Here is a 197,343-nt window from a genome sequence, read left to right on the forward strand (position 1 = left end):
TGATATTGCTGAGGAGAGGGTGTTTTGAGCATGGCAGTCAGTCCATTTTTTGCACTGACCTTATTAGATCAAAGTCCTGGCCTCACGGCCAGGACTTTGTCATCAATCTGACCCGCCTAGAAGGCGGGTGGGTTATGACAATCTAAAAATCAACTACGCTCGGCGATGGTTATGGAGCCGCAAGCCCCCGCACCATCTCAGCCTTTAACAGCTCCGCCAGCAATCCATGCGTTTTGGTGGTCGGGTGCATATTGTCCCAGAATACAAACGCCGCATTACTGTTCTTACAGGCCGTTTTCGCACTGGCCCCTGCCGCATAGCTGAGCCCGCTTTGGGAAATATCCAGGCAGGTGTCGGTCTTATTCACAAAGCCGTATTTATCGCTATTTTCCAAGACCTGTTTAAACGCGTCATCCAGCTTCAGCGTATAGAACGTCGTTTGAGGATAGGTCGCATTGAGCTTAGCGATCAGCTTCTCGACCTGATCATTGAACAGCACGCTGTTCTCTTTCAGCTTGGCCTTATCAGCCGCCGTCCACTTGGCAACGTTCGGGATAACTGAAAAATCTGGCAGCCGGAAAACCGCAACCTGCTTCGCCCCCAGTTGGGCCAGGCGATCCAGTTGCGTGCTGTATTGCTCGATAACCTCGTTGGCGTTTTTCCCCCCGGTGATAAAGTCATTTCCGCCAAACAGCACGGTAAACAGCGTTTTGCCAATATCGTAACCTTGGGTTCGAGCGGCGTAATCCTTGAACGAATCGACCTGCTTGCTGAATCCGTTGAAGAAGGGTTTCTCCCCGCTTTCCGCATTGCCCGTCGCCCACACGTAGCTTGGCAGCTTCAATGCGTTAGCCAGGTATTCATGCCAAAGCTTGCCATTAGAGAAATGGCCCAGTAACCAGGTGGTACTGTTCGGCACGGTACCGTATGAGCCGTTATAGACGTTGATGGTGTCACTCAGGCTGTCACCAAAAACCACCATACGATCAAGCTCCCGAGCACCCACCTTGATAACCGGCTGTTTAACCCCTTGGTTCCAGATCACATAGTAGTAGGACAGGGTGTAATCAGAGGCGTAAGGGATAACAATAGGGGAGTTGACCCCTGCTGCCGCCAAGGTGCTATGACACAAGTTCATCACCTCCCCATGCGCTGCTTCGGTATAGAACATGTTCGCCAGTGGCATTGAGTTATACCAATAGCCCTTCAGCTTCGCGTAGTCGCCCCCCACTTTCGCCCATAGCCAGGACGAGGAGGGATTACTGTCATCCTGGCCGCCCACTTTATAGACGCACTTTACATAGGTGGTGGTATCACCGCCGAATACCCCCCTGGCTTGTTTGCTCGGGGCCTCGTACTGAGGTGGGGTAGACGTTGCCACAATACTGTCACTGGCAGCAAATGCGCCGCTTGATGTCATCATTGTGGCGAGCAGTGAATAAATCGCTATCTTTTTCATTGTGTTCCTCATCATTTCGTTAAGTTTTTGGGTTGTGGATACAAGGTTGTCGCAAGACGCTAGGGTCAAAAAAACCCGGGCTTATACCGGGCTGATGACTTCGCTTTCAACGCTTAACCACCACTTAATCCTCCTTTGCAGGTAGGTGCCGCTATCCCACTCCCTCGGTGCTAGCTACAGCGCCCTCTGCCAGATAAATCTTACGTCAGCGCCCCCAGAGCCTTCACCGGGTTGCGGTAGTGTGGTCGGCAACAGAACCTGTCTTGTCTGTTAGCGTGCATAAAAAAAGCGCCACGAATGGCGCTTAGTAAGCTCAGTAACGGGTCTGGCAGACCCCTAACGAAAAACGGGAAGCCCTTGGCTTCCCGTGATGATGCGGTGTTTAATCGCTTATTCGATCTGCTTGATGTCTACCCGCAGCTCTTTTGGCACTTCAAACACGATGTTCTCTTCGCGGCCGCTGATCTCATGAACATCCTGACCACCCAATGTCTTCAAGCGGCTGATCACATCCTGAACCAGCACGTCTGGCGCCGAGGCCCCAGCGGTGACGCCAATGCTGCTGGCATCTTTCAACCAAGACTCCTGGATGTCCGCCGCCGAATCAATCAGGTAAGCGGGTTTACCGACGCGCTGCGCCAATTCGGCCAGGCGGTTTGAATTGGAGGAGTTTTTTGATCCGACCACCAGTACCACATCGGCATCCCCCGCCAGATTGCGTACGGCTTCCTGGCGGTTAGTGGTGGCATAGCAGATATCATCCTTACGCGGCCCGATGATATTCGGGAAGCGCTTGCGCAGCGCATCGATCACCTCGGAAGTATCATCCACCGACAGCGTGGTCTGCGTCATAAAGCACAGGTTACCTTCGTTCTTCACCTGCAGCTTCCAGACATCTTCCGGCGACTCTACCAAGTACATGCCTCCTTTCGGGTTGCTGTACTGGCCCATCGTGCCCTCCACTTCCGGGTGCCCGGCGTGACCAATCAGGATCGCTTCCGTGCCCTTACGGCTGGCACGAGCCACTTCCATATGCACTTTGGTCACCAGCGGACAGGTGGCGTCGAACAACATAGTCAGTTCGCGGGCTTTCGCTTCGGCACGCACCGCCTGAGACACCCCGTGTGCAGAGAAGATCAGGATCGAACCGTCCGGCACTTCAGAGATCTCTTCAATAAACACCGCGCCGCGTTCGCGCAGGCTGTCTACCACATAGCGGTTGTGCACCACTTCGTGACGCACATAGATAGGTGCGCCGTAAATCTCCAGCGCACGCTCCACAATACTGATCGCACGATCAACCCCAGCGCAAAAACCGCGTGGGTTAGCCAGCAATATTTGCATGCGTTTCCTCCTGCTGCGGCTGCGGGTCAATCTCCAGCACTTCAATATCGAAGGTGACCGGATGCCCCGCCAACGGATGGTTGAAATCCACGGTGATGGAATCTTCAGCCACTTCTCGCACAACGCCGGGCATTTCGCTGCCGTCGATGGCGCTAAACAGCATGATGGTCCCCACCTCCGGCACGCCAGTTTCGGCAAAGTCACGGCGCGAGAAAAACTGGATCAGATCCGGGTTCTCAACACCGAATGCCGCTTCCGGTTGCAGGGTAAAAGCGCACTTGTCACCGGCCCGCAGGCCCAGCAGTTGCTGCTCCAGAGGTGCCGACAGGCTGCCATCCCCCAGGCGGAACAGCGCCGGTTTGCCATTACCGCGAGTGGATTCTGCGGTCGAACCGTCCGCCAGTTTCAGCGTAAAATGCACCAGTACCGCGCTGTTACTGCTAACCTGAGCCGTCATATTACTTACCTTCACTCTTCACGCGTTTCTTCGCCGGCAGAAAACCTTCCAGCACAATCATCGCTGCCCCGACGCAGATAAAGCTGTCTGCCAGGTTAAAGGTCGGGTAGTGCCAGTTGCCGATGTAGAAGTCGATAAAGTCGACAACAAAACCGTGCCACAGACGATCAAACAGGTTGCCGAGCGCCCCACCAATAATAAAGGCATAGGCAATATTGCTCAGCTTCTGCTGCGCGCTGTTGCGATACATCATCACCAGCAGCACTACCACGATCGCGATAGCAATACCGGCGAAGAACCAGCGCTGCCAGCCGCCATGATCCGCCAGGAAACTGAACGCCGCGCCATAGTTGCGCGCATAGTACAGGTTAAATGACGGGAACAACGGCTGGGTCTGGCCCAGCACGAAGTTATTCAGGATCCACTGTTTGCTGGCAAGATCCAGCGCCAGCACTACCACTACCAGCCACAGCCAGCGCAAGCCGGTCGAACTTATCGGTCTACTCATCAGGCGCTCATTCATCAGGCGTAGTTGCGTTTTTCACCGTCACCGGCGACGTTAGTGACACAGCGGCCACAGAGTTCTGCATGTTCTGCAACCTGACCGATGTCGGTGGTGTAGTGCCAGCAACGCGGGCATTTCTCACCTTCAGCGGTGCTGAAGGCAATTTTCAGCCCTTTTATCAGTTCGCTTGGCTGTGCATCCGCTGGCGCATCGGCCAATGGTGCCACCGCGGCGGCAGAGGTCAGCAGCACAAAACGCAGTTCATCCTGCAGGCTGTTGAGGCGTGCCGCCAGTTCGTTATCCGCATACAGAGTGACTGCGGCTTCCAGCGAACCGCCAATGCGTTTGTCCGCACGCGCCTGCTCCAGCACCTTGTTGACTTCCCCACGCACTTTCAGCAGTTCTTCCCAGAAGGCGTCGTTCATGCTTTCACCTTCGGCCAGCCCGAACAGGCCGCTGTACCACTCTTCGGTGAAGACATACTGCGCACGCTTGCCCGGCAGGAAGCTCCAGATCTCATCAGCGGTGAAGGACATGATCGGTGCCATCCAGCGCACCAGCGCTTCGGCAATGTGGAACAGCGCAGTCTGGCAGCTACGGCGAGCGACGCTGTCGCTTTTCGCGGTGTACTGACGATCTTTGATGATGTCCAGATAGAAGGAACCCATCTCAACCGAGCAAAACTGCATCAAGCGCTGCACCACTTCATGGAAATCGTAGTTGGCATATGCCTGTTCGATATCCTGCTGCGCCGCCAATGCACGCCCCACCGCCCAGCGATCCAGCACCACCATCTCTTCCGCAGCCACGCTGTCGGTGCTGGGATCAAACCCGTTCAGGTTCGCCAGCAGGAAACGCGCGGTGTTACGGATACGGCGATAAGAATCAGCGGCACGCTTGAGGATCTCGTCGGAAACCGCGATCTCGCCGGTGTAATCGGTAGAAGCCACCCACAAACGCAGAATGTCGCCACCCAGCTTGTTCATCACGTCCTGCGGACTGACGGTGTTGCCGATGGATTTGGACATCTTGCGGCCCTGACCATCCACGGTGAAACCGTGGGTCAGCACTTCTTTATAAGGTGCCTTGCCTTTCATGGCGGTCGAGATCATCAGCGATGACATAAACCAGCCACGGTGCTGGTCGGAACCTTCCAGATACATGTCGGCCCCGTGGCCGTTGAACTCAGGGCGTACATCCACGACCGAAGAATGGGTTGAACCAGAGTCAAACCACACGTCCAGCGTATCTGGCACTTTCACGTAGTCGGCCGCTTCAGCGCCGAGAATATCGGCGGCGTCCAGATCCCACCAAGCCTGAATGCCATCCTGCTCAACGCGTTTCGCCACTTCTTCCATCAGCTCAACGCTGCGCGGGTGAAGTTGCTCGGTGTCTTTGTGCACGAACAGCGACATAGGCACACCCCAGGTACGCTGACGCGAGATGCACCAGTCCGGGCGGTTAGCTACCATCGTTTCAATGCGCGCCTGGCCCCAATCCGGGATCCACTTCACGCCTTTGATCTCGGCCAGCGACTGCTGACGCAAGCCTTTCTGATCCATGCTGATGAACCATTGCGGCGTGGCCCGGAAGATGATCGGCGTTTTGTGACGCCAGCAGCACGGGTAGCTATGCAGCAATTTCTCAACGTGCAGCAACCCGCCTTTTTCACGCAGCAGCTCAACGATCAGATCGTTGGCTTTGAACACGAATTTGCCATCCAGTGACGGGTAGGTGCCCGGCAGATAGCAGCCGTTCGGGCCAACCGGGTTAGCCACTTCCAGGCCATATTTCTGACCGATGACAAAGTCGTCCGGGCCGTGGCCTGGCGCCGTGTGCACCGCACCGGTACCGGCATCCAGCGTGACGTGCTCCCCCAGGATCGCCGGCACATCAAAGCCCATAAACGGATGGGTGAAACGCATCAGTTCCAGATCGGCACCGTTACAGTCGCCCAGCACTGCCCAATGGGTAATACCGACGCGCTTCATCACGCTTTCAACCAGATCCGCCGCCAGGATCAGGCATTGGCCTTCTACCTGCACCAGTTGGTAAGCAGATTCCGGGTTGAGCGAGATCGCGCGGTTAGCTGGCAATGTCCAAGGGGTCGTGGTCCAGATCACCAGGGAGATCGGGCCATTAACGCTGTGCACGCCAAATTTGGCCGCAACCGCCGCCGCATCCACCGCGTGGAACGTCACGTCGATCGACGGGGAAGTTTTGTCGTAATACTCTACTTCCGCTTCCGCCAAGGATGAACCACAGTCGGTACACCAGTGTACCGGCTTGGCGCCCTTCAGCAGGTGGCCGTTGCTGATGATCTTGCCCAGCGCGCGAATGATGTTGGCTTCGGTTTTGAAGTCCATGGTCAGGTACGGATGTTCCCAATCCCCCAGGACTCCCATACGGATAAAGTCTTTCTTCTGGCCTTCAATCTGTTCGGCCGCATACTCACGGCACTTCTGGCGGAATTCCGCCGGGGTCAGTTTCTCGCCCGGTTTGCCATACAGTTGCTCAACTTTCAGTTCGATCGGCAAGCCGTGGCAGTCCCAACCCGGAACGTAAGGTGAATCTAAGCCGGCCATCCCTTTAGATTTGACAATAATGTCTTTCAGGATCTTGTTTACCGAGTGACCAATATGAAGGCTGCCATTCGCATACGGAGGGCCATCATGCAAAATAAAGGATTTCTTGCCCTTTTTGGCAGCACGAATCATCCCGTACAGATCCTGTTCATACCAACGGGCAAGCATGTCAGGTTCGCGCTTGGCGAGATCGCCACGCATCGGGAACCCTGTTTCCGGCAAGTTCAGGGTATTCTTGTAGTCACTCATTAGATTCTCGGTTCCGTTTTCGGCTATATACCCGTCATACTTCAAGTTGCAGGTGCGTTGGCTCTGTTACTCGGCCCATCCATGGGCCTCTCCCCTTCGGGGCCGCTGTAAGCAGCGTTCAAATCTGCTCCAGGCAGATTTGTCGCTCACCCCAGTTACTTACTCATGTAAGCTCCCGGGGACTCACTGCGTTGCCGCCTTCCTGCAACTCGAATTATTTAGGGTATAGACATTAAATCGGTGTCTGTAGCCCGAAGAATTTCCGGGCCGTCACCACATCATTGGCGATTTGCTGCTTCAGCGCATCGAGCGAAGCAAAACGCTGTTCATTGCGCAATTTCGCGCTGAGCACCACGTTAATATGGCGCCCATAAAGATCCATTGTGACATCCAACAGATGGACTTCCAGCTGCTGACGCACGCCAGCAATGGTTGGCCGCGTGCCAATATTGGCGACACCTGGCAGCGGTTCAGGGCCAAGGCCGTAAACATCGACCGCATAGACACCCTTTACCGGTGCCACCAGGCGCTTTAACGGCAGGTTGGCGGTGGGGAAACCGATGGTGCGCCCCAGTTCATCGCCATGCACTACGCGGCCTGAAATGCTGTACGGGTGCCCAAGCAGCGTTTCGGCAAGCGCGAGATCGTCATCACGCAGCGCATTGCGGATCGCCGTGCTGCTGATACGCAGTTCCCCTTCACGAAAGGTTGGCGTACTCACCACCGCAAAACCGTATTCTTCCCCCGCTTTCTGCAGCAAGGTGAAATCACCTACGCGGCCAGCGCCAAAGCGGAAGTCATCCCCCACCATCAGGAATTGTACGCCCAGTTTTTCCACCAGCAGTTCGGCGACAAACGCCTGCGCGGTATTGGCGGCAAAACGGGGATCAAACTTGACGCACAGCAGGTAATCTACCCCGGCCTGCGCCAGATATTTCGCCTTGTCACGCAAACGCGTGAGGCGTGCAGGAGCCTTGTCGGCGGCAAACAGTTCCAGTGGCTGCGGCTCAAAGATCATGACCATCACCGGCAGCCCGAGGCGTTGCCCCTCATGCTTCAACTGTTCCAACAGCGCCTTGTGACCGCGGTGTACGCCGTCAAAGTTGCCGATGGTGAGCACGCAACCATGGTGGCGTGCCCGGATATTATGGATGCCGCGAATTAGCTGCATAGCTGGCTCAAAACAATGGAAATCGGCGGATTATACCTTGTACAGCGGTTAAGGTTAACCAGCGATTGTTTCCTGTGAGATAGATAGTCATACCATACCCGAGGAAAATCGCCTTAACCACCGTTTATCCTGCGCAATGCGTGGTATATTAGCCAACTGATATCAAGCCTGCCTTCCGGCAGCAGCTTGAAAGACGGGGGATAATCCATGACCGCCAGCCGCTTGCAGAGTGTGATGTAAATCACTGGGCGATTTTTCTCGCGAAACACTGTATTCCCATGGCCGAAGCTGGTAAAATCCTGCGCCATCACAACGTAGCAAGTGCCGCCCGTACAAACGGCGCTTATTTGCACAAATCCATTGACAAACGAAGGCTAAAAGGGCATATTCCTCGGCCTTTGAATTGTCCTCAATAGAATATATTTGGGAGTTGGACCTTGGCTAATATCAAATCAGCTAAGAAACGCGCCATACAGTCTGAGAAACGCCGCAAGCATAACGCTAGCCGTCGCTCAATGGTGCGTACCTTTATCAAGAAGGTAGACGCAGCTATCGCATCTGGCGACAAAGAAGCAGCACAAAACGCATTCCTCGTAATGCAACCACTTGTGGATCGTCAGGCAGCTAAAGGCCTGATCCATAAGAACAAAGCAGCACGCCATAAGTCAAACTTGACTGCGCGCATCAACGCAATGCAATAAGCCTTACGTTGTCTGCTTGTTAAAAAAACCTGCTTCGGCAGGTTTTTTTACGCCTATAAGTAGCTGCTAAAGAGCAAACAGCGCCGAGAAGTCTTTGTTGCACACGCGCTGCACCGCCGGATGCTGGATCATGCGTTCAGCGAAAATGATGTAATACTCTTCCTGCACGCTGTCGATCCGCCCAATCTCCACCACGTTATCATCGTTATAGGTATCCTGCGCATACAGCGTGGGGGCAACGAAGATCGCGTTGTGGTACAAACCAAAAGCCTTCATCAATGCCGCATCGTCAAACTCCCCGAGTATTTCTACTTTAATCCCCTGAGTGTTGAACCAGTTGAGCAGTTTGCGCCCTAGCATCGAACGCCGCCCTGGGATCAGCAAACGCCGCTGCTCCAGACAGGCCGGGAACGGCAGATCCGGCACCGGCTGGCGGCAGAAGAAGCTGATACCGCACTCCCCCAGCTTCAGAGAGAACAAGCCTTCCTGCTGGCTGGAGTCCACCGGGCAATCCGACAGGATCATATCCAACTTGTGTTGGCTCAGTTGCTCAAGCAGCATCTCATGCGTTGACTCAAAACAGCGCAGATGAATTTGTTCGTTATCCACCACCACCGCCGTTTCCAATACCTGGCTGACCAGGCGTTTGGACAAGGCATCAGCTACGCCAACGTCAAACAGCAGGTTAGACTCCTTGCGATAGTTGACGATATCCAGCATTTCCTGGCTGAGCATAAACATTTTATCGGCATAGCGGAAAACCAGTTGCCCCAGTTCAGAAGGCACTAGCCCGCGCCCCTGGCGTTTAAACAATTTACCGTTAAGCCGCTCTTCCAACGCTTTGATTTGGCCAGTAATCGTCTGTGGGGTAAGGAACAATGCCTCAGCAGCGCCCACCACCGATCCTGCTTTACAAACCTGCCAAAAGTAATACAGGTGATTAAAATTGATATGTGACATTCTCACGAGGTGTTCTCCTTGGGCTGCTCATTGGCACACGTTCTGCCACGATGAGCGACAGCTTCCCTTTGCTTTATTTTAAGACAACACAAAGTTATAAATAGCTGGGGCAGCGCCGTGCTCATACGGCGCTGCCCCTACATGACGCTATTGTAATTCCTCAAAATCATTGAGGGATAACCCTGAAGAGTTATTTTCCTGACGGTAACGCAAGACGTAACAGGCCATAACCCACTACGGCGGCACTCGTTGAGCCCAATAGTATTCCCAACTTGGAATAAGTACTGAGAGCCGCGTCCGCATCCGCAAACGCCAATGAGGCAATAAAGATCGACATGGTAAAACCAATACCGCATAGCACCGCAACGGCAAACACCTGTTTGAATCCAATGCCTTGAGGCAACTGCGCGATCCCCAGCTTCACGGCCAGCCAGCTAAAGGCAAAAATCCCCAGCGGCTTACCGATAAACAAGCCCGCGGCAATTCCCAGTGGCAACAATGAGGTCAATCCGCTCAAAGATACCCCCTGTAACGACACTCCAGCATTGGCAAATGCAAACAAGGGCAAGATCAAGAACGCCACCCAAGGATGCAATTCATGCTCCAAGGTTTCAGACGGTGAAGGCTCACTCTTGGCATTCAACGGTATCATGAAACCGACAATCACCCCCGCCAACGTAGCATGCACGCCAGACTTCAGGATGGCCACCCACAGTACCAAACCGACGATCATATACAGTGAGGTTTTACCCACCCCACGCCAGTTCATCAGCGCCAGAACGGCAATGGCTGCTGCAGCTACGCCCAAGGCCACCATCGACACCCCATGGGTATAGAACAGCGCAATAATGATGATCACTCCCAAGTCATCAATAATCGCCAATGCCAAGAGGAATACTTTCAAACTGGTCGGAACCCGGTTACCCAACAGCGCCATCACCCCCAGGGCAAAGGCGATATCGGTTGCCGCCGGGATCGCCCATCCCTGGCGCGTAACTTCATCAGCACCGTTAAACAGCAGATAGACCAACGCAGGTATCAGCATTCCCCCCAAAGCGGCGATCGCCGGGAAAACGGCTTTATCACGGCCAGCCAATGACCCTTGTATCAACTCACGCTTAACTTCCAGACCAACCACCAGGAAGAAGATCGCCATTAGTCCATCGTTAATCCACAGCAACAGTGGTTTCGCGATCTCCAGCGATGAGACCCTAACCATCACCGGCAAATTGAGGAATGCCTGATACAGGCCCTGCATTGGGGTATTGGCCATGATCAGCGCCACTACGGCGGCCACGATCAGGATAATGCCGCCCGCCGCCTCTTGGCGTAAAAACTGACGGATAATATTAGTCACAGTACGTCACTCCGGATCTTAACCAGGCATACGCCTTGATTTTTTAAACAATGCACTGAGTATAGACGTCGTTTCATTTCGAAAAAAACAGTTTATAAGCGTTATTCAATTCGTAAAAAACGATCTACTGAGGATATTAATCACGTTTTTAATATGGGTATTAACAGTGTAGCAGCAACAAAAAAACCCCGGCGTTTCAAACCGAGGTTTTTCGTGGTGCCGACAGAAACAGGAAATCAGCGCGTCAGATCGTCAAAAAACTTTTTCACGCCGTCGAAAAAGCTTTTCGAACGCGGGCTGTTCTTATCCCCGGAAGGGCCACCAAGGCTTTCTTCCAGCTCTTTCAACAGTTGTTTCTGCTTATCGTTCAAATTCACCGGCGTCTCTACCACCACACGGCACAGCAGGTCACCCTGGCTACCACCGCGAACCGATTTCACACCTTTACCACGCATGCGGAACAGTTTACCAGTCTGGGTTTCAGCCGGGACTTTCAGCTTCACTCGGCCATCGAGCGTAGGGACTTCAATCTCTCCCCCCAGCGCCGCCATAGCAAAGTTAATCGGCACTTCGCAATACAGGTTGTTGCCTTCTCGCTCAAAAATCGGGTGCGCCTTCACCTGCACCTGCACATACAGATCGCCCGCTGGAGCACCGTGCTCACCGGCTTCACCTTCACCTGCCAGGCGGATACGATCGCCCGTATCAACACCTGCCGGAATTTTCACCGACAGCGTTTTGGATTTTTCTACCCGGCCATGGCCATGGCATTTGTTGCACGGATCTTTGATGATCTGGCCGCGCCCATGGCAATGTGGACAGGCCTGTTGTACGGTGAAGAACCCTTGGCGCATCTGCACCTGGCCCTGACCATGACAGGTTGGACAGGTGACTGGCGAACTGCCAGGTTTGGCACCGCTGCCGTGGCAGACATCACACTCTTCCAGCGTCGGGATACGGATCTCTTTGGTCACACCGCGCACGGCTTCTTCCAGCGTCAGATCCATGTTGTAACGCAGATCTGAACCCCGGCTGGCACGCTGACGGCGTCCACCACCGAAAATGTCGCCAAATACGTCACCAAAGATATCGCTAAAATCGGCCCCACCGCCGCCGCCCATGCCACCTTGCTCAAAGGCGGCATGACCATACTGATCGTAAGCAGCACGCTTTTGATCGTCGGTCAGGATCTCGTAGGCTTCTTTAACCTCTTTGAATTTGATTTCGGCGTCTTTTTCCTGGTTGCGGTCAGGGTGAAACTTCATCGCCAGACGTTTGTACGCCTTTTTGATCTCACGCTCATCTGCCGTTTTGGCGACACCGAGCACCTCGTAATAATCTTTCTTCGCCATTATTTCACTTACCCTTAACATGCGTGCACGGGCGTAGAGTTGCCTCGACGCCCGTGCTGGTTTCCGGTTACGACCTCTGGCCGCACCGTGCCCGCTTAAGGGCGATTATTTTTTGTCTTTAACTTCTTCGAACTCGGCATCAACCACGTCGTCGTCTTTCTTCGCCGCGTTGTCGGCACCGGCATCAGCACCCTGAGCCTGCGCCTGAGCTTGTGCCATTTCCAGCAGCTTGCCGGAAACCTGCACCAGAGCCTGGGTTTTCGCTTCGATCTCGGCTTTATCTTCGCCTTTCACCGCAGCTTCCAGATCTTTCAGCGCCGCTTCGATAGCCGTTTTGTCTTCCGCAGGCAGTTTGTCGCCCGCTTCTTCCAGTTGCTTACGGGTACCGTGGATCAGGTGATCCGCCTGGTTACGGGTCTGCACCAGTTCTTCGAACTTACGGTCTGCTTCAGCGTTCACTTCTGCATCGCGCACCATTTTCTGGATTTCTTCTTCGTTCAGACCAGAAGAAGCCTTGATGGTGATCTTCTGCTCACGACCGGTGTTCTTGTCTTTAGCAGACACATGCAGAATACCGTCGGCATCGATATCGAAAGTCACTTCGATCTGAGCCATGCCGCGTGGCGCTGGCTGGATACCGTCCAGGTTGAACTGGCCCAGTGACTTGTTATCGTTAGCACGCTTACGCTCACCCTGCAGCACGTGGATGGTCACCGCCGCCTGATTATCTTCAGCGGTTGAGAACACCTGGCTATGCTTGGTTGGGATGGTGGTGTTTTTGGTGATCAGCGGCGTCATCACGCTGCCCATGGTTTCGATACCCAGCGACAGCGGGGTTACGTCCAGCAGCAGAACGTCTTTCACATCACCAGCCAACACGCCACCCTGAACCGCAGCACCTACCGCCACCGCTTCGTCCGGGTTAACGTCTTTACGCGGTTCTTTGCCGAAGAACTCAGCCACAGTCTTCTGAACCAGTGGCATACGGGTTTGGCCGCCCACCAGGATCACGTCCTGAATATCGGAAACCGACAGGCCTGCGTCTTTCAGAGCCACTTTCAGTGGTTCGATAGAACGCGCAACCAGATCTTCTACCAGTGACTCGAGCTTGGCGCGGGTCACTTTGATGTTCATATGTTTTGGACCGGAAGCATCTGCAGTAATGTACGGCAGGTTGACATCGGTCTGCTGAGCAGAAGACAGTTCGATCTTCGCTTTCTCAGCGGCTTCTTTCAGGCGCTGCATCGCCAACGGATCGTTGCGCAGATCCATACCCTGATCTTTCTTGAACTCTTCAACCAGGTAGTTGATCAAGCGGCTGTCGAAGTCTTCACCACCCAAGTGAGTATCACCGTTGGTTGCCAGTACTTCGAAGGTTTTTTCACCATCAACGTCATCGATTTCGATAATAGAGATATCGAAAGTACCACCACCCAGGTCGTATACCGCGATGGTACGGTTACCCACTTCTTTGTCCAGGCCATAAGCCAGAGCCGCAGCGGTGGGTTCGTTGATGATACGTTTAACTTCCAGGCCTGCGATGCGGCCGGCGTCTTTGGTAGCCTGACGCTGAGCATCGTTGAAGTAAGCGGGAACGGTAATAACCGCTTCGGTTACCGGCTCACCCAGATAATCTTCCGCCGTTTTCTTCATTTTCTTCAGCACTTCAGCAGAAATCTGCGGAGGTGCCATCTTCTGGCCTTTCACTTCCAGCCAGGCATCGCCGTTATCAGCCGCAATGATGCTGTAAGGCATGATCGCTTTGTCACGCTGTGCTTCTTCGTCCTGGAAGCGGCGGCCAATCAGGCGCTTGATCGCAAACAGGGTATTCTGTGGGTTAGTGACCGCCTGACGCTTAGCAGGCTGGCCAACCAGAATTTCACCATCCTGGGTATATGCGATGATTGAAGGTGTTGTGCGATCGCCTTCGGCGTTCTCCAGCACACGTGCCTTGCCGCCATCCATAATTGCTACACAAGAGTTGGTAGTACCCAGGTCGATACCAATAATTTTGCCCATCTAAACGTCTCCACTAATAAATTCATAATCGGTCAGGTTGCTAACCTATATGCGGGCGATTCTTTATTTTTCAACTGCCCGACATTCCCGTCTGATCCTTTTCACCTTGAAAACTGCAGGCAGATAGCCATTGGCAAGGTGAAGAGGATATCCGCGGTTGGCAACTGCGGTTGTCAATAAGATGGGGCCATCCGAACCAGCATCAAGGGCCAGAGCAAAAAAAAATTTCGTTTTTACCACCCGTCAGATCATTGTTTCCTTTGGTGGGGATCATTATGATGCCGCGCGCTCTGATGGAAGTGAGATTTTTACAGCCATTCAGACCAACTATGAATTTATCGATACCCCAAATATTTCAAGTGGCTTGAAAGACTGCGGGCCTATCCATTTCCGTTAATATTCTGTTATTGCAGAGGACATATGCACACCAACAAGCTGGCGAATCCAGGCCCTCTCGGTCTGATGGGTTTCGGGATGACCACCGTCTTGCTGAACCTGCACAATGCGGGCTTTTTTCCACTGACCTCCGTCATCATCAGTATGGGGATTTTCTTCGGTGGCATGGCACAGATTTTTGCTGGCATTCTTGAATTCAAAAAAGGTAATACCTTCGGCCTGACCGCCTTTACTTCTTACGGTTGTTTCTGGCTGAGCCTGGTGGGGGTCCTGCTGCTGCCACGCATGGGCCTGGCAGACCCTACCGATGCCATCGTTCTCGGTGTGTATCTGGCGCTGTGGGGCATCTTCACCCTGTTTATGTTCTTTGGCACTTTGCGCGCCAACCGTGCGCTGCAATTCGTGTTTGCCAGCCTGACCTTGCTGTTTGCCCTGCTGGCCGTTGGCAATATGACCGGCAACCACGCCATTCTGACCTTTGCCGGTTATGAAGGGATCATCTGTGGTGCCAGCGCCATTTATCTGGCGATGGCAGAAGTGCTCAATGAGCAATTAGGCCGCACCGTGCTGCCTATCGGCAGCGTAACGGCAGCACAAGCGGCACCGGTTGCCGTAACCGCCTGATCGGTAGCGCTCTGCTAGCAAAAAGCCCTGTCGTTGCAGCAACGACAGGGCTTTTTTTGGCTTCTCAGGAAGCGGAGCGCTACAGGTTGCTCTCACTGTTGAGATCGCGACGCAGGTAGATCCCCAACAGCAAGCCGATCATCGACAGCGCCAGCACATAGTAAGCCGGGGCTAACGGCGTTAACTTCATGATTAAGGTGACAAAGATCGGGGTTAACCCACCAAAGATGGCGTAAGCCACATTGTAAGAGAATGAGATCCCGCTAAACCGCACCTCTGCCGGGAAGGCCCGCACCAGCACGTAAGGCACCGCCCCCACGATCCCGACGCTGAAACCCACCAACGCATAGGTCGCAAACAGCATTTCCGGGTGGGTTCCTATCGTCTGGTAGAACAGCCAACTGCAGGCGGCCAGCAGCAGACTGCCAACGATAAAGGTTTTACTGGCACCAAAGCGATCGGCCGCCAGGCCTGAGGTAATACAGCCAATAGTCAGCATCACGATCGCAATGCTGTTGGCCTGCAGCGACAGCGCCGGGGCAATGCCGAACTGTTTCTGCAGATAGGTTGGTGTCATCAGGATCACTACCACAATCCCGGCCGACAGCAGCCAGGTCATCAGCATCGAGACCACCACTTCTTTTTTGTGATTCACTATCACCGATTTCAGCGGCAGCTCTTCCGCCAGCGCCTTACGTTCCTGCATCTCGATAAAGATCGGCGTTTCCTGCAGCCAGCGGCGCAGATACATGGCGAACAGACCAAAAATACCGCCGAGGAAGAACGGAATACGCCAGCCGCCGTTGAGGATCGCCTGTTGGCTGAGCGTGGTATTAATCACGGTTGCCACCACTGAGCCCAGCAGGATACCGGCGGTCAGCCCGGCAGTAAGCGTGCCGCAGGCAAAACCAATGCGCTTGCGCGGCACGTGTTCGGCCACAAACACCCAGGCCCCTGGCACTTCACCGCCAATCGCCGCACCTTGCAGCACGCGCATCAACAGCAGTAACAGCGGTGCCGCAATACCGATACTGGCATAGGTTGGCAACATCCCCATCGCCAACGTCGGTAATGCCATCAACAGAATACTCAGGGTGAACATCTTTTTACGGCCAACCAGATCGCCAAAGTGCGCCATGATGATGCCGCCCAGCGGACGAGCCAGATAACCCGCCGCAAAGATGCCAAAAGTTTGTACCTGGCGTAGCCATTCCGGCATATCTGCCGGGAAGAAAAGTTCGCCCATTACCGCAGCGAAGAAAACAAAAATGATGAAATCATAGAACTCTAACGCACCGCCCAGGGCCGCCAGGGTCAGAGTTTTGTAGTCTTGCCGGTTCAACCGGCGATTATTGTCGTGGCGCATAAGATACCGTCAGAGGAAACAAGAATAAAAAAAAGCACGCCGCTTTTTGTAAACGAATCCTTACTATAACGGCAAACTATTTTCACACCAAATCCGTTGAACGCGATTTAGCAGGCGGTTGACGCTTAGCTATTTGTCTCGCGGCGCGCGTTTTTAGGGCGAAATGCGGCAACTACGGCCTCATGAGTCTCCACGTACGGCCCCTCGAGCAGTTGGATGCAGTAAGGCACGCTGGCGAAAATCCCATGCACCAGCACTTTGCCCTGATCGTCTTTCACCCCTTCCAGCGTTTCCTGGATCGATTTTGGCTGCCCTGGCAGATTGATGATTAGGGCCTGCTTGCGGATCACGCCAACCTGGCGCGAAAGAATCGCCGTTGGCACGTAGTGCAAGCTGATTTGCCGCATCTGCTCCCCGAAACCGGGCATCACACGATCGGCGATCTCCAAGGTGGCATCGGGGGTCACATCACGGCGCGCCGGGCCAGTGCCGCCGGTGGTCAGCACCAGGTGGCAGCCCATTTCATCGACCAGTTCGCACAATGTATGCTCAATCAGCATCTGTTCATCGGGGATCAGCCGGGTTTCCAGTTCGAAAGGCGTTGCCAACGCACGGCTCAGCCAAGCTTCCAGGGCCGGGATCCCTTTATCCTGATAAACGCCGCCGGAAGCGCGATCGGAAATAGAAACCAAACCAATACGTAATGTGTCCATGCTTAACCTCTGTTGCTAAAGTACTGCGGGTGGGGTATCCCCCATCCTGCTACTCATCCCGAAAGTATAGGGTGTTGGCCCGTTGCCGGGGAAAACGGATATAAAAAAGGCGGCCTAAGCCACCTTTTCCATGCAGATTGCCAGTAATTACAGCAGATCGGCGATCATTTTTTCCAGCTTGCCCTGGTCTACCGCAAACTTGCGGATACCGTCGGTCAGTTTCTCAACCGCCATGGGATCCTGGTTGTGCTGCCAGTAGAACTCGGGCTCAGTCAGCGGTGCAGGACGGGCCTTCACCTCACCGGTATAGGACAGTTTACGCTCCAACGCCCCTTCGCTCTCAGCCAGTTCTTTCAACAGCGAAGGTGCGATGGTCAGGCGATCGCAACCAGCCAACTCGATGATTTCACCGATGTTGCGGAAACTTGCCCCCATCACAACCGTTTCATAGCCGTGCTGCTTGTAGTACTGATAAATTTCAGTCACGGAAACCACGCCTGGATCTTCATGCGGGGCAAACTCTTTCTTGTCGCCATTGGCTTTGTACCAATCAAGGATACGGCCAACAAACGGAGAAATCAGATAAACACCGGCTTCAGCGCAGGCACGTGCCTGGGCGAAGGAGAACAGCAGAGTCAGGTTACAGTTGATGCCTTCTTTTTCCAGGCGTTCCGCCGCACGGATGCCCTGCCAGGTAGACGCCAGCTTGATAAGGATACGCTCATTGCCGATACCCGCTTCATTATAAAGTTTGATCAGGCGTTTAGCTTTGGCAACGCTGGCTTCGGTATCATAAGACAGGCGCGCATCCACTTCGGTGGAGATACGGCCCGGAACCAGTTTCAGGATCTCCAGACCAATGTTGACCGCCAGTTTGTCTGCCGCATCGGCAACCTGCTGCTGACGATCGCTGCTCTGCTCGCGCGCCCAGGCGATAGCTTCATCAATCAGTTTACGGTATTCAGGAATTTGGGCTGCATTGAGGATCAGCGAAGGGTTGGTGGTGGCATCTTGCGGTTGATACAGCTTCATCGCAGCGATATCACCTGTATCCGCAACCACCGTAGTGAACTGGCGTAGGGAAGTTAATTTATCGGTCATGTTGGCATTATCTCATCGTTTGTGCATGAACTTTTGGCATCGTTCAACCATGCCTCGTCCTGATAATAACATGCGCAAGGCCCGGCGCAAGGCTGGAAAATCAGCGCTCAGCGGCGGATGTTTCATCCTTGCGCAGGCAACCGTTTACATCAAAAATCTTCGGAATTTACGATGAAATAGCGCGACATTACCGTACACTCGCAGCTATAAATTATGTTAAATTCGCGCCGAACGATATATTTATGTCTACAATCCAAGCAAATTCTCACCCCGTAATACCAAGGCGATTTCAGCTAACTGATTGTAAAGATTAGCAAGGCACCTTTTCACTTTGAGTAAAGGGAGCGCAATGCGCTGTAGAGCTTAACAAGGAGTGATCTGTGACAGATCTCATCAACTTTATCAGCAATATCCTGTGGAGATCGGTGCTCATCTATCTGCTGCTGGGCGTCGGCATCTATTTCACTTTGCGTACCCGCTTCATTCAGCTCCGCCACTTCAGCCACATGTTTTCCGTGTTGAAGAACAGCACCAAGAGTGACAGCGCCGGTATCTCCTCTTTTCAGGCACTCTGCACGTCGCTGGCCGCCCGTGTCGGCACCGGCAACCTGACAGGCGTCGCAATCGCCCTCACCGCCGGCGGCCCAGGAGCCATCTTCTGGATGTGGGTGGTGGCCTTTATCGGCATGGCGACCTCTTTCATTGAAAGTACCCTGGCCCAGTTATACAAAACCAAAGACGATAACGGCAACTACCGTGGCGGCCCTGCCTACTATATGGAAAAGGGGCTGGGGATGCGGTGGATGGGTGTGCTGTTCTCCATTTTCCTGATTATCGCCTTTGGTTTAGTATTCAATGCCGTGCAGGCCAACTCCATTGCGCAGGCCAGCGCCGTTGCCTTTAATTTCAATCCCATCTACGTGGGAATGGCACTGGTTATGCTGAGTGGCGTGGTGATCTTCGGCGGTATTCGTTCCATCGCCCGCGTGGCCGAAAAGGTGGTTCCGCTGATGGCGGCCGTTTATCTGCTGCTGGCGTTATGGATCATCGCTCAGAACATTGAGCACATGCCAGCGATCCTGGCGCTGATCGTTAAAAGCGCCTTCGGCCTGCAGGAAGCGGCGGCAGGCGCCGTCGGTTATGGCATTTCCCAGGCGATGACCCAGGGGGTGCAACGGGGGTTATTCTCCAACGAAGCCGGTATGGGCTCAGCCCCTAACGCGGCCGCTTCCGCTACCCCGTATCCGCCGCATCCGGCTTCACAGGGTTATGTGCAAATGCTCGGTGTCTTTATCGATACCATCGTGATTTGCAGCGCAACGGCCGCCATTATTCTGTCTTCCGGCGTGCTGGACCATCCTCAGGGCCATATCAGCGGTATTGATCTGACCCAGCGGGCACTGAGCAGCGCTGTCGGCGACTGGGGTTCTCCTTTTGTGGCGGTGGCCATTTTCTTCTTTGCCTTTACCTCTATCATCGCCAATTACGCCTATGCCGAAAGCAATCTGATTTTTCTCGAGCATAATCATCCGGCCGGATTGCTGATTTTCCGTTGCGTGTCGTTGGGCATGGTGATGTTCGGTTCGCTGGCTGAATTGCCGGTGGTGTGGCGCCTGGCCGATATCTCTATGGCGCTGATGGCCATCACCAATCTGACAGCAATTCTGTTGCTGTCTGGCGTGGCTTTCAAACTGACCCGGGATTACAACCAGCAGCGCTCGATCGGCAAGTTGCCGACCTTCGACGCCATCCATTACCCTGAGTTGCAGGCCCAGCTTGAGCCTGGCATCTGGGAACGCAAAAAGCCGTAATAACCATTCAGGGCGTGCGCCAGGTGCGCCCTATTACAGCCATTTATCCCTTCTGCCGCGCTTTTTGTTACAGTATCTGTTCTTTGATAAACAGGATGTGGCCATGCTCGTTATTATTTCACCTGCCAAGACCCTCGACTACGCAAGCCCACTGGCGACCGAACGTTTTACGCAACCCGAGCTGCTGGACAAATCGAAGGCGCTGATCACTCTCTGTCGTAAACTGACGCCCGCACAAATTGCCAGCCTGATGAGCATCAGCGATAAGCTTGCCGGCCTGAATGCCGCTCGTTTCAGTGAGTGGCAGCCGGCGTTCACCCCGGAGAATGCCCGCCAGGCTTTGCTGGCGTTTAAAGGCGATGTGTACACCGGGCTGCAGGCACAGGATTTCAGCGAAGACGATTTCGACTTTGCACAACAGCATCTGCGGATGCTTTCCGGCTTGTACGGCGTGCTGCGCCCGTTGGATCTAATGATGCCTTACCGCCTGGAAATGGGCATTAAGTTGGAAAACCCGAAAGGCAAGGACCTGTACAGCTTCTGGGGCGATCGGATCACCAAGAAACTGAACGAAGCGCTCAAGCAGCAAGGTGATGACGTGATCGTCAACCTGGCTTCTGACGAATATTTCAAATCGGTACAACCGGCCAAGCTGCAGGGTTCATTGATCAAGCCGGTATTCCTTGATGAGAAGAACGGCAAGTATAAGGTGATCAGTTTCTATGCCAAAAAAGCGCGTGGGCTGATGAGCCGCTTTATCATCAAAAACCGCTTGACCAAAAGCGAGCAACTGGTTGATTTCGATCTGGAAGGCTATGCCTTTGATGAAGCAGCATCGGCGGGTAACGAACTGGTGTTCAAACGCCCGGAACAATAAAGCCGCCTGTCAGCAAGCGGCTCATCGGTAGCTCAAGGGGCGCTGAGCGCCCCCTCCATCAGGCCGGTAAGTCCATCAGGAATTGACGCAGCTTGGCAAAATCAGCCGACATGTGATGCGACAGCAGCGGCAGATTGGCACGCGCTGCCAGTGCCTCTGGCAACGGCAATTCCTGATCCAGGATCGCTTCAACACTCTCTTTGAACTTGGCAGGATGTGCAGTGCCCAGGAACAGGCCGAATTCCCCTTCTTTCAGTTGATCGCGCAGCGCGCGGTAGGCGATCGCCGCGTGCGGTTCGGAAAGGTAGCCCAACGCCGCCAGCGCTTTCATGGTGTCTTTGGTGGTTTCATCGCTCACCGCTGCGTGGCCCAACTCTTTAAGCTGCCAGATTTTGCGGCGGAACAGCTCTTCCACCCGTGGCCAGTTGTTAGGCTGGCTGACGTCCATGGCATTGGACAGCGTCGCCACAGTTGCATGCGGCTGCCATTCACCGTTGCTCAGGAAACGCGGCACGGTATCGTTGGCATTGGTGGCGGCAATAAAGCGCTTCACCGGCAGCCCTAAAGACTTCGCCAACAGCCCGGCGGTCAGATCGCCAAAGTTGCCGCTCGGCACGGAAATCACCAGTTGGTTGCGGGCTTCCTGCGGCAGTTGTGCCACCGCTTCGAAGTAGTAACAGATCTGCGCCAACAGGCGGCTGATGTTGATCGAGTTAGCCGAGTTCAGATGTACAGCATCTTTCAGTTCCTGGTCGTCAAACGCCTGTTTGACCAACGCCTGGCAGGCATCGAAGTCGCCATCGATCGCCACGGTGTGAATATTCCCCCCCAGGGTACAGAACAGTTTTTCCTGCAGCGGGCTGATCTTGCCCTGTGGATACAGGATCACCACCCGCACGTTTTTCAGCCCGTAGAAGGCATGAGCCACGGCGGCACCGGTATCGCCAGAGGTGGCGGTCAGGATAGTGACCGGCTGATCGCCTGCCACTTCCGCCAGCATCTGTGCCATAAAACGGCCACCGAAGTCTTTAAACGCCAGCGTTGGGCCATGGAACAGCTCCAGACAAGCCACATCGCTCTCAACCGGTGCGACCGGTGCCGGGAAGGCAAAGGCGGCTTTGACACGCTGATACAGCGCTGCTTCAGCGATCTCATCGCCGATAAAGGCTGACAGGATTTTAGTGCTGCGAGTGACAAAATCCATCTCCAGCAGGTGGTCGATCTCGCCCAGTTCAAACTCGGGCAATTCCAGCGGGAAAAACAGCCCCTGCTGCTTACCCAACCCCTGTTTGATCGCCTGTGCGAAGCTGACCTGTTCATTATGGTCTTTAAGGTTGTACAGTTTCATGCGTTATCCCAATAGTCGTGCGCCGGTGGTATCCAAGCGGCAAATATGAACAAAACCTTCATCGTTTTGCAGATAGTGATTAGCCAGCCAATCGGCCATGCGTTGTGCAGTCGCGCCGTCGTCACAGATCGCAAACAGCGTCGGGCCGGAACCGGAAATGCCGCAGGCCAGCGCACCGAGTTCCTGCGAGGCTTTGCGCGCTTCGGCAAAGCCCGGCAGCAGGCGAGTGCGATAAGGTTCGGCAATCACATCCTGCATCAGCTTGGCGGCCAAGCGCGGCTGCTGCGTGTGGCACGCGTGAATAAAGCCCGCCAGATAGCGACCATGGCTGATGCAGTCCTGACGGCGATACTGCGCAGGCAGAATGGCACGCGCCTCTGCGGTGGAGACTTTGATACCGGGGTAAGCCATCACCCACAGCCACTCCTTGAAGCAGGGTACTTCCTGGCAGATATTGCCCTCTTCTTCCAGCATCAGTTGTAAGCCGCCGAGATAGCACGGGGCAACGTTGTCGTAATGCACGCTGCCGGAAATGCGCCCTTCCAACTCGCCCATCAGCGCCAGCAGTTGCATGTTATTCAACGGGCGCTGGCAAAACTCGTTCATCGCCATCAGGCCCGCCACTACCGAACAGGCGCTGGAACCCAGCCCTGAACCGATCGGCATATTCTTCTCCAGCCGCATCGCCACCGGAACCACGCGGCCGATTTCCTGGCAGAAACGCTCCCAGCACTGGTAGACGATGTTCTCTTGCGGGGCCGCTGGCAGCTTGCTGACAAAGCGCCCGGCATTTTCCAGGCTGAAGCGGGAAGCCGCTTCTACGCTGACGCAGTCGCCCAGCAATGAACCGTCGATAGGGGAAACCGCCGCCCCCAGCACGTCGAACCCGACGCTGACGTTGCCAATTGAGGCCGGTGCATACACCTTAACCATATTAAACTCCCAACTTCCATGACAGTGTGCGCAACAGATCGGCAAATACCCCCGCCGCCGTCACATCATTACCCGCGCCATAACCACGCAGCACCAGCGGCAATGGTTGATAATAACGGCTGTAGAAGGCCAGGGCGTTCTCACCGTTCTTCACTTTATACAACGGATCGTTGTCATCTACCGCATCAATACGCACCTGGCAACGGCCCTCCTCGATCGCCCCCACGTAGCGCAATACCTTGCCTTGCTCAGCGGCAGCGGCCACGCGACGGCCGAATTCGGCGTCCAGCTCAGGCAGACGAGCCAGGAAGCTCTCTACGTCCCCCGACGCGTCAAAGGACGCAGGCAGCACCGACTCAACCTCAATATCGCTCAGCTCAAGCGCATAACCCGCTTCACGTGCCAGAATCAGCAGCTTACGTGCCACATCCATACCGGAGAGATCGTCACGCGGATCGGGCTCGGTGTAACCATTCGCCTTGGCCTTCAGGGTGGCGGCCGACAGCGACATGCCTTCATCCAACTTGCCAAAGATAAACGACAGTGAACCAGACAGGATACCGGAGAATCGCGTCAGTTCATCACCGGCGTTAAGCAGATTCTGCAGGTTTTCGATCACCGGCAGGCCTGCACCCACGTTGGTATCGTACAGGAACTTGCGGCGTGAACCCGCAGCCGCGCTGCGCAAGCGCTGGTAATAGTTCATTGACGAGGTGTTAGCCTTCTTGTTTGGCGTCACCACGTGGAAACCATCGGCGAGGAAATCTGCATACTGATCGGCCACCGCCTGGCTGGAAGTACAGTCGACGATCACCGGGTTCAGCAGGTGGTACTCCTTCACCAAGCGGATCAGGCGGCCAAGGTTGAACGGCTCCTGCGCACTGCCCAGCTCATCGCGCCAGCTTTCCAGCGCAATACCGTGCACGTTGGTCAGCATGGCGCGCGAGTTGGCGATGCCACAAACACGCAGATCGATATGTTTTTGCTTCAGCCAGGGTTGCTGGCGATAAATCTGTTCGATCAACGCCCCGCCCACGCCGCCCACGCCAATCACAAACACTTCAATCACCTGATCGGTGTTAAACAGCATCTGGTGGCTGACGCGCACGCCGGTTGTCGCCGAATCATTATCAACCACAACAGAAATAGAACGCTCAGAAGAGCCCTGGGCGATGGCGACGATGTTGATGTTGGCGCGCGCCAGTGCCGAGAAGAAGCGCGCAGAGATACCGCGCAAGGTGCGCATACCGTCACCCACCACCGAGATGATCGCCAGGCGTTCCATCACGTCCAGCGGTTCCAGCACGCCGTCTTTCAGTTCCAGATAGAACTCTTCTTCCAAGGCACGGCGCGCACGCTGCAGCTCGCTCTGTGGCACACAGAAGCTGATGCTGTATTCAGAAGAGGATTGCGTAATCAGCACCACGGAGATCCGCGCCCGCGACATCACGGCAAACACTCGCGCCGCCATGCCCACCATCCCTTTCATGCCTGGGCCGGAAACGTTGATCATCGCCATATTGTTCAGGTTGGTGATGCCCTTCACCGGCATCTCGTCGTCCACGCTTTGACCACCGATCAGGGTGCCGGGAGCTTGTGGATTGGCGGTGTTTTTAATCAGGCAGGGAATTTGGAACTGGGCAATCGGAGTGATGGTACGCGGGTGAAGCACTTTGGCGCCGAAGTAAGAAAGCTCCATCGCTTCCTGATACGACATCGACTTCAGCAATCTGGCGTCAGGCACCGTACGCGGATCGCAGGTATAAACGCCGTCGACATCGGTCCAGATCTCACAACAGTCGGCGCGCAGGCAAGCGGCCAGCACGGCGGCAGAATAATCAGAGCCATTACGCCCCAGTACCACCAGTTCGCCCTTGTCGTTACCGGCGGTAAAACCGGCCATCAGCACGATGTGATCCGCTGGAATGGCGGCGGCGGCAATGCGCTTTGTGGATTCGGCGATATCGACGGTAGATTCCAGATAGTGGCCTTGTGCGAGCAGTTTTTCCACCGGGTTAATCACGGTGACCGGATACCCTCTGGCTTTGAATACCCCCTCCATCATAGCGATGGAAAGCTTTTCGCCACGGCAGATGATGGCAGCATTCACGCTATCCGGGCACTGCCCGAGCAGCGCCACGCCGTGCAGCACCTGTTTCAGCTGTGCGAATTCCTGATCGACCAGCGCTTTCAGGCGATCGTACTCAAAGCCCGGTAATGCCTTGGCCAAACCGCTCAGCAGCTCGGCAAAAATGCGCTCGGCATCGCTCATCGTGGGCTGAATATCCTGCCCGGCTACCGTTTTTTCTATCATCGCCACCAAGTGATTGGTGATCTTGGCGGGTGCGGACAATACCGTGGCTACCTGCCCTTGACGCGCGTTATTCTCCACGATATCGGCAACGCGCAGAAAGCGTTCCGCGTTTGCTACCGAGGTCCCACCAAATTTCAGTACTCGCATTTCTGTTTATCTCCTGAATTTATGACGAAAAAAAAGCCCGCACTGGTTAGGTGCGGGCTTTTTTCTTCTCTTTCCTGTGCGCGTCAGCCCGCCCCGTTACCTGTGGTATCGGTGGTGGTAATAATTGTGGTGTTCAGGCTGATGGTTCGCATTTGGTCTGTCTGTCTCATTAGAATCCTGTCCCCTCTATTGGTTAAAGCAATCACTTTCCCAAGTCAAATTATTTCTTCAACTTGCTCATTTAACACCCAACCCAGACTCTGCGCAATGAGACAGACTAAAACCAAAATTGCAGAATAAAAAATCAATAAAAAGCCTAATTCACAGTGAATTAAACTAGATTATCAAAAAATAACCTTAACATCACTTCATCAATTTTTTTTCGATGTCATGCAGCAGCGTATGCAACATCACGAGATCGCGCTGTTGCAAAACCCCCAGCCGCTGGTGGAGCCAATCGCGCAACTTTTGGTCATCGCTAACCTCCAGAGTGTTCAGCAGCCGATCGGTGCGCTGACGCAACGCCTTCAATTGTCCAGCATCGGCGGCAGGTTCCAGCGGTGGGCTGATCTGCATCAATTGCGCAAGCTGATAGCAATACACCATCACCGCCTGACCAAGATTAAGCGAAGGGTAGTCAGCAATCATCGGCACGCCGGTCAGCAAGTCCGCCAGTTCCAGCTCTTCATTGGTCAGGCCAGAATCTTCGCGGCCAAATACCAACGCCGCCTGCTGCACCCACTGTTGGCGCTCTATCAATTGCCCGGTCAGTTGCTGCGGCGTGCAGTAATAATGAAAACGAGCGCGGCTGCGGGCGGTGGTGGCCACGGTAAAATCCACATCGGCCAGCGCCTGTTGCAAGGAAGGGAACGTCTGTACCGCATCCAGAATGTCACCCGCGCCATGTGCCACCCAACGCGCAGCAGGCTGCAGATGAGCCTCGCTGTCGACAATGCGCAACGAGCTGAAACCCATGGTTTTCATCGCCCGCGCGGCTGCACCCACATTTTCCGGCCGCGCCGGAGCCACTAACACGATATGAAACTGCATCATTACTCCAGCAAAAAGTAAAAATAGTTCTTTGACTGTTGGGGGTAGCCTGATTATATTTACAAATGATTAACATAACCAAGCACCTCCAATAATAGGGATAAACAGCACTTTGGCCACATAAATCAAATGAAAGCTTAATATCTACAAGGCTACAATTAATTTATTTATTTATCATGTAATTAATAATTTCACTTCGTAAGTTAATCCGCGATTGTAACGCATCGCACCGGGCAATGCTGAATCGTTCACAGAATTTGTTAATCTATGGCTTAAGCTTGCATTTCTGTAAGTGTTTTTCACAAATCTGTTAACGTGCTAGAATTGAATTTGATATATGTCAACAAAGCGTAGTTTTGTTGGGTGATGAATTCGGTACGCGCTGTTATATTGCTGTTAACAGGGTTAGGATATGCGCCGTTTTGGCATCATTTGGGGATGCTGGTAATAGCGTCTCCTCCAAGCTAGCGATCTTGTTGACATTGATGGAAAGTGCATCAAGAACGAGTTTACGTACTTTAGTCGTTTGGTCATTAGAGGGAACGTGAGCGGTATCTCTGCCCTCAACGAAGAATACAAAGACTTCTGTACTTCCTATTTTCTATTTTGTTGGCAATTTTAGGTAGCAAATATGCAGACCCCGTACATTCTGATTGTCGAAGACGAGTTAGTCACTCGTAACACCCTGAAGAGCATTTTCGAGGCGGAAGGCTACATTGTTCATGAAGCCAATGACGGTGCAGAAATGCACAACATCCTGTCTGAAAATGATATCAACCTGGTTATCATGGATATCAACCTGCCGGGCAAAAACGGTTTACTGCTGGCACGCGAACTGCGTGAGCAAGCCAGCGTGGCGTTGATGTTCCTGACAGGCCGTGATAACGAAGTGGATAAAATCCTTGGCCTGGAAATTGGTGCCGATGATTACATCACTAAACCCTTCAATCCGCGCGAACTGACTATCCGTGCGCGCAACCTGCTGTCACGCACCATGAATCTGGGTAGCGTCGGCGAAGAGCGCAAGCTGGTTGAAAGCTACAAATTCAATGGTTGGGAACTGGACATCAACAGCCGTTCTCTGATCAGCCCGGCAGGCGAGCAATACAAACTGCCGCGCAGCGAATTCCGCGCCATGCTGCACTTCTGTGAGAACCCGGGCAAGATCCAGTCCCGCGGTGAATTGCTGAAGAAAATGACCGGGCGCGAGTTGAAACCGCACGATCGCACCGTCGACGTCACGATCCGCCGCATTCGTAAGCACTTCGAATCCACGCCGGATACGCCGGAAATCATTGCCACCATTCATGGTGAAGGTTACCGCTTCTGCGGCGATCTGGAAGAATAACTTCCGCAACGCTTTACCTAGGGGGCCAGCATCATGCTGACCCCCTTTTGTTTTATTTGGCTTCACCCCAAGGGATGATCGGCACCGCGCTCAAGGCATTCTTCGGTGAACCGTCAATCACTTTGTCTGAATAGGTCAGATAGACCAGCGCATTACGTTTGGCATCATAAAAACGCACTACCTGCAGCTTTTTGAACACCAGCGACGTCCGCTTCTGGAACACCACGGTGCCTTCTGACTTGCCATTTTTAATCTTGTCATTCAGCACGATAGGCCCAACCTGCTGGCAAGAAATCGCCGCATCCGAGGTATCTTCCGCCAGCCCGAGCCCGCCTTTCAGCCCGCCGGTTTTTGCCCGGCTGATATAACAGGTTACATTTTTAACATCCGGATCGTCGAACGCTTCAACCACAATTTTATGGTCTGGACCAAACAGTTTAAATACCGTATCCACTGAGCCAACCAGCTCCGCCTGCGCACCGCTGATCGTTGCACAAACGAGGCCAAACAAAAATATCCATCCTTTTTTCATTCACTTAACTCCAAGAAAACAGCCTAAAGGAAAACGGGGCGGTAATTAAGAATGCATATGTTTTAGATCACAGAACAGGGATTTCCTCGACCCGAGCTGCCATTTTTAGCACAGCGCGAGGGAAAAATCTTTGGGAGTCGCGGAAGAAAAAAATTGCTATTATGCGGACATCGTCATTTCTTCATGTTTGTTAATGTGTGCCTCCCCCGGTTGTTGCCCGGCGCATTGAGAGGGGGCATGGTGTGTCATGCAACTGATTGATGGATAAGTCAGTTAGCATCTGGTACCAGCGTGATTAATGAAATCGTTCGGGTTCCGACCCTACAGCTCTACGAGGAAGATCTATGGATCAAGCCGGTATCATTCGTGATCTGCTTAGCTGGCTGGAAAGCCATTTGGACCAACCTTTGTCATTGGACAACGTGGCAGCAAAAGCGGGCTACTCTAAATGGCATCTGCAACGGATGTTCAAAGATATCACCGGTAACGCCATTGGCGCTTACATTCGAGCCAGGAGATTATCCAAAGCCGCAGTCGCGTTACGCTTAACCAGCCGCCCGATTCTGGATATTGCCTTACAATACCGCTTCGACTCGCAGCAAACCTTCACCCGCGCGTTCAAAAAGCAGTTTACCCAAACACCCGCCTTGTATCGCCGTGCCGAAGACTGGAGCGCATCCGGCATCTGCCCACCGATACGCTTAGGGGCCTTTACACTGCCGCAGCCGGAGTTTGTCACCCTGCAAGAGCAGCACCTGATTGGCCTGACGCAGAGCTATTCCTGTACTTTGGAACAGATATCCAACTTCCGCAACGAGCTGCGTGCACAATTCTGGCGGCAATATTTGGGAGAGGCAAAAACCCTGCCCCCAGTGCTGTACGGCCTGCACCATTCACGGCCAAGCCAGGAGCGGGACGACGAGCAGGAGGTGCTCTACACCACCGCGCTGGAACCGCATCACGTGCCAGCCAACGTTCAGGAAGGCCAGCCGGTAGTACTGCCAGGCGGTGAGTACGCCATGTTCTGCTATCAAGGGCCGAGCTCAGGCCTGCAAGATTTTATCCTGATGCTGTATGGCACCTGCCTGCCGGCGCTCGAACTGACGCGCCGCAAAGGGCATGACATCGAGCGTTTTTATCCGCAAGGTGACCGCAGGCCACCTCAGGCACCCACCGAGATCAGGTGCGATTACCTGATCCCGATCCGGCGTTAACGCTGCAGTTCGTCTAACGCGGGCATGTCCAGATGCGAGACATCGCCCGCAGTTTCCACGATCCAGCCGGAAGCCAGCCACTGGCTTTGCTGATAGTCAACCCGCGACAGCGAACAGTTACGCAGGCGCAGGCGGCGCTCCGCATAGGCTGGCAGCCCCAGCACCGTGCTAATCAGGCAACCCAGGGCAATACCGTGGCTGACGATCAGCGGCTTGCTGCCCTGCGGCAACGTCAGGCAGTTTTCCAGCGCAGCGCGCACGCGTTCACCCAACTCCACCATGGATTCGCCTTGAGGGATACGGGCGTCGGCAGTACCATCAACCATCTGTTTGCGCCACTGCTCTTCCTGCAGTGTCAGGCTGTCGATAAAGCGTTCCTCCAGAACGCCCATGTGCAGTTCACGCAGCCGCGCGTCGTTAATCACGTCACAACCACACGCCTCTGCAATAATTTGTGCGGTGCGACGGGTGCGGCCCAGATCGCTGGTAATCACGTGCGTAATGCCTTCAAAACGCATGCGCTTGGCAACCTGTTGTGCCTGATATTCGCCTTTAGCGGTTAACGGGCTATCGGACTGGCCTTGAATACGACGGGCCGCGTTCCATTCCGTTTCGCCGTGGCGAACAAGGTATACCTGTAACATGTTTGTTTTCCGTTATACTGCGTGAAACTTGAGTTTATCTGCGCCCGGCGGCCACTGACACCAACGCCTGGCGTGTTGTGACAGAAGGATATTAAACCCGTTATGTACCATGTTATTGCTGCAACTACCAACCCGGCAAAGATCAAGGCTATTCAATTGGCCTTTGCCGATACCTTTGGCGAGGACCAGTGCCGTATTGAATCGGTAGACGTCGCCAGCGGCGTCTCGATGCAACCAATAGGCAATGTCGAAACGCGTACCGGTGCGCGGCAGCGGGTGATGGAAGCACGGCAGGTGCGGCCAGAGGCCGACTTTTGGGTTGGCGTCGAGGCCGGGATCGAAGAGAACATGACCTTCGCCTGGATGACGATAGAAAACCCGCAAACCCGGGGTGAATCGCGCTCTGCCAGCCTGATGCTGCCAGAAACTATTTTACAGGGAATTCGCGCTGGCCGCGAACTGGGGAGTGAAATGGCGGAGCTGACGGGCAATACCGAGGTGAAACGTCAAGGGGGCGCGATCGGCATTTTTACCGATGGCAGGCTGAGCCGCACCAGCGTTTACCACCAGGCTCTGCTGCTGGCCCTGGTGCCGTTTCACAACCCGATTTACCGCAGCTACGCTAACAATACGCCGCCTCAATAATCCGCTGGGGTGATGCTACTGCGCATCGCCCAGCAACTGCTGCTCCAGCCACTGCTTCAACGCCGGGGATGCGGCTTTCAGGCTGTTCGACCCACGGGTAATGGTGGCAATCCCTGCACCCAGTTCATTCTTCAGCTCACGCTGGCTCATTTCGCCACGCATCAATTCCTGAATAATCCGCACGCGCGTCCCGAGTGCGGTCCGTTCGTCCGGCGTCAACAGCAGTTGCATCAATTGTTGGTGCAGGTCTTGGGTAAACGAACTTTGCAGCAGTGCCACAAAGCGCAGCCAATCGTCGTTGCCGGCCTCTGAAATAGCGGGATCGTTAAGTGATAATTGCGTCATGGCAGCCACCATACTATTTAACTAGTACAGCAGCATACCATATCCCTACTGGCCCGCAAAATTCAGGCCAGTAGAGCTGTACCTTTAATCTCAATAGCGCCGCTGCCATTCCGCATCGGTCAGCACCTTCGCCGGGCGATGCATGAAGTGGCGATAAAACGCGTCATAAGCCAAAACGTTCTTCACGTAAGAACGGGTTTCCGAGAAAGGAATACTTTCTACAAACGCCACCGCGTCAACGCGGCCATCGCTATTCCCCAGCCAGGTATTCACCCGCGATGGGCCAGCGTTATAGGCAGCCGAAGACAGAATACGGTTACGGCCAAATTGCTGGTAGACCGATTCGAGATAGCTGGTGCCAATGTTGATGTTGGTTTTGGGATCAAACAATTGGCTTGGGCTGGAGTAGCCCGGGATGCTGTACATCTCCACCGTATGCTGGGCGGTACGCGGCATCACCTGCATCAGCCCAGTGGCGCCGACTGGCGACTGGGCTTTCGGGTTCCAGGCGCTTTCCTGGCGGGCAATGGCCATGGCATAACTCGGCGTAATGCCTTTATCCTCGGTGGCGCGATGGAACTCCTGCGACCAGGCCATCGGGAAGCGCTCCTCCAGATGATCCCACAGCTTGGCGACGATGGTTGCCTGCACGCTCAGATCGGCCCATTTCTGATCGAAAGCATAACGAGCCAAGGCTTCCTGCTCCGGCTGGCTGCGGCTGGCCACAAACGAACTCCATTCGCTGCGCGCCAGGTTGTCCATATTCCAGTACATCAGCTCACGCACGCGGGCAATTTCCGGGCCATTCACCAGCGCAGCGCTGGGCTTGGTGGCAGCGAGCACCTTTATCGGATAGGGTACATTCAGCTTTTGGGCCGCCACCATCGGATAAAAACCGCGTTCATTCATCAGGCTACGCAGTATCTGCTCCCCTTCGCTGCGTTTACCTTCATCGATCAATTCACTGGCGCGCCAGTAACGCCATTCGTCTTTATTGCGGGATTCTTCCGGCAAACGCGCCAACCAGGTTTTCAACCCTGCACGATCGCCAGCCCCCAGCGCCATACGCACCCGGCGTTCCAGCAACGCAGGGGACTGACTGCGCAAGATCACCCGATCGCGCCATTGAGTCTGCTCAAAAGTGGCATCGCTACCCATCAACCGCCAGGCCACCGCCTCTTCCAGTTCCAGCTTCTCGCTGTCGCTCATTTTCTGCAGACGGGCAAGGGTCGGGATCATCGCACGGGCACGTTCCGCATCCTGGCGCGCCAAACGGGCGAAAACGATGCTGGTAGCAGAACGGGTAAAATCGGTCGGGCCAACGCTGCGGGCAAACGACTCTACAGTGGCCGGGTCGTTTTGCAGGCGTACCAAGGCATCACCCATGGTCTGATAGCTGGCAGGCAACTGGCGATACAGGTAGTTCACCAGGCTGCTGTTACCCTCGGCCAACGCCAGTTTCATGCGCGCCAGCGTGTTCAGCGGCGTCTGCTTGCCAGCCGCCTGCCACACAGCAAACAGCTTGTCGCAGGAACCCGGCAGGGTTTTGCCGCTCAGCCAGACCTCGTCTGCCCCGCTCCAGGCGGCCTGCTGATCGCCGGTCGCCCATTTGGCGTAATAGTAATTACAACGCGCGGCAACGGGCTTAGGGGCCTGCGGGCTGAACGCCAGCAACGTGCGCCAGTCTTCACGGCGTGCCAGTTCATTGACAAAACGGGAGGAGAGCGATTGGGCTGGCGGCAGCGTTGGGTTCTTCTGGAGAAATTGGCTTATCTGCGCCACGCTGACGGTGCTGAGATCCTGCGTTAACTGGCGGTATTCCAGATACGGGTACAGCGGATAATCCTGCAGCGTCGGCAGCAGTTGCTGCATTACGTCCTGCTGATTGCTGTCCCAAGCCTGCTTGATTTGCAGGTAACGCTGACGCTGGGCATCCAAAGAATCTGCCAATGCTGCACCAGAAAATGCTGTGAGGCACAGGCCTACTGCCAGAAGCCGCCATTTGTCCATACTTACTCTTTCCTCACTGGGTTGTCTTGCCAAGAAGCCTATGCACCACGTTCAGCAGCACTTGATACTTATCATAGACAGCAGAAACGTATATCCATTCATTAGATTATAAGAAGTTTACTGTCACAGTGTATTTCATTGTACGGCAACCTGGTTTCGAATTGAGGTCTTGATAACTCACATGATTATCTACACTTTTTTCATCACACAATATCCGGGATGTTCTATAGTTTTCTTTGCTGGCACCTTGTTTTCCTCTACACAAAATGACAGCAAACAGACGTAAAAACAGAAACATTCACATGCATAATGAAACAATGGTTATTAATTTTATTTTATTATTCCAGATCAAAATCCTAAGCTAGCGATTACTTACTATCATGCGGCCAATGACTTACCCACAGGGTTATTGAAAATTACTCACATTCACGCCTGTATGACAGCAAAACCATGGACATCAACCCGGCAAAAGGGCCGCCGACACCAGTGGGAATACAGATTCAATTTACTTTTAGGAGAGGCGTTAAATGCCAACACATACCCCCCATGAGCCTCATGCTCCCATTACGCCGGAGAAAGCCTGGTATCAGTATGATATCAAAGAAACTCTGCAGCATTTAGACAGCCAGCCCGAAGGCTTGAGTGAACAAGAAGCCGCCGCACGCCTGGCAAAATTCGGCCCGAATGCGCTGCCTGAAAAGGCCGGGAAAAGCGCCATCATGCGCTTTATTGCCCATTTCAAAGATGTGCTAATCTATATCCTGCTGGCCGCGGCCTTTCTTAAGGCGGTGATGGGTCACTGGATCGATACCGTAGTGATCCTTGGCGTGGCCGTCATCAACGCGCTGATCGGCTTTATCCAGGAAAACAGCGCAGAGAAATCGCTGAAAGGCATTCGGAATATGCTTTCCAGCCAGGCGATCGTAGTACGTGACGGGATTAACCATACGGTGAATGCCGAAGACCTGGTGCCCGGCGATATCGTGTTGCTGCGCCCTGGCGATAAAATCCCTGCCGATCTGCGGATGTTGGAATCGCACAACCTGCAGGTTGAAGAGGCGATCCTGACCGGCGAATCGACCGTTGTCTCCAAGCAAACCGATGCCATTGCTGAAGAAGCGATGATTGGCGATCGCACCAACCTGCTGTTCTCTGGCACCACCATCAGCGCCGGGAATGCCAAAGGCGTGGTGATCGCCACCGGTGGTCATACCGAGCTCGGCCACATCAGCGAGATGATCTCTACCGTTGAAACCCAGCGCACACCGCTGCTGCAACAGATGGACCGTCTGGGCAAAGGGATCTTTATCCTGATCCTGGTGATGATGGTGCTGTTGGGCCTGTTTGCCTTGACGCTGCGCGATATGCCGATCGGTGAATTACTGTTGGCCTTGATCAGCCTGGCGGTGGCCTCGGTGCCTGAGGGGCTGCCCGCTATCATCTCGATCATCCTGTCGCTGGGCGTGCAGGCGATGGCGCGCAACCGCGCGATCATCCGCAAACTGCCAACGGTAGAAACCCTCGGTTCGATGACGGTGATCTGCTCGGATAAAACCGGCACCCTGACCATGAACGAAATGACGGCGAAAAACGTCATCATGGCCGATCATGCCTTCCGCGTAGAAGGTGAAAGTTATCAACCCACCGGCGGTATTTTCTTCGCCGATAGCAACAAACAGGCGCGGGTGCAGGACATCCCCACGCTGGCGCAGTTCATTACCGCCATCACCCTGTGTAACGACAGCCAGGTGAAGCAGGATGACAGCGGCCGCTGGATCATCACCGGCAGCCCGACGGAAGGTGCGCTGAAAGTGTTGGCAATGAAAGCCGAACTGGCGATCGGCGAAACCCGTCAGTTGGCGAAGATCCCGTTCGACTCCAGCTACAAATACATGGCAGTACGCAGCCAGGTAGCAGGCAAAAATCAGGTGTTTCTCACCGGCGCCCCTGACGTGCTGTTCTCGCTGTGCGAATTGGAATTGACCGAGTCCGGCATCAAACCGTTCCGCCGCGACTACTGGGAAAAAGAGATGTCGCGCTTTGCCGAACAAGGCTTGCGCATGGTGGCTGCCGCCAGCAAAACCACACCTGACGAAGAAGTCGAGCTGGATCATGACGATATCCGCCAGCAGATGGTGTTTATCGGCATCGCCGGGGTGATGGATCCACCACGCCCTGAAGCGATCGCCGCCATCGCCGAATGCCAGCAGGCCGGTATCCGCGTGAAGATGATCACCGGCGATCACCAGACAACCGCTATGGCCATCGGCGCCATGCTCGGTATCGGTAACAGCCAGGACTCCATCACCGGCAACCAGCTGGAACATATGGATGATAAAGCGCTGGCAGAAGCCGCCGTGCATTACGATATCTTTGCCCGCACCAGCCCGGAACATAAGCTGCGTCTGGTAAAAGCCTTGCAGAACAAGGGGGAAGTGGTCGGCATGACCGGCGATGGCGTTAACGATGCGCCAGCGCTGAAACAGGCCGATGTCGGTATCGCCATGGGGATCAAAGGCACCGAGGTCACTAAAGAAGCCGCAGATATGGTATTGACCGACGATAACTTTGCCACCATCGCCAGCGCGGTGAAAGAAGGCCGCCGGGTATATGACAACCTGAAGAAAACCATCCTGTTCGTGCTCCCCACCAACCTGGCGCAGGGCCTGTTGATCATCATCGCCATTCTGGCAGGGGCGATACTGCCGTTAACCCCGATCCAGATCCTGTGGATGAACATGGCTACGTCAACCACCCTGTCGTTCGGCCTGGCGTATGAGCCTGCGGAGAAAGGGTTGATGCACCGTAAGCCGCGCGTACCGGGCAGCCACGTGCTGGATCTGCACGCCATCTGGCGCATCGGCTTTGTTGGCATTCTGATCGCCATCAGCGCCTTCATTCTGGAAGCCTGGATGGCACCGCGCGGTTACAGCAGCGAATTTATTCGTACCGTGCTGCTGCAAACCCTGGTCACCGCGCAGTGGGTTTATATGTTCAACTGCCGCACGGCCGATCGCTTCCCGCTGAATCGTCAGGTGTTTATGAACAAAGGCCTGTGGCTGGTGAGCGGCGTGCTGCTGCTGTTACAGATGGCCATCATTTACCTGCCATTCATGAACTCGCTGTTCGGCACCGAACCGCTGCCGCTGTTCTACTGGGGCATCACGCTGCTGATTGCGGTCGCGCTGTTCCTGATTGTGGAAGCCGAGAAGTGGGTTATCGTGCGCATCAAGGCAAACCGCAAAAAAACGGCGTAAGCTGTGCGCCAATTTTTATCCAGCGCCCGGCTTCCCTGCCGGGCGTTTTTCTTTATCGGCGGCAAATTCCCCTTCCGCGCACATTAACGGGTATACTCAGCGATCGTCGTGGGAGGTCTGGGATCTGTTGCTGAAACGGGCTACACTCGTGCCGCCAGACATCCTATAAAAACTGATAGAGAGGCTCGGAGCAACGTGGCTCAATACGTCTATACCATGCATCGCGTCGGCAAAGTGGTTCCGCCGAAGCGTCATATTCTGAAAAACATCTCCCTGAGTTTCTTCCCTGGGGCCAAAATTGGCGTACTGGGCCTGAACGGCGCCGGTAAATCCACCCTGCTGCGCATTATGGCCGGCATCGATACCGATATCGAAGGGGAAGCTCGCCCACAACCGGGTATCAAGATTGGCTACCTGCCACAGGAACCGCAGCTCAACCTGGAACACACCGTACGCGAGTCGGTAGAAGAAGCGTTGGCAGAAGTGGTGGGTGCCCTGAAACGCCTTGACGAAGTGTACGCACTGTACGCTGAAGAAGGGGCTGATTTCGACAAGCTGGCCGCAGAGCAAGGCCGCCTGGAAGAGATCATTCAGGCGCACGATGGCCACAACCTCAACGCCCAGCTTGAGCGCGCCGCCGATGCGCTGCGCCTGCCGGAGTGGGACGCCAAAATCGCCAACCTTTCCGGTGGTGAGCGCCGCCGCGTTGCGCTGTGCCGCCTGCTGCTGGAAAAGCCGGACATGCTGCTGCTGGACGAACCGACCAACCACCTGGATGCAGAATCCGTGGCCTGGCTGGAGCGCTTCCTGCACGACTTCGAAGGCACCGTAGTGGCGATCACCCACGACCGTTACTTCCTGGATAACGTTGCGGGTTGGATCCTCGAGCTGGACCGTGGCGAGGGCATTCCGTGGGAAGGCAACTACTCTTCCTGGCTGGAGCAGAAAGACGCTCGCTTAGCGCAGGAAGCCTCTTCCGAAGCCGCTCGCCGTAAGTCGATCGAGAAAGAGCTGGAGTGGGTGCGTCAGGGCACCAAAGGGCGTCAATCCAAGGGTAAAGCCCGCCTGGCACGCTTTGAAGAGCTGAACAGCACCGAATACCAGAAACGTAACGAAACCAACGAGCTGTTTATCCCACCGGGTGCACGCCTGGGCGATAAAGTGGTGGAAGTCAGCAATCTGCGCAAATCTTATGGCGATCGCGTGTTGATCGACGATCTCTCCTTCTCGGTACCTAAAGGCGCGATCGTCGGCATTATCGGCCCGAACGGTGCCGGTAAATCGACGCTGTTCCGCATGATGTCCGGTCAGGAACAGCCTGATTCCGGCAGCATCACGCTGGGTGATACCGTCAAGCTGGCCTCGGTCGATCAGTTCCGCGACAGCATGGATAACGCTAAAACCGTGTGGGAAGAAGTCTCCGGCGGTCAGGACATCATGCGCATCGGCAACACCGAAATGCCAAGCCGCGCCTACGTCGGCCGCTTTAACTTTAAGGGCGTCGATCAAGGTAAACGCGTGGGTGAGCTGTCCGGTGGTGAACGCGGGCGTCTGCATCTGGCCAAGCTGCTGCAGGTTGGCGGCAACGTGCTGCTGCTCGATGAACCGACCAACGACCTGGATATCGAAACCCTGCGCGCGCTGGAAAACGCCCTGTTGGAATTCCCAGGCTGCGCGATGGTGATCTCGCACGACCGTTGGTTCCTTGACCGTATTGCCACCCATATTCTGGATTATCAGGATGAAGGCAAAATTGAATTCTTCGAAGGTAACTTTACCGAATACGAAGAGTACAAAAAGCGCACTTTGGGTGCCGAAGCGTTGGAACCACGCCGCATCAAGTACAAAAGAGTCACCAAGTAATCCGATTCAGCCCGCATTCTGCGGGCTTTTTCTTATCCCTTAGAGTAAATACCTATACCCAAAATAATTCGAGTTGCAGGAAGGCGGCGACGCAGTGACAAATCGGTCTTTGACCGATTTGAACAGCGCTTGCGCTGGCCCGCAGGGTGAGCCTCTTTGAGGCTCATAATCCCCAGGAGCTTACTCAAGATCGTTCCTGGGGTGAGCGAGGAAAGCCAACGCACATGCAACTTGAAGTATGAAGGGTATATTCAAAGGAGCAGCGCCATGTCAATCAAAGCCATTGCCGTCGATCCGCAAAACCCTACCCGCTTTATTGAGATCGCCCCAGAGCAACCCACGCCGGGCCAGTACGATCTGCTGGTGGAGGTGAAAGCCGTTTCCGTCAACCCGGTGGATACCAAGGTTCATGCCAACTTACAGAAGAATGGCCTGCAGCAGCCACGTATTCTTGGCTGGGATGCCAGCGGCGTGGTGCTGGCGGTCGGCAGCAGCGTGACGGGTTTCAAACCGGGTGACGAAGTGTGGTACGCCGGGGATATCACCCGCCCAGGCAGCAACAGCACCCAGCAACTGATCGACTCACGCATTACCGCGCATAAACCGCGCACGCTGAACTGGGCCGAGGCCGCCGCCATGCCGCTGACCGCGCTCACCGCCTGGGAAGCGCTGTTTGAACATCTGAAGATCCAGGATGCCGCAGCGGGTAAAACCCTGCTGATCATCGGCGGAGCCGGTGGCGTGGGTTCCCTGGCGATCCCGCTGGCAGCGCAACGCAGCAAGGTGAAAGTGATTGCCACCGCTTCACGCCCCGAATCTGCCGCCTGGTGCCGCGAGCGCGGTGCCGAACTGGTGGTGGATTACCGCGATCTGCAAGCCAATCTGGCCAAAGAAGGCATTAAGCACGTCGATTATATCCTGTGCCTGAATGATACCGACGGCCACTGGCCTGCCATCAGCGAGCTGATCGCCCCGCTGGGCGATATCTGCACCATCGTGGAAAACACCCAGCCGCTGGATCAGAACGCGCTGAAGCTGAAAAGCGCTGCGCTGCATTGGGAATTCATGTTCACCCGCAGCATGTTCACCACGCCGGATATTGCCGAGCAAGGGGAGATCCTCAAGCAAATGGCGCAGTTGCTGGATGCCGGGCAACTGAAGACCACGCTGAGCGAAACGCTGCATGGCCTGACGGTGGAAACGCTGGCCGCCGCACACGCCAAGCTGCTGGAAGGCCATATGCAGGGTAAGTTAGTGATTGTTTACTGATAACGTCAGGGCGCAGTCTGCTGCGCCCTCATCCTTCAGCGCGGTAGAGGGGAAACCCCTACCAACCGGCTGGCATCTGCCGCCAGCAATTGCTTGACCAGCTCAACGCAGCGCAGGAAACGCTCTTCATAATCGCTGGATTCAACGTGCACGTATTCGATGTTATTGGCACGCAGCATCTCTTCCAGCAAGTGCTGAAACGCTTTGCGATCGACCGGGTTACCCAGGCTGCGCAAACCATCAGCCACCCACGGTGTATTGTTCTCCAGCAGGATCACCAGGTCGAAACGATACTCATCGATCAACGCCTGCACAAACGGGTGCTCTCGACCTTCGTATTTCTTGCAGAACGCCTGAGTGGTGACAAAATCGGTGTCGATAAACGCCACTTTGTTGGCATATTTCACCGCAAAATCCACGTACTGTGCCTGCCCGAGCGCAATCTTGTCGTAGTCCGAGTACTGCAGCGCCATCTCGTCACCGCCCAAGTGGGAGAACACGTAATCACGGCCATATTCCCAGGCACTGGTGGTGTTGAAGATATTCGCCAGCTTGTTCACCAGCGTGGATTTGCCGCTGGATTCACCGCCCAAAATGGCCACGGTACGCACGAAGAACGGCTTCACTTCGGTCGGGATATAGTCCCAGTAACGGAACGGATCCTGGCGGATCTGGCGGCCGCTGATGTTCATAAAGGAGCGTTCGGGATCCACCAGAATGGTTTCGATATCCAGATGCTCACGGTAGCGCGGCGCATCCTGCTCTTCGCTGGAATAGATAAAGCTCGGCACGATGCCCTTCTGCTCCATGAAATTCTTCATACCGTTGCTCCAGACATCCCAACCGTGCGGGTAAGGTTCGATGCCTTTCTCGTCGAAGGAGTGGATATGGATGTTTTTCTGGTATTTGAAGGTTTGCAGCAGCCAGCGCAGGCGATCGCTGACCGTCGGTTGCTGTGACATCGAGCTGTTCTCGAACAGTTCGCGATCGCGCGGCTCGTCATGACACAGAATCACGTGCAGCTCGTCCACTTGGCTACAGGCACGTTGGATCAGGTAAATATGGCCGGTGTGCAGCGGGTAAAATTTACCAAACACCACGCCGACTTTTTTCTCGCGGCGCGGGAATTCCAGCCCGAGAAAACGGTGTACGGCTTCCAGCTTCTGCGCACTGGGGCTCTTGATTTTATCGTTCAACAGTTGGCTGAGATAGCCTTTGGTCATGCTGCTGGCATCGGCCACCTGTTGTAATGTACAACCCTTTTGCTTAATCGCCGCTTTCAGGTAATCGAACTGCCGCATAACCCCTCCAAGTTTATATATCCTTCATCTTTCAAGCCGCAGCGTTGTTGGCTGCGGCATAAAAGCTAACGGGTATAATAGACTAAACAAGGCAATATTACGGCTCACTTAAAGCTCATCCAGAATGCTCAAGGCATCCGCCAGCTTCTTCACGCCAAACACCTGCATATTGGCCGGCGGCTTCTTCGGCACGTTGGCATGCGGCACGATGGCGCGCTTGAAGCCGTGTTTTGCCGCCTCGGAGATACGCTCCTGGCCGCTTGGCACCGGGCGGATCTCCCCCGCCAGCCCGACTTCGCCAAACACCACCAGGTCGTCAGGCAGCGGGCGATCGCGGAAACTGGACACCAGCGCCAGCAGCAGCGCCAGATCGGCGCTGGTTTCGCTGACCTTCACCCCGCCCACCACGTTGACGAATACGTCCTGATCCGACATCTGCAAACCGCCGTGGCGGTGCAGCACTGCCAGCAGGATCGCCAAGCGGTTCTGCTCCAACCCCACCGCTACGCGGCGCGGGTTGGCCATCATCGAGTGATCCACCAGCGCCTGAATCTCTACCAGCAGCGGGCGCGTGCCTTCCCATACCACCATCACCGAACTGCCGGAGGTGACTTCATCGCCACGGCTGAGGAAGATGGCGGAAGGGTTGCTGACCTCACGCAGGCCCTGCTCGGTCATGGCAAATACGCCCAGCTCATTCACCGCACCGAAGCGGTTCTTGTGGCTGCGCAAGGTACGGAACCGGGAGTCGGCATCGCCGTCGAGCAGCACGGAACAGTCGATACAGTGCTCCAGCACTTTCGGCCCGGCCAGCGAACCGTCTTTAGTCACATGGCCGACCATCACAATCGCTACGCCGCGGGTTTTGGCAAAGCGCGTCAGGTAAGCGGCGGTTTCACGCACCTGCGCCACGCTGCCCGGCGAAGACTGGATATCCGCCATATGCATCACCTGGATCGAGTCGATCACCATCAGCCTCGGCTGCTCCTGCTCGGCGATCAGGCAGATCTGTTCGATGCTGGTTTCCGACAGCATATTCAGGCCACCGGTTGGCAGCCCCAAACGGTGAGCGCGCATCGCCACCTGCTGCAACGACTCTTCGCCGGTGACGTACAGGGTTTTCATCTGTTCGGAAAGCTTGCACAGCACTTGCAGCAGCAGGGTACTTTTCCCCGCGCCGGGGTTACCGCCGATCAGAATAGCGCTGCCTGGCACCACCCCACCGCCCAGTACGCGGTCAAATTCGAGGAAGCCGGTAGAGAAACGCGGCAACTCTTCCAGGCTGATGTCCGATAGCTTCTGCACCCGGCTGACGCCCGCATCACCCGCATAACCGCTGAAGCGTTCGGTGCGGGCAGAAGATGAAGACACCGCAGCCAGGCGCACTTCCGTAATGGTGTTCCAGGCATTGCAAGCGCTGCACTGCCCCTGCCAGCGCGGATAATCGGCACCACATTCATTACAGACAAACGCCCGTTTTGCTGCTTTAGCCACGGTTACCTCACCTCATGTTTCAAGCTGCCGGTGAGCACACAGAGCACCCCCAGCAGATCGGCATGGCGAATCGACACCTGCGCCTTTTCATACACCTTGGGCTTCGCATGATAGGCAATGCCCAGCCCGGCCACCTGCATCATTTTCAGATCGTTGGCGCCGTCGCCGATCGCCACGGTTTGCTGCAACGGAATACCCAGCTTTTCCGCCAGTTTCACCAGCGTGTCGGCTTTATGTTGCGCATCCACCACCGGCCCCAGCACTTCGCCCGTCAATTTACCGTTGCGGATTTCCAGTTCGTTGGCGGCGATCGCCACCAGTTTCAGCTTGTCGCGCAGATATTCAGCGTAATAGGTAAACCCGCCAGAAGCGATCGCCACATGCCAGTCCAGCGCCTGCAGTTTATGCACCAGGCTGGTCAGCCCTGGCATCAGGGGGAGTTCATCGCGCACCTGCTGCAGAATCTTGGCATCGGCCCCTTTCAGCGTGCCAACGCGCTGGCGCAGGCTGGCAGTGAAATCAAGCTCACCGCGCATCGCGCGTTCGGTGACTTCCGCCACCTGCTCGCCCACCCCGGCCAGCTTGGCGATCTCGTCAATGCACTCGATCTGGATCGCGGTAGAATCCATATCCATCACCAGCAGGCCCGGGGTACGCAAATGCGGGATCTTGCCGAGCGGCGCCACGTCGAGCCCGTTCTCGGCCGCCAGCAGTTTGGCGCGCGCCGTCAGCGTGCCCGCCAGGCGCACCACCTGATAATCCTCCACATTCCAGGCGGTGACGATCACCATCGCCGCGCCCAGCTTGCGCTGGAACTGGGTAATGCGCTCTTTATCCAGTTTTCTGCCATATAATAGCCAACCGGTATGGCCCGCCCGATAATCCAACGGCATAACTTCATCACCGCTCAGTGAAAGGGGAAGCCCCGGCCATTGAGAGATCTCCGCAGGGAGATCGCAATAGGTCAGACTATTCGACATCATTGACTCCTGAATAAACTGCAGCTTGAAAGACGACGGGTAAAGCTATCCTATCGCCCTTGGTTCTGGCAACATAAAGCGTCCAAAAGACCAAGGAAGCCGTATGGCTAAAGCTAAACTGAAATTCCGCCTGCATCGCACCGCTATTATCCTGATTTGTCTGGCTTTGCTGGTGATGTTAATGCAAGGCGCCTCCTATTTTAGCCTGAGCCACCAAATGGCGCGATCGGAACAGGTAGAAGAACTGGCACAAACGCTGACCAAACAGGTGGCTTTCAGCCTGGCTCCGCTCATGGATGATGACGGCGATATAGACAACCAGCGTGTTGACCACATCCTGCAACAGCTCACCGACCACAGCCGCATCCTCGATGCCAGCATCTATAAGCTGGATGGCACTGTGGTGGCCCATGCCGGTGAGCAGATCAGCGTGCGCGATCGTCTGGCGCTTGATGGCAAACGCGCGGGCAGCTATTTCAACCACCAGCTTGTTGAGTCGATTCAGGGTAAAGATGGCCCGATCGGCTTTATCCGCGTCACGCTCGATACCCACGTGCTGGGCACCGAAACCAAACAGGTGGATAACACCACCAACCTGCTGCGCCTGATGATCCTGCTGGCGCTGGCCATCGGCATTATTCTGGCGCGCACGCTGCTGCAAGGCCGCCGCAGCCGCTGGCAGCAGTCGCCATACCTGTTGACGGCTAATACGCCGCTGGCAGAAAGCGATGACGACAAGGCAGAGACAGAAGAGAAAAAAGACTGAGCTAAGCCAAGCGCTGAATGCGCTCATTCAGCGCTTGGAGCTGTTTATGCATTTTTACCGCAATGGCGCGGAACGGTTTGCCGATCTGCGGATGTAGCGCGGTGCGCTGCCAGAATTCCAGCGCCATCAGTTCTGCCCGCCGCCAAATGGCTCCGCTGACTTCGTTGCTCAGGCCGATCTCCAGCGCGTCCTGCCGCATGTTGCCGCTATTGGCGGGCGCAAACGCCATCGGCAGCATGTCATACAACGGGGCCAACGCTACAGGTTGCTGCTGCGGGCGCAGAAACGACAGATTCCCCTGGTGCATATCGCTGTTGGCGATCAGCCGGCCAAATGCCCAATACAGCGCGATTCTCTGATAAGTATGGCGTTCGATCACTCCCCGCTGTAATAGCCTTTCCGCCGCCTTGACCCAGTTAGCACTACCGCTGCCGCTGAATTCGGCATCCAGAGCCTCCAGCGAAACCATGGCGACGCGGCCATACTCACCAACGCGATCGAAGCGTTCAAGCTCCAAAAAACACTGCCGATCGTCACCAAACAGCACCTTCGCAGGAGCAGCAGGCAACCCGGCCTCCGTGACCACCTGCAACGCTAATGACTCGGCGATCAGCAAATCACTCCAGCGCTGGGCAATAATATTCTCCGGGGCGGCGCTGAACTTCACCAAAACATGGCCATAGCGCGCGCCAACCAGTTCGGCATAAACAGTAAACTTGGGTTGCTCACCACCGGCGGAAGAACCAACCAGCTCTCCCGCTAACGCACGGGCAGAAAGGGCCGCGTAATGCGCGGCTTTGTCCGCTAACGGCACCGGATGTTCAGGCTCACGCGTCAGCCAGCGTTGATAGCTGCCCGCCCCTGGTAACAGATCGCCACTCATATCTTCACCATAGTGAGCAAGCACCAGCAGGCGCTGTTCTTCATTCCATCGCAGGACATCTTCCGGCAGCCGGAGTTGCCGGGCAGCGGCTTTCCCCCAGGCGCGACCAAGAAAACCTCTTGGGCGCAGATCGTTCAGATACCAAGGCAAACCATCGTAAAGCTGCCATTCTCCGCTTTGCTCATGGTGCACTGCGCAACTGTCAGCTGGATACAGGGGATAGAGCGTGGCAAACCCATGTGCCTTACCCAATTCATCGATGCGGTACAGCGGGAAGTGTGACTCACCGCTGACATCACGCCTTAACGCATAGCGCGTCGCCCGGCCTTTACCAATGGCCAGCACCGCCCCCGCCAAAGCGCGGATCCGGCGCGATAGCGTTGGCTGGCTGATGCCCAGTGCACCGGTAAGCTCCTGGGCCGTGGCCGGGCCATGACGCAAGATTTGTTCGACACTGCTCATCGTTGAATAGCATAGTGAATAGATTGGTGAATAAAGTAATAGCGCTAATTAGCGGAAAGGTAAAGGATTAGTAAGATAGGCTTGCGGAGAGATGAATAGATTAGTGAAGGGGCGCAGCGTCCTGCGCCCACGAGGTATTTACGCTTTATCGCCCAGCAGCACAGATTCCAGCGCGATAACGATCATTTCGTTAAAGGTGGTCTGGCGCTCTGCGGCGGTGGTAGCTTCGTGACGCAGGATATGGTCGGAAACGGTGCAGATGGTCAGCGCTTTACAGCCGAACTCTTCGTACAGTTCTGCGGCCACGCCGTAAATCCCCGCCGCTTCCATTTCCACACCCAGAATGCCGTACTTCTTCATCACCTGGAACATATCTGGATCTGGCGTGTAGAACAGCTCGGCTGAGAAAATATTGCCCACGCGCGCCGGGATGCCCTGCGCCGCCGCAGCGTCTACGGCGTTACGCACCATATCGAAATCGGCAATCGCAGCATAGTCGTGATCTTTAAAACGCATGCGGTTCACTTTGGAATCGGTGCAAGCGCCCATGCCGATCACCACGTCACGCAGTTTGATATCGTCACGCACCGCACCGCAGGAGCCAACGCGAATGATTTTCTTCACGCCAAATTCCGCGATCAGCTCACGCGCATAGATGGAACAGGACGGAATGCCCATGCCGTGGCCCATCACCGAGATTTTACGGCCTTTGTAGGTGCCGGTGAAGCCCAGCATGCCGCGCACGTTGTTCACTTCCACCGCCCCTTCCAGGAAGGTTTCAGCGATGTATTTTGCCCGCAGCGGATCGCCCGGCATCAGCACCACGTCAGCGAAATCACCCATCTCAGCATTAATATGTGGCGTAGCCATAATCTCTTCCCTCAATTCTTATTAAAAAAGGCGCTGGCTTCACGCCAACGCAATCTACAGTCTTAAAATAGGGTTTTACCGTAATCCATCGGCGACAAGCCAAAATAGCTGGCGACGGTCTGGCCGATGTCGGCGAAGGTTTCACGGTGCCCCAGCGAACCCGGTTGCACTTTAGGGCCATACACCAGCACCGGGATGTGTTCACGGGTGTGGTCGGTGCCCGCCCAGGTCGGGTCACAGCCGTGGTCGGCGGTAAAGATGATGATGTCGTCACCCGTAACGCGCTCCAGCAGTTCCGGCAAGCGGCGGTCGAACTGTTCCAACGCGGCAGCATAACCGGCCACGTCGCGGCGGTGGCCGTAGGAGGAGTCGAAATCAACGAAGTTGGTGAACACGATGGTGTTATCACCGGCTTTTTCCATTTCGCTCAGCGTGGCATCGAACAGCGCATCAATACCATTGGCCTTCACTTTCTGGGTGATACCGACGTTGGCATAGATATCGGCAATTTTGCCGATGGACACCACTTCACCGCCCTTTTCATCAACCAGCTTCTTCAGCACGGTGGGTGCAGGCGGCTCCACCGCCAGATCGTGACGGTTACCGGTGCGTTGGAAGCTACCCGGCTTGTCGCCAAGGAACGGACGCGCAATCACGCGGCCAATGTTGTAACCGCCTTCGGTCAGCTCTTCGCGGGCAATTTCACACAGTTCGTACAGGCGATCCAGACCAAAGGTTTCTTCGTGGCAGGCGATCTGGAACACCGAATCCGCCGAGGTGTAAAAAATCGGCTTGCCGGTTTTCATGTGCTCTTCACCCAGTTGATCGAGGATCACCGTGCCAGAAGAGTGGCAGTTGCCGAGATAGCCCGGCAGGTTGGCGCGCGCCACCAGTTTGTCCAGCAGTTCCTGCGGGAAGCTGTTGTGCTCATCGTTGAAATAGCCCCAGTCGAACAGCACTGGGACACCGGCGATCTCCCAGTGGCCGGACGGCGTGTCTTTACCGGAAGAAAGCTCGCTGGCATAGCCATAAGCGCCAATGATCTCAGCGTTTGGGTCCAATCCTACCGGGAAGTTGCCGGTAGACTCTTGCGCCGCTTTGCCCAAGCCCAGGCGGCTCAGGTTCGGCAGCGTCAGCGGGCCGCTGCGGCCTACGTTGGCTTCACCACGCGCACAGGCTGCCGCGATATGGCCAAGGGTATCGGAGCCTTCATCGCCAAAACGTTTAGCGTCGGCGCTGGCGCCGATACCGAACGAGTCCAGTACCATAATATAGGTGCGTTTCATTCTGTTCTCCTGCTGTGGGCAGCAGCGAAAAAGCCGCTACCGCTCCTAATACTGTTAGGTTAAGGCTAACCCGTTTCCTCTCCCTTAGGGAGGGGAATATCACAGTGGTCATTGCCCTTCACCCCGGCCCTCTCCCAAAGGGAGAAGGGGCGTCATATTAAGCATCTGAGCGGTGTTATCTGCCGCTCCTGATGCTTTAATAATCGCGGTTATTGCGTGATGCGCTGATACACCACCGGCGTAGCTGCCGGGGCTTTATCGCCCATCACGATCGCACTGCGTACCGCGTCTGCCGCCTGTTGCCAGCTTTCTTCATCGTTGGCGTGGATCACCGCCAGCGGGCGCTGCGTGCCAACTTCATCGCCCAAGCGCGCCATTTCTGCCAGGCCGACGCTGTAGTCGATGCTGTCGGTCGCGCGTCGGCGGCCACCGCCCAACGCGACAACCGCCATCCCCAGCGCGCGAGTATCCATCGCGGTGATGATGCCCGGTTTATCAGCATAAACCGGTTTACTCAAGGTAGCCGTTGGAAGGTAGCGGTCGTAACGCTCCACAAAGTCCAGCGGCCCCTGTTGCGCAGCCACCATGCGGCCAAACACCTCTGCCGCTTTGCCATTGTCCAATACCGCTTGCAGCTTGGCGCGGGCATCGGCGTCGTTGGTTGCCAAGCCGCCGGAAAGCAGCATTTCCACGCACAGCGCCATGGTCACTTCCAGCAGGCGCGGGTTGCGGTACTCACCGGTCAGGAAGCGCACGGCTTCACGCACTTCCAGCGCGTTACCGGCGCTGGAAGCCAACACCTGATTCATATCGGTGAGCAGTGCGGTGGTTTTACACCCCGCCCCGTTGGCTACGCCGACGATCGCCTGCGCCAGATCTTGCGAAAGCTGGTGAGTCGGCATAAAAGCCCCCGACCCTACTTTGACATCCATCACCAACGCATCCAACCCTTCCGCCAGCTTCTTCGCCAGAATAGAGGCAGTGATCAGCGGGATGGAATCGACGGTGGCGGTAATATCGCGCGTGGCGTAAAAACGCTTATCCGCCGGGGCCAGCGAGCTGGTCTGGCCGATAATCGCCACGCCGACGTCTTTGATGATTTTACGAAACGCATTGTCATCGGGGAAAATAGTGAAGCCCGGAATGGCTTCCAGCTTATCCAGCGTGCCGCCGGTGTGGCCTAAACCCCGGCCGGAAATCATCGGCACGTAGCCACCGCAGGCCGCCACCATCGGGCCGAGCATCAGCGAGGTGACATCTCCCACGCCGCCGGTAGAGTGCTTATCGACAATCGGGCCGTTCAGCGCCAGGCTTTTCCAATCAAGCACCGTGCCAGAATCGCGCATCGCCATGGTGAGCGCCACGCGCTCCGCCATGTTCATATCGTGGAAGTAGATGGTCATCGCCAGCGCGGCGATCTGCCCTTCGGAAACCACATTGTCACGCACCCCATTGATGAAGAAGCGGATTTCTGCTTCGCTCAACGGCTGGCCGTCACGTTTTTTACGGATTATTTCTTGCGCCAGGAACAAGGCATCCCCCTGCTTGAGCTATTTAATTTCACAGCGCCAACGCGGCGCTAGAGCATCAGTAACCGTTGCTGGCGGTTTGGGTGCTATGCCCCAAGGTCGTCAGCAGGCTGGCCAACAGGCTCGAGGCACCAAAGCGGAAATGGCGCGCGTCGGCCCAGCCTTCCCCCAGGATACGTTCGGCCAATTGCAGATAGCGTTGTGCCTCTTCTGCCGTGCGCACGCCACCGGCAGGCTTAAAGCCCACGGTTTTGCTGACACCCAGATCGCGGATCACCGTCATCATCAGTTCGGCGCTTTCCAGCGTGGCATTAACCGGCACTTTCCCGGTGGAGGTTTTGATAAAATCCGCCCCGGCGTTGATGGCAATTGCGGAGGCTTTACGGATCAGATCCGCCTGCTTGAGCTCACCGGTTTCGATGATCACCTTCAGCAATACGTTGGCGGCGGCACAGGCCTGTTTGCACTGTTGCACCAGTTGAAAACCCACCTGCTCATTACCGGCGATCAAGGCACGGTAAGGGAACACCACGTCCACTTCGTCGGCCCCGTAGGCGATCGCCGCGCGGGTTTCCGCCAGCGCGATATCGATGTCATCATTGCCGTGCGGGAAGTTGGTGACGGTAGCAATGCGGATGTCCGGCGTCCCTTGCTCACGCAGCGTTTTGCGCGCAATCGGGATAAAACGCGGGTAGATGCAGATGGCAGCGGTATGGCCCGCCGGGCTGTTGGCCTGACGACACAGCGCGATCACCTTCTCGTCGGTGTCATCGTCATTCAACGTGGTGAGATCCATCAGGTTCAGCGCGCGCTGCGCTGCTGCGGTTAGTTCGGTCATAAAACTCTCCAACTAAGTGTTCTGGTGTTGGCGAGCGGACTTGGTTCCATGAAGATAGCCCGTGAGCAACGTCCTCACGGCGGCAACTGAGATCCTTCTCACCGCATATAGCCCTTCGATATTGGAACACGATCGCCTTGGCTGATACGTGTTCCGATTCACATAATATGAAATAGCACTGCAACAAACTGGGATTATATGTGATTTAAATCACAAAATAACGCGACTTTGTTCACAAACTCGTTAAACGGGCAGGTAATCAATGGCGGGCACTCTGCAGAATGCCCGTATCAGGAAATCATGCGGCAGCCTCCAGCAAAAAATGCTGGGGGCTGTTTGTAGTTTAGCTTACAGCGCCAAAAAGAACCCGGCGATGGTGGCGCTCATCAGGTTGGAGAGCGTACCGGCAACCACGGCTTTCAGACCAAAGCGGGCAATGTCATGTCGACGGTTCGGTGCCATGCTGCCCAAACCACCGAGCAGAATTGCCACGGAAGACAGGTTGGCAAAGCCGCACAGCGCAAAGGAGATAATCGCCTTGGTGTGCTGAGACAACACCTGCAAGCCTTCGGCGGCAACCACATCATCCGGGCGCAGGTAGGCACCAAAGTTCATATAGGCCACGAACTCGTTGACGATCACCTTCTGGCCGATAAACGAGCCGGCTACCATCGCTTCGCTCCACGGCACGCCAATCAGGAAGGCGATCGGGGAGAAGAGCCAGCCCAGGATCAGTTCCAACGACAACTGCGGGAAGTTAAACCAGCCGCCGATACCACCCAACATGCCGTTCAGCAAGGCGATCAGGGCGATAAATGCCAGCAGCATCGCGCCCACGTTCAGCGCCAGCTGCATCCCCGATGCCGCACCCGATGCCGCCGCATCAATCACGTTGGCCGGGCGATCTTCTGCGGCAATCAGCTTCATCGCGTCATCGGTGTCGTGCGATTTTTCAGTTTCCGGCACCATCAGCTTGGCGAACAGCAAACCACCTGGCGCGGCCATAAAGGAGGCGGCGATCAGGTACTCCAGCGGCACGCCCATCTGGGCATAACCTGCCAGCACCGAACCGGCCACCGATGCCAAACCACCACACATCACCGCAAACAGCTCAGACTGCGTCATGGTGGCAATATACGGCCGCACCACCAGAGGCGCTTCGGTCTGGCCCACGAAGATGTTAGCCGTCGCCGACAGCGATTCGGTGCGCGAGGTGCCCAGCAGTTTCTGCAGGCCGCCGCCGAGTACTTTAATCACCAGTTGCATGATGCCCAGATAGTAGAGCACCGCGATCAGCGAGGAGAAGAACACGATCACCGGCAGTACGCGCAGCGCGAACACAAAGCCGCCACCGCCAAACACCTCGAACATTTTGTCGGAAACCAGGCCGCCAAAGATGAAAGAGATGCCCTCATTGCCATAAGCGATGACGTTAGCCACCCCTTGAGACATGCCACCCAGAATGCGGCGGCCTAAAGGTACGTACAGCACCAGCGCACCGATACCGACTTGAATGATAAATGCCCCGAGCACGGTACGCAGTTTAATAGCGCGTCGGTTGCTGGAAAGCAGCACAGCAATGGCGATCAGTACCACCATACCGACCAGGCTCATGATGAGTTGCATGTGAGAATATCCCTGTTGCGAAAAAGTAATGCATCCCTGAGCGTTGAACCCGCAGGGTGCTTAGGAGTCAATAACGGGGCGCAATTATACTGAGCGAGACGAATTTCGCCTCATTTTATGTCACAAATGTATACAAATAGATGCAAGTCAAAACTTTGTTATATGATTCCAATCACATTTATCGCTCTAGCGCGAACAAAGACAGGGCATTTTTCTGCAGGTGGTGGGCAATTTCATCAGGTGGCTCAGGCCGTAACTGGCACAGGGCCTGAAAAACTTCGGCTGCCCGCTCAGGGCGGTTAGGCTGCCCCTGGTAGCCCGCCAGCGGCATATCCGGCGCGTCGGTCTCCAGCAACAGTGATACCAACGGCAACTGTGCCATCACGCTACGGGTTTTCTGCGCCCGTTCGTAGCTGATGGTGCCGCCTACGCCGATATAATAACCCAGCCGAATAAATGCCTGGGCCTGGGCCAGACTGCCCGCAAAGCCGTGCACCACGCCACGGCGCGGCACATCGGCCCGGCGCAACGCGGCAGCCAGTTGATCGTGGCTACGGCGGGAATGCAGGATCACCGGCAGATCGTGGCGCTTCGCCAATCCGAGCTGTTGCTTGAGCAGCGCCTGCTGGCGATCAAACTGGGGCTGCTCCATATACAGATCCAGCCCAATCTCCCCTACTGCCACCAGTTTGCCAGGGCGAGCGGTGAGACACTCCGACAACAGCTCAAGGTGTTCATCCTGATGCTGCGCAATATACAACGGATGCAGCCCCAGGGCGGCAAACAACGGTTCATGCTCGTGCGCCAGCTTTAATACCTGGGCGAAACGATCCGCCGTGACCGCTGGCACAATGATCCGCCGCACGCCGGCCTGTGCGGCCAACGCCAGGCTTTCGTTCTCATGACCGCTAAACGGCGGGAAGTCAAAATGGCAGTGGGTATCGGTAAACACGTAATTCACGGCGCGTCTCCATCGCCAGCGGCAGGAGCATGCGGCAGAACGATTTTTGCCGTTGCCCGCGCAGTTTCATGGCCGTGCGGATGCCCACCGTCTGTAGCGATCGGCGAAGGCATGCGCACGCTTTCCGGCTGCAACAAGCGGGGGGAAACGAGGGGCTCCACCTTGCTGCCCCCAGCTTGCTCCTGCTCCAGCAGCCAATGGCCGACCGTCGCCAGAAAATAGCGCCCACAGCGGCGGCCAAGGTGATAATCCTGGTTCAGCGCGGGCAGACGGCTGCCAAGCGCGTTACTCGCCAGCGGTTTGGGGGGGAATATTTCGAAGATGCGCAGCTTGCCCGGCGGCTGCTCAATAAACTGCTGGATGCGATGATAGCTCTGTTCATGCTGCTGCATGATGCGCACCATCTGCTGTAGGCTACTGTCACTCAACCAGTGTTCCATGCGCTTCAGCCACTGCGGCGTGTAATACATTTGTGAAGGCACGGTGCGGATCACCACAATGGTATCAGCCCCCCGGCGATAGGCTTCTTCAACCGGAATGGCTGCGCTGATACCGCCATCCAGATAGCTGACTCCGTCCAGTTCCACGCCCTGACGGTAAAAGCCAGGAATAGCGCTTGATGCCTTGATCGCAGGCAACCAGTTGTCACGCTCAGCCCGCAGGTAGGTGGGCTCGAAATCATCGCTACGGCAGGCGCACATTAGCAGTTCACGGCCATTGCTAAGATGCTGCTCGGCGACATCGAGCGCCAGCGGCAGTTGCTGTGCAGTGATATCCACCAGCCAGTCGAGATCGATGAGATGCCCACCGCGCACAAAGCGCAGGGGGTTGAAGAAATTAGCCGATGTGGTGTAACGGGTAATCACGCGTCGCGCATAGCCCATCTGGCCGCAAATAAAGGCCGAAAGGTTCTGCGCACCAGCGGAAGTGCCGATCATCAGCTCAAAAGGGTTAAAGCGGGCGCGCTGCAGTTCGTCCAGCACGCCGGCAGTAAAGATGCCGCGCTGCCCGCCACCCTCACACACCAGCGCCATTTTACCGGGCCGGTAGGGTTTATACGCCAGCGGTTCTATGTTGCCGAGCGTGATGGGTATTCTGTATCCCAACCCTGTCTCCTCAATGTGGCTGTTTTACTGAGGATAACTCTTCTTGCTCTCTTCCGTAATCTTCTTGCAATACGCCAGAGAGGCAGTCATTGCTCCCGGTTAACCAAGCGCAGTCACTGCCGGAAAACTCTGCCCATGCCTGCCAGACCTGGCCTTTCCACTGTTTCCAGCGGCCGAGAATGATATCGCTATTCATGACTGAACTCTCCAGATGACGAGAAAAGGAATTAAGCTTTGTTACACTTTGCACGAAAAGTTAAGGGCGCCGACGGCCGGCAAACAGGCTGACCAGAAACAGAATGATCCCCACTACGAACACCATTTTAGCCGCCCAGGCGGCGGTGCCGGCCAATGAGCTGAAGCCCAGTGCGGCTGCGATCAGTGCGATGATTAAAAAGATGATGCCCCAACGAAACATAAGCTTCCCCTTACCCAGGGGCGCAATTCATCGCGCCCCTGGGTGATTCAGTACGTTGAACTCGGTTTAGGGTTTAACAGCCAGGTCGTTCTTGACGCTTTTCACGCCATCAATGGCTTTGGCAATGCTTTCTGCCCGCTCGGATTGTGCCTGCGTTTTCACCGTGCCGGAAAGCTGCACCACACCGTCGGTGGTCTCTACTTTCACATGACGGGAAGGTACGATGTCATCCGCCAGCAGTTTGGCCTTCAGCTCACTGGTGGTTGCGGTATCACCGACATAGGCCTTCACGGACTGTGTGGCTTCATCTTTCACGTGCAGCTTGTCGCTGACCGACTTCACCCCTGCCACCTTACCGGCAGCCGCTACGGCCCGTTCCGCCTGCGCCTGGCTGCTGACAAAACCGCTGAGCGTTACCACGCCTTTCTCCGTAACCACCGAAATATCGGTGCTTTTGATGGCTTTATCTTCAACCAATGCGCTTTTTACTTTCGCCGTTGTCGCGCTGTCATCCATATAGCTGTCGACTTTTTTCATCGAGCTATCGATTTTGGCACCCGTGCTATCAGCCACGCTGGTGGCTTTGTTAAGCAGCGACTCTTGCGCCAACGCACTGCCACTTACCAGGACAGAACCCAAAACGATAGCCATCAGAGAATGCGTAAACTTGGTATTTTTCATCGATCTCTTCCTTCTTGTTGTGAATCCCCATCAACTGCGGATCCTGTGCCGCATTGTCGCGGCGAACTCGAGTGAATACTTTACGATTACTCTACTATCAAACGTTCACGATAAATCTCTAGCAATATCCATGCCAACACCACAAAACGCTGTTAAATCAACAACAAAAAAACCACCGCGCCGTGATTAAGCACGAAACCGTCACCTATCGACGACAGTGACGGGCTTAATCAACAACACCGGCGCTATCTTATTGATATTGCTAAGGTACAGCTGTCTCCAATCGGCAACAATGCAAAATAACCCTCTAAAAAGTGATTGAATAGCAGTTGTTTTTACTCATCAAACAGCGGATACCCTGATAAATATAGCCTATCAGGCGAAAGTTGCAGCAGGATGTCAATAGAGCCGTTAGCCAAACAACGCAGGTAAAATTGATAAATTAATATTATTAATTAGCAAGATAAGTGCAGAAGGCACGCCGCGGAGGGAAGAATGGGCACCGCGAGAATGCGGTGCCGCATCGGCAGATTAGTGTTCGCGGGTTTTGCGGAACACAACGTCTGGATAACGTTCCTGCGTCAGATTGAGGTTCACCATGGTCGGTGCGATGTAAGAGAGATTATCGCCCCCATCCAGCGCCAGGTTCAGTTCGTTCTTGCGTTTGAACTCTTCGAACTTCTTCACGTCGTTGCACTCTACCCAACGGGCAGTGGAAACGTTCACCGACTCATACAGCGCTTCCACGTTGTATTCGGATTTCAAACGCGCGACCACCACGTCGAACTGCAGCACACCGACAGCACCGACGATCAGATCGTTGTTGGCGATAGGGCGGAATACCTGCACAGCCCCTTCTTCCGACAGCTGCACCAGCCCTTTCAGCAGCTGTTTCTGCTTGAGCGGATCGCGCAGGCGGATGCGGCGGAACAGCTCAGGGGCAAAGTTCGGAATGCCGGTGAACTTCATGTCTTCACCCTGCGTGAAGCTGTCGCCAATCTGAATGGTGCCGTGGTTATGCAAACCGATAATATCGCCTGGGTAGGCTTCTTCCACATGAGAACGATCGCCTGCCATAAAGGTCAGCGCATCGGAGATCACCACGTCTTTGCCGGTACGCACCTGGCGCAGCTTCATGCCTTTCTCATATTTGCCGGACACTACGCGCATAAAGGCCACGCGATCGCGGTGTTTCGGATCCATATTCGCCTGGATCTTGAACACGAAACCGGTGAATTTATCTTCTGCTGCGACCACTTCACGGGTATTGGTTTTACGCGGCATCGGCGCAGGAGCCCAGGCCACTAACCCATCCAGCATATGATCCACGCCAAAGTTGCCCAAGGCGGTACCAAAGAACACCGGGGTCAGCTCACCGGCCAGGAAGGCTTCCAGCTCAAACTCATGGGAAGCCCCTTGCACCAGTTCCAACTCTTCGCGCAGTTGCGCAGCCAAGTCTTCACCCACGGCAGCGTCGAGATCCGGGTTGTTCAAGCCTTTGACGATGCGCACTTCCTGAATGGTATGGCCTTTACCGCTCTGATAAAGATAGGTTTCATCTTTATAGAGGTGATAAACCCCTTTGAACAGCTTGCCGCAGCCAATCGGCCAGGTGATCGGCGAGCAGGCGATTTTCAGTTCGCGCTCTACTTCATCCATCACTTCCATCGGATCGCGGATGTCACGGTCAAGTTTGTTCATAAAGGTCAGGATCGGCGTATCACGCAGGCGGGTGACCTCCATCAGCTTGCGGGTACGATCTTCAACGCCTTTTGCGGCGTCGATCACCATCAGGCAGCAGTCCACCGCGGTCAGAGTACGATAGGTATCTTCAGAGAAGTCTTCGTGCCCTGGGGTATCCAGCAGGTTGACCAGACATTCGCGGTACGGGAACTGCATCACCGAAGTGGTGATCGAGATACCACGCTGCTTCTCCATCTCCATCCAGTCGGATTTGGCGTGCTGGCTTGAGCCACGGCCTTTTACCGTACCGGCGGTCTGGATAGCCTGTCCGAACAGCAGCACCTTCTCGGTAATGGTGGTTTTACCGGCGTCGGGGTGCGAGATAATGGCGAAAGTTCTTCTTTTCGAGACTTCGCGAGCGAATTCACTAGGAGACATGTTTTTCAGATTCTACAGTTGGTCCGCCCTGCAATCATCGCAAACGCGTCAATAGCGGTGCCAGGCAAAGCGGTAATGAAAAGGTAACAGTGGGCCATTTTCGCTGATTTGCCAACCGGTGACAATCAATGGTTTTTTCGGCAAGCAGATAAAAGCAGCAAGAGCATTATCTATCCCCAGGCAAGCAGCGCTACCCCAGCGGCAGCGCCATCACGATCGCATCTTCGCGGCCGTTAGCGGCAGGATAATAGTTGCGGCGCACCGTCACTTCGTTAAACCCGAGATCTTCGTACAGCGCAATCGCCCCACGGTTGGAAGCACGCACTTCCAGCCACAGCGTGACCACGCCACGCGCTTCAAGCTGTGCGATCAGCGCAGTTAACAGCGTACGGCCAAAACCCCGGCGCTGCCAATCTGGGTGAATAGCGATGTTAAACAGCGTGGCTTCATCCAGCACGATCTGGGTAATGGCAAACCCCGCCATCTGCCCCGCGTTTTCCAGCTTCAGGTTGAGATAGCGCTCACCTTGATTGCTGGCAAACGTTGCCTCCGTCCAGGGAAAGGCATGGCTGGCTTGTTCAATCTTGAAGGCGGTGGCCAGATCGGCCGTTGTCAGGGAAGAAATGTTGTTCATGGTGACAAATCTGCTGCCAGAGTGCGCGTTTAGCACCCGCATCTTGAGAAAGCTCGGCCAGCGCCGGGCTGTATAGCTGCGCACCGGCCACCGCAAGCGGCTCCGCAATGCCCAACCGCCAACTGTTACATTCGGTATCTTCTGGCAGCATGGCGACCTGATCCGGCGTCAGAGCGTAGGTTTGCGCCGGTTGCAGCCCCAGGCTGCGCAGCACGTCACAAAACAAGGGATCTTGAGGATCGGGCAATACCTGTGCCACCACCAGCAAGCGTACCTCCGCAGGCAGACTGACCGCGATCTCGCCCTGCAACGCGCCAGGGCGGCGCAATGTCCACTGCGTAATCCCCAGTTGTTGTAACAGCCAATCGCGTTTTGATGCCATACCGGTTCCCGTGTGTTGCGCACTATGCCTGCCATGTGCCGCGCTATGCTAACAAACCCGCTCAGCCCACGCTATTGCATATATCCCCTAGGGTAGATAAACCCGTCGAACATCTCGCCACAAAGCTCTATAATCCCTCTCCTAATTTTGAGGAGCCAAAAACTGATGTCTGCATTAACCCCCGCCAGTGAAGTCATGCTGCGCCACAGTGATGAGTTTGTTGCACGCCGCGTCCTGTTCGCAGGCGATCTGCAGGACACCCTGCCGGCCCAATTCGAGGCCGCTGACGTGCGTGTCCACACCCAGCAATACCATCACTGGCAGTTACTGAACCGGATGATGGGCGAAAATGCACAATTCGGCCTGACGGTTGACCCGGCCTTCGCTGCCGCTTGCGACACGCTGGTTTATTACTGGCCAAAGAGCAAACAGGAAGCACAATTCCAACTGTGCAATCTGCTCTCTTTGCTGCCGGTCGGTGCAGAAATTTTTGTCGTCGGTGAAAACCGCAGCGGTGTGCGCAGCGCAGAACAAACTCTGGAAGGCCATGCCCAGCTTGCCAAGATCGACAGCGCCCGTCGTTGCGGTTTGTATCATGGCCGCATCGATGTTCAGACTGAGTTTGATCTGGCGGACTGGTGGGAAAGCTATCAGTTGCACGATCTGGAAGTGAAAACCCTGCCGGGCGTGTTCAGCCGTGATGGGCTGGACGTGGGCAGTTCGCTGCTGCTGTCGACGCTGGAAAAACACATGAAAGGCAAAGTGCTGGACGTGGGCTGCGGTGCCGGTGTCATGGCAGCGGTGCTGTCCAAGCTGTCGCCAAAAATGAAGCTGACGCTGAGCGATGTGAACGCCGCCGCAGTGGAATCCAGCCGTGCCACGCTGGCCGCTAACGGTATTGAAGGTGAAGTGATCGTCAGTAACGTCTATTCCGACATTACCGGCCGCTTTGACCTGATCATCTCCAACCCGCCCTTCCATGACGGCTTGGCCACCAGCCTGACCGCCGCAGAAACCCTGATCCGTGGTGCCGTAAAACATCTGCCGATCGGTGGGCAGTTGCGCATTGTGGCCAACGCCTTCCTGCCGTATCCAGATATTCTGGATGCCACCTTTGGCAGCCACGAAGTGCTGGCACAGAATGGCCGCTTTAAGGTGTATCAGGCCACCGTTGGCCGCCCACCGCGCGATCCGAAGAAGAAAAAGTAAGCCTTTACAGCCTTCCCTTTCTCTGAAAGGAGGGGGGGAAGGTGACAACCGGCAGGCAGCCTAAGCAGATAGTGGCGGGTTGTTCTTGAAATAGTTAACCAAAAAATCGATACAGACCTTCAACCTTGCAGACCCCGATGGCCGCGTAGGATATACAGCCCAGATATTGGCATTTTGATACCACTGCGGAAGCAAATGTACCAACTCACCGGAATCTATATGCTTCTTCACATCCCACATAGAGCGCAAAATAATGCCATGGCCCTTTAACGCCCAATTAAGCACCACGCCACCGCTGTTGGAAGAGAGCCGATTATCAACGTGTACCTGCGCAATATCACTACCATTGGTTAGCGACCATAGACCGAATGAAGCATTGCGTTCCTGAATAAAGAGACATTTATGTTTCTTCAGGTCATTGATATTGTCCGGCATGCCAAAACTTTCAATATAATCTGGCGAAGCACAGAGTACCCGACGATTTTCAAATAATAGTTTCGCTATGTAAAAATCTTTAATGTCATCACCGATACGAATTTCAATATCGACATCTTGCTCAACCAGATCAACTTCTTGATCGGATAATGTCAGCTTGATATGCAAATCGGGATAAGCGACCGATAGCTCAGAAATAGCATGAGAAATATGAGACAAACCAAAACCAAAGGAACAGCTGATATTGACTACGCCTACGATCGACTCACGCCAGGCGGCCAGTTCGGAAACAAACTGATCCATACTGCCGATAACATTCATGGCACCAGAAAGCGCTTTCTCACCCTCTGGCGTTAACCGCATGCTCCGGTTATTCCTGAAGAACAGGCGTGTATTAAGCCGTTTTTCCAGGATATTGATTCTCTTACTGATATAAGACGGGGATAACCCTAACTCTGAAGCCGCACGGGAAAAATTTTCATTCCTGGCTATGGTTAAGAAAACATGCAGATCGTCGACCAACGGCCACTGAATGCTTCTACTCTCTTGCACTTTCATCTTCTCACTCACGCGCAGGTTGAGTTGCACATCTTACGATTATCGTCTAAGAAAGGGTAGCATGGTGGCCAGCATCTTCTCAGGTATCTCTTCGTGCGGTGCATGGCCACAAGGCAAGGCCATTCCCTCGATATTATTGGCTTTATCCTCCCAGGTTTTGATCACATCATACAGTTGCCCTACTGTACCTTGCGCACCCCATAACAGCTGGAGCGGGCACAAGATCCTTTTTTCACTGTCTTGTGCGTCATCCTGCAGGTCGATGGTGGCGGCCGCACGATAATCCTCACAGATCGCCCGTAACATTTCAGGATCGCGATAGCATCTCAAATACTCGGCAAAAATATCAGGCTCGGTCGAGCCCGGTATCTTAATTTGCCCCTCAATATGCCGCTGAAGAAAAAATGCTGGATCTGCGGCGATGAGCTTCTCAGGCAACGGCGCTGGCTGTATCAGGAAGAACCACCAAAAATAGCGGGTGGCAAACTGCTTGTCGGTTAATGCATACATAGTGGCCGTTGGTGCAATGTCGATAAATACGCAGCGATTCACTCGCTCCGGATAGTCCAGCGCCAAGCGATGGCCCACTCGCCCGCCACGATCGTGGCCAACAAAAGCAAAATCCTTATAGCCCAAGACATCCATCAGCAGGATGATGTCTTCTGCCATGACCTTTTTAGAATAACTACGGTGCTCGGGATCGCTCGGGGGTTTATCACTGTCACCATAGCCACGTAAATCGGGGGTGATAACGGTAAACTCACGCGCCAGCGTTGGGGCTATTTTCCGCCAGGTCACATGATTTTGCGGGTGACCATGCAATAACACCAGCGGTGTGCCTTGCCCTCCAACCGCTACGCGTAATTTGACGCCATTCGCTAAGGTAACGTCTTTGAGTTTAAAACCCACGATGAAAGGTGAGTTCCCTACCGTCATGATATTATTAGTCATGCTGTCTCTCATATGAGTTATTAATCATAACAAATCAGGCGAAAACAGTGTATTCGGCCGGGGTATTCGCTCTCTATACCCAAAATAATTCGAGTTGCTTGTAGGCGGCAAGCACTGGAGACCCCAGGAGCATAGGCCACTATGTGACTGGGGCGACAGAGCGCAGCCAACACCCAAGCAACTTGAAGTATGACGGGTATACACTTTTGTGACAGCGCCTGGCGGTAACATCGCGCTAGAGATCGTTTTCCCTAGGCCATCGGGTCAACAGCGAGTCAGCATGCAAACCAAGGATGGGTGGCGAAATGGTTAACCTCGAAACTTCGGATTTCATTCTGGTATTGCAGCGTATAATCAATAGCATCCAAGCCCTCTAGCAACATTTTCTTTTTTAATTCATCAACACTGAACTTGAAGTTGCCATCGTTGCTGATGATGAGCTGTTGCTCCAAATTTACCGTAATGGTATTTCGCTGTGGGTTGGCGGCAATCATATCGAGCTGACGCAGGGAAGGCTCATCCAGTTCAATCGTCAGCACACCATTTCTTTGGCAATTGTCGTTAAAAATACCGGCAAAGCTACTGCCAATCAGCGCCCTAATCCCCAGCTGTTTCAACCCCCAGACCGCATGCTCCCGGCTGGAACCACAACCGAAATTAGGGCCAACCAACAGAAACGTGGCATTTTTCCAACCTGGCTGGTTGAGCACAAAGCGCTCGTCAGGTTGGCCATCAGCCTGAAAGCGCAAATCGTAAAACACGCCTTTATCAAGCCGCTGACGGTCAATCCCCTTGAGGAACTGCTTTGGCATGATAACGTCAGTGTCTATATTCGCCGTCATCATGGGAGCAATCACCCCGCTGACGCTGTTAAATGGTTGCATAATCACCCCTGCTGCCCGATAAATTGACGCACATCTGTTAGAAAGCCGGTGACGGCCGCTGCAGCGACCATGGCCGGGCTCATCAAATGTGTTCTGGCCCCGGCCCCTTGGCGGCCGGCAAAGTTGCGGTTGGTACTGGACGCACAACGGTCTCCCAAAGCCAGGATATCTTCGTTCATCGCCAGACACATTGAGCACCCCGACTGGCGCCATTCAAATCCGGCGTCAATAAAGATCCTGGCTAAACCTTCCTGTTCGGCTCTCTCTCTGACCTGTGTTGAACCGGGAACAATCATCCCCCGCACATGCTTGGCAATTTTTTTGCCTTTTAGCACCCTTGCCACGGCGCGCAGATCTTCAATGCGACCATTGGTGCAAGAACCGATAAAGGCATGAGTGATGGCAATCTGGGTAAAAGGAGTCCCTGGTTTCAGATCCATGTAGCGCAACGCCATTTCCATTTCACGCCTTTTCGACGGACTCGGCTCATCAACAGGGTTTGGGACATGGCCAGTAATACTTCCGGCCTGATCGGGGCTAATTCCCCAGGTAATCTTGGGCTCTATTGCACCACAGTCGAGCAGGATCTCTTGATCAAACACCGCGTCATCGTCGCTTCTCAATGTTTTCCATTGTGTGACCGCCTGTTGCCAAAGAGCCCCCTGCGGCATCCGCGGCGCACCGTTCAGATAGCGAAAGACCTTCTCGTCCGGGGCCATCAATGCCCCTCTGGCGCCGGCCTCAACCGCCATATTGCAGATGGTCATGCGGCCTTCGACACTGAGGTTGGTGATCGTTTCCCCCGAAAACTCAATGACGTAACCGGTCGCCCCGTCCGCGCCTATCTGTTCAATCAACGCCATAATGATGTCTTTGGCGACGGTAAAATCAGGTAACTCTCCTTGCAAGGTAACACGCATGGTTTTCAGCTTTTTATACACCAGCGTTTGGGTAGCCAGCATATGTTCGATCTCGGAGGTGCCGATACCAAACCCTAAGGCACCAAAAGCACCGTAGGTGGTGGTGTGGCTATCTCCCGCGGCGATCACCATACCTGGCATTACCAGGCCTTGCTCATGGGCAACGACGTGCTCAATTCCCTGGCGCTTATCCATGACATCGAACAGTTCGATACCGAAATCACGGCTGTTTTCTCTAAAATAATTAACCTGGAGTTCACCACCGGGATCGGTCATGTTCGGCGTTCTTTCGGGGCGGGTAGGATTAACATGATCAACGTTCAAAAGAATAGAGGAGGGTCGCCAAACCTTTCTTTTTGCCTCCCTAAGGCCACTGAAAGCCTGCGGGCTGGTATATTCATTCAGTATTGAACGATCAATATAAAGCAAAACACTGCCTTCATCATCCAACTGACGTATTATATGAGAGTCGACCAGTTTGTCATAAAGCGTTTTTTTCGACATTGCTATTCACCTTGAAATAAGTTAATCGCAGGTGCATTCCGTAAAACATCATTTTATCCAATCATAGCAATATCAGTTTTACGATGTAATAAATATCATGATGCCAATCTGTAGTTCATACTACCACACAGTGTGCACAATCTACTCAATTGAATAATATATACATGTCATACTTCACGTTGCAGGAAGGCGGCGACGCAGTGAGCCTCCATGCAACTTGAAGTATGAAGGGTATAAACATTGACTCCCTCAGTGTAAACATTAATACCGCAATACGATGCACACTTCATAAAGCAGTAAAACACACTGAAATAGAATGTTAAAAAAACATTTGTGACGGCAATCAATATTAGCCCAGCGCTATTTAAATAATGTTAGCCATGTTAAATCACATAACATCAACATTGTTCCCTTATTGATAATTGTACCCAGAATAATTCGAGTTGCTTGTTAGCGGCCAGTACGAGCGGACGCAGTCAACACCCAAGCCACTTGAAGTATGAAGGTTATAAACCTGAAAAACTTTGGAGTATTATATGGTGATTGGTGCAGGAAAAAGTCGTCTCTGGGATTATACTCCCTTGTTGTTCATCTTACCCCTAACCGGCCTTGCCGAATTAGCCTCGTTATATTCTATTCAGGCACTGTTACCCAAACTGAGTGAAGTTTATAATATCCCGCTGAATCAGGTCGGGTTGCTGTTGTCTGCCGAGGTGGGATTTTTGGCCTTAGCCATGCTATTTAGCGGTAGCCTGTCAGACAGGTTTGGCCGGAAAAAAGTCATTTTTTATTCCCTGCTGACCGGTGGGTTCCTAACACTGGCGTGTGCAACCACCCATTCATGGCATACGCTGATACTATATCGCGCCCTATTGGGGATTGCCGTGAGCGGCATTACCGCCGCCGTCACGGTTTATATTACCGAAGAGGTCTCCCCGACCATGGCTGGTATTATCACTGGCTATTTTATTTTTGGTAACTCATTGGGGAGCATGTCAGGGCGCGTATTCGCGACCTTGATGATGGATCGCGTTTCCATTGAAACTATTTTTCTGATTTTTGGTGGCGTACTGATCCTGATGGCATTGGTGGTTCTGGCCTTGCTGCCAGCCTCAAAACACTTTACCCCAGCACCTTCACTCAATCTCAGCCGCGTATTAAAAGGGGGGATGGCTCATTTCAGCAATATTAAAATCTCCCTGTGTTTTCTCATTGGCTTCATTATCTTCGGCTCCTTCACATCGGTATTCAATTTTCTGGCCTTTTACCTGCATGCAGCGCCCTACTATCTCCCTTATACTTTTATCGGATTGATCCCCATCAGCTTCTCACTCACTTTTTTTGCCGCCCCCTATGCCGCAAAAAGCACCCTGCGTTTTGGCGCTATGAATACGCTGAGTTGCTTGTTGTTAACCATGGTTGGCGGGGCGTTAATCACCATTATTGCCCCTACCTTGCCTATATTTATTCTTGGCATCGTCTGCCTTTCCGTTGCCTTTTTCTCGGCACATTCAACCCTCCTCGCCTGGGTCAGTTCACAGGCGCCACATGCCAAAGGGCAGGCAACGTCATTTTACCTGCTGTGCTACTACGCTGGCGGAGCCGTCATTGGTTATCTGAACGGCTATTTGTTTGCCAACATGGGTTGGCATGCCGTTGCCTCTGCGATCGTAAGTCTGCTGCTGGTCGGGGTCGCACTGAGCCGCTGGTTACACGCCTCAGAAACAAGAGTAATGCTGAACTCCTTGACCTAGCGCTAAGCCTGTTGTGTGTTGCTAATGCTCGCCAGGCATTAGCAACAACAAACGACAGCAATCTCTTTTTGCCCTTTCCACTGTTTAGCCGTTAATAAACTCCATCCCCACCTGCGTATAACGCGCGCCAGCCACGCCTGCCAGTGGGAATACCACCTCGATCGCCGCCAGTTCCTGCGCGCTCAGCGTTATCTCTGCCGCCGCAGCGTTCTCTTCCAGATAGCGCCTGCGCTTGGTGCCTGGGATCGGCACAATATGTTCCCCTTGTGCCATCACCCACGCCAGTGCCAACTGTGAAGGGGCAACTCCCTTGTGCCGCGCCAATTCACTGACTTTTTCCACCAGAGCGAGGTTGCGGGCGAAGTTTTCGCCCTGGAAACGCGGATTACCACGGCGGAAATCGTCCTCAGCCAGATCTTCCGGGCGCTGGATCGCCCCGGTCAGAAAACCGCGCCCCAGCGGGCTGTAAGCGACAAAACCGATGCCCAACCGTTCGCAGGCCGCAAGCTGCCCTTGCTCCGCATCCCGCGTCCACAGCGAATATTCGGTCTGTAGTGCGGTAATCGGATGCACTTTGTGCGCCCGCTCCAGTGTGGCAACCGAGGCTTCGCTTAAACCGATATAGCGGATTTTGCCCTCTGTAATCAGATCCGCCATGGTGCCCACCACCTCTTCGATCGGCACCTGCGGATCAACGCGGTGCTGATAATAAAGATCGATGGTTTCCACCCCCAAGCGTTGCAGGCTGCCTTCGACCGAGCGGCGGATATATGCCGGTTTGCTGTTCACACCACGGGCGTTGGGATCGGCCGGATCGCGCACAATGCCGAACTTAGTCGCCAGAAATACGCTATCGCGCTTGCCTTTGAGCGCTTTGCCAAGCAGTTGCTCATTGGTATGCGGGCCGTACATATCGGCGGTATCCAGCAGCGTGATGCCCAGTTCCAATGCCCGGTGCAGCGTGGCGATCGCCTCTTTTTCATCGCTGGCGGTGGAGTAAAAGTCGCTCATTCCCATGCAGCCTAAACCCAGAGCCGAAACGACGGGGCCGTTAGAACCTAATTGACGTTGTTGCATTGTGCTGTCCTCAGTGAGCGGTCTATGTCGCAACAAAGTCTGGTTGTTTACGCAGTAAAGATAAATAATGAAGATTGCACATCACTGTTCATAATTGACTAACAATGGCGGGCGGAAAGATGGATCAAATTCAGGCCATGCGTATCTTTACCCGGATCGTCGAGCTGGGCAGCTTCAGCCGCGCGGCTGAGCGCCTGCAGTTGCCGCGTGCCACAGTGAGTAATGCGTTAAAGTGGCTGGAGCAGCGGCTCGGCGTGCGCCTGCTGCTGCGCACCACCCGCCAGGTACATATCACTGCCGAAGGTACGCTGTACTATCAACACTGCCTGCAACTGCTGGATGCGCTGGAAGAGGCGGATACGTTATTCCACCAGCATAAGCAGCAACCGGCGGGTAAAGTGCGTATCGATATGCCGCATTCGCTGGCGCGGGAGATTGTCATCCCGGCGCTGGCGGATTTTTACCAGCGGTACCCGGAGATTGAGTTGGCGCTGGGTGCCAACGACACCCATGTGGATCTGCTGCGTGAAGGCGTGGACTGCGTGCTGCGCGCCTGGGAAACCGAAGACGATACCCTGGTTGCGCGGCTGATAGCCCAGATGCCGCAGCTGACCTGCGCGTCGCCTGCTTATCTGCACACCTTCGGCACGCCGCAGTCGATCGACGATCTGCAACACCATCAGGCCGTGGGTTATTTCTCGCTGGTCAATAACCGTAACTATCCATTGGAATTCTGCCGTAACGGCAAGCTCGAATTACGTGAATTACCCAGTAAGCTGAGCGTTAGCGGAGCCGATGCTTATACCAGCGCCTGCCGCGCCGGGATAGGATTGATTCAGGCCTCCCGCTACTCGGTGGCCTCTTGGTTAAAGACGGGTGAAATGGTGGAGGTCTTGGCAGATACACCGCCGCCGCCGATGCCGATCTACATCATGTATCCCCCAGGCCGTTTCCTCGCGCCACGCGTCAGGGTATTGATTGATTGGCTGATTACTCTGTTTGATGGTTATCATCAACGCTGATGAGGCGTTTTTTCCAGCAAACGCCCTCAAACCAGGAAATAACTATTGACGTACCCGCCAAAATCTCTAGAATTCGCCTCCGTGGTAACGTTACTCCGGTAATGTTTCTGGTATGCGAAGGTGGCGGAATTGGTAGACGCGCTAGCTTCAGGTGTTAGTGTCCTTACGGACGTGAGGGTTCAAGTCCCTCTCTTCGCACCAACAACCACATGATTTATATTACACAGCATCAATGCGAAGGTGGCGGAATTGGTAGACGCGCTAGCTTCAGGTGTTAGTGTTCTTACGGACGTGAGGGTTCAAGTCCCTCTCTTCGCACCACGCTGGTGATATAAATCAAAAGCAACAACATCGACTGTGCGAAGGTGGCGGAATTGGTAGACGCGCTAGCTTCAGGTGTTAGTGTCCTTACGGACGTGAGGGTTCAAGTCCCTCTCTTCGCACCAATTGATGAATACTCTCCCGTTTCTCCTCATATTCGATCCTTTGAAAGTCCAATACGCTCATGCGTGATTTTGTCGTTTCAACCAAAGCTGAAATGCAGGCTGATAGCGGCGACTCCACCAGCCAGTGCCATAAACGACGGCAGCAGCAGATAATGGCGCAGTTGGCTGTTAAACAGCATCACCAGCGTCGCCAGCATGGCAATGACGATCAGGGTTCGCAGTTGCATCATGTTGAGGTCAGTCAGCGCGATTAACGGCATCAGGGCGCAGGGTAACAATATGCCCCAGGCGCTGGCTAACCGCTTGCCTAAGCACCCACTGACGATCCACAACCCACATGCGGTGATCATCGCAGCAATCATGATAACCTCAGTCTTAAATGATAATGATAACCAATATCATATAACACTTTTTTTCCCTGCGCATCATTTTCACTCACCCGCTGGAACACAGATGACAGCCTGGCGAAAAAATGATAATTTGACTTAAGAAAATTCCTATCAATATTAGTGTATTAATAATACTTAACTAAAACCATTCATCGCAGGTGCTTAATTCACGCACCAGGAATTTTTCACAACCTTATTTTTCCGGCAGAACAATTGGGCAAAGAGTGATCCTGTATGAGCGCGCGTTCTTATCTGGAGCTGCAAAACAGCAAGCACCGTTTATCGTTATTGCTTTTCTTATCAATGAATGCCGCCTCCGCTCTCTTTAGCTTATTGGTGCCCTTTCAGGTGGCTCCGGCATTCACCTTGCCCTTGATCGGCATTCCTCTGTTCTGCCTGGCGGCAATGGGCTATGCGTTGCGCTCACCGCAGAAACACATCAGAAAGCTAAATCTGTTTGCTACGATCCTCGGGCTCCTGTGGGCAGCACATATTTACGCCAAACATCAATACGGCCCCAACGATAATCACAGCTTTTTGTTAATCAGCCTGTTCAGCATTTTCTTTATCAGCGCAATCTCCCTGACGGACAACGTGATGGCCTTCTGCCTGAACGCCGTGCCTTCAGCGCTGACCATTCTGTGGCTGGACGATATGCAGAATACTCTGCGCATCCTGTTCACCATGCTGCTGCCGATCGTGGCCTTTTCGCTTCACCACCTGATGCTGAAACGCAGCGAAATCTTCACCCAGGATCTGGTTACCCGTCTGTATCACGAGCGCGATAAATTCAGCGATCTGAGCATGTTGGATCCGTTAACCGGCCTGTATAACCGCCGTGGTCTGGAAAATAAGCTCAACCAGTTACTCGCCCCCACCACGGGCAACCATTTCGTGCTGCTGCTCGATGTCGATCATTTCAAAGCCTACAACGATCGCTACGGCCATACCATGGGCGATCAGGCGCTGCTTCAGGTGGCCACCGCCATTCGCGATACGGTGCGTTCACGGGATATTGTCGTGCGTTACGGCGGTGAGGAGTTTCTGGTGCTGCTGATCAACGTCAGTGAAGAGTACGCGGCCTCTCTGGCAGAAAACGTGCGTCAATGCGTGCAGGAACTGCGCATTCCCCATCACCGCGATCCGCAGGAGATCACTAAGGTAACGCTGAGCGCCGGTATTGCCATGTTGGACGAGCTGGACGTTGACGTCGCCATCTGTGCCGCCGACAGCGCGCTATATCGGGCAAAAAGCCATGGCCGTAACAATATTCAACAGGCCAGCAGCCCGCATGTCGCTTCGTCTTGATGGCCAGCACGGCGTTGCGGCCCGCCATAGCGGTAAAAATTTCTCTGCCGCCACGTTTTACACATGTCATTCAGGCAATCGCGCATTACACTAAGAAGCGACTTTTGCCGTTCCCTGCAGCATTTTAAAATGGAAAACGACCGTTGAAGACCTCACTCTCCGCTTTATTGCTGGCGCTGGGCCTGTGTGCCACGCCGCTGGTCAGCCAGGCCGCCGCAACTCAACTGACGTCACAGATTGTCGATCAATATGCCGAACATATCTTCTTCAACAGCGGTGCGACCGGCATGGCGCTGGTGGTCATCGATAATAATCAGGTGGTCAACCGCAGCTTTGGTGATACCAAACCGGGTAACGATCAGCGCCCACGGCCAGACTCCCTGATCCGCATTGCGTCTATCACCAAGCTGATGACCAGTGAAGTGATGGTCAAGATGGCAGCCGAAGGTAAGGTAAAGCTCACCGATCCGCTGCGAAAATACGCCCCGAAAGGGGCTTATGTGCCGTCTTACAATGCACGTCAGCCGATTACGCTGTTGAACTTGGCCACGCACACCAGTGCCCTGCCGCGTGAGCAACCCGGCAAAAAACCGCCAAAAACCCCGGTATTCACCTGGCCAACCAAAACCCAGCGCTGGCAATGGCTGGCGCACGCCAGCATCACCGTGCCGCCGGGTGTACGCGCCGCTTACTCGAATCTGGCCTACGATCTGCTGGCTGATGCGCTGTCACGCGCCGCGGGCAAGCCCTACAACGCTCTGCTGCGCGAAAAGATCACCGCTCCGCTCGGCATGGTGGATACCACGCTGACGCCCAGCGCCGAGCAGTGTTCACGCCTGATGGTGGCCGCCAGCGGGCCAAGCGCCTGCCGCGATACCACCGCAGCCGCAGGCAGCGGTGGGGTCTATTCCACCCCGCGCGATATGCAGCGCTGGATGCAGCAGTTCCTGTCCTCTAACGTCACCGGGGCGCGCAAACCAACGGCGATGAGCGAGCAGACCATGTATTTCCAGCGTAAGGATCTGGCTTCGCTGAAGGGGATGGATGTCCCTGGCCAAGCTGATGCACTGGGGCTAGGTTGGGTGTACATGGCCCCGAAAGATGGCCTGCCGGGTATCATTCAGAAAACCGGCGGCGGCGGTGGCTTTATTACCTATATGGCGATGGTGCCGCAGAAAAATATCGGCGTCTTCGTGGTGGTAACCCGCTCAGAATTGACCAAATTCACCAATATGAGCGATCCGGTTAACCGGCTGGTGGGGGATTTGGTGGCCAATAAAGGCTAATGGTGAGAGTACAGGGCGGGGTTATGCGCCCTGTACTTTATCGGGCGCGATAGGCTGAGGGCGAGCACCCTGCCAGCCGGTTGAAGAAGCGGGCAAAATAGGCCGGATCTTTGAAGCCCAGATTATAAGCGGTCTCATGCACCGTAAAGGCGCTGAACAGCAGCATACGTTTGGCCTCGCGCAGCATCCGGTCAAAAATCAGCCGTTTAGGTGGCCGATTGGCAAAGCGGCGGCACAAATCATTGAGGCGTGATTCCGTCACCCCCAGCGCCTGGGCATATTCCGGCACCGGCAGATGATCGCGGAAATGCTCATCCACCATCTGATTAAAGCGCTGGAACAGCTTCAGTTCGCTGCGCATCCCGCTGGCCGCCTTGTCTTCCAACGAGGTATTACGCAGCAGTAACGTAAATACCGCCTGCGCCAGTAATACCAGCGTCTGTTCACGGCCCATCATCTTCTGGCTGAACTCACGGCGGATCAGCGCCCAATAATGGCTGAGCGCCGCCAGCTCCTGCGGCGCATCGGCCAATGAGAGGCAGATACCCGGCATATCCAGCGTCAGGCTGCTGCCGGGGTATAACCGCTCCAGCACCGGCCAGATCAGCTCCTGGCGCACCGTCAGCACATGGCCATCGCTGTCCGGCTCGGTGAAAAAGGCATGCGGCACCGAAGGCGGCGTCAGGATAAACAGAGGCGCCTGCACCGAATAGTGCTGATCGTCGAGCTGCAGCTCGATCTTGCCGGTTTCCAGAAAGTGCACCTGAAAAAAGCTTTCATGCCAATGCACCTGCATATCACGGCCGAAAAACGCCGCCAGCCCCGCGAAGGTTTCGTAATGCACTTCATCGGCGGCGTAATGCGCGTCATACTCTTTGCAAATATCGATATTGACGATAAAGCCGGTATTTTTCTGCACGCTGTCCTCCGGTGATGAGAAAAACGGGGGGTTCAACGCCTGCTGCCCCCCTGATGGTTTAATTTAAGGCGTGGCACGCGGCCGCGAATCTTTCATCGGGATACGCCATACCAGCACGGCACCGATAATCAGCAACGCCGAAACAAAATACAGCCCGGAGTTGAAACTGCCGGTGACGTCCTTGAACCAGCCGATCAGCAGCGGGCTGACCGCCGAACCGATATTACCGGTGGCGTTGATCACCGCAATCCCTACCGCTCGCGCCTCAAAGCTGATCGACTGATCCGGCGTGGTCCAGAAGATCGCCATCGCCGTAAAGGAGCCGACGGATGCCATTACAATCCCCAGTAGCTGGATCATGCTGTGGTTGGTGGCCGAAGCCAGCAACCAGCCCGCAGCGGCAAACAGATAGGGCAAGGCGGTATGATATTTACGTTCCTGCAGGCGATCCGAACGCTTACTCCACCAAATCATACCGGCGATGGTACAGATCTGCGGGATCGCTGCCAGAATGCCGATCACAATATTGCTACTGCTCTGGTTAAAGCTTTGCAGGATCTGCGGCGTCCAGATGTTGATGGCGCTCAGGGTGTTGGTCAGGCAGAAATAGGCCAGCGTATACATCAGCACAATCGGCGTCAGCACTTCACGCCACAGGCTGCGCTGCTGCAAGGCGCGGTGGCTGTTCGGCCCTTCCGGCTGCACCAGTTGCAGTTTATCCGCCTCCATCATCGCCTTCAGGCTGCTTTTCTCTTCGTCGGTCAGCCATTTGGCTTTGGCTGGCGTGTCGTCGAGATAGAACCACACCACCACGCCCAGGATCACCGAAGGAATACCTTCCAGCAGGAACAGCCATTGCCAGCCTTTCAGGTTCATCATGCCGTCCATCGCCAGAATGTAGCCGGACACCAGCGAACCCAACGCCATGGTCACCGGCATGGCAATCATAAACAACGCGTTGGCACGGGCACGGTAGAACGCCGGGAACCAGTAGGTGAGATACACCAGGATCCCTGGCAGGAAGCCCGCCTCGGTAATACCGACGATCATCCGCAGGATATACAGGCTGGTTGGCCCGGTGGCGAACATGGTGCAGGTGGAAGCGATGCCCCACAGCACCATGATGGTGGCGATCCAGCGCCGTGCCCCCACCCTGCTCAACATGATGTTGCTGGGGATGCCGAAAATCACGTAGGTGACATAAAACAGCGTTGCCGCCAGGCCGAACATGGTGGAGCTAAGACCGAGGTCTTGTTTCATGGTCAAACCGGCAAACCCGATGTTGATGCGGTCAAGAAACGAGAAAACAAACAACACAAATAAGAAAATAATCAGGCGCCGAAATAACTTTTTAATCACCGACTGCTCGGTGGCGGTTAACGCTTTATGTTGCTGCGCCGGGTTGAACGGCTTCAGCGAATCGACGTTGCTCATAGTGACTCCGATTAGTAGACGCCCGGGGATTGCTCTGCCGGTTTGCCACGCTTGAATTGGCTTGCCAAGGATTCAGCCGCCCGCGCCAGCAGAGTGGTATCCACCCCAACGGCAACGAACAGCGCGCCGGACTCCAGATAATGCTGCGCCAGCTCCCTCTGTGCCGTCAGGATGCCGGGAGCCTTGCCGGCGGCGCTGATGCGTGCGATAGCATCATCAATAGTGCGCTGCACTTCCGGGTGCTGCGGATTACCCGCAAAGCCCATATCGGCACTGAGATCCGCCGGGCCGATAAACACCCCGTCCACGCCTTCCACCTGCAAAATGGCATCCAGATTGCTCACCGCTTCACGGGTTTCGATCTGCACCAACACGCACATTTGGCTGTCGGCCTGTTGCAGATAGTTGGGTATCCGGTTCCAGCGCGATGCCCGAGCCAGCGCACTGCCCACGCCACGGATGCCGTGTGGCGGATAGCGGGTGGCGCGCACCGCGGCCTGCGCCTGTTCAGCGTTCTGGATCATTGGGATCAGCAAGGTTTGTGCCCCCACGTCCAGCAGTTGTTTGATCAGCACCGCATCGTTCCAGGCCGGGCGCACCACCGGATGACTGGGATAAGGTGCCACCGCCTGCAGTTGGCTAAGCACCGTCTGCACGTTGTTTGGCGCGTGTTCACCGTCGATCAGCAGCCAGTCGAACCCGGCTCCGGCCAGCAGTTCAGCGCTGTAGCTGCTGCATAGCCCTAGCCACAGGCCGATCTGCGGGCGTTTTTCCTGCAGGGCCTGTTTAAATTGGTTAGTTAGCATTGTGTTCTCCATTAGGTATTTCCCCCTCACCCCAACCCTCTCCCTCAGGGAGAGGGAGCAATCGGTGCTCTTGATTAGCCTTTGCACCACCGCCCCAACGAACTCGATCCGTCCCCTCTCCCTCGGGGAGAGGGTCAGGGTGAGGGGAGCGATCAGACAAACCGGCAGCTGATGCAGCCCATTGGGCCGTAATCCGCATGGAAAGTGTCGCCACGGCGCGCGGGCACCGGCCGGGTGAAAGAGCCCCCGAGAATGATCTGCCCGGCCTGCAGTTCCACGTCGTGCGGAAACAGCTTATTCGCCAGCCACGCCACGCCGTTGGCCGGGTGATTCAGCACCGCCGCCGCCACGCCAGACTCTTCAATCACCCCGTTGCGATACAGCAACGCACTGATCCAGCGCAGATCCAGCGCGTCCGGCTTGATCGGCCGCCCGCCCATCACCACGCCGGCATTGGCGGCATTGTCAGAGATGGTGTCGAACACCTTGCGGGGCCGCTGGGTTTGTGGATCAACGTTGTGACTGCGCGCATCGATAATCTCCAGCGCCGGGATCACATAGTCGGTGGCGTTATACACATCAAACAGCGTGCAGTTCGGCCCGCGCAGCGGTTTCGCCAGCACGAACGCCAGTTCCACTTCCACGCGCGGCACAATGAAGCGATCGAAAGGAATGTCGCTGCCGTCGTTGAAGAACATGTCGTCCAGCAGCGCACCGTAGTCCGGTTCGGTGATCTGCGAACTCATCTGCATGGCGCGCGACGTCAGGCCGATCTTGTGGCCTTTCAACGTGCGCCCTTCGGCGATTTTCAGCTCAACCCATTGGCGCTGGATGGCATAGGCATCTTCGATGGTGATCTCCGGGTGATCCAGCGACAGCGCACGGATCTGCTCCCGATTCTTTTCCGCCTGATGCAGGCGCTGCACGGCTCGGCTCAGTACGTCTTTATCCAGCATGGATGGCCCTTCCTCTTCTTCAGTTTTTACTAAACAGCGCGTGGACGTTGTTCTGCTTGTAATTCAGCACCGGATCCAGCTCTTCCAAGGTGAAAGAGAGCGCCAGATAACGCTTGGCCATCAGCGCGGCGAAGTGATCCTTGATCAGGATGAACAGCATTTCTGCCACCTGTTGGCGGCTTTCCAGGCTGCGGCCATGGCCGATCTTCAGCGTCATATGCACAAAGGCATAGTTCTGCTTGCCGTCAGCCATCTGCCAGGTATCCAGCCAGATGGCGCGGCTGCGGATGCCCGCCAGCGGGAAAATGCCGGTTTCTGCCAGCGCGTGATGCACCTTGGCAAACAGCGCGGGCAAATCCGCCTCCCGGCGGATGTTGTCAGTACATTCAGCATAAAAATGGGGCATCAGGCACCTCAGGCTTCAGCAGGGAGTGGGAACACGGCATTCACCTGCCCGGTACCGGAGCTGGCAAACAGCGGGGTGACAAACTCCACCTCGCCTGCGTACTTATCCCAGCCCAACAGGCCGAGCAGCATCACAGTGTCGTGCATGTTGCCTTCGCCATAGCAGTAGTTGGCGTACTCCGGCAGCATTTCGCAGAACTCGCTGAAGCGCCCGGCTTTCCACAGCTGCACCACGCGTTCGTCCATCTGCTGATCGAACTGGCGGGTGTAGCTGTTCATGCCTTGTTCGGCGCGCTGATCGTCGATAAAGCGGTGTGACAGCGAGCCGCTGGCCAGCACCGCCACGGTGCCGTCGTATTTCTCGATCGCGGTTTTGATCGCTTCCCCCATGCGGCGGCTGTCGGCAAAGTCATGCACGGTGCAGAAGGCAGAAATGGACACCACCTTGAAGTGCCGATCGCTGTTCATGTAACGCATCGGCACCAGCGTGCCGTATTCCAGCTCCAGGCTTGGGATCTCGTGCGCCTTGGCGCGCACCCCGAGCTTGCAGGCTTCTTCGGCGATCAGGTGGCCCAGCTCCGGGTTACCGTCGTACTCATAATCCATATCGCGAATGAAGTGCGGCAGTTCGTTGCTGGTATAGACCCCTTTAAAGTGCGAGGTGCAGTTGATGTGGTAGGCGCTGTTCACCAGCCAGTGGGTGTCGAACACGATAATGGTGTCAACGCCCAGCTCACGGCAGCGCGCGCCGATCTCTTTATGGCCGGCGATCGCCGCCTGGCGGCAACCGTGGTGCTTGCCCGGCAGCTCAGACAGATACATGGAAGGAACGTGTGTGATCTTTGCGGCTAATGCTAACTTACCCATATCGATATCCTCACTTGAAAACTTATCGGGTTTTCATAGTCAAAGCCCACACGGAACCGTAGAAAGTAGGGGTATTGGGGCCGGTCAGGCTAATGCTGGTCAGTTAAGCGCAAAGCTGCATAATAATGCATCAATGGCTCAAGGCATCGCCCCCTCTCCCTGTGGGAGAGGGAACTGGTTAGCCTTAACTGATGAGAATTAGCCGGTCAGGCCCTCATTTATCGGTATCCGGTTCCGCCTGTGGGGGAAATGTCTGTTACACCCCCCAGCGTGGGATCGGGTGATCCCCCATGGAGATACAGACGTTTTTCATTTCGGCAAACACTTCGAAGCTGTACTCGCCCCCTTCGCGGCCGGTGCCGGAGGCTTTCACCCCGCCAAACGGCTGACGCAGATCGCGGACGTTCTGGGTGTTGACGAACACCATACCGGCCTCAATATTGCGGGCCAGACGCAGCACCTTGCTCACATCCTGCGTCCAGATGTACGACGCCAGGCCGTACTCCACGTCGTTGGCCATACGCAGGCCGTCTTCTTCTGATTTGAACGGCAGCAGGCAGGCCACCGGCCCGAAAATCTCCTCCTGCGCAACGCGCATACGGTTGTCGACATCGGCCAGCACCGTCGGGCGCAGGAAGTTGCCGTGGCTCAGGCCCGCCGGTTTGTCCGGGCCGCCCGCCAGCAGGGTTGCCCCCTCTTCGATGCCCAGGCGGATATAGCCAGACACTTTCTCCCAGTGCTGCGGGCTGATCAGCGCCCCCACCAGGGTGTTTGGATCCTGCGGATCGCCCACGCGCAGGCGGTTGGCACGCTCGGCAAAGCGTTTGACGAATTCCGGGTAGATGCTTTCCTGAATAAAGATGCGTGAACCGGCGGTGCAGCGTTCGCCGTTGATTGAGAAGATGGTGAATAGCGCGGCGTCCAACGCGCGCTCAATATCGGCATCTTCAAAAATCAGCACCGGCGATTTACCCCCCAGCTCCATCGAGAATTTCTTCAGCCCGGCGTTTTCAATAATGCGGCGACCGGTAGCCGTACCGCCGGTGAACGACACCGCGCGCACGTCTTTATGACGCACCAGCGCATCTCCTGCGCTAGCACCGTAGCCCTGCACCACGTTCAGCACCCCGGCCGGAATACCGGCTTCCAGCGCCAGTTCGCCCAGACGATCGGCGGTCAGCGGCGACAGCTCGGACATTTTCAGCACTGCGGTGTTGCCCAACGCCAGGCAAGGCGCGGTCTTCCAGGTAGCGGTCATGAACGGCACGTTCCATGGCGACACCAGCGCACACACCCCTACCGGCTGGATCAGCGTGTAGTTGAGCATCTTGTCGTCCACCGGGTAGGTGCGGCCGTTCATCTGCTGACAGATTTCGGCAAAGAACTCAAAGTTGTGTGAAGCACGCGGGATCAGCACGTTTTTGGTCTGGTGGATCGGCAAACCGGTGTCGGCGGTTTCCATCTCGGCAATCTGCGGCACGTTTTGGTCGATCAGTTCCCCCAGGCGGCGCATCAGGCGCGCGCGCTCTTTCATCGGCGTATTGGCCCACTTCGGGAAAGCCTCTTTGGCCGCCGCCACCGCCTGATCGATCTCCAACTGGCCGCCAGAGGCCACTTCCGCCAGCACTTCACCGTTAGCCGGGTTGGTGGTGGTGAAATACTCTTTACTGGCGACGTTTTTACCGTTGATCCAATGGTTGATGGTTTTCATCGCAGGCTCTCCTCGTACTCTTTTTCACTGATAATGTGGTTGACCAAGCGGCCAATGCCTTCGATCTCCACCACCACTTCGTCGCCGGGTTGCACATCGGCCAAGCCTTTTGGTGTGCCGGTGGCGATCATGTCGCCCGGCTGCAGCGTCATAAATTCGCTCAGGTAAGCGATCAGGAATGGGATGTCGAAGATCATATCGGCGGTGGTGCCGCGCTGGCGCAATTCGCCGTTGACGTAGGTGCTGAGCACCAGGTTGTGCGGATCGTTAACATCGTCACGATCAACAATGTAGGGGCCGATCGGCGTCAGGGTATCGCGGCTTTTCACCCGCAGATTGGGCCGATAGTAGTTTTCCAGATAATCGCGGATCGCGTAGTCGTTACACAGGGTGTAGCCGGCCACGTACTCCAGCGCCTGTTCGCGGCTGACGTTGCGCGCGGTTTTACCGATCACCGCCACCAGTTCGGCTTCGTAATGCATATAGTCGACGCCCGCCGGGCGCACCGATACCTGGCGGTGGCCGGTCAGGGTGTTGGGCCCTTTCAGGAATATCAGGGGTTCCTCTGGCGCTTTAAATTCCAGCTCACTGGCGTGGTCGGCATAGTTCAGGCCGAGGGCAAACACTGTACCTTCCGCAGGCGGTAGCCACTCGACGTCGTATTCATCTAGCTTGCTGCCGTCCGGCAGCGTCACCTGCAACTGCTCATCAACGGTGACGTTAACAATCTGGCCATGATGGCGGATACGAGCATGTTTCATGATTATTCTCCTACCTGCATCACGCGGTTAGTCAGGGCTGGTAAAGGTGAACCTACGGCACGCACCGTCACCCGATCGCCTGGTTTGATTTCCACCCGCTGGTGCGGCGTGCCAATCAGCACCGCATCGCCCGGCTGCAGGGTAATGAAATCACTGATGGCGGCGATCAGTTCCGGCACCGAGCGCACCAGATCGGCAGTTGACCAGCGATCCTGCTCGACCCCGTTGATTTCGGTAACGATCTCCAGGCGATCCACATTGTTCAACGGCACCACCTCACCGAGCGGGCAAAAACCGTCGCGGCATTTGGCTTTGATCGCCGGGCGGTAAAAGCTGGTTTCCGGCAGGCTGACGTCGTTCGCCAGCGCATAACCGGCAACATAATCAGCCACCTTCGCCACCGGCACCTTACGCGCGGTGGTACCGATCACCACCGCCAAGGTCGCCCCACTCTGCACGGTTTCACCGGCCGGAAACGGAATGCTGCCGCCGTTGATGAGATGAGTGTTGCGAGGTTTGATAAACCACACCGGCGTTTTCGGCGGGGTTTGATACGGTGCCGCGCGAAATGCCTGATCCCAGGCATCAAGCTGGCTGCGGTGATTCAGTGCAACGGAAAATACGGTGCCTTTCATAGAGACTCCTTCGGTGGCAAAACAGCACAATCATTATTCATTAATATATTAACGATTAGTTTTATACGCTGTTCAGCTTTTACGCAACGCGGTTAATTTAATTTGTGATCGCGATAACAAAATATTCACAAAGCAAAAACATTGCTGCTATTATTCAATTCGTTAACCTTTTTCAGCACCTTTCTTCACCGCCGCCGGTACTTTTGCTTTCTTCGGCGTAAGAAAATTAGCTACTATTAAGTTATTAACAAAACTATCTCCTTCAACAGCAGAACGTATTGAAAGTAAAGGCCATACACATGCATGAATCGCTGACCATCGCCCTGTTGCAGGCGCGTGAAACCGCCATGGGGTTCTTCCGCCCGATCCTGAAAAGCCATAACCTGACGGAGCAGCAGTGGCGTATCATTCGCGTATTGGCCAAGAGCCGTTCGATTGAATTTCACGAATTAGCCGCGGCAACCTGCATTCTGCGCCCTAGCCTGACCGGCATTCTGTCGCGCATGGAGCGGGATAAACTGATCTTCCGTCTCAAACCGGTTAACGATCAGCGCAAACTGTATGTCTCACTGACCCAGCAAGGCCAGGAGCTGTATGAGTTGGCGCGTCATCAGGTAGAACAGGGTTATCAGGAGATCGAAGCGGCGTTTTCACGCCAGAAGATGAAGCAATTGATGGGATTGCTGGATGAGTTGATCAAGCTCGGCGATCAACAGCCAGACAATCTGGCCGTTGATGCCAACGAGTAAGCCGACGTAGAACCGGTAACCTATTCTCTCAGGCCTGCGGGTAGCGAGTTATATTCAGGATCTGCGCATGAGCCCCCACGGCAAAGTTGCTCAAGGCGTTGAAATCGCTGCCCTGATAGCCGAGGATCTTGCCGTCGGTGCGCATCCCTTGCAGATCGATCATCACCACGCCGAGCGTCGGCACAATCTTCTCACGCCAGACGAACAGGTAGAGCTTTTCCGCCACCTTCACATAGTGGCAGCGATCGACGTCCGCCAGCCCCTGCTCCACACCATCCAGGCACTGCCAGGCGTAGAAATTGTCATTCAGATAGATATGCTCGTAACGCTCGGTTGGGCTGTAGGTGTACAGATTACGCATGCCGATCAGTTCGTCGGTCAACTGTGGCAACGGCACTGCGCTATGATCCAGACGGCCAAAGCGCAGTTGTACATTCACCGCCGTCAGCGGCAACCCCTGCTCGACCCGGCTAAAAGCATCCAACCGCGCCTGGGGTTCATCCGGCAATTGGCCGTATACCGCAGTAAAGTTGCCCTGCTGGCGATCGCACACCAGCGTAATACTGCCGTTAGCGCACTGCGGATCGAGAAAATCGATAAACAGGATCCCCGGGCGGATGCTGGTGGCGCGGTAATCGACACGCAGTGCCCCCCAGCACAAGGTGTGATCGTCATTGAAACGGCAGTTCACCGTTTCCCCTGCGGCAAAACAGAAAGCCAGCTCAAGCCCCGCCAAATCCTGTTGCTCCAGCGTATGGCTATGCGGGGCGAAACCTTCTGCCAGCGCGCCAACCTGAATAAATACCGCTTCTGAACTCATCTGCTGCTCCTTACAAAGAGGTGAAAGCCAGGGTCGGAACATCGACAATCGTCGAACCACCATCCGCCACCAGCGTGGCGCCGGTAATAATCGATGCCTGCGGCGAGCAGAGAAAACAGCACACCTGCGCGATCTCTTCGGCGCTGGCCGGGCGGCGCAGCGGCACATCACGGCAAACCCACTGATAAGCCTGTTCCAAGGTTAAATTGTGCGCCACCATCAGCGGCTGCATCTCTTCATCGGCCATCGGCGTGGTCACCCAACCGGGGCATACCGCGTTGGCACGCACACCCTGCGGGCCATAATCGCGGGCGATGGAGCGCATCAGGCCGATCAGCGCATGCTTGGCGGTCACGTAGCCGCACACCTCCGGCCCGGCGGCCAATGAGGCGATCGAGGCGACAAACAGCAGGTTGCCACCGCGGTTCACCAATTCCGGCAGGCAGGCGCGCGCGCTGGCAAAGGCGCTGTTAAGATTGCTGTCCAGCGCCTGCTGCCACTGGCCGTCACTCACTTCAGTGATGCGCCCCAGCCCCATGCCTCCGGCGCAGCCGATCAGGCAATCGATCCGTCCGGCCTGGGCTAAAATCGCCGGTAAGATCGCCTTCTGCCAGCTTTCACCACTGGCGGCATCGCCAACCACGGCCTGCGCACCTATCTCATCCGCCAGCGCGTTCAGCGGCTCACGGCGGCGGCCAACGATAAATACCCGGTCGCCCTGCTGCGCCAACAGCCGCGCGCAGGCGGCGCCAATGCCGGTGCCACCCCCGGTGATCACCACCACTCTACTCATCGCATTTCTCCATCAGTTGGCCGATCATCAGGAAACTGCTCAACAGCAAACGCCGCTGCTCGGCCTCCAGCCGCAGATAACGTCGGCTGGCGGGGAGGCGGCTCACCACTTCGGAAGCGGCAAAATGCTCAATATCCAACTGCCAGCCACCGTCTTGCACGCTGAGCGTGGCGCGGCGGAAGTCGAGTTTCTCCAAGGTGGCCTCGATTTGTGGGTATTGCCGCAGCATGGCCAGCAGCCGCTGGGCGCTGCCATGTTTGGCTTTGGTGCGATAAATCACGCCGCTGCGGCGCAGCCAGCCGCCGGTAATTACCTTCAGCACCAGCGGTTCAGCAAGCGTGGTCAGGCCCTGCAAGCGAAAACGGTGGGTGACAATATGCGCCAAAAACAGCGATTGCACCTGCTCGCAGACGTCGATCACCGGCCCCTGCGGCAGCGTGAGCCGCAGTTGGCTGGCCGCCAGCCGCTCACAGGCGTATGGCCGCAGGTTATTGCTCAGGCGATCCAGCGTTCTCCCCGGCTGATAGCCGGGAGGATCGCGCCGCCAGAAACGGTTAAGAGAGGGAAGTAAGCCGATCAAACTCCACCTCCTCGTTTTCCGCTTTGGCAAAAGCGCTCTCCAGCACCTCTTCAACCGGTACCGGTTTGAACGGATTGACCTTCTGCACAAATAACGTCCAGAACAACGCGTAGGCGGAAGTCAGGCCGATCATGATGCCAAACGGAATATAGACATCGCGCGGGTTCATCCCCGGCGGCGTGATGTAGAAGATCGCCAGCACAATGCCGATGCTGGAGACGATCTGCGGCAGCGGGAACCACGGCGACTTATAGGCGCGCGGCAGATCCGGGCGGCGGATGCGCAGGATCACCACCGAGCAGGTGACCAGCAAGTAGGCCACGCCCCAGGCGCACACCGCCGCCAGCACCATCGGCATAATACGATCCAGATTGCCCTGGATGGCAAAGGCATGCACGCAGGGGATCAGCACCGCGGCGGCAATCGCCACCACCGGCGTTTTAAAACGTGGGTGCAGGTAGGCAAACATGCGTGGCATCGCGCCGTCCAGCACCATGCCGTAGATAATGCGCGGCACCGCCGCCATCAGGGTGTTGATGGTGGCCGCCCCGGCCAGCAGCAGCCCGACGCCCAACCAATATTTGCCGAAATTCCCCATCACCTGGCCAGCAAACGCCGGGATAGCCATCGGCGTATCCAGCAGATGAACGCCATTGGCGGCATCCACCACCACGTTTTCCACCTGATGACTGAGCGCTGCGCCGTACAGCGCCATGCACAGCGCCACGCCACACAGCCCCAACGACATGGCACGCGGGATGACGCGGTGGGAACGTTTGATCTCCGGCGCCATCGGCGTCACCAGTTCGCAGCCGACAAACATAAACATCGCCATGCCCACCAGGCTGAATACCGCCACCGGATCGCCAACGTTTAGCGTGCTGCCAAACCAGCCCTCCAGCGGCACCGCGTGGGGTAGCAGTAAGCCGCTGATCGAGAAGATCATCAGCGTGGTCCACATGCAGAACGTCAGCACCACTTCTGCCTTGCCGAAGGCTTCGATACCCAGCGCGTTCAGCAAACCAAAGATGATCACCAGGCCAACGCCGACCATCCATGAGCTGTTGTGGCTTTCCATCAGGGTATTGAGATGCTCAAAATTCACCAGCGCCATGATGCCGGAAAGGATGGTTTCAGCGGTGCCAGCAAAGATATGCACGATCAGGTAGGCAGACAGGGTGCCGGTAATGGCAAAAAACCGCCCCATGCCGCAGGAGATATAGTCATACACCGAGCCGGTGGTTGGCAGGATCGCCGCTGCTTCAGAGAAGGTGGTGAGCTGCGCTTGCATCATGATAAAGGCGATCAGCATCGCCAACGCGAAGGTGTCGCCACCGATGCCAAAACCGCTGGTCACGGTCAGGATCACCGGGCTGGCCATTATCACCCCAACCGAACTGGCTAACGTGGTGGGGAACCCGACCTTGCCCCGTTCAAGCTGGGCATGGAGCCGTGATGACAGGTTCATGGTTACTTCCTCTTTATAGTTTTTGACCCGGTGTTGCTAGCTGGTGTTGTGGCTGCGCATGAGCAGCGATCTCACTATAGAAAGGAAAGGAAAAGGCTGACTATCGTCCTTAAGGACGATAGGGATTAACTTGTGGGTAATATCACGCTGTTACGCCAGGCCACGGCCCCCTGAGCACTGCGAGGGAAGCTACGCAGCGGCGCTAATACCTCTGAAAAGAAGGCGTAGTACCCGGCGCACAGGCGGTTGTAACGATCCTGGCCAATATGGGCCGGGCAGCCGCCCTGGCAGACGCTTTTTACGCTGCAACTCTGGCATTCGCGGCGCAGGCTTTTGGTTTTACCAAAATCCATCTGGGTGGCGGCGTCGACATACTCGGCGAACTGGCTTGCGTGATCAAAGCGGCCCAAATGATGATTGGCGTCGATCAAATGATCGCAGGCGTATACGCTGCCATCCGGTTCCATCACCAGGTTGCCGCCACAGCGCTCGGCATGGACACAATTGGGGCTGACGTGGGTAAAATATTGCGCATAGGCATGTTCGATATTCATGATAAAAACCTGGCCAATGTGGCGCTGGCTGCGCCAACGGCGGTAGATCGCCACCATAAAGCGCCCCCAGTTGGCGGAACTCAGGCCATAGCCCGCTGCCGGGGCATCCCCTTCCAGCATCAGTGGCTGAAATTGCAGGTAACGCACGCCCAGCGCGACAAGGTGGTCATACATCGCCTGTGCCCGATCCGCCACGCCATCGTGCACCACCACCAGAAGATTGAATTCAATCTGGTGCTGCTGCAATAGAGCGATACCGCGCAGCGCGGCATCGTAACTGCTATTGCCGCGTTTGTCGGGCCGGTGCGCATCCTGAATCTGGCGATCGCCGTCCAGGCTGACGCCAATGATAAACTGATGCTGCTTGAACAGGCGACACCAGGCCGCATTCAGCAGCGTGCCGTTGGTTTGCAGGCTGTTGCTGATCCGTACGCCCGGCGGCGCATACTTTTGCTGGAGCGCCAGCGCTTGCTTGTAAAAGCCGATCCCCGCCAGCAGCGGTTCACCGCCTTGCCAGACAAAGTTAATCTCGCGGCTGTAGCGCGGCTGGCTGGCGATATATTGCCGGATAAAGCGTTCCAGCAAAGCCTCATCCATCTTCTGCGCTTGATCGAGCTGCGGGTAATAACAGTAGTGACAGGCCAGATTACAACCCGCACCGATCGGTTTGATCAGCATATGAAACGGCACGCTGGCGCGCGGCACGGTATTCACCGGGATCTGCTGCGCGCGCAGCCGGGCAATATTCACTCTGCCGCCTGCGGTTCAACACCAATATAGCGGTGAGTTTGTGGATCAACCCCAAGGTAATCAACCTTCTTGCCTTTAGCCTCAATCACCATGCCTTTATCCGCATAGCGTTGGTATTCGGCACTCAGCCGTTTTACCCGCTCGGGCTGGCTGGCGGCCAGATCCTGGGTTTCCAGCGGATCGTCCTGCAAATTGAATAACCCCCAAGGTGCCATTTGCGCCTGCGGCCCACCGGCCACCAGCCGCCGCAGTTTCCAGATGCCATCCACATACGCTGCCTGATTGTGCAGTTCAATGCCGTAGGTGGAGCGCGGAGCTGTGGCAACATCACCGCTGAAATAGCGTTTAAAACTGACCCCCACCATCGGGATTACTGGCTTGGTTTTCAGGGCTTTGCTGGCATCAATACCGGTAAACTCATACAGCGTTGGCGCAATGTCATACACCGCCATCGGCGTTTTATCGATGCCGCCACGCTGTTTCAACTGCGGTGCCGAGATAATCAAATCGGTGTTGATGCCCCCTTGCCCACTGGTGGTCTTATGAAAATTGGCATAAGGCGCGTTACTGACGTTCGCCCAGTGCGGCCCATAAGAGATAAATGAGCCTTTCCGGCCAAGATTGGCGTAGCTGTTATCAAACTGCTGCCAGAACTCCGGCTTGGAGCCGTAGTAAAAGCCGCTGGCGGGGTTGGCACCGTTGTCGGTGGCAAACAGGATAATGGTATTTTTATCGCGCCCGGTCTGCTGGAGGGTTTTCATCACGCCACCGATCTGATCGTCCATATAGGCGATCATCGCCGCATACACCTGCATGGTTTTGGCAGCATATTTCTGCTGCTCTGGCGTCATCGCCTGCCACTCTTTCTCTAACGTCAGGTGCGGTAACGGCGTGCGATCAGAGATAATCCCCAACGCCTTCAACCGGTCGATACGCTGCTGATAAACTTGCTGAAAACCGGCGTCGTACTTGCCGTCGAATTTAGCGATCCAGTCATCCGGAGCTTGTAGCGGATCGTGCGGCGCGGTAAACGCCAAATACGCAAATACCGGTCGATCTTTTGGCGTTTCGCGGATCCATTGCCCCAGTTGAGTGGCATAGGCTTTACTGGAGTAAAAATCCTGCGGCAGGGAAACCCGCTTGCCGTTCAGGGTGTAGAAAGTATGGAAAGACTCCACCGTCCCCAGTGGTACCGCGTCGTCAAAATGGCTGGTGCCACCGCCCATAAAGGCAAACGCACGCTCAAAACCGCGATCGGTCGGCCCAGCGCCGTCGGTGTAACCCAGGTGCCATTTACCGGCCATCATGGTGGCATAACCTGCCTCTTTAAAACGTTCCGGCATGGTCGTCACCCTATCAGTCAGGCGCATTTCATAGCCGGGATGGGCTATTGTGCTTTCATACCACCACATCCCGCCCATGCCTGCCTGTTGATTGGTGTTGCCGGTCATCAGCATTGAACGCGCCGGCGCGGACATCGGCGAAGTATAATACTGGCTCATCCGCACGCCCTGTTCGGCCAGCGCTTGCAGGTTGGGCGTTGGGATCTCGCCGCCAAACGGGGTGATATCGGAGTACCCCATATCATCGGCAATGATGATCAACACGTTAGGCCGTTCACCATCTGCCGCCTGTACCCACCCTGATAACGCGCCACTGAGTGCTACCGCCACCGCCTTTTTCTTCATTACCCGTTCCTTGTGTTGTCGACCCCGCTCATGCCAGCGCTATTTTCATCTTATCTTTTCCAATAGCCGGTCGTTATTCTGATTTCTGCTGGCTTATTACCGTTCAAGTGCAGTGTAGAGAGCAACGGAAAAGCCGGGCTATCGTTCTTAAGAACGAGGCCCGCCCATACGCGGTGTTGTTTGTAGCACGCCGCTACGCCAAATATGCCAGAGATAGAAATCGCAGAAACCGTTGTAAATTCAGCGGGAAACTGCCACATCACTTTTATTAATGTATTAATGAAACCGGTATTAATCAAAGGTAAAAAGCCTACCAATCCGACACCGAGATATTGTTATTAATGTATTTTATTGCAATAACGCTCACGTTGTTAATATGTTCTCATTGTGTTAATTATTTGCTACAACTATGCTTTCAGCGTTCATATATTGCACAAGCGGCAGATCAAGAAAGGGAGGAAAATGAATCATGCAAACCACATCATCCCCCGTGCGTAACGACGCTTTTATCTCAAGCTGTCTGAATACCATTGCGCATCTGATCCCGGTTTCTGCGGCGGTATTCTATCTGGTGGATCCGGATCTGCAGCCCGATCATTACATCCTGCACGGCATTTCCGATCACACCCACCAGCAATATCTGAATCATTTTCAACAGTTGGATCCGCATAGACCCGCCAATTTCCACCAGCAGGAGATCACCATGGTGGGCATGAACCCGGCAGCCTTCGCCAATAACAGTCACTACTATCACGACTTTATGTTGCCGAACCGGATGCGCGATATGACCGAGATCTTTATCCGCCAGCGCAAGCGGATCATCGCCGGGGTTTCGCTGATCCGCGATACGCCGTTCACCGAGCCCGAACGCAGCCGGCTGCGGGCGATCATGCCCTTGATCGAACTGGCCACGCGCGATCTGCTGCCCGACGCAGAAACACCGCTGCTCACCGCCAAAGAGCAGGAGATCGTCAATATGGTGCGCGAAGGGGCGAGCAATAAACGCATTGCCTTGAAGCTGGGGATTTCGCTGTCGACGGTGAAAACGCATATGCGCAATATCTTTGCCAAAACGGCGGTGGCTAACCGCACTGAGCTGGTTTCCAGCGGCTTTATCGCTCACGGCTGATCGTTTTACCAAAAATACCACAACGCAAGATCTGCCAAATCAGGCCCGGCTTCCGCATGCTCAAAAAACGGCGTGGCGGATATTTATGGATGAAAATCAAGGATATTAACGATGTCCAATAATTCACTTTCAATATCTGTTCCCGCTACGGCGCTCCCCTGCCCGCCCGCGCTGTTAACGGCAATTATTGTTTTTGCGGCCATCGCACCGGGCATATTAATGACTGCACCGGCGGTTGCCGCGCAGTTGGCGCTGCAATGGCAACTCAGCCCCGGCCAGATCGGCCGCTTATTCTCCACCGAACTCGGAGCCATGAGCCTGGCAACGCTCCCTGCCTGGTGGTGGATCAGCCGCATCCACTGGCGCCAGATCGCTGCGCTGGCGGCCGCGGTGTTTATGCTTGGCAACCTGGCCTCGGCGATGGTCAGTGATTACAACCTGTTACTGATACTGCGCTTTATCGCCTCGCTGGCAGGCGGCACGCTGATGATCCTGTGCATCACCTGCGCTGCCAGAACGAGCAACCCCAGCCGGGTGTATGCCTTCTGGGTGCTGGGCCAACTGTTGTTAGGGGTGATTGGCCTGTTGGCATTGCCACCGCTGTTCGCCCATTGCGGCCTGAGGGTGGTGTACCTGATTCTGGCGGCGATCATGCTGTGCTGCCTACCGCTGATCCGCGCGTTTCCCAGCGGCTTTCACCCAACCAACGGCGCTGCCAGCCCGTTCCCAGCGGCCACGCTCAGCCGCAAGCTGTATGCCGTGTTAGCGGTTTTAACCTTCTATATCAGCCTGAGCGCCGTCTGGACCTTTATCGGTAATATCGCCGCTACCGCGGGCCTTTCGCTGGTGCACAGCGGGCAAGTGCTGGCGGCGGCTACTGTGTTTGGCATTATCGGTGCCGGATGCGCCTCGTTGATTGGCGCACGGCGCAGCCATAAACCGCTGTTGTGGATCGGCTATGGCCTGCTGATCGCCAGCATTGTGCTGCTGAGCCGCGATCCACTGGTCATTCGCTTCACGCTGGCTGCGGTGATGTTCAAATTCACCTGGACCTTTGTGCTGCCATTCATTCTGGCGCGCGTCGCTGCGCTCGATAACAACGGCAAGCTGATGAACAGCATCAACCTGGTGATCGGCGGCGGGATGGCGATTGGCCCAACGCTGGCAGGTTACCTGATCGAATCTTCCGGTGGGATCGGCTCTTTGCTAGGCGGGGCGCTCACCTGCGCGCTGCTGTCTTTGCTGCTGATCTCACTGGCTTCACCGCGCACGCCGCGCCGTTTAACAGGAGTTATAAGGTGAAAAGAAAAACCGGTTTCTTCTTTGATGAGCGCTGCTTCTGGCACAGCACCGGCCTGCACGCCACCACGCTGCCGGTGGGCGGCTGGGTGCAACCGCCATCGGGCGCAGGCCATGCGGAATCGCCGGAAACCAAGCGACGGATGAAAAACCTGATGGACGTTTCCGGCCTGTCGCGCCAGCTCTGCCTGCTGAGCGCAGAACCGGCGCAAGAAGAGGATCTGCGGCGTATCCACCCCGCACACTACCTGCAACGCTTCAAGCAGCTGAGCGACAACGGCGGCGGCATGCTGGGGGAAGAAGCGCCATTGGGTCCGGGCAGCTATGAGATCGCCAAGCTCTCCGCCGGTTTGGCCTGCGCCGCCGTCGAAGCGGTGCTGCAAGGCCAGTTGGACAATGCCTACTCTCTGTCGCGCCCGCCGGGCCACCACTGCCTGCCGGATCAATCGATGGGGTTCTGTTTTCTGGCTAACATTCCGATCGCCATCGAACGCGCTCAGGCCAAGCTGGGGCTGGGCAAGGTGGCGGTGATCGACTGGGACGTGCATCACGGCAATGGCACTCAGCATATCTACTGGCAACGGGATGACGTGTTGACCATTTCTTTGCATCAGGACGGCTGTTTCCCTGCGGGTTACGCCGGTGAGCAGGATCGTGGGGAAGGTGTCGGTTACGGCTATAACCTCAATATTCCGCTGCTGGCCGGTGCCGGTGACGACGGCTATCAATACGCCATGCAGCAGATAGCGATCCCGGCGTTGGAGCGCTTCAAGCCGGAATTAATCATTATCGCCTGCGGCTACGACGCCAACGCCCTCGATCCGCTGGCACGTATGCAACTGCACAGCGACAGCTTCCGCGCCATGACGGCGCTGGTGCAAAGCGCTGCCGATCGGTTATGCGAGGGTAAACTGGTGATGGTACATGAAGGCGGTTATGCCGAAGCCTACGTACCGTTCTGCGGGCTGGCGGTGATGGAGGAGTTGAGCGGAATACGCACCGAAGTGCAGGATCCGCTGCTGGGGTTTATTCAGCAACAGCAGCCTAGAGAAGCTTTCAACCAGTTCCAGCGCGCGGCTATTGATAGGCTGGCGCGGGAGTTTGATCTGTAATTCCTGTTTAGAGGCGTGGATATCCACGCCTCTGTCTCCAACATATTTAACGAATAAACCGGAAAGTCTTCGACTGGCACGGCGCAAGCTGGCCGAAATCCCCGCTCGCTGCATTCTGCTGCACTAGCGGTTGTTCATCCATGCCGGTTTCCAACCACGCCTGCGGCGGTTGTTCCAGCGTGAGCTGCCCGCCGATCGTCACCTGTTCTGAAGGGTTGTAGACGCGGATGATCAGGGCTTCGGCATCTTCGGCCTTCTTCAGCACGCTAAGCACCGGGCCAGATTCCGCCATCGACAGCAGGCTAAAACGCAGCGGGGTGCGGAATGCCGCCAGGTTCAGCTTCATCGCATCGAACGGGATCTTGTTGTAGCAACGCACCGGCGTGACGTAGGCCCGCGCCTGCTGCATCACGCCCGCCTGATGCGGTTCGCCCGCAAAGCTGAACAGGCTGAAGCGGCAGTGCAGTTTGCCACGCATCTGCGAATCCGGCGTCGGCAGTTTGATGCCGGAAGGGCGGCCTGGACGCAGCAGTAACTCTTCCTTGCCCAACACGCCGACCGAGCGGAACAGCGTCAGCGCAAAGGTATCGCGGCGTTCACCGACAATCTCAAACTCGCGCAGCCCTTCGGTGAACAGCGCCAAGCCATGGTGCCGATCGTGCAACGCGGCAAAGTTCATCAGTTGCCACACCGGGATCGGCGCTTCCTTCCAGCCTTCCTGTTGCCAATATGCCATCGCCGGATCGTCCACCGGGCGGGTAATGCTGCCAAACTGGTTATCCGCCAGCACGGTTTTGCTGGCAAACGGCGTTGGGATCAGCACGCGCACGCGGTGATCGTCGGCCTGGTTATCCAGTTGCATCTCAATGTCGATGCGGCGGCTGTCGTGCGCCAGCGTGATCTGGCACTGTACGTCCAGATAGCCGTCGGTTTGGCGTTCGGCGCGCTGTTGCAGATTGGCAGGCAGCGCCATACGCAGTGCCAGCGTGGCGGTGCTCTGCCAGGCTTCGTGGCGGATGGCGGTGGTCACAGCGCTCTGCGTGGAGTAGATCAACCATTCCTGGCGGGAAGGAGAATAGTCGTATTCGTCGCCATCGTCCGAGCCGTCTTCCAGTTGCAGCACCTGCTGGTAGCGGCAACCGGTCTGTTTATCTTCAATATCCAGCGTGCCGTTAGCATTCAGGCCGATGCGGTAATAGCGGTTTTCCAGCAGGTCCGCTGGCTGCACCGCAGGTTGGCGCTGAACCCCGGCCTGATTGGCGTGGATATGCAGAGTGCAGTAGCCCATTGCCGGTAAACTTTGGCGCAGCTGAATATCGTATTCCATAAACGGATCGTAGTTACCGTAATGGACGATTTGGCGATCCACCAAGCCTGGGTCGATCTCCCGTGCGGCACGAATAAAGTACTCCACTGGCTGGCCCTGGTCGTCCACCAGCGAGAACTGCTGGGCACGAATGCGGATAGTGGTGTTGATCACCTCTTCACGGGCGTAAGGCAGCAGGTTGAAGAAGGTCAGTTTGTCGGCCACCTGACCTTCCGCATCGCTGTGCTGCACCGGCATGTTGTCGACAATCTTGCGCATATAGAAGCGCACCAGATTTTCGGCCATATCATCCGCCAGGATAAAGCGCGTCATGATCTCCTGATGCACCTTGTCGCTACAGCAGCAGCCGATGCTGTCATGCGCGTGGTTTTTCAGGATCTCTTTCCACATTTTCTCCAGCAGGCCGTGGTGATATTCGAAGCCCAACGACCAGGCGATCGCCGCCAGCGGTTCGAGAATATTGACGATCTTGTTCTCGATCTCCGCGTGGGCGATCTTGATGTCCATGCGAGTAGAGGAGATGGTACGGTGCACGCGCATGTACTTGCCGTCGTTGAATTCACCTTTCAGCGTCGCCAAACGTTCACGGCTGGCTTCGATGCGCTCAAACACTTCTTCAAAACGGCTCATGACAAATTCGCGCTGCGGGTAGATCTCGCGCAGCTTGGCCATCACCGCGAAGATATTCTGCTGCAGCGGCATCTGATCGTGGCCGTTGGGCAGCAGGATGTCTTGGGTAACCGAGGCGTTTTCCAGCACCTTGAAGTAGCTGTCCAGCCGCTTGCGCAGCCCGGCTTCATCTTCCGGCAGATATTTACCGATGGCGTAGCCCAACGGCAGCACCTGCGCCGCCACTTCGCTGCCGTCGTTGCTCTGCCACAGGAATTCGGTTTTGTCGGTGCCGTGGCGCTCGGAGCAACCACGCCAGAACATGGCACGCGTGATGCCAAAGCCGTTGAAGATATGCGGTAGCTGCGAGGACATGCTGAAAGAGTCCGGCAGATAGCCAATCTTCATCGGCTCACCGAAGGCTAAACAATCGCGCATACCGTACATCAGGTTGCGGACGATGGATTCACCGGAGACCACCATGGTGTCGGTCTGGGTATACCACGGGCCGATAATCAGCTTGCCCGCCTGCACCAGCGCCTTCACCCGCTCGGTGTTTTCCGGCTTGATGGAGAAATAGTCTTCCAGCACCGCCGTTTGCCCATCCAGCACGTAGAACCGGTACTCTGGATCGGTTTCCAACCGGGTCAGGATCTCTTCCATATTGTTAATCAACAGGATACGTGACTCCTCGGTGGTAAAATACCACTCACGATCCCAGTGCATATGCGGCGTAATATGAACTCGTGATACTGCTTTCATCTTCAATTCCTAAATAGGGCAGCGCATTCAATAGACTGCCAATCAGTTAACGCTAAACCGTTCAAGGTGAGGCTGCTAGCTCATCACCCCGGCCCTCTCCCCAAGGAGAGGGGGAAATGCGAACCCGAAATTACTGCGGCTGAGCAATAGTGTATTTGCCCTGCTTCATCGCTTGACGCCGCCAGAGGATCAGCACCAGGGTGGAAATCACCGTGCCAATCAGCGCCGCACCCAGCCAGATAGCCGCCGCCAGCAGCCCGCCCAGCCCATTGTCATGCAGCAGGAACAGCGAGAAGATCCCCGCGCCCGGCGTCGACAGGCCGATGCCCATGCCACCCACCAGCGCGCCGGTGACTACCGATCCCACCAGGAAAGAGCCGATCACCCGCAGCGGATCTTCAATCGCCATCGGGATTGCCCCTTCGGTGATGCCCGCCAGGCCCAGCAGCCAGGTGGATTTACCGGTTTCGATTTCAAACTGCTGGAACAGGCGCGGTGCCAGCATCGTCGAGGCGGTAACGGTAAAAGCAGACACCATTTTGACCGCGCCGAAGATCGCGTAGGGGCCGAACACGCCGTTGGCCATCGCCCCCAGGCAGAAGGCATAAGCCGCCTTGTTCACCGGGCCGCCGAGATCGAACGAGCACATAAAGCCGAGGATCGCCCCCAGCACCAGCGCATTGGTGCCGGACAGGCCGTTGAGCCAGCTGGTCAGGCCATTATTCAACCAAGCCACCGGCTGGCCAATCACAAACAGCATCAGGCTGCCCGCCACCAGGGTGCCAATCACCGGGTACAGGTAAAACGTCAAGAAACCGTTGAAGTTCGGGCTGAGGCGCACATGGGTTTTTACCCAACGCATCAGATAGCCAGCGATCAAACCGCCGACCACGCCACCGAGAAAGCCGGAGCCGATCATATTTGCCGCCAGCCCGGCAGCAAAGCCGGGGCCCAGCGCCGGTTTATCAGCCAGCGAATAGGCAGTGTAAGCGGCCAGTACCGGCACCATCAGGGTGCCGAGCATGCCGCCACCCAGTTTGCGATACATCCACAGCCAGGAGTTCTCCTGGTCGAACAGATGTTGCAGGCCGAGGATCTGTGCCAACAGCACCGCCACCGCCAGCACCGTACCACCCGCAACGATCAGCGGCACGGCAAAAGAGATACCGCTCAGCAGCGCCTGCTTGAGTTCGGTTTTCACGCTAATTTTCTGCGCTGGCGCATCCTGCTGCTTAATACGTTCCGCACCGTTGCCGGATTTGCCCGCTTCCAGCGCCTGGTTAAGAATGCGTTCAGCATGTTTGATCGGTTCCGCCACCGGCGTTTCAATGCGCGGAATGCCGTTGAAGCGTTCCACCTCTTTGATCGCCACCTCCGCGGCAAACACGCAGGCGGTAGCCTGATTCAGTTGCTCGGCCGTCAGGCGGCCTTCGATACCGTTGGCACCCTGTTTTTCCACGTAGACGTTAATGCCGAGCTTGCGCCCCGCCTTTTCCAGATATTCCGCCGCCATATAAGTATGGGCAATCCCCGCTGGGCAGGCGGTCACACACACGATCGTTGGCTGGGCAGCATCCTGCTGCGGTTGTTCAGGCTCTGGCGCCTCTTGCGACAACAGGGCCAGCAGCTGTTCCGCCGTGGTGGCCTGCAATACCGCCGCACGAATATCGTCATCCACCAGCGCGGTGGTCAGCGTGGTAAGCAGTTGCATATGGGTGGAACCGGCCTGATCTTGCGGGATCGCCAGCAGGAAGATCAGGTTGACGCTTTCCGGGCCATCAATGCCTTCCCAGTCAATCGGGGTTTTCAGCGTAGCGACGGCAAATGCCGCCTCTTTGACCGTGTCGCTTTTACCGTGCGGCACCGCCAGCCCTTCCCCCAGAGCCGTAGGGCCCTGCGCTTCGCGGGCGAATACCGCCTGCAGGAAAGCCTCTTTGTCGTGCAATTTGCCTTGTGCGGCCAGTTGATCGGCCAGCAGATGAATGGCCTGATCGCGCCCTGCAAACTCCGTTTGCAGGTTTATCAGGCTGGGGTGGGTCAGGCTGCTCAGGTTCATCGCTATCCTCGGTTTAACTACTTTCGCTGCGGAGCCAACATGGCTCCATCACCAGACAGGCGGCGATCATAACAAGCAATACCATACTACTTTGTGATCAATTTCAAATCATCGCTATTTTTGTATTAAATTTGTATTAAATCATATTTATGACAACTAAGTGCTAATTCAATCAGAACAGGGGTTATTGTTTTGTTTCTCACGGTACCAAGGCTAGAATGCTGGCAGAAAGCCATACCACCACCGGGGATGCCAACATCTTGAGCAAGAAGCCTATTTATCGCCAGATTGCGGATACTCTGCGCCAACAGATTGCCAACGGCGAACTGAAGCCAGGGGATGCACTGCCGACAGAAGCCCTGTTGCGTGAACAGTACGGCGTCAGCCGGGTGACGGTGCGCCAGGCGCTGAAGTTGCTGACCGAAGAGCGGGTGATCGAAAGCCTTCAGGGCAGCGGCTGGTATGTGAAGGAAGAGCGGGTTAATTACGATATTTATCAGCTGACCAGTTTCTATGAAAAACTGGCGGACCGTAACGTGGAAACCCACAGCGATGTGCTGATCTTTCAGGTCACCCAAGCCAGCCCGGCGATCGCCGAAGCGCTGCGTCTGACCACCGACGATAAGGTGTATTACGTCAAGCGGGTACGTTACATCAAGCAGAAGCCGGTTACGCTGGAAGAAACCTGGATGCCGTTGGCGCTGTTCCCCGATCTCAGTTACGAGGTGATGCAAAAATCCAAGTATCACTATATCGAGCAGGTGAAAAAGCTGGTGATTGACCGTAGCGAGCAGGAGATTATTCCGGTGATGCCCTCCGAAGATGCGGTGAAGGCGCTGGGGATTGATGCCCAAAAGCCGGTTCTGGAGAAAGTCTCCACCGGTTTTCTGAGTGATGGCACGGTATTTGAGTTCAGCCGTAACGTCTTTAAAAGCGAAGACTACCGATTCACCCTAGTGGCAAAACGGGGGCGTTAAGTAGCAAAAAAAGCGCCCGCAGGCGCTTGAGGTTGATGACAAAGTCGCTTTTGAACCCGAGATACTCGGGCCTAGCGCACCGAGGGGCGCTCCGGCGGCTTACGCCGCTACGACCCCTTCGGCACGCTCTCCCTAATAACGGGCTTTGTCAGCAGTCTGAAGCGCCCGCAGGCGCTTTTAATCTATCAAAACTATCAACCAACGCGGACCGGGTACCCCAAACGCGCGTCAACGGCAGACTTAACTTCATTCTGGTCAACGCTCGGATCCATCAGCGTTTTGCCAACGGCTTGAGAGAAGATGATCGGCACCGGCTCTTTAGACTTCAGCTCTTCTTCGCTGGAAGACAGTGGATTATGCACTTCCAGATAACGTGAACCGTCCGGCTCAACGGTGGCTTTCACTGGCTCATTGATAAACTGCACGCGGGTGCCGACCGGCACGCTGTCGAACAGGTATTTGATGTCGTCAGCACGCAAACGCACGCAGCCATGGCTTACACGCAGGCCGATACCGAAATTGGCATTGGTGCCGTGAATGGCATACAGACGGCCGACGTACAGCGCGTACAGCCCCATTGGGTTATCCGGCCCCGCAGGGTATACCGCTGGCAGGATCTCGCCCTCAGCCGCATACTCTTCACGCATTTTGGCGGTTGGCGTCCAGGTTGGGCCGTCTTTCTTGCGCTGTACGCTGGTGATCCAGTCCAGCGGAGTGTCTTTACCCAACTGGCCGATACCAATCGGCAGCACTACCACGGTATTGGTGCCTTTCGGATAATAGTACAGACGCATTTCAGCACTGTTGATGATGATGCCTTCACGTGGTGCATCCGGCAGGATCAGCTGATGTGGAATGGTCAGCGTGCTGCCCGGTAACGGCAGGTACGGATCCACGCCCGGGTTGGCTTCCAACATGTTGCTCAGGCCCATCTGGTACTGAGCCGCAAAGCTCTCCAATGGCAGTTTGCTGTCTGCTGGCACGGTAATCTGGATATTTTCGCCAACCAGACGACTATTCTTGGCAGGCAAAGGGTATACAACGGCGAGGGCTGCATGACTGAACGCAGCCAGTGCCGTAAACAGGGTTAATAACGCGCGAATGCTCATTTTCATCTTCGTATTAGAGTGGTGGCCGCACTGGCTATGATTAATAAGTATTTATACCCAAGCGACTTCAAGTTGCAGGTAGGCGGCAACTGAGTGCAAATTGATCAAAGATCGATTTGAACAGCGCTTGCGCTGGCCCTTCGGGTGAGCCTCATTCCTGAGGCTCATAAGCCCCAGGAGCTTGGTAAACCAAGTGACCGGGGTGAACGAAGGCAGCCAACACCCCTGCGGCTTGAAGGGCGCCGGGTATAGCCGGCCAAATGTGACCGGATGCGCATTATATGTGCACTTCCCCCCAAGGTGAAACATTACTGGAGCAAATATCACACTTTTTTGTCGCCAGATGTGCCGCACGGTAAACTTTGTGAAGATATCGGCCCAGAAGCGCCAAGTCGGGGCCTGAAAATAATCACTGTGCCAGCCAGCGTCAGCTTTCCACGGCCGCGCAGGCGCTAGCGGAAACCCTTGATCTGAGTAAATATTAGCCAATTCGGCCTTTCATCCTCTGCAACATGAAAAAACGCTCCCTTTCTTTATTAAGAATGATTATCATTACCAAATAAAAAGATCGGCATGCAACGCCGTGACCGATCGGATGTTTATCTTTGATTCAATGCTGAGCCTGAATTTGGCCGCAGGGGCCTGCACCCTGTGGCGTTATGTATTTTGATGAAATGGAGCCTGTATGAATGCTGTAACGACACTTGGCCGCCGGTTGAGCGCGCGCGCGGTTTACCCTCTGTTGCTACTCACCACCCTGATGTTTACCAGCGCGCTGCGGGCGCAGACGGAGCCGGAGTTACTGCGCAAGCCGATCGGTAAAGGGGCCTACGAAATGGTGTACAGCCAGAGCGAGAATGCGCTGTATCTGGCAACCTCGCAGAGCAGCAAGCTGGACAAAGGCGGGATCGTGTATCGTCTTGATCCGCAAACGCTGGATATTACGCAAATTATTCATAGCGACCTGAAACCCTTTGGTGCCGCCATTAATCCCCAAACCGGCACGCTCTACTTTGGCAATACCGTCAGTAATTCAGTCACCGCTATCGACAGCAAAACCGGCGAGGTGAAAGGCCGCCTGGTGCTGGACGCCCGCAAGCGATCCGATACGGTAAAACCGCTGGCCCCGCGTGAGCTGGTGGCCGATGCCAGCAGCAATACCCTGTATATCACCGGCCTGGGGGAGTCCAGCGTGGTGTGGGTAGTGGATGGCAAAGATCTGACCCTGCGCACCACCATCACCGATACCGGCAAATTTGGTACCGGCCTGGCGCTGGATGCGGCGGCAAACCGCCTGTATGTGACCAATGCCGCAGGCGAGCTGGTGACCATCGATACCAAGACCGACAAGATTCTGTCGCGCAAAAAGCTGGATGAGGCGAAAGAGCATTTCTTCCTGAATATCAGCCTGGATCCGGCTACGCATCGTGCCTTTCTCACCGATTCCAAACAGCCACAAGTATTGGTGGTCGATACCCGCAACGGCAGTATTTTGCAAAAAATCGACCTGCCGGAATCGCTGGCCGTACTGTTTAATCCGGCGCGTAATGAAGTGTATGTCACTCATCGCAAAGAAGGCACGGTAAGCGTGATCGATGCGAAAAGCTACACACTGCTGAACACGTTCAAGACCCCGGTCCACCCGAACAGCCTGGCGTTGTCGCCGGATGGGCAGACCCTGTATGTGAGCGTGAAACAGGCATCCAGCCGTGATAAAGAAGCCACGGCACCAGACGATGTGATCCGCATTGCGTTGAAGTAATTGCTGTACGCTGACAACCTGACCTTTCTCACTATTTTACTAGCCCATATCAATGGTATGGGTTATTTCTTTATAAAATATTCATCGTATATCCTTTGAATAATTCACGCGGCGGACAAGCGATGATAAACCCTAATATTTGTCAGGCTGATAACCGAACATCACTTATATTAACCCTAAATGGTTACCATATTGATGAATTGACATTATTCAGCTTATCAATTTGATTTCCATGACTTTAATTTTACACAATCAATATACGCATAACGCAAAACAAAATATCATCTCCCCAAGATATAAGACAACTTTTATAGTGCGCCCCGTCAACGAATTTGGCAGTGAAAGTAACATTATTTACCTTCTACTCTTGCCTCATTAAAAAATAACACCCCCTCTGATCTGATAAAAAATAACATCAGCTCTACTTGGAATTTTAGGGTTACACCATGTATCAAAAAAAAATCGTGCTGCAATGCGCCTGCCATTTCACCTATCTTGGCTTAAGCTCGTTAATTAATAATACGTTTTCTTTTCATAACGTTAATGTTATTGGCAGTAGCCATTTTCCAGAAAAATTCGCCTCAGATGTCAGTGACTTTATTTCGGGGGATATTGCCATTATCGCGTTAAGCCATAGTGACTATAATCCTGCATCATTGATTAATCTGGTTTATGGGCGTTTAGCTAAAGTCCCACTGAGCAGCAGGATATTATTAATTGGCGATCCCACCTATCTGCCTAGGCTGCAATACTACCTCGGGAGCCTGAAAAACACCTGGGCATTTATGGATATCTCAATGCCTACCAGGCAGTTGCAGCAACAGTTGCACCATGCCGTTTCAATGCATGCTGATATGTATCAGCGTTCCAAACCCACTGGCAATACGCTCACACGGCGTGAGTTGAGCATGCTGTACCGGCTGTTGAACGGGCAATCCGTTATGCAGATCGCCAAGGAGTTCGGCATAAGCGAAAAAACCGTGAGCTGTCATAAACGTTCGGCACTCGTGAAACTCAAGATGCGTTCACTGCATCCTTTGCTGCTAGATAATAACCACAAGGAAACCCTATTTCACAAATTATCGCCATTAATGCCTGATTATCCCGCACGGAAAAGAAGGTTTATTTTACCCATTCTGTTGGAAGGTATTGATCAAAAAACCTCGCGCTTATCAAAACGCCGCAGGTTAGTACGAGAGTTTGTCTAATACGCTTTATCAGAAATGCCTCCTTTGCGGAACATATTAAGCAGCGTTTCATACAGCACGCTGTAACCGTAGCCGCGGGAAACGGCCTAGAGTGATGTCATTGCAAAAATCTGCGTCCACGGATGGATATCGGCCTCATTAATCGCCGTCGCTCGTCGTTTATCAGCGTGTTACGCCGCTGGCCGAAAATCAGACGTCTTTCCTTTCCCAAATTGTCAAACCGCGTCAATCCTCATGTACGATTCATTTTCACTTACTTTACCTGTGTTTATCTTGAGCTATAACGATCGCCATAAAGGCGGTGAAGAGAAAGCACAACGCAAAGACCATGCCGATCGCAGTAAATCGCGATACCTGATAATTCCCCCCCTGAGAGCCGCTATCAGGGGAGTTACAACTCAAACAGTAGCGATCGCAAAGTTGATACACAACGCCTGCAGGCGCTCACGCACAGAATCATCGGGCTCATTACGTAAACACACCGCCACAGCTTGTGACATTTCGGGCAACCAATCAGCTTGAGGCCATACCTCCAAGGCGTTAAGCACCATATGCCGGTTACGAATCACCTCGCTGCGTAACCCTACCGACAACAATGACCAACCCATTCCTGGGAATTTTTTCAGATCCTGCAGCACAAAATCCAATGCCTGATGCTGTCGATAAGCCAACCCAAGCCCCATTGCCGTTCCTGGTCCAGAGGCGATTGCGCCTAAATCCAACTGCTGTTCAGCTAACGCTATCACCCTAGCGATATGCTGTGGCCGATCGGTCTGCATTAACTGATACCAATTGTCATCCAAAGGATCCGCCAACTGCCGCGAGAAAATAGCTTCCCACGGATCCTGCTGACGCAAGCGGCTGGCGATAATCGCCAGGTTGAAAAGGTATTTATCATCTCCGCCTAAGTGACCTGCAATGATATCAGCCCATTCCGGCCATGCCATAACCGCCTTCGCTTGTTCAACCAACCTGTTGCACTCTTCCGCTTCCCATACCGCATTCTCTTTGCCGATCTGTTCTTGAGCAAAGCGCACAATATCGCTCGCCGCCAGATAATGCTGTATTTCCGACGGCTTAGCCGCCAGTACGCAACGCAGGTAACCTTCGCAAGCCAGTGCCCCATCGGCATAGTCGTTCATACACTGCGCCGGGCCGCCATTGATTAACGCCTGCAAAATCTCTGCAGCCCCCAATAATATCGACGCATCAGGGGATTGCTGCATCGCCTGGAGTAATTGCCCGTGAGTAGCACAATGCCAAGCGGTGTATTCATTCATCACCGCATTACGATAGCCTTCACGCAGCAACCAGTCGCGGCTTTGCTGACTCAGAGGTTCTGGCAAACGTTCAATCAGATGTATTCTTCCCCAGCCAAGGGTACGTTTGGCCAGAGCAAACCAGACAAGTTCGTATTCATCCGCTGGCAGTATGGCGCTCAATGCCACCATCGCGTAGAGCGTAAATTCATCATGTGCCCCCAAGGTGCTGAGTATCTGGCAACTTTTCTGCGTTGGGAAAAAGGCCAACAGCGCCATGGCTACCTTGACCACGTTGCGATCCGGGCTCTCCGTTGCCAGCCATTCCGTCAACGCCTGTAACTTGTTGGCGGGCAGTTGCTGGTCTTGCGCAACCGCAGCAAGCAATGCATCGATATAATTGAGCGGTGAATCCTCAGATAACAAACGGTAGAGCCGCTCGACATGCAGTGGTTGCGGCTTATGCAGCACATTTTTCAATGCGGCCATGATGGCCTCAACCGGTGATTCATCACCACCGGCCCCCATATGGTGACCAAAAACACCGTCAAGCGCCCCTGCCGACCAGCGGATTTTGCCATCAATAAGCGGGGGTTCATCCGGTAAAGTTTCTGCCTCTGCGGGCAACGGCTCAGCGCTATTTTGCCAAGCCGCCAACCAACGATAAATTGCCGTGCTATCAGCCGCCCAAGGGGCTGGGAAATGAGTTGAACTTCCTTTACCAAAAAGACGCGCTAACCCTATTTTCATTTTTTTATACTTAATATCAGCGGGGAAATGCCTCTCCGCGCAAATTACCCCATCACCGTACGATAAAGCAGCTGATCCAACGATCGATCGCTGCGCGCCGGGCTCGCAGGCAGCGCCGTCTGCCGCGCATCTGCCGCCAGTTCCTGGGTGATAAACGCGTGGATCGCTTCCCGGCGCGGGCCATATTCCGCCTCACCAGCACGCCGTTTCGCCGCCAATAGCTGGTGGATTTCTGCCAACAGCAGCGGATCTTGCACCGTCCCGGCCAGCAGCCGATCAAAGCGCATCGGCGGTGCCCCCTTGCCTGCCTCTATCCAGCGCACCGCCAGTAACGGACGCAGTACGTAGAAATATTTCTTCAGCCGCACCTGTTCCCCCTGTAGATAACCGCGGAAGTTTTTCCGCGCCATCGACAGATAGTGCCAACGCGCCCGCTGGGCGGAGAACCACTCGGGAACTATGCTGCGCAACGCCGCGACGCTCTCGGCGGTTTCCTGATAGATCACCGGGGAGTCCAGCCACTCGATCAGCGTTGGGTTAGCCCGTTTCAGCAAACCCAGCGCCTTGCGCCATTCCCAGCCGCACACGTCCAGTTCATGATCGATCGGCAGTTCGATCACATCCCGCTGCGGCTCGACCCGCAGATACCATTGCGGCGGGTGGACGTACAAAAAACGCACGTCGTAATCGCTATCTGGTGAGGCAAAGCCCCAGCCACGGCTGCCGGATTCGCAGGCATACAGCACCCGCACATCGTAACGCTGCTCCACGTCACGCAGCACCTGCGTGACTTTTTCCCGCATCGCGCTGCCTACGCCATTTAACTGCTGTTCCATCATTCTTATCCTTTCACACACACCACCTGCCGCAGAGTGTGCACAATCTCCACCAGCGAAGATTGCGCTGCCATCACGGCGTCGATGTCTTTATAAGCCATAGGGATCTCATCGATCACCTCGCTGTCTTTACGGCATTCCACATGCTGGGTTGCCTGAATCTGGTCAGCCACGGTGAAGCGTTTTTTCGCCGCCGTACGGCTCATGGTTCGCCCGGCACCGTGGCTGCAGGAGCAGAAGCTTTCTTCGTTCCCCAAACCACGCACGATGAAGCTTTTTGCCCCCATTGAGCCAGGAATAATCCCCATCTGCCCCTTTTGCGCCGATACCGCCCCTTTACGCGTCACCAACACCGGCTCACCGAAATGCGTCTCTCGCTGCACATAGTTATGGTGGCAGTTCACCGCCTCCTGCTGGGTGGTAAACGGCTTGGTCACGATGCGTGACAGCGCTGCCAGCACGTGTTCCATCATCACTTCCCGGTTATGACGGGCAAAATCCTGCGCCCAGCCAACCGCTTCCATGTAATCGTCAAAATGCAGGCTGCCCTCTTCGAAATAGGCCAGATTACGGTCCGGCAGATTGGCGATATGCTGCTGCATATCCTGCTGTGCCAGCGCGATAAACAACGAGCCGATGGCATTGCCCACGCCCCGCGAACCGCTGTGCAGCATCACCCACACCTGCTGCGTTTCATCCAGGCAGACTTCGATAAAGTGGTTCCCCGTCCCCAAGGTTCCCAAATGCTGGTAATTGTTGGTTTTCAGCAACTGCGGGTATTTATCGGTCAGGCGCTTAAAGCGCGGTGCCAACGTGGCCCAGTGTTGATCCACCGTTTGCGGCGGGTTAGCCCACGCCCCTTTGTCTCTTTTCGAGCGGGTTGAAGTCCGGCCGTGCGGCACGGCCTGCTCGATAGCGCTACGCAGCCCGGCCAGACTATCTGGTAGATCGGCAGCCACCAGCGAAGTGCGCACCGCAATCATGCCGCAGCCGATATCCACACCCACCGCCGCCGGGATAATCGCACCGCGGGTTGGAATAACGCTGCCAATGGTGGAGCCTTTACCCAGATGCACATCCGGCATGACCGCCAGGTGTTTGAAAATAAATGGCATTTTTGCCGTATTCAGCAATTGCTCGCGCGCTTCTGGCTCAACGGGCACGCCCTGTGTCCACATTTTGATCGGTGCACTGTTTACCGGTGCCATCAGTTCATAGTTATTTTTCATTATGTTGGTCATCCTTTTTTATTGACCCTATTGATATAGCGAAAGCTGTGCCAACTCGGATAAATATCGCTTAATAAAAATTAATTTATTGATAGTAAACAAATTAATAATTTTTCACGTTCCAGTGGAGCGAACGTCAATAAGAGGATATTTTATCTTTAAGGATAGCTATTTATCTTATGGGATAACATGAAGCGTAAAGTTGTGATCGGGGTTTTAGGTACCACGCTGGACAGGCGCGGAAAACGGGAAAACCGCTGGAGCAAATGGCGGCCGACGGTGGGGCTGTGCCAGCAGGCCGATCTGCCGATCGATCGCCTGGAACTGCTGCACCAGCCGCGTGATAAAGGTATGGCTCAACAGGTGGCTGAAGACATCGTGGCGGTGTCGCCCGCCACCCAGGTAGTGCTGCAACAGGTGGCGCTAAAGGATCCCTGGGATTTGGAAGAGGTGTACAGCGCCTTTCTGGATTTCGCCAGCCGCTATCCGTTTGATACCGAGAACGAAGATTATCTGGTGCACATCACCACCGGCACCCACGTGGTGCAGATCTGCTGGTTCCTGCTGACGGAAGCGCGCTACCTGCCCGCACAACTGCTGCAAACCGCCCCCGGCGAGAAAACCGATCGCCCGTCACCGCAGGGGATCTACTCGGTGATCGATCTGGATCTCAGCCGCTACGCGGCCCTCACCAGCCGTTTCCTGCACGAGCAACAGCGCTCGGTATCCTTCCTGAAATCCGGTATTGAGACGCGTAACGCTACCTTTAATGCCCTGATTGACCAGATCGAACGCGTGGCCCTGCGCTCCCATGCCCCGCTGCTGCTCACCGGCCCCACCGGCGCGGGTAAGTCCTTTTTGGCCGAACGTATCTATCAACTGCGCCACTCCCGCCACTTGGTAAAAGGCCGTTTCGTGGCGGTGAACTGCGCCACTTTGCGCGGCGATAACGCCATGTCCACGCTGTTCGGCCATGTGAAAGGCGCGTTTACCGGCGCACTGCAGGCGCGGGCGGGCCTGCTGCGCGAGGCCGACGGCGGCGTGCTGTTTCTGGATGAGATCGCCGAGCTGGGGTTAGACGAACAGGCGATGCTGCTGAAAGCCATTGAAGAGAAACGCTTCTTCCCCTTTGGCTCCGACAAAGAGGCCAGCAGCGATTTCCAACTGATTGCCGGTACGCATCGCAATATGCGTGACTGGATCGCCCAAGGCCGTTTTCGCGAGGATTTATACGCACGTATCAATATGTGGACCTTTCCGCTGCCTGGCCTGGCGGAGCGCCGCGAAGATATCGAGCCGAATATCGATTATGAATTACAGCGCTTTGCCCGCAGCAACCAGACACAGGTGCGCTTCGATAAACACGCCCGGCAGCATTACCTGGCCTTTGCCCACTCACCGCAGGCCGCTTGGCGCGGCAACTTCCGCGAGCTGGGTTCCTCCATCGCCCGCATGGCAACCTTGGCGGAGCAAGGGCGCATCACCCAACCGTTGGTTGATGAAGAGATTGCCCGGCTGAAATCACACTGGCAAGAAAGCCCAGCAACTCCACTGCCGGCAGAACTGGCCGAGATCGACCTGTTCGAACAAAGCCAGTTGGCAACGGTGCTGAAGGTGTGCCGTGCCTCTGCTTCGCTTTCCGAAGCCGGACGGCAACTGTTTGCCGTCTCACGCCAGCAGAAAAAGCAGCCCAACGATGCTGACCGGCTGCGGAAATACCTGGCGCGCTTCGGTTTAAGCTGGGATCAGGTGCGGTCACCGTAATACGGCCTGACACATCCATGGGGCATACTCTGCCCCAATTCACCCCAGCCTAACCGCTCACCTTTCGATTCCAACCGCTCATCAGCCTATTAAACCGCTGGCTGAAAATCAGATGTATTCCCCTCCCCAGGCCAGTGATGATGAGCTGTTCCTAAACCTGCCCCTACCAGGGGAAGACGTTACAACACCGATGTCCGATAACAGGCGGCTGTTTGCCTGCAACAACAAATAACCGGATTTATCACTCATTTTTTGCAGATTGGAATAAGGACACCTCATGAAACGCGAGGGAATTTTAAAACATATCCCATGGATCTTACTGGGAATACTGGGTGCTTCCTGCCTGGGCGTGGTGGCATTGCGCCGTGGCGAAAGCATCAGTGCGCTGTGGATCATCGTCGCCTCGGTAGCGGTCTACCTGGTGGCATATCGTTACTACAGCCTTTACATCGCCACCAAGGTGATGCAGTTGGACGCCACCCGCGCCACGCCGGCGGTGGTGAATAACGATGGCTTGAACTATGTGCCAACCAACAAGAACGTGCTGTTCGGCCACCACTTTGCGGCGATCGCCGGTGCTGGCCCGCTGGTTGGCCCGGTGCTGGCGGCACAGGTCGGCTACCTGCCCGGCACGCTGTGGCTGCTCGGCGGCGTGGTGCTGGCTGGGGCGGTACAGGACTTTATGGTGCTGTTTATCTCTTCACGCCGTAACGGTGCCTCTTTGGGCGAGATCATCAAAAAGGAAATGGGCCCGATCCCAGGCACCATCGCGCTGTTTGGCTGCTTCCTGATTATGATCATCATCCTGGCAGTGTTGGCGCTGATCGTGGTGAAAGCCCTGGCAGAAAGCCCGTGGGGCGTGTTTACCGTCTGCTCCACCGTGCCGATCGCCCTGTTTATGGGCATCTATATGCGCTTCCTGCGCCCTGGCCGCGTGGGTGAAGTCTCGATCATTGGCATCGTGCTGCTGGTGGCCTCGATCTGGTTCGGCGGGGTGATCGCCCATGACCCTTACTGGGGCCCGGCGCTGACCTTTAAAGACACCACCATCACCTACACCCTGATTGGCTATGCCTTTATCTCCGCCCTGCTGCCGGTGTGGCTGATCCTGGCGCCGCGTGATTACCTGGCCACTTTCCTGAAAATCGGCGTGATCGTCGGGCTGGCGATCGGCATCGTTATCCTCAACCCAGACCTGAAAATGCCGGCAGTGACGCAGTTTGTTGACGGCACTGGCCCTGTGTGGAAAGGCACCCTGTTCCCGTTCCTGTTTATCACCATTGCCTGCGGTGCCGTTTCTGGTTTCCACGCGCTGATCGCTTCCGGCACCACGCCTAAACTGCTGGCCAACGAAACCGATGCGCGTTTTATCGGTTACGGCGCCATGCTGATGGAATCCTTCGTGGCGATTATGGCGCTGGTGGCGGCTTCGATTATCGAGCCAGGCCTGTACTTTGCCATGAACACCCCACCGGCGGCGCTCGGCATCACCATGCCAGACCTGCACCGCCTGGGAACCGAAGATGCGCCGATGATCATGGCCTCTTTGCGTGACGTAACCGCCCACGCGGCGGCCACCGTCAGTTCCTGGGGCTTTGTGATCAGCCCAGAACAGATCCTGCAGACCGCAACGGACATCGGCGAACCTTCGGTGCTGAACCGTGCCGGTGGCGCACCGACCTTGGCGGTGGGTATCGCTCACGTGTTCCACCAGATCATCCCTGGCGCGAATATGGGCTTCTGGTACCACTTCGGCATTCTGTTTGAAGCCCTGTTTATCCTGACCGCGCTGGACGCGGGCACCCGTTCCGGCCGCTTTATGCTGCAGGATTTGTTGGGCAACTTTGTGCCGTTCCTGAAGAAAACCGATTCACTGGTAGCAGGCATGGTCGGCACCGCGGGCTGCGTTGGCCTGTGGGGTTACCTGCTGTATCAGGGCGTGGTCGATCCGCTCGGCGGCGTGAAGAGCCTGTGGCCGCTGTTTGGTATCTCCAACCAGATGCTGGCTGCGGTAGCGCTGGTTCTGGCGACCGTAGTGCTGATTAAGATGAAGCGCGCCAAGTACATCTGGGTGACCGTGGTTCCGGCTATCTGGCTGCTGATCTGCACCACCTACGCACTCGGCCTGAAACTGTTCAGCGACAATCCGCAGTTGGAAGGTTTCCTGTTCCTGGCCAAGGAGTACAAGCGCAAAATCGCCGAGGGCGGTGCCGAACTGACCGCACAACAGGTTGCCAACATGAACCATATCGTGGTGAACAACTACACCAACGCCGGTTTGAGCATCCTGTTCCTGCTGGTGGTCTACAGCATCATCTTCTTTGGCATCAAAACGGCCATGGCAGCGCACAAAAACCCGAAACGTACCGATCAGGAAACGCCATACGTGCCGGTTCCTGAGGGTGGCGTCAAAGTTTCGTCGCACCACTGATGGTGATTTGATGGATACCCTGCATAATGATGCAGGGTATTTTTCTTTGGAGAAAACGAATGTTCGGCAACCTCGGTCAGGCAGGGAAATATTTAGGGCAGGCCGCACGTATGCTCGTCGGCGTACCTGACTACGATACCTATGTGCAACATATGAAAGATAACCACCCGGATAAACCGGTGATGACCTATAAAGAATTTTTCCGTGAACGCCAGGAAGCCCGCTATGGTGGTGATGGCAAAGGTGGCATGCGCTGCTGTTAGTGAAATATAAGGACAAGAGATGAAACCTATCGCCGTCACCATTCTGACAGGTTTTTTGGGGGCAGGTAAAACCACCCTGCTGCGCCATATTCTGAATGCAAACCACGGCTACAAGATTGCCGTCATTGAAAATGAATTCGGCGACGTGCCGATCGATAACGCGCTGATCGGCGATCGCGCCAGCCGCATCACCACCCTCAGCAACGGCTGCATCTGTTGCAGCAAATCTAACGAACTGGCGGATGCGCTGCTGGATTTGCTGGATGCGCTTGACCAGGGCCAACTGGAATTTGACCGGCTGATCATCGAATGCACCGGCATGGCCGATCCAGGCCCGATCACCCAAACCTTTTTCTCGCACGACGTTATCTGCGAACGTTTTCTGCTGGACGGCATTATCACGCTGGTGGATGCGGTGCATGCCGATCAGCAACTAAGCCAGTTCACCCTTGCGCAGGCGCAGGTGGGCTATGCCGACCGTATCCTGCTGAGCAAAACCGATGTCGCGGCAGATAATGATGCCTTGATTCAGCGTTTGCAGTTAATGAACGCCCGTGCACCGATTTATCACGTCGTCCATGGCGATATCGATCTGGCTGTCTTGTTCGACATTGAAGGCTTCGTCCTTAACGATCGCCTGAACGTGAGCACTCCCGCCCCGCTGTTTCGGCGCATCCCGCAGCCACAGAATAATATCCAATCGATTGTGGTGTACCACGATCAACCGTTGGAACTGATGCAGATCTCTGCGGTGATGGAAGGCTTGCTGCTGAAGTTCGCCGATAACCTGCTGCGCTATAAAGGCATTTTGTCGATTAAAGATGAATCACGCCGCCTGTTGTTCCAAGGCGTACAACGCCTGTATAACGCCGATTGGGATCGCGAGTGGTTGCCAGATGAAGTGCGCCAAAGCACGCTGGTATTCATCGGCATAGACTTACCCGAAGCGGAGATTCGCGGGGCGTTTGCAGCGTTAGAAGGAGAATTGAACAATTAGAGTATCTTTCACCATCGGCTACCTTCAGATTAAATCACTCGCTGCTATACTTTTTGACATATTCCCCAATTCTTACCCGGGGTGTGGGCGCACGGACGCTGCATGATTTTCCGCTTAAATGATGCGAAGGTGCCTTATGCCACATTTACCCAAAATAAATCATCTTAGAGCCTTCGAGGCGATTATTTTGCACGGCAGTATTCGGGCCGCAGCAAAAGCCTTAAACCAGACGCAGCCTGGTATCACGCGTACTCTGCGAGAGCTGGAGACAACGCTCGACGCCACATTAATGGTCAGAGGAACCCGGGGGATAGTCCTGACTGATGCTGGCAGGGTCTTCGAAGCACGAATGAAATTGGTGCTGTATGAGTTAGAACGCGCCGTAGACGAAATAAAACAAATCAACCAGTCACAGCATGGAACCGTTTCATTTGGCTGCTCCCACCTCAAAACACTAAGGATTATTCCTAGTGTTATGCAGCGTATTAATAAAACTTATCCTAAAGCCCAGATCTCTCTTTACGAAGGACAACAGTCTGAACTCTTGCCATCGCTGCGCGTCGGTAGACTGGATTTTTTTATCGGCATTATCTCTGAAGAGATATCCGTGGGAGAGTTCGTTGAAGAACCCCTGATGACTTGCCCATTTGGCGTCGTCGCTAGGAAAGGCCACCCTTTGGCGAACTGCACTTCCCTCGCCGAATTACGCAATGCCAAGTGGTATCTACCCGTAGCAGACGCCGGGTATTACAGCCATCTTGAAGCGCTCCTCTTTCCCACAGGCAAAGGGCCGGAGAACGTGGTATTCAAAGGGGACTCCTTTGCGGTCGGCGAACGCCTGGTGCTGGAGGCGGACTATCTCGTCATTGCTCCGTTGGCAATGCTCGACATTGACTTTATGAGCAAGCTGTTTTGCTCCATTCCCGTGAAAGAAAAATTCCCGGATGGGCAATACAGCCTGCTCTATCGTCAGGATGCTTCTTTGACACCGCTAGCCAAGCATTTGATCAACGAGCTCCGTATAGAGTGCGGCAAACAGGTGATTCAGAAAAGGGACTGACCGGTTCTGACCAACGCCGTCAGAGACCTGGTTCCGTGATGTTGGCGGTGACAAGGCTCTGGCCCTGACTCTGGTTAGGCCTTAACCCGCTTAACCAGGTATATATACTCAAAATAATTCGAGTTGCTTGACAAAAACGCAATGCGTTTTTGAACAGCGCTTGAGCTGGCCCCAAAGGGGCGAGGCCCAATATGGGCCGAGTAACGCAGCCAACACCCAAGCAACTTGAAGTGTGACGGGTATAGTTGATGCACAATAATTTTTTATGTATTAAGCACCAAAATAGTGGCCGCTTAAGTCAGAGGATGATATAGGGTTACGGTATCATGCCTGTACTATAATCTTATGGAATATAACAGGTTATAGCATTAAGCCGTGCCGCAGCCCTAACTTCTGAATGATGCTCCTTTTAGTCTTTCCACTAAATAGAGTTAGCGCTCCGGCAGGAATACCACAACAGCCAGATTAAGAGCCGTCAAAAAATACCCCTTCCAGGTTATATTTCCAAAACATGCATTTTAAAGTAGTGTTTTTTAACTAATTTTAGTGATTTACTATCATTTCACCCAATTTTAATTGAGAAAATTTTTTTATCATTCTTTTTAACAAAGAAACCTGCCAGTGAATGCATTTTTGGCATCACACTAAACAAAATATCATCTTCCCACTACCCGAGATAAATCCTATAGTGCCCAAGTATTCCAGAGGGGGCTAAGCTCTCACAAATACAGTAAATTCTAGCATGACTTCAAAAATAGAATTATCACCATACCTGTAAGCTTTGTTTAAGCACCCGCCAAAAATACGGTGTATTACAGGTAAAACCCCTACCCTTACAACTCAATATCCTCATGGATTTAAAGGAACTTTTACATGGAAAGTATAAAAATATTACTGCAATGCCCCTGTGAATTTACTCGCATTGGGATGCTTAGCTTATTGAACGCCCATGATTCTGAGTCGAAAGATAACATGATCGTCAGCGTCAGCAACCTTGAGCAGGCTGAAGATGTGCTCGTCATGAATACTAAGCTGGATATTATTATTCTGACCTTAAATAGCCTGTATTACAATGCGGTGGAGCTATTAGATGTATTGAGCCGGCGAATTCCCATACATCATCCTGACAGCAAAATTATCATTCTTACAGATGATAAATGCATTGAGGCATTAAAACGTCATCTGAAAGGGATCGAGAACTTCGGCACCATTCTGGAAGCTAATGTTCCGATTGAGACAATACAAAGTGAACTGTCAAAAATAAATAGCCCTGATCAATCATTCAATAGTTCAGCCATCAAAGCGAACTGCGTGCTCTCTTCGCGCGAGTTAACCATATTAAAAAAGCTGCTACATGGTAAAAGCATTTCACAAGTCGCAAAAGAGCTCACGTTGAATTACAAGACCATCAGCCATTATAAACGCTCGGCGATGAGTAAGCTGGGAATACGGACGCTTCATCCCCTGTTTATCCCATTTTGAGATGAAATCTAACTATCTGAACATATGAAATAGCATATTCTGTTATGTTTTTATGCAACTTATTTTCTCCATTATGGATTAACGTACCTCAGAAAAACAAATCACAACTCGTTAATTCAACGTCATAGCAAATATTTTCTTATTAAATTTACTACGTTGCAAATGGAATATAACTTAAATGGATAGATTTCTCATGACACGCTTACCAAAAATCCACCAGATTAATATTTTTCTAAAGATAATCGAATACGGCAGTATTCGTGCAGCAGCCATTGAGCTCAAACAAACCCAACCCGGTGTCACCAGAGCCATAAAAGAGCTCGAGAAAACATTAGGCAGCCCGCTATTTATTCGCGGCAGCCGAGGCATTGTGCTCACAGAAATGGGGCGGATTTTCGAGAGCCGCGCACAGCTCATCATGAAAGAGCTGGAACGAGCCGTCAACGAGCTCGAAGTTATTAATGGAGCCTCTCAAGGTGCTGTAACCCTGGGCTGTTCATCTCTGTTGCCTTTCACGATCATGTCATCCTCTATACAGAGGTTTCAGCAGCGTTACCCTAATGTAAAAGTCAACATCAACGAAGGGCAGATGTCTGAGTTGCTTCCAGCCCTGCGCGAAGGTGAATTAGATTTCATTATCGATGCTATCGCCCCAGATACTACGCTCAGTGATATCACTATAGAGCCGTTCTTTAAGACCTCAGCTCATATCTTGATCAACAAGCAGCATCCATTGGCAAATGCCACCTCACTGGATGACCTGAAATCTGCTAATTGGTGTCTGCCATCATCAAAAATTGGCTATTACGACAAATTGAATTCGAAACTTTTCTTTGAAAATGACGACAGGCCAACCACGGTGGTGCGTTCCAATACCATGCTTATGGCATTACAGATGGTATTAAATGAGGACTATCTCACGGTTGGAGCAAAAGAAATGCTCAAAGTCCCTTATTTTAATAAAGATTTACACCCTATATCCATAAAAGAGTCATTACCAGACATTGACTACAGTTTTATTTACTCTCAGCGCTTCCCCCTGACGCAGATCGCGAGGAAATTCATCAACAAGTTAAGGTATGAATATGACGACTATCAATAGTAATAACTGATTGATTCAAATGAGTATTTTATGCTTTCAAAAAGATGAAGGGTATATTAAGAAACTTATTCAATCGCCCAGGCACACTCTGCAGGCCGTCGCTTAACTTCGAAAACCATTAAATTAATCATGTGGTTATATGAAGAACTTACTGTCTGGCATTGAAATCAAGCTGATTAAACCATCCCTGTTATCCCGGCTCCTGAGCCACCCGCATGGCGAAGATACCGGTTTAGTGCTAACTGGTGGGTTTAATGTCGCTTCAATACCAAGCGCTAAATTGGCACGCCATGACCATTTATCGGCCGCTACTGAGTAAAAAACCTGATGTCACCGCAACTGCCCCGCAATAGTCAGATGCTGAAAAGGTTCCTTATAGACAGGTGCCGTCCCTATCAGATGGTAATCCACTTTTAGCGTTCTAACGCCTCAACCACTACCGCAGCAGCACCATCAGGATCAGCATGAGCTGGCGGGAATGGTGTGATGGTAGCCGCAAATCCCGGTGGACCATTGGGGGGCAGCGGGGCTAGGGTAGGTATGTTAGCGAACATCAAAATACCGTTGGTGTTGTTCCCACTCTAACTAAAGTGGATAACCTGGAGACTGGCGCTTTCTTCTGCACGCTAATTGATGAACCACGATTTTATTTGGCAGCCCGTTTAATAAAACAGAGCACTATTTATCAGATAATTATAAATTATTAACTTTAATAAGCTTTTAATATCATTGAATTCCCCCTCTCTTTCTCAACCTGGCAGTCAGCCGCTCTCAGAACCTCTGCCCCTGCTCTCCCGAGTAAACGGATAATGACAATTTATCCATCTTGCCTTAATTTGTTTACATATTGACTACACTTCCATCACAGAGTTATCTGTGTTCTTAATCTCATCGCTGCTTGCCGCCTGCTAAAAATCTAATTTCCCGCTCATATAAATAAACATTAAAAAAGTTAATTAATTATATTATTTCTTAACTATTCATAACGTTATATAAAACCATATAGCGAATTAACGCTCAGTGGATATAAGATAAAATTAAATTTAACTCTACGCTTGTGCTGCCGATTTTATTGTTCTAGCTTTAATTGGAGCTCTATTTTTGCGAGGGGTATGAAATGACTGAAAAAACCACAAAGAAATATCATGCGGAGTTTTTGGACTCACGTTTTGGTTCTGAAGCAATTCGTAATAGGGTAGAAGACAAACGTTTTCCACTAGAGGAAATGCGTGAAGATATTGCTTTCCAGATCATTAATGATGAACTCCTGCTGGATGGCAATGCACGGCAAAACTTGGCTACGTTTTGCCAGACATGGGATGACGATAACGTTCATAAATTGATGGATATCTCCATCAATAAGAACTGGATCGACAAAGAAGAATATCCCCAATCTGCAGCGATAGATATGCGCTGTGTGAACATGATGGCCGATTTATGGAATGCCCCTAAGCAACAAAATGGTCAGGCTGTGGGTACCAATACCATCGGTTCTTCAGAAGCCTGCATGCTCGGTGGTATGGCAATGAAATGGCGTTGGCGCAAAAAAAGAGAAGCCGCAGGCAAGCCAACAGATAAGCCGAATTTTGTCTGTGGACCCGTGCAGGTTTGCTGGCATAAATTCGCCCGTTACTGGGACGTTGAAATCCGAGAGATTCAGATGGCACCGGGTCAGTTGTTTTTGGACCCTAAGCGTATGATTGAAGCCTGTGACGAGAACACGATTGGTGTCGTACCGACTTTTGGGGTGACTTATACCGGTAATTATGAATTCCCGCAGGAACTGAGTGACGCACTTGACCAGCTTTATAAAGATACCGGCCTAGATATTGATATCCACGTTGATGCGGCCAGCGGTGGCTTTCTGGCGCCGTTTGTTGCCCCTGAGATTGTTTGGGATTTCCGTTTACCGCGTGTTAAATCCATCAGTACATCAGGTCACAAGTTTGGTTTGGCTCCGTTAGGCTGCGGTTGGGTGATTTGGCGTGATGCGGCAGCCTTACCGGAAGAACTTGTTTTTAAAGTTGATTATCTCGGTGGGCAGGTCGGGACTTTTGCCATTAACTTCTCTCGCCCTGCAGGGCAGGTGATTTCTCAATACTATGAATTCTTGCGTCTGGGCCGGGAAGGATACACCAAAGTACATACGGCCTCTTATCAGGTGGCGCAATATCTGGCTAACGCGCTGGCGCCATTGGGGCCATATGAATTTTACTGCAAAGGCTTACCAACAGAAGGGATCCCTGCGATCTGTTTTCGCATCAGAGAAGGAGAAAATCCCGGTTATACGCTCTATGACCTGTCTGAGCGGTTGCGTCTCCGTGGCTGGCAGGTTCCCGCTTTTGCCCTCAGCGGGGGTATGTCAGATGTCACCGTGATGCGAATCATGTGTCGTCGTGGCTTTGAGATAGATTTTGCCGATTTGTTCTTAGAAGACGTTAAATCTGCATTGACGTACTTGAGTGAACATCCATCTCTTGGAGGGGAGGCAGGGCAGAATAGTTTTAATCATACCTAAACCCGATGACGATGCTTATTCTGATTCTTAACCTTATATACCCTAAATAATTCGAACGCACAGACAACCTGAAGTATGGCGGGTATGAACCAAGGCGGCATTATGCCGCCCAATCAGGTGGGTAAATTATGTCAAATAATGTCTCAGGTGCTGCAGTGGCTAAAGCTGCAACTCCGGTAAAAAAACTGGGTATTACTACACTGGCGATTATGAATATCGTAGCCGTCGTTAGCTTAAGGGGATTGCCCGCTGAGGCTGAGTATGGCTTGAGTTCAATCTTTTACTATTTATTTGCAGCAGTATTTTTTTTAATCCCGGTCTCACTGGTGGCCGCAGAATTAGCCACCGGCTGGCCTGAAAAAGGGGGGATATTTCGCTGGGTTGGTGAAGCATTTGGCCCACGCTTAGCGTTTCTCGCCATGTTTATGCTGTGGATAGAGGTAACCGTCTGGTTCCCAACAGCACTGACGTTTGCGGCCGTGTCACTAGCCTTTGTTGGGCCAGAACAACGATGGGATGAAGCACTATCCGCCAACAAATTCTTTGTGTTGGGCATCGTGCTATTCATTTATTGGCTAGCCACCTTTATTGCCTTTAAAGGGGTTGATACTTTCGCCAAGGTTGCAAAGTGGGGCGGAATTATCGGTACCATTATCCCAGCGGTGATTCTGATCGTGTTAGGCTTTGCTTATTTAATCGGCGGTGGAACATCGCAAATACAATTAGACTGGAGTCAGGTGGTTCCTGATTTTAACAACTTTGATAATGTGGTGCTGGCTGCTAGTATTTTCTTATTCTATGCGGGTATGGAGATGAATGCCATCCATGTTAAAGATGTGGACAACCCTAACAAGAACTATCCGATTGCCATTATGCTTTCCGCAGTGGGTACCGTGCTCATTTTCGTATTAGGTACTCTGGCTATCGCCTTTATTATTCCACAATCTGATATTAGTTTGACGCAAAGCCTGTTGGTGGCATATGACGCTATGTTCAAGTGGGCTCATCTGGAATGGTTGGGGCCAGTTGTTGCTTTTGCTCTGGCTATTGGCGTTTTGGCAGGTGTCGTAACCTGGGTTGCTGGCCCGTCTTCAGGGCTGTTAGTTGTGGCCAAAGCGGGCTATCTGCCGCGTTGGTGGCAACATACCAATAAGAATGGCATGGCAACCCATATTTTGCTGTTACAGGCGCTGCTGGTTTCCTTGTTGGCGATACTGTTTGTGGTATTACCTTCGGTACAGGCTGCATATCAAATAATGAGTCAACTGACCGTTATCTTGTATCTTATCATGTATATGCTGATGTTCAGCTCTGCTATTTATCTGCGTTATAGCCAACCGAATCGTCCACGGCCATATCATATTCCCGGCGGGGACATTGGGATGTGGTTTATTGGTGGTGCAGGGCTTATTGGTTCAATTCTGGCTTTCATATTCAGTTTTATTCCACCCAGCCAAATTTCGGTGGGTAGCCCAACTGAATATGTAGGGATCCTGATCGTTACCACGCTGTTTTTTGTGGCATTGCCATTCTTGATTTATTTCGCCCGTAAGCCTCACTGGCGTGATGAAAATAGCGATTTCGCGGCATTTACCTGGGAAGCAGAAGGCCGTCACCCAGGGATACCGAACTAGATTTTAACGAGTTCGTCTTAAAACAAGCAGTTAAAAGCAAGATTGTTCTATGCTAGAAAACAGTCTTCAAGTTTTTGTGGGGTAATTAATAATGGAGAGCGTTATGCCTCATATGCCGTTAATTCAGTTTCCATGCACTCACTCGGACGTTTGCCTCTGCCATAGCCCGGCATTTGTGCGTATCAATACGGTATTTTCCCAGAAAGCGGCTCAATCCGCCCCTATCACCAGGGCGACTGTGGCGGCGGCTGTCCCAGGCGCAAAAGCACAAAAAAGAGATGTCGCAGATCATGCTGCACGAGTGATGGCTTTTATCAATATTCGCGTCTTTGATGGTGTTTCTGACGGCCTGCGAGATGGGCTGCGGGTATTGGTGGAAGGCAACAGAATCAAATCGGTTGAACCCGCAGATGCGCCATTGCCTGCGCACGTAGAGCTGATTGACGGCGGCGGTGGCGTATTGATGCCGGGGCTGATTGACGCACACTGGCATGCCATTATGGCCCGCCCCTCAATGATGACAGCAATGACGGCGGATTTTAATTATATCCAAGCGCTGGCAATTGCTGAGGCCGATGCCACATTGATGCGGGGGTTCACCACCGTGCGTGATATGGGTGGGCCAGTCTTTGGCTTAAAACGCGCCATTGATGAGCGAGTAGCTACCGGCCCACGAATCTTTCCTTCTGGTGCTTTTATCACCCAAACCGGTGGGCATGGTGATTTTCGCCTGATTGGTGAGTTACCACATACACCATCAGATCCTCTGAGTTACGCTGAACGTGTTGGCATGACCGCGATTGCCGACGGTGTTGATCAAGTATTACTGCGTGCCAGAGAGCAACTAATGCGAGGAGCATCGCAACTCAAATATATGGCTGGCGGCGGCGTGGCCTCGATGTATGACTCCATCAGCGTAACGGAAGGTTCAGTGCCTGAAATACAGGCGGCAGTTACAGCGGCAGAAAACTGGGGAACTTACGTCACCGTCCATGCCTACACTGCCAGAGCCGTCACCATGGCGATCAACGGCGGGGTTAAGTGCATTGAACACGGCCAGTTGGTGGATGAACAAACCGCCCAGTTAATGGCAGAAAAAGGCATCTGGTGGAGCCTTCAGCCCTTCCTTGATGACGAGGATGCTGTTCCAATGGCCACCCCGGCGTCACGTGCCAAGCAGCTCGAAATGGTTGCGGGTACCGATACAGCCTATATGCTGGCGAAAAAATATAACATCAGGACGGCCTGGGGCACCGATACGCTGTTCGATGCTCGGCTGGCCACCCGTCAGGGGGCGCAATTAGCCAAGCTGACCCGCTGGTATACGCCACTTGAAGTGCTCAAGATGGCTACCAGTGTTAACGCTGAACTTTGCGCTCTCTCTGGCCCAAGGAATCCGTATCCCGGTAAGTTGGGAGTGGTAGAAAATGACGCGCTGGCCGATCTGATTCTGGTCGACGGTAATCCATTGGATGATATTCAACTTATTGCTCAGCCAGAGAGAGCATTCCGGTTAATTATGAAAGATGGGCAAATCTTCAAAAATACATTGGGAAGTGGCCAGTAGTTGCTGTTTATACCCCAAATAATTCGAGTTGCTGGCAGTGGCCCCAAATAGACGAGGCCCTGCATGGGCGGGGTCTCAAAGCCCTCCAGCAACGTCAAATGTGATGGGTATAAAGCAATCAACCTGGTTTTCTGGTGAGGGCATGTCAATTGAGGCTGTTCGATGAATAATATGACTTCCTTCAGGAAGCAGCTGGTTTTCCCCTTCACGCTTTTACGCACCGCAAAACGTCATCAATGGTGTGGGCCTTGGGTTTTGCCATCGGTTATCGTGTTGAGCGGTTGTACGGTGAAAGAGGCTCCCTCCTTTTCATTATTAGGCTCTTATTTTCCTGCTTGGATGGCTTGCGCCTTTATCGGGATAATCGCGGCGATAATGGCGCGCATTCTGTTTATTCGTGTTGGTATTGATGAGGCGTTGCCATGGCGGCTGTTTGTGTATGTCTGCCTGGCGCTCGCGGTGGCATTCATCTGTTCCCTATTGTTGTTTACGCGATGAATAATGCATATGAATAAACTATCTGAGAGTGGGCGCAAGCGGCGGTTGGCCTTCGCTGTCGCTGGCGTCATCATCGTAGCGGCATTGGTATCGGGTTGGCTTTCAGTACGGCAGACCACATTGAATCCGTTATCTGAAGATGCAGAGTTGGGGGCCAGCGTGGTGCATGTCGCCAGCTCGGTACCCGGCCGAATTCTCTCGCTTAATGTTGCAGAAAACAGCAAAGTGCAGCGCGGTGATTTGCTGTTTTCTATTGAGCCCGATCTCTATCGGCTGCAGGTCGAACAGGCGCAGGCCGAGTTGAAAATAGCGCAAGCCGCCCTTGATACTCAGCAACGGACGGTGGTTGCCGAACAATCCAACGCAGCGATCACTAACGAACAGATTCTGCGAGCCCAGGCTAATCTCAAATTGGCAACTCAGACGCTTGCACGTTTACAACCTCTTCTACCTAAAGGCTATGTTACCGCCCAACAGGTTGATGATGCGATGACGGCGAAACACGATGCCGAAGTCAGCCTGAAACAGGCATTAAAACAGTCCTCAGCGGCCGAAGCCTTGGTTAGCAGCACGGCAGCGGCTGAAGCGTTGGTGGCCGCGCGCCGCGCCGCGCTGGCCATTGCAGAACGTGAGTTGGCGAATACTCAGGTGCGTGCCCCTCATGATGGCCGTGTCGTAGGGCTGACGGTCTCTGTCGGCGAGTTTGTTGTGCCAGAGCAATCTATTTTTACCCTTATCAATACTGAACATTGGCATGCTTCGGCGTTTTTCCGCGAAACAGAATTGAAGAACATCCAGGTGGGGGATTGCGCTACCGTGTACGTCATGGCCGACAGGCAGCGCGCCATTCAGGGCCGCGTTGAGGGGATCGGTTGGGGGGTTAGCTCTGAGGATATGTTGCATATCCCGCGTAGCCTGCCTTATGTACCAAAGTCATTGAATTGGGTACGAGTGGTCCAGCGTTTTCCTGTGCGGATCAGTCTGGAGCAACCGCCGGAGGATCTGATGCGCATCGGGGCGACGGCTGTGGTGATAGTGCGAAATGACCATGGTTGCTGACGGGACGTTTGGCGGCTTAATCCGCCAGGCAAAAGCAGATTTGGCCTATTTCCCTGGGCGGGTGGCCATGGCCTGGCGGGTTGCTGCCCTTTGTGCGCTGATGGCAATGGTGGCGATGGTGTATGGCATCCCGGAATCCGCGATTAGTTGTTATCTCATTATTTTCGTCATGAAGCCGGATGGCGTAGAAAGTATGGTCATGGCTGCCGCCATCATCGTCTTGGTCTCGCTGGTTGTCGGGCTGGTATTTCTGCTTATTCATTTCACTTTGGAAGCGGTGCCATTACGGATGGCGACGCTGATTGTCAGCTCGTATCTGTTTCTTTACCTCGGCTCTGCCAGCAAGCTTGGCCCGGTTGGCAGTATTATTGCGCTGGTTATTGCGTTTGTGATGACGCTGCTCGGCGATATCCCAATGGGTGAAGTTGCCACGCGGGGGCTATTGTATGCCTGGTTAATGGCAGCTTCCCCGATGTTGCTAATTATCGGGTTTAACCTGTTCTTTGGGCGAGCCCCCCAGACACTATTGCGAGCCAGTTTATCCGAGCGATTATTCACGGTAGCCGAGGCATTGCAGCAACCTGATACCGCCACTCGGGCCCGTATTGGGGAATTGCTACAGGAAGGGCAGAGTGAACATCAGCAACGGGCACTTTTTGTGCGTATTTTTCATCTCCGGCCCGCAATCGAAGCCGCTTGGCTTGAAAATGCCGTAAAAAGCAGTTACCGGCTGCTGCTGGCGGCGTCGGTTTTGCCCCCTGCCTCACCAGAGAATGTGCGTCTTGAGCTTGCAGCTTACTGCCGCGATGCTGCGCGGGCGATTGCTGCGGGTGGCCTCGCTGTTAACCCCCGATTTACTGCGGAGAATAAGAGTGGTGAAATCGAGGAGATAAAAAATGCGCTGATAGCATTGGCGAATGCCGATGATGAACAAGACTCAGGTGCCCCGAAATCCTCTTTCTTTGCTACAGATGCCTTGAGCAACCCGATCCACCAGCAGTTTGCGCTGAAAACCACGGCAGCAGCCCTAATTTGCTATCTGATCTACACCGCATTGGATTGGCAGGATATTCATACCGCGATGATCACTTGCTATGTCGTGGCGTTAGGGACCACCGGTGAAACCGTTCATAAACTGGTATTACGGATCATCGGTTGCCTGTTTGGGGCGCTGTTGGGGGTGCTGGCAATAGCTTTCATTATCCCCCATCTGAATGATATCGGGCAATTGATGACGCTGGTGTTTGGCTGCATTTTGTTGGCTGCCTGGGTGTCATGTGGCAACGAGCGTATCGCCTATGCCGGTGTGCAGATAGGGCTGGCTTTCCTGCTGACGGTGTTACAAGGCTTTGGGCCGAGCACGGATATGGGCGCGGCTCTCGACAGGGTGCTCGGTATCTTGCTGGGTAATCTGGTGGTGTATGTGATCTTTACCCGGCTTTGGCCTGTGGCGATTGCAGACACTGTACGCATCCATATCAGTCATGCGTTGAAGGGATTGGTCAGTCTGGCAGCGTTGTCGCCCGATGCGCGGCCAGCGGCACTAAGAGAAGCAACTGCCGTTGAGGCAGACATTACCCTTGCGCAGGAAGAGTTAGCGCTAGTTCCCTTTGAACCCGCACAACTGCGCCTCCCACAGGAGGAATATGCACGTTTGCAGGCAATACTGGATGAGATGAGCAAATTATGCCCAGTGCTGTTCCTACCCACTGAAAAGTCTGCGTCTGATGTGGAGCAACTGCGTCGCCTCTCGGCTGACGGTAATGCCACCGCGTTATCTCATGAGCTGCGACAGAATGGTGCATCATTGCGGCCAGGTTTATCACCGATTGATATTACTATTCAAAAACATATAAAGCGGCTTAAGGAACTTTTGGGAATTTAATGATATGACGATGCACGCTGCCTTGGTGACCCGAATAGCCAAAATCAGTCTGACTTGCTTGATATTAAGTTGGAGCATGCTGCTCACCGGTTGTGCCACGGATCGTTTGGATCTTGCGCCTGCATCTTATACCGAACCCTGGACGCCGAATGTGAAGGCCGGGGCCCCCTTAGGAAGCGGTAACTTTTCTGTGCCACCCAATCCAGTGGTGGCAGAATTGGCTCCACCGCCCACCATCAAGAGCGATCACGCTTATTCGTTACCAGAGCTGATTGATATCGCCCAAAGCCAGAATCCTGATACCCGTATTGCCTGGCAACAGGCGCGACAAGCCGCTCTTGCGGTTGGAATGGGCGAGGCGATATTTTTGCCGATCATCTCAGCAAGCGTGATCGGTGGCTACCAAAGTACAACCACGCCATTACCTTACGCTGTCGGCAACGAAAAGGATCTGACCACCACCGGGAGCGCGGTTGTCCCAGCGCTGGCATTACAGTGGCTTATCTTTGATTTTGGGCAGCGTAGCGCATTGCTTGATGCCGCTAAACAGACCTCCTACGCTGCCAATGTGACCTTTAATGGCATGCACCAGAAGCTGATTTATGATGTCACTCGTACTTATTTCCAATATGGCGCAGCGCTGGTCCAGAGCCAAATAGCAGAGCAAACGCTGAAGAATAGCCTGAAGATTCAGGATGCGGCAGAACAACGCCGCAAGAACGGAATTGCGACGGTTGTAGAGGTTGCCCTGGCACAACAGCAGGTCGCACAGTCTGAGCTACGCCGCGTCGTGGCGAAGGGGACTGAACGCGATGCCTACCAGGCATTATTGGGCGCAATGGGGGTGAGCCCTTCATTGGCGATGAAAGTCGATTATGCTGAGGATCGTGCTCTACCGGACGCCGCCAGCCCGCCAACGGAAAAGATGATTCGGCTGGCGCTTTCCCAGCGGCCAGATGTATTAGCCAGCTATGCTGCCGCCGAAGCCGCCAAGGCGGGTATCACAGCGGCTGAAGCGGACTTTTTGCCGAAAGTCTATCTTGCCGGAGCAATTGCGGGTGGCGATGGGCGCTTCGATATTCAAGGCTTGCCAGGAATCAGCCAGCAAACCTCATCCTCCAGTATTCTGGTCGGTGTCAGCGTTCCTCTTTATGATGGGGGGATCCGTGCCGCCAGAGTTAAAGAGGCTGAATCTCGCGCAGTGGCTGCTGCTGAAGGTTTTAAGAAAACGCAAGAGTTGGCGGTGCGTGAAATTGTAGTTGCGGCAGATACCCTACGTTCTGCGCTTGAATCCAATCAGGCGGCGTTGAGTCTCGTGAAAACATCGTTTATTGCTTATGACGCCGCGCTGGAGTCTTATCGCAATGGTGTCGGCACCATAACGGTTGCCAACGAGGCGGCCAATGGGCTGTTGAATGCGCAGCAAATGAGTGCGGACGCGCATGCCGCTGCTCTGATCGCGGCGGCAAATCTGGCTTTCGTGATGGGTAAAATGACTCATGCCCACGAACTGTCGGGCTCAATTCAGCCCGTGAAAGAATGAACCTCTCCCCTAAAAATTCGCGTTGCTACGAACCCGGCCATCGGGTTCTGGTCGTGCCGCTACCGCCCGGCTTATGTCCTTTTAGCAAATGCCGAGTTACGACGGCTGAACTGCGTCTACCGATCTCGCCACTTCGGCACTGAAGTCGTATGTAGAAAACGTGGGCGTTATGCCTGCCAGCTTCCATTACACGCTCATTCCTTGCCCTCCTCCCCCTATTTCGATCTCCCCTTTGTGAAAACTGCAAAACGGATCACATTTGCCGCAATCTGCGTTTTTAATTGCATATGAAAACAAGTAAGGTGAAAAAACAATAAAACTGAAATTAAATAAGAGGAATTGAAAATGAATGAAACCACAAGGCGCATGGCCAGGCTTATCGATCTCAGTGCGGTGCAGGCTGCCAACACCGAAGCTGATGTCCGCCACTGCGCCGAGTTGGCCAGCCGCTACCGCATCATCTCTGTGCACGTGCTGCCCTGCTGGACACGCTTGCTCAGTACTCTGCTACCGGAACAAGGCCGTGCGGACGTAATGATCGGCGGCCCGGTTGGCTTCCCCAGTGGCGGCCACGCCACAGATACCAAAGTGCAAGAGGTTCGTCAGTTGATTGCTGATGGTGCTCGCGAAGTGGACATGGTGGTCAATATCGGCAAGGTGCTATCCGGCGATTACGACTATGTGCGCGAAGACCTGCGGCGGGTGGTGGAAGCGGCTGCCCCTATTCCCGCCAAAGTCATTCTGGAAACCCACTACCTCAATGAGCAGCAGATCCGCAAAGTCTGTGATATCGCAGTAGAAGTCGGCATGGCCTGGGTGAAAACCTCCACCGGTTGGGCACCTACCGGTGCCACGGAAGAGAAGGTAGCCATCATTGCCGATCAGTTACGCGGGCGCATCCAGATTAAAGGAGCAGGTGGCATTCGCGATCTGGATACGGTGCGGGCGCTTTATCGCCTGGGCGTGCGCCGCTTCGGTATGAGTGCCAACGCTACTGAAAAATTACTGGAGCAGTTGGAGCAAGACCCAGGCCTGTTCCCAGAACTGAACAATAACTGATACGCGATGCCCCTTAACGCACCAGCGTAACGCTTCTCGGGGTGGTTAACACCGCCCCAACCAGGAGTGATAATAATGAAAGACTTGCTTCTTACCCTTGATATCGGCACCGGCAGTACCCGCGCCGGGCTGGTCATGTGTACCGGGGAAATCCTTGGTTTCGCCCAGCGTGAATACGATCAGATCACGCCGCAGGCGGGATGGGCAGAACAGCCGCCATCGCTATGGTGGCAAAGTGCCTGTGCATGTGTTCAAGAGCTGTTGACCCACTTTGCCGAATATCGTCCACGCATTGCTGCCGTGGGCGTCTGCGGGCAAATGCATGGCACCGTACTGCTGGATGCCAATGGTGAACTGGTGATCGACAGCGCCCTGCTCTGGAACGATAAACGTTCGCAACCGCAGGTGGAACGCTTTAAGCAACAACAAGCCGCTGAACCCTGGCTGACACGGCTAAACAATCCCCCCACCGCCGCCTGGCCAGCCTTCAAGCTGTGCTGGCTAAGGGAAAATCATCCTACGCTGTGGGCACGCGTCGCTACCGTGTTGATGCCGAAAGACTATATCAACTTCCGCCTCTGCGGCGTACACGCCACCGACTACAGCGAAGCCTCCTGTTATTACCTGATGGATAGCAGCACGCAAACCTGGTCTGATGTAGCGCTCAGCCAGTTCCAGTTGCGTCGCGATCAGTTGCCCACTCTGCATCTTTCCAGCGATGTTATTGGCCAGATCGATCAGGCTGCCGCTGCCGCCACCGGTTTACCCGTGGGGATCCCGGTCGTAGCCGGTGCAGCAGATATGGCCGCCACGCTGCTGGGCTCTGGGGTTTATCAACCCGGTACCGCATCGGACAGCACCGGCACCTCCACGCTATTAACTGTGGTAGCCAAGCAACCACTGCTCGATCCCTGGATCAACAATCTGCATCTGGCCAATCCGGCCTGGGGCGGTTTTACCATTCTGGATGCCGGTGGCGATGCCATGCGCTGGGCGCGGATGGCGCTGAACGACAGCCGCCTCAGCCACCAGCAAATGCTCGATCTGGCAGCAACGGTCACACCGGGGGCAGAAGGTTTGTTATTCCTGCCTTATCTGACCGGTGAGCGCCTGGCGGAACACACTAACTCGCGGGCACAGTTCTTCGGATTACAGCGCAAACACCGGCAGGAGCATCTTTACCGTGCGGTGCTGGAAGGCGTCGCGTTGGCCGCATTGCGCAACCTACAACAGTTACGCCGTTGTACTCAGGAACCCGAAGCCATGATCGCTTCCGGTGGCGGTGCACGCAGTGCGTTATGGCTGCAAATTAAAGCCTCGGCCTACAACCTGCCGATCCTGCAAACCCGCAATCAGGAAAACGGTACCACCGGTTGCGCGATTATCGCGGGCGTCGGCGTCGGTTTGTTTAGCAGTTTTGCGCAGGGCGTTAGCCGTACCGTCAGCGTTGAACGGGAATTTATGCCAGACCCCCGGTTGCACGAGCACTACCTGCGCTGCTTTGAGCTGTTTGAACAGCTCTATCGTCAGGCCCACCCTCTCTACGAACAGCTTGATGTTATTAGCTCGTTCTCTTTCTCTGCGGATAAAGGAACTTCACAATGAGCGAATCTCTGATCAGTAAAACGACTTCGACGCAACAGTCCGCCGCGGAAAGCATCGACCGCAGCGCCTATCTGCCCGCCACCCCCTGGTTGCAACTGATGCTGGTCTGCTGCCTGTTTGCCCTTTGGGGTATGGCAGGCAACCTTAACGACATTCTCATCGCCCAGTTCAAGAAGGGGTTTGATCTTACCGATACCCAAACCGCGCTGGTGCAGTCGATCTTCTTCCTTGGCTACTTTCTGGTGGCGCTACCCGCTGCAGCAGTGATCAAACGTTACTCATATAAGGTGGCGATTATTATTGGCCTGTGCCTGTATGCGCTCGGCTGTTTCCTGTTTATCCCCGCCGCACAAATCATGACCTATGGTGCCTTCCTGGCTTGTCTGGGGGTGATCGCCGCCGGTCTGTCGTTCCTGGAAACCTCCGCTAATACCTACTCTAGCCTGTTAGGCCCGCTGGAAACCTCTACGCAGCGCATTAACTTCTCGCAGATTTTTAACTCACTTGGGGTGATCTTCGGGGTACTGATCGGCCAGCAGTTAGTGTTCGGCAAGAGCGATCCCACTCACGAGCAGTTGCTACAGATGCCGGCCGAAATGGCCGAGGCTGCGCGCACACAGATGGTATCGCAGGTGGTCACACCCTATCTGATCATCGGTTCGGTATTATTGGTGCTGGCACTGATCTTTATGGCGGTTAAATTCCCTGCCTGTAAAACCCAGCGTGCGCAAGGTGCAGGTGGCAAACCGCTTTCCCAGTCATTGCGCGTCCTACTGGCCTTACCGCGTTTCCGTCTTGGGGTACTCTCCCAGTTTCTGTACGTCGGGGCGCAGGTGGGTTTGTGGAGCTTTACCATTCGCTTTGTGCAGATGATTGAACAAGGCACCACGGAACACTCCGCCACCTATTGGCTGATCGCCACATTGGTTTGCTACTCCGCCGGTAAGGTAGTCACCACTGCGCTGATGAAGAAGTTCAACCCGGCGCTGCTGCTGGGGGTGTTCTGCTCCATCTGTGTGCTGTTGCTGATGTTAGCGGTCAATATTCACAGCCTGTTCGCCGTGGTCGCCATTATGGGCACCAACTTCTGCATGGCGCTATGCTGGCCCACCAACTTCGGCCTGACCATCAAAGGGCTGGGGGAAGAGACGCAGGTGGCCGGTTCGATCGTAGTAATGTCGATTATCGGTGGCGCGGTGGTGCCGTTGATCATGGGCATGATCTCCGACGCCAACGGCGGCAATATGCAAATCGCCTTCTCAGTCCCGCTGATCTGTTTCGCTTACGTGGCGTTCTACGGTTTCTACTGCGTGAAGAAGGGGATATAGCATGGCAAATCTGATCGCGGGTCTGGCACATGTTGGCCTGCGCAGTACGGATATCGAACGGACAACCCGCTTCTATCACTCACTGGGATTTACCACCACCCAGTCTCTAACGCTGGAGGATCCGCAGGGCAGCATAGCGTTACGTTTTCTGGCACTGGGGGAATTAACGCTCGAGCTGTACCAGTTGCCATGGCCGGGGCAACAGCGTGATACGGCGTCCTTTGGCATCGATCATCTGGCGTTACGGGTCAGCGATCTGGCAGCGGCACAGCAATGGATGGAGGAACTGGGCTATCCGCTAACGGAAGGCCCCGCACGGCAACCCAGTGGCCGCAATGGCGTGCGCTACTTTATGATTACTGGACCAGACGGTGAACGTGTGGAGTTTAATCAGCCGTTGTAACACCGATTTTGCCAGCAACGCATGTGCGGGGTATATTACCCGCACATCGTTCAGCAGGCCGGGAGTGAGTATGTACGCAGAGGAACGTCAGGAGAAGCTTCTCACCATCCTGAAAGAGAAGCGCAAGCTCTCCGTCGGGGAAATGAGCGAGCGTTTCAACGTTTCCGGTGCCACCATCCGCACCGATTTGCGCATTCTGGAAGACGCCGGCATGCTCACCCGCACCCACGGCGGTGCCATCCTGCGGACCCGCGCCAGTTTTGAAATCAATTCTGACCAGCGTGAAGAAGTGAATCTCACCGCTAAAGAACAGATTGGCCAACTGGCAGCCAGCCTGGTAGAAGACGGCGATATTATCGTGCTGGATACCGGCACCACCACCTTGCAGATTGCCCGCCATATCCGCCAGCGCCGTAATATTACGGTGATCACCAACGACTTCATGATCGCTAAAAGCCTGGAAGATGTGGATTCGATTCAAATCGTGTTGCTTGGCGGGATCGTCAAGAAAGGTTACCACTGTTCGGTAGCGATTAATGGCCGTTCGTTGATGGATACGCTGAATATCGATAAAGCCTTTATGGGGGTGAATGCCCTTTCGCTCAAACATGGTGCCTGCGTGGCGGACATTATGCTGGCGGAAACCAAGCGCAGCATGGTGGAGCATGCCAATCAGGTGATCGTGGTGTGCGATCATAGCAAACTGGGTAACACTTCTCTGGCGCAGTTCGCCACCCCAGCGCAGATCGATACCCTGATTCTCGATCGTCTGCCGGAGGATGCAGCCGATTACCATGAGGCCGGGATCGCGCTACTGAGTGTCCAGGGCAGCTAGCCGGGGTCGTTCGGGCGGTTCTGCTTGTTTTTGTTACGTGTCACATTATTCATCACAACCTGTTGTTACTTTTCACACCTGTTCTGCAACTCCCTCCGCCCGTTTTAAATCAGTAAAAACTTACCTAATCAATGGGCTATCCTCCAGAGAATTCGAGTTGCATGCAGGCAGCGAGACCGAGTGTCGCCAAGGGCCTAGTCCATGATGTTACCGATGCGAACGGATGCCGCTAGCCCCCATGCAACGTGAAGTATGGCGAGTAAATTTTAATAGTTTGAACTTGTATACACTATTCCAGATTGGTCAGACCTATACGGGAAAGGGCTTGACCTCGATCAAAATTAACATACCGACTGGCCGGTATGATTCGCCGAATGAACGCCTACGCCCATAGAAAAAAAGACCCGGAAAAACTGCAAGAGCAGTTGCTGGAAGCCGCTAGCATTATTGCCGCCAAAAATGGCATCGCTGCTCTTACCTTAAACGCCGTAGCCAATCAGGCTGGTGTCAGTAAAGGAGGATTGCTGCACCACTTCCCCGGCAGGCAGGAACTCATTCACGCGCTTTTTATCCGCCTGCTGGCGGTTATGGATCGCGGCATTATGGCACTGATGGCCGCCGACAATAACCGACGCGGGCGTTTTTCCCGCGCTTACCTGATGTATCTGGCCAGCATTAACGAGACAGATACCAGCCGCCAACTGGCTCTGCTTTCTTTGGCTATGCCGGATGAGAAGGTGCTGCGTAAATGCTGGCGCGACTGGGTTTTGCAACATCTGGCACATGCTGATGAGCTGGACCGCAGCTATGTAGGTAATCTGGTTCGTTATGGAGCGGACGGTTTGTGGCTGTCTGAACTGACGGAAGGGGTCACGATGACGCCGGAGGAACGGCAAGCATTGGTGGCAAAGTTGGCGGCAATGACCTACGAGGAGTACTAGGTCGTGGCCCGTTAACACGCTGGGGCGATAATGAAATATAAAATTAATGCCATTCTTGTTTATGATGCCACCGAGGGATCGCTCAAACTGGAGGACGGCGGTAAGTCTGACACCAAGCTCACTATTACGGCCAATGCCCTGCTGTTCTTCATGATCCAGAATCCCGGCGTGCTCAGCCGCGACACAGTGATGCAGCGCGTGTGGGATGACAATGGGCTGATGTCTTCCAACAGCAACCTGAATCAATACTTGAGCATGCTGCGCAAAGCCTTCCGCAACTACGGTATTGAGAATGTGATTGTCACCGTGGCGCGGGGCAGACTGGAGATCAACCCAGAACTGGTAATAGAGGTAATCGATGACTCCCTGCTGCATCCTGTGCTACATGCCAGTGAGCATGAATCATCCTCACAGCAAGCGCCATCGCCAAGTACGCCACCTGCTGGCGCCTACAACCACGAACGCTACTGGGGTTATGCTGGTGCGATGATTTCCCTGTTGGCCGTCGCCCTGCTTGGCTGGTCGTGGAGCAACAGCGGTAGCCTGAAGCCCATTACCCTCACCTCGATTGCTCAGGAACCTGTTGAGGTGTTTTCTACCGATATTATGATTAACCCCAGAATGAGGGAAAGCTATCTGAAAAATTTTAATGCCGTGAAAGAAAAAAAGAACATAAAGTATAACAAAGACGAAAGATTTCTTTTTTTTTATGGTGACAAGCTGCAATCCAATGGTTTAGGCCGCACATTTCTCGCTCACTGTGCCAAACATCAGGATAACTCATTCAGCTATTGTGATAATTATTTTTATTATTCATGGAAGTAAATTATGAAAACGCGGGCTTGGGGGCGAATTCTATTCGTCTTTTCTATCATATTACTATTGGGCTCAATACTCATCGCAGTCAGGCATAACATTTGGGAGCGTGATGATATTTTAAATTGCTCAACCAAAGCCATCATGCATTTCGAAGATACCGTTACTGAATCTGTTAACGTCAATATTCACTTCAACTTTAACGATAAGGGTAAAGGTTCAATTGTTGTAGAGGGATATTCAGACTCAAGCGCAGGATGGCTTTATTTGCAACGTTATGTCCAGTTTGACTATACCAGCAAGCGCGTTTCCCCCAGCACTCGTTATTATCAAATCAACCGCTGGGTAGCCAGCAAGTCTTCTATCGACCAATCTCCTGATGTTATTTTTGATTACTTTATGCGGGAAATGTCAGACAGCCACGATGGCCTGTTACTGGCCATGGAGAAAATCAATCCCGACACCGTGTTACTCAGTTCGATCAACTCACCGCTGTTTATCTGCGCTCTGAAACCTGGCAGCCAGTTGAATTAATCGTCCCTGTTCCGGCTGGCACATATCCCCCACGACACCTGCTTTGTGATGCGTATCGCAATTGACTGGCATGCGACGATTGTTGCCCACGGACATCTGCAATAGCCCGCAACAAACTCAACGCAAAACCTGCGCGACGCCACACTCTTCCCGCCATTCTGCTACCGAAATTATCCATTTAATAACCACAATTTTAACAATGTCATTAGCCATTCAGCGAAACCTGTAAGCCGCCGTTTTCAGCCAGTAAGCAGGGCTATTAGCTGGACAATTAACAGAACAAAAGAATAAATCAACGCTAAATGAAGCGTGAAAAATGGAGCAAAAAACTAAATATATAACAACATGTGAATTTATATTTTGAATAATCGCTCAAGGGGTATAGTGCCTTCAGCCGGTCGAAAACCTTGCTCCACGCTCATCGAACGGCGTCATTATTGCAAATGAACATAACTACCTCACTAATCGGTTTTCGGAGGATAACAAAATGGGTGATGCATTGGGCTTAATCGAAACCAAAGGGTTGGTGGCCTGTATTGAAGCGGCAGATGCCATGTGCAAAGCCGCCAACGTCGAACTCATTGGCTATGAAAACGTTGGCTCAGGCCTGGTCACCGCAATGGTGAAAGGTGACGTGGGTGCCGTAAAAGCCGCTGTCGATTCCGGCGTAGAGTCAGCACAACACGTAGGGGAAGTGGTGACATCGTTGGTCATCGCACGTCCACACAATGACATCAACAAGATTGTCATTAAACACAAAGCGTAACGACGCTTTTCAAGAGGAAGAAATCATGGGTGACGCATTAGGATTAATTGAAACCAAAGGGCTGGTGGCCTGTATTGAAGCCGCTGATGCCATGTGTAAAGCCGCCAACGTGGAACTGATCGGCTATGAAAACGTCGGTTCCGGTCTGGTTACGGCGATGGTGAAAGGCGACGTGGGGGCCGTGAAGGCGGCGGTGGACTCCGGTATCGAATCGGCACGGCGCGTGGGTGAAGTTGTAACCTCGCTAGTCATTGCCCGCCCACACAATGATATCCAGAAAATCATCGCGCATTACAAAATCACCGAATAACAAGGAATTCACTGATGAAAGATGCACTCGGTTTGATCGAGACCAAAGGGTTGGTTCCTGCCATAGAAGCGGCCGATGCCATGTGTAAGGCTGCCAATATCGAGCTTATCGGCTATGAAAACGTCGGTTCCGGCCTGGTAACCGTCATGGTGAAAGGTGACGTCGGCGCAGTTAATGCGGCAGTTGAGTCTGGTATTGATGCGGCCAACCGCATTGGCGAAGTGATTTCCTCGCGGGTTATTGCTCGCCCGCACAATGATATTGAAAAAATTGCCTCACAGCATAAAGCGTAGTAGCAAAACTGAAAGTTAGCCGTAAACCCTATTGCCGTAAGAAGAGAAATAAAACTCCTATTCAGGGGATAGAATAATGATTCCATTAGATCCGGATTTACAGTCCATTCAGCAAGCTCGCACGCTGATTAAAAATGCCAAACAGGCACAATTGCTGTTTGCCAAATATTCACAAGAGAAGATCGACGGCATTATTAAACATATTGCCAGCGAAGCCGCTCAACACGCCGAAGAATTAGCAAAGCTGGCCCATCAGGAAACCGGCTTCGGCAACTGGCAGGACAAAGTATTAAAAAACATCTTCGCCGCAGAAAAGGTTTTTGAATATATTAAAGATTTAAAAACCATTGGTATTATTCGCGACGATCAGGAATTGAAGGTAATGGACGTGGGCGTTCCATTGGGGGTAATTACTGCTCTGGTGCCATCGACGAATCCAACCTCAACCATTATCTATAAAACGCTGATTGCGCTGAAGGCAGGGAACGCCATCATTTTCTCCCCACACCCGAATGCCCAGCAGTGCAGCCAGCGTGCCATTGAGATCGTCAAGCAGGCCGCTCTGCAGGCTGGCGCTCCGGTTGGCATCGTTGACGGTTTGACCCAGTTGACGCTGGAAGCGACCAAGGCACTGATGCACAGCAAAGATGTCTCCCTGATCCTGGCAACCGGCGGTGAAGGCATGGTGCGGGCCGCTTACAGTTCAGGGACGCCAACCATCAGCGGCGGCCCCGGCAATGGCCCGGCGTTTATCGAACGCAGCGCCAACATCAAGCAGGCCGTCAGCAATATCATCACCAGTAAAACCTTTGATAACGGGGTGATCTGCGCCTCCGAGCAGTCGATCATCGTGGAGAAATGTATCTATCAGGAGGTACATCACGAGCTGCTGGCGCAGGGCGCTTACTTTATGAACGACGATGAGTCTGCCCGTCTGGCCAATATCCTGCTGCGCCCGAACGGCATGATTAACCCTGAAGTGGTTGGCAAAACCGCCATTTACCTCAGCGAACGTGCCGGGTTCAGCGTGCCCCCCACCACTCGGGTTCTGATCTCGTTACAAAACAGCGTCTCGCGCAAAAATCCTTATGCACGCGAAAAACTCTGCCCGGTGCTGGGCCTGTATATCGAAGAAGATTGGCTGAGCGCCTGCAATCGCGTGGTTGAGCTGCTGACCAACGAAGGGCTGGGGCATACGCTGGTTATTCATACCCAAAACCAGCAGGTGGTCCGCGAGTTTGCGTTACAGAAACCGGTACACCGCATCCTGATCAATACGCCCGCCGCATTGGGTGGCATCGGTGCTACCACCAACCTAATCCCTGCGTTAACGCTGGGCTGCGGTGCCATCGGTGGCGGTTCCACTTCCGACAACGTGGGGCCGATGAACCTGCTCAATATCCGTAAAGTCGGCTATGGGGTATGCAGTATCGATGATCTGCGCCGGCCGGTGCGCGAAAGCCTCGCACAGCCAAACCATAACACCAGTATCTTCGACGACCAGCGCTTCGCCTATGCACCGCAAACCAGGCCAATGGTCGCACACGCTCAGGATGATGATCGTTTTGGTGCCGTCAGCCAGACCGTGGTTAACCCTGCGGCTAATGACATCACCGAAGAAAACGTTGAGCAAATCATTAAGCAAGTGCTTGGACGCCTGTCCCGGTAACCCATCAATAAGGGATGAAAACCATGATCCTCGCAAAGGTAACTGGGCATGTTGTGGCCACACAGAAAAGTGACGAACTCCGGGGCAGCAATCTGCTGCTGGTCACGGCTCTGGGGGACGAACTGCAGCCGATCAAAGACCGCACTTATGTCGCGGTCGATAGCGTCGGCGCAGGTGAAAACGATCTGGTGTTGGTTGAAGAGTACTTCGCACTGAGTAAAGAGCGCTACAAGGCCATGTCGATCGTTGCCATTGTCGAGAAGGTCCATCGGGAGCGTTAAGAGGAAGTAGGCATGAATGAGTTTCAGATAAAACCCAAAATCCACTTCGGTGCGGATGCTCTGCTCGCACTGAAGGAATTGCCCGGGCGTTCAGCGTTCCTGGTAACGGATCGGGCAATGGTGAAATTTGGCATTGCCGAGCAGGTCTCCCGCCTGCTCGGGCAGCAGCAGATCCGCTGTCGGCAGTATGACGACGTGGCTTCCGACCCGGATATTGCCGCTATCGTCAGCGGCATGAAGCAGATGGATGAGGACTACCCGGACCTGGTGATTGCCCTCGGCGGCGGTTCGGTCATCGATGCCGCCAAGGCCGTGATGTACGCACTGTGGCACTGCCGCAAAGAGAGTGGCCGCACCAAGCCATGCTTTGTCGCCATCCCGACGACCAGCGGCACCGGCTCGGAAGTGACCAGTTTTTCGGTGATCAAATCCCGTAGCGAGAAACTGGTTTTGGTCGACGAGTTCATGCTGCCCGACATTGCCATTCTTGACCCACAACTGGTGAAATCGGTTCCCGCCAGCATCACCGCCGACACCGGTATGGACGTGCTGTGCCACGCCTTGGAGGCCTATGTCTCACGCCAGGCCAGTGACTTCAGCGATGCCATGGCAGAAAAGGTGGTGCAATTGGTATTCCATCATCTGCTGGCCTGTTACCAGCAAGGTGACGATCTGCACGCCCGGGAAAAAATGCATAACGCCTCATGTATGGCGGGGATGGCGTTTACCAATGCCTCGTTGGGCATTACGCACAGCCTGGCACACGCCCTCGGCGGCATGTTTGGCTTGCCCCATGGCCGGGCCAATGCGTTGCTGATGGCACAGGTCGTCGCCTTCAATGCCGATTTTGACGGTCACTGCGATACCCAGGCCGCCCGCAAGTATGCCGCATTGGCACGATTACTGGGATTGCCCTGCGCGTCAGTGCGCGAAGGCGTCAATAGCCTGTTGGTCGCGATTGAAACGCTGAAACAGGAAATGAAAATGCCCGCCAATCTGCAAGCCGCCGGCGTGGATGAGCATCGCTTTCAGGTGTGCCTTGGCGAACTGGCCAGTCAGGCACTGCGTGACAGTTGCACCCCCACCAATCCGCGCAACGTTACGACGGCAGAGTTGGAGCACCTGTTTCACCGCGCCTATTGCGCTTAATAAAGCCTGGCATCAGGCATTAACCGTCTACCTAAAGGATTTTACGTGGTTGCGTGAAAGCCGAAGGATATCAGGAGAGATTTGAACATGGCTCACTATTCACTAACGCCACGCGTAAAACTGCTGGCAGAAAGATTTTTATCCCAAAGCAGCACCATTAGCACCGAGCGTGCCACCATTCTGGCGACGTTGGGGAACGATGTGTCCGGTATGCCGCAGCAGGTGAAAAACGCCAAGCTGTTCAATGAGCTGGTCAAGCAGCTGCCCAGCTATATCGGCCCCGATGAGCTGATTATCGGCTGCCAGTCCTCCACCCCGCGTGCCGCCATATTCCACAGCGAGAACGAACTGCGCAGCCCTTCCGCCTTCACACCACTGGGCCAGACTTCACCCGATTATCTGGCGGTGATCACCAAGGGTCTGTTCGCTATTGAAGCCGAAATGGAAGATCGTGCCAGAAGCATTGGCAGCGCGGTCAGCCGTGCTGCGCTGGATGAAGTCAACCAATGCCGCGCCATGATTTACGCCTGTAACGCGGTCATGCATCTGGCACAGAAACTGGCCAGCAAAGCAGAAAATATGGCGGCGATGGAGAACCACCCTTACCGCAAGGCAGAACTGCAGGACGCGGCGGTCATCCTGAAAAAGATCCCCGCCTACGGGGCAAGCAATTTTAGAGAGGCGTGCCAATCATTCTATTTCTTCCAACTGGCGTTGCACCTGGAAAATGGTAGTTACGCAGTCTGCCCTGGGGGTTTTGACAAGCTGTTGTATCCCTTCTACCAGCAAGATGTCACCCGTGGCGTACTCACGCCGGAACAGGCTTACGAGCTCGTAGAATGCCTGTGGTTGAAGCTGTGTGAACTCTCGGAAGTCCGCGCCCCACGCGAACTGGACGGCTACCCGATGTTTGATGCCATGTTGCACGGCGTCAGCATCGACGATCCGGCTATCGTGACCAACGAGCTATCCACTATGTTGCTGGCGGCACGCAAAAACCTGGCAGCAATCAACAGCAACCTCCAGGTGAAACTGTTTACCGGGCTGGCTGCCAACCGCCAGCAATACCTTGCGCCATCAGCCTCTTTTATAACCGCTACGCCACAGGATGTTGCTACGGGTAAACTGATGGAAGGGCTCACGCCACGTCTGCAACGGCTACGTAACAATTACCTTGAGGCTCGCCCAAGCGTGTCTATCTACCGGGCCATCACCTTTACCGAAGTCGCCAAAAACAATCCAGGCTTGCCGACCATTCTGTTACGGGCCAAATCTTTCCGGGCTGCCTGCGAGAGCGCGCCAATCCTGATCCAGCAAGATGAGTTGATCGTCGGCCATCCGTGCGGTAAGCCGCGTGCAGGCGCCTTCTCCCCGGATATCGCCTGGCGTTGGGTTCAGGACGAATTGGATACCATGGGCACGCGTCCGCAGGATCCCTTCATCATTTCTGAAGCCGATAAGAAAGTGATCCGTGAAGAAATCGTCCCGTTCTGGCAAGGCCGCTCACTTGATGAGATCTGTGAGGCACAATATCGTGAAGCGGGTATCTGGGCATTTAGCGGCGAAACCTTCGTCAGCGATCTCTCCTATCACCAGATCAACGGCGGTGGTGATACCTGCCCTGGTTACGACGTCCTGCTGTTTACTAAAGGGATGAACGGTATCAAGGCCGATGCTCAGTTGCACCTCGATACGTTGAGCATGGAAAACCCAGAAGATATCGACAAAATTTACTTCTACAAAGCGGCAATAGAAACCTGTGAAGGGGTAATGGCCTACGCCAGAAGGATCGCAGAGAAAGCCCGTGAGCTCGCCGCCATAGAGCAGGATCAGGCACGCCGCGCCGAGCTGCTTACCATTGCTGAAACCAACGAAAACGTCCCGGCTAATCCGCCGAAAACCTTACAGGAAGCGCTGCAAAGTATCTGGACGGTGGAATCGTTGTTTGAAGTGGAAGAAAACCAGACTGGGCTTTCGCTGGGCCGCGTTGACCAATACTGCTACCCAATGTATCGGGCCGATATCGACTCTGGCCGTCTGACTCAGGAACAGGCATTGGAACTGCTGCAGGCCTTTATTATCAAGTGCGCCGAATTGATGTGGATGTCCAGCGAGCTTGGCGCCAAATACTTCGCCGGTTATCAGCCCTTTATCAACCTGACTATCGGTGGACAGAAACGCAGCGGCGGCGATGCCTGTAACGATCTGACCTACCTGATTATGGATGCGGTGCGCTTTGTCAAAGTCTATCAGCCTTCGCTGGCCTGCCGTATCCATAACCAATCACCACAGAAATACATGGAAAAAATCGTTGATGTGGTGAAAGCAGGTATGGGCTTCCCGGCCTGCCACTTTGATGACTCACACATCAAGATGATGCTGCGCAAGGGCTTTGATTTTGAAGATGCGCGCGACTACTGCCTGATGGGCTGTGTGGAACCGCAAAAATCTGGCCGCATCTATCAGTGGACCTCTACGGGTTACACCCAATGGCCTATCGCCATCGAGTTCGTCCTGAACCGGGGCCGTATGGTGCTGTTTGACAGCTATCAGGGGCTGGATACCGGCGAATTACACACGCTGAAAACCTATGAGGATTTCGACAACGCGGTGAAGGCGCAGGTGGCACATATCGTCAGATTATCCGCCATTGGCACGGTGATCAGCCAGCGTGTACACCGCGATGTGGCGCCAAAACCGCTGATGTCTCTGTTAGTGGAAGGCTGTATGGAACAGGGTAAAGATGTCTCCGCCGGGGGCGCGGTCATCAACCATGGCCCTGGGTTGATCTTCTCGGGTCTGGCGACCTATGTCGACTCCATGGCGGCGATCCGCAAGCTGGTGTATCAGGATGGTAAATATACCCTTGAGCAGATCCGCGATGCCCTGCTGGCCAACTTCGAGGGCTTTGAACAGCTGCGCCGCGACTGTCTGAACGCACCGAAGTACGGCAATGATGACGATCGCGTGGATCAATACGCCCTGGATATCACCGAGTGGACCGAACGCGAATGCCGTAAGTACAAGATGCTCTATTCCACCCTGAGCCACGGCACTCTGTCGATCTCCAATAACACGCCGATCGGCGAATTGACCGCCGCCACACCGAATGGTCGTCTGGCGTGGATGCCGCTTTCCGACGGTATCAGCCCGACCCAAGGCGCGGACAAACAGGGGCCAACCGCCATCATCAAGTCCGTCAGTAAAATGAACGTGGAAACCATGAACATCGGCATGGTGCACAACTTCAAGTTCCTCAAAGGGTTGCTTGATACTCCGGAAGGCAAAAACGGGCTGATCACCCTGCTGCGAACCGCCTCCATTCTGGGCAATGGCCAGATGCAGTTCAGCTATGTGGATAACGAAGTGCTGAAAAAAGCGCAGCTCGAACCGGAAAAATACCGAGACCTGATTGTTCGCGTCGCCGGCTATAGCGCTTATTTCGTGGAGTTATGCAAAGAGGTTCAGGATGAAATCATCAGCCGCACGGTAATTGAGAAGTTCTGATCCTGACTGGGGTAATACAGGGATGTTTACCGCAATAAGAAAGGCGTTATAAAGAGGAAAGAATAATATGGATAACATGCTGGAGAAAAAGGGACGGATATTCAATATCCAGAAATACTCGATCTATGATGGAGACGGTATTCGCACCCTGATTTTTTTCAAAGGTTGTAATATCCGCTGCGCCTGGTGTGCAAATCCCGAAGGGATAAGCAGCAATTTTCAGGTCATGTTTTCACGCGATAAGTGTGTCGACTGCGGCCAATGTGTCGATGTTTGCCCAGTAGGTATTCATTCGTTGATCAACGATGCTCAAGGCAACCCCCAGCACCTGGTCGACCGTAACATAGACTGCATCGGCTGCCGCAAGTGCGAGGAAACCTGCATTTCCGGGGCATTGGACATCATGGGAAAAGACGTTACCGTGCGGGAACTGATGGACATTATCCTGCAGGACGTTGATTTCTATTATGCCTCCGGCGGTGGTGTCACCCTTGGCGGTGGCGAACTGAGCATGCAAACGGATTTTGCTGCCGCCCTGCTGAGCGAATGCAAGAAAATGATGATTAATACTGCCATTGAAACTAACGGCACGACCCCCGTAGCCAACTATGAAAAACTGGCCAAATGTACCGATATGTTCCTGTTTGATATTAAACATATCGACAGTGCGCGACATAAAGAATTATTTGGCATCGGTAACGAGGGCGTAAAGAGGAACCTGGAACGCTTGGTCGAGCTTGGCGCTAATATTGTGGTGCGCATGCCGCTGGTACGTGGATATAACGACTCTTACGATGCCATTAACGGCGCGATTAATTATGTCATCCAGTTGGCCCAGCGCGGAAATATTAGCCGTATCGATATTTTGCCTTATCACCAGTTGGGAAAAAGTAAATACGACAAGCTCGATATGATCTATCCAGTAAAAAATGATCCTAGCTATAGCGATCAAGAACTGGATCAACTGGCGGCTTTTTTCCAGCGCTTTGATTTCGATATCAGACTGGTAAGGCACTAAGGAGATTGAGATGAATTTAAGCCTAGGCGTAATTGAAACCTTTGGCCTGACCGCCGCGATCCACGCGGCTGATGCAGCCTGTAAATCTGCCGCAGTGACGGTATTAGGATACAAGAAAATAGGCTCTGGTCTGGTTTCTGTGTTTTTTGCCGGGGAGATCAGTGCGGTGAAGACCGCCATCGACAGCGGCGTGGCCGTCATCAAGCAGCCTGCGTTTATCAAAGGCAAACTGGTGATTGCCCGGCCAGAAAAACAGGTGGTGACGCTCTTAACCGGTTTGAAAGGCAAAAACCTGACGCCACCTCCGGTAGAGCGAGCGAAAGCGGTTGCCCCTGCTCCCCCTGCGGCAGTTAAGGAACCGCCGGTGGCAGAGAGTAAACCACCACGTACCGGCAAGAAAGATCATCAATAGCCTCTGAATATTTGTGTGGAATAGCCATATGTATAAAGAATCATTACTGGAAAGGGTACGCCACAACCTGGCCGAAACCAGCAGAATACCCGACAGAGTTGCTATCCCGGTGGGGGTATCTAATCGCCATGTCCATCTTTCGCAACAGGATATCGAGGCATTATTTGGTTCGGGCTACCAGTTGACCCCATTGAAAGCGCTATGCCAACCCGGGCAATTTGCTGCTAAAGAGTGCGTGACGATCGTTGGCCCAAAAGGCTCGCTCTCGAAAGTGCGGGTGTTGGGGCCAGCGCGTGAGGGCTCTCAATTGGAAATCTCCAAAGCAGACTGTTTTGCTCTGGGATTAAAAGCGCCCGTACGCGAATCCGGCAATCTGATCGCCTCCGGTGATGCCATGCTGGTCGGCCCGGCGGGCTATGTCTATTTGCAATCACAAGTGATTTGCGCGCAACGTCATATTCATATGAACCTGCAGGATGCAGCCAGGCTGGGCGTAAAGAATGGGCAGACAGTGAGAGTACAGGCTAACGGGCTTCGCGGTTTGATCTTCGATCAGGTGATCGTCCGGGTTAAAGCAAGTTTTGCGCTTGAACTGCACATTGATACCGATGAAGCCAATGCGGCAGGGCTTTCTTCCGGTGACAACGTGGTTATCGTTCCCTGAGGCGGTCTTATGATGCAGCAAGAAATCATCGACAGGTTAGTGAATGAAGTGCTTCTGCGGATGCGCCCACGGGCGTTGGTGCTGCTGACCGCCGCCGATGGCTACAAAGAGATTATTCAAGCGCGCTTGCAGCAATGCCAGACGTTATCACCGGTTATTCTTTTTGCAGGCCATGCCCATGAATTTCACACTGAGGAGGAATGGTGCCAGATTGGGCCAATCGTTCGCTGGCAGGAAATCCAAAAAACTGGGGCACTGGATAATATTGATAAAGTATTAATTCCTTTTCTCGATTTCGCCACAGTGGCAGAGGTGGCTAATGGGTTGTTATTTTCTGAATGTGCTCAGCTTATTCATCTGGCGCACAGCAGCGGCAAACCAATAATGGCGCTTGATTATAACTTTAACCCGGCAAGTGAACTTAATCAGTTGAAAGGGCTACACCATGGGCAAGAAAACAACTCAGCGGGGCTGGCAGCCAGAGGGATCCAGATAAGTACGCTGGATCAGATGTTAGCGGTTACGACTAAAACATCTCCAACCCGCGTAGAAACGGCGTTGTCTTATATTACGCTCAGCGAACTTAAACGCCGTAACGGCCATTATCCAGCAGGCGCGAAATTGACCGATCTCGCGTTAGAATATAGTCGAGATAAAAATAAATCGGGGGAAAAACCTTTATCTCCCTAAGTAAAAATTTTAACGTAAATTAAGCACATGGAATACTACAGGAGCATACTCTATGTCATCTAAGGCAAAAGCATGGCTATGGATGTTATTAGTCATATTATCTGAAACCTCGGCCACATCCACATTAAAAATGTTTGATAACAGTGAAGGAACCACCAAGACGCTATTGTTAGGTTTAATCGTTGTATTATACTGCATCTGTTATTATTCATTATCTAATGCAGTCAAGTATATTCCCGTAGGTTTGGCCTATGCCACCTGGTCGGGCACCGGGATATTAATGGTATCTACTTTAGGAATGGTATTTTACGGTCAGCATCCTGATGTTCCGGCTATTATCGGCATGGTAATCATTGCCAGCGGCATCGTGATCATGAACCTTTTTTCAAAAATGGGATCTTCCGAGTAAGGGTGTGAATTATGTTTAATATTGGCTTTCTGTGGTTAGCATTGTCTATCGGTTCAGAAATTACCGGTACGTCGATGATCAAAAAAACCAACAACTTCAAAAAACTCGGGCCTTCACTGCTGGTGATCGGTGCTTACTGCCTGTGCTATTTCGCTCTGACCCGGGCAATGGGGTATGTGCCTGTGGGGGTTGCTTATTCGCTGTGGTGTGGTTTTGGCATTGTTGGCGTCACCTTTGTTTCCATGTTGCTCTACAAACAGAAACCGGACCTGCCCGCCATATTCTCCATGGCGCTGATTATCGGCGGTGGGGTCATTATGAACACCTTCTCGCAGATGTAGGTTCACACGCAACGACAGATTAGCAACCGTTCGGCGCATAGAACAAGCCCCATGGATGGGTTCACGACTCACCCTCCCACCGGCCTGAAGCGTAAAGTGATTCAATTTAAGCGTGGCACTTTAGGTGGGAGTTTCTTCTTTCTGAAAATGGAAGTAACGATGCTGGCTGTTTTACAAGCTATCCCTGTCATTGTGGCATTACCGACTACGGATTGATGCTCTTGAATGACCATCGGGCGTGACCTTCTTTAACAGAACAGCTTCCTTTGCGCATAACCCGTTGATAAAGTCGTCGATGGGCAGGCGAAGGGAAAACAGCATGGTCGAACGTATTGATTACCAGATTGAAAAATATAGCTTTGCGGAAGTTAATGAAACACAGCGTATTACTCAGCAATGGGCTGAAGTCAGCGCAGAATGCCGCCAGGTGCAAGCGGGGAGTGCCGAACGTCTGCGTATCGCCTTGCTGAATGTGGATTACGTCACTAGCTTTGAGATGCCTTTTCGTTTGCTGCTGGTGCGTGCCCCACAGCTGATTGCCGGGCTGCGTGATGAACTGCCACTCAGTCAGAAAAACGTAATGTTTAACGGCAAACGTTTTGGTTGTGTCTACAGCGTGAAATCTGATTTAAATCAGGTGCCAGAAGAGTTTCACTACCGTCTGTCAACCCGTATTCGCCGGGAAAGACATTCCGGCGATACCGCTGCGCCTTACCGGGAAATTGCCAAGGAAGTAAAAATGCCGCGCGAGCGGCTTAAGCGAGCGTTGGAAAACGGACTGGCGGTGACGGCATTGGATGGTCTGTTCTGGTTCGGTATGCAGCGAATCGCAGCAGATGTGGCGGTACTCAGAAAAAAGGGGATGCGTATTGCAACCTCAGAGGTGCAGGTTTGGGACAGCCTCACCGCAACCCTGCGCCAGGTACCAGTATACCGCAGCGTCTGATGACGATGAGGTGATGAGATCACCTCTATTCAGGTGACTAAATTCAGTATTCCACTTCAATCTGAATCGTCACTGGATAAAATTCAAGTGGCCCTACCAAATTTTTTAACCGGCATAATTGCTGGGCTGAGCCACTTCTCTGCACACAGGCAGGTCATAGGTTCCAGAGAAATGGAGATTATTAGGAATGTTCGTAGTAATGTTGTGGTAGGAACATGCGGCGACACCAGACGGAGGATATAAAGATAGCCAGCAAAAAGCCCGCGGTGACTGAAAGGCTACACTGCATGAGCAAATTTATTAAGCATGTCAAGCGCAGAGGGTGGATGCGTTTTACCAAAAAAGTATAGTGCAAGACTGTACTTTAGTCTATCTATCATTCAGTAATAAAACACTTTATTGTTTATGCATAAAAAATAAAGTGTTTTGAATGCAAAAAGAAACTGATCCTACTTATAGGATCAGATGCCAAATTGGCCAACACCAGGGAAATTTTCACCATTATTGCGAATAGCCAATAATCTGTTAATTTTTGTCTTACTCCACCATAACGAGTAAGAAAGTATTTTCGTTCCCATCATTTTTAATCAATCTATACCCGTCATACTCCAAGCTGCATGTGCGTTGGTTTTCCTCGCTCACCCCAGTCACTGACTTGAGTAAGCTCCTGGGGATTCTCTGCGTCGCCACCTTCCTGCAACTCAAATTATTTAGGTATATCTTCTTGTTATTTAAAACATAGATCAAAGATGATATTGACTGAACGGATAGATGTGATGTACCTGCAACGAAGCAAAAGCTTACTCTTCAATCAATTGATTTTATTGATCTTTTACTAATCAAAATATCTGCACACTCAATATTCACCCTCTCAGAATTTTGGGCTCATACATTCTGGGATTGGGAAGTTAAGTGTCATTGCCTCATTGCCATATCATATTATAGAGCCCCCTGAAAATGACTCATATTTGCCAGATAATCATTCTACAGCATGTCGCTTATGCTATACTCTTGCCAGTATAATGATTTTTTAAAGGGGATATCTGGGTGTCTAACGCATTTTTTAACAATTCAACGATCAATGCATCCATTAAAAATTATTTGGAGAAAAATCTAAAGGCATTTAATAATATTAAATATGCCTATGCGATAATGAACAAGAAAAATCCAACTGATTTTGCCATCATCTCCAATAGAACAGAATGGTTTGAGTTTTACACTAAAAACAATTACCAATTCATAGACCCCGTTCTTATTACCGCATCGTACCGTGTTACCCCCTTCCCCTGGGATGAGAATATCCTGATCAGCTCAGGATTAAAAATGCCAAAAATCTTTGATATGGCCAAAAACTATAACGTCATTAATGGATATACCTTTGTGCTGCATGACCATAATCATAACCTGGTTGTTCTGTCTATGATAATGGATAACTCTTGCGATGATGATATAGAGACGTTAATAGTAAACAAGAAAAATGATCTCCAGATGTTATTATTAACAACACATGAGAAATTAATAGCGCTATACCAAGAATTTAATAACACAAATCATTTTGAAAGAACAAACCCAAAAGAGTTATTCTCCAAACGTGAAAATGAGATACTTTACTGGGCAAGCATGGGAAAATCCTATCAAGAGATCACCCTTATCCTAGGGATAAAACTCACCACAGTAAAATACCATGTGGGTAACGCCATTAAGAAATTAGGTGTTACCAATGCCAAACATGCCATAAGACTCGGGGTCGAATTGAAGCTCATTAGACCGGTTTTCTCTAATGCTGAATGATAATGGCCAAACATTTAACTTTCCATTCAGAAAAGTGGACTTTTTGTTGATGCGTTTTATTAATATATGCTGATTTTTTTCATCCACAGGCATATGGATCAGGTAAATATTCTGACGTTTCTCTGAAAGCCCCTTTTCAACAACAGAGACTTGCCATCCCGAACGTTGGAAGATAATCAACATCGGATGACTGACAATTGCATAAATGCCCTGATAACATAGGCTTTTAGCATAATTAAGCATAGATAAAAAAAGGATTAAACTGATAGGATATTCTTGTAGATGAAGCGCCTTTATTCGTTCTTTATCAATAAATAGACGACTAGCCTCAATGTAGTTTCCTTTTGGTAAACTTAATTCTTTAAAGTAAGGTCTAAAGGTATCTATTATCATATTAGGAAACCTTGTTTCTATAAACCGCAAACTGCAAACTATATCATCCTTATAAACACCGAAAATATAAGTGGTATTCTTATTATCATAGACGTCAAATTCCATATTATTTTCACAACTCACTCTCCAGTTGAGACGGTCTTTAAACGTTTTTTTTCTAAGATAAAATAACTCGTTAGATCTTTGCTTTGACAATGAATCATAATTTAAATCAAAAAATTCTATCATTATAAAACTCTCATAATAAAATACAATTTATCGTGTTGTTATATAACCTGGCAAGTAATTATATCAAAACAAAAATAGCAAGTAAATTAAAAACCAATAACGCATACCCTATTAATCACCCATACTCACATGAGGAGTTTATAAAATCATTTATACATTAGGCAGAACCTCACCTTCATTATCAGCATGTTAAAGTCCCCATTCAATAAAATAGGAGTAACTAATATTTAACAGAGTTAGTTTATATAAAAACAACACACTCAACCGCTCCATTTATGTTGAATGGTTTACGGCAGGAAAATGTAAACGTTCTTATAGAATGACATCAATAGAACACAGCACGCAGCAAGGCTTCCCGGAAACAAGCATAAGCCTCTTCCCACCAACCACGAGAAAGATCATAGTTAGCAGTCAGTTCGTCGATCTTCTCTGCCATTTCAATAGGAACATGAGCAGCAATGACGCGTGTGGGTGATTGTGCCATGAGTATCTCCTTGTGATTAAAATAAAATCATATTCAATCAAACGTGGGGAGGCAACGCTAAGAACGGGAAATTATTACCAATTCAGCCCCCTGTTTTCCTATTGACCCGTACCTTGTAGATAAACTTGCCAATCCGCACTATGGAAAGGGAATATGCAGGTGGCATAGCTCGCGCCCAAGCAACTTATGGTTCTGGCAACCTGCCATTCTGCATTTTTCTGCATCGAAACCACCATGTGCAAGTATGCAAAGATATTGTTTGGCAGCCCTGATCTCTGCATCTGAAGGCGACTGCGCGATGTTGTCAGCCTTCAATGCGAATTCTGGATAAGGTGTTTGCTCTGGCGAACACTCTATGTACCAAGGTTGTTCACATTCAGTACAGCGATACATTGACTCTGAATATTCAAGCGGAGGCTCGAAATATTCACTCTCTGGCGTTTCAAAGTAGTGACGATGAAGCAAGGCCCCCAGAAAATGGAAGCCTCGATATTCGATTTCAGCCACACAAGTTGGAAGTTCTCTGCAATTACACATGAGCCTGTATTACGTTTAGCCACACAACGAGGGAAACTGTTGCACGAGTGAAAATATCTGTTAGCCGAACTAAAACCGGCTCCAGCCCAGATTGATACCTGAGGGTATTTATAGTTCCAGAATCTCTTGAACCCAATCACTCCAACACTCACTGTTAAGCGGAGATTCAACAGTGCCTGGACGAGATGCAAACCACCATGCCTTCACCTCTTCATATTCAGAGACCGTAAGTGTAAATGGACGCCAACGGTCCATCCTGCCATCTTGGTCACAGGGATCACTACCAGCGATGAGGAATTCGTTCAAGAAAGGTAAGGGGGGAAAATAGCCGCAATCATCAATGATACCAAAGATGCCGTAGAGCACCTTGGTGTTTTCATCTAAAACTCGTTTGGCATTATTAATGCTATCCATAGAAATTGATTCATCCAATGCTGGTATTGTCATTTAATTGAACTCTATCAAATACACGTTCAGCCCCCCTTACCTGAGCCATCATCGGGCGGGGAGCGCCTGTGGATAATGTTTGGCGATGATATCGTTCATCTTGTCCATCAACGCAAGTTTCTTAAATGTCAGGTGTGCTGAACCCTTCATGAAGTATTCTATCGAAAAATACTCATCTTGATACACCTTCGCCATCTGCGGATTGACACGGATATGCTCATACATCCGAGTAGTGATATCACCTCGATTATCAGACAGTGGTTTACCATCTAATAAATACAGCATGTGTTCCAGATCGGCCAGTTGATCACACCGATAACTATGGTTCAGCGAAAATTCCCATTGGTTATAACTCACCAGATTGGTCACGATGATCTTTTTGCCAAAGCGGCAGGGGCTGTTGGTTTTGTAGTGCCAGGCTAGCGATTTGAAGACGTTGATCACTCCCCCGCTCAAAGAACTCTCCTTTATCACGGTGCAACTGCTCGAATGTGCTGTAGATGCTTTCTTCGCTGATAGAGGGCAAATCTTTGCTTTCCAGATTTCTGTACCACTGGTCACGCGCCTGTGCATCCATCACACTCAGCATGCCGGGGTTTCATCAGATCTTGCCATATGTCGCGATCAAGATTGCGAGTGATCACCGGCATGGCCGTTTCTGCTTTCTCCATCAGCCAGCAACCGCTGCGGAAGTCTTGTCGCATGGCCCAGTCTCTTGCTATTCCTCCACCGATGCTGTTGGTGATGGCCGAGATATCTTCAAGCTGGTGGATAATGGCTTCAATCTGCGCCAGCGCGGCATTACGCACGGTGCCAATTCGTTCAATGCTGGTTGAGCAAATGATTTCGGTGTGGTCAGTCTATACGTCGAGTTCAATGACGATATTCAATGTAGTTAGCATCGCCGAGTTCCTCAGAAACAAAATGCCCGCGTCATCGCAGGCAGGGTTAAAGGCTGGCAAGTGTGAGTGCTTACCCTGTAGGTAGATCACATCTCTTGATTGAAATAACGGCATAAACAGCTTAAATCAGTTGTCATGTATTTCGTTTAATAAAACGGCGAATCAAAGCCTACCTGCTTGCTTTTCATTCTGTGCAACCAGATAATCCCCTACATAAATTAATACATTTCTTTACATTGACACATTCAGGGATCATAAATGCTGGGATGCAGGGCGCGCCCGTTGCGGTGCATGACATTAATAGCGACAGTGGCATTGGCGGCTGGAGTACTCCCGGTTACCGCCGCTTTCCTCAGCCCCGCCGATCGCGACACCATACAGCAGCAACAGCGTGATCTGCTGCAGCAAAACCAGCAACAGCGCCAGCAACTGCAACGCAGCATTTCCCCTACGCGCCCGCAGGCCCCGCCCGTTGCGGCTGAGGGGGGCCCCTGTTTCACCATCAATACCATCCGTCTTGAGGGGGCCACTCACCTGCCTGCCAGCGCACAACAAACGCTCACGCAGCCTTATCTCCAGCGCTGCCTGAATCTGGCGCAGATCCAGACCCTGGTGCAACAGGTCTCCGACTGGTATATCGCTCGCGGTTATATCACCAGCCGCGCATTCCTCACTGAGCAGGATCTGTCCAGCGGGGAGCTGAAGCTTCTCGTTCTTGAAGGCCAACTGGAGAAGATCCAGTTGGATAAGCATGATGACCGGATGCTGAAGATGGCGTTCCCCGGCCTGGTAGGCACTATCCTCAATTTGCGTGATATCGAACAGGGCATGGAGCAGATCAACCGCCTGCGCCAACAGCCGGTACAGATTGAAATCCTGCCCGGCAGCAAGCCGGGCTATTCGGTGGTGAACCTGACCGCCACGCCGGAATTCCCGGTGATGCTGGGGTTGGGGTTCGATAACAGCGGGCAGAAAAGCACCGGCACCGGGCAGATCAACGGTTCGCTGACCGGCAACAACCTGCTGGGGTTGGCGGATCAGTGGTTTGTCTCCGGCGCGCGCAGCAGCGATTTCGCCAACGATCACAACGCCCGCAGCGTGCAGGCCGGTGTCAGCCTGCCTTACGGCTACTGGCTGGCGGATTACAACTATTCCTACAGCGATTACCTCTCGACCATCGACAATCAGGGTTTCGATTGGCGCTCCAGCGGTGACAGCCAGACGCACCGTTTCAACCTGTCACGCGTCGTGTTCCGCAACAGTGAGATAAAAACCGGCCTGGCGCTGGGCCTGACGCACCGTATCAACCGCAACTACCTCAACGACGCCCGGCTGGAGAGCAGCAGCCGCAAGCTCACCAGCGTGTCGCTGGGCGTGGCGCACAGCCAGAAGCTGTGGGGCGGATTTGCCACCTTCAACCCGACCTACAGCCGTGGTGTGCCGTGGCTGGGGGCGGAAGACGACAGTGGTAAAAGCCACGATGCGCCGAGAGCGGAGTTCAACAAAACCTCGTTTTCCAGCAGCTATTACCTGCCACTGGCGCAGAACTGGACCTATCTCACCAGCGTCTACGGTCAGTGGTCACCAGATCGCTTGTACGGCAGCGAACGCCTGACCCTTGGCGGCGAAAGCTCGGTGCGGGGTTACAAGGAGCAATATCTGTCTGGGGATAACGGCGGTTACTGGCGTAATGAGGTCAACTGGTCGCCATTCAGCCTGCCGTACCTCGGCACAATCACCCTGTTGGGTGCGGTAGACGGCGGTTACCTGCGCCACGACTCTCAGGATACTTACGCCTCCGGCACGTTGTGGGGCGGCGCGGTGGGGCTCGGCAGCCGCAACCGCTATGTCGGCAGCCAGTTGACCGTCGGTTGGCCGCTGTCGCACCCGAGTTGGCTGGAGCCGGACCGGGTTTCTGTCTATTACCGCATCAATATTGTTCTTTAATATCCAGGGAAAGGTTTTAACACATGAGTCAGTCAACGGATCGTCCTCTTCATGCCACCCAACGTTGGCTGAGCTATGCCCTGTGTACCCTCCTGGTGTGGCAGCCGGTGTTACCCGCGTTTGCCAACGGCGTGAGCGTCGCCGAAGGCAATACGAAACTCGATCAGGCGGCCAACGGCGTGCCGGTGGTCAATATCGCCACACCCAATCAGGCCGGAATTTCCCACAATAAATACAACGACTTCAACGTCGGGAAAGAGGGGCTGCTCCTCAACAACGCCACCGATCGGCTCACTCAGAGCCAGTTGGGTGGCCTGATCCAGAACAACCCCAATCTGCAGGCCGGGAAAGAAGCCCAGGGCATCATCAACGAGGTGGTGACCCCGAACCGTTCGCAACTGCAGGGCTATATGGAGGTAGCGGGTAAGCAGGCCAATGTGATGGTGGCCAACCCCTATGGTATCACCTGCGACGGCTGCGGATTTATCAACACCCCGAATGCGACATTGACCACCGGTAAACCGGTGCTGGGTGCCGATGGCAGCTTGCAGACGCTGGAAGTGACTCAGGGGGCGATCAGCATTCAGGGTAAAGGGCTGGATGCCAGCCAGAGCGACAAGTTCGCGCTGATTGCCCGCGCCACCGACATCAACGCACAACTGCACGCCAAAGACGCGGCCATCACGCTGGGGGCCAACCGGGTGGATGCGCAAGGCAATGCCACGCCGATCGCCGGTCAGGGCGAGGTGCCAAAAGTGGCGATCGACACCGGCGCGTTGGGTGGCATGTATGCCAACCGCATTCATCTGGTGTCCAGTGAAACCGGTGTCGGCGTTAACCTCGGCAACCTCAACACCCGTGACGGGGATATCACCCTTGATGCCAATGGCAAGCTGACGCTGAATAACACGCTGGCGCAGGGCAACTTGACCGTCAAGGCAGCCGATATTGCGCTGAGTGGCAGCCATCAGGCCGCTCAAAACGTCACCTTGAACAGTCAGGGGCAGTTGGCACTGAGTCACACCTCGGTGAAAGCCGGTCAGCAGATCGCACTCAACGGCGGTGACCTGGCACTGGAGCAGGCCACGCTCAGCGCGGCGAAAGACCTTCAGGTGAATGCCACAGGCCAATTGACAGCGACTAACAGCACCCTGCTGGCAGGCACTGACGCACAAGGCAACCTGACCGCCACCCAGCGGCTCGTCGTAAACGCCGGTGAGCAGCAGTGGCTAAACAGCCAGCTCGGGGCGGGAACGGTGATTGCCGAAGCCCAACGCGGCTTGATTCTGGATGGCGGCTCGCAACTGACCGGGTTGAACGGCGTTGTGCTGCAAGGCGGCGCAGTGAGCCTGGCGGGGAAAGTCAGCTCCGGCGGGGATTTCACTCTGGCAGGCAACAGCCTGCAAAGTGCAGCCAGCAGCGTGCTCAGCGCACAACAGGATATTAATTTCACCTTCAGCGGCAACGTGGATTGGCAGGGACAACTGACCGCCGGGCGCGATCTGGCACTACAGGTCAATAGTCTGAATAACGCAGGCCAACTGGCCGCCAACCGCAACAGCCAGATAACGGCACAGACGCTGAATAACAGCGGGTTGTTGCAGGCGCAGGGGAGTCAGACGGTTAACGTTGGGCAACTTGATAACAGTGGCCAACTGCAATCGGCGGGTGCGTTAGCGCTGAATGCCGATGCGGTCAATAACCGTGGGCTGATGGGTTCACAGCAACCGTTGACACTGACGGTGCGGGACACCCTGAACGTCAGTGGGTCGCTGTATACCGAAGGGCCATTGAGCGTGCGTGCAGGTGAGTTTCTGCTGGCTGGCCGTGCGACCGGGGTTCAGGGTATCGCTGTGACAGGTAACCTGCAGACCACGGCGGACTCGGCATTGCTGAGTGCCGGGGATATCCGTCTGCAAGGTGACCAATTTATGCTGAGTGGATTATTGTCGAGCGATCGCTCGCTGACGATAACTGGCAAACAGCTCACCACGGGGGATAGCGCACAAAGCCAGGCTAAAGAGGGCCTGGTCTTGACAGCGACAGAAGGCGCACAGCTTGCCGGAGTGTTTACCACCCTGGGGGATTTGGCTTTCAGCGGCACCAAGGCAGAAAACCGTGCCGATATGATTGCCCTTACTATCGATTGGCGCAGCGACAGCCTCAACCAACAAGGCCGTATTCAAGCTGACAAGGGATTAACGCTGGCAGTTAAACAGCTTAATCAACAAGGCTCGTTGCAGGCGGGCCAACAGCTTACTTTGCGCGGCGACGCCCTGACTAACAGCGGATTTATCGGTGCGCCGCAGCTTGAACTGGCGTTTACCCGTAGCCTGGATAACAGCGGTTCGCTGGTGGCAAGCCAGCGGCTGACGCTGGATGTGCCTTCGCTGAACAACAGTGGCACCCTGGCAGCGAAGACACTGGTGTTAAATACCCAGAGCCTGGATAACCGTGGGCTGATACAGGCCGAAGCCGGGGCCGATATTGAGGCGCAAACGCTAACTAACCGCCTGGATGGGCGTTTGCTGGCAGGAGAAAACCTGGCCTTGCACACCGGGCAACTCAGCAACACGGGTAAATTGCAGGCTACCGACCTGAATGTGGAGACAGAAACCTGGAGCAACACCGGCAGCGCATTGGGTATCGATAGCCTGACAGCGAAGGTTACGCAGGAGCTCGACAACGGCGGGCAATTGCTGAGCCAGGGGCCGATTGCGCTGAATACGGCAGCGCTGACCAATAGCGGAAAAATCCTCAGTGAAGGCCAGCTCACGCTCACTGCGCAGCAGTTGATCAATCAGGGCGAAGCGCAAGGCAATGTCACACAGTTGAACGCCAGCCAACTGACCAACAGCGGCACGCTGATCGGTGTGGAACGGTTGGTATTGCAACTGCAACAGGATCTGCACAACGCGGCCAGCGGTCAGTTACTGAGCGGCGGTGAACTGAAGGTCAATGCAGCAGCTGTGAACAATGCCGGCATGTGGCAAGGCGAACAGGTCCTTCTGGCAGCGCGCCAACTGGACAATACCGGTACGCTGCAGGCGAACAAACGCCTTCAACTGGATCTGACCGGTTCCCTCCACAGTGGTGTGGGCAGCCAGATTGTCACCAACGGCGAAGCGGCGCTTAACGCGTTGGCCTTGGTCAACCAGGGCAACTGGCAAGCGGCCACGCTGTCGCTGACAGGCACCTCGTTGCTCAACAACGGCGTGATTGCCGGAGTCAATCAGCTTAACGCTGAGATGAGCGGTAACATTAGCCAGCAGACTGACGGGCAGATACTGAGCAATGGCATGGCCACCCTGAAAGCCAGTCAGGTGGATAACCAGGGACGTATCCAGGCCGGAACGCTGGGCGTAGAGGCGGCAGAGCTCACCAACACCGGACTCCTGTTGGGGCAGGCGGCGTTCAGTGCGCAACTGAGCGGTGTGTTCCGTAACCTGGCCGCGGGCGATGTGCGCAGCCAGAACGGGCTGCAGTTGACTGCGGCAGGGCTGGATAACGTGGGCTCTGTCCAGAGTGCCGGAGGCAGTACGTTAATGCTGACCGACCCGGTGCTCAATGCCGGCAAACTGGTGGTAGGGGGTGCCTTGGCGCTTAGCGCCCCCAGTCTGAATAACAGCGGTTGGTTGCAGGCGAGTAGCCTTACCTTTAACGGTAATCAACTGGATAATACAGGTACGCTGATTGCAGCGGGCAATAGCGGGCTGACGCTCACTGTGTTCAACAACCTGGGTATGTTGCAAGGCGAGAGCCTGCAACTGAATACCGGCAGCCTGAACAATGCCGGTACGTTGTTGGCCACCCGACAACTGGCAGTGCAGGCGCAACAGATCGATAACGGGCAAAACGCCAAGTTGTTCAGCGCGGGCGATCTGGCGCTGGTCAGCGGTGCGCTCAGTCAGTTTGGGCAACTGGTGGCGCTGGGCAATCTTGCGTTGACGCTGAATAACGCATTTGCACAACAAGGTACCTTGGCGGCAGGCAACACGTTACATCTTTCCAGCCAGGGTGACATCACGCTGACGGGCACCACGCAGGGCCAGAGCCTGGCGATTTACAGTGGTGGGCAATTCACCAACGCCAGTACGTTACGCGGTGGCAACGGTGACGTGCGGATTGAGGCAGCCGGTATCACACAAAACGCAGGCTCCAGCCTGCAATCAGGCGGCCTGGTCCAGTTATTCAGTGGCAGTGTCATCAATAACTACGGTTTTATCGGCACCGCCGGTGATCTGCTGCTGAGTGCAGTGAGCCAACTGTTCAACAGCGGCATGCTGTACAGTGGTGGCAACATGCACCTGCTGGCGGACCGTATTGCTAACCAGTACGGCGATATTCTGGCGGGCAACAGCCTGTGGATGCAGCGCGATACCACAGGCAATGCCAACAGCGAAATCGTCAATACGTCTGGCACCATCGAAACCGAAAACGGGGATATCACCCTTAACACCGCGCATTTGTTAAATCAGCGTGATGGACTGGTGGTTTCCGGCGGTGAAACCATCGATTTAACGCAACAGTACCCCTGGCTGACCAACACACAAGCCTTGGTGCCCCTTTCTGAGTTGGAACTCGGGATAGATTATGGTTATTACATTAACCGAACATGTTCTGGAGGGGGGAGTCCAGGTCATGGTGCTTCCCCAGACTGTTATGACTACGCGTATACGGAAATCCTTAAAACCAGCCCGGCAAAAGAGTTTGCTGTCTCTCTTTCTACGCTGAACGTCACCAGTACCGGTGGTGCGGGGCGCATTGCTTCTGGGCGAGATCTTTCCATCTATGCAGTATCGCTGGACAATCAGGCCAGTCAAATATTGGCAGGTAACACGATTTCCCTGACAGGCGGCACATTAAATAATCAGTCCTATGAAGCGGGCACGGTGACCCGTTACCAGACCTATACCCCACAGAAAAATCCGTTTGCTAGCTTTGAAAATGTCAGCCCAGAAAAGCCAAATCCCTCAACGGTTGACGGATACAAAGATAACCCCATTCTTTATTTGGCCAATGGTGATTTCCGCTTAGAACAGAGTGGTGGAGAAGCTTACCGAAGTGTCATTCAAGCCGGTGGCGTAGTGAACGCCCATTTCACCAGCGATATCAGCAACACGACCGTCATCCCTAACGCTGGCGGTATCAGCCATTCGCTGGCGAAGCCTACGCTCGATAGCCTGCAGCAGCCAGGTAACGTAGAAGGCGCACAGGCACAGGCATTATCCGGTGACTCAAGCATTACCGTGGGCACCCCAGCCTGGAAGGACAACCTGCAAAATGCGCTGAGCACGCTGGGCAACACGGGGCAGATTACCCGTTGCCGAACGGCAGCGATGGCCGCTTCGTGCCGAACCCGGATCCGAACAGCCCGTACCTGATCACCACCAACCCGAAACTGAACGGTCTGGGGCAGCTTGATAACAGCCTGTTTGATTCACTGTACAGTCTACTGGGTCAACAGCCGGGCAGCGCACCACAGGAAAGCGACAGCCGCTATACCAACGAAACGCAGTTCATCGGTTCGGCCTATTTCCTCGACCGCCTGAACCTGCACCCGGATTACGACTATCGCTTCCTCGGGGATGCAGCTTTTGATACCCGCTATATCAGCAACGCCGTGCTGCACCAGACAGGCCAACGTTATATCAACGGCGTCGGTTCTGATATGGCGCAGATGCAATATCTGATCGACAACGCCGCGCAGGCACAGGCTGGGTTGGGCCTGCAATTTGGCATCAGCCTGACGCCGCAGCAGGTCGCCGCCCTGGACAAGAGCATCGTCTGGTGGGAGCCAGTGACGGTCAACGGCCAGACGGTTCTGGCCCCGAAACTGTACCTGTCGAGTAAGGATACGGTGGTACTGAACGGCAGCGTGATCGGCGGTAACCAAGTGAACCTGAACGCGGGCAGCCTGACCAACAGCGGCAGCACCCTCCAGGGCGGTGAACGTCTGAGCGTGGTCAGCCAGGGGGCAATCAACAACCTGAACGGTGGGTTGCTGAATGCGACAGACTCCCTGCAACTGAGCGCTATCGGCGATATCAGCAATATCGGCTCTACCCTCAGCGGCAACCGCGTCACGCTGGAAAGCCTTGATGGCAGCATCATCAACCAGACGCTGACCCGCCAGTGGGAAGCGCAAGGCGCAACGGGCGGCTGGCTGTCACAAAGCCTGTCCCTGTCGCACACTGAAGTGGGTGATATCGGCACCATTCGGGCCGGGGACTCGCTGAGCCTGAGTGCCGGGAACAACATCGATATCCTTGGGGCGACAGTGACCTCCGGTGGGGCCATGGCCCTGTCGGCGGGTAACGATATCAATATCCTGGCGAACAGCACCTACGATGCCGACAAGCGTCAGGGCTGGAACAGCGTAAAAGAGAGCGAGACGCGCAGCAGCCAGGCCAGCGAAATCAGCGCCGGTGGGCCGCTGGTGGTGAATGCAGGCCGTGATGTGAATGTGCAGGCCAGCCAGGTGGGCAGCCAGAGCGATGCCACCGTGGTGGCCGGGCGTGATATCAACCTGCAAACACAGGAAGAGAGCACGCGGCAGAAAAACAACGGTGACGAGCAGCGCAGTAACGGTGCGACACGCAGTACGCTGACCAGCGGCGGTGATTTGACGTTAGGCGCTGGGCGAGATGTGAACGCGCAGGCGGCGGCGATAGTAGCAGATAACGACGTCAACCTGAGCGCCGGGCGCGACGTGAACCTCACTACCCAACAGACCAGCGAGTACAGCGAAAGCAAAGGCGGCAAACGGCAGCAGGTGGACGAAGCCATTCGCCAGCAGGGTACAGAGATTGCCAGCGGTGGCAACACCACCATTCGTGCCGAACGCGATGCGACCTTGAATGCGGCACAGGTGCAGGCCAGCGGTGACGTGGCGTTGAGTGCCGGGCGGGATATTATGCTCAACAGCGCCACCGAAAGCGATTATCACTTCTTCGAGGAAACCAAAACCAAGAGCGGCTTCCTGTCGAAGACCACCACCCATACGGTGCGGGAAGACTACGCGACGCAGGAAAAGGGCGCGATGCTCAGCGGCAACAACGTATCGCTGTCGGCGGGTAACGACCTGACGGTGAAAGGCTCTGCGGTGGTTGGTGACGGCAAGGTCAACATTCAGGCGGGCAATAACGTCGAGATAGTGGCGGCGACTGAAGAACAATCGAGCTACCGGTTGGATGAGAAGAAGAAGAGCGGTGTGTTCAGCGGCGGTGGGCTGGGCTTTACCATCGGCAGCACCTCGTCACGCCATCAGGTGAACGAAGACGGCACCACTCAAAGCCAGAGCGTAAGCACCATTGGTTCAACCGGTGGCGATGTAAACATTGTTGCAGGCGGTAAAGCCCATATCGGCGGTGCCGATGTGATTGCCAACCAGAACCTGTCGGTGACCGGTGACAGTGTACAGATTGACCCAGGGCACGATATCACCCGCCGGGATGAGACCTTTGAGCAGAAGAGCAGTGGCTTGACCATCGCCCTGTCTGGCCCAGTGGGCAGTGCCGTCAACAGTGCGGTCACCACCGCACAACAGGCAAAAAAAGAAACCGATGGGCGCCTGGCCGCCTTGCAAGGGACCAAAGCGGCGCTGTCAGGTGTTCAGGCCGTGCAAGCCGGACAACTGGTGCAGGCAGAGGGCGGCGATGCGGCGAGTATGGTGGGTGTCAGTGTTTCACTAGGTTCGCAGAAGTCATCCTCGCAGCAACATCAGGAACAGAAAACCGTCAGTGGGTCGACACTGACGGCGGGCAATAACCTGACGGTCACTGCCACTGGCCAAGGAAATTCGGCAAACAGCGGCGACCTCCTGATTGCCGGTAGCCAGCTCAAAGCCGGTGGTGATACCACGTTGGATGCGCAACGCGATTTGCTGTTGCTCGGTGCAGCCAATACGCAAAAAACCGAAGGAAGCAACAGCAGCAGCGGCGGCAATATTGGCGTCAGTCTGGGCGTGGGTGGTTCAGGCAGTGGCCTGAGTGTGTTTGCCAACGCCAACAAGAGCCAGGGCAATGAGCACGGCGACGGTACGTTCTGGAGCGAAACCCTGGTCGACAGTGGCGGTACGCTGTCGCTGCACAGTGGCCGCGACACGGCACTGGTGGGCGCTCAGGCCAGCGGTGACACGGTGAAGGTGGATGCGGGGCGTAATCTGACGCTGCAAAGCCAGCAGGACAGCGACAATTATGATGCGAAGCAGACCAGCATCAGCGGCGGTGTCAGCGTGGCGGTGGTGGGCGGCGGTGGTTCTGCCAACCTGAGCATGAGCCGTGACAAACTGCACAGCAACTATGACAGCGTGCAGGAACAGACGGGTATCTACGCGGGCAAAGGCGGCTTTGACGTCACGGTGGGTGAGCATACGCAGCTCGACGGTGCGGTGATAGCCAGCAAGGCAGACGCGGATAAAAACCGGTTGGATACCGGCACACTGGGCTTTAGCAATATCCATAACCAGGCAGACTTCAAGGCCGAGCATCAGGGCGGTAGCCTGAGCACTGGTGGCCCGGTGGGCTCTGACCTGCTGAGCAATCTGGGCAGCATGGCGCTGTCGGGGTTGGGTAACAGTGGGCATGCAGAAGGTACAACACAGGCCGCAGTCAGTGATGGCACCCTTATCATCCGTGACCAGGCTAATCAGAAGCAGAATGTGGCGGACCTGAGTCGAGACACCGACAATGCTAACGGAAGTATTGGGCCAATATTTGACAAAGAGAAAGAACAAAACCGGCTGAAGGCGGCGCAACTCATCGGGGAAATCGGTGCACAGGCGATGGATATCGTCCGGACACAAGGGGATATCAACGGGCTTGAGGAGGCACTAAAACGTCACCCTGAGTTGAAAGGCAATGCTGAAGAGCTACGTAAAACCGATGCCTACAAAGCGGAGATGCAGAAATACGGCACGGGCAGCGACTTGCAGAAAGCGGCACAAGCCGTCACAGCAGCGTTGCAGGGCCTGGCCGGTGGCAATATGGCCGCCGCCATTGCCGGTGGGTTAAGCCCGTATGCGGCAGAGCAAATCAAGAAGTACACCGGGGATAATGATACCGCCAATGTGCTGGCGCACGCTGTGTGGGGCGCGATAGCGGCAGAGATGAGCGGTAACTCGGCAGCAGCTGGTGCTGCGGGTGCAGCAGGTGGCGAACTGGCCGCGCGTTATCTGGCGGGTCAGTTGTATCCTGACGTGAAACCTGAAAACCTGAGTGAGGAGCAGAAGCAGAGGATCAGCGCACTGGCGACCTTGGCGGCAGGGCTGGCTGGAGGTGTGACGGGCGACAGCACGGCAAGTGCGGTAGCAGGAGGTCAGGCTGGGAAGAACGCGGTGGAGAATAACGCGCTGAGTGATATCGGCGAGAACAAAGTCGCTGGCGTGACGCAGGAGCAGAAATACCAAAAAGCCCAGGATGAACTCAAAGCACTCGTAGAAGACTACAAGCAGAAAAACTGTGCCGGGATGAGTGCAGAAGCGTGTTCAGCGAAGATGCAGGCCAACAGTGACGAACTGCTGAAAGGGGCTGCGGGCTTTGGGATAGACTTCGTTCCTGTGATTAGTGATATCAAGAGCTTTGCGGAAGCGCAGAGTGCTCTGGATTATCTGGTTGCGGCGATTGGCATTTTACCGGTTGCTGGTGATGCAGCGGGTAAGGCAATCAAGGCGGCAGAAGAGGCGCTGAAGAAGGGCGACCTTGCTGAAGCATCCAAGCTGATTAACAAGGCCAGTGATGAGATTCAAGCTGTTAAGCCGTTAGATGTTAGTTCATATAAAGAACTTAAAGATCGTGCGGTGGTTGGCGATGGATTAGAACATGATCACATACCTTCCTTTGCCGCTCTGAGAACAGCAAAGGAAAATGAGTTAGGTAGGAAACTGACCCCGGCAGAAGAAAAGGCTTTATATCAAAATGCCACGGCTGTAGAGGTTCCCAAGGATGTTCATCAGGCAGGGCCTACTTATGGTGGTAAAAACACAGCAGCCCAAGTTCAGCAAGATGCGCTAGATCTTTGTGGGGCAGTGTGTCGTGATACTGACGCTTTGAGAACCAATATGATAGAACGTGGTTATGATCCAGTTCTAGTTGATGATGCTGTAAAACAGATCATTGACAGGAATCGGCAAACAGGAGTCATTAAATAATGTTGGCATGGAATGATCTTATCGAAATGCTAGGATGTTCGAAGACGAGCAATGAGTTTATTTATCTTCCTCAAAAACTTAATGAATTACCTGTTTTCGATGAAGGCGTTTTAGGTGACCGAAACTATTACTCATTCTTTAACTCGGGTGTTTTACTTTTATTAGAAGACGACTTGGTAAATCAAATTAGCTTGTATATGCAAGCCGATGAAGGGTTCTCGGTATACACTGGGGAGCTACCTTTACCTGCTAATGGTTGTGAGTCAGAGATTATCCAGTTGTTAGGAGTTCCTTCAGCAACTGGCGGTGGAAAAATGGATATGCTCTTGGGATATCTCAATCGCTGGATCAAATACCAAACTGAAAGTCATATACTGCATCTTCAGTTTAATCAAAATGATCAACTGTGCAGAGTGACACTAATGCAGTAAAAAATCCCGGCCTTAGTGCCGGGATTTTACTTTATTTGTCAGCCAGTTATCCTTCAGCTGCTAGCCGGATGATCAACTGCCCAGGCTCGGTGATCACTTCGATCCTCTGTCCGGTGGTGAATCCGAGCGGCTCAAGCCATCTCCCCTTGATGGTCAGTTGCGGCAGCGGGTTCGGCCTGCCGCCGTTGGTGCGGTAACCGACCACGCTTTTACGGGCTTGGGGTGCGGCGGGTTGTGACGTAGAATCTGCTCTAGCCATGGTAACTACTCCTGTTAGTTGCGGTGGTTAGCAGGTTGCCGGTGTTCCACCACCGTCAACCTGTGTTAAAAACCCTGTCTGTTAGCTGCCTGTCTCCTGCTGCTGCGCCTGTGCAATCACCGCATCCAGCATCTCAGCCACCATCTTCTGCCGGGCCTTCGGCAGTTGGCTGATCACCTCAATCTGCTGTTCCAGCCGGGATGCCGGGCCGCGCTTACGCGGTGTGCGCTCTGTCTCTTCACCCAGCAAACCCTCCAGAGAAACCGAAAGCAGCTTCGCTACAGCAGGCAGTACGGATATCTGTATCCGTCGCCGACCGGCTTCCCAGGACTGTACGGCCTGTTGTGAAACGTTCAGTGCCTGCGCCATCTGTGCCTGAGTCATGCCAGAAGCCTTGCGGAGTTCTGTCATACGCTTGCCCAGCGCGGCCATAAATATCTGTTCTTCATTGGTAACAGGGGCGGCCATCGTCGTTTTTACCGTGGTTGTTCGTGACTTGATGACCATAATCTACTCCCTGTTTTACATCTCTCTGTTGTAAATACTACCTACTGTAGTATATGCTTGTCGAGTTATTTTTACTGAAACCCTATTGACAGGTTTTTACAGGAGCAGCGAAATGGGCAGGATCACCCCGGAAGATCTGGAGCAGTTAAAGCGTGATGTGTCGCTGTTGAAGGTGGCACAAAGCCAGCGGCGTGAACTGAAACGCCAGGGCAAGGACTATGTGACGCTGTGCCCGTTCCACCGGGAGAAAACCCCGTCCTGTGTGATCTCGCCTGAAAAGAACCTGTACCACTGCTTCGGCTGCGGCGCTGCGGGTTCGGTGCTGGACTGGTTGATGAAAACCGAATATCTGGACTTCCTGAGTGGGCTGCTGCGGCTGAAAGAGCTGGCGGGGTTGTCGTCGTTTACTGTCGCTGCGGTGAAGGCCGTAGCCCCTTCTCCTGCTTCGCCGCCTGTGGTGCGTCCCAAACTGGCCGATCTGGATGATGATGGCCAGGCGCTGCTTAACCAGGTGATCGACTTCTATCATCAGCAGTTGCTGGCGTCCCCGGAGGCGCAAGAATGGCTGGCCAGCCGCGGGCTGGATCACCCTGAACTGGTGAGCCACTTCCGGCTGGGGTTCGCGGGTAATCACGGTATCGGCGGCAGTGCCGGGGTGTTGCCCTCGAAAAACAGCAAAGACGGTCAGCGGCTGCGGGAACGGCTGGCGCAGGTAGGGATCTTGCGCGAGGCTACGCGTCAGGATCACTTCCGGGGCTGCGTGGTAATGCCGGTGATCGGCTGGGCGGAGTCGGCGAACGTTGCCAGCCGTGGCCGGGTGCTGCAACTGTATGGCCGTCGCACCCAACCGGATTACAAGATCATCAAGGGTAATCCCAAACACCTGTATCTACCGTCGCCGCTGGTCGGGGTGTGGAATGAACCGGCGCTGAAAGCCTCGTCAGAAGTGATCCTGTGTGAAGCGCTGATCGACGCCATGACCTTCTGGTGTGCCGGGTTCCGCAACGTGATCGCCGCCTATGGCTGCAACGGCTTTACGGCGGATCATCTGGCGGCGTTGCAGTATCACGGCGTGAAGCGGGTGTTGATCGCTTATGACCGTGATGAAGCCGGGGATCGGGGTGCGGAAGCTGTCGCCGGTGATCTGCTGGAGCTGGGGATCGAAGCGTGGCGGGTGCGGTTCCCGCAAGGGCTGGATGCGAATGCGTATGCGTTAAAAAGCGGTAACCCGGAGAAAGCGCTGGGGCTGGCGCTGGAACAAGCGGCCTGGATGGGCCACGGCACCGGGCCGGGGGCGGTGTTCGTGCAGGAAACACCGGGGCCGGACACCCCTTCTTCTTTAGCCGCCTTGCCGGGCGTGCAGTCTGCGCCGGTGTCGGCTGAAACCGTACCTATCCCCGGCGAAGTCACGGCAGCGGGTGAGCTGTTGATGCGCTGCGGTCCGCGCGTGTGGCGGGTGCGGGGCTGGCAAAAGAATACGGTACCGGACGTGATGAAGGTCAATGTGCAGGTGCGGGATGAGGCCAGCGGCGCGTTCCATGTTGATCAACTGGATATGTACCACGCCAAACAGCGGCAGGGCTTTATCAACGTGGCGGTGGTTGAGCTGGGCTGTGATGTGGCGGTTATCAAGCGCGAGGCCGGCCGGTTGCTGTTGTTGCTGGAGCAGAAACAGGACGAGGCCCGGCAGGCGGTGGAGCTGGCCGCGCCCGCTGCGGTGGCGGTGAGTGCTGAGGATGAAGCGGCGGCGCTGGCATTGCTGAAATCCCCTGACCTGGCGGAACGGGTGGTGAATGACTTGGCGTCGTGCGGCGTGGTTGGCGAATCCTCGAATCTGCTGACCGGGTATCTGGCGGCGGTGTCACGCAAGCTGGATAAACCCTTGGCGGTGTTGATACAGAGCAGTTCGGCGGCGGGGAAATCGTCGTTAATGGATGCGGTGCTGAACCTGATGCCGGAAGAAGAGCGTATCCAGTACTCGGCCATGACCGGGCAAAGCCTGTATTACCTGGGTGAAACCTCGCTGTCGCACAAGATACTGGCTATCGCGGAAGAGGAAGGGGTACGCCAGGCGGCGTATGCGCTGAAGCTGTTGCAGTCGGACGGGGAGTTGAAAATAGCGTCGACGGGCAAGAACGAGCAGAGCGGCGAACTGGTGACGCGGGAATACAAGGTGCAAGGCCCGGTGATGCTGATGCTGACCACCACGGCCATCGATGTGGATGAAGAACTGTTAAACCGTTGCCTGGTGCTGACGGTGAACGAATCGCGGGAGCAGACGCAGGCAATACATGCCTTGCAGCGGCATCACCAAACGCTGGAAGGGTTGCTGGCGGCGAATGAAAAAGGCTATCTGACGCGGTTGCACCAGAACGCGCAACGGTTGCTCAGGCCGTTGAAAGTGGTGAATCCGTATGCGGAACAGTTGACGTTCCTGAGCGATAAAACCCGCACCCGGCGCGACCATATGAAGTATCTGACGTTGATACAGAGCATCGCGCTGTTGCACCAGTACCAGCGGGAGGTGAAGCGGGTGCAGCACCGGGGGGAATGGCTGGAGTATATCGAGGTGGCGCGGTCTGATATCGCGCTGGCGAACCGGCTGGCGCATGAGGTGCTGGGGCGCACGCTGGACGAAATGCCGCCGCAGACGCGCAAGCTGTTGCTGCTGATACAAGAGATGGTCAAAGGAATGGCTGAGCAACAAGGTTGCCAGAGCGCGGAGGTGCGCTTTACCCGGCGGGATATCCGGGGTTACACCAACTGGAGTGATAACCAGCTTAAGGTGCATTGCCTGCGGTTGGCTGAGATGGAATACCTGTTGTTGCACGGTGGCAGTCGTGGCCATCTGTTGCAGTATCAACTGCTGTGGGATGGTGGTAACGGTGATGAAAGCCATCTGTGTGGCCTGCTTAATGTGGCTGAACATGAGGGCGGAGAGCGCAAGTTGGACTCGGAAGCCAGCAAGTTGGTGCCAAGTTGCCCCCAAGTTGGGGCCAAGTTGGAGAGTGATAAAGTGGCTTCGAGCCAGGCAGGGCAAGGCTTGGTGGCGGAAGCGGTTGGGGTTGCCTCAAACACCGTAATAAAGGGGAAAAATAATCGGGCTGCTGCCCCTGCTGTTGGAGGTGAGTAATGGCCTACCGCAGACCCCGCACCGATGCGCTGCTGACCGTGGATGAAGTCTACCGTAAACCGGTTGGCCCGGCGCATGACCCGAAAAGCCTGTATACGCTGCTGTTGCGGTTCGTGACGTGGCGGCGGGAGCGTAACTGGTCGGAAACCACCCTTAAAACCCAAACCCATCATCAATACCGCTTTATCCTGTGGGCCGCTGAACGCGGGCTGCACTATCCGCAGGAAATCACCCTGCCTATCCTGGAACGTTATCAGCGCTATCTGTTCACCTACCGCAAACCGGACGGCGAGCCGTTGAGCAGCCGGACGCAGCGGAGCCAGTTGGGGCCGTTGGTGGTGTGGTTCGCCTGGATGACGCGCAGCCATCTGCTGTTGGCAGACCCGGCGTCGGGTCTGGTGTTGCCGAGGCTGGAGAAGCGGCTGCCGCGCCATATCCTGAGTGTGGAAGAAGTGGAGCAGGTGTTGGCGTTGCCGGATATCAGCACGCTGAAAGGGCTGCGTGACCGGGCGCTGCTGGAGCTGTTGTGGTCAACGGGGATGCGGCGCATGGAAGTGGCCGGGCTTGACCAGCACGCGGTGGACGCCAGCCGAAAAACGGTGACCATCCGGCAGGGCAAGGGGAAGAAAGACCGGGTTATCCCCATCGGGGAACGGGCGCTAAAGTGGGTGTTGCATTATCAGCACCAGGTGCGGCCGCAGTTGCTGGTGAACCCGGAGGTTACCGCACTGTTCGTGGCGTTGGACGGTGTGGCCGGGCTGACGCCGAACGGTGTGACCATCGTGACCAAGGAATATATCGTGGCGTCGGGCCTCAGCCGTTGGGGCAGTTGTCACCTGTTCCGTCATGCGATGGCCACGCAGATGCTGGAAAACGGCGCGGATATCCGCTGGATACAGGCCATGTTGGGCCATGCGAGTATCGAATCGACGCAAATCTATACGCAGGTGAGTATCCGTGCGTTGCAGGCGGTTCATGCGTCGACCCATCCGGCGGAGCAGGCGGACAGCGAAACGCCGCCGGACAGCCTGCAAAGCTAGCTCGTTCTCTGTGAGTGCGTTGGCGAGTGCTCAGGCAGCAGGCGCGCCGTTCTCTTCTGTGTGTCCCTTCCTATGCTATGGAGTAGTGTATCGTTGCTCTAATATTCATTCAAAATGAGATGTCTGTCGAAAAACCAAACAAATAAAGCCTTATTAAATTAATGGTTATTGGTATTTAAACTTATGCCCCCAAATGAGAGTTAAGGGACTGCCGAGGTGGCAGTGTCTTAACACAAGGAAACGAAAGGATGTCAAAAGCACCGATAGGAACTACAGCTACTACTGGGCAGACATGCCCAGAAAGTGGAGTATGGACAGTTGTTGGCACGCCATCGACAACAGCACCGATAGCTAAAGGTAATAAAATGCCTCCATATGATGGCAAAGCTGTGACTTGGAAGTTAACTCAGTACGCATAAATAAGTCTAATCAACGCTATCCTTAATCACTAAGGGTAGCGTTGTCATAATCTAGCCCTTTCCAGTGACCCATGCTTAAATCCACCTGGTTACCAGCGTCAGCTACGGCCTGAACTGTTGGTAAACGTCGCCGGAGAGTCAGGAGCCGGACGCAGCAACGGTGCCGCCGGACAGCCTGCAAAGCTAGCTCGTTCTCTGTGGGTCGGTGGGCGAGTGCCCAGGCAGCAGGCGCGCCGTTCTCTTCCGTTCGTTCCCTAAGTCGCAGCGCGGCGCACCTCCTGCCCTGTTCGGCTCCGGTGTGTGCGGGGGTCAATGCCCGCCCGGCCAGCGCTGGGCGGCGGTGCTCTCTATTAATCAGGTTGCTGGCCGTTCGGCCATTAAACATAACGCGGGAGATTATGCGCACCCGTCCCGGCGGGCTACAAACTCCACCTAAACCTCAATCAGCGGGCCGTATACGCATAATCTGCGTTATGTCGTGCGCCCCCGCAGCGAGCAGGTTCGGCGTCGGTTGCCGGTTGGGCAATCTGCCTTGGCATCGTTAACGGCCAGTGCGTTGTGGCGCGCCGCTCGCAAGCTCCCGCCGCTGTTGGCGACAGTGTTCTTCTTCAACATCAAGGTCAACGTCAACAGGGTTGTCGGCCTGGCGGCCTCCGCTTAAGGGCTTAATGCCCGCCCGGCTGCGTCTGGCTGCGGCGGCTCGTGCCCCGCCAAGGGCCGCGTGTCACTCGTTCCCGCCTCGCCAGCTTCCGCGCCCGCCCTGGTTCTGTGTGGTCATGCAAAGCCAAAACCCGGCTTGTGCAGTTGTGCAACAGAGCGCCGTGCTGGCGCTTGCGGAGGCTCGCCGCCCCGCACCTGGCAGGCGGTTCGGCGACGCACAGCAAAAAGCCGCTGTGCGCCGCCTCCCGCCGCGATGAAAACCCGGAAAAGCGGTAATGGCAGCGGCTGACGCCGCTGCTATGATGTGTGTGCGGTTGCTCTTTAACAGTGCTGGGGAAAGTGTGATACCGGGCGTAAAAGTCGCGTCGGGGCAAAAAGTTGCGAGTGTGAAAAAGCACTGGCGAAATGGGGTTGTAACTGACTGACAGCACAGGGAAAAAGTGGTTGCGGCGGTCAACTTCACGACGGAGCACGTTGTTGTGGAGAATAACGCGCTGAGTGATATCGGCGAGAACAAAGTCGCTGGCGTGACGCAGGAGCAGAAATACCAAAAAGCCCAGGATGAACTCAAAGCACTCGTAGAAGACTACAAGCAGAAAAACTGTGCCGGGATGAGTGCAGAAGCGTGTTCAGCGAAGATGCAGGCCAACAGTGACGAACTGCTGAAAGGGGCTGCGGGCTTTGGGATAGACTTCGTTCCTGTGATTAGTGATATCAAGAGCTTTGCGGAAGCGCAGAGTGCTCTGGATTATCTGGTTGCGGCGATTGGCATTTTACCGGTTGCTGGTGATGCAGCGGGTAAGGCAATCAAGGCGGCAGAAGAGGCGCTGAAGAAGGGCGACCTTGCTGAAGCATCCAAGCTGATTAACAAGGCCAGTGATGAGATTCAAGCTGTTAAGCCGTTAGATGTTAGTTCATATAAAGAACTTAAAGATCGTGCGGTGGTTGGCGATGGATTAGAACATGATCACATACCTTCCTTTGCCGCTCTGAGAACAGCAAAGGAAAATGAGTTAGGTAGGAAACTGACCCCGGCAGAAGAAAAGGCTTTATATCAAAATGCCACGGCTGTAGAGGTTCCCAAGGATGTTCATCAGGCAGGGCCTACTTATGGTGGTAAAAACACAGCAGCCCAAGTTCAGCAAGATGCGCTAGATCTTTGTGGGGCAGTGTGTCGTGATACTGACGCTTTGAGAACCAATATGATAGAACGTGGTTATGATCCAGTTCTAGTTGATGATGCTGTAAAACAGATCATTGACAGGAATCGGCAAACAGGAGTCATTAAATAATGTTGGCATGGAATGATCTTATCGAAATGCTAGGATGTTCGAAGACGAGCAATGAGTTTATTTATCTTCCTCAAAAACTTAATGAATTACCTGTTTTCGATGAAGGCGTTTTAGGTGACCGAAACTATTACTCATTCTTTAACTCGGGTGTTTTACTTTTATTAGAAGACGACTTGGTAAATCAAATTAGCTTGTATATGCAAGCCGATGAAGGGTTCTCGGTATACACTGGGGAGCTACCTTTACCTGCTAATGGTTGTGAGTCAGAGATTATCCAGTTGTTAGGAGTTCCTTCAGCAACTGGCGGTGGAAAAATGGATATGCTCTTGGGATATCTCAATCGCTGGATCAAATACCAAACTGAAAGTCATATACTGCATCTTCAGTTTAATCAAAATGATCAACTGTGCAGAGTGACACTAATGCAGTAAAAAATCCCGGCCTTAGTGCCGGGATTTTACTTTATTTGTCAGCCAGTTATCCTTCAGCTGCTAGCCGGATGATCAACTGCCCAGGCTCGGTGATCACTTCGATCCTCTGTCCGGTGGTGAATCCGAGCGGCTCAAGCCATCTCCCCTTGATGGTCAGTTGCGGCAGCGGGTTCGGCCTGCCGCCGTTGGTGCGGTAACCGACCACGCTTTTACGGGCTTGGGGTGCGGCGGGTTGTGACGTAGAATCTGCTCTAGCCATGGTAACTACTCCTGTTAGTTGCGGTGGTTAGCAGGTTGCCGGTGTTCCACCACCGTCAACCTGTGTTAAAAACCCTGTCTGTTAGCTGCCTGTCTCCTGCTGCTGCGCCTGTGCAATCACCGCATCCAGCATCTCAGCCACCATCTTCTGCCGGGCCTTCGGCAGTTGGCTGATCACCTCAATCTGCTGTTCCAGCCGGGATGCCGGGCCGCGCTTACGCGGTGTGCGCTCTGTCTCTTCACCCAGCAAACCCTCCAGAGAAACCGAAAGCAGCTTCGCTACAGCAGGCAGTACGGATATCTGTATCCGTCGCCGACCGGCTTCCCAGGACTGTACGGCCTGTTGTGAAACGTTCAGTGCCTGCGCCATCTGTGCCTGAGTCATGCCAGAAGCCTTGCGGAGTTCTGTCATACGCTTGCCCAGCGCGGCCATAAATATCTGTTCTTCATTGGTAACAGGGGCGGCCATCGTCGTTTTTACCGTGGTTGTTCGTGACTTGATGACCATAATCTACTCCCTGTTTTACATCTCTCTGTTGTAAATACTACCTACTGTAGTATATGCTTGTCGAGTTATTTTTACTGAAACCCTATTGACAGGTTTTTACAGGAGCAGCGAAATGGGCAGGATCACCCCGGAAGATCTGGAGCAGTTAAAGCGTGATGTGTCGCTGTTGAAGGTGGCACAAAGCCAGCGGCGTGAACTGAAACGCCAGGGCAAGGACTATGTGACGCTGTGCCCGTTCCACCGGGAGAAAACCCCGTCCTGTGTGATCTCGCCTGAAAAGAACCTGTACCACTGCTTCGGCTGCGGCGCTGCGGGTTCGGTGCTGGACTGGTTGATGAAAACCGAATATCTGGACTTCCTGAGTGGGCTGCTGCGGCTGAAAGAGCTGGCGGGGTTGTCGTCGTTTACTGTCGCTGCGGTGAAGGCCGTAGCCCCTTCTCCTGCTTCGCCGCCTGTGGTGCGTCCCAAACTGGCCGATCTGGATGATGATGGCCAGGCGCTGCTTAACCAGGTGATCGACTTCTATCATCAGCAGTTGCTGGCGTCCCCGGAGGCGCAAGAATGGCTGGCCAGCCGCGGGCTGGATCACCCTGAACTGGTGAGCCACTTCCGGCTGGGGTTCGCGGGTAATCACGGTATCGGCGGCAGTGCCGGGGTGTTGCCCTCGAAAAACAGCAAAGACGGTCAGCGGCTGCGGGAACGGCTGGCGCAGGTAGGGATCTTGCGCGAGGCTACGCGTCAGGATCACTTCCGGGGCTGCGTGGTAATGCCGGTGATCGGCTGGGCGGAGTCGGCGAACGTTGCCAGCCGTGGCCGGGTGCTGCAACTGTATGGCCGTCGCACCCAACCGGATTACAAGATCATCAAGGGTAATCCCAAACACCTGTATCTACCGTCGCCGCTGGTCGGGGTGTGGAATGAACCGGCGCTGAAAGCCTCGTCAGAAGTGATCCTGTGTGAAGCGCTGATCGACGCCATGACCTTCTGGTGTGCCGGGTTCCGCAACGTGATCGCCGCCTATGGCTGCAACGGCTTTACGGCGGATCATCTGGCGGCGTTGCAGTATCACGGCGTGAAGCGGGTGTTGATCGCTTATGACCGTGATGAAGCCGGGGATCGGGGTGCGGAAGCTGTCGCCGGTGATCTGCTGGAGCTGGGGATCGAAGCGTGGCGGGTGCGGTTCCCGCAAGGGCTGGATGCGAATGCGTATGCGTTAAAAAGCGGTAACCCGGAGAAAGCGCTGGGGCTGGCGCTGGAACAAGCGGCCTGGATGGGCCACGGCACCGGGCCGGGGGCGGTGTTCGTGCAGGAAACACCGGGGCCGGACACCCCTTCTTCTTTAGCCGCCTTGCCGGGCGTGCAGTCTGCGCCGGTGTCGGCTGAAACCGTACCTATCCCCGGCGAAGTCACGGCAGCGGGTGAGCTGTTGATGCGCTGCGGTCCGCGCGTGTGGCGGGTGCGGGGCTGGCAAAAGAATACGGTACCGGACGTGATGAAGGTCAATGTGCAGGTGCGGGATGAGGCCAGCGGCGCGTTCCATGTTGATCAACTGGATATGTACCACGCCAAACAGCGGCAGGGCTTTATCAACGTGGCGGTGGTTGAGCTGGGCTGTGATGTGGCGGTTATCAAGCGCGAGGCCGGCCGGTTGCTGTTGTTGCTGGAGCAGAAACAGGACGAGGCCCGGCAGGCGGTGGAGCTGGCCGCGCCCGCTGCGGTGGCGGTGAGTGCTGAGGATGAAGCGGCGGCGCTGGCATTGCTGAAATCCCCTGACCTGGCGGAACGGGTGGTGAATGACTTGGCGTCGTGCGGCGTGGTTGGCGAATCCTCGAATCTGCTGACCGGGTATCTGGCGGCGGTGTCACGCAAGCTGGATAAACCCTTGGCGGTGTTGATACAGAGCAGTTCGGCGGCGGGGAAATCGTCGTTAATGGATGCGGTGCTGAACCTGATGCCGGAAGAAGAGCGTATCCAGTACTCGGCCATGACCGGGCAAAGCCTGTATTACCTGGGTGAAACCTCGCTGTCGCACAAGATACTGGCTATCGCGGAAGAGGAAGGGGTACGCCAGGCGGCGTATGCGCTGAAGCTGTTGCAGTCGGACGGGGAGTTGAAAATAGCGTCGACGGGCAAGAACGAGCAGAGCGGCGAACTGGTGACGCGGGAATACAAGGTGCAAGGCCCGGTGATGCTGATGCTGACCACCACGGCCATCGATGTGGATGAAGAACTGTTAAACCGTTGCCTGGTGCTGACGGTGAACGAATCGCGGGAGCAGACGCAGGCAATACATGCCTTGCAGCGGCATCACCAAACGCTGGAAGGGTTGCTGGCGGCGAATGAAAAAGGCTATCTGACGCGGTTGCACCAGAACGCGCAACGGTTGCTCAGGCCGTTGAAAGTGGTGAATCCGTATGCGGAACAGTTGACGTTCCTGAGCGATAAAACCCGCACCCGGCGCGACCATATGAAGTATCTGACGTTGATACAGAGCATCGCGCTGTTGCACCAGTACCAGCGGGAGGTGAAGCGGGTGCAGCACCGGGGGGAATGGCTGGAGTATATCGAGGTGGCGCGGTCTGATATCGCGCTGGCGAACCGGCTGGCGCATGAGGTGCTGGGGCGCACGCTGGACGAAATGCCGCCGCAGACGCGCAAGCTGTTGCTGCTGATACAAGAGATGGTCAAAGGAATGGCTGAGCAACAAGGTTGCCAGAGCGCGGAGGTGCGCTTTACCCGGCGGGATATCCGGGGTTACACCAACTGGAGTGATAACCAGCTTAAGGTGCATTGCCTGCGGTTGGCTGAGATGGAATACCTGTTGTTGCACGGTGGCAGTCGTGGCCATCTGTTGCAGTATCAACTGCTGTGGGATGGTGGTAACGGTGATGAAAGCCATCTGTGTGGCCTGCTTAATGTGGCTGAACATGAGGGCGGAGAGCGCAAGTTGGACTCGGAAGCCAGCAAGTTGGTGCCAAGTTGCCCCCAAGTTGGGGCCAAGTTGGAGAGTGATAAAGTGGCTTCGAGCCAGGCAGGGCAAGGCTTGGTGGCGGAAGCGGTTGGGGTTGCCTCAAACACCGTAATAAAGGGGAAAAATAATCGGGCTGCTGCCCCTGCTGTTGGAGGTGAGTAATGGCCTACCGCAGACCCCGCACCGATGCGCTGCTGACCGTGGATGAAGTCTACCGTAAACCGGTTGGCCCGGCGCATGACCCGAAAAGCCTGTATACGCTGCTGTTGCGGTTCGTGACGTGGCGGCGGGAGCGTAACTGGTCGGAAACCACCCTTAAAACCCAAACCCATCATCAATACCGCTTTATCCTGTGGGCCGCTGAACGCGGGCTGCACTATCCGCAGGAAATCACCCTGCCTATCCTGGAACGTTATCAGCGCTATCTGTTCACCTACCGCAAACCGGACGGCGAGCCGTTGAGCAGCCGGACGCAGCGGAGCCAGTTGGGGCCGTTGGTGGTGTGGTTCGCCTGGATGACGCGCAGCCATCTGCTGTTGGCAGACCCGGCGTCGGGTCTGGTGTTGCCGAGGCTGGAGAAGCGGCTGCCGCGCCATATCCTGAGTGTGGAAGAAGTGGAGCAGGTGTTGGCGTTGCCGGATATCAGCACGCTGAAAGGGCTGCGTGACCGGGCGCTGCTGGAGCTGTTGTGGTCAACGGGGATGCGGCGCATGGAAGTGGCCGGGCTTGACCAGCACGCGGTGGACGCCAGCCGAAAAACGGTGACCATCCGGCAGGGCAAGGGGAAGAAAGACCGGGTTATCCCCATCGGGGAACGGGCGCTAAAGTGGGTGTTGCATTATCAGCACCAGGTGCGGCCGCAGTTGCTGGTGAACCCGGAGGTTACCGCACTGTTCGTGGCGTTGGACGGTGTGGCCGGGCTGACGCCGAACGGTGTGACCATCGTGACCAAGGAATATATCGTGGCGTCGGGCCTCAGCCGTTGGGGCAGTTGTCACCTGTTCCGTCATGCGATGGCCACGCAGATGCTGGAAAACGGCGCGGATATCCGCTGGATACAGGCCATGTTGGGCCATGCGAGTATCGAATCGACGCAAATCTATACGCAGGTGAGTATCCGTGCGTTGCAGGCGGTTCATGCGTCGACCCATCCGGCGGAGCAGGCGGACAGCGAAACGCCGCCGGACAGCCTGCAAAGCTAGCTCGTTCTCTGTGAGTGCGTTGGCGAGTGCTCAGGCAGCAGGCGCGCCGTTCTCTTCTGTGTGTCCCTTCCTATGCTATGGAGTAGTGTATCGTTGCTCTAATATTCATTCAAAATGAGATGTCTGTCGAAAAACCAAACAAATAAAGCCTTATTAAATTAATGGTTATTGGTATTTAAACTTATGCCCCCAAATGAGAGTTAAGGGACTGCCGAGGTGGCAGTGTCTTAACACAAGGAAACGAAAGGATGTCAAAAGCACCGATAGGAACTACAGCTACTACTGGGCAGACATGCCCAGAAAGTGGAGTATGGACAGTTGTTGGCACGCCATCGACAACAGCACCGATAGCTAAAGGTAATAAAATGCCTCCATATGATGGCAAAGCTGTGACTTGGAAGTTAACTCAGTACGCATAAATAAGTCTAATCAACGCTATCCTTAATCACTAAGGGTAGCGTTGTCATAATCTAGCCCTTTCCAGTGACCCATGCTTAAATCCACCTGGTTACCAGCGTCAGCTACGGCCTGAACTGTTGGTAAACGTCGCCGGAGAGTCAGGAGCCGGACGCAGCAACGGTGCCGCCGGACAGCCTGCAAAGCTAGCTCGTTCTCTGTGGGTCGGTGGGCGAGTGCCCAGGCAGCAGGCGCGCCGTTCTCTTCCGTTCGTTCCCTAAGTCGCAGCGCGGCGCACCTCCTGCCCTGTTCGGCTCCGGTGTGTGCGGGGGTCAATGCCCGCCCGGCCAGCGCTGGGCGGCGGTGCTCTCTATTAATCAGGTTGCTGGCCGTTCGGCCATTAAACATAACGCGGGAGATTATGCGCACCCGTCCCGGCGGGCTACAAACTCCACCTAAACCTCAATCAGCGGGCCGTATACGCATAATCTGCGTTATGTCGTGCGCCCCCGCAGCGAGCAGGTTCGGCGTCGGTTGCCGGTTGGGCAATCTGCCTTGGCATCGTTAACGGCCAGTGCGTTGTGGCGCGCCGCTCGCAAGCTCCCGCCGCTGTTGGCGACAGTGTTCTTCTTCAACATCAAGGTCAACGTCAACAGGGTTGTCGGCCTGGCGGCCTCCGCTTAAGGGCTTAATGCCCGCCCGGCTGCGTCTGGCTGCGGCGGCTCGTGCCCCGCCAAGGGCCGCGTGTCACTCGTTCCCGCCTCGCCAGCTTCCGCGCCCGCCCTGGTTCTGTGTGGTCATGCAAAGCCAAAACCCGGCTTGTGCAGTTGTGCAACAGAGCGCCGTGCTGGCGCTTGCGGAGGCTCGCCGCCCCGCACCTGGCAGGCGGTTCGGCGACGCACAGCAAAAAGCCGCTGTGCGCCGCCTCCCGCCGCGATGAAAACCCGGAAAAGCGGTAATGGCAGCGGCTGACGCCGCTGCTATGATGTGTGTGCGGTTGCTCTTTAACAGTGCTGGGGAAAGTGTGATACCGGGCGTAAAAGTCGCGTCGGGGCAAAAAGTTGCGAGTGTGAAAAAGCACTGGCGAAATGGGGTTGTAACTGACTGACAGCACAGGGAAAAAGTGGTTGCGGCGGTCAACTTCACGACGGAGCACGTTGTTGTGGAGAATAACTATCTGAGCAGCACGGAGAAGAGCCGCCAGACGGAGTTGAACCACAAGCAGAATCTGACGCCTCAGGAGCAGCAAGAACGTGATGCCTTGAATCGTAAGGATCTGGAAAGTGATCTGGCTGCTTACGCGGCCTGCAGTGGCAAAGGTGGTGACTGTCAGGCAGAAAGAGAGAAAGCGAAGGCCGCGCAAGATACCTACTTCAACCAGACTTACCAGAACCCGAAAGAGGCTCAGGCAGGTTATCAGCAGATAATGAACTTGCTGAACTCTACAGACCCGAATGCGAAGGAAGTGTTCAACGTTCTGGAAGGGTATACGCAGGCGTTTATGTCGTTCGGTTACACAGAGGAAGAGGCCAGAGCGAGAGCAGGAGCCTACGTTGGTTCAATGTACATCGCGGGTGGTGTGAGTGCTGTAGTAGCATCAGGTGCACTGACGAAGCAGTTCGGGAAGGATGTTGCGCTCAACAATAAAGGTTCGGCTTCAGGGGCAGCAAGTTCACTTGTTAAGAATGCAGATGGGGTTTATGAAGTAAAAATAAACTCAACGCCTCTGGAAGGCCATGACCGACTTAATACACCGGATCTGGGGGGCAATGGTAAGCTAAAACCGGCTGAAGCCGCATCTGCAGCACAATTAGAGTCTACTCTCGGTACAATGGAGCGTTATACACCTTCGCCTGGAGCAAAATCAGGAACTTCACCTGATTTTGTGATTACGTCAGGCCCAAATAAAGGTAAAACTGTCGATGCCATGTATACGACTGATAAACTGTCACAGAAAGAAATAGACGGATTAAATAAGTTTTATGAGAAAAACATGAGTACTGGTAGTGGAAGAGATGTTATCCAAGATCATTTGCAAAAAGCTGACTTTGTGCCTGTTGACTTTAGAGTGCTAACGCCTGCTAACCAAAAAATCTTCATGGATTATATAAAAACACTGCCTAAAGTACAGCAAGACAAAATTATCATTATGAGGTGATGGTATGGGGGCGAGTTTATTTATCGGTTGGAATGATAATGGACAAAGAGAAAGTAATTTTCAAAGAACCGGAGGCTTTGTTAACGGGAGTTATTGGGATGCCTTTGGGGATCTGCTAGATGCTGTTTTTTTGCCCGAGCACCCTAAGCTGCATGAGGTGATAAAATCTGAGGAAGGTGAATATCTAAAGTTTTATTCATTTGTTGAGTTAGATAAAGAGGACTTTAACAAAGCAGTTAAATTAATCAGGGACTATCTAGTGAAACAACAAACCCCAACCGAATGGCAGAAGATGGCAGAATTGGTGTGGAAGGAAGTTGCAGAGCCTTATATTATCCAAGATGAACGTTATCAGCCTGATTAATGGGCAAATAAAACCCCAGTCTCAACTGGGGTTCCAACATTTAAGCCCCAAACCGTCCCTCTTCTCGCCGCTGCAACCGTATCACACCGGGTGCAGCGGTCACCTCCAGTTGTTCAGCGCTGGTAATGTCGGACTCGGTGAGCGGTAATGGCAGCGGCTGACGCCGCTGCTATGATGTGGGTGCAGTTGCTCTTTAACAGGTTGGGGAAAATGGCGTAACGGGCTGAAAAAATGCGTCTGGGTAAAAGTTGTCCGAGCCCAAATGAACAGGGAACAATTAAGGTGTGAGATAGGCTAATAGGGCAAAACCTATAAAAATATCGCGCATTAACGAAAGAGGAATTTCTGAATGAATTTAACAAATGATTATCAGAATTTACTCGATGCTATTTTTAATGGTGATAAAGATATAGCTATCTTTGTTGCGGATGGCGCTCATTACTACCTTTTTGATAGTAAAGATAATTACTGCATCGATGTTAGGCCAGAATATAAGGCGTATATAGCTAAAGGATGGATGAAAGAGTCTCTGTATGACGAGGCAGTCAGTTCATTCAGAAATGGAGTTCCTGTATTATCTAAGGATAACTTTAAAGATTACATAACCAGAAATGATGTTGCTATTTATACAGTTGACTGGATGAGATCATTCTTCACATTGGGCAGGTCTGACGAGCAGCTTGTCAGTTTTTATGATTATGTTGAGCGATTTTTATCTACATTAACAGACCCAGTATCAGTTGAGTGGGATAGCTGGAGAATGCGGCTACCTAAGTTTTATATCAATTTTGACAAAAAAATATATCGCCATACTGATTGGGATAGAAGTCACGAAGCGTCTGTACCTTCTGATTGGAACGCTCAAGCAAATAGTGATTTTGGCTTGTTAGTACCAGACAAAGAGCAATACTGGCTTATTAATGGCATGAATTTTTGGAAATTACAGATGTAGGTGAAATCCCGGCCTCAGTACCGGGATTGCTTTATGAGTCAACCAATATTCATGCGACTTGGACGATTTTACCTGACGGTTCAAAACGATTGTCAACAGTACAAACAGGAGCATTCAAGTGATGATGAATCCAAATCAACCAGATCTAAAAGAGCTATTTGATGGATTAAACAGTTATCTAGTGAATGGCTATGTTAGTGAGCTTTCACCTGAAGATCCTGCGAAAGATGCGTTTGATTATCTCAATGCACTTTACTTAAATAATCAGCATGAAGGGCTTGTTTTTTGTAGATTAATTTTGGAATCAGAAACGTTATATAATGATTTTCTAAGAGCGACTTGTTTGTCTTATCTGTTATTGTCTGAAAGTAGTAGGCAGTATGCATTTTCATTTTTACTTGAAAATAGTAAGACTTTATCAATTCCAGTACTCAAAGAGGCTATTTTTTATTTTTACTGTGCCAAAAATGAGACAGAGCCTCACCATTTACCAGATGGGCTTTTTAAAAAAATAATGGAAAGATATCAAATGGTTAAGAACGATCCTGATGCGATTTTTTATCACCTGTATGAAACGTATAACGATTTTGTTAAGGCTTACTCATTGGATGATTAATTAGTGACAAAACCCTTGCCAAATTGGTCGGGCTTTTACCTCATTACTCCTCAAGGGAAAAATAATGGAAGCAGGTGCTGGCATTTCTATCCTAAATCCCTATGAGTGGTTACCGCCTTATGGGGAGAATGCAGTCATTCTTGAGTCACGAGGGTTGGACCTTGTACTCAAAATTGAGTATGACGCTGAGGAAGGGTTGCAAGCTACATGCTATCGCGAATTACGATTTGATATGGTATGTGCTTTTTCTCGGACTACATTTCCAGGTGTACCTTTGTTCAATGTAAATTACAGCTCAAGTGTTCATGCTCCATCAATGGGAGCCTTGATTGAGTACCCAACTTCTGAAGCGACGCTTGCATGGAAACGTCATTTTGGCAATTCTAGGTCTATAAAACACTTCAAGATTGCCTTCTTATCAGAAAATGTATTGGTTGAGATTTTCGCTAGTAGCGTGACTTTAGGAGATGAAGTTATCATTGCCAGTCAATAAACAGCGTTGGTACTGTTTTAGTCAACCAAACACCATTATCGGCCTGATAGAATTTAATGCCTTGCTTGTACATCAGCAGAGCTTTTATTTTTAACACACACGGCTTACCGTGTCGTTGTCCAACAGCTATGGCTGTAGTTTCATCACTCGATAAATGTACATACTGGCGCGATCCAGCCACTAACCCTTGCTCTTTGATAGCTTCCAAAAAACGAGTTGCAATAGCTTCAGCCTTAATCACAGAGTATTTGTGCTTAACTAAATTTTCTGATGAACCGGATAATATCGTAAGCAATATTATCCAAATCTATCTTTAAAACAACGGGCACTAACTCTCCTACTCATTTTATTATTACAATTAGGGCACAAATGTTGTTTTTTTCCTTCGATTTCCCAAGTGTAGTATTTTCGCTTAAAGCTGGTATCACAGACATCACACCTTGTTGGCTTAAATATTACCGTAATAATTAGCAAAAATACAAAAAAACCAATCAACCATTCCATGAGTCTTCCTTATCACCATCCATCGATTTGATAAACATACTATAATCGAAGAATACTTCCCTTGAGGTTCAATCAAAGAAAATCTCGCAAAGTGTAGCGTACGAAAGCTCCTTTACTTTTCGAGGCCATTAACCAGCTTCTGCTGGCTCGTAATCCTTCTCAAACTCAGACGGGTAAATAAGCGCGCTTCAATGGGACGAGTAACTTAGTTTCAATATCAACCTGATCGTAATTCGCTACCAGGGCACGGACCAGATCGTCCAATGTCCACAATGTTAATGGAATAGTAGAAGATATTCTGGCTGAGTGGGATGTGCTAAGCCAAACCAATAAGTTTCACGCTATTTTTGCCACTAGCAGCATTGCCGAGGCTATTGATTATTACCGCCGTTTAAAAGCCGCCAAACCTGAACTTAAAGTATCGGCCCTATTTGACCCGAACATTGATAACGACGGCAGTGGTGACCGTGGCTCCACCTTTAAAGGCGATGGCCTGGACGAAATTATGGCCGACTATAACGCGCGTTATGGCCAGGATTTTGATTTTGCCCGCCACGCGGCCTTTAAAAAAGATTTAGCGGCACGCCTTGCCCATAAAAAACCCTACGAGCGCATTCATACCGAGCCTTCGAAGCAATTAGATTTACTGATTGTAGTGGATCAAATGCTCACTGGCTTTGACTCTAAATGGCTCAATACCTTGTATTTAGACAAGGTGATTAAATACCAAAACATTATTCAAGCGTTCTCGCGCACCAATCGCTTGTTTGGCCCCGACAAACCCCACGGCATTATCCGTTATTACCGCTACCCGCACACCATGGAGCAGCACATTAACGCTGCGGTAAAACTCTATTCCGGCGACAGGCCTATCGGCTTATTTGTTGATAGATTACCCAGCAATATTGCAGCCATGAATGAATTAGTGGCAGACATGACCAAGCTGTTTGTTAGCGCTGGGGTGGATAATTTTGAAAAACTGCCAGACGATATAGAAGCCTGTGCCCAATTCGCCAAATTATTTAACACCTTTAGCCAACACTTGGAAGCGGCTAAAGTGCAAGGTTTGAATTGGGAACAGTCAGTCTATTCCGCTACTGAAAATGATGTAGAACATGAAGTAACGCTGGCCATAGACCAACAAACTTACCTGAGCCTGGCCTTGCGCTATAAAGAGCTAGTAGGCAAAGGTGAAGGCGGTGGCGCAGGTGGTGATGATGTGCCATTTGATATCAATGGTTATTTAACTGAAATAGACACCGGCAAAATCGATGCCGACTATATGAACAGCCGCTTTGATAAATATTTAAAAGAGCTGAACAAACACCAAGACTCTGCGAGCATCGAAACCACATTAAATGAGCTGCACAAGTCGTTTGCATCGCTCACCCAAAGCGAGCAAAAGTACGCCAAGCTCTTCTTGCACGACTTGCAGCGCGGCGATGCGCAGTTAGTTGAAGGCCATACTTTTAGAGACTACATCAACACCTACAAAGATAACGCTGAAAATGCGCAATTAAACGCAGTTGTTAATGCTCTTGGTTTAGATAAAGAACTACTCATGGCATTAATGGCCGATAGTGTTAATGATAAAAATATCAACGACTTTGGTCGCTTCGACGCATTAAAAGAAACGGTAGATAAAGCGAAAGCCAAGGCCTATTTTGAAAAGCAAGACGGCGTAACCATACCTCTATTTAAGCTGAATATTCGCATTGATCAGTTTTTAAAGCAGTTTATTTTTGCACAAACGGATGATTTCTTAAGTGACAAAGATGTTGTTGGTGTAGTGATTTGATGGACGTCCCTCCCTCAGCGTAAGTTCTGCCAGACTTATGCTGAGTGTTCTTTTTTCAAAGGTGCTGCATCATGAACTCAATAAAAAACCAACAATACCAGCATCACTGCAGGCACTGTCGGTCCCCGTCAGAAAAATCACACTCAGCTAAGCACGACGCCCAAACTCCCCATGCACCACATTTCCCTCAAACTCTAGGCTATCCATCCATATGGGCAAGGCCGAGTTATAGCCTTGCTCATGCGGGATGGTGCTCATGGCGCAAAGTAAACCATAGCCAATCACCGCCCAAGCTTGGCAAAATCAAACGGACTCACCGCCTTCTCCCTATTCGCATCCAGAAAATCAGCCCACCATTGCAGCATCAGTTTGCGCTCATCAAGATGCTCGGCTTTGTGAATGTAAGCCGCTCGCACAGAGTTACGCTCCATATGGCTCATCTGCCGTTCCACTGCATCTCTCGACCATAACCCTGACTCAATCAACGAACTACACGCCATTGTCCTGAAACCGTGACCGCAGACTTCAACCTGTGTGTCATATCCCATCACTCGCAAAGATTTGTTCACCGTGTTTTCACTCATCGGTTTGCGAGGGTTATGATCGCCAATAAAGATCAGTTCATGATCCCCGCTGAACGTCTTTATCTGCTCGAGAATCGCCAGAGCTTGCCGGGAAAGCGGCACCAAGTGCGGAGTTCGCATTTTAGAGCCACGATGCGAGTGTTTTACCCCTTCGATTGGTTCACGCTCAGGAGGAATGGTCCACATGGCGGTTTCAAAATCGATCTCGGACCAACGGGCAAATCGCAGTTCACTGGAGCGGATAAAAATCAACAACGTCAACTCTACCGCCAGGCGCGTTAACGGCCTGCCGGTGTAGCTATCAATTCGTTGAAGCAGTTCTGGAGTTCGCTTTAACTCCAAGGCGGGACGATGCCGCCGGTTGCTAGATGCAACGGCACCTGCCATTTCCTGAGCGGGGTTGTAGTCAATCAAGCCACTCTGCACGGCGTAGCGCATTATTGCGGTCGAACGTTGTTGAAGGCGTGATGCCACTTCAAGACGCCCGGATTGTTCGACAACTTTGATTGGCGCTAGCAGGTCACGGGTTTTTAGTTCGGCAATATTGCGTTTGCCGATAGCGGGGAAGAGATTATCTTCCGGGCTTTTCAGCACGCGTTTGCTGTGATCTTCCGACCACTTCTTATTGGTGGCATGCCATTCGATAGCAACCTCTTCAAAAGTACGAGCTTCATTTTGCTCAACTTTATCGGTTTTCTTTTTATCGCTTGGATCGATGCCGTTCGCTATCTGCTTGCGAGCTTCATCACGGCGTGCTCTGGCATCCGCAAGGGAGACATCTGGATAGACACCTAAAGCCAGCATCTTTTGCTTCCCACCAAAGCGGTACTGCAAACGCCAGTACTTAGAGCCATTCGGGTGAACAAGAAGATGCATGCCATTGCCGTCGGTCAGCTTGTACTGCTTCTCTTCAGGCTTGGATGTCCTGACTTTAATATCTGTTAATGCCATGATTATCCCCTCCCCGTTGGTACACGCATTATCGAACCAGAAATACCATCATCTGTACCAACATCTATTGGTAGATGTGGGTTGATGTCGGTTGACACTGAGAGAGCTAATATAGCGGGAAAGGTAGGTAAGTACTGGATTTCAGACATAAAAAAAGACCTCAGTTGAGGTCTATTTACATACTGTTGGTGCCGAAGGCCGGACTCGAACCGGCACGTCTTTCAACGGTTGATTTTGAATCAACTGCGTCTACCGATTTCGCCACTTCGGCACTGGAAGCAGTATGCGGAAAACGTGGGCATTATACCTTCCCGCTTCTCGCACGCAACACTTATCATGCATTCAATGAGTTGAATGTTGAAAAAAACGTCACCCGGTGGCTTTCTCTGCACTCCCTGCTTATTTATCCCCCCATTTTGCTTGTACGTTCACCAACCGAAAGAATGCCGTGGGTAACAACAATGCCGTTGCCAAACGCTGAAGACCGGCAATCATCCTCACCGCGCAACCGGCGCGGCATGACTCCTTGCTGTTACACATCACATTATTCATCACAGCTTTATGTTACCCGAGGAAGTGCCGGACAACCATTTAACATATTGAATATAAACTTTTTTATTAAAATTCCCGCCCTAGGCTTCTGTGATACCCATCGTTTATTTGTTAAACAAAATGATTAAACATTAACTTCCATAACAAAAAATAACAGCCATTGCGCGGCAACATCGCTCCAGCCCGCCGCTGCCGAGGAGAGAGCATGATCCCATCGGAACGTCGCGATTTTATCTATCGCCATGTACATGAATATCAGTTGGTCACCATTGTGGCTTTAGCCGAGTTGATGAGCGTTTCACACATGACTGTTCGGCGCGATATCCATCAACTGGAAGAAGAAGGCAAAGTGATCAGCGTCAACGGTGGCGTGCGCCTTAGCGACGCACTTCGCCAGGAGCTGGCTTATAAAGAAAAGGCCCAGCTGCATCACCGGCAGAAACGGGCTATCGGCAAATATGCCGCCGCAATGGTGGAAGATGGCCAGGTCGTTTATCTGGATGCCGGCACCACCAGCTTCGAGATCGCCCGCCATTTGGCGGAACGCTTCAATCTGACCGTCGTCACCAATGACTTTTCCATTATCCAGCACCTGATGAATCGCCCGCAGCTCAACCTGTTTCATACCGGCGGGCGTGTTGATCAACGCAATTTTTCCTGTGCAGGCAGCAGCGCCGCGATGCTGCTGCGCACCCTGAATATCGATATCGCCTTTATCAGCACCAGTTCCTGGGATCTGGAACATGGTCTTTCCACACCTCATGAAGAAAAAGTCCTGGTGAAACAGGCTCTGCTGGACGTGGCTCGGCGCAAAGTGCTGGTCTCCGACAGCAGTAAATATGGCAAGTACGGCATGTTCCGCGTCTGCCCCCTAACGGCGCTCGACGACATCGTCTGCGATGCCGCGCTGCCGCCGGATGCACTGCAACAGCTTAAAGAACGCGGTTTGCGGCTGCACAACATCAACCTCTGATAACAACAACCTCCCCTATAGGGAAAGGACAACACCATGAAGGTCATCATTACCGGTGGAGCAGGTTTTCTGGGTCAGCGTTTAGCTACCGCATTACTGCGGGAGAATGTGCTGCCCTTCAGTGAATTGATTCTGGCAGATATCCAGCGGCCCAACGCGCCAGTGGACGATCCGCGCGTGCGCTGCCTGGCGCTGGATCTGACGCAGCCCGGTGCCGCCAGCCAGCTTATCGATAAGCACTGCAGTGTGCTGTTCCACCTGGCCGCCATCGTCAGCAGCCATGCAGAAAGCGATTTCGATCTCGGAATGCAGGTCAACTTCGACGCCACTCGCCAGCTATTAGAAGCCGCGCGGCATCATGCTCCGGCAATGAAGTTTATCTTCACCAGTTCGCTGGCGGTGTTTGGCGGCCAGCTCCCACCGGTGGTCAGCGATGATTGTGCCGTACAGCCGCAATCCTCCTACGGCACGCAAAAGGCCCTGTGTGAACTGCTGATCAACGACTACTCACGTAAAGGGTTTGTCGATGGGCGAGTATTGCGCCTGCCGACCATCAGCGTGCGCCCCGGCAAGCCGAATAAAGCCGCCTCGTCGTTTGCCAGCGGTATCATCCGTGAACCGCTGCATGGCGAATCGTCGATTTGCCCGGTTTCCCCCGATCTAGCCCTGTGGTTATCAAGCCCCGGTACCGTGATCGATAACTTTATTCATGCCGCTCGGCTTCCTGCCGCGCAGTTCGGAACCTCTCGCACCGTCAACCTGCCCGGCATCAGCGTGACCGTCCAGCAGATGTTGCACGCGCTGGGCACGGTGGCCGGTGAGCAGGCCCGTGCGCGGGTGATTTTTGTGCCGGATGCCGCTATCAATCGGATCGTCGCCAGTTGGCCGGGTAACTTCGACGTGCGCCGTGCGCTGGCGTTAGGGTTCTATGCTGATGAAGACTTCCAGCAGATCATCCGCGCTTTTATGCGCGATGACATGTTGCAGGCGGGGAGCTGATTATGGCGCTTTATACCCCCATCATCGGCCTGGCAGTCGCCGTGTTCGTGCTGGTTTTTCTGGTGCTGCGCACCCGGGTTCACGCACTGATTGCCATGCTGATAGCCGCCTCGATCGCCGGTGTTTCCGGCGGACTGACGGCAGTACAGACGGTCGATACCATCAGCAAAGGGTTCGGCAGCACGCTCGGCAGCATCGGGATTGTCATCGGCCTGGGCGTGATGATGGGCCGCGTGCTGGAAGTCTCTGGCGCAGCGGAACAGATCGCCTACAGCTTCATTAAATGGCTGGGTAAAAGGCGCGAAGAATGGGCTTTGGCGATTACCGGCTATATCGTCAGCATCCCGATTTTTGTCGATTCTGCCTTCGTCATTCTTTATCCGCTGGTCAAAGCGTTAGCCAAAAAAGGCCAACGCAATCTGCTGACGCTGGGGGTGGCGCTGGCGGGCGGGCTGATCCTCACCCACCATGCGGTGCCCCCGACTCCTGGCCCATTAGGGGTGGCAGCAATCTTCGGGGTTGATATTGGTGCCATGATGATGGCAGGCCTGGTCTTAGCCATTCCTTGCGTGATCGGCGTGGTTATCTATGCCCGTTGGCTTGGCAGCCGCTACCCGGATTTCGAACCGGAAAACCAGGATGAAGAGATAGAGGATCGGCACGCCGCCCACCGGCGTTATCTGGCTGAAAAGGAAGCGAAGGCACTGCCTAGCCTAACGTTATCACTGCTGCCGATCGTCGCCCCCATCGTGCTGATCTTTATCAACGCGGTGAATAACATGCTGGCAAAAGCCGAGGATATGGTCTGGCTGGGCGAGAGCCTCTGGGGGCAGGCGTTTGCCTTTCTTGGCTCGCCGATTATCGCTTTGGCGATCAGCGTGTTGCTGGCGGTCTACACCCTGATGCCCAAGGTCGATAAGCACGACACGCTGGAACGGCTAGAGGAAGGGTTGCAGACCGCAGGGATCATCCTGCTGGTCACCGGCGCGGGCGGCGCACTCGGGGCGGTGTTGCGCGAAAGCGGCACTGGAACCTTGTTGGCTCAGCATGTCGCCAACCTGCCGCTGACCCCGGTCCTGATCCCCTTTTTCATCGCGACGCTGGTGCGGTTGATACAGGGCTCAGGCACGGTGGCCATGATCACCGCCGCCTCGATCTCTGCCCCGATCGTCAGCCAGTTGCCCGGGGTGAATATGCTCGCTGCCGCGCAGGCGGCAACCATGGGCGCGCTGTTTTTCAGCTATTTTAACGACAGCATGTTCTGGGTGGTGAACCGTATGATGGGGATCAAAGACGTTAAGCTGCAGATGATGGTCTGGTCGGTGCCCACCACCATCGCCTGGGCGATCAGCCTGTGCGGTATCGTGATCCTGGATTGGTGGCTATAACGGCCTCTCGCCGGGCGTTATTGCTCACGTCCGGCATTCCCTGCTCTGAGTAAATATTTATATCAATTAGTCGTTGCAATCGCGCATATTGCAGGAGCAATATCTCATTCTGGAACGTTGTTTCATTATGAGGGAAGGTATAAAGGTGAATATTAAGTCATTATTTTTTATAATTATTTTTCTTTACACTCTAACAGGATGCGATAATTCCGAGAGTACTACCGCTTCATCAATCAATCCCGCTACCCCAACCGAACCCATTAGCCCCGTTAACCCTATTGATCCTGTGGTGCCGGTTGATCCGGTCACTCCCGTAGACCCTTCTGAACCCGTCGAGCCGGTTGAACCCGTGACACCGGCAGATCGCAGTGGCACCTGGCCCACCGCAGCGCTTAACGATCCCGAGTTGGTCGGCAAAGAGCCGATGATGCCCGCAGTTTGCCAAACGCTCCCAGCCGAGTTGACACAGAACGCTAAAGGGCTGTTGGATGACGCTATCGACGCCGATCCCGATAACTCGCAGCCCGATGCCGGCCGTATTCAGGCAGCCATCAACGCCTGTAGCAGCGGCGCCGTTAAGCTGATTGCCGGCAGCAATGGGGAAAATGCGTTCCTGAGCGGCCCACTGACGCTAAAAAGTGGCGTGACGCTGTGGGTGGATCAGGGTGTTACCCTGTTTGCCTCACGCAGCCCGGCAGATTATCAGATTGCCGATAAAAATAACTGCGGTGAAACCGCCAGCTCCGATAATGGCTGTAACGCACTGATTACCGCCACCGATGCGGTGAACAGTGGCGTGGTCGGCGAAGGGATTATCGATGGGCGCGGCGGTGCAGTCATCACCACGGGGAAATATGCCAATACCCTCACCTGGTGGGACGTTGGCGCATTAACCAAAACGGTTTCAGGTGCCAACCAGAACAACCCGCGCTTGATTCAGGTCACCAACAAGAACTCCGCCAAACCAACCAGTAAAAACTTCACTCTGTACAAGATCACGTTGCAAAATGCGCCCAAATTCCACTTTGTCCCTAGTGGGGTGAATGGGGTCACCGTTTGGGGTGTGAAGGTGTTAACCCCGTCACTGGCCTATACGGTGCCGGGTTATGACTGCCCGGAAGGCACCAAACCGGCGACGTCTGGCCCCCCCAACACTACCCGGGCCAGCACCTGCTTTACCCCAGATACCACCAAAAACACCGACGCGATCGATCCTGGTCAATCGCAGAATGTGTTGATTGCCTATAACCATATCAGCACCGGTGATGACGGTGTTGCCATCAAATCCCACAACAGCAGCGCCTGTGTCCCGCCGATTGCCGATAAGTACCTGGGGCAGTTACCGATTTATACCGTCAGCAACGTCAAGGTGCTGCATAACCGGCTCTACTTTACCCATGGGATGTCAATTGGCAGCGAAACCGACTGTGCGATCAAAGACGTGGAAATCCGCGATCTGACGATCGACGGCCATGACGCTGATTTTGCCGTGGGCGTGCGCATCAAAACGGATATGAGCGTCGGGGGAGAGGTGAAAAACGTCAGCTATGATGGCGTGTGCATCCGCCGCGCCCAGGAAGCGCTGACTATCGATACCTATTACAGCAGCAAAACGGGCCAGGCCTACCCGGATATTCACGATATCACCATCAAGAATTACCACTATGTGGATACAGCGAATTCCATTTATAACGGCAACAACGTTAAGGTGACCTTGCGTGGCTTCAGTTCAGATGGGCAGGAGCTGCCGCTGAGAAATATCGTGCTCGACAATACGGTGTTTGACAGCGCACCGCAGTTAGCCAATAAAGCCTCGGGGAAAATACCAGCATCGCCGTCTTATGCCCAGATCACCATGGGCCCTGGCCCGGTATCCTTTGCCAGCCTGCTGCTGGCCGCGGTGGAAAACGGTGCACCGGAGTTTGAGGTGCTGGATAACCGTGATGCACCAGCAGAAAGTGCAGAAGCGCCCTATGATTGCAGCCAGGCATTTGCGCTATTCCCTTCCGCCGCATCCGCCCTTTAAACGCTCAACGAGTGGGGAGCTTTCCCCCACTCTGTTCATTTATCTCTCTGTGATAGAAATAAAAAATGCCAGTCAGTGGCTTAACTGACTGGCATTGTTGGCTCTTCACCAAGCGATATGGATAGGGCTATCTGCGCTTCAGCAGCATATATATGCTAAGCAGCAGGAACAGCAGGCTCGGCAACAGCGCCCCCAATATCGGCGGCATACTGTAGACCAGGCTCAGCGGCCCGAAGATCTGATCCAGCACGTAGAACAGGAAACCAAAGCTGATACCGGTCACCACACGGAGCCCCATCGGCACGCTGCGCAACGGGCCGAAGATAAACGACAGCGCCATCAGCATCATCACCGCCACCGAAAGCGGCGAGAAGATTTTGCTCCACATATTCAACTGATAACGGTTGGCTTCCTGGCCGCTCTGCTTCAGGTATCTCACATAGTTGTGCAACCCGCTGATCGAGAGCGATTCCGGATCTAACGCCACCACCCCCAGCTTGTCCGGCGTCAGGTTGGTTTTCCAAACGCCGTTCAGCGTCTGGGTGCCCGTCACCTGCTTGGGGTTGGTCAGATCGGACGTATCCACCTGCGAAAGTTTCCACTCACCGTCTTCAAAGTTGGCGCTGGCGGCGTAACGAACTTTCTCCAGCCTGCGCTGATCGTTAAAGTGATAAATATTCACCCCAGACAGCTCAGTCTCGCCAGACACCCGCTCGATATAGATGAAATCATTGCCATCTTTCGCCCATAAGCCGCTTTTGGTGGACAGCAGCGAACCGCCATACATCTGCTGCGCACGATAGTTACGCGCCATCTGCTCACTCTGCGGTGCCACCCACTCGCCAATCGCCATGGTCAGCAACACCAGCGGGATAGCGGTTTTCATCACCGAACCGGCGATCTGTAAGCGGGTGAAGCCTGCGGCCTGCATCACCACCAGTTCGCTGCGCGTGGCCAGCGTCCCCAAGCCAAGCAAGGCCCCCAGCAGCGCCGCCATCGGGAAAAAGATCTCAATATCGGTCGGTACGCTGAGCAGGGTAAATACCCCGGCCCCCAGCGCCGTATAGTCGCCCTGGCCCACCTTACGCAACTGCTCAACAAACTTGATGATGCCGGAAAGCGATACCAGCATGAACAGCGTCATCATGATGGTATTGAAAATCGTTTTACCGATATAACGGTCTAATACACCAAACATCAGGCCGCTCCTTTCAGGCGTTCACGCAGTCTGCGCGCCGGGACGGTGTCCCACAGATTCAGCACCAGCGCCATCAACAGGTAGGCGGCGTTCACCAACCACATCCACAGCATTGGATCCAGTTTGCCTTTACCACCGTTGGAACGCAGCGATGTCTGCACCAGGAAGTAAATCAGATACAGCAGGATCGCCGGTAACATACTCAGCACGCGGCCCTGGCGAGGGTTCACCACGCTCAACGGCACCACCAGCAGCGCCATCAGTATCACAGAAACCACCAGCGTCAGGCGCCAATGGAACTCGGCGTTGGCATCCGGATCGTCAGATTCCCACAGCGTACGCATCGACAACTGCTCAGTCTGGGTGTTATCCAACGTGACCGGCCGGTGGCCGATCACCGCTTTGTAATCATTGAAATCCGTAATCCGGAAATCACGCAGCAGCGCGGTGCCCTCAAATCGGGTGCCTTTGTCCAACGTCACTACCTGTGAACCATCTCGGTTCTGGTTAATCACACCGTGCTCTGCCACCACCACCGAAGGCCGCTGGTTACCGCTCGGGCGCAGCTGCGCCAGGAACACATCATTGAAGGTGTTCCCTTTCACGTTACCGACAAACAGCACGGCGTTGCCGTCCTGCGAAGGCCGGAACTGCCCTTCTGCCAGCCCGGCAATGCTGGGGTTGGCTTTGGCTTCTGCAATCACTTCATCCTGCTGGCTCGAGGCCCAGGGCCCCAACCAGAACACGTTCACCGCCGCCAGAGCAGAAGTGAAAAGCGCTAACACCATGGCGGCAATAATCAGGGTCCGTTTACCCAGGCCGCAAGCATGCATCACGGTGATTTCGCTTTCGGTATACAGCCGCCCAAGCGTCATCAAAATGCCAAGAAACAGGCTTAAAGGCAGGATCAGTTGCACCATCTTCGGTACACCTAATGCAAGCAGGGATAATACTAAGTTTGTCGGGATATTGCCGTTGACCGCATCGCCTAACACCCTGACCAGATTCTGACAAAAAAAGATCAGGAGCAGGATAAACAGGATGGCAATTTGGCTCTTCAGCGTTTCCCGTACCAGATATCTAATGATGATCACGCTTATTACGCCTGTGAAAACTTGTCTTTTTGCAGGAAAATCGCTAGTTTCATCGCTAATCCGCCATTTTTTATCATCATGTGGCAACCTTCACAGCTAAAATAGTATTAGAACATCAAGCCGTTTGGGTGCCCTATAGGAACAGCCCTATAGTCGCCAAAACAGAACATTTACGCAGTTCAGGTTAACATAATCAGTTAACTCAATGACGGCAGCGCGTTACGAAGTGGGTCATTCTAGCCGTAGCTACCGCCGTTGTCTTTAAGATTCAGGAGAGTGCATGGAGTTCAGTGTAAAAAGCGGTAGCCCGGAAAAACAGCGTAGCGCCTGTATTGTCGTCGGCGTTTTCGAGCCGCGCCGCCTGTCACCTATCGCAGAACAACTCGACAAAATCAGTGATGGTTATATCAGCGCATTGCTGCGCCGTGGCGAACTGGAAGGCAAAGTCGGGCAGACATTACTGCTGCACCATGTGCCGAACATTCTCTCCGAACGCATCCTGCTCATCGGCTGTGGCAAAGAGCGCGAGCTCGATGAACGCCAGTATAAGCAGGTGATTCAGAAAACCATCAATACCCTTAACGATACCGGTTCCATGGAAGCCGTCTGCTTCCTCACCGAACTGCACGTCAAAGGCCGTAACACTTACTGGAAGGTGCGCCAGGCGATTGAAACCGCCAAAGAAACGCTCTACACCTTCGATCAGTTGAAAAGCAACAAAGTGGAGCCACGCCGCCCGCTGCGTAAAATGGTGTTCAACGTGCCAACGCGCCGCGAACTCACCAGCGGCGAACGTGCCATCCAGCACGGTCTGGCTGTCGCTTCCGGCATCAAAGCTGCCAAAGATCTCGGCAATATGCCACCAAATATCTGTAACGCCGGGTATCTGGCATCACAGGCACGTCAGTTGGCGGATGCCTTCAGCAGACACATCACCACCCGCGTTATCGGCGAACAGCAGATGAAAGAACTGGGGATGAACGCCTATCTGGCGGTCGGTGCCGGTTCGCAAAACGAATCTTTGATGTCCGTGATGGAATATAAAGGCAATCCCAACCCCGACGCTAAGCCGATCGTGCTGGTGGGCAAGGGGCTGACCTTTGACTCCGGTGGTATCTCGATCAAACCGGCCGACGGCATGGACGAGATGAAGTACGACATGTGCGGTGCCGCCACGGTGTATGGCGTGATGCGCGTGGTGGCGGAACTGAACCTGCCGCTGAACGTGATCGGCGTGCTGGCAGGCTGTGAAAACATGCCGGGCGGGCGCGCTTATCGCCCAGGTGACGTGCTGACCACCATGTCTGGCCAAACGGTTGAAGTGCTGAACACCGACGCCGAAGGCCGCCTGGTGCTGTGCGACACCCTCACCTATGTGGAGCGTTTCGAGCCAGAACTGGTGATTGATATCGCTACTCTGACCGGAGCCTGCGTGATCGCACTCGGCCATCACCTCACCGGCTTGATGTCGAACCACAATCCACTGGCTCACGAACTGATCGGCGCTTCCGAACAGGCTGGCGATCGCGCATGGCGCTTGCCGCTGGCGGACGAGTACTACGAGCAACTGGATTCCAACTTTGCCGATATGGCCAATATCGGTGGTCGTCCAGGTGGCGCCATTACCGCCGGCTGCTTCCTGTCGCGCTTTACCCGTAAATACAGTTGGGCACACCTGGATATTGCTGGCACCGCCTGGCGCTCCGGCAAGAATAAAGGGGCCACCGGCCGCCCGGTAGCGCTGCTGGCGCAGTTTCTACTCAATCGAGCAGGTCTGAACGGCGACGATTAAATCCGCGCGGTAAATCAGGTATAATTACCAAGAGCACAGCTTGCTGTGCCCTTGCATTTTTTACAGGCACCCGGCTTATACCCAATAGCTTTCAAGTTGCAGCAAGGCGGCAACCGAAGGAATCCCCAGGAGCTTACATCAGTAAGTGACTGGGGTGAGGGAGGGCAGCCAACACAGCTGCGGCTTGAAAGATGAAGGGTATATGAAACAGGCAACGTTCTACCTCCTTGAACACCCAGACCCCGCTGGCGCACTCAGCGCACACGAGGCGGTGGCCTGCGCCGTTGCCGCCGAACGCTGGCGTGCTGGCCAGCGGGTACTGATCGCCTGTGAAAGCCAGGAGCAGGCCCAGCGGCTGGACGAAGCGCTGTGGCAGCGCGAGCCGCACCACTTTGTGCCGCATAACCTCGCGGGCGAAGGGCCGAACTACGGCGCGCCGGTCGAGCTGTGCTGGCCCGGTAAACGCGGCAATGCCCCGCGCGATCTGCTGATCGCCCTGCTGCCGCAGTTTGCAGATTTTGCTACTGCTTTCCATGAAGTGGTAGACTTCGTTCCTTACGAAGACACCTTGAAACAGTTGGCGCGCGAACGTTACAAAGCCTATCGCAGCGTCGGCTTCCATTTGACCACGGCCACGCCGCCAACTTACTGAACAACGAAGCACAATGGAAAAGACAAACAGTCATCTCGATACCGCCTACGACCCAACACAGATCGAACAGAAGCTTTACGACCACTGGGAAAGCCAGGGTTATTTCAAGCCGAATGGCGATACCAGCCAGGAAAGTTTCTGCATCATGATCCCGCCGCCGAACGTTACCGGCAGCCTGCATATGGGCCACGCGTTCCAGCAGACCATCATGGACACCATGATCCGCTACCAGCGTATGCAGGGTAAAAACACCCTGTGGCAAGCGGGGACTGACCATGCCGGGATCGCCACCCAAATGGTGGTTGAGCGCAAGATCGCCGCAGAAGAAGGCAAAACCCGCCACGATTACGGCCGCGATGCCTTTATCGACAAGATCTGGCAGTGGAAGGCTGAATCCGGCGGCACCATCACCCGCCAGATGCGCCGCCTCGGCAACTCGGTGGATTGGGAGCGCGAACGCTTCACCATGGACGATGGCCTGTCCAACGCGGTGAAAGAGGTGTTTGTCCGTCTGTATAAAGAAGATCTGATCTACCGTGGTAAGCGCCTGGTGAACTGGGATCCGAAACTGCGCACCGCCATCTCCGATCTGGAAGTGGAAAACCGCGAATCCAAAGGTTCCATGTGGCACCTGCGTTACCCGCTGGCCGACGGCGCAACCACCGCCGAAGGCAAAGATTACCTGGTGGTTGCTACCACCCGCCCGGAGACCGTGCTGGGTGATACCGGCGTGGCGGTCAACCCGGAAGATCCGCGCTACAAGGATCTGATTGGCAAAGAGCTCATCCTGCCGCTGGTTAACCGCCGCATCCGTATCGTCGGTGACGAGCACGCTGATATGGAAAAAGGCACCGGCTGCGTGAAGATCACCCCGGCGCACGATTTCAACGACTATGAAGTGGGCAAGCGCCACGGCCTGCCGATGATCAACATTCTGACTTTCGACGGTGATATCCGCCAGGAAGCGGAAGTGTTCGATACCCTGGGTGAAGCCAGCACCGCCTACAGCAGCGAAATTCCGGCGCAGTTCCGCGGCCTGGAGCGTTTTGCCGCGCGTAAAGCCGTGGTAGCCGCCTTTGACGAGCTCGGCCTGCTGGACGAGATCAAACCGCACGATCTGACCGTACCTTACGGCGACCGTGGCGGCGTGGTGATCGAGCCAATGCTCACCGACCAATGGTACGTGCGCACCGCGCCGCTGGCGAAAGTGGCGGTAGAAGCGGTTGAGCAGGGCGAAATCCAGTTCGTGCCGAAGCAGTATGAAAACATGTACTTCAGCTGGATGCGCGACATCCAGGACTGGTGTATCTCGCGCCAACTGTGGTGGGGCCACCGTATTCCGGCCTGGTACGACGCTAACGGCAACGTGTACGTAGGCCGCAGCGAAGAAGAAGTGCGCCGCGAAAACAACCTGGGTGCAGACATTGCGCTGAACCAGGATGAAGACGTGCTGGATACCTGGTTCTCTTCCGGCCTGTGGACCTTCTCCACCCTGGGTTGGCCAGAGCAGACAGAAGCGCTGAAAACCTTCCACCCGACCAGCGTGATGGTCAGCGGCTTCGACATCATCTTCTTCTGGATTGCCCGCATGATCATGCTGACCATGCACTTCATCAAAGATGAAAATGGCAAGCCGCAGGTACCGTTCAAGACCGTGTACATGACCGGCCTGATCCGCGACGACGAAGGGCAGAAAATGTCCAAGTCGAAAGGTAACGTGATCGATCCGCTGGATATGGTGGACGGCATCTCACTGGCAGATCTGCTGGAAAAACGCACCGGCAACATGATGCAGCCGCAGTTGGCAGAGAAGATCCGTAAGCGCACCGAGAAGCAGTTCCCGAACGGCATTGAGCCGCACGGCACCGACGCCCTGCGCTTCACCCTGGCGGCGCTGGCTTCTACCGGCCGTGATATCAACTGGGACATGAAGCGCCTGGAAGGCTACCGCAACTTCTGTAACAAGCTGTGGAACGCCAGCCGCTTTGTGCTGATGAACACCGAAGAGCACGACTGTGGCTTCAACGGTGGCGAGATGCAGCTTTCACTGGCCGATCGCTGGATCCTGGCTGAATTCAACCGCACGGTGAAAGCCTACCGCGAAGCGCTGGATACCTATCGCTTCGATATCGCCGCAGGCATCCTGTATGAATTCACCTGGAACCAGTTCTGCGACTGGTACTTGGAGTTGACCAAACCGGTGGTCAGCAACGGCAGCGCAGCGGAACAGCGCGGCACGCGCCATACGCTGATCACCGTGCTGGAAGCACTGCTGCGCCTGGCGCACCCGATCATTCCGTTTATCACCGAAACCATCTGGCAGCGCGTTAAGCCACTGACCGGCGAAACGGCAGACACCATCATGCTGCAACCCTTCCCGGCTTACGACGCCGCGCGGGAAGATCAGCAGGCGCTGGACGATCTGGAGTGGATCAAGCAGGCGATCACCGCGGTGCGTAACATCCGTGCCGAGATGAACATCGCGCCTAGCAAAATGCTGGAAGTGCTGCTGCGTAACGCCAACGGCGATGCTCAGCGTCGCGTGCAGGAAAACCAGAGCTTTATCGAAAAGCTGGCGCGCTTGGCATCTCTCAGCCTGCTGCCTGCGGGTGAGAAAGGCCCGGTATCTGTCACCAAACTGGTGGAAGGTGCGGAACTGCTGATCCCGATGTCGGGCTTTATCGACAAAGACGCCGAGATCGCCCGCCTCACTAAAGAGATGGGCAAGCTGGACGCAGAAATCGCTGCTATCGAAGGCAAGCTGTCGAATGAAGGTTTTGTCGCCCGTGCGCCGGAAGCAGTTGTCGCCAAAGAGCGCGAGCGCCTGGCCGCCTGCCAGGAAGGCAAAGTGAAGCTGCAAGAACAGCAGGCGACCATCGCCGCGCTGTAACGTTGCCCGTATAGCCGAGCAAACCGATCAAAAACAGCGGGTGATTTCCCCGCTGTTTTTTTATCAGCATTGCCAAGAGTCGGCCTTAAATGGTATTAAAAAGCATAAGTGCGGCATATTTTGTAATAACAACAAAATGCCTGGGCCTTCCTGGTTTCTCTCAATGGCGAGTAAAAATATGACCACAGCAACCCCAGTGCGTCTTCTGGTGCGCCCAATAACGGCTGAAGATAATGCCGCTATTGCTCACGTCATTCGCGAAGTGTCTGCCGAGCACGGTTTAACGGCAGATAAGGGTTACACCGTTTCTGACCCTCATCTGGACACGTTATACCAGATCTACAGCCAGCCACGCAGCGCCTACTGGGTGGTTGAGCTAGACGGCCAGGTTGCTGGCGGCGGCGGGGTTGCGCCACTGCAGGGCGGAGAAGCGGACGTCTGCGAATTACAGAAAATGTATTTCCTGCCGGAGTTACGCGGCAAAGGCCTGGCCAAGCGCCTGGCGTTGCAGGCGCTGGAGTTTGCCCGCCAACATGGGTTCCAGCGTTGTTATTTAGAAACTACCGCCACCCTGCAACAGGCGATCGGCCTGTATGAGCACCTTGGTTTCGAGCATATCAATCATGCCATGGGCTGTACCGGCCACGGCGACTGTGAAGTCACCATGCTGAAAACGCTGTAACCTCCGCCGCCCCTCACCCTAACCCTCTCCCGCAGGGAGAGCAGCTGTGTTTAAAGTCAATGGGTGATGATTAATTTGTCACCCATTGCCTATTATCTCGCAGCATCGCGTTTAATATCGTTAACAGCTTTCTGATGCACGCGGT

The 197,343-nt window shown here is 54.1% G+C and carries 163 protein-coding genes, 4 tRNA genes, 6 pseudogenes and 1 other annotated feature; of the genes and pseudogenes, 90 read left to right on the forward strand and 83 right to left on the reverse strand.

Annotated elements, in window-relative coordinates:
- Window positions 1-169: 169 nt before the first annotated feature.
- The 6 genes from WG891_RS08795 to ribF form a co-directional block, all read right to left on the reverse strand.
- Window positions 170-1,459 carry an SGNH/GDSL hydrolase family protein gene (locus WG891_RS08795; protein ID WP_337262448.1) on the reverse strand — a complete coding sequence of 430 codons (1,290 nt, stop codon included), beginning with the start codon at window positions 1,457-1,459 and terminating at the stop codon, window positions 170-172.
- A gap of 390 nt (window positions 1,460-1,849) precedes the next feature.
- Window positions 1,850-2,803, reverse strand: a complete 954-nt coding sequence (gene ispH / locus WG891_RS08800; RefSeq protein WP_076942580.1) for a 4-hydroxy-3-methylbut-2-enyl diphosphate reductase — start codon at window positions 2,801-2,803, stop codon at window positions 1,850-1,852.
- Window positions 2,784-3,260, reverse strand: coding sequence for an FKBP-type peptidyl-prolyl cis-trans isomerase (fkpB, locus tag WG891_RS08805; protein WP_337262449.1), 477 nt, complete (start codon window positions 3,258-3,260; stop codon window positions 2,784-2,786). The genes ispH and fkpB overlap by 20 nt, the downstream gene beginning before the upstream one ends.
- Before the next feature lies 1 nt (window position 3,261).
- Entirely contained in the window at window positions 3,262-3,768 is a 507-nt protein-coding gene (gene lspA / locus WG891_RS08810; protein WP_076942686.1) for a signal peptidase II, read from the reverse strand.
- A gap of 14 nt (window positions 3,769-3,782) precedes the next feature.
- Entirely contained in the window at window positions 3,783-6,599 is a 2,817-nt protein-coding gene (gene ileS, locus WG891_RS08815; RefSeq protein ID WP_337262450.1) for an isoleucine--tRNA ligase, read from the reverse strand.
- Window positions 6,600-6,831: 232 nt separating this feature from the next.
- A complete protein-coding gene (gene ribF, locus WG891_RS08820) occupies window positions 6,832-7,770 on the reverse strand; it encodes a bifunctional riboflavin kinase/FAD synthetase (RefSeq protein WP_337262451.1) in 939 nt (312 codons plus the stop codon).
- A 437-nt stretch (window positions 7,771-8,207) separates the two neighbouring features.
- On the opposite strand from ribF, the gene rpsT reads away from it, so the two are divergent.
- The gene (gene rpsT, locus WG891_RS08825) at window positions 8,208-8,471 is read left to right on the forward strand and encodes a 30S ribosomal protein S20 (RefSeq protein ID WP_076942584.1); all 264 of its coding nucleotides are present in this window, start codon (window positions 8,208-8,210) and stop codon (window positions 8,469-8,471) included.
- A 66-nt stretch (window positions 8,472-8,537) separates the two neighbouring features.
- Here rpsT and nhaR read toward each other — a convergent pair whose 3' ends face one another.
- From nhaR to dnaK, 4 genes are all read right to left on the reverse strand, one after another.
- The gene (gene nhaR, locus WG891_RS08830; RefSeq protein WP_337262452.1) at window positions 8,538-9,437 is read right to left on the reverse strand and encodes a transcriptional activator NhaR; all 900 of its coding nucleotides are present in this window, start codon (window positions 9,435-9,437) and stop codon (window positions 8,538-8,540) included.
- 184 nt (window positions 9,438-9,621) lie between these two features.
- Window positions 9,622-10,788 carry a Na+/H+ antiporter NhaA gene (nhaA, locus tag WG891_RS08835; RefSeq protein WP_337262453.1) on the reverse strand — a complete coding sequence of 389 codons (1,167 nt, stop codon included), beginning with the start codon at window positions 10,786-10,788 and terminating at the stop codon, window positions 9,622-9,624.
- A 236-nt stretch (window positions 10,789-11,024) separates the two neighbouring features.
- Complete coding sequence (gene dnaJ, locus WG891_RS08840) at window positions 11,025-12,140, reverse strand: molecular chaperone DnaJ (RefSeq protein WP_337262454.1); 1,116 nt, start codon at window positions 12,138-12,140, stop codon at window positions 11,025-11,027.
- A 105-nt stretch (window positions 12,141-12,245) separates the two neighbouring features.
- Window positions 12,246-14,159: a molecular chaperone DnaK gene (gene dnaK, locus WG891_RS08845; RefSeq protein ID WP_337262455.1), complete on the reverse strand. Its 1,914-nt coding sequence runs from the start codon at window positions 14,157-14,159 to the stop codon at window positions 12,246-12,248.
- Between the two features lie 157 nt (window positions 14,160-14,316).
- Here dnaK and WG891_RS08850 point away from each other — a divergent pair, with 157 nt between their 5' ends.
- Both WG891_RS08850 and satP read left to right on the forward strand, forming a co-directional pair.
- Complete coding sequence (locus tag WG891_RS08850) at window positions 14,317-14,556, forward strand: hypothetical protein (RefSeq protein ID WP_337262456.1); 240 nt, start codon at window positions 14,317-14,319, stop codon at window positions 14,554-14,556.
- Between the two features lie 23 nt (window positions 14,557-14,579).
- On the forward strand, window positions 14,580-15,179 hold the full coding sequence (gene satP, locus WG891_RS08855) for an acetate uptake transporter (protein WP_337262457.1): 600 nt from the start codon (window positions 14,580-14,582) through the stop codon (window positions 15,177-15,179).
- Between the two features lie 79 nt (window positions 15,180-15,258).
- Here the strand turns inward: satP and WG891_RS08860 are convergent, their stop codons facing one another.
- The 3 genes from WG891_RS08860 to tal all read right to left on the reverse strand — a co-directional run bounded on the left by WG891_RS08860 (window position 15,259) and on the right by tal (window position 18,359).
- Window positions 15,259-16,545: an MFS transporter gene (locus WG891_RS08860; protein WP_337262458.1), complete on the reverse strand. Its 1,287-nt coding sequence runs from the start codon at window positions 16,543-16,545 to the stop codon at window positions 15,259-15,261.
- Between the two features lie 125 nt (window positions 16,546-16,670).
- Window positions 16,671-17,258, reverse strand: coding sequence for a molybdopterin adenylyltransferase (gene mog, locus WG891_RS08865; protein ID WP_337262459.1), 588 nt, complete (start codon window positions 17,256-17,258; stop codon window positions 16,671-16,673).
- Window positions 17,259-17,405: 147 nt separating this feature from the next.
- Complete coding sequence (gene tal, locus WG891_RS08870) at window positions 17,406-18,359, reverse strand: transaldolase (protein ID WP_337262460.1); 954 nt, start codon at window positions 18,357-18,359, stop codon at window positions 17,406-17,408.
- 380 nt (window positions 18,360-18,739) lie between these two features.
- Between tal and WG891_RS08875 the strand changes: the two genes are divergently transcribed.
- Both WG891_RS08875 and yaaA read left to right on the forward strand, forming a co-directional pair.
- Window positions 18,740-20,170 carry an alanine/glycine:cation symporter family protein gene (locus tag WG891_RS08875; RefSeq protein ID WP_337262461.1) on the forward strand — a complete coding sequence of 477 codons (1,431 nt, stop codon included), beginning with the start codon at window positions 18,740-18,742 and terminating at the stop codon, window positions 20,168-20,170.
- Between the two features lie 103 nt (window positions 20,171-20,273).
- Entirely contained in the window at window positions 20,274-21,047 is a 774-nt protein-coding gene (gene yaaA, locus WG891_RS08880; protein ID WP_337262462.1) for a peroxide stress protein YaaA, read from the forward strand.
- A 58-nt stretch (window positions 21,048-21,105) separates the two neighbouring features.
- Here the strand turns inward: yaaA and thrC are convergent, their stop codons facing one another.
- From thrC to WG891_RS08910, 6 genes and pseudogenes are all read right to left on the reverse strand, one after another.
- Window positions 21,106-22,395 carry a threonine synthase gene (thrC, locus tag WG891_RS08885; protein WP_337262463.1) on the reverse strand — a complete coding sequence of 430 codons (1,290 nt, stop codon included), beginning with the start codon at window positions 22,393-22,395 and terminating at the stop codon, window positions 21,106-21,108.
- A gap of 3 nt (window positions 22,396-22,398) precedes the next feature.
- Complete coding sequence (gene thrB, locus WG891_RS08890; protein WP_337262464.1) at window positions 22,399-23,328, reverse strand: homoserine kinase; 930 nt, start codon at window positions 23,326-23,328, stop codon at window positions 22,399-22,401.
- A 1-nt stretch (window position 23,329) separates the two neighbouring features.
- Window positions 23,330-25,789 carry a bifunctional aspartate kinase/homoserine dehydrogenase I gene (thrA, locus tag WG891_RS08895; protein WP_337262465.1) on the reverse strand — a complete coding sequence of 820 codons (2,460 nt, stop codon included), beginning with the start codon at window positions 25,787-25,789 and terminating at the stop codon, window positions 23,330-23,332.
- A 26-nt stretch (window positions 25,790-25,815) separates the two neighbouring features.
- Window positions 25,816-25,934: a sequence feature (Thr leader region), on the reverse strand.
- Window positions 25,873-25,959: a thr operon leader peptide gene (gene thrL / locus WG891_RS08900; RefSeq protein ID WP_076942597.1), complete on the reverse strand. Its 87-nt coding sequence runs from the start codon at window positions 25,957-25,959 to the stop codon at window positions 25,873-25,875. It overlaps the preceding feature by 62 nt.
- A 193-nt stretch (window positions 25,960-26,152) precedes the next feature.
- The gene (locus WG891_RS08905; RefSeq protein WP_337262466.1) at window positions 26,153-26,839 is read right to left on the reverse strand and encodes a tRNA/rRNA methyltransferase; all 687 of its coding nucleotides are present in this window, start codon (window positions 26,837-26,839) and stop codon (window positions 26,153-26,155) included.
- Between the two features lie 385 nt (window positions 26,840-27,224).
- Window positions 27,225-27,362 (reverse strand): annotated as a pseudogene (locus WG891_RS08910) (hypothetical protein); the annotation flags it as partial.
- Window positions 27,363-27,470: 108 nt separating this feature from the next.
- On the opposite strand from WG891_RS08910, the gene arcA reads away from it, so the two are divergent.
- The gene (gene arcA / locus WG891_RS08915) at window positions 27,471-28,187 is read left to right on the forward strand and encodes a two-component system response regulator ArcA (protein WP_337262467.1); all 717 of its coding nucleotides are present in this window, start codon (window positions 27,471-27,473) and stop codon (window positions 28,185-28,187) included.
- Between the two features lie 52 nt (window positions 28,188-28,239).
- Here the strand turns inward: arcA and creA are convergent, their stop codons facing one another.
- Entirely contained in the window at window positions 28,240-28,719 is a 480-nt protein-coding gene (creA, locus tag WG891_RS08920) for a protein CreA (RefSeq protein ID WP_337262468.1), read from the reverse strand.
- Between the two features lie 344 nt (window positions 28,720-29,063).
- On the opposite strand from creA, the gene robA reads away from it, so the two are divergent.
- A complete protein-coding gene (gene robA, locus WG891_RS08925; RefSeq protein ID WP_337262469.1) occupies window positions 29,064-29,933 on the forward strand; it encodes an MDR efflux pump AcrAB transcriptional activator RobA in 870 nt (289 codons plus the stop codon).
- Here the strand turns inward: robA and gpmB are convergent.
- On the reverse strand, window positions 29,930-30,577 hold the full coding sequence (gene gpmB / locus WG891_RS08930) for a 2,3-diphosphoglycerate-dependent phosphoglycerate mutase GpmB (protein WP_337262470.1): 648 nt from the start codon (window positions 30,575-30,577) through the stop codon (window positions 29,930-29,932). The genes robA and gpmB overlap by 4 nt on opposite strands.
- Window positions 30,578-30,679: 102 nt before the next feature.
- On the opposite strand from gpmB, the gene yjjX reads away from it, so the two are divergent.
- Window positions 30,680-31,222, forward strand: a complete 543-nt coding sequence (yjjX, locus tag WG891_RS08935) for an inosine/xanthosine triphosphatase (protein WP_337262471.1) — start codon at window positions 30,680-30,682, stop codon at window positions 31,220-31,222.
- Window positions 31,223-31,237: 15 nt separating this feature from the next.
- Here the strand turns inward: yjjX and trpR are convergent, their stop codons facing one another.
- Window positions 31,238-31,567 (reverse strand): trp operon repressor, encoded by a 330-nt coding sequence (gene trpR, locus WG891_RS08940; RefSeq protein WP_337262472.1) that lies wholly within the window; start codon window positions 31,565-31,567, stop codon window positions 31,238-31,240.
- A gap of 90 nt (window positions 31,568-31,657) precedes the next feature.
- Entirely contained in the window at window positions 31,658-33,577 is a 1,920-nt protein-coding gene (sltY, locus tag WG891_RS08945; RefSeq protein ID WP_337262473.1) for a murein transglycosylase, read from the reverse strand.
- Window positions 33,578-34,104: 527 nt separating this feature from the next.
- On the opposite strand from sltY, the gene WG891_RS08950 reads away from it, so the two are divergent.
- The 3 genes from WG891_RS08950 to WG891_RS08960 all read left to right on the forward strand — a co-directional run bounded on the left by WG891_RS08950 (window position 34,105) and on the right by WG891_RS08960 (window position 39,966).
- Window positions 34,105-36,834, forward strand: coding sequence for a cation-transporting P-type ATPase (locus tag WG891_RS08950; RefSeq protein WP_337262474.1), 2,730 nt, complete (start codon window positions 34,105-34,107; stop codon window positions 36,832-36,834).
- A 195-nt stretch (window positions 36,835-37,029) separates the two neighbouring features.
- On the forward strand, window positions 37,030-38,697 hold the full coding sequence (gene ettA / locus WG891_RS08955) for an energy-dependent translational throttle protein EttA (protein WP_076942607.1): 1,668 nt from the start codon (window positions 37,030-37,032) through the stop codon (window positions 38,695-38,697).
- A gap of 267 nt (window positions 38,698-38,964) precedes the next feature.
- Entirely contained in the window at window positions 38,965-39,966 is a 1,002-nt protein-coding gene (locus WG891_RS08960; protein WP_337262475.1) for a zinc-binding alcohol dehydrogenase family protein, read from the forward strand.
- Between the two features lie 35 nt (window positions 39,967-40,001).
- Here the strand turns inward: WG891_RS08960 and nadR are convergent, their stop codons facing one another.
- From nadR to serB, 3 genes are all read right to left on the reverse strand, one after another.
- The gene (nadR, locus tag WG891_RS08965; protein ID WP_337262476.1) at window positions 40,002-41,267 is read right to left on the reverse strand and encodes a multifunctional transcriptional regulator/nicotinamide-nucleotide adenylyltransferase/ribosylnicotinamide kinase NadR; all 1,266 of its coding nucleotides are present in this window, start codon (window positions 41,265-41,267) and stop codon (window positions 40,002-40,004) included.
- A 108-nt stretch (window positions 41,268-41,375) separates the two neighbouring features.
- Window positions 41,376-42,761 carry a DNA repair protein RadA gene (radA, locus tag WG891_RS08970; protein WP_076942610.1) on the reverse strand — a complete coding sequence of 462 codons (1,386 nt, stop codon included), beginning with the start codon at window positions 42,759-42,761 and terminating at the stop codon, window positions 41,376-41,378.
- 2 nt (window positions 42,762-42,763) lie between these two features.
- Window positions 42,764-43,741, reverse strand: coding sequence for a phosphoserine phosphatase (gene serB, locus WG891_RS08975; protein ID WP_337262477.1), 978 nt, complete (start codon window positions 43,739-43,741; stop codon window positions 42,764-42,766).
- A 103-nt stretch (window positions 43,742-43,844) separates the two neighbouring features.
- Between serB and WG891_RS08980 the strand changes: the two genes are divergently transcribed.
- Window positions 43,845-44,507: a YtjB family periplasmic protein gene (locus tag WG891_RS08980; protein WP_337262478.1), complete on the forward strand. Its 663-nt coding sequence runs from the start codon at window positions 43,845-43,847 to the stop codon at window positions 44,505-44,507.
- 1 nt (window position 44,508) lies between these two features.
- On the opposite strand, the gene yjjJ is transcribed toward WG891_RS08980, so the two are convergent.
- From yjjJ to WG891_RS09050, 14 genes are all read right to left on the reverse strand, one after another.
- On the reverse strand, window positions 44,509-45,852 hold the full coding sequence (yjjJ, locus tag WG891_RS08985; protein ID WP_337262479.1) for a type II toxin-antitoxin system HipA family toxin YjjJ: 1,344 nt from the start codon (window positions 45,850-45,852) through the stop codon (window positions 44,509-44,511).
- Window positions 45,853-45,990: 138 nt separating this feature from the next.
- A complete protein-coding gene (gene deoD / locus WG891_RS08990) occupies window positions 45,991-46,722 on the reverse strand; it encodes a purine-nucleoside phosphorylase (RefSeq protein WP_337262480.1) in 732 nt (243 codons plus the stop codon).
- Between the two features lie 62 nt (window positions 46,723-46,784).
- Window positions 46,785-48,008 carry a phosphopentomutase gene (deoB, locus tag WG891_RS08995; RefSeq protein WP_337262481.1) on the reverse strand — a complete coding sequence of 408 codons (1,224 nt, stop codon included), beginning with the start codon at window positions 48,006-48,008 and terminating at the stop codon, window positions 46,785-46,787.
- 209 nt (window positions 48,009-48,217) lie between these two features.
- Window positions 48,218-49,540, reverse strand: a complete 1,323-nt coding sequence (gene deoA / locus WG891_RS09000) for a thymidine phosphorylase (protein ID WP_337262482.1) — start codon at window positions 49,538-49,540, stop codon at window positions 48,218-48,220.
- A 55-nt stretch (window positions 49,541-49,595) separates the two neighbouring features.
- Window positions 49,596-50,375 (reverse strand): deoxyribose-phosphate aldolase, encoded by a 780-nt coding sequence (deoC, locus tag WG891_RS09005; RefSeq protein ID WP_337262483.1) that lies wholly within the window; start codon window positions 50,373-50,375, stop codon window positions 49,596-49,598.
- A 348-nt stretch (window positions 50,376-50,723) separates the two neighbouring features.
- Window positions 50,724-51,989 carry a NupC/NupG family nucleoside CNT transporter gene (locus tag WG891_RS09010; RefSeq protein ID WP_443006121.1) on the reverse strand — a complete coding sequence of 422 codons (1,266 nt, stop codon included), beginning with the start codon at window positions 51,987-51,989 and terminating at the stop codon, window positions 50,724-50,726.
- Window positions 51,990-52,179: 190 nt separating this feature from the next.
- Window positions 52,180-52,962 carry a TatD family hydrolase gene (locus tag WG891_RS09015; protein ID WP_337262485.1) on the reverse strand — a complete coding sequence of 261 codons (783 nt, stop codon included), beginning with the start codon at window positions 52,960-52,962 and terminating at the stop codon, window positions 52,180-52,182.
- Window positions 52,959-54,068, reverse strand: a complete 1,110-nt coding sequence (locus WG891_RS09020; protein WP_337262486.1) for a patatin-like phospholipase family protein — start codon at window positions 54,066-54,068, stop codon at window positions 52,959-52,961. Before WG891_RS09020 ends, WG891_RS09015 begins: the two co-directional genes overlap by 4 nt.
- 10 nt (window positions 54,069-54,078) lie before the next feature.
- Window positions 54,079-54,264 carry a CsbD family protein gene (locus tag WG891_RS09025; protein ID WP_337262487.1) on the reverse strand — a complete coding sequence of 62 codons (186 nt, stop codon included), beginning with the start codon at window positions 54,262-54,264 and terminating at the stop codon, window positions 54,079-54,081.
- Between the two features lie 60 nt (window positions 54,265-54,324).
- Window positions 54,325-54,486 (reverse strand): DUF1328 domain-containing protein, encoded by a 162-nt coding sequence (locus tag WG891_RS09030; protein ID WP_076942622.1) that lies wholly within the window; start codon window positions 54,484-54,486, stop codon window positions 54,325-54,327.
- 66 nt (window positions 54,487-54,552) lie between these two features.
- Window positions 54,553-55,167: a molecular chaperone OsmY gene (osmY, locus tag WG891_RS09035; RefSeq protein WP_337262488.1), complete on the reverse strand. Its 615-nt coding sequence runs from the start codon at window positions 55,165-55,167 to the stop codon at window positions 54,553-54,555.
- A gap of 531 nt (window positions 55,168-55,698) precedes the next feature.
- A complete protein-coding gene (gene prfC / locus WG891_RS09040) occupies window positions 55,699-57,288 on the reverse strand; it encodes a peptide chain release factor 3 (protein ID WP_337262489.1) in 1,590 nt (529 codons plus the stop codon).
- A gap of 190 nt (window positions 57,289-57,478) precedes the next feature.
- Window positions 57,479-57,922: a ribosomal protein S18-alanine N-acetyltransferase gene (gene rimI / locus WG891_RS09045; RefSeq protein ID WP_337262490.1), complete on the reverse strand. Its 444-nt coding sequence runs from the start codon at window positions 57,920-57,922 to the stop codon at window positions 57,479-57,481.
- Window positions 57,867-58,304: a DNA polymerase III subunit psi gene (locus WG891_RS09050; protein ID WP_337262491.1), complete on the reverse strand. Its 438-nt coding sequence runs from the start codon at window positions 58,302-58,304 to the stop codon at window positions 57,867-57,869. Before WG891_RS09050 ends, rimI begins: the two co-directional genes overlap by 56 nt.
- Before the next feature lie 165 nt (window positions 58,305-58,469).
- Here WG891_RS09050 and rsmC point away from each other — a divergent pair, with 165 nt between their 5' ends.
- Window positions 58,470-59,513 carry a 16S rRNA (guanine(1207)-N(2))-methyltransferase RsmC gene (rsmC, locus tag WG891_RS09055; protein ID WP_156293522.1) on the forward strand — a complete coding sequence of 348 codons (1,044 nt, stop codon included), beginning with the start codon at window positions 58,470-58,472 and terminating at the stop codon, window positions 59,511-59,513.
- Between the two features lie 60 nt (window positions 59,514-59,573).
- Here rsmC and WG891_RS09060 read toward each other — a convergent pair whose 3' ends face one another.
- The 4 genes from WG891_RS09060 to leuC form a co-directional block, all read right to left on the reverse strand.
- On the reverse strand, window positions 59,574-60,506 hold the full coding sequence (locus WG891_RS09060; RefSeq protein WP_337262492.1) for a LysR substrate-binding domain-containing protein: 933 nt from the start codon (window positions 60,504-60,506) through the stop codon (window positions 59,574-59,576).
- A gap of 39 nt (window positions 60,507-60,545) precedes the next feature.
- Window positions 60,546-61,457, reverse strand: coding sequence for an alpha/beta fold hydrolase (locus WG891_RS09065; protein ID WP_337262493.1), 912 nt, complete (start codon window positions 61,455-61,457; stop codon window positions 60,546-60,548).
- A 275-nt stretch (window positions 61,458-61,732) separates the two neighbouring features.
- Window positions 61,733-62,341 carry a 3-isopropylmalate dehydratase small subunit gene (leuD, locus tag WG891_RS09070; protein WP_337262494.1) on the reverse strand — a complete coding sequence of 203 codons (609 nt, stop codon included), beginning with the start codon at window positions 62,339-62,341 and terminating at the stop codon, window positions 61,733-61,735.
- Window positions 62,342-62,343: 2 nt separating this feature from the next.
- Window positions 62,344-63,765, reverse strand: a complete 1,422-nt coding sequence (gene leuC, locus WG891_RS09075) for a 3-isopropylmalate dehydratase large subunit (RefSeq protein WP_337262495.1) — start codon at window positions 63,763-63,765, stop codon at window positions 62,344-62,346.
- A 536-nt stretch (window positions 63,766-64,301) separates the two neighbouring features.
- On the opposite strand from leuC, the gene WG891_RS09080 reads away from it, so the two are divergent.
- Window positions 64,302-65,519 carry an MFS transporter gene (locus WG891_RS09080; RefSeq protein WP_337262496.1) on the forward strand — a complete coding sequence of 406 codons (1,218 nt, stop codon included), beginning with the start codon at window positions 64,302-64,304 and terminating at the stop codon, window positions 65,517-65,519.
- 84 nt (window positions 65,520-65,603) lie between these two features.
- Here WG891_RS09080 and WG891_RS09085 read toward each other — a convergent pair whose 3' ends face one another.
- A complete protein-coding gene (locus WG891_RS09085) occupies window positions 65,604-66,596 on the reverse strand; it encodes an aldo/keto reductase (RefSeq protein ID WP_337262497.1) in 993 nt (330 codons plus the stop codon).
- 119 nt (window positions 66,597-66,715) lie between these two features.
- Between WG891_RS09085 and WG891_RS09090 the strand changes: the two are divergent.
- The 4 genes and pseudogenes from WG891_RS09090 to WG891_RS09105 all read left to right on the forward strand — a co-directional run bounded on the left by WG891_RS09090 (window position 66,716) and on the right by WG891_RS09105 (window position 68,064).
- Window positions 66,716-67,667: pseudogene (locus WG891_RS09090) on the forward strand (LysR family transcriptional regulator).
- A 65-nt stretch (window positions 67,668-67,732) separates the two neighbouring features.
- A tRNA-Leu gene (locus WG891_RS09095) sits at window positions 67,733-67,819 on the forward strand.
- A 33-nt stretch (window positions 67,820-67,852) separates the two neighbouring features.
- Window positions 67,853-67,939: transfer RNA gene (locus WG891_RS09100), tRNA-Leu, on the forward strand.
- Window positions 67,940-67,977: 38 nt separating this feature from the next.
- Window positions 67,978-68,064 (forward strand) — tRNA-Leu (locus WG891_RS09105).
- A gap of 77 nt (window positions 68,065-68,141) precedes the next feature.
- Here WG891_RS09105 and WG891_RS09110 read toward each other — a convergent pair.
- Window positions 68,142-68,426 carry a DUF1435 domain-containing protein gene (locus WG891_RS09110; protein ID WP_337262499.1) on the reverse strand — a complete coding sequence of 95 codons (285 nt, stop codon included), beginning with the start codon at window positions 68,424-68,426 and terminating at the stop codon, window positions 68,142-68,144.
- 261 nt (window positions 68,427-68,687) lie between these two features.
- Between WG891_RS09110 and WG891_RS09115 the strand changes: the two genes are divergently transcribed.
- Both WG891_RS09115 and ampH read left to right on the forward strand, forming a co-directional pair.
- Window positions 68,688-69,761 (forward strand): GGDEF domain-containing protein, encoded by a 1,074-nt coding sequence (locus tag WG891_RS09115; protein ID WP_337262500.1) that lies wholly within the window; start codon window positions 68,688-68,690, stop codon window positions 69,759-69,761.
- 143 nt (window positions 69,762-69,904) lie between these two features.
- The gene (ampH, locus tag WG891_RS09120; RefSeq protein ID WP_337262501.1) at window positions 69,905-71,047 is read left to right on the forward strand and encodes a D-alanyl-D-alanine-carboxypeptidase/endopeptidase AmpH; all 1,143 of its coding nucleotides are present in this window, start codon (window positions 69,905-69,907) and stop codon (window positions 71,045-71,047) included.
- Between the two features lie 37 nt (window positions 71,048-71,084).
- On the opposite strand, the gene hpaA is transcribed toward ampH, so the two are convergent.
- The 9 genes from hpaA to WG891_RS09165 form a co-directional block, all read right to left on the reverse strand.
- Window positions 71,085-71,966 (reverse strand): 4-hydroxyphenylacetate catabolism regulatory protein HpaA, encoded by an 882-nt coding sequence (gene hpaA / locus WG891_RS09125; protein WP_337262502.1) that lies wholly within the window; start codon window positions 71,964-71,966, stop codon window positions 71,085-71,087.
- Window positions 71,967-72,029: 63 nt separating this feature from the next.
- A complete protein-coding gene (hpaX, locus tag WG891_RS09130; RefSeq protein WP_337262503.1) occupies window positions 72,030-73,400 on the reverse strand; it encodes a 4-hydroxyphenylacetate permease in 1,371 nt (456 codons plus the stop codon).
- An 11-nt stretch (window positions 73,401-73,411) separates the two neighbouring features.
- Complete coding sequence (gene hpaI / locus WG891_RS09135) at window positions 73,412-74,206, reverse strand: 4-hydroxy-2-oxoheptanedioate aldolase (RefSeq protein ID WP_337262504.1); 795 nt, start codon at window positions 74,204-74,206, stop codon at window positions 73,412-73,414.
- Between the two features lie 152 nt (window positions 74,207-74,358).
- Window positions 74,359-75,162 carry a 2-oxo-hept-4-ene-1,7-dioate hydratase gene (gene hpaH, locus WG891_RS09140; protein WP_337262505.1) on the reverse strand — a complete coding sequence of 268 codons (804 nt, stop codon included), beginning with the start codon at window positions 75,160-75,162 and terminating at the stop codon, window positions 74,359-74,361.
- Window positions 75,163-75,181: 19 nt separating this feature from the next.
- On the reverse strand, window positions 75,182-75,568 hold the full coding sequence (locus WG891_RS09145) for a 5-carboxymethyl-2-hydroxymuconate Delta-isomerase (RefSeq protein ID WP_076942638.1): 387 nt from the start codon (window positions 75,566-75,568) through the stop codon (window positions 75,182-75,184).
- A gap of 8 nt (window positions 75,569-75,576) precedes the next feature.
- Window positions 75,577-76,434: a 3,4-dihydroxyphenylacetate 2,3-dioxygenase gene (gene hpaD, locus WG891_RS09150; RefSeq protein WP_076942639.1), complete on the reverse strand. Its 858-nt coding sequence runs from the start codon at window positions 76,432-76,434 to the stop codon at window positions 75,577-75,579.
- A gap of 256 nt (window positions 76,435-76,690) precedes the next feature.
- A complete protein-coding gene (gene hpaE / locus WG891_RS09155; protein WP_337262506.1) occupies window positions 76,691-78,145 on the reverse strand; it encodes a 5-carboxymethyl-2-hydroxymuconate semialdehyde dehydrogenase in 1,455 nt (484 codons plus the stop codon).
- A complete protein-coding gene (locus WG891_RS09160; RefSeq protein WP_337262507.1) occupies window positions 78,142-78,906 on the reverse strand; it encodes a fumarylacetoacetate hydrolase family protein in 765 nt (254 codons plus the stop codon). Before WG891_RS09160 ends, hpaE begins: the two co-directional genes overlap by 4 nt.
- 2 nt (window positions 78,907-78,908) lie before the next feature.
- Window positions 78,909-79,541, reverse strand: coding sequence for a fumarylacetoacetate hydrolase family protein (locus tag WG891_RS09165; protein ID WP_337262508.1), 633 nt, complete (start codon window positions 79,539-79,541; stop codon window positions 78,909-78,911).
- A gap of 299 nt (window positions 79,542-79,840) precedes the next feature.
- Between WG891_RS09165 and hpaR the strand changes: the two genes are divergently transcribed.
- The gene (hpaR, locus tag WG891_RS09170) at window positions 79,841-80,290 is read left to right on the forward strand and encodes a homoprotocatechuate degradation operon regulator HpaR (RefSeq protein ID WP_337262509.1); all 450 of its coding nucleotides are present in this window, start codon (window positions 79,841-79,843) and stop codon (window positions 80,288-80,290) included.
- A gap of 28 nt (window positions 80,291-80,318) precedes the next feature.
- Here the strand turns inward: hpaR and WG891_RS09175 are convergent, their stop codons facing one another.
- The 6 genes from WG891_RS09175 to WG891_RS09200 all read right to left on the reverse strand — a co-directional run bounded on the left by WG891_RS09175 (window position 80,319) and on the right by WG891_RS09200 (window position 86,943).
- Entirely contained in the window at window positions 80,319-81,110 is a 792-nt protein-coding gene (locus tag WG891_RS09175; RefSeq protein WP_337262510.1) for a MoaF C-terminal domain-containing protein, read from the reverse strand.
- Between the two features lie 10 nt (window positions 81,111-81,120).
- The gene (locus WG891_RS09180; RefSeq protein WP_337262511.1) at window positions 81,121-81,903 is read right to left on the reverse strand and encodes an SDR family NAD(P)-dependent oxidoreductase; all 783 of its coding nucleotides are present in this window, start codon (window positions 81,901-81,903) and stop codon (window positions 81,121-81,123) included.
- Window positions 81,896-82,483, reverse strand: coding sequence for a DUF3156 family protein (locus WG891_RS09185; protein WP_337262512.1), 588 nt, complete (start codon window positions 82,481-82,483; stop codon window positions 81,896-81,898). The genes WG891_RS09180 and WG891_RS09185 overlap by 8 nt, the downstream gene beginning before the upstream one ends.
- The gene (locus WG891_RS09190) at window positions 82,458-83,951 is read right to left on the reverse strand and encodes an APC family permease (protein ID WP_076942647.1); all 1,494 of its coding nucleotides are present in this window, start codon (window positions 83,949-83,951) and stop codon (window positions 82,458-82,460) included. Before WG891_RS09190 ends, WG891_RS09185 begins: the two co-directional genes overlap by 26 nt.
- A 125-nt stretch (window positions 83,952-84,076) precedes the next feature.
- Entirely contained in the window at window positions 84,077-85,255 is a 1,179-nt protein-coding gene (locus WG891_RS09195; protein ID WP_337262513.1) for an anaerobic sulfatase maturase, read from the reverse strand.
- Window positions 85,252-86,943, reverse strand: a complete 1,692-nt coding sequence (locus tag WG891_RS09200) for an arylsulfatase (protein WP_337262514.1) — start codon at window positions 86,941-86,943, stop codon at window positions 85,252-85,254. Before WG891_RS09200 ends, WG891_RS09195 begins: the two co-directional genes overlap by 4 nt.
- A 469-nt stretch (window positions 86,944-87,412) precedes the next feature.
- On the opposite strand from WG891_RS09200, the gene WG891_RS09205 reads away from it, so the two are divergent.
- From WG891_RS09205 to WG891_RS09215, 3 genes are all read left to right on the forward strand, one after another.
- Window positions 87,413-88,072, forward strand: a complete 660-nt coding sequence (locus WG891_RS09205) for a helix-turn-helix transcriptional regulator (RefSeq protein ID WP_337262515.1) — start codon at window positions 87,413-87,415, stop codon at window positions 88,070-88,072.
- Between the two features lie 111 nt (window positions 88,073-88,183).
- Entirely contained in the window at window positions 88,184-89,374 is a 1,191-nt protein-coding gene (locus tag WG891_RS09210) for an MFS transporter (RefSeq protein WP_337262516.1), read from the forward strand.
- A complete protein-coding gene (locus tag WG891_RS09215; RefSeq protein ID WP_337262517.1) occupies window positions 89,371-90,483 on the forward strand; it encodes a class II histone deacetylase in 1,113 nt (370 codons plus the stop codon). Before WG891_RS09210 ends, WG891_RS09215 begins: the two co-directional genes overlap by 4 nt.
- A 46-nt stretch (window positions 90,484-90,529) precedes the next feature.
- Here the strand turns inward: WG891_RS09215 and mngB are convergent, their stop codons facing one another.
- Together mngB and mngA are read right to left on the reverse strand one after the other, a co-directional pair.
- Complete coding sequence (gene mngB / locus WG891_RS09220) at window positions 90,530-93,181, reverse strand: mannosylglycerate hydrolase (RefSeq protein ID WP_337262518.1); 2,652 nt, start codon at window positions 93,179-93,181, stop codon at window positions 90,530-90,532.
- A 130-nt stretch (window positions 93,182-93,311) separates the two neighbouring features.
- Window positions 93,312-95,237: a PTS 2-O-a-mannosyl-D-glycerate transporter subunit IIABC gene (mngA, locus tag WG891_RS09225; protein WP_337262519.1), complete on the reverse strand. Its 1,926-nt coding sequence runs from the start codon at window positions 95,235-95,237 to the stop codon at window positions 93,312-93,314.
- A 260-nt stretch (window positions 95,238-95,497) separates the two neighbouring features.
- Between mngA and WG891_RS09230 the strand changes: the two genes are divergently transcribed.
- Entirely contained in the window at window positions 95,498-96,214 is a 717-nt protein-coding gene (locus tag WG891_RS09230; protein ID WP_095996137.1) for a GntR family transcriptional regulator, read from the forward strand.
- A 194-nt stretch (window positions 96,215-96,408) separates the two neighbouring features.
- Here the strand turns inward: WG891_RS09230 and WG891_RS09235 are convergent, their stop codons facing one another.
- Complete coding sequence (locus WG891_RS09235) at window positions 96,409-97,329, reverse strand: L,D-transpeptidase family protein (protein ID WP_337262520.1); 921 nt, start codon at window positions 97,327-97,329, stop codon at window positions 96,409-96,411.
- A gap of 679 nt (window positions 97,330-98,008) precedes the next feature.
- Between WG891_RS09235 and yncE the strand changes: the two genes are divergently transcribed.
- Both yncE and WG891_RS09245 read left to right on the forward strand, forming a co-directional pair.
- Complete coding sequence (gene yncE, locus WG891_RS09240) at window positions 98,009-99,085, forward strand: 7-bladed beta-propeller protein YncE (RefSeq protein WP_443006115.1); 1,077 nt, start codon at window positions 98,009-98,011, stop codon at window positions 99,083-99,085.
- A 446-nt stretch (window positions 99,086-99,531) separates the two neighbouring features.
- Window positions 99,532-100,293 (forward strand): helix-turn-helix domain-containing protein, encoded by a 762-nt coding sequence (locus tag WG891_RS09245; protein WP_337262521.1) that lies wholly within the window; start codon window positions 99,532-99,534, stop codon window positions 100,291-100,293.
- A 398-nt stretch (window positions 100,294-100,691) separates the two neighbouring features.
- Here the strand turns inward: WG891_RS09245 and WG891_RS09250 are convergent, their stop codons facing one another.
- From WG891_RS09250 to WG891_RS09260, 3 genes are read right to left on the reverse strand one after another with little or no spacing between them, the layout of a single operon-like run.
- Window positions 100,692-102,302 (reverse strand): hypothetical protein, encoded by a 1,611-nt coding sequence (locus WG891_RS09250; RefSeq protein ID WP_337262522.1) that lies wholly within the window; start codon window positions 102,300-102,302, stop codon window positions 100,692-100,694.
- Window positions 102,303-102,346: 44 nt separating this feature from the next.
- A complete protein-coding gene (locus WG891_RS09255) occupies window positions 102,347-103,141 on the reverse strand; it encodes a nucleotidyltransferase domain-containing protein (RefSeq protein ID WP_337262523.1) in 795 nt (264 codons plus the stop codon).
- Between the two features lie 2 nt (window positions 103,142-103,143).
- A complete protein-coding gene (locus WG891_RS09260) occupies window positions 103,144-104,367 on the reverse strand; it encodes an RtcB family protein (protein ID WP_241680018.1) in 1,224 nt (407 codons plus the stop codon).
- Between the two features lie 189 nt (window positions 104,368-104,556).
- On the opposite strand from WG891_RS09260, the gene rtcR reads away from it, so the two are divergent.
- From rtcR to WG891_RS09445, 37 genes are all read left to right on the forward strand, one after another.
- Window positions 104,557-106,131 (forward strand): RNA repair transcriptional activator RtcR, encoded by a 1,575-nt coding sequence (gene rtcR / locus WG891_RS09265; RefSeq protein WP_337262524.1) that lies wholly within the window; start codon window positions 104,557-104,559, stop codon window positions 106,129-106,131.
- Window positions 106,132-106,408: 277 nt separating this feature from the next.
- On the forward strand, window positions 106,409-108,562 hold the full coding sequence (locus WG891_RS09270) for a carbon starvation CstA family protein (RefSeq protein ID WP_076942666.1): 2,154 nt from the start codon (window positions 106,409-106,411) through the stop codon (window positions 108,560-108,562).
- A 59-nt stretch (window positions 108,563-108,621) separates the two neighbouring features.
- Window positions 108,622-108,825: a YbdD/YjiX family protein gene (locus WG891_RS09275; RefSeq protein ID WP_076942667.1), complete on the forward strand. Its 204-nt coding sequence runs from the start codon at window positions 108,622-108,624 to the stop codon at window positions 108,823-108,825.
- Between the two features lie 19 nt (window positions 108,826-108,844).
- A complete protein-coding gene (gene yjiA, locus WG891_RS09280) occupies window positions 108,845-109,822 on the forward strand; it encodes a GTPase (protein WP_337262525.1) in 978 nt (325 codons plus the stop codon).
- 136 nt (window positions 109,823-109,958) lie between these two features.
- Window positions 109,959-110,882 carry a LysR substrate-binding domain-containing protein gene (locus WG891_RS09285; RefSeq protein WP_337262526.1) on the forward strand — a complete coding sequence of 308 codons (924 nt, stop codon included), beginning with the start codon at window positions 109,959-109,961 and terminating at the stop codon, window positions 110,880-110,882.
- 873 nt (window positions 110,883-111,755) lie between these two features.
- The gene (locus WG891_RS09290) at window positions 111,756-112,364 is read left to right on the forward strand and encodes a LuxR C-terminal-related transcriptional regulator (RefSeq protein ID WP_337262527.1); all 609 of its coding nucleotides are present in this window, start codon (window positions 111,756-111,758) and stop codon (window positions 112,362-112,364) included.
- Window positions 112,365-112,557: 193 nt separating this feature from the next.
- A complete protein-coding gene (locus WG891_RS09295; protein ID WP_337262528.1) occupies window positions 112,558-113,466 on the forward strand; it encodes a LysR substrate-binding domain-containing protein in 909 nt (302 codons plus the stop codon).
- A gap of 1,117 nt (window positions 113,467-114,583) precedes the next feature.
- The gene (locus tag WG891_RS09300) at window positions 114,584-115,984 is read left to right on the forward strand and encodes a glutamate decarboxylase (protein ID WP_337262529.1); all 1,401 of its coding nucleotides are present in this window, start codon (window positions 114,584-114,586) and stop codon (window positions 115,982-115,984) included.
- Between the two features lie 128 nt (window positions 115,985-116,112).
- Window positions 116,113-117,618, forward strand: coding sequence for a putative glutamine/gamma-aminobutyrate antiporter GadC (gadC, locus tag WG891_RS09305; protein WP_337262530.1), 1,506 nt, complete (start codon window positions 116,113-116,115; stop codon window positions 117,616-117,618).
- Between the two features lie 103 nt (window positions 117,619-117,721).
- Window positions 117,722-119,185, forward strand: coding sequence for a metal-dependent hydrolase family protein (locus WG891_RS09310; RefSeq protein WP_337262531.1), 1,464 nt, complete (start codon window positions 117,722-117,724; stop codon window positions 119,183-119,185).
- Window positions 119,186-119,347: 162 nt separating this feature from the next.
- Window positions 119,348-119,683, forward strand: a complete 336-nt coding sequence (locus tag WG891_RS09315; protein WP_337262532.1) for a YtcA family lipoprotein — start codon at window positions 119,348-119,350, stop codon at window positions 119,681-119,683.
- Window positions 119,684-119,692: 9 nt separating this feature from the next.
- On the forward strand, window positions 119,693-120,742 hold the full coding sequence (gene mdtN / locus WG891_RS09320) for a multidrug transporter subunit MdtN (protein ID WP_337262533.1): 1,050 nt from the start codon (window positions 119,693-119,695) through the stop codon (window positions 120,740-120,742).
- A complete protein-coding gene (locus tag WG891_RS09325; protein ID WP_337262534.1) occupies window positions 120,726-122,627 on the forward strand; it encodes an FUSC family protein in 1,902 nt (633 codons plus the stop codon). The genes mdtN and WG891_RS09325 overlap by 17 nt, the downstream gene beginning before the upstream one ends.
- A gap of 4 nt (window positions 122,628-122,631) precedes the next feature.
- A complete protein-coding gene (locus WG891_RS09330; protein ID WP_337262535.1) occupies window positions 122,632-124,170 on the forward strand; it encodes a TolC family protein in 1,539 nt (512 codons plus the stop codon).
- 345 nt (window positions 124,171-124,515) lie between these two features.
- Window positions 124,516-125,229 carry a deoxyribose-phosphate aldolase gene (deoC, locus tag WG891_RS09335; RefSeq protein WP_337262536.1) on the forward strand — a complete coding sequence of 238 codons (714 nt, stop codon included), beginning with the start codon at window positions 124,516-124,518 and terminating at the stop codon, window positions 125,227-125,229.
- Window positions 125,230-125,304: 75 nt separating this feature from the next.
- Complete coding sequence (locus WG891_RS09340) at window positions 125,305-126,834, forward strand: xylulokinase (RefSeq protein ID WP_337262537.1); 1,530 nt, start codon at window positions 125,305-125,307, stop codon at window positions 126,832-126,834.
- Complete coding sequence (gene fucP, locus WG891_RS09345; protein ID WP_337262538.1) at window positions 126,831-128,162, forward strand: L-fucose:H+ symporter permease; 1,332 nt, start codon at window positions 126,831-126,833, stop codon at window positions 128,160-128,162. Before WG891_RS09340 ends, fucP begins: the two co-directional genes overlap by 4 nt.
- Window position 128,163: 1 nt before the next feature.
- Window positions 128,164-128,565, forward strand: a complete 402-nt coding sequence (locus tag WG891_RS09350) for a VOC family protein (protein WP_337262539.1) — start codon at window positions 128,164-128,166, stop codon at window positions 128,563-128,565.
- Between the two features lie 70 nt (window positions 128,566-128,635).
- On the forward strand, window positions 128,636-129,400 hold the full coding sequence (locus tag WG891_RS09355) for a DeoR/GlpR family DNA-binding transcription regulator (protein WP_337262540.1): 765 nt from the start codon (window positions 128,636-128,638) through the stop codon (window positions 129,398-129,400).
- Window positions 129,401-129,762: 362 nt separating this feature from the next.
- Window positions 129,763-130,341 (forward strand): TetR/AcrR family transcriptional regulator, encoded by a 579-nt coding sequence (locus WG891_RS09360; protein ID WP_337262541.1) that lies wholly within the window; start codon window positions 129,763-129,765, stop codon window positions 130,339-130,341.
- 30 nt (window positions 130,342-130,371) lie between these two features.
- A complete protein-coding gene (locus WG891_RS09365) occupies window positions 130,372-131,166 on the forward strand; it encodes a winged helix-turn-helix domain-containing protein (RefSeq protein WP_337262542.1) in 795 nt (264 codons plus the stop codon).
- 3 nt (window positions 131,167-131,169) lie between these two features.
- Window positions 131,170-131,691 carry a FidL-like protein gene (locus WG891_RS09370; protein WP_337262543.1) on the forward strand — a complete coding sequence of 174 codons (522 nt, stop codon included), beginning with the start codon at window positions 131,170-131,172 and terminating at the stop codon, window positions 131,689-131,691.
- Window positions 131,692-132,178: 487 nt separating this feature from the next.
- Window positions 132,179-132,457: a BMC domain-containing protein gene (locus tag WG891_RS09375; RefSeq protein WP_337262544.1), complete on the forward strand. Its 279-nt coding sequence runs from the start codon at window positions 132,179-132,181 to the stop codon at window positions 132,455-132,457.
- A 25-nt stretch (window positions 132,458-132,482) separates the two neighbouring features.
- Window positions 132,483-132,767, forward strand: a complete 285-nt coding sequence (locus tag WG891_RS09380) for a BMC domain-containing protein (protein ID WP_337262545.1) — start codon at window positions 132,483-132,485, stop codon at window positions 132,765-132,767.
- 14 nt (window positions 132,768-132,781) lie between these two features.
- A complete protein-coding gene (locus WG891_RS09385) occupies window positions 132,782-133,060 on the forward strand; it encodes a BMC domain-containing protein (protein ID WP_337262546.1) in 279 nt (92 codons plus the stop codon).
- 76 nt (window positions 133,061-133,136) lie between these two features.
- The gene (locus WG891_RS09390; RefSeq protein ID WP_337262547.1) at window positions 133,137-134,729 is read left to right on the forward strand and encodes an acetaldehyde dehydrogenase (acetylating); all 1,593 of its coding nucleotides are present in this window, start codon (window positions 133,137-133,139) and stop codon (window positions 134,727-134,729) included.
- 23 nt (window positions 134,730-134,752) lie between these two features.
- Complete coding sequence (locus WG891_RS09395) at window positions 134,753-135,010, forward strand: EutN/CcmL family microcompartment protein (RefSeq protein WP_337262548.1); 258 nt, start codon at window positions 134,753-134,755, stop codon at window positions 135,008-135,010.
- 12 nt (window positions 135,011-135,022) lie between these two features.
- Window positions 135,023-136,159 (forward strand): 1-propanol dehydrogenase PduQ, encoded by a 1,137-nt coding sequence (locus tag WG891_RS09400; RefSeq protein WP_337262549.1) that lies wholly within the window; start codon window positions 135,023-135,025, stop codon window positions 136,157-136,159.
- 87 nt (window positions 136,160-136,246) lie between these two features.
- Entirely contained in the window at window positions 136,247-139,666 is a 3,420-nt protein-coding gene (gene cutC / locus WG891_RS09405; protein WP_337262550.1) for a choline trimethylamine-lyase, read from the forward strand.
- Window positions 139,667-139,733: 67 nt separating this feature from the next.
- Window positions 139,734-140,684, forward strand: a complete 951-nt coding sequence (cutD, locus tag WG891_RS09410; protein WP_337262551.1) for a choline TMA-lyase-activating enzyme — start codon at window positions 139,734-139,736, stop codon at window positions 140,682-140,684.
- Between the two features lie 10 nt (window positions 140,685-140,694).
- A complete protein-coding gene (locus WG891_RS09415; protein ID WP_337262552.1) occupies window positions 140,695-141,096 on the forward strand; it encodes a BMC domain-containing protein in 402 nt (133 codons plus the stop codon).
- A gap of 28 nt (window positions 141,097-141,124) precedes the next feature.
- On the forward strand, window positions 141,125-141,760 hold the full coding sequence (pduL, locus tag WG891_RS09420) for a phosphate propanoyltransferase (RefSeq protein WP_337262553.1): 636 nt from the start codon (window positions 141,125-141,127) through the stop codon (window positions 141,758-141,760).
- Between the two features lie 9 nt (window positions 141,761-141,769).
- Complete coding sequence (locus WG891_RS09425; protein ID WP_337262554.1) at window positions 141,770-142,450, forward strand: hypothetical protein; 681 nt, start codon at window positions 141,770-141,772, stop codon at window positions 142,448-142,450.
- A 52-nt stretch (window positions 142,451-142,502) separates the two neighbouring features.
- A complete protein-coding gene (locus tag WG891_RS09430) occupies window positions 142,503-142,859 on the forward strand; it encodes a DMT family transporter (protein ID WP_337262555.1) in 357 nt (118 codons plus the stop codon).
- Window positions 142,860-142,870: 11 nt separating this feature from the next.
- Window positions 142,871-143,200: a DMT family transporter gene (locus WG891_RS09435; RefSeq protein ID WP_337262556.1), complete on the forward strand. Its 330-nt coding sequence runs from the start codon at window positions 142,871-142,873 to the stop codon at window positions 143,198-143,200.
- A gap of 319 nt (window positions 143,201-143,519) precedes the next feature.
- Window positions 143,520-144,146, forward strand: a complete 627-nt coding sequence (locus tag WG891_RS09440) for a DNA-binding protein (protein WP_337262557.1) — start codon at window positions 143,520-143,522, stop codon at window positions 144,144-144,146.
- A gap of 1,047 nt (window positions 144,147-145,193) precedes the next feature.
- Window positions 145,194-145,937 carry a helix-turn-helix transcriptional regulator gene (locus tag WG891_RS09445; protein ID WP_337262558.1) on the forward strand — a complete coding sequence of 248 codons (744 nt, stop codon included), beginning with the start codon at window positions 145,194-145,196 and terminating at the stop codon, window positions 145,935-145,937.
- On the opposite strand, the gene WG891_RS09450 is transcribed toward WG891_RS09445, so the two are convergent.
- From WG891_RS09450 to WG891_RS09470, 5 genes and pseudogenes are all read right to left on the reverse strand, one after another.
- Window positions 145,854-146,558, reverse strand: a complete 705-nt coding sequence (locus WG891_RS09450; RefSeq protein WP_337262559.1) for an acyl-homoserine-lactone synthase — start codon at window positions 146,556-146,558, stop codon at window positions 145,854-145,856. The two genes, WG891_RS09445 and WG891_RS09450, sit on opposite strands and share 84 nt — an antisense overlap.
- A gap of 325 nt (window positions 146,559-146,883) precedes the next feature.
- Window positions 146,884-147,042 carry a hypothetical protein gene (locus tag WG891_RS09455; RefSeq protein WP_337262560.1) on the reverse strand — a complete coding sequence of 53 codons (159 nt, stop codon included), beginning with the start codon at window positions 147,040-147,042 and terminating at the stop codon, window positions 146,884-146,886.
- Between the two features lie 138 nt (window positions 147,043-147,180).
- Window positions 147,181-147,549 (reverse strand): hypothetical protein, encoded by a 369-nt coding sequence (locus WG891_RS09460; protein ID WP_337262561.1) that lies wholly within the window; start codon window positions 147,547-147,549, stop codon window positions 147,181-147,183.
- 138 nt (window positions 147,550-147,687) lie between these two features.
- Window positions 147,688-147,993, reverse strand: coding sequence for a hypothetical protein (locus tag WG891_RS09465; RefSeq protein ID WP_337262589.1), 306 nt, complete (start codon window positions 147,991-147,993; stop codon window positions 147,688-147,690).
- Window positions 147,994-148,074: 81 nt separating this feature from the next.
- A pseudogene (locus WG891_RS09470) lies at window positions 148,075-148,871 on the reverse strand (DUF4942 domain-containing protein).
- Window positions 148,872-149,219: 348 nt separating this feature from the next.
- On the opposite strand from WG891_RS09470, the gene WG891_RS09475 reads away from it, so the two are divergent.
- From WG891_RS09475 to WG891_RS09490, 4 genes are read left to right on the forward strand one after another with little or no spacing between them, the layout of a single operon-like run.
- The gene (locus tag WG891_RS09475) at window positions 149,220-150,875 is read left to right on the forward strand and encodes a ShlB/FhaC/HecB family hemolysin secretion/activation protein (protein ID WP_337262562.1); all 1,656 of its coding nucleotides are present in this window, start codon (window positions 149,220-149,222) and stop codon (window positions 150,873-150,875) included.
- A 23-nt stretch (window positions 150,876-150,898) separates the two neighbouring features.
- Window positions 150,899-156,259 (forward strand): two-partner secretion domain-containing protein, encoded by a 5,361-nt coding sequence (locus WG891_RS09480; protein ID WP_337262563.1) that lies wholly within the window; start codon window positions 150,899-150,901, stop codon window positions 156,257-156,259.
- Complete coding sequence (locus tag WG891_RS09485) at window positions 156,199-161,025, forward strand: hemagglutinin repeat-containing protein (RefSeq protein WP_337262564.1); 4,827 nt, start codon at window positions 156,199-156,201, stop codon at window positions 161,023-161,025. The genes WG891_RS09480 and WG891_RS09485 overlap by 61 nt, the downstream gene beginning before the upstream one ends.
- On the forward strand, window positions 161,025-161,456 hold the full coding sequence (locus tag WG891_RS09490; protein WP_337262565.1) for a hypothetical protein: 432 nt from the start codon (window positions 161,025-161,027) through the stop codon (window positions 161,454-161,456). Before WG891_RS09485 ends, WG891_RS09490 begins: the two co-directional genes overlap by 1 nt.
- Before the next feature lie 46 nt (window positions 161,457-161,502).
- Here WG891_RS09490 and WG891_RS09495 read toward each other — a convergent pair whose 3' ends face one another.
- Complete coding sequence (locus WG891_RS09495; RefSeq protein WP_337262566.1) at window positions 161,503-161,715, reverse strand: SymE family type I addiction module toxin; 213 nt, start codon at window positions 161,713-161,715, stop codon at window positions 161,503-161,505.
- Window positions 161,716-161,796: 81 nt separating this feature from the next.
- Window positions 161,797-162,222, reverse strand: coding sequence for a helix-turn-helix domain-containing protein (locus WG891_RS09500; RefSeq protein ID WP_337262567.1), 426 nt, complete (start codon window positions 162,220-162,222; stop codon window positions 161,797-161,799).
- A 112-nt stretch (window positions 162,223-162,334) separates the two neighbouring features.
- Here WG891_RS09500 and WG891_RS09505 point away from each other — a divergent pair, with 112 nt between their 5' ends.
- The 5 genes and pseudogenes from WG891_RS09505 (at window position 162,335) to WG891_RS09525 (ending at window position 169,197) form a co-directional block, all read left to right on the forward strand.
- Window positions 162,335-165,355 (forward strand): CHC2 zinc finger domain-containing protein, encoded by a 3,021-nt coding sequence (locus tag WG891_RS09505; RefSeq protein ID WP_337262568.1) that lies wholly within the window; start codon window positions 162,335-162,337, stop codon window positions 165,353-165,355.
- A complete protein-coding gene (gene xerC, locus WG891_RS09510) occupies window positions 165,355-166,395 on the forward strand; it encodes a site-specific tyrosine recombinase XerC (RefSeq protein ID WP_337262569.1) in 1,041 nt (346 codons plus the stop codon). The genes WG891_RS09505 and xerC (WG891_RS09510) overlap by 1 nt, the downstream gene beginning before the upstream one ends.
- An 897-nt stretch (window positions 166,396-167,292) precedes the next feature.
- Entirely contained in the window at window positions 167,293-167,475 is a 183-nt protein-coding gene (locus WG891_RS09515) for a hypothetical protein (protein WP_337262570.1), read from the forward strand.
- A 577-nt stretch (window positions 167,476-168,052) separates the two neighbouring features.
- A pseudogene (locus tag WG891_RS09520) lies at window positions 168,053-168,766 on the forward strand (hypothetical protein); the annotation flags it as partial.
- Entirely contained in the window at window positions 168,766-169,197 is a 432-nt protein-coding gene (locus tag WG891_RS09525) for a hypothetical protein (RefSeq protein WP_337262565.1), read from the forward strand. The pseudogene WG891_RS09520 and the gene WG891_RS09525, both read left to right, overlap by 1 nt.
- A gap of 46 nt (window positions 169,198-169,243) precedes the next feature.
- Here the strand turns inward: WG891_RS09525 and WG891_RS09530 are convergent, their stop codons facing one another.
- Window positions 169,244-169,456, reverse strand: coding sequence for a SymE family type I addiction module toxin (locus WG891_RS09530; protein ID WP_337262566.1), 213 nt, complete (start codon window positions 169,454-169,456; stop codon window positions 169,244-169,246).
- 81 nt (window positions 169,457-169,537) lie between these two features.
- Window positions 169,538-169,963: a helix-turn-helix domain-containing protein gene (locus WG891_RS09535; RefSeq protein ID WP_337262567.1), complete on the reverse strand. Its 426-nt coding sequence runs from the start codon at window positions 169,961-169,963 to the stop codon at window positions 169,538-169,540.
- Between the two features lie 112 nt (window positions 169,964-170,075).
- On the opposite strand from WG891_RS09535, the gene WG891_RS09540 reads away from it, so the two are divergent.
- From WG891_RS09540 to WG891_RS09575, 8 genes are all read left to right on the forward strand, one after another.
- A complete protein-coding gene (locus WG891_RS09540; RefSeq protein WP_337262568.1) occupies window positions 170,076-173,096 on the forward strand; it encodes a CHC2 zinc finger domain-containing protein in 3,021 nt (1,006 codons plus the stop codon).
- Window positions 173,096-174,136, forward strand: coding sequence for a site-specific tyrosine recombinase XerC (xerC, locus tag WG891_RS09545; RefSeq protein WP_337262569.1), 1,041 nt, complete (start codon window positions 173,096-173,098; stop codon window positions 174,134-174,136). Before WG891_RS09540 ends, xerC (WG891_RS09545) begins: the two co-directional genes overlap by 1 nt.
- 897 nt (window positions 174,137-175,033) lie before the next feature.
- Window positions 175,034-175,216 carry a hypothetical protein gene (locus tag WG891_RS09550; protein WP_337262570.1) on the forward strand — a complete coding sequence of 61 codons (183 nt, stop codon included), beginning with the start codon at window positions 175,034-175,036 and terminating at the stop codon, window positions 175,214-175,216.
- A 478-nt stretch (window positions 175,217-175,694) separates the two neighbouring features.
- Complete coding sequence (locus WG891_RS09555) at window positions 175,695-176,690, forward strand: DUF6862 domain-containing protein (RefSeq protein ID WP_337262572.1); 996 nt, start codon at window positions 175,695-175,697, stop codon at window positions 176,688-176,690.
- Between the two features lie 4 nt (window positions 176,691-176,694).
- Window positions 176,695-177,054, forward strand: coding sequence for a hypothetical protein (locus tag WG891_RS09560; protein WP_337262573.1), 360 nt, complete (start codon window positions 176,695-176,697; stop codon window positions 177,052-177,054).
- Between the two features lie 349 nt (window positions 177,055-177,403).
- Window positions 177,404-178,006 (forward strand): hypothetical protein, encoded by a 603-nt coding sequence (locus WG891_RS09565; RefSeq protein WP_337262574.1) that lies wholly within the window; start codon window positions 177,404-177,406, stop codon window positions 178,004-178,006.
- A 121-nt stretch (window positions 178,007-178,127) separates the two neighbouring features.
- Window positions 178,128-178,622 carry a hypothetical protein gene (locus WG891_RS09570; protein WP_337262590.1) on the forward strand — a complete coding sequence of 165 codons (495 nt, stop codon included), beginning with the start codon at window positions 178,128-178,130 and terminating at the stop codon, window positions 178,620-178,622.
- Window positions 178,623-178,686: 64 nt separating this feature from the next.
- Window positions 178,687-179,115 (forward strand): hypothetical protein, encoded by a 429-nt coding sequence (locus WG891_RS09575; RefSeq protein WP_337262575.1) that lies wholly within the window; start codon window positions 178,687-178,689, stop codon window positions 179,113-179,115.
- On the opposite strand, the pseudogene WG891_RS09580 reads toward WG891_RS09575, so the two are convergent.
- The 3 genes and pseudogenes from WG891_RS09580 to WG891_RS09590 all read right to left on the reverse strand — a co-directional run.
- Window positions 179,099-179,335: pseudogene (locus WG891_RS09580) on the reverse strand (RNA 2'-phosphotransferase); the annotation flags it as partial. The gene WG891_RS09575 and the pseudogene WG891_RS09580 sit on opposite strands and share 17 nt — an antisense overlap.
- Before the next feature lie 77 nt (window positions 179,336-179,412).
- Window positions 179,413-179,619: a hypothetical protein gene (locus tag WG891_RS09585; RefSeq protein WP_337262576.1), complete on the reverse strand. Its 207-nt coding sequence runs from the start codon at window positions 179,617-179,619 to the stop codon at window positions 179,413-179,415.
- Window positions 179,620-179,784: 165 nt separating this feature from the next.
- A pseudogene (locus WG891_RS09590) lies at window positions 179,785-179,910 on the reverse strand (restriction endonuclease); the annotation flags it as partial.
- Window positions 179,911-179,932: 22 nt separating this feature from the next.
- Between WG891_RS09590 and WG891_RS09595 the strand changes: the two are divergent.
- A complete protein-coding gene (locus WG891_RS09595; RefSeq protein WP_337262577.1) occupies window positions 179,933-181,417 on the forward strand; it encodes a type I restriction endonuclease subunit R, EcoR124 family in 1,485 nt (494 codons plus the stop codon).
- Window positions 181,418-181,698: 281 nt separating this feature from the next.
- Here WG891_RS09595 and WG891_RS09600 read toward each other — a convergent pair whose 3' ends face one another.
- Together WG891_RS09600 and WG891_RS09605 are read right to left on the reverse strand one after the other, a co-directional pair.
- On the reverse strand, window positions 181,699-182,952 hold the full coding sequence (locus WG891_RS09600; RefSeq protein WP_337262578.1) for a tyrosine-type recombinase/integrase: 1,254 nt from the start codon (window positions 182,950-182,952) through the stop codon (window positions 181,699-181,701).
- A gap of 186 nt (window positions 182,953-183,138) precedes the next feature.
- Window positions 183,139-183,223 (reverse strand) — tRNA-Leu (locus WG891_RS09605).
- 486 nt (window positions 183,224-183,709) lie between these two features.
- Between WG891_RS09605 and WG891_RS09610 the strand changes: the two genes are divergently transcribed.
- The 4 genes from WG891_RS09610 (at window position 183,710) to WG891_RS09625 (ending at window position 188,890) form a co-directional block, all read left to right on the forward strand.
- Window positions 183,710-184,477 (forward strand): DeoR/GlpR family DNA-binding transcription regulator, encoded by a 768-nt coding sequence (locus WG891_RS09610; RefSeq protein ID WP_337262579.1) that lies wholly within the window; start codon window positions 183,710-183,712, stop codon window positions 184,475-184,477.
- 36 nt (window positions 184,478-184,513) lie between these two features.
- A complete protein-coding gene (denD, locus tag WG891_RS09615; protein ID WP_337262580.1) occupies window positions 184,514-185,476 on the forward strand; it encodes a D-erythronate dehydrogenase in 963 nt (320 codons plus the stop codon).
- Window positions 185,476-186,864 (forward strand): GntP family permease, encoded by a 1,389-nt coding sequence (locus WG891_RS09620; RefSeq protein ID WP_337262591.1) that lies wholly within the window; start codon window positions 185,476-185,478, stop codon window positions 186,862-186,864. Before denD ends, WG891_RS09620 begins: the two co-directional genes overlap by 1 nt.
- A gap of 289 nt (window positions 186,865-187,153) precedes the next feature.
- Window positions 187,154-188,890: a glycoside hydrolase family 28 protein gene (locus tag WG891_RS09625; protein WP_337262581.1), complete on the forward strand. Its 1,737-nt coding sequence runs from the start codon at window positions 187,154-187,156 to the stop codon at window positions 188,888-188,890.
- Between the two features lie 127 nt (window positions 188,891-189,017).
- Here the strand turns inward: WG891_RS09625 and lptG are convergent, their stop codons facing one another.
- Together lptG and lptF are read right to left on the reverse strand one after the other, a co-directional pair.
- On the reverse strand, window positions 189,018-190,088 hold the full coding sequence (gene lptG, locus WG891_RS09630) for an LPS export ABC transporter permease LptG (protein WP_337262582.1): 1,071 nt from the start codon (window positions 190,086-190,088) through the stop codon (window positions 189,018-189,020).
- Window positions 190,088-191,182, reverse strand: coding sequence for an LPS export ABC transporter permease LptF (gene lptF, locus WG891_RS09635; protein WP_337262583.1), 1,095 nt, complete (start codon window positions 191,180-191,182; stop codon window positions 190,088-190,090). Before lptF ends, lptG begins: the two co-directional genes overlap by 1 nt.
- 280 nt (window positions 191,183-191,462) lie before the next feature.
- Here lptF and pepA point away from each other — a divergent pair, with 280 nt between their 5' ends.
- From pepA to WG891_RS09655, 4 genes are all read left to right on the forward strand, one after another.
- On the forward strand, window positions 191,463-192,974 hold the full coding sequence (gene pepA, locus WG891_RS09640; RefSeq protein WP_337262584.1) for a leucyl aminopeptidase: 1,512 nt from the start codon (window positions 191,463-191,465) through the stop codon (window positions 192,972-192,974).
- A 202-nt stretch (window positions 192,975-193,176) separates the two neighbouring features.
- Window positions 193,177-193,626, forward strand: coding sequence for a DNA polymerase III subunit chi (locus WG891_RS09645; protein WP_337262585.1), 450 nt, complete (start codon window positions 193,177-193,179; stop codon window positions 193,624-193,626).
- A gap of 13 nt (window positions 193,627-193,639) precedes the next feature.
- Window positions 193,640-196,516, forward strand: a complete 2,877-nt coding sequence (locus WG891_RS09650) for a valine--tRNA ligase (RefSeq protein ID WP_337262586.1) — start codon at window positions 193,640-193,642, stop codon at window positions 196,514-196,516.
- 178 nt (window positions 196,517-196,694) lie between these two features.
- Window positions 196,695-197,198 carry a GNAT family N-acetyltransferase gene (locus WG891_RS09655; RefSeq protein ID WP_337262587.1) on the forward strand — a complete coding sequence of 168 codons (504 nt, stop codon included), beginning with the start codon at window positions 196,695-196,697 and terminating at the stop codon, window positions 197,196-197,198.
- Window positions 197,199-197,343 lie beyond the last annotated feature (145 nt).

This window comes from Serratia sp. MMO-28 (assembly GCF_037199905.1).
GTDB lineage: Bacteria > Pseudomonadota > Gammaproteobacteria > Enterobacterales > Enterobacteriaceae > Chania > Chania oryzae.

Bases quoted from the DNA above. Each gene is read 5' to 3' on its own strand.
- WG891_RS08795 (WP_337262448.1), bottom strand. From the start codon at position 1,459: ATGAAAAAGATAGCGATTTATTCACTGCTCGCCACAATGATGACATCA.
- ispH (WP_076942580.1), bottom strand. From the start codon at position 2,803: ATGCAAATATTGCTGGCTAACCCACGCGGTTTTTGCGCTGGGGTTGAT.
- fkpB (WP_337262449.1), bottom strand. From the start codon at position 3,260: ATGACGGCTCAGGTTAGCAGTAACAGCGCGGTACTGGTGCATTTTACG.
- lspA (WP_076942686.1), bottom strand. From the start codon at position 3,768: ATGAGTAGACCGATAAGTTCGACCGGCTTGCGCTGGCTGTGGCTGGTA.
- ileS (WP_337262450.1), bottom strand. From the start codon at position 6,599: ATGAGTGACTACAAGAATACCCTGAACTTGCCGGAAACAGGGTTCCCG.
- ribF (WP_337262451.1), bottom strand. From the start codon at position 7,770: ATGCAGCTAATTCGCGGCATCCATAATATCCGGGCACGCCACCATGGT.
- dnaJ (WP_337262454.1), bottom strand. From the start codon at position 12,140: ATGGCGAAGAAAGATTATTACGAGGTGCTCGGTGTCGCCAAAACGGCA.
- dnaK (WP_337262455.1), bottom strand. From the start codon at position 14,159: ATGGGCAAAATTATTGGTATCGACCTGGGTACTACCAACTCTTGTGTA.
- satP (WP_337262457.1), top strand. From the start codon at position 14,580: ATGCACACCAACAAGCTGGCGAATCCAGGCCCTCTCGGTCTGATGGGT.
- WG891_RS08860 (WP_337262458.1), bottom strand. From the start codon at position 16,545: ATGCGCCACGACAATAATCGCCGGTTGAACCGGCAAGACTACAAAACT.
- mog (WP_337262459.1), bottom strand. From the start codon at position 17,258: ATGGACACATTACGTATTGGTTTGGTTTCTATTTCCGATCGCGCTTCC.
- tal (WP_337262460.1), bottom strand. From the start codon at position 18,359: ATGACCGATAAATTAACTTCCCTACGCCAGTTCACTACGGTGGTTGCG.
- yaaA (WP_337262462.1), top strand. From the start codon at position 20,274: ATGCTCGTTATTATTTCACCTGCCAAGACCCTCGACTACGCAAGCCCA.
- thrC (WP_337262463.1), bottom strand. From the start codon at position 22,395: ATGAAACTGTACAACCTTAAAGACCATAATGAACAGGTCAGCTTCGCA.
- thrB (WP_337262464.1), bottom strand. From the start codon at position 23,328: ATGGTTAAGGTGTATGCACCGGCCTCAATTGGCAACGTCAGCGTCGGG.
- thrA (WP_337262465.1), bottom strand. From the start codon at position 25,789: ATGCGAGTACTGAAATTTGGTGGGACCTCGGTAGCAAACGCGGAACGC.
- thrL (WP_076942597.1), bottom strand. From the start codon at position 25,959: ATGAGACAGACAGACCAAATGCGAACCATCAGCCTGAACACCACAATT.
- WG891_RS08905 (WP_337262466.1), bottom strand. From the start codon at position 26,839: ATGCAGTTTCATATCGTGTTAGTGGCTCCGGCGCGGCCGGAAAATGTG.
- arcA (WP_337262467.1), top strand. From the start codon at position 27,471: ATGCAGACCCCGTACATTCTGATTGTCGAAGACGAGTTAGTCACTCGT.
- creA (WP_337262468.1), bottom strand. From the start codon at position 28,719: ATGAAAAAAGGATGGATATTTTTGTTTGGCCTCGTTTGTGCAACGATC.
- robA (WP_337262469.1), top strand. From the start codon at position 29,064: ATGGATCAAGCCGGTATCATTCGTGATCTGCTTAGCTGGCTGGAAAGC.
- gpmB (WP_337262470.1), bottom strand. From the start codon at position 30,577: ATGTTACAGGTATACCTTGTTCGCCACGGCGAAACGGAATGGAACGCG.
- yjjX (WP_337262471.1), top strand. From the start codon at position 30,680: ATGTACCATGTTATTGCTGCAACTACCAACCCGGCAAAGATCAAGGCT.
- trpR (WP_337262472.1), bottom strand. From the start codon at position 31,567: ATGACGCAATTATCACTTAACGATCCCGCTATTTCAGAGGCCGGCAAC.
- sltY (WP_337262473.1), bottom strand. From the start codon at position 33,577: ATGGACAAATGGCGGCTTCTGGCAGTAGGCCTGTGCCTCACAGCATTT.
- WG891_RS08950 (WP_337262474.1), top strand. From the start codon at position 34,105: ATGCCAACACATACCCCCCATGAGCCTCATGCTCCCATTACGCCGGAG.
- WG891_RS08960 (WP_337262475.1), top strand. From the start codon at position 38,965: ATGTCAATCAAAGCCATTGCCGTCGATCCGCAAAACCCTACCCGCTTT.
- nadR (WP_337262476.1), bottom strand. From the start codon at position 41,267: ATGCGGCAGTTCGATTACCTGAAAGCGGCGATTAAGCAAAAGGGTTGT.
- serB (WP_337262477.1), bottom strand. From the start codon at position 43,741: ATGTCGAATAGTCTGACCTATTGCGATCTCCCTGCGGAGATCTCTCAA.
- WG891_RS08980 (WP_337262478.1), top strand. From the start codon at position 43,845: ATGGCTAAAGCTAAACTGAAATTCCGCCTGCATCGCACCGCTATTATC.
- yjjJ (WP_337262479.1), bottom strand. From the start codon at position 45,852: ATGAGCAGTGTCGAACAAATCTTGCGTCATGGCCCGGCCACGGCCCAG.
- deoD (WP_337262480.1), bottom strand. From the start codon at position 46,722: ATGGCTACGCCACATATTAATGCTGAGATGGGTGATTTCGCTGACGTG.
- deoB (WP_337262481.1), bottom strand. From the start codon at position 48,008: ATGAAACGCACCTATATTATGGTACTGGACTCGTTCGGTATCGGCGCC.
- deoC (WP_337262483.1), bottom strand. From the start codon at position 50,375: ATGACCGAACTAACCGCAGCAGCGCAGCGCGCGCTGAACCTGATGGAT.
- WG891_RS09010 (WP_443006121.1), bottom strand. From the start codon at position 51,989: ATGAGCCTGGTCGGTATGGTGGTACTGATCGCCATTGCTGTGCTGCTT.
- WG891_RS09025 (WP_337262487.1), bottom strand. From the start codon at position 54,264: ATGAATAGCGATATCATTCTCGGCCGCTGGAAACAGTGGAAAGGCCAG.
- WG891_RS09030 (WP_076942622.1), bottom strand. From the start codon at position 54,486: ATGTTTCGTTGGGGCATCATCTTTTTAATCATCGCACTGATCGCAGCC.
- osmY (WP_337262488.1), bottom strand. From the start codon at position 55,167: ATGAAAAATACCAAGTTTACGCATTCTCTGATGGCTATCGTTTTGGGT.
- prfC (WP_337262489.1), bottom strand. From the start codon at position 57,288: ATGTCTCCTAGTGAATTCGCTCGCGAAGTCTCGAAAAGAAGAACTTTC.
- rimI (WP_337262490.1), bottom strand. From the start codon at position 57,922: ATGAACAACATTTCTTCCCTGACAACGGCCGATCTGGCCACCGCCTTC.
- WG891_RS09050 (WP_337262491.1), bottom strand. From the start codon at position 58,304: ATGGCATCAAAACGCGATTGGCTGTTACAACAACTGGGGATTACGCAG.
- rsmC (WP_156293522.1), top strand. From the start codon at position 58,470: ATGTCTGCATTAACCCCCGCCAGTGAAGTCATGCTGCGCCACAGTGAT.
- WG891_RS09060 (WP_337262492.1), bottom strand. From the start codon at position 60,506: ATGAAAGTGCAAGAGAGTAGAAGCATTCAGTGGCCGTTGGTCGACGAT.
- WG891_RS09065 (WP_337262493.1), bottom strand. From the start codon at position 61,457: ATGACTAATAATATCATGACGGTAGGGAACTCACCTTTCATCGTGGGT.
- leuD (WP_337262494.1), bottom strand. From the start codon at position 62,341: ATGCAACCATTTAACAGCGTCAGCGGGGTGATTGCTCCCATGATGACG.
- leuC (WP_337262495.1), bottom strand. From the start codon at position 63,765: ATGTCGAAAAAAACGCTTTATGACAAACTGGTCGACTCTCATATAATA.
- WG891_RS09080 (WP_337262496.1), top strand. From the start codon at position 64,302: ATGGTGATTGGTGCAGGAAAAAGTCGTCTCTGGGATTATACTCCCTTG.
- WG891_RS09085 (WP_337262497.1), bottom strand. From the start codon at position 66,596: ATGCAACAACGTCAATTAGGTTCTAACGGCCCCGTCGTTTCGGCTCTG.
- WG891_RS09110 (WP_337262499.1), bottom strand. From the start codon at position 68,426: ATGATTGCTGCGATGATCACCGCATGTGGGTTGTGGATCGTCAGTGGG.
- WG891_RS09115 (WP_337262500.1), top strand. From the start codon at position 68,688: ATGAGCGCGCGTTCTTATCTGGAGCTGCAAAACAGCAAGCACCGTTTA.
- hpaX (WP_337262503.1), bottom strand. From the start codon at position 73,400: ATGAGCAACGTCGATTCGCTGAAGCCGTTCAACCCGGCGCAGCAACAT.
- hpaI (WP_337262504.1), bottom strand. From the start codon at position 74,206: ATGCTAACTAACCAATTTAAACAGGCCCTGCAGGAAAAACGCCCGCAG.
- hpaH (WP_337262505.1), bottom strand. From the start codon at position 75,162: ATGCTGGATAAAGACGTACTGAGCCGAGCCGTGCAGCGCCTGCATCAG.
- WG891_RS09145 (WP_076942638.1), bottom strand. From the start codon at position 75,568: ATGCCCCATTTTTATGCTGAATGTACTGACAACATCCGCCGGGAGGCG.
- hpaD (WP_076942639.1), bottom strand. From the start codon at position 76,434: ATGGGTAAGTTAGCATTAGCCGCAAAGATCACACACGTTCCTTCCATG.
- hpaE (WP_337262506.1), bottom strand. From the start codon at position 78,145: ATGAAAACCATCAACCATTGGATCAACGGTAAAAACGTCGCCAGTAAA.
- WG891_RS09160 (WP_337262507.1), bottom strand. From the start codon at position 78,906: ATGAAACATGCTCGTATCCGCCATCATGGCCAGATTGTTAACGTCACC.
- WG891_RS09165 (WP_337262508.1), bottom strand. From the start codon at position 79,541: ATGAAAGGCACCGTATTTTCCGTTGCACTGAATCACCGCAGCCAGCTT.
- hpaR (WP_337262509.1), top strand. From the start codon at position 79,841: ATGCATGAATCGCTGACCATCGCCCTGTTGCAGGCGCGTGAAACCGCC.
- WG891_RS09175 (WP_337262510.1), bottom strand. From the start codon at position 81,110: ATGAGTTCAGAAGCGGTATTTATTCAGGTTGGCGCGCTGGCAGAAGGT.
- WG891_RS09180 (WP_337262511.1), bottom strand. From the start codon at position 81,903: ATGAGTAGAGTGGTGGTGATCACCGGGGGTGGCACCGGCATTGGCGCC.
- WG891_RS09190 (WP_076942647.1), bottom strand. From the start codon at position 83,951: ATGAACCTGTCATCACGGCTCCATGCCCAGCTTGAACGGGGCAAGGTC.
- WG891_RS09200 (WP_337262514.1), bottom strand. From the start codon at position 86,943: ATGAAGAAAAAGGCGGTGGCGGTAGCACTCAGTGGCGCGTTATCAGGG.
- WG891_RS09205 (WP_337262515.1), top strand. From the start codon at position 87,413: ATGCAAACCACATCATCCCCCGTGCGTAACGACGCTTTTATCTCAAGC.
- WG891_RS09210 (WP_337262516.1), top strand. From the start codon at position 88,184: ATGTCCAATAATTCACTTTCAATATCTGTTCCCGCTACGGCGCTCCCC.
- mngB (WP_337262518.1), bottom strand. From the start codon at position 93,181: ATGAAAGCAGTATCACGAGTTCATATTACGCCGCATATGCACTGGGAT.
- mngA (WP_337262519.1), bottom strand. From the start codon at position 95,237: ATGAACCTGAGCAGCCTGACCCACCCCAGCCTGATAAACCTGCAAACG.
- WG891_RS09235 (WP_337262520.1), bottom strand. From the start codon at position 97,329: ATGAAAATGAGCATTCGCGCGTTATTAACCCTGTTTACGGCACTGGCT.
- yncE (WP_443006115.1), top strand. From the start codon at position 98,009: ATGAATGCTGTAACGACACTTGGCCGCCGGTTGAGCGCGCGCGCGGTT.
- WG891_RS09245 (WP_337262521.1), top strand. From the start codon at position 99,532: ATGTATCAAAAAAAAATCGTGCTGCAATGCGCCTGCCATTTCACCTAT.
- WG891_RS09250 (WP_337262522.1), bottom strand. From the start codon at position 102,302: ATGAAAATAGGGTTAGCGCGTCTTTTTGGTAAAGGAAGTTCAACTCAT.
- WG891_RS09255 (WP_337262523.1), bottom strand. From the start codon at position 103,141: ATGATGGAACAGCAGTTAAATGGCGTAGGCAGCGCGATGCGGGAAAAA.
- WG891_RS09260 (WP_241680018.1), bottom strand. From the start codon at position 104,367: ATGAAAAATAACTATGAACTGATGGCACCGGTAAACAGTGCACCGATC.
- rtcR (WP_337262524.1), top strand. From the start codon at position 104,557: ATGAAGCGTAAAGTTGTGATCGGGGTTTTAGGTACCACGCTGGACAGG.
- WG891_RS09270 (WP_076942666.1), top strand. From the start codon at position 106,409: ATGAAACGCGAGGGAATTTTAAAACATATCCCATGGATCTTACTGGGA.
- WG891_RS09275 (WP_076942667.1), top strand. From the start codon at position 108,622: ATGTTCGGCAACCTCGGTCAGGCAGGGAAATATTTAGGGCAGGCCGCA.
- yjiA (WP_337262525.1), top strand. From the start codon at position 108,845: ATGAAACCTATCGCCGTCACCATTCTGACAGGTTTTTTGGGGGCAGGT.
- WG891_RS09285 (WP_337262526.1), top strand. From the start codon at position 109,959: ATGCCACATTTACCCAAAATAAATCATCTTAGAGCCTTCGAGGCGATT.
- WG891_RS09290 (WP_337262527.1), top strand. From the start codon at position 111,756: ATGGAAAGTATAAAAATATTACTGCAATGCCCCTGTGAATTTACTCGC.
- WG891_RS09295 (WP_337262528.1), top strand. From the start codon at position 112,558: ATGACACGCTTACCAAAAATCCACCAGATTAATATTTTTCTAAAGATA.
- WG891_RS09300 (WP_337262529.1), top strand. From the start codon at position 114,584: ATGACTGAAAAAACCACAAAGAAATATCATGCGGAGTTTTTGGACTCA.
- gadC (WP_337262530.1), top strand. From the start codon at position 116,113: ATGTCAAATAATGTCTCAGGTGCTGCAGTGGCTAAAGCTGCAACTCCG.
- WG891_RS09310 (WP_337262531.1), top strand. From the start codon at position 117,722: ATGCCTCATATGCCGTTAATTCAGTTTCCATGCACTCACTCGGACGTT.
- WG891_RS09315 (WP_337262532.1), top strand. From the start codon at position 119,348: ATGAATAATATGACTTCCTTCAGGAAGCAGCTGGTTTTCCCCTTCACG.
- mdtN (WP_337262533.1), top strand. From the start codon at position 119,693: ATGAATAAACTATCTGAGAGTGGGCGCAAGCGGCGGTTGGCCTTCGCT.
- WG891_RS09325 (WP_337262534.1), top strand. From the start codon at position 120,726: ATGACCATGGTTGCTGACGGGACGTTTGGCGGCTTAATCCGCCAGGCA.
- WG891_RS09330 (WP_337262535.1), top strand. From the start codon at position 122,632: ATGACGATGCACGCTGCCTTGGTGACCCGAATAGCCAAAATCAGTCTG.
- deoC (WP_337262536.1), top strand. From the start codon at position 124,516: ATGAATGAAACCACAAGGCGCATGGCCAGGCTTATCGATCTCAGTGCG.
- WG891_RS09340 (WP_337262537.1), top strand. From the start codon at position 125,305: ATGAAAGACTTGCTTCTTACCCTTGATATCGGCACCGGCAGTACCCGC.
- fucP (WP_337262538.1), top strand. From the start codon at position 126,831: ATGAGCGAATCTCTGATCAGTAAAACGACTTCGACGCAACAGTCCGCC.
- WG891_RS09350 (WP_337262539.1), top strand. From the start codon at position 128,164: ATGGCAAATCTGATCGCGGGTCTGGCACATGTTGGCCTGCGCAGTACG.
- WG891_RS09355 (WP_337262540.1), top strand. From the start codon at position 128,636: ATGTACGCAGAGGAACGTCAGGAGAAGCTTCTCACCATCCTGAAAGAG.
- WG891_RS09360 (WP_337262541.1), top strand. From the start codon at position 129,763: ATGATTCGCCGAATGAACGCCTACGCCCATAGAAAAAAAGACCCGGAA.
- WG891_RS09365 (WP_337262542.1), top strand. From the start codon at position 130,372: ATGAAATATAAAATTAATGCCATTCTTGTTTATGATGCCACCGAGGGA.
- WG891_RS09370 (WP_337262543.1), top strand. From the start codon at position 131,170: ATGAAAACGCGGGCTTGGGGGCGAATTCTATTCGTCTTTTCTATCATA.
- WG891_RS09375 (WP_337262544.1), top strand. From the start codon at position 132,179: ATGGGTGATGCATTGGGCTTAATCGAAACCAAAGGGTTGGTGGCCTGT.
- WG891_RS09380 (WP_337262545.1), top strand. From the start codon at position 132,483: ATGGGTGACGCATTAGGATTAATTGAAACCAAAGGGCTGGTGGCCTGT.
- WG891_RS09385 (WP_337262546.1), top strand. From the start codon at position 132,782: ATGAAAGATGCACTCGGTTTGATCGAGACCAAAGGGTTGGTTCCTGCC.
- WG891_RS09390 (WP_337262547.1), top strand. From the start codon at position 133,137: ATGATTCCATTAGATCCGGATTTACAGTCCATTCAGCAAGCTCGCACG.
- WG891_RS09395 (WP_337262548.1), top strand. From the start codon at position 134,753: ATGATCCTCGCAAAGGTAACTGGGCATGTTGTGGCCACACAGAAAAGT.
- WG891_RS09400 (WP_337262549.1), top strand. From the start codon at position 135,023: ATGAATGAGTTTCAGATAAAACCCAAAATCCACTTCGGTGCGGATGCT.
- cutC (WP_337262550.1), top strand. From the start codon at position 136,247: ATGGCTCACTATTCACTAACGCCACGCGTAAAACTGCTGGCAGAAAGA.
- cutD (WP_337262551.1), top strand. From the start codon at position 139,734: ATGGATAACATGCTGGAGAAAAAGGGACGGATATTCAATATCCAGAAA.
- WG891_RS09415 (WP_337262552.1), top strand. From the start codon at position 140,695: ATGAATTTAAGCCTAGGCGTAATTGAAACCTTTGGCCTGACCGCCGCG.
- pduL (WP_337262553.1), top strand. From the start codon at position 141,125: ATGTATAAAGAATCATTACTGGAAAGGGTACGCCACAACCTGGCCGAA.
- WG891_RS09425 (WP_337262554.1), top strand. From the start codon at position 141,770: ATGATGCAGCAAGAAATCATCGACAGGTTAGTGAATGAAGTGCTTCTG.
- WG891_RS09430 (WP_337262555.1), top strand. From the start codon at position 142,503: ATGTCATCTAAGGCAAAAGCATGGCTATGGATGTTATTAGTCATATTA.
- WG891_RS09435 (WP_337262556.1), top strand. From the start codon at position 142,871: ATGTTTAATATTGGCTTTCTGTGGTTAGCATTGTCTATCGGTTCAGAA.
- WG891_RS09440 (WP_337262557.1), top strand. From the start codon at position 143,520: ATGGTCGAACGTATTGATTACCAGATTGAAAAATATAGCTTTGCGGAA.
- WG891_RS09450 (WP_337262559.1), bottom strand. From the start codon at position 146,558: ATGATAGAATTTTTTGATTTAAATTATGATTCATTGTCAAAGCAAAGA.
- WG891_RS09455 (WP_337262560.1), bottom strand. From the start codon at position 147,042: ATGGCACAATCACCCACACGCGTCATTGCTGCTCATGTTCCTATTGAA.
- WG891_RS09465 (WP_337262589.1), bottom strand. From the start codon at position 147,993: ATGGATAGCATTAATAATGCCAAACGAGTTTTAGATGAAAACACCAAG.
- WG891_RS09475 (WP_337262562.1), top strand. From the start codon at position 149,220: ATGACATTAATAGCGACAGTGGCATTGGCGGCTGGAGTACTCCCGGTT.
- WG891_RS09480 (WP_337262563.1), top strand. From the start codon at position 150,899: ATGAGTCAGTCAACGGATCGTCCTCTTCATGCCACCCAACGTTGGCTG.
- WG891_RS09490 (WP_337262565.1), top strand. From the start codon at position 161,025: ATGTTGGCATGGAATGATCTTATCGAAATGCTAGGATGTTCGAAGACG.
- WG891_RS09495 (WP_337262566.1), bottom strand. From the start codon at position 161,715: ATGGCTAGAGCAGATTCTACGTCACAACCCGCCGCACCCCAAGCCCGT.
- WG891_RS09500 (WP_337262567.1), bottom strand. From the start codon at position 162,222: ATGGTCATCAAGTCACGAACAACCACGGTAAAAACGACGATGGCCGCC.
- WG891_RS09505 (WP_337262568.1), top strand. From the start codon at position 162,335: ATGGGCAGGATCACCCCGGAAGATCTGGAGCAGTTAAAGCGTGATGTG.
- xerC (WP_337262569.1), top strand. From the start codon at position 165,355: ATGGCCTACCGCAGACCCCGCACCGATGCGCTGCTGACCGTGGATGAA.
- WG891_RS09525 (WP_337262565.1), top strand. From the start codon at position 168,766: ATGTTGGCATGGAATGATCTTATCGAAATGCTAGGATGTTCGAAGACG.
- WG891_RS09530 (WP_337262566.1), bottom strand. From the start codon at position 169,456: ATGGCTAGAGCAGATTCTACGTCACAACCCGCCGCACCCCAAGCCCGT.
- WG891_RS09535 (WP_337262567.1), bottom strand. From the start codon at position 169,963: ATGGTCATCAAGTCACGAACAACCACGGTAAAAACGACGATGGCCGCC.
- WG891_RS09540 (WP_337262568.1), top strand. From the start codon at position 170,076: ATGGGCAGGATCACCCCGGAAGATCTGGAGCAGTTAAAGCGTGATGTG.
- xerC (WP_337262569.1), top strand. From the start codon at position 173,096: ATGGCCTACCGCAGACCCCGCACCGATGCGCTGCTGACCGTGGATGAA.
- WG891_RS09560 (WP_337262573.1), top strand. From the start codon at position 176,695: ATGGGGGCGAGTTTATTTATCGGTTGGAATGATAATGGACAAAGAGAA.
- WG891_RS09565 (WP_337262574.1), top strand. From the start codon at position 177,404: ATGAATTTAACAAATGATTATCAGAATTTACTCGATGCTATTTTTAAT.
- WG891_RS09570 (WP_337262590.1), top strand. From the start codon at position 178,128: ATGATGAATCCAAATCAACCAGATCTAAAAGAGCTATTTGATGGATTA.
- WG891_RS09575 (WP_337262575.1), top strand. From the start codon at position 178,687: ATGGAAGCAGGTGCTGGCATTTCTATCCTAAATCCCTATGAGTGGTTA.
- WG891_RS09585 (WP_337262576.1), bottom strand. From the start codon at position 179,619: ATGGAATGGTTGATTGGTTTTTTTGTATTTTTGCTAATTATTACGGTA.
- WG891_RS09600 (WP_337262578.1), bottom strand. From the start codon at position 182,952: ATGGCATTAACAGATATTAAAGTCAGGACATCCAAGCCTGAAGAGAAG.
- WG891_RS09610 (WP_337262579.1), top strand. From the start codon at position 183,710: ATGATCCCATCGGAACGTCGCGATTTTATCTATCGCCATGTACATGAA.
- denD (WP_337262580.1), top strand. From the start codon at position 184,514: ATGAAGGTCATCATTACCGGTGGAGCAGGTTTTCTGGGTCAGCGTTTA.
- lptG (WP_337262582.1), bottom strand. From the start codon at position 190,088: ATGTTTGGTGTATTAGACCGTTATATCGGTAAAACGATTTTCAATACC.
- pepA (WP_337262584.1), top strand. From the start codon at position 191,463: ATGGAGTTCAGTGTAAAAAGCGGTAGCCCGGAAAAACAGCGTAGCGCC.
- WG891_RS09645 (WP_337262585.1), top strand. From the start codon at position 193,177: ATGAAACAGGCAACGTTCTACCTCCTTGAACACCCAGACCCCGCTGGC.
- WG891_RS09650 (WP_337262586.1), top strand. From the start codon at position 193,640: ATGGAAAAGACAAACAGTCATCTCGATACCGCCTACGACCCAACACAG.
- WG891_RS09655 (WP_337262587.1), top strand. From the start codon at position 196,695: ATGACCACAGCAACCCCAGTGCGTCTTCTGGTGCGCCCAATAACGGCT.